The following is a 215,871-nucleotide window of genomic DNA, read 5'->3' as shown; positions in this document are numbered from 1 at the left end:
CAGACGGACAAGTCCACTCCAAGGCACGAAGCCAGTCAGGCGAGGGGTCACGTCCACCGCCGCCAGCCGCCAGCCCATCATCAATGAGCCGACACCACCAGCCTCACAGTCAGGCGAGGACGGCGATGGTGACGCCGGCGACGATGGCCAGGGGGAGGATCGTCATGAGGATGAGGATCCACCAGGCGATCGGGTGGCCGAAGTTGAGGGAGACGCCGCCCGCCTTGTTGGGGACGAAGACGCGCTTGTCGCGGGGGTTGTTGTAGAGCTTCACAGCAGCGTCGGCAGGTGTCGCTCGACCACCGGCAGGACGTCCGCGACGGTCACCGGGCGGCCCAGTTCCGCGGTGAGCGAGGTGACGCCCGCGTCGCGGATGCCGCAGGGGACGAAGCGGTCGAAGTGCGACAGGTCGCAGTCGCAGTTGAGGGCGAAGCCGTGCTGGGTGACGCCCCGGGCCACCCGGATGCCGATCGCCGCCACCTTGCGGTCCGGGCCCCGGTCGTCGGCCCGGACCCAGGCGCCGCTGCGGCCCTCGACCCGCTCCGCGGTCACGCCGAACTCCGCGCACACGTCGATGAGCAGCTGCTCGATGCGGCGCACGTACGCCACGACGTCCACCGGGTCGGCGAGCTTGACGATCGGATAGCCGACGAGCTGGCCCGGCCCGTGCCAGGTGATCTTGCCGCCCCGGTCCACGTCGACGACCGGGGTGCCGTCGACCGGGCGGTCCGTCGGCTCGGTGCGCTTGCCCGCGGTGAAGACGCTGGGGTGCTCGAGCAGCAGGATCGTGTCGGGCCGCTCGCCCGCCACCACGGCCTCGTGCAGGCGCCGCTGCTCGTCCCAGGCCTCGCGGTAGTCGACCAGGCCCGGACGCAGGACCTGCAACGTGGAAGTCGTCACCACCCCAGCCTAGTCCGTCGGCCGGGGCGGGCCGTCGGGTCCGTCGCCGGGTACCGGCGCCGGGTCGATGCCGGGGCGCACCCGCCAGAGCAGCACGTCGCCGGCCCGCTCGCCCGGCCCGAACAACTCCGTCAGGGTGTGCACCAGGGACTCCCGGAACAGCGTGCCGTCCTTGCCGACGATCCGGTCCGGCACGAACAGCGCCCGCACCTTCCAGTACGCGAGGTCGCTGCGCACCGTGTACCGGTCCCGGTTGTCGATGTCGTACCGGTGGCCGGTGACGGCCGTGCGGGTCCACATCCCGCCGGCCCGCCGCCCCGGCGCACCGACCCGCCCGGCGCCGTTGCGGCCGCCGGGGCCCAGGAAGTAGCCCTCCGGGATGCGGAACTGCCGTCCGCCGCGGGCCATGGTGTACGCCTGCCAGCGCTGCGCGTCCGGCGCGACGGCCGAGCCGTGCGGCAGTGCGGTGATCACCTCGCCGTCGGCGGCGTACCGCTGCCAGGTGCCGTCGGCGACGAACCGGGGCTCGGCCGTGCGCTCCACGGTCGGGACCGGGGTCGGCACCAGCGGCACGAGCGCCAGCGCGTGCGCCACGACCGCCGGCACCCGCAGGTGGATCGCCGGCGGCCGGCTCAGCAGCCGGTCGGCGAGCAGCGCCAGCGTCGTACCGATGACGACGGCGACCGTCAGGGCGAACCGCGCCGGCAGCGCCGCGTCGAACAGCGGCAGGCCGGTAAGGGCCGCGTACGGCAGCGCGATGTCGTGATCCTCGCCGAGCCAGCGGAGCCGCGGCCCGAGCGACAGCACCGCGAACAGCAGACCCACCACGGTGAGCGCGCGCAGCAGCGCCTTGCGCGCGGGATCCGCGCGCCACCACAGCAGCACGGTGCCGGCGAGCACCAGCACCAGCAGCGGGGCACCGAAGAACGACGTCGCCTCGGTCGGGTTCGGCGCCAGGTCGCCGCGCGCCACCCCGAGCAGCGCCGCGACCGACCGGTCCGGCCACACCAGGTACGCGGCCGCGTCCTCGGCGAACAGGCGTTGCGGGTACGCGCTCCCCCGGAACGAGCCCGGCCCGGCGAAGTGCAGGTACAGCGGGTAGGCGAGCACCGCACCGGCGACCAGCGCGCCGACCGCGGTCGCGGCGAGCGCGGCGGGCGCCGCCGCGCGGGCCTGCGGCCAGGTGACCCGGCCGCAGCTCCACACGATCACGAACACGCCGGTCGCGAGCGCGATCTGCATCAGCATCTCGGCGGCCGTGAGAAAGCCGGCGGCGAGCAGAACCCCGAGCACGATGCCGTCGCGGAGCCGGCGCCGCGAGGTGCGCCGCCGCAGCACCCACCAGAGGATCACCGGCGCCAGCCACCCGGCCGTCCAGTTGAGGTGGCCGTTGGCGTGCGAGACCCAGCCGGGGGCGAAGCCGCAGAACAGCCCGCCCAGCACGGCCGCGGCCCGGTGCCGTACGGCGTGCCGACGCAACAGCAGGTACCACGCGAAGGCGGAGGCGGCGAGGTTCAGGGTGAGGATCACGACGTAGCTGATCTGCGGTCCGGCGACCCGGGTCAGCGGGGCGAAGACGACCGCGTACGCCGTGACGGAGGTGTTCGCGGCCAGGTTCACCCCGACCGGCGCGTTGAGCAGATCGGTGTGGAAGGGGTCGGCGCCGGCGGTCACGATCCGCACGCCGTAGCCGAGCAGCCATTCGAAGAAGGCGTGGTCGCCCTCGTTGTGGGCGACCGTACGCCCCAGCGGGTCGGCCCACAGCCCGGAGGTCACCCAGACGCTCGCGCCGAGACAGACGGCCGCGACCACCGCGTGCCGCCACCGTTTGCGGCGAGGCCCGCCCCCGGCCGTCAGGCGCCGCCGTCCCGGTCGACGGGGTCGATGCCGGGCCGGATGCGCCACAGCAGCACCCCCCCGACGCGTTCCGGCTGACCCAGCAGGTCCGTGGCGGTGGTCTCGACCGCGGAACGGAACAGCGTCGTGTGCGAGCCGGTGATCTGCTCGGGCAGGAACACCGCCTCGACTCCCCAGAACGCGAAGTCCTCCCGGGCCTGGCGGCGGGCGGCGTCGTCGATCGCGGCGACGGTCCCGTAGTAGCCCGCCTGGAAGAACATCCAGTCGGTGTGGCGGGCCGGCGCGCCCATGCGCCCGGTGCCGTTCGGGCCGCCGGGGCCCAGGAAGTAGCCGCCGGGCATCCGGAACTGCGGGCCGCGGCGCGCCATCGTGTACGCCTGCCAGCGCTGCCCGTCCTGAGTGTCGGTGGTGGCGAACGGCAGCGCGGTCATGACCCCGTTGTCGCCGACGTAGTCGCGCCAGATCCCGTCCGCGATGAAGGCGGGCTCCACCGCCCGCTCCTTGGTGGGCAGCGGCACCGGCAGCAGCGGTACGAGGGCCAGCGCGAACGCGGCCCCCCAGGCGGCGCGCGTGCGCAGGCGCAACCGGGTGCTCAGCAGGCGGTCGGCGGTCAGGGCGAGCAGGATCCCGATCACGCCGACGACCACGAGGGCCAGCCGGGCCGGCAGTGCCGAGTCGAACAGCGGCAGGTGACGCAGCGCCTCGTAGGGCAGCGTGACGTCGGTCTCCTCCTGGTAGAGCTTCAGCTTCGGCCCCCAGGACAGCACCAGGAAGACCAGGCCCACCGTCGAGACCGCGGCCACCGTCGCGCGCCGGCCGGGTGCCGCGTACCGCCAGAGCGTCACCGCGGCCACGACCGCGAGCACCATCAGCGGTACGCCGAAGTACGACGTCTCCTCGGTCTGGTTGGGTGCCAGCTTGCTGGCGTGCCCCAGCCACCCGGCGAGGGACAGGGTCGGGTACTCGAAGTAGGCCGCAAGGTCCTCGGCGAAGTAGGACTGGTTGAAGCCGGTGCCGGTGAAGGTCCGCGGCCCGCCGAAGTGCATGTAGAGCGGGTACGCCAGCAGCAGCCCCGCGGTGAGCGCCGTGACGCCCAGCCCGGCGAGCATGGTCGGTGCCGCCGCCCGGGCCTCGGCGCGGGTCGCCGGCACCAGCGACCAGACGAGCACGAAGACGCCGCTGGCGAGGGCGGTGAAGAAGAGCCCCTCGGCGGCGATGGAGAAGCCCACCGCGACGAGGCAGCCCAGGATCAGGCCGTGCCGCAGCCACCGCCCCGGCTCGCGCAGCCGCAGCACCCACCAGAGGATCACCGGCGCGACCCAACCGGCCGACCAGTTGAGGTGGCCGTTGGCGTGCGAGACGAAGCCGGGCGCGAAGCCGCAGAAGAACCCGCCCAGCACCGCGGCCGCCCGGTGCGCGACGAAGAACCGCTGCAGGAACAGGTACCAGGCGAAGGCCGAGCCGGCGAGGTTGAGGGTCAGGATGGTCACGAAGCTGACCGGGGGGCCGGCGAGGAACGTCAGCGGGGCGAACAGCGTCGTGTAGACGGTGATGGAGGTGTTCGCGGCGAGGTTGACCCCGAGCGGCGCGTTGAGCAGCCAGGTGTAGAAGGGATCCGCGCCGTGCCCGAGGGTGTACACCCCGTAGCCGAGCAGCCACTCGAAGAAGGCCTGGTCGCCGAGGTTCTCGGCGAGGCCGTGCCCGGTGGGATCACGCCACAGGCCGTTGGTCACGTATCCGGCCACGGCCACCGCGACGAACGCGACGATCAGATGCGAGCGCCAGCCCGCGGAGCGGCGGCGGGCCGATGACGGTGCCGGCGGCTCGGCGGACTCGGACGGGGCTGCGGCGACGACGGACACCAGCCGCAGGTTAGCAAGACCGCACACGGCCCGGCATGCCCGGTCGCCCCGGCCCCGGCCGGCCACGTCGGCGTGGAGCCCTGCTCCCGGCCGGGCAGGCTGTCAGGCGGCGGCGGGGGAGTCGTCGCGGACGGCGGCTCGCAGGGCCGACTCCAGGGTGGGGTGGGCGAAGGGGAACCCGGCCCGTTCCAGCACCCCGGGCAGCGCCCGCTGGCTGCGCAGCGCCTCGTGGGCGAACTCGCCCAGGGCCACCTGGAGCGCGATGCCCGGCACCTGGAGGACCGCCGGGCGGTGCAGGACCTTGCCCAGCGTGCGGGTGAAGGTCGCGTTGGTGACCGGCTGCGGCCCGACGAGGTTGACCGGGCCGGCGAGGTCGTCGCGGCGCAGCAGGAACTCGACGGCGGCGAGCCAGTCGTCGAGGGCGATCCAGGGCACCCACTGCTTGCCGCCGCCCAGCCGGGCGCCGGCGCCCAGGCGGAACAGCGGCATCTGCGGCTTGAGCAGGCCGCCGTGGGCGTCCAGGGGCAGTCCGGTGCGCAGCAGGACGACGCGGGTGCCGGCGTCCTCCGCGGGGCGGGCGGCGGCCTCCCACACCCGGCACACGTCGGCGAGGAAGCCGGTGCCGGCCGGCGCCTCCTCGGTCACCTCCTGGTCGCCGGTGTCGCCGTACCAGCCGACGGCGGACGACTGCAGGAGCGCCCGGGGCCGGTCCTCGGTGCTCAGCAGCCGGATCGCGCGGGCGATGGTGCCGGCGCTGTCCACCCGGCTGCTGCGGATCAGGCTCTTGTAGCGGGCGGTCCAGCGCTTGTCGCCCACCCCGGCGCCGGCCAGGTTGACGACGGCGTCGGCGCCGACCAGCAGGGTGGGGTCGAGCTGGCCGCCGGACGGGTTCCAGGTGGCCTCGTCGGGCGCCTCGGCGGGGCGCCGGACCAGTCGGACGACCTCGTGCCCGCCGCGGCGCAGCCGCTCGGCGAGGGTGGTGCCCAGGAAACCCGACGAGCCGGCCATGACGATCCGCATGTCCCCATCATTCCCGACCGCGAACCCGCTCAAAACAGAAGAAGGGGCGCCGCAGCGCCCCTTCTCTGTGATTTGCGGCCCAGTCGGAAGGACCGGATCCTCGGCGGCGTCAGCCGTGCAGGCCGAGGTCGCCCTCGAACTGGCCGGCCTCGAGCCGCTCCTTCATGGTGACCAGGAAGCGGGCGGCGTCGGCACCGTCCACGATCCGGTGGTCGTAGCTCAGCGCCAGGTAGACCATCGAGCGCGGCACGATCAGCTCGCCCAGGTTGGGGTCGTCGACGACCACCGCGCGCTTGACCACCGCGCCCGTGCCGAGGATGCCGACCTGCGGCTGGTTGATGATCGGCGTGTCGAAGAGCGCGCCGCGGCTGCCCGTGTTGGTCAGCGTGAAGGTGCCGCCCGACAGCTCGTCCGGGCTGATCTTGTTGTTGCGGGTGCGCTCCGCCACGTCGGCGATCCGCTTGGCCAGGCCGGCCAGGCTGAGGTCGCCGGCGTCGCGCAGGACCGGGACGACCAGGCCCTTCGGGGTGTCGACCGCGATGCCCAGGTGCTCGCCGTCGTGGTACGTGACGGTCCCGGCCTCCTGGTCGATCGAGGAGTTGACCACCGGGTGCTGGCGCAGCGCCTCGACCGCGGCGAGGGCGAAGAACGGCATGAAGGACAGCTTGACGCCGTGCTTGGCCTGGAAGTCGGCCTTGGCCCGGCTGCGCAGCTGGGCGATCTTCGTGACGTCCACCTCGACGACGGTGGTGAGCTGCGCGGAGATCTGCAGCGACTCCACCATGCGGCGGGCGATCGTCGCGCGGATGCGGGTCAGCTTCTCCGTGCGGCCGCGCAGCGGGCTCGGCGCCGGCTTCGCCGCGGGCGCTCCCGTGGCCGGGGTTCCGGAGGAGGCCGCCGCGGGAGCCGCGGAGGCCGCCTTGGCCGCGGCGTCGGCCGCCTCGATGACGTCCTGCTTGCGGATCCGGCCGCCGACCCCGGTGCCGGTGATCGACGCCAGGTCCACGCCCTTCTCCGCGGCCAGCTTGCGGACCAGCGGGGTCACGTAGCCGGCGTCGCCGGCGCCGTTGCCGCTGACCGCCTCGGCGGCGGGCCCGGCGGGCTGGGCCGGGGCCGGCTCGGCCGCGCGCTCGGCGGCCGACGGGTTCTGCGCCGTCTCGGCCGCGGGGGCCGGGTCGGCGTAGGAGCTGCCGGGCTCGACCGCCGGCGCCGGCTTCGACTCGATCGCCGGCTCCGCGGCCTGCTGCGGCGCGGGCGCCGGCGAAGCCTGCTGCGGGCTCTGCTGCTGCGGGGCCGGAGGCTGCGGCGCCTGGGCCTGCTCGGGCGCGTGGGCCTGCTGCGGCGCGGGCGCCGACGGGGCGGGCTCGGCGGCCGGGGCGCTGCCCGGGGTGCCGATGATGGCGAGGTCGGCGCCGACGTCCGCCGTCTCGTCCTCCTGGACCTTGATCTCGATGACCGTGCCGGCGACCGGCGACGGGATCTCGGTGTCGACCTTGTCGGTGGAGACTTCGAGCAGCGGCTCGTCGACCTCGACCGTCTCGCCGACCTGCTTGAGCCAGCGGGTGACCGTGCCCTCGGTGACGCTCTCACCCAGGGCCGGCATCTTGACCGCAACGCCGTCACCGGTGGCCTGCCCGGTCTGCGGCGTCGGCGCCTCCTGCTCGACCGGCTTCGCGATCGACGGGGTGGTGAGCGCGGCGGGCTCGGGGTCGGGCTGCTCCGCGGGCGCCGGCGGCTGCGGGGCAGCCTGCTGCGGGGCCGGCGCCTGCTGGGCGGGCGCCTGCTGGGCGGGTGCCGGGGCCGCGCCGCCGGCGTCCTCGCCGTCGCCCGAGATGACCGCGAGTTCGCTGCCGACGTCGGCCGTCTCGTCCTCGCCGACGACGATGCGCGACAGCACGCCGGCGGCCGGCGACGGGATCTCGGTGTCGACCTTGTCGGTGGAGACCTCGAGCAGCGGCTCGTCCGCCTCGACCCGCTCGCCCTCCTGCTTGAGCCAGCGTGTGACAGTGCCCTCGGTGACGCTTTCACCCAGCCGCGGCATGGTGACCGATACCGGCATGTCTCAGAACTCCTTAACCGCTTTGGGTACGGATCGATGGTCAGGCGTGCGCGTGCAGGGGCTTGCCCGCGAGCGCCAGGAAGGCCTCGCCGAGCGCCTCGTTCTGCGTCGGGTGGGCGTGCACGAGCTGCGCCACCTCCGCCGGGAAGGCCTCCCAGTTGTAGATCAGCTGCGCCTCGCCGACCAGCTCGCCCATCCGGGCGCCGACCATGTGCACGCCGACGACCGGGCCGTCCGCGACGCGGACGAGCTTGATGAAGCCCTGGGTCTTGAGGATCTGGCTCTTGCCGTTGCCGCCCAGGTTGTAGTTGTAGGTCGTGACCTTGTCGGCGCCGTACTGCTCCTTGGCCTTGGCCTCGGTGAGGCCGACCGAGGCGACCTCGGGGTCGGAGTAGGTGACCCGCGGGATGCCGGCCTCGTCGATGACCGCCGGGCGCATGCCCGCGATCTCCTCGGCGACGAAGATGCCCTGCTGGAAGCCGCGGTGCGCGAGCTGCAGGCCGGGCACGATGTCGCCGACCGCGTAGATGTTGCCGACGCCGGTGTGCAGCCGCTCGTTGGTGATCACGAAGCCGCGGTCCAGCGTGATGCCCTGCTCCTCGTAGCCCAGACCCTGGGTCGTCGGGCCGCGGCCGACGGCGACGAGCAGGATCTCGGCCTCGACGGTCTCGCCGCCGGCGATGGTGGCGCGCACGCCGTTCTCGGTGTGCTCGACCTTCTCGAACGGCTTGCCGACCTTGAAGTTGATCTTCCGCTTGCGGAACGCCCGCTCGACCGCCTTCGAGACCTCCTCGTCCTCGGCGGCGACGAGCCGGGGCAGCGCCTCCAGGATCGTCACGTCCGCGCCGAAGGACTTCCACACGCTGGCGAACTCGACGCCGATGACGCCGCCGCCGAGCACGATCGCCGAGCTCGGCACCCGGTCCAGCTTCAGGGCGTGCTCGCTGGTCAGCACCCGGGTACCGTCGACCTCGAGGCCGGGCAGGCTGCGCGAGTACGAGCCGGTGGCCAGGATGATGTTGCGGCCGGTGTAGCGCTGGCCGTTCACCTCGACGGTGTCCTTGGCGACCAGCTTGCCGGCGCCCTGCACGACGGTGATCTTGTCCTGCTTGAGCAGGCCCTGCAGGCCCTTGTACAACCGGGAGACGACGCCGTCCTTGTAGGCGTTGACGCCGGCCATGTCGATGCCGATCAGGTCGGCCTTGACGCCGAACTGCTCGCTCTCGCGGGTCTGGTCGGCCAGCTCCGCGGCGTGCAGCAGCGCCTTGGTCGGGATGCATCCGCGGTGCAGGCAGGTGCCGCCCAGCTCCGCCTTGTCGATCAGCGCCACCGAGAGGTTGAGCTCGGCCGCGCGCAGGGCCGCGGCATAGCCGCCGCTTCCCGCGCCGAGGATCACGATGTCGAAGGTTCCGCCGGGCTGGCTCACGTCTACTCCCAGATCGCGTCGTTGCCACATGGGTCGCATGGTGGAAACGGTCACAGCTTTCCAGGCCATCTTGTCACTTGACGAACCAATCGATGCAGTCAGGTGCCCAACGACACGTGCGTTCGTCGTACCCTTGCCGCAGTTGACCCGAAGGAGTCGTCCGTGGCCTGGTTCCGGCGGCGCAGGGAACCGGTCCGCCGGAGCGGCCGGCCTGCGGACCGAGCAGATCTGGAGCACCTCGCCGAGTTCATCCGCTCCCGCCGCGGCGTGGAGGCCTACATCGAGCCCCAGACCACCGTGACCGAGACCACGATCCTGCTCGTCGCCCACGACGGCGAGTGGACCCGTCGCCGCATCGAGTCGCCCGAGGCCGCCCGCCGCTTCGCCCATCAGCAGGCCATGCCCATCTACGACATCCGCCTGATGGGTTATCCGCAGCGCATGCGCGACTACAACGCCCGCCAGAAGCGCCGCCCCGCGTCATAAGCCTGCAAACCGCAGGCCCAGCGGGCGAAGCGCCGGCCTCGGCCGGCGGCGGCGGAAGAACGCGGGGGAGCGCCGGCCGCGGCCGGCGGTGGCGTGATCAGGCCGGGACGGCACCTGCGCGGCGTGTGCCACGAGCGCTTTCTGTGGCCGTAGTTATAGAAAAAGCGCCACCCGGCACGGAACCGGACAGCGCTTTTCCCAGTGCCGGAAGAAGATCAGCCGTTCATCGCGACGTCGTCGATCAGGGTGAGAAGCGTGCGGACCGGGACGCCCGTGCCGCCCTTCGTCCAGTAACCCGTCGCCTCGCCGGTGTGGTACGACGGCCCGGCGATGTCGATGTGGGCCCACTCGACGCCCTCGGCGACGAACTCGCGCAGGAACACCCCGCCCTGCAGCATGTGCCCGGCGCGGTCCATGCTCGCGTTGACCTGGGAGATGTCGGCGATGTCCGACTCCATGCCCTTGCGCACGTCGTCGGGCAGCGGCATCGGCCAGGCCGGCTCGCCGGTGGCCTCGCCGGCCGCCTTGACGCGCTCGCAGGTCTCCGGGGTGCCCATGACGCCCGCGATGCGCTTGCCGAGGGCGACCACCTGGCCGCCGGTGAGCGTGGAGGTCTCGAAGACGTAGTCGGTGCCGTCGGCGCAGGCGCGCGCGATGGCGTCGCCGAGCACCATGCGGCCCTCGGCGTCGGTGTTGAGCACCTCGACGCGCTTGCCGTTGAACATGGTGATGACGTCGCCCGGGCGGTACGCCGTGCCGGACGGCATGTTCTCCGCCATGGCCAGGTAGCCGGTGACGGCGACCTTCGGCTTCAGCGCGGCCACCGCGAGCATCGTCGCGCCGACCGCGGCGGCGCCGGCCATGTCCGACTTCATCTCCCACATGCCGGCGGTCGGCTTGATGCTGATGCCGCCGGTGTCGAACGTGATGCCCTTGCCGACCAGCGCCACCCGCTTCGGGTTCGGCACGCCCTCGGGGGTGTAGCTGAGCTTCACCAGCCGCGGCGGCGCCTCGGAGCCCTGGCCCACCGCCACGATGCCGCCGTAGCCGCCGGCCTTGAGCTGGTCGAAGTCCAGCACCTCGACCTCGAGGCCGGTGCCCTCGGCGGCCGCGGCGACCGCGTCGGCGAAGGCCGGGGGACGCAGGTTGTTGGGGGCGGTGTTGACCCAGTCGCGGGTCAGCCGGACCGCCTCGGCGACGGCGGTCGCGCGGGTCACCTCGCCGCCCGCGACGGCGTCGGCCGCGTCCGGCACGACCACCTGCAGGGCCTCCACCGGCTCACGGCGGCTCGGCTGCGGCTTGGTCTTGTAACCGGCGAACCGGTACGACCCCAGCAGCGCACCCTCCAGGATGCCGCGCAGCGCCCCGGCGCCGTCCGCGTCGTCGGGCACCGGCAGGGCCAGCGCGACCGTCCGGCTGCCCGCGAGCGCGCGCACGGCGGCGCCGGTGCCGCGACGCAGGGTCTCGGCGGCGGGCGCGGAGCCGGTCGGCTCGTCGCCGAGGCCGACCGCGACGACCAGCGGGGCGGTGACCGTGCCGAGGGTGGCCAGCTTGGTGACCTCGCCGGGAGCGCCGGTCGCACCGAGCAGGGACAGGGTGGCGATCAGCTTGCCGTCGAACGCGGCGGCGATGCTCTCCGCACCGGCGGCCGGCAGCAGCGCCCCACCTTCCTCGGGCTGGCTGTGCAGGCCGATGACGAGCGCGTCGACGGCGAGTTCGGCGGGGTCGCTGTCGACCAGGCGCACTGAGGGGGCGGGATGGGTCACTCGGGCTCTCCGCGGCGGCTGGGGCCGGAGCTCCGTCGTGGGCGGCTCCGGCGGCATGGCTGCGTCCGGCGCGGGTCGCACCGGACGGCGGTGGTCTGTCCCGCCGATGCTAACCACATGCAAGGTCACGGGTAAGTTGCCACTCATGTCCACCGACACCACGCCCCTGCTCCGTTCGCCGCTGCACGAGCGTCACCTCGCTCTGGGCGCCAAGTTCGCCGCCTTCGGCGGCTGGGAGATGCCCCTCGAGTACGCGGGGGGAGGAGTCCTGCGCGAGCACGCCGCCGTCCGGGAGGGTGTCGGCGTCTTCGACGTGTCGCATCTCGGCAAGGCGCGGGTGTCCGGCCCGGGCGCCGCGGACTTCGTCAACTCGTGCCTCACCAACGACCTCGGGCGCATCGCGCCGGGCAAGGCGCAGTACACGCTCTGCTGCGACGACGCCTCCGGCGGGGTGGTCGACGACCTGATCGCCTACCTGATCGGCCCGGACGAGGTCTTCCTCATCCCGAACGCCGCCAACACCGCCGAGGTGGTCCGCCGCCTGGCCGCGGCCGCGCCGGCCGGCATCACCGTCACCGGGCAGCACCGCGACTACGCGGTCCTCGCCGTGCAGGGACCGCGGTCGGCGGAGACGGTCAAGTCGCTGGGCCTGCCGGTCGAGCACGAGTACATGTCGTTCTCCACGGCCGTCCTCGATCGCGCCGAGCTGATCGTCTGCCGCACCGGCTACACCGGTGAGCACGGCTACGAGCTGGTCGTGCCCTGGGACGACGCGACCCGGGTGTGGGACGCGCTGGTCGCCGCCGGGGTGCGCCCGTGCGGCCTCGGCGCGCGCGACACGCTGCGCACGGAGATGGGCTACCCGCTGCACGGCCAGGAGCTGTCGCTGGAGATCACCCCGGTGCAGGCCCGCTCCGGCTGGGCGGTCGGATGGTCGAAGCCGGCGTTCTGGGGCCGCGACGCGCTGCTGGCCGAGAAGGCGGCGGGTCCCCGGCGGTCGCTGCGCGGCCTGGAGCTGACGGGCCGCGGCATCCCGCGCGGCCACATGCAGGTGTACGCCGGCGGCACGCTCGTCGGCGAGACCACCAGCGGCACGTTCTCGCCCACCAAGAAGGTCGGCATCGCGCTGGCGCTGCTGGACACGTCGGCCGGGCTGGCCGAGGGGGATGTGGTCGAGGTGGACATCCGGGGACGGCGGACGGAGGCGAAGGTCGTGAAGCCGCCGTTCGTCCAGACGTCGGTGCGGTAGTTCCGGCTTTTTTTCCGTACGGGCCCAGCAGGCTCGCGTGGCACCCGCCGCGCGAGCTGCCGTCCCGGCCCGGTCACGCCGCCGCCGGCCGGGAACGACGGCCGGCCGGTCAGGTCAGGACGAGGGCGACCAGGGTCAGAGTCGTCGCCAGTTCGGTGGCGGCGCCCAGCACGTCGCCGGTGATGCCGCCGAAGCGCCGGACGGCGTGCCGCAGGAGCAGCAGCAGGGCGAGCACCACCCCGGCCACGACCGCCGGGCCCGCCCACGGCCGGCCCGGCACCGCGGGGATCGCCGCGGCGGCGACGGCGAGGGTGAGTGCCGCCGCCACCGGGACGGGGACGGTCGAGGCCACCAGGGCGCCGAGGCCGCCGGGGCGGGCCGCCGGGACGCCGCGGCGGCAGGCCAGGGTCACGCCCAGGCGGCCGGTGGCCCAGGCGACGACGATCGCCCAGGCGCCCGACCAGGCACCCGCTCCGGCGCCCAACCCGGCGCCTGCCCAGGCGACCGCTCCGGCGCCTGCCCAGGCGCCCGCTCCGGCGCCGGCCTCGGTCGGAGCCGCGGCTCCGGCTTCGGCGACGGCGGCGGTCTGGATCACCAGGGTGAGCGCGATGGCCGCGACGCCGAACGGGCCGATGTCCGGCTTTTTCATGATTTCCAGGGCGGCGTCGCCGGAGCGGTAGGAGCCGAGGGCGTCGACCGTGTCCGCCAGCCCGTCCAGGTGCAGTCCGCGGGTCAGCAGGACGCCGGCCGCCACCGTGAGGGCGGCGCCGAGCAGGCCGGCCGGCAGCACGGCGTGCACCCCGGCCAGCGCGAGCCCGAGCAGCGCGCCGACCAGCGGGGCGAGGCCCATCGCCACGGCCGCGGACCGGCGGTCGATGCGTCCCGGCTTGACCGGCAGGACGGTCAGGGTGGTCAGGGCCAGGCGGAGCCCGTCACGCACCGGGCTCGTACTCGCCCTCGTGCGGGCCGTCCTCGACGTCGGCGCCCAGGCCGGCGTCGCCGGGCGCGCTCAGCAGCGCCGGGTGCACCGGCAGGGCGCCCGCGAGGGCGATCGCCGCGCGCAGCAGCGGCAGGGCGGCCAGGGCGTTGGCGCCCTCGCCCAGGTCCAGGCCGAGCTGGAGGACCGGGGTCAGGCCGAGCACGTCCGCGCCCTGCCGGACGAGCTGGTCGGTCCCCGCGTCGACGAGCAGGCACCAATGCCGGCTCTGCGCGGCCAGGTCCCGCGCCACCAGGCCGGCCGCGATGCCGACCGGGCCGTCGACCAGCACCGGCATGCGCCGGGCGGCCGCGCCGAGCAGCGCGCCGGTGGCCACGGCGATGTCCGCGCCGCCGAGCTGCGCCAGCATGTCCTTCGCGCCGCGCGACTGCTGGTGGATCCGGTGCATCGCGTCGCGGACGGCGGCGCAGCGCCGCATCCAGGCCTCGTCGTCGTAGCGGGCACCGGGCGCCAGCACGCGGGGGAGCAACGCGACCGGCTCGACGCCGGTGATCGCGGCCACGACCGCGGTGGCGGCGGCCTCCGCGCCCGTGCCGCACGCGCCGATGACCAGCGCCTCGCGCCCGGCCGTGGCGGCCGCACCGGCGAGGTCCCAGCCGTCGCGCAGCGCCGCGTCCACGGCGGCCTCGTCGAGCACGGGGCCGTCCTCCATCGCCCCGGAGGGCGGCACCCGTACCACGGCGATGTCGGCGTCCGCGGTGGCGGCGAGCCGGGCCAGCGCCCCCTCGCCCGCCTCGGCCTGCGCGGCCCGCCGGTCGGCGTCGCCCGGGTCGGTCCCGGCCGCCGCCCCGCCGCCGTGCCGGCCGTCGAGCAGCAGCACGCGGACCGGGCCCCACGGACGCGGGGTCGCGGTGCCCTGGGTCGCGGCGGCGAACTCGACGGCCTCGAGCAGGACGCCGATCCCGGCGCCGGGGATGTCCAGGCGGTCCAGGCGGTCGCGGGCGTCGGGGCCGGCGTCGCCGTCGGGCAGCGGCAGATCCATGCCCGGCTCGATCACCACCCCGGCCAGGTCGGCCTCGTCCGCCGCCCGCGGCTCCCGCGGCGCCTCCTGGGTCAGCGGGAGCGCCGCCGTCGCCGCCGTCACCGCCGTCGCCCGGACCTCCGCCGCCGGCGCGGTGGCCGATGCGGTCGGCGCGGTGGCCGATGCGGTCGGCGCGGTGGCCGATGCGGTCGGCGCGGTGGCCGATGCGGTCGGCGCGGTGGCCGATGCGGTCGGCGCGGTGGGCGATGCGGTCGGCGCGTTCGGCGCGGTGACCGACGCCCGGGCGGCGGCCGCCGTCGCCTCCTGGTCCGCCGTGGCGTCCTCGGCCTGGACGTCGGTGACGATGCCGGGCTCGCCGGCGGCCGACTTCAGCCAGGTGGGGCGGCCCGCCACCACGAACGCCACGCGGTCGCACGCGTCGGCGAGGGCCTGGTTCGCCGTACCCAGGGCGTCGGCGAACGCGCGGCCCACCGCCGTCGCCGGGACCAGCGACAGGCCGACCTCGGGGCTGACCACGACCACCCGGGCCGGGCAGGCGCGCACCGCCTCGGCCAGCGCCACCACCGTCGCGACGTCGTCGTTCGGCTGCCGGGCCGGGTCGAGCAGCGCGGTCACCCAGCCGCCGAGGTCGTCGACCAGCAGCGTCTCGCCGGGCTTCGCCGCGGTGAGCAGCTCGGCGAGGCGGGTTGGGTCGGCGCCGGTCTCCTCGGTGGTCCAGGACTGGGGGCGCCGCCGCTGGTGCGCCTCGATGCGCCCGCGCCACTCCGGATCGTCCTCGCCGCCGGCCGCGGTCGCGACGTACCGCACCGAGGGCGCGCCGGCCACCAGGGACTCGGCGAATGCGGACTTCCCCGACCGGATCCCGCCGAGCACCAGGACCGAACTCCACCCGTCAGCAGACATGCCCCGTACCTTAGATCCGCGCCCGGCGATCATGCGGGCCGACCCGGCCTCCGCGCCGGCACCACCTGACACAGCGGAGCGGCGCGCACACCGTAGGGTGGGACGCAAGCAGTGTCCGACATCGAGGAGGGCGACGCCGATGGCGTGGAGTTGGCGGTACGAGGGCGTCGACGGGCAGCCGGTCGACGGCCCGGCCGAGACGTTCAGCAGCCAGGCCGACGCGGAGTCCTGGATCGGCCAGGCGTGGCGTGAGCTGGGCGCCGGCGGGGTCGCCCAGGTCACCCTGGTCGAGGACGACCGGGTGGACTACACGATGAGTCTGCTGCCGGCCGAGTGAGCAGCTTCCAGGTCAGCCGCGGGGCGCCGCGCAGCGCGTTCGTGCCGAGCCCCGTCTTCGTCGGCATCCTCGCGCTCGCCGGGGTCAGCGGCTGGATGACCTGGACCGGGTACGGCAACGTCCGCGTCGACGTCTTCCTGCTGGTCCTCTCCGGCTGGGTCCTGTCGCTCTGCCTGCACGAGTACGCGCACGCCCTGGTCGCCTACTTCTCCGGCGACCGGGGCGTCGCCGACCGCGGCTACCTTCGGCTCGACCCGCTGAAGTACACCCATCCCCTGCTGTCGATCGTGCTGCCGATCGTCGCCGTCCTGCTCGGCGGCATCGGCCTGCCCGGCGGCGCGGTGTGGGTGGACCACGCGCACGTGCGCAACAAGTTCAAGGAGACACTGATCAGCGCCGCCGGGCCGGCGACCAACGTGCTGTTCGCCCTGGTGCTCGCCGCGCCGTTCGCCTTCGGGGCGGGCGACGACCTGGGGTTGGCCCGGGACGTGTCCGGCGAGATCGTGGTGGTCGGCGAGCACGGCGCCTTCTGGCTCGCCCTGGGCGCGCTCGCCTTCCTCCAGGTGACCGCGAGCCTGCTCAACCTGCTGCCGGTGCCCGGCCTGGACGGCGGCAACATCCTGCAGCCCTGGCTGAGCCCGGCCTACCGGCGGACCTACGACCTGTTCGCCCCGTACGGCTTCATCCTGCTGTTCGCCCTGCTCTGGCAGCCGCAGATCAACCGGTGGTTCTTCGCGGCGGTCGACTGGGCGGGCGCCGCGATCGGCGTGCCGGAGATCGGCCGGTACGGCCTCGAGTTCATGCGCTTCTGGTCCGAGTTCGGCTCCTGACCCGGGCTCGCGGGGGAGCCGCCTTCCGCGCCGCCGCGCCCTTCAGGGGCGGCGGGCCGGGCTGACCGTCAGCGCCGGGTCCCGCTCGGCGACGCCGCCGACGACCTCGTCGATCGCCGCCATCAGGTCCGCGCCGAGGCGTACCCCGGAGGCCTGCGCGTTGTCGCGGACCTGCTCCGGACGCGACGCGCCGATGATCGCCGAGGAGACGTTCGGGTTCTGCAGCACCCAGGCGACCGCCAGCTGCGCCATCGACAGCCCGGCCTGCTCCGCGAGCGGGCGCAGCCGCTGCACCGTGCCGAGCACCTCGTCGGTCATCAGGCGCTTGATGAAGTCGGCGCCCGACTTGTCGTCCGTGGCCCGCGAACCGGCCGGCGGCGGCTTGCCCGGCTCGTACTTGCCGGTGAGCACCCCCTGCGCGATGGGCGACCAGACCACCTGGCCCAGGCCCAGTTCCTCGCACGCCGGCACGACCTCGGCCTCGATCACCCGCCACAGCATCGAATACTGCGGCTGGTTGGCGACGAGCCGGAACTTGAGCTCCCGCGCCAGCTCCGCGCCCGCCCGGATCTGCGCCGCGGTCCACTCCGAGACGCCGATGTAGAGCGCCTTGCCGGAGTGCACGATGTCGGCGAAGGCCTCCATCGTCTCCTCGAGCGGCGTCGAGTTGTCGTAGCGGTGCGCCTGGTACAGGTCGACGTGGTCCACCTGCAGCCGGCGCAGCGAACCGTCGATCGACGCCATCAGGTGCTTGCGGGACAGGCTGCGGTCGTTGGGGCCCGGCCCGGTCGGCCAGAAGACCTTGGTGAAGATCTCCAGGCCGTCGCGGCGTTCGCCCTTCAGCGCCCGGCCCAGGACCTCCTCGGCGCGGGTGCCGGCGTACGCGTCCGCGGTGTCGAACGTGGTGATCCCCACGTCGAGCGCGGCCCGGACGCACGCCGCGGCGGCGTCCTCCTCCACCTGGGAACCGTGGGTGATCCAGTTCCCGTACGCGATCTCGCTGACCAGCAGCCCGGAACGGCCGAGATGACGGAACTCCATGTCCGCCGACGTTACCCGTCGCGCGCCGGACCGGCCGGGCGCTCGCTGCGCATGTCGCCTACAGGACCGGCCTGGCGTCCGGGTGCAGCCGGTCGATCTCCCGGACGACGTCCGCGGGCTCCGGGTGCACCACGTCGACGAGCGGCTCACCCTGCCGGTCGAGGGCACCCCACCGGCCCTGCGGGTCACCGATCACGTACGCGGACGGGTGGATCAGCACCCGCGCGTGCACCGGCGGCACGAGCAGCCGGCCCGTACGGTCCACGACCCCGAACCGGTCCTCCGCCCCGACGACCGCGAGACCCTCCTCGGTGAACCCGTCGACCTGCCGGCCCGCGGGCGTCAGCGCGGTGGCGAAACTCCGGTACGCCGGCGGCACCACGATCCGCCCGTGCCGGTCGAGCGCGCCCCAGCCGTCCCGGCGCACCGGCGCCACGCCCCGCCGGAACGGCCGCACGTCGTCGAACCCGCCCGGCACGATCACCCGGTTGTGCCAGTCGACGGCGAACCAGCCGCCCTCCGGCTCCCGCGACACCCACGCCAGCCCGTCGGAGAAGGGCATGACCCGCACGTACGCGGACGCGCCGTCGATCAGCAGCGTCCCCGTCTCGTCGATCAGCTCCCACGCCTCGGCATCCGGGCGGCGCACCCACGCGGCACCCTCGCTGAACGGCTGGACCTGCGCGTAGTCCGCGGGGACGACGAGATCGCCGTTGCTGTCGGCGTACCCGCGCAACCCGGTCTCATGGTCCGAAGCCGGCTGCGGCGGACGGCTCTGCTGCAGGATCTCCTCGCGCGAGCGCGGGTAGGGCCCCCACCCGGTCTCCTGCACCCGGGCCATCACCGCGTCCAGCGCGGCCTCCGTCCGGGCCACGAGCTCCGGATCCTCGACCCGCCGCAGCTCCAGCGCCAGCTCGAAATGGTTGCACGCCTCGAGATAGCGCCCCTGCTCGTAACAGCACTTCCCGGCGTTGACGTGCATCTCGGCCCGCAGCAGCCCGGGCAGCTCGACGGAGTTCGCCTCCTCGTAGAGCCGGTCCGCCTCGGCGAAGTCCCCGCGCCAGTGCTGCACATGGGCGAGCCGGGCCTGCACGATCGCGATCCGCGGCAGCTCGCCGGTGGCCTCGGCATGCCGCAACGCCTCCCGCGCGTCGGCCAGCGCCCGGCCGTACTCGCCGAGCACCCGGCTCACCACGGCCCGCAGGCTGAGCAGCCGCGCCCGCACGGCATCCCGCTCGGCATACTCCAGCTTGTCGGTCAGCCGATCCCGCACGGCCCGCATCCGGTCCGGCTCGGCGGCGGTCTCCCGCAGGGTGACCGGATCGACCTCCCACGGGTACGCGGCAAGCACCTGCTCCGGGTCGACGAGGGTAGGCAGGGGCTCGGCCTCGGGCTCCGGCGGAGGAACGACGGAAACGGTGGGCAGCTGCATGCTGGGCGCCCGGACCGCTCTCTCGACCCGCCCGGCCCCACCATCCCCGGCACCCGGCCCGGCCACCTCGGCACCCGGCTCGGCCACCTCGGCGACTGGCTCGGCCACCTCCGTGACCGGTTCCGCCACCTCGGTACCCGGCTCGGCCACCTCCGTGACCGGTTCCGCCACCTCGGTACCCGGCTCGGCCACCTCCGTGACCGGTTCCGCCACCTCGGCGACTGGCTCGGCCACCTCGGCGACCGGTTCCGGCACCTCGGCCTGCGCCTCGGCCAGCTCCTGCGCCGGCGCCTCGGCCCGCTCCTCACCCGTTTCCTCGGCGTGAGGCTCGGTCGGCGTCTCGGCCGGTTCCTGGACCGGTGCCTCGGTGTCTGCCGCCGCGAGATCGTCCGCGGTATCGGCGGCCGACGCCTGGTCGTCGGATGCCGCCGCGGGCTCGGCGGCAGCATCGGCCGGCTCATCCGCAACGTCGGCCGGCTCATCGGCCGGCTCATCGGCCGGCTCACTCGTGACGTCGGCCGGCGCGTCCGAAGTCTCGGTCGCCTCGTCGGCAAGCTGGGCCGGCTCGTCCGCAGCCTGGACCGGCTCGTGAGGAGCCTCTACGACCTTCTCGCCCTCGTCCGCAGTCTCGGGCGAGGACGAGAACCAGTCGGACTTGCCCGGCGCGCCGCTGGTCGGTGCGCTGCTGACCGGCGCCGCGCTGACCGGAGCGCCGCTGATCGGAGTGTCCTGGGACGCGTCGGCAGCCACCTCGGGAGCGGGCGACACGGGCACGGGACTGACGGCGCCGAGCCCGCTCAGGGAAAGCAGCCACCCGAGACCGCGGCCGTCCTCCTCCGCACCGGTCTCCGCTGCCTCCGACGTCGCGCGTTCGGGCGTAACAGCGACCGGCTCGGCAGCCTCCGGTGCGGCGGGTTCCGCGGCAGGAACCGGCTCGGCGGCCTCCGGTGCGGCGGGTTCCGCGGCAGGAACCGGCTCGACAGCTTCCGCAACGCCGGGTTCGGGCGCGGCAGTGACCGGCTCGGCAGTTTCGGGAGCGGCGGGTTCGGGCGCGGCAGTGACCGGCTCGGCAGTTTCGGGAGCGGCGGGTTCGGGGGCGGCAGTGACCGGCTCGGCAGTTTCGGGAGCGGCGGGTTCGGGGGCGGCAGTGACCGGCTCGGCAGTTTCGGGAGCGGCGGGTTCGGGCGCGGCAGTGACCGGCTCGGCAGTTTCGGGCGCGGCGGGTTCGGGCGCGGTAGGAGCCGGCTCGGCGGCCCGGGAAGCGGCGGGTTCCGGCGCGACGAAGACCGGTGGGGCGGGCACGGCGGGGACCGGCGGCGGTGCCCACGGGTTCGGAGCTGCCGCGGTGTGCTCGGACGGCGGAGCGGACAGTTGCTGGGTGGTCTCCGGCGGATACCAGGCCTGGCGAGGAGTCTCCACGTCCTGTCGTGCTTGCAGCGGCGCCGGGAAGCGCGGGTCGGTCGGCGGCTCGGCATTGTGCATCCCGCGCCGCGGTGCAGACTGGCGCATGTCCACATCCGGGCGGCGGGCGTCGACCACATCCGAGCGGTTTGCGGCCGGCAGATCTGGGCGGTGCGGGGCCGGCAGATCTGGGCGGTGCGGGGCCGGCAGGTTCGGGCGGTGCGGGGCCGGCAGGTCCGGGCGGTGCGGGGCCGGCAGTTCCGAGCGGTCCGGGGCCGGCTGGGGGTAGGCGCGGGTTTCCGGCCGTGGCGGGTAGACGGCGCCGGGCTGGGGCACGCCGTGGGGCGCCGCGTAGGGCGCGGCCGGGCGTGGATCGCCGTAGGGCTTCGCGGAGCGCGGCTCCGGACGAGGTCCGGCGAACCGCGGCTCGCCGTAGGGCGCATCCGAGCCGTAGGGCGCATCCGAGCCGTAGGGCGCATCGGAGCGGTGGGGCGCATCGGAGCGGTGGGGCGCATCGGAGCGGTGGGGCGCATCGGAGCGGTGGGGCGCATCGGAGCGGTGGGGCGCATCGGAGCGGTGGGGCGCATCGGAGCGGTGGGGCGCATCCGAGCGGTGGGGCGCATCCGAGCGGTGGGACGGATCCGAGCCCTGGGTCGCTCCGGCGCCGTGGAGCGCTCCCATGCCGGAGCTTGCCCCTGCGCGATGGGATGTGTTCGGGCCGTAAACGTCGCCAGGGCCACGGCCCGTGCCCGGGCCGTGCGGGGCCGCCGGGCCCTGCGGGCGGCCGGGACCGAAGGGTGCGTCCGAAGCACGAGACGGTTCGGGGCCGTAGGGACCGTATGGTGCGCCCGGACGTGGCGCATCCTGCCGGGGCGCGCGGGGCGTGGCGTCCGGAGCCGGCGGTCGCGTGCCGGGATATGGCCGAGGCGGCTGACCGGCGGCGTGCGGACCGTTCTGGCCGGGGCCGTGCGGACCGTTCTGGCCTGGGCCGTGCGGGCCGTTCTGGACAGGGCCGTTCTGGACAGGGCCGTTCTGGACAGGGCCGTGCGGGCCGTTCGGGACAGGGCCGTTCGGGACAGGGCCGTAGGGGCCGCCCCGGCGTGGGTCGGGTCGGCGGTCGGGGTCGAGCAGGCGTTCCGGCAGCGGCATGGGGCGGTTCCAGGACGGCTGCTGGGGTGCCGCCGGCTGCTCGGGTGGCGCGGTCCAGGACGGCTGCTGTGTCGCCGCCGGCTGGTCGGGTGGGGCGGTCCAGGACGGCGGGGGCTGGGGTGGGCGGCCGACCGTGGCGCGTCCCGCGGCCGGGGAGACCGGGCGTCCCGGGGGTGCCGAGGTCGGGCGTCCGCCGGCCGGGGAGACCGGGTGGCTCGCGGCGGGAGAGACCGGGTGGCTTCCGGCCGGGGAGATCGGGGGGCCCGGGGTGCCGGGCCGGCCGGACCATCCGCCCGGCGGGCGCGGCGGTGAGACCGGGTGATCGGGCGCGGGCCGGCCCGGTTCGGACACCGGCGGCCCCGAGGCCTGGGCGATGGCCCGGAAGTCGGCGTCCCAGGACGCGGCGGCCTCGGCGGCCGCGGCCGCGTCGTAGACCGGGTGGTGGACGGCCCGGCGGCGGCCCGGGTCGCCCGGGTAGCGCTGGCCCGGCAGGGGCTGCCACTCCCAGGTGATCTCGTACACCCAGGCCGGTTCGTCGTCCCAGCCGCCGGCGCCGACGTGTGAGCTCCAGCCGTTCATTCCGAACCCGTGCGGGTCTCGGATGTCTGCCTACGCTGCGTCACGACGACGTTCCACCTTGTCGAGAAATTGGCTCGGTGGCGGGGCGGCGCACCGGATACAGTCGCCCGGCTCCACTGCTGGTTGTGAGAACTGCTGGCTCTGAGAACGGCTGGTTGTGCGAACGGCGGGGTGTGCGGACCACGGGATGGTGAGAGGAGATTAGCGGCGTGGAACGGCTCGACGCCAGGGTGCCTGCGATCTCTCCCCGCGGTCCGTTACGGGATTCTGTCACTACGTTCGGTGCGCTTTCGTGGTCGGGTTTCCGGAGGTACGCGACCTACCGGCAGGCGACCATAGCCGGATCGTTCACGAATATCGTCTTCGGGTTCCTCCGGTGTTACGTGCTGCTCGCCGTCGCCGCCGGAGCCGCCGGGGGACGGCCGGGCGGATACGGCACCACGCAGCTCGTCACGTTCGTCTGGGTGGGTCAGGGTCTGCTCACGGTGGTGTCGCTGTGGGGATGGACCGAGCTCGCCGACCGGGTGCGCTCCGGCGACGTGGCCGCCGACCTGCTGCGTCCCGTACCCGTGGTGGCCGGGTATCTGGCTCCCGACCTGGGGCGGGCCGGCCATGCGATGATCTTCCGCTTCCTGCCGCCGCTCGCCGTCGGCGCGCTCTTCTTCGACCTGTACGCCCCCGGCCGATGGTTCACCGTCCCGCTGTTCGCGCTCTCCGTCGGGCTGGCCGTGGTCGCGAGCCTGGGCCTGCGGTTCCTGGTCAACGCGACCGCGTACTGGCTGCACGACGCGCGCGGCCCGATCATCCTCTGGACCCTGTCGGCGGGCATCCTGGCCGGGCTCTACTTCCCGCTGCGGTTCCTGCCGGACTGGCTGGCGGTGACGTTGTGGGTCGGCACGCCGTTCCCCGGCCTGCTGCAGACGCCGCTGGACGTGCTGGTCGAGCGCGACCCGGCGCCGGTCCAGCTGGGCCTGGTCGCCCTGCAGGCGGCGTGGGCGGCGGCACTGCTGGCGCTGGCCACCCTCGTCCAGCGGCGCGCCGAAAGGCGACTGGTGGTCCAGGGTGGCTGAGCCGGGCGGCGGGCCGGGGCGGGCGGGCGCGGGGGTGCGGCGTGGCTGAGCTGCGGGCGTACGCGGCGCTGTTCGCCGGGCAGTGGCGGTCCCTGGCCTCCTACCGGGCGTCCTTCGTGGTGGAGCTGGGCACCAACGTCGTCGGCGGGCTGCTCGACGTCATCGCCGTGCTGGTGTTCTTCCGGACGGCCGGGACGATCGCCGGCTTCACGGTGGCCGAGGGGCTGCTCGTCGTCAGTCTCTCGTCGTGCGGGTTCGCCGTCGCCGACTTCGTGGTGGGCAACATCGACCGGCTCAAGACCTACGTGCGCACCGGCACGCTGGACGCCGTGCTGGTGCGTCCGCTCGGCGCGTTGCCGCAGCTCGTGCTCATGGACCTGCCGATGCGCAAGGCCTTGCGCATCGTGGTCGCCGCCGCGGTGCTCGGGGTGGCGCTGCGCCTCAACGACCTCGACTGGACCGCGCCCCGGCTGGCGCTGGTCGTCGCCGCGCCGGTCGCCGGTGCGCTGTTCTTCGGGTCGGTCTTCGTGGTCAGCGCCAGCCTCGCCTTCTGGTGGGTCGAGTCGGGCGAGGTCGGCAACGCCTTCACCTACGGGGGCCGGGACTTCGCGGCCTATCCGGTGCCCGTCTACGACGGCTGGTTCCGGGTGCTGTTCGCGTACGCGATGGGCTTCGGGTTCGTCGCCTACCAGCCGGCGCTGGCCCTGCTGGGCCGCGCCGACCCGCTCGGCCTGCCCGCCTGGGCGGGCTTCGTCTCACCGTTGGCCGCCCTGGTCGCCGCGGGCGCCGCCGCCGTCGTGTGGCGCGCCGGGATCAGGCATTACCGGAGTACGGGCTCATGATCGAGATGCAGGGTCTGCGCAAGGATTTCACCGTACGCGTCCGCAAGGGTGTGCTGCGCCGTGAGAAGCGGACGGTGACCGCCGTGGACGGCATCGACCTGACCATCGCCGAGGGTGAGATGGTCGGCTACATCGGCCCGAACGGCGCCGGCAAGTCGACGACGCTGAAGATGCTGACCGGGGTGCTGGCCCCGTCGGCGGGCGCGGTGTCGGTCTGCGGGCTGACCCCGGTGCCGCAGCGCACGCGCCTCGCGCTCCGCATCGGCGTGGTCTTCGGGCAGCGTTCCCAGCTCTGGTGGGACCTGCCGCTGCGCGACTCGTTCGCGCTGCTGCGCCACGTCTACCGGGTGCCCGCGGACGCGCACGCCGCCCGGCTGCGCCGCTGCCGGGCGCTGCTGGAGCTGGACGGGTTCCTGGACACGCCGGTGCGGCAGTTGTCGCTGGGCCAGCGGATGCGCGGCGAGCTGACCGCCGCCCTGCTGCACGGGCCGTCGGTGCTGTTCCTGGACGAGCCGACGATCGGGCTGGACGTGGTCAGCAAGCAGGCGGTCCGCTCGTTCCTCGCCGAGCTCGGCGCCACCGGCGCGGTGACGCTGGTGCTGACGACGCACGACCTCGCCGACATCGAGCGGTTGTGCCGGCGGCTGGTGGTGATCGACCACGGCCGGGTGGTGCACGACGGGACGATCGAGGCCTTGCATTCCCGGTACGGCTCGCGCCGCCGCCTGGTCGCGGACCTGGACGTGCCGCTGCGGCCGGGCTTCACCGTGCCCGGCGCGGAGCTGGTGTCGCTCGAGGCGGACGGCCACCGGGCGTCGTTCGACCTGCTGTCCTCGTCGGCGGGGGCGGTGGTGGGTGAGCTGACCGCCCTGGCGTCGGTGCGCGACCTGTCGCTCGTCGAGCCGGACATCGAGGACGTCGTCGCGCGGCTCTACCGGTCGTAGCGCCGTCGGCCGCCGGGGCGGTGCCGGTCAGCGGTGTTCCATCAGCAGCACCGCCCACGTGCCCGGCGCCAGGGCCTCGTAGTGGTGCGGGACGTCGCCGGGGAAGGCCACGTAGTCGCCGGGCCCGAGGTCGACGAGTTCGCCCACCGGGCCGGCGCTGAGCCGTCCGGCCGCCACCACCACGTGTTCGACGCTGCCCGGGATGTGTGCCTCGGCCTGCCGGGGCTGGCCGGGCTCCAGCTCCAGGACGTAGAGGTCGCGCCGGGCGTGGGTGGAGCCGGCCGCGAGCAGGCTGGCGGCGAAGTCGGCCTGGTCGGCGCGGAGCCGGACCTGGTCGTTCGCGCGCACGACGCGGACGGTGGGCGCCGGAGGTTCGACGAGCCGGCTGAAGGGCACGCCCAGCGCGACGCCCAGCGACCACAGCGTCTCGATGCTCGGGTTGCCGCTGCCGTTCTCCAGCTGCGACAGCGTCGACTTGGCGAGCCCGGCCCGGCGCGCGAGCTCGGCGAGGGAGATGCCGGCGCGTTCCCGCTCGCGGCGCAGGGCGGCGGCGATGGTGGCGAGCGGCGGAGCCGGCTGGGACATGGTTCGCTCCATCGGTCGTTTCGTTCGGTTTGACGAACGGCGGGCACTTCGTTCATTATTTTGAACCATGCGTACGACTTCCCGAACACCGGACCGCGCTCTGCTGCGGGACGCGGCCGCGATCGCCGCCGCGATGGTCGCGGTGGGCGCGTCGTTCGGGGCCATCGCGATCGCGTACGGGCTGCCGTCCTGGGTGCCCTTCGCCATGTCGGCCGCGGTGTTCGCCGGGGGTTCGCAGTTCCTCGCCGTCGGTCTCATCGCGGCGGGCAACCCGGTGGCGGCCGTCCTCGCCGGCCTGCTGCTCAACGCCCGCCACCTGCCGTTCGGTCTGGCGGTCGCCGGCACGGTCGGCGCCCGGTGGCGCGACCGGCTCGTCGGCAGCCATCTGATGACCGACGAGGTGGTGGCCTTCACGCTGCGCGAGCAGGATCCGGCCCGGCGGCGGCGCACCTACCGGCTGATCGGCGTCACGTTGTTCACCTCGTGGAACGCCGGCACCGCGCTGGGCGTCCTGCTCGGCGGCGCCACCGGCGACCCGGCCGCGCTGGGCCTCGACGCGGCCTTCCCGGCCGGGCTCATCGCCCTGATCCTGCCGTCGCTGCGCGACCGGGCGACCCGCACCGCCGCCCTCGCCGGGGCTGCGGTGGCGGTGCTGCTCACCCCGGTTCTCCCGGCGGGACTGCCGGTGTTGTGCGCGCTCCTGGGCCTCCTCGCCGTCCTCGGCCCCCGCCGGCGAGCTCCCGGGAAGGTGCGCAAGGAGGAGGTGCCGTGCTGATCGCGTCGATCGCCGTGCTGGCGCTGGGCACGTACGTCATGCGGTTGAGCGGGGTCCTGCTGCGCGACCGGCTGGAGCTCTCCGACCGGCTCCAGCGGCTGCTCCCGATGGCCGCCGCGACCCTGCTGGCGGCCCTGGCCGGCACCGCGGCCCTGATGGAGGGGGCCACGTTCGCGGGCGTGGCCCGCCCGGCCGGGGTGGCCGTCGGCGCCCTGCTGGCCTGGCGCCGCGCGCCCTTCGTCGTGGTGGTCCTGGCCGCCGCGCTCACCGCGGCCCTGCTGCGGCTGGCCGGCGTGCCCTAGCCGGCCCGCCGGCCGGGTCCGCGGACGGCCGTCCGCGGATGGAAGGGGGTGAGCCGAGCGAGGCCGGCGGCTCAGACCTTGTCGCCGAGCTCGACCTGCGGCTTCGGGACTCGCATGCGGCGGAACGTGAGGCCGCGCATGATGCCGTAGAGGTAGAGCGAGCCCATCCGCTGGGTCGTGTTCGGGAAGCGCTCGGTCACCAGCTTCTTGATCCGGCGCGAGATCAGGAAGCTGTCGATGATCACGGTGATCGCCAGGACGGCCCAGAGCAGGTTGGAGCCGAGCCGCACGGCCATCGGCATGGTGCCGGTCGAGCCGATGAACACGATGATCGCGCCGACGAAGAACCAGGTGCCGGCCGTACGGCGGGAGTCGACGATGGCGCGGACGAGGGCGCGCTCCGGCCCCCGGTCGCGGGCGAGCAGGTAGCGCTCGTCGCCGGCCCGCATGCCGGCCGACGCCTCCGCGCGCTCGGCGCGCTGACGCTCCCGCATCTGCTTGTAGGCCTCGCGGCGGTTCGCCGGGGCCTGCACCGCGTCGTGCCGCCGCTGGACACTCTGCCGCTTGGGCGTCTGCAGCCCGAGCTCCTTCTTGGAAGGTGTGTAGCCCTTGGGCCGCGGTGCGGCGGGCTCGGGCGTCACCTCCTCGACGGCGTCGGCGACGAGATCGGTGGACTTTCGGCGAAACAGCGAGGGCACCCCAGCAGAGTAGCCAAGCGCCGCCGGAAAGCCGAAACCGCGCCGCCGATCCACGGATCAGCGACGCGGCGTATGCGCGTGATGACGCTCAGAGGCGTTCGGTCTGCGCGCCCAGGGCGGCGAGCTTGCCCTCGAAGTCCTCGTAGCCGCGGTTGATCAGGTCGACGCCGTACACCCGGGAGGTGCCCTCGGCGGCGAGGGCCGCGATCAGGTGGCTGAAGCCCGCGCGCAGGTCCGGGATGACCAGGTCGGCCGCGTGCAGCTTGCTGGGGCCGGCGACCACGGCGGAGTGGATGAAGTTGCGCCGGCCGAAACGGCAGGGGGTGCCGCCGAGGCAGTCGCGGTAGACCTGGATCGTCGCGCCCATCGAGTTGAGCGCCTCGGTGTAGCCCAGCCGCTGCTCGTAGACGGTCTCGTGCATGATCGACAGGCCGCGGGCCTGGGTCAGCGCGACCACCAGCGGCTGCTGCCAGTCGGTCATGAACCCGGGGTGCACGTCGGTCTCCAGCGCCACGGCCTGCAGCTCGCCGCCCGGGTGCCAGAACTTGATGCCGCCCTCGACGCCCTGCACGCCGGGCCGCGTCACCCGGGGGTCGGTGACCTCGAACTGGCCGCCGATGGAGCGGAAGACGTTCAGGAACGTCATCATGTCGGCCTGCTGGGCGCCGAGCACCTCGATCTCGCCGCGGGTGGCGAGGGCGGCGGCGGCCCAGCTGGCCGCCTCGATCCGGTCCGGGATCGGCTTGTGGTGGTAGCCGCCCAGCCTCGGCACGCCCAGGATCTCGATGACCCGGTCGGTGTGCACGGTGATGATCGCGCCCATCTTCTGCAGCACGCAGATGAGGTCGACGATCTCCGGCTCGATGGCGGCGTTGCGCAGCTCGGTCACGCCCTCGGCGCGGACCGCGGTGAGCAGCACCTGCTCGGTCGCGCCGACGCTGGGGTACGGCAGCTCCAGCTTGGTGCCGTGCAGCCCGTTGGGCGCGGTCAGGTGCATGCCCTCGGGCGTCTTGTCGACGACGGCGCCGAACTGGCGCAGCGCCTGGATGTGGAAGTCGATCGGGCGCGGGCCGATGTGGCAGCCGCCGAGGTCGGGGATGAACGCGTGCCCGAGCCGGTGCAGCAGGGGGCCGCAGAACAGGATCGGGATCCGGGAGGAGCCGGCGTGCACGTTGATCTCGTCGCTGCTGGCGCTCTCCACGTTCGTGGGGTCCATGACCAGCTCGCCGTCCTCGGCACCGTCGGTCACCTTGACGCCGTGCAGGCCGAGCAGGCCGCGGACGACCTCGACGTCGCGGATGCGCGGGACGTCGTAGAGCCGGCTCGGGGACTCGCCCAGCAGGGCGGCGACCATGGCCTTGGAGACCAGGTTCTTGGCGCCTCGGACCCGGATCTGCCCGTGCAGCGGCGCACCGCCGTGTACGGCCAGGACGTCGTCGGTCAACGCAACCTCCAGTGTCGGACGCGGGGGCGTCCGGAGCGGGACTTGGTGCTGCGCCTGGTCGTGGATCCCGGCGCAGCCGCCCGGGCAGCATAGCGCTGCGTGACCGTTGCAGAAATCATCACACCGCTCAAGGTGGCACGAATACCGGATGATTAAGGCAACAAAAAGACAACGGCGAGCACAGGGCTCGCCGTTGGTTACTGAGTGTGACGGACTAAGGGAGCGCCAGCATCTGATCGAGGGCGATCCGGGCGAACTTCGCGGTGTCCTCGTCGACCGTGATCTGGTTGGGCACGCGGCCCGCCACGAGCTCCTCCAGCGCCCACACCAGGTGCGGCAGGTCGATGCGGTTCATGGTGGAGCAGTAGCAGACCGTCTTGTCGAGGAACATGATCTGCTTGTCCGGGTGGGCCAGGGCCAGCCGGCGGACCAGGTTGAGCTCCGTGCCGACCGCCCAGGCCGAGCCGGCGGGCGCGGCCTCCAGCGCCTTGATGATGTATTCGGTCGAGCCGACCATGTCGGCCGCGCGCACGACGTCGTGGCGGCACTCCGGGTGGACCAGGACGGTGACGCCGGGCACCCGCTCGCGGACCTCGCGGACGCTGTCGATCGTGAAGCGGCCGTGCACCGAGCAGTGCCCGCGCCACAGGATCATCTTGGCGTCGCGCAGCTGCTCCGGCGTGAGCCCGCCGTGCGGCTTGTGCGGGTCGTAGAGCACGCAGTCGTCGAGGGAGAAGCCCATCTCCAGCACCGCGGTGTTGCGGCCCAGGTGCTGGTCGGGCAGGAAGAACACCTTCTGACCCTGCTCGAAGGCCCAGGTCAGGGCGCGCTTGGCGTTGGAGGACGTGCACACCACGCCGCCGTTGCGGCCGACGAAGCCCTTGATGTCCGCCGAGCTGTTCATGTAGGTGACCGGGACTATCCCGTTTTTCCCTTTTTGTTTTCCGCCGCGGGCAGGCTCGTCCGCGATGCCGAGCTCGGTGAAGTGGTCCCAGGCCGTCTCGACCTGGCCCAGCACGGCCATGTCGGCCATCGAGCAGCCGGCCGCCAGGTCGGGCAGGACGACCCGCTGCGCGTCGGTGGTGAGGATGTCGGCGCTCTCGGCCATGAAGTGCACGCCGCAGAAGACGATGAACTCGGCGCTGGGCCGGGCGGCCGCCTCGCGGGCCAGCTTGAAGGAGTCGCCGGTGACATCGGCGAACTGGATGACCTCGTCGCGCTGGTAGTGGTGGCCCAGCACGAAGACGCGGTCGCCGAGCGCGGCCTTGGCGGCGGCGGCCCGGGCGACCAGGTCGGGGTCGCTCGGCGCGGGGAGGTCCCCGGGGCAGTCGACGCCGCGCTCACTGGCCGGGTCGGTGCCCTTGCCGAGCAGCAGCAGCGCGAGCGGGGTGTTCGAGGGTTCGGTCCAGGTCGACGTCACAAGACCATGGTTCCACAACCCCGCCGCCTGTCAGGGGCCCGAGGCGGTGTTGTGGACCACTAGCGGCGGCGGTTCTGCAGCCGGGTGACCAGCTGCCGCAGCCTGGCCCGGTTCTCGGGCTTGGCGAGCTGGCGCTGGCCCTCCTGGATGAGGCGCTGCCCCTGGGGGCTGCGGAGGAACTTCTGCACGCGCTGCATGAGGGTCGGCATGGAGACAAGGTTGCCCGGCCTGCCTGGGCGAAACCTGTACTTTCACCTCGTGCGCGTCCTCATCTGCCCCGACAAGTTCGCCGGAACGCTCAGCGCCGCCGAGGTGGCCGCCGCGGTCGCCGAGGGCTGGCGCGAGACGGCCCCGGGCGACGAGTGCGTGCTGCGGCCCCTCTCCGACGGCGGTCCCGGCTTCACGGAGGTGGTCGGCGGCGCCCTGGACGGCCGGCGCGTCCCGGTGGCCACCGTCGACCCGCTGGGGCGCCCGGTGCGCGGCGAGGTCCTGCTCGTGGGCGCCACCGCGTACGTGGAGAGCGCCCAGGCGTGCGGCTTGCACCTGCTCACCCGCAAGGAGCTCGACCCCGGCGCCGCCACGTCGTACGGGCTGGGCCTGCTGCTGACCGCCGCGGTCGAGGCGGGCGCGGTCGAGGTGGTCGTCGGCCTGGGCGGCTCCGCGGTCAACGACGCCGGCGCCGGGATGCTGGCCGCGCTGGGCGCCGGGCCGGTCGACGCCGGCGGGTACGCGCTGCCGTACGGCGGTGCCGTCCTCGGCGCGGCCGACCGCCTGGAGGGCCCGCCCCGCCTGCGCCAGGTCCGCCTGGTGGCGGCCACCGACGTCGACAACCCGCTGCTCGGCCTGCACGGCGCCAGCAACGTCTACGGCCCCCAGAAGGGCGCCACGAGGGAGGACGTGCTGCGCCTCGACGCCGCGCTGGAGCACTTCGCCGGCGTCCTGGAAAGGGCCTTCGAGATCGACGGCCTGGCGGCGATGCCGGGTGCCGGGGCGGCGGGCGGGGTCGGCGCCGCGCTGCTGGCCCTCGGCGCCCGGATGGTGTCCGGTATCGACCTCGTCACCCGGATCATCGGGCTGGAGGAGCAGCTCGACCGGGCGGACCTGGTGATCACGGGGGAGGGGTCCTTCGACCACCAGTCGCTGCGCGGCAAGGTGGCCGCCGGCGTCGCGAACGCCGCCCGGGACCGCGGCCTGCCGTGCGTGGTGGTCGCCGGCCGCAACGAGACGGGCTACCGGGAGGCCGCCAACGCCGGCGTCACCGAGACGTTCGCGCTGCTGGAGCACTTCGGCTCCGAGGAGCGGGCGCTGGCCGAGCCGGCCCGCGGCCTGAGGGAGATCGGGGCGAGGCTCGCCGGGCAATGGAGCCGGTGACCGCGGCGCCGGTGACCGTGGGTGTCCGACATCTCGCCGCACCGAATTGGGAATAAGGCCCGGCGGAGCTAGCGTTAGCCGGTACGGCACATCACCGGACCGGCAGGGAGAACCGCACGTGACCACTGAATCGCACACCGAGTCGACCGAGGCCACCACGGCCGCGCCGACCGGCGTCATTTTGACCGATGTCGCGGCGACCAAGGTCAAGGCCCTGATCGAGCAGGAGGGCCGCGACGACCTGCGCCTGCGCATCGCGGTGCAGCCCGGCGGCTGCTCCGGCCTGCGCTATCAGCTCTTCTTCGACGAGCGCTCGCTCGACGGCGACGTGGTCACCGATTTCGACGGTGTCGAGGTGGTCGTCGACCGGATGAGCTCGCCGTACCTCGCCGGTGCCACGATCGACTTCGCCGACCGCATCGACGCCCAGGGCTTCACCATCGACAACCCGAACGCGCAGAATTCCTGCGCCTGCGGCGACTCCTTCCACTGAGCCGCGCCCGCGGGGACTTCGAGGGCCGTCCACCCCTGCGGGGGCGGGCGGCCCTCGCCCGTGACGCGAAGATGTCCGGGGTGCGAACGGCCGGTAGGCTCCGGGGGTAATCGCACCCGACCCCCGAGGGCCGACATGAAGATCGCCGTCACCGGCTCGATCGCCACCGACCACCTGATGCACTTCCCCGGCAAGTTTGCCGAGCAGCTCATCGCCGACCAGCTCCACAAGGTCTCGCTCTCGTTCCTCGTCGACGACCTCGTGGTCCGCCGGGGCGGCGTGGCGTCGAACATCGCGTACGGCATGGGCAAGCTCGGCCTGCGGCCGGTGCTGGTCGGTGCGGTGGGCGCCGACTTCGCCGACTACCGCTCCTGGCTCGAACGCCACGGGGTGGACTGCGACTCGGTGTACGTCAGCGAGGTCGCGCACACGGCCCGCTTCGTGTGCACCACCGACGACGACCTCAACCAGATCGCCTCGTTCTACGCCGGGGCGATGTCCGAGGCCCGCAACATCGAGCTGGAGCCGGTCGCCACCCGCGCCGGCGGTCTCGACCTGGTCCTGGTCGGCGCCAACGACCCGGCCGCCATGATCCGTCACTCCCAGGAGTGCCGGGCCCGCGGCTACGCGTTCGCCGCCGACCCGTCGCAGCAGCTCGCCCGCATGGACGGCAGCGACGTGATGACGCTGATCTCCGGCGCGGAATACCTCATGACCAACGAGTACGAGCGCTCGCTGCTGGAGACCAAGGCCGGGCTGAGCGCCGACCAGGTCCTCGAGCACGTCAAGATCCGGGTCACCACGCTGGGCAAGGACGGCGTGGAGATCAGCGGGCGCGGCATCGAGACCATCCACGTGCCGGTCGCCCGCGACGTGGTGCCCGACGACCCGACCGGCGTCGGCGACGGCTTCCGGGCGGGCTTCTTCGCCGCGATCAGCTGGGGCCTCGGCCTCGAACGGGCCGCGCAGGTGGGCTCGCTGGTCGCCGCCCTGGTCCTGGAGACCGTCGGCCCGCAGGAGTACGACGTCCGCAGCGACGACTTCCTCAAGCGCTTCGCCGACTCGTACGGTGACGCGGCGGCCGCCGAGATCCACCCGCACCTCCCCGCGTAAAGGCCATGGTCCTCGCCGTCTTCGCCGGCCTGCCGGGCGTGGGAAAGAGCACGCTCGCCCAGCAGGTCGGCGCGGTGCTGCCGGCCGCCGTGCTCGCCGTCGACACCGTCGACGAGACCCTGCAGGCCTACGACGTCACCGAGCCCCGCCCCGGCCATGCCGCGTACGGGGTGGTGGCGGCGCTCGCCGAGACGCAGCTCACCATGGGCCACAGTGTGATCATCGACGCGGTGAGCCCGGTGAAGGCGGCCCGGCAGCTCTGGACCGAGCTGGCCGAGCGCCGTGGCGTGCCGCTGCGCGTCGTCGAGGTGGTGTGCGGCGACGACGCCGAGCACCGGCGCCGGGTCGAGGCCCGCTACGCCCAGCGCACCCACGACGGCGTCCCCGACTGGGTGCGGGTCCTCGAACGGCAGAGCGAGTACGAGCCGTACCTCGGCCCCCGCCTGGTGGTCGACACGTCCCTGGCCGTGGACGCGGTCGGGGCGGTCGCCGACTACCTCAGCTGACCCGCCGGACGTCGTAGGCGTCCGGCGCGGGGCTGCCCAGGTATTGCTGACCCTTCATCCGGCACCACGCCGGGATGTCGTTGGCCGCGGCCGGGTCGTCGGCGAGGACCCGGACCACGTCGCCGACCGGCACCGACGGCATCCGCTTCGCCAGGTCGATGATCGGCAGCGGGCAGCGCCGGCCGCGGGAGTCCACCTCGATCACATCCCCGCCTCCTGCCGGATCTCGGCCACCACGCCGGGCAGCACGGCCAGGAACCGGTCCACGTCCGCCTCGGTCGTGCCGCGGTGCAGCGACACGCGCACGTTGCCGTGGCTGAGCACCCCCATCGCCTCCAGCACGTGGCTGGGCCGCAGCGTGGACGCGGTGCACGACGAGCCCGACGAGACCGCGAAGCCGCGCCGGTCCAGCGCGTGCAGCAGGGTCTCGCCGTCGACGTACAGGCAGGAGAAGGTGACGAGGTGGGGCAGCCGCTCCACCGGGTCGCCCACGATCTCGACGTCCGGCACGGTCGCCGCGACCGTCGCGCGGATGCGGTCGACCAGGGCGCCGAGGCGTACCGCTTCGGTCTGTGCCTCGCCGAGCACGGCCCGCAGGCTCGCCGCGGCCGCGACCACCGCGGGAAGGTCCAGCGCGCCGGGCGGGTGCGGTCTGTGAAGATCGTCACCGGGGTACGGCGACAGCCAGCGGGTGCCCTTGCGGACCACGAGCACGCCCACCCCGCCAGGCCCGCCCCACTTGCGGGCGCTCGCGGTGAGCAGGGACCAGCCCGGCGGCACCGGCACGCGCCCGATCGACTGGGCGGCGTCCACGTGCAGCGGCACCCCGGCCTCCGCGCAGGCCTCCGCCGCCGCCGCGACGGGCTGCAGCGTGCCGGCCTCGTGGCTGGCGCTGATCAGGCTCGCCAGGGCCACGCCGGGACGGCCCACGGCGTCGTGCCAGGCGGCCAGGTCGAGGCGCCCGGAGCGGGCCACCCCGACCTCGGCCGACGTGCCGTGCCGGGCCGCCGCGTGCAGCACCGAGGAATGCTCGATGGCCGAGTGAACCAGCGTCTGCCCAGCTCGGGCGCGTCCGGCGAGGCCACCGAGGACGGCGGCGTGCACCGCGGCGGTGCCCGAGGACAGGAAGGTCAGCTCGTCCGGGCGTACGCCCAGACACTCGGCCGCGGTGGCCGTCGCCGCGTCCCTCAGCTGTTGCGCCCGGCGGCCCGCGGCGTAGAGCCGGTCCGGGTCCGCCCAGCCGTCCTCCAGGGAGGCGAGCAGGGCCTGCCGGGCCACGGGATGCATCGGGGCCGCGCTGGCCGCGTCCAGGTACGCGGGGCCACCGGCTTGTTCCGCCGTGTATTCCACTCTGGGAACGGTATCGTCCACAGGATCAGGGGTATTGCCCGCCCGGTCGAAGATCCGACCCCCGGTAGCCAGGCGGCGGGGCCTGGTCGAGTAGTGTGCGACCGTCGGTGACACCTTGCCGCCGGTGTCCGGATTCGTCGCACCGGGCGGTGCTCTAGGGAGGCAGGAGCAGGTGGTCTCAAGGAGTTCGGTCGCACGGCCGCGCGTCGTACGGCTCGCCGGGCTCGGTGTCAGTGGTGCCGTGTTGCTGGCCCTGCTGTCCGGCTGTTCCGCGAATGACATCGGTGACCGGCTCGGCGGCTTCGGCTGGCCGCGGCACGGCATCACCGAGCAGGCCCACAAGATGTACGACCTGTGGATCGCCTCGACGATCGCCGCGCTGGTCGTCGGCTTCTTCGTGTGGGGCCTGATCTTCTGGTGCGTGATCCGGTACCGCAAGCGGGGCGACACCCTGCCGGTGCAGACGCGGTTCAACATGCCGATGGAGGTGCTCTACACGGTCACCCCGGTGCTGATCGTCGCGGTGCTCTTCTACTACACGGCGATCGTGCAGACCGATGTGGACAAGCTGTCGGCCAAGCCCGACCACACCGTCGAGGTCGTCGCGTTCAAGTGGAACTGGCAGTTCAACTACCGCGACGCGCCCGGCGAGGACGCCAACACCGTGGCGTCGAACCTCGGCTCCTCCGACGTGATCCCGCTGCTGGTGCTGCCGACCGGGAAGAAGATCCGGTTCGAGGAGACGAGCCGCGACGTCATCCACTCGTTCTGGGTGCCGGAGATGCTGTTCAAGCGCGACGTCTTCCCGGGCAACGTGCGCAACGTCTTCGAGGTCACCCTCGACCGGGAGGGCCGCTACGTCGGCCGGTGCGCCGAGCTCTGCGGCACGTACCACGCCTTCATGCAGTTCGAGCTGGTCGTCGTCTCGCCCGAGCGCTTCAACCAGTTCCTCGAGGCGAAGAAGAAGGGTGCGAGCACCCAGGACGCGATGGGAGCCATCGGCTTCACCGGGGACGAGCGCTTCGCCACCACGACGAAGCCGTTCGACACCCGTCGCCAGGGTCAGTCGTGGAACCAGCCCATGGCCGCAGGGAAGTAGGGGAACGAGTTGAAGACCGAATACAAGATCTTCGCGGGCGTCTCCGTCTTCCTCTTCGGCGCCGCGGCCGTGTACGGCCTCTACACCAACGGCGTCGGCCAGACCGAATGGGTCGGCACCGTGGCGCTGATCCTCTCGGGCCTGCTCTGCGCGATGTGCGGCGGCTTCTTCTGGTTCGTCGCGCGGCGCATCGACCTGCGCCCGGAGGACCGTGAGGACGGCGAGATCGCCGAGGGCGCCGGTGAGATCGGCTTCTTCAGCCCGGGCAGCTACTGGCCGTTCGGCCTCGCGCTGGCCGCGTCGGTCGCCGCCATGGGCCTGGTGTTCTGGATGTGGTGGCTGCTCCTGCTGGGCCTGGTCATGGTGATCTTCGCCGCGTGCGGCCTGCTCTTCGAGTACTACTCCGGCACCCGGCACCCCGCCGAGCACTGACTCGTATCGCTTCGCCGACAGGCCCGTACCTCACGCGAGGTGCGGGCCTTCGTCGCGTCCGAGGATCCAGCTCAGGAATCGCTGGAACAGCTCGGTGGCCGGCGTGGGAGGAAGGTCGTGCACCGCCTCTTCGAGGGCGTCCCACACGACGGCGGCCGCACGAAGTCCATCTCGGTGAGTCGACATGCTCCACCGCTCGGCGCGTGGGAGGCCATGGTCGCGGGCGCGAAGGCCGGGGAGTTCGACCGCTGATCGAGTTCGGGTCCGGGAGACATGCTTCAGGCCCGCACCGGATGGCGCGGGCCTGAAGTTCTTTCAGCGGCAGAGGGAGTCAGGCGGCGCGGCGCTGGAGCGGGGCGATCCGGTCGCCGCCGGGCCGCAACCACACGCGGACCTCGAGCGGGGCCAGGATCTCGGCGGTGTCGCAGCGGGTGCAGACCAGCTCCGGGCAGTCGTCCTCGTGGCCGTCCACGCAGGGCGGCACCTCGAACGTCATCTCCGCGTCGCAGACGATGCAGCGTAGCTCTCGTTCGTTCACGGGTGGCTCCTCTTCGTCGGAAGGTGGGATTACCCGAATGTCATTCGAACGTTGTCACGGGTTGGCCGGGCAGCGGTGGACGAGCCCCGGCGTGTTGTGACAAATGCGGGCCTTTTCACATCCACGTTTCATCTGCGGACATGCCTCGGCGCCGCGCCAGGCCACCCGCTGCCCGTCATCGTCGACCGACGTCGGCTGGTGGGGCCCTCGCGGCGGCGGCGCCGGGCCCGCTCGAGGCCTGACCGACGGCGTTGTCAGGCCTGCTCGGCGGCCTTGGCGGCCTGGGCCGCCGCCACCCAGCGGTGCAGAAGTGCGGTGGCGGCGCCGGAGTCGACCGTGTGTGCCGCGCGGGCGATCCCCTCGCGCATCGTGTCCGCGAAGGTGCCGGGGAAGCCCGCCTGGGCGGCGAACGCCGCGGCCGCGTTGACCAGCACCGCGTCCCGGATCGGTCCCTGCTCGCCGGCGAAGGTGCGCAGCGCCGCGTCCGCGTTGAAGGCCGCGTCGCCGCCGCGCAGGTCGCCCGGGTTGCTGCGCGGGAGGCCCAGGTCCACGGCGTCCACCACGGACTCCGTCACCGTGCCGTCCTTGACCAGCCAGACCCGGGTGGGCGCGGCCGTGGTGAACTCGTCCAGGCCGTCCTCGCCGCGCATGACCAGCGCGGAGTCGCCGCGGCGGGCGAACACCTCGGCCATCACCGGGGCCATCCGCTGGTCGAAACAGCCCACCGCCGCGTTGCGCGGGCGGGCCGGGTTGGTCAGCGGGCCCAGGACGTTGAAGAAGGTCGGGTGGCCCAGCTCGCGGCGGGTGACCGCGGCGTGCCGCATGCCCGGGTGGTAGCGGGCCGCGAAGCAGAAGCCGATGCCCGCCTCGGACACCGTGTGCCGCACGCCCCGCGGCCCGAGGTCGAGCGGGATGCCGAAGTGCTCGAGCAGGTCGGCGGTGCCGCAGGCCGACGAGGCGGCCCGGTTGCCGTGCTTGACCACCGTGACCCCCGCCGCGGCGACGATGATCGCCGCCATGGTGGAGATGTTCACGGTGTGGGCGCGGTCGCCGCCGGTGCCCACCACGTCGACCGCGCCGGCGCGGACCTCCTCGGGCAGGTCCACGGTCGTCGCGTTGGCCAGCATCGCCTCGACGAGGCCGGCCAGCTCCACCGGCGTCTCGCCCTTGGCGCGCAGCGCCACGGCGAAGCCGGCCACCTGCACCGGTGAGGCGTTGCCAGCCATGATCTCGCCCATGGCCCAGGCGGTGTCCTGGGCCGGCAGTTCCTCGCCCCGCAGCAGGGCGCTCAGCAGGTTTGGCCAGGTGGGTGCGCCCATGAGGGGCCTCCGGAGGGGCGAGGTGCGGTCGGGGGAGTGACCGGCGGCCGAAGCCCCGGCGCGCTGCCGGTGCGACGACCGCCGTGCGGGCGGTGCGTCAGCCTGTGTGCGGCGGAGGCGCCGGCCGGGCGCGGCGGGTGGGTCAGCCCAGGGTGCCGAGCGTGCCGAGCGGCACCGCGCCGTTGCGGCGGGCCCGGAGCATGCCGGCGATCGTCTGGCCGGTGGTGACCGGGTCGAGCGGGTAGACCAGGGTCTGGTCGACCTGCGCGTAGGCCGCCAGCCAGCGGTCCGCCGCGCGGGCGATGACGACGCAGGTGGGCGGGGGGTCGGCGTACTCGTCCTTGGTCTGGCGGGCGATGCCGAGGCCGCCGGCCGGGCTCGCCTCGCCGTCGAGGACCATCAGGTCGATCTCGTAGTCGTCGAGCAGGCGCCGGCACTCCTCCCAGGTGGAGGCGTCGACGAACTCGACCGCGAGGTCCGCAGCGGGGCGCACGCCGATCGCCAGCCGGATCCGGTCGCGGACCTCGATGTCGTCGCTGTACAGCAGGACCGTGTACGTGTCCGGCTTGGGCTTGCTGTCGTCGCTCATGGTGTGCCCCGGTTCCCCACGCTCGTAGGTGCCCGCTGATCGTACCGAACCGGTCAGTCGGCGTCGGGCTCCGGGCGTACGGTGGACGGCTCTTTTGTGATCTTGGTCGCGGCCGGCGCCGTGGCCGCCCGGTCCTCGGCCTCGGCGCGGTCCAGGGCGCGGTCGATGCGCTTGGCCTCGCGCTCGGACTGCCTGATCCACTGCAGCACCAGGATGCCGAGCATGGTGACGCTCACGATCTCGCCGCCGGCCCACAGGATGCCCCCGGCGGTGACCTGGTCGGAGAAGGGGTCCATCCAGCTCAGCTGCAGGTTCGGATACCAGTCGCCGCCGAGCAGGGTCTTGCTCTGCATGATCGTCAGGCCCAGCACCGTGTGGAACGGCACGGACAGCACCATGAGCAGGGCGCGGGCCGGGTACGGCCACCGGTTGGGCAGCGGGTCCAACCCCAGCAGCGGCCAGAAGAACAGGCACCCGGTCACGATGAAGTGCACGTGGATGAACTCGTGCAGCCAGGCGTGCTCGAGCGTGGCCCGGTACAGGCCGGTGAAGTAGAGCACGAACGGGTTCGCGATGAAGATCCCGAAGGCGACCAGCGGGAACGTCACGACCCGCACCACGCGGCTGTGCAGTACGGCCAGCAGCAGCTTGCGGTGGCGCACCGGCAGCGTCCGCAGCGCCAGCGTGACCGGCGCGCCGAGGGCCAGGAAGATCGGGCCCACCATGGACAGGACCATGTGTTGCACCATGTGCACGCTGATCAGGGTTGTGTCGTACGCCTCGATCCCGGTGACCGTGACCGCCGCGATGCTGCCGAGCCCTCCGGCCAGGAACGCGGCCGTGCGTCCCGGCGGCCAGTGGTCGCCTCGCTGCCGCATGCGGTGCACGCCGTACAGGTAGACGGCGGCCGCGACGAGCAGGAAGAGCGCGATCAGGCTGGTCAGGGAGATCTGGGAGAAGATCTGGGCGACGCTGAACGGCGGGAGGACAGTATCCCCTGCCGCGGCGGCGACGGTGGGCGTTTCGGCGAGCTGCACCATTCGAGGCTAGGCCCAACCGGGTGGCCGGCCCGCCACCGGGCTGCGACACATGCCGGATTGGGCCCCCCGCGACATGTAGAGGTGATCGCGGGGCAATAATGAGCCCGTGACAGCGGCAGCCATCGACAAGAGCCGGATCCATTCGCTGACCCGACCCAACATGGTCAGCGTCGGGACCATCGTGTGGCTCTCCAGCGAACTCATGTTCTTCGCGGCGTTGTTCGCGATGTACTTCGCGATCCGCGCGGCGGACCCCGGCCAGTGGGAGAAGCACACCGAGGCCCTGAACATCCCGTACGCGACGACGTTCACGGTGATCCTCGTGCTGTCGTCGGTCACCTGCCAGCTCGGCGTCTTCGCGGCGGAGAAGGGTGACGTGTTCGCGCTGCGACGCTGGTTCACCATCACCTTCGTCATGGGCCTGATCTTCGTGCTCGGCCAGGCGAACGAGTACCGCCACCTGGTGGAGGACGGCATCAAGATCAACAGCGACGGCTACGGGTCGATGTTCTACCTCACCACCGGGTTCCACGGCCTGCACGTCTCGGGCGGTCTGGTCGCCTTCATCGTCTACATGATCCGCACCACCATGGGCCGGTTCACGCCGGCGCAGGCCACCTCCGCGATCGTGGTGTCCTACTACTGGCACTTCGTCGACATCGTGTGGATCGCGCTGTTCGCCATGATCTATTGGCTTCAGTAATAGCCGCCGTCCGTGAGTTTCAAGGTCAAGACCCAGAGGGACACAGCCCATGACTTCTGACACCCCCGCCGGACGGCGTTTCCGGGTGTTCAACCGGCGGCGGTCCGCGCCGAGCCGGGCGCGCCGGCGCCTCGGCGCCGCGGTCCGCATGGTCGCCGCCCTCGCTCTCGCCGGAGGCGTCTACACCGCCTTCACGCCGGGAGCGTTCGCCGAGGACACCCGGCAGCTCTCCGCCGCCGCCCAGGAGGGTAAGGCGCTCTACGACAACAGCTGCATCAGCTGCCACGGCCGCAATGCCGAGGGTGTCGAGGGCCGTGGTCCCAGCCTGGTCGGCGTCGGGTCCGCCTCCGTGGAGTTCCAGGTGGGCACCGGCCGCATGCCGATGACCCGCCAGGAGGGCCAGGCCGAGCAGAAGACGCCGCAGTTCACCGAGAGCCAGACCAAGCAGCTCGGGCAGTACATCCAGGAGCTCGGCGGCGGCCCGCAGATTCCGAAGGGCTCGCTCGTCGAGGACATCGAGGAGAACCCCGAGGCGCTGGCCGAGGGCGGCAAGCTGTTCCGGATCAACTGCACCTCCTGCCACAGCTACGGCGGTGCCGGTGGCGCCCTCTCGTCCGGCAAGTTCGCGCCGGGCCTGAGCGACGCGACCGCGGAGGAGATCTACGCGGCGATGCTGACCGGCCCGCAGAACATGCCGGTCTTCGGCGACAACGAGATCACGCCGGAGCAGAAGCGCGAGATCATCACGTACATCACGCAGCAGCTCCAGGAGGACAAGGACCCGGGCGGCGTGTTCAACCTCGGCCGGTACGGCCCGGTCACCGAGGGGCTGGCCATCTTCCTGGTCGGCATCACGGTCCTGGTGTTCGCGGCGCTGTGGATTGCGGGGAAGTCATGACGGTCACGAAGCACGGGGCGCACGGCGCCGGCACCGAGCCGGTCGACGTCCAGGACCCCCGGTTGTCCCGCTTCGACATCGTGCGGGAGGGCGCCCGGCGCGACGACATCGAGATCGTCACGTACGAGTCGCAGTTCGAGGGCACGAACTCCAAGGCGGAGAAGCGCATCGTCCGCAACATCGCCCTGCTGTTCCTGCTCTCCGGGCTGGGCGCGGCGGCGTTCGTGGTCTTCTACATCGTCTGGCCCTGGGAGTTCGAGCTCGGCCACTCGATGAACGACTACTACACCCCGATCCTCGGCGTCTGCCTCGGCATCTCGCTGCTCTCCCTCGGCTTCGCCATCCTGGCCTGGGCCAAGAAGCTGCTGCCGCACGAGGTCTCGATCCAGGACCGGCACAACAGCCCGTCCAGCGACGACGACCGGCTGATCGCCGGGCAGACGCTGGCGTACGTGGCGGACGAGCTGGGCGTGCAGCGGCGGCCGCTGCTCAAGGGCGCGATCGCGCTGGGCATGGCCCCGCTCGGGGTCGCCGCCGCGGCGCCGCTGATCGGCGGGCTCATCCAGAACCCGCACAAGGCCGACGAGCCGATGATGTACCACACCGGCTTCGACCCGGTGCCCAACCAGGGCAAGCCGGTGCGCCTGACCCACGAGGACGGCACCCCGATCCGGCCCGAGGACGTCAGCGTCGGCGGCCAGATCACCGTCTTCCCCGGCGTGCCGGGCGGCGCGACCAACCACTACGCGGACTCGCCGACCCTGCTCATCCACCTGCGGGACGAGGACGCGGAGGCGGCCCGGAAGGCGTTCGACGAGGACGAGGTCAACAAGGGCGCGATGTGGGGCAACTACATCGCGTACTCCAAGATCTGCACCCACGCCGGCTGCCCCGCCAGCCTGTACGAGCAGCAGACCAACCGTCTGCTCTGCCCGTGCCACCAGTCCCAGTTCCTCATCACCGACAACGCCCGTCCGATCTTCGGCCCGGCCAGCCGCCGCCTGCCCGCGTTGCCCCTCGAGGTGGACGCAGAGGGGTTCTTCGTGGCAGCGTCTGACTACCGGGAAGCCATCGGACCCGACTTCTGGGAGCGGCCGTGAAGCGCCGAAAGCTGGACCTCGCACAGGTCCCCGCTGCCGTCGGCAAGGGAGTTGACGACCGTTTCCAGGCCGCGACCCCGTTGCGGGCCCTGCTGAACAAGGTCTTCCCCGACCACTGGTCCTTCCTGCTCGGCGAGATCGCCCTGTTCTCGTTCATCGTCCTGTTGCTCAGCGGCGTGTTCCTGACCCTCTTCTTCGACCCGTCGATGAAGGAGGTCGCGTACGACGGCTCGTACACCGCGATGCGGGGCATCGAGATGTCGGCGGCGTACGAGTCCTCGCTGCACCTGTCGTTCGAGGTCCGCGGCGGCCTCTTCATGCGGCAGATGCACCACTGGGCGGCGCTGCTGTTCATGGCCTCGATCGTCGTGCACATGGCGCGCGTCTTCTTCACCGGCGCGTACCGCAAGCCCCGCGAGGCCAACTGGGCGATCGGCGTCGCGCTGTTCCTGCTCGGCTTCCTCGCCGGCTTCACCGGCTACTCGCTGCCGGACGACGGCCTCTCCGGCACCGGCCTGCGCATCGCCTCGGCGATCATGCTGTCCATCCCGGTCGTCGGCACCTGGGTGTCGGCGTCGGTCTTCGGCGGTGAGTTCCCCGGCGAGCTGATCATCGGGCGCTTCTACATCGCGCACGTGCTGCTCATCCCCGGCGGCCTGCTGGCGCTGATCAGCATCCACCTGGGTCTGGTCTTCAAGCAGAAGCACACCCAGTGGCCCGGCCCGATGCGCACCAACGACAACGTCGTGGGCGAGCGCATGTTCCCGCGGTACGCGCTCAAGCAGGGCGGCTTCTTCATGGCCGTCTTCGGCGTGATCGCGCTGATGGCCGGCCTGTTCCAGATCAACCCGATCTGGCTGTTCGGGCCGTACCGTGCCTCCGAGGTCTCCTCCGCGAGCCAGCCGGACTGGTACGTCATGTTCATGGACGGCCTGGTCCGCCTCATGCCGGCCTGGCAGATCGACATCCCGATCGGCGACGGCTACGTGATCCCGCCGCTGTTCTGGCCGGCGGTCGTCGGCCTCGGCGCGCTGACCACGGTGCCGATGTTCTACCCGTTCATCGAGGCGCGGCGGCTGAAGGACACCCAGTCGCACCACCTGCTCCAGCGCCCGCGCGACGCGCCCGAGCGCACCGGTCTCGGCGCGATGGCCTTCACGTTCTTCGTGGTGGCGACCGTGTCCGGCGGCAACGACGTCATCGCCGACAAGTTCCACATCAGCCTGAACGCGATGACCTGGATCGGCCGCATCGGCCTGGTGCTCCTGCCGCCGCTGGCCTACTACATCGCCGTCCGCATCTGCCTCGGCCTGCAGCAGCACGACCGCGAGGTCCTGGCACACGGCGCGGAGACCGGCATCATCAAGCGCATGCCGGACGGCCGGTTCGTGGAGGTCCACCAGCCGCTCGGCCCGGTCGACGACCACGGCCACCCGCTGCCGCTGGAGTACGCGGGCTGGGTCGTACCGAAGAAGATGAACCGCCTCGGCGCCCTGGCGCCGGCGGTGAAGGGCTTCTTCTTCCCGGTCGAGAAGCCGGTCGAGGCCCCGGTCTCGCCGGCGGTGCCGCCGGTGACCGGGCGGGACGACCGCCAGGAGATCACCTCCGGGCGCTGAGCCGTGACACGAGGAAGGGGGCCCCGGCCGGGGCCCCCTTCCTCGTCTTGCTCTTCCGGTCGTCCGGGGCGCGCTCAGTCGGCGTCGGGCAGGCCGATCGCGAAGGCGTCCTCGAGGTCGTGCCGCGAGTACGCCCGGAACGCGATGTGCGACTCGGTGCCGACCACGCCGGGCGTCTTCGAGATCCGCCCGGCGATCACCTCGGCGATGTCGTCGAACTGCGGCACCCGGACGATCGCGATGAGATCGACGTTTCCGGCGACGGAGTAGACCTCGCTGACGCCGGGCAGCTCGGCCAGCGCCTGAGCGACCTCCGGAATCGAGTCGGTGGCGCAGTCGATGTGCACGATCGCGGTGTTCACGAAAAGCTCCCTCGGGTCGGCGTCGGTTCATGCTAACGATCCCCGGCCGCCCGCCGGGACCACCATCCACCGATCACCGGCGGCGCGCTCAGGGCGCGGGCACGGTCATGTCGTGGCCGGCGCGGATCACGCCGGTCAGATCCTCGCCGGCGGCGACGCGGGCACGGTCATGTCGTGGCTGGCGCGGATCACGTCGGTCAGGTCTTCGCCGGCGGCGACGCGGGCACCCGGCCAGACCACGCACCGGCGTATCCGCCCGGCCACCAGGGCCCCGGCCCCGACGACCGAGTCCTCGGCCGACCCGGTCACCGTCGCGTCCGGGGCGATCGGCCGCCCGCTCCCGGCGGCCGGCCCCGGCCGGTCGCCGTCGCCGCTCGCAGCGGCGGCGTGCAGATTGGCGGCCAGGTAGGTGGCCGGTGTGCCGGTGTCGAGGTAGACGCCCTCGTACGGGATCAGTTCCAGCTCGCCCGCCGCCTCCGCCGGCCGCCACACCGTGTGCACCAGGTCGGAGAACTCCGGAGTGAGGTCCCGGACGTAGCGCCACGGCAGCAGCGAGAAACCGGCGAAGCGGCGCCCGCTGAAGCCGCCCGTGTCGCCCGGCAGGACCGGCTTGGTCAGCATGCGTACCGTGTCGCCGCGCCAGCCGTCCAGCAGGGCGGCGATGTCCTTGCCCGGCTCCCGCAGCGGATCGGCGAGGTACGCGTCCGCGTTGCCGACCAGCACCCCGCGCCCGTCGATCCAGCCGCGCAGCCGTCCGATGCCGCCCGAGGTGCCCACGGGGCCGTCGGGTTCCACGGAGAGATGCGCGCGGTCGCCGACGTGGGTGACGATCTGGTCGGCCAGATACGCCGCGTTGACCGCCACGGTGGACGGCCCCTGCATGCCCAGGCCGGCCAGCCGGGCCAGGGCCCGGTCCAGCAGCGCCACGTTGGCGACCGGACAGAGCGCCTTGGGTACGAGCGTCGTCAGAGGACGAAGCCGCTGCCCCTCCCCGGCGGCCAGGATGACGGCCGCCACAGCCACCTTCGCGGCGGCGGTGGGGGTGGCGGCCTTCGCGGCGGCGGTGGGGGTGGCGTCGTTCGTGGGGGTCATGGCGGCGTCAGGAGGACTGCGGGACGGCGTGCGGGCCGATGCCGTAGATGCCGAGAAGGTGGGCGGTGCTGGGGGTCAGCGGCGGGAGGGCGTCGAGGGGAAACCAGTCGGCCTCCAGCACCTCGCCGCCGTCGACCTGGAGTGTGGTCGTGGAGGCCGGCACGGTGGCCAGGAAGACGGTGTCGACCCAGCCCTTGGTGTGCACGATCGCGTTCGGGACCGCCGGCGTGAGGTCGGCGGGGTCGATGTCGACGCCCGACTCCTCCCGCAGCTCCCGGGCGGCGCCGACGGCCGGCCGCTCCGCCTTCTTGAGCAGGCCGGCGGGCAGGCCCCAGCTCCGGCCCGGCGGCTGGCGCAGCAGCAGGAGCCGGCCGGGATCGGCCGCCTCGGCGTCGCGCACGATGCACACCGCCCCGACGAGGTACTTCGGCACGACGAGCCGCACGATCCGCCGGCGCATCCCATGCGGCAGCCGGTAGAACGCCTGATATGCGGCGCCGCGCAACCGCCGAGGCATTTTCACGACCCCCAGGCTAGCGGGGAGCCGCCTCCCGCCCCGCCGCGGCCGCCGTTTCCGGCACCGCGATCAGCTTGATTGTCTCCACGCCGCCCGGATCCGGCCTCGCTGAGGGCCGGCCCCGCCACCGCGTCTGTGGACGCTGCGTAACGAAGACGGCCCGGCCGCGGCGATCCGTGATCTTGCTCGTATGGTTGCTGCCTGCGCCGGGAAAGGTGGGGGTGGGCGAGGATGACCGATTCGCACAGCGACCCGTCGGCGACCGACCTGCGGCGCCCGTGGCGATTTCTGTGGTGGTTGGTCAGGAGTCAGTCCCTGCGCGTGGCCTGCGGCGCGCTGTTCGGCGTCAGCTGGATGGTCGGTCTCACGCTGCCGCCCTACGTCCTGTCGCTGGCCATCGACCGGGGGCTGGGGGACAGGGACTTCGGCCGTCTCCTTCTGTGGTCGGGCGTCTTGGCGGCGGTCGGCCTGGCCGATGCCTTCCTCGCCATCATGAGGCACCGCACGATGACCCGGATCAGGCTGGACGCCGCGTACCGGGTGGTGCGTGCGGTCGTCCGCCAGACCACGGCGCTGGGGGTCCGGTTGCCGCGGCTGGTCTCGTCCGGCGAGATCGTTGCCGTCGGCAGCCGCGACATCTGGGTCATCGCGCAGGCCCTGACCGTGACCGGCCCGGGATTCGGTGCGGTTGTCGCCTACCTCGTGGTCGCCGGCCTGCTGCTGTCCATCGCTCCGCTGCTGGCCATCGTGGTGTTGGCCGGTGTGCCGACCCTCGTGGCGATCGTCGGCCCGTTGCTCGGGCGGCTGCAGCGCCGCAGCAACGCCTACCGGGAACAGGAGGGCCGCCTCTCCGACCAGGTCGTGGACATCGTCCACGGTCTGCGGGTGCTCAACGGCTTCGGCGGCAAGTCCGTGCACAGCGACCGCTACCGCAGCGGCTCGCAACTGCTCCAGGCGGCGGGGTACCGGGTCGGCTCCGTGACCAGCTGGGTGCAAGCCCTCGGCGTCGGGCTACCGGCCGTCTTCCTGGCCGCCGTCACCTGGCTGGCAGCGGCGATGACGGTACGGGGTGAGATCAGCGTGGGAGAACTGGTGGCGGTCTACGGGTACGCGGCCGTACTGGTGGTCCCGGTGTCGTCCCTCATCGAGGGCGGATCGGATCTCAGCCGGGCAGCGGTTGCCGCTCGCCGCGTGACGCGCTTGCTGTCGCTGCCGCGACCGGTCGATCTCCCGCACGCCGTGCCCGAAGGGCCGGCGTCACCGGCGTTGCTGCGGGACCCGGTATCCGGCGTGGTGATCGAGCCCGGTCTGATGACGGCCATCGTCGCTGGTCGCTCGGCGGATTCGGCCGCGATCGTCGAACGGCTGGGGCGCCTGACCGACTCGGAAGCCGTGTGGGGCGACCTGCGCGTATCCGACATCGCACGGACGGCCGTGCGTGCTCGGATCCTTGTCACGGAGAACGACGCGCAGTTGTTCGAAGGCCGGCTCCGTGATGTGGTCTCCGGCCGGCGCGACCGCAGCGCGGAGGCGATCAGGCGGGCCGTGCAGGCGGCGGTCGCCGAGGACATCGTGGAGGCGCTACCGGCCGGGCTCGAATCGGTGATCGCCGCCCGCGGCGGCAACCTGTCCGGTGGCCAGCGGCAGCGACTCCGGCTGGTCCGGGCGTTGCTCGCCGATCCCGAGGTGTTGCTGGCCACCGAGCCGACCTCGGCGCTGGACGCCCACACCGAGGCCACGCTCGCCCAGCGCCTCAAGACGGCCCGGGCGGGCCGTACGACGGTCGTGACGACCACCTCACCGCTGCTCCTTGAACAGGCCGATGTCGTCTTCCACGTCATCGATGGCCGGGTCGCGGCCTGCGCCACGCACCGTGACCTGATGGCGGACGAGCCCGGCTACCGCGCCCTGGTGGAACGGGGCGGCGAGGACCGCGCCGAAGCGGCAGCACCCGGCCGGGTGTGAGATGGAAGGCCACCCCGAGCCGCCGGAGAACCACCTCGCGGTGGCCGGACCTGCCCAGTTGCGGCGGGCAGCCCGTCATCTCATCCGTGCCGATCGCGCATCGGTCGTCTGGATGCTGCTCCTCAACGGCTCGGCCGCGCTGGCAGCGCTGGCCGGACCCTGGCTGCTCGGCCGGATCATCGACACCGTGGCCGACGCCACCCGGAACCCGGCGACGTCGGCCGGCGCCCTGACCACGATCAACTGGCTGGCCCTGTCGATCGTGTTCTCCGCGGGCCTGCAGATTCTGCTGTCCCGGTCGGCGCTGCTCATCGGGTTCCGGTTCGGCGAGCGGACCGCCGCCCGGGTTCGCGAGCAGGCGGTCGACCGTGCCCTCGGGCTGCCCGCTTCGCTGGTCGAACGTACGTCGCCCGGCGATATCACGGCACGCGTGGTCCACGACGTCTCCGAGGTCGCCCGGATCCTGCGCGACGGCATCCCCGAAGTCCTCGTCGCCGCCGTGCAGGCCGTGCTGATCCTCGTGCTCACCTTCTTCCTCGACCCGTTGCTGGGTGCCTGCGGCATCGTCGGCATGACCGGCATCGTGTTCGTCAGCCGGTGGTACCTCCGGCGGGCTCGCACGGCCTACCTGGCCGAGGGAACCGCCGGCTCGGCGATCACCGACGTCCTGGTCAGCACGTCGGCCGGCGCCCGCACGGTCGATGCCTTCGGCCTCGAGCAGCAGCGCCGCGCGGTCGCGGACCGAGCCGTCGACGACGGCATGCGCACCCGGATGCGAACCCTCTCCCTGCGCAGCGTGCTGTACCCGGTCGTCGACTCGTCGTACGTGATCGCCGTGGTCGGCGTGCTCATCGTCGGCGGACTGCTGTACCACCGCGGCGCGGTGACCCTGGGCGTGGTGACCGCCTCGGCGCTCTACCTACGCCAGCTGTCGGTACCGCTGGACCTGATCCTCACCTGGATGGAGAGCCTCCAGAGCGGCGGTGCCGCGTTCGCCCGGGTCGAGGGCGTTCGGGGCGCCGAGACGCCGTACCAGGTGGCGAGCGAGCCGGTCGGCGATCGGATCGAGATCTCGAATGTGCACTATGCCTACGGCACCGGCCGCGATGTGCTCAACGGTGTGAACCTCGATGTGCGGCCCGGTGAACGCCTGGCGATCGTCGGCTCGTCCGGCGCCGGCAAGTCCACCCTGGGCCGACTGGTAGCCGGTGTGGATGCGCCACGGGCGGGCACCATCACGGTCGGCGGCGTGCCGGTGTCGAGCCTGCCCGCCGAAAAGCTGCGCCGGCACGTGATCCTCGTGACCCAGGACCACCATGTGTTTCGCGAATCGTTGCGCGACAACCTCCTTCTCGCGGCCCCTGACGCCGGCGACGCCGACCTGCTCACCGCGCTCGAGGTGGTCGGCGCCGACTGGGCCGGTGAACTGCCCGACGGTCTGGACACCACGTTCGGTGAGGAGGTCACGCTCGACGACGCGCAGGCCCAGCAGCTCAGCCTGGCCAGGGTCGTCCTGGCCGACCCGCACACGGTGATACTGGACGAGGCGACCGCGTCGCTGGATCCGATCACTGCCCGGCACACCGAGCGCGCCCTCAGCGCCGTACTACGGAACCGGACCGTCATCGCGATCGCTCATCGCCTGCAAACCGCCAGGGACGCCGACCGCATCGTGGTCATGGACAGCGGGCGGGTCAGCGAGGTCGGCAGCCACGAAGAGCTGGTACGCGAGGGCGGGGCGTACGCGGCCCTGTGGGAGTCGTGGCACGGGCCCGCCGGCGCCGCCCGGGTCAGTCGGGGTGGTCCACCAGGGCGATGAGTTGCTCCACGACCTGGTCCGGTTCGAGGTTGCGCTCGGTCACCGCCACCAGCATGGTTTCCAGGTCGGGGTAGCCCAGTTCCTCCGCGAGCCGGCGCAGCGGGACCTCGCTGGCCAGGCCGCGGTCGTGTTTGCGCAGGGTCAGGCCGATGGTCGCGCGGCCGAGGCGGACCTTGTCGGCGATGCTGATGCCCGGGGCGTTCTCTTCCGCGAAGTAGCGGTTGATCTGCATCTGCGCCTGCGTCGATTTGACGAAGCCGAGCCACTCCTTGCGGGGCCCGCGCACGCCGGTGCCCGTTCCGGCGCCGGTGTGGCCGTCCGTCTCGGAGAAGATCTCGACGACGTCGCCGTCGCGGAGCTGGGAGCTCAGGGGGGCCAGCCGGCCGTTGACGGTCGCGGCGAGCGTCTGGTCGCCCTGGTCGGGATTCAGCTCGTACGCGAGGTCGACCGGCGTGGAGCCCGCCGGAAGCTCGACGGTGCGGCCCTTGGCGAAGACCGTGATCTGGGCCTCGGCGAGGTCGCAGCGCAGCGAGGCGAGGAACTGTCCCGCGTCGGTGGTGTCCTGCTCCCAGTCGAGGACCCGCTTGAGCCAGGTCAGCTGGTCGGTGCCGGGGGCGGTCTCGGAGTCGGACTTCGGGTATCGGTAGCCCGTGGCCACGCCGTACTCCGCGCAGCGGTGCATCGACACCGTCCGGATCAGCACCTCGACCAGGCGGCCCTCGGGACCGGTGACCGTGGTGTGCAGGGAGCGGTAGAGATTGTTCTTGGGTGAGGCGATGAAGTCCTTGAAGCGGCCGGCCACCGGGCGCCACTTGCCGTGGATCGCGCCGAGGGCGGCGTAGCAGTCGGTCTCCGGCCCGTCGACCACGACGGCGATGCGGGGCAGATCGAACGGGACGGTGTGCCCGCCCGCGACCGTGTCCTTCCAGATCGAGTAGTAGTGCCGCGGGCGCGGTTTGACGTCGGCGCTGACCCGCTGGCGGCGCAGGGCCGTGCGGGCCTGTGCGGAGACGCCCGCGAGGTATTCGTCCCAGCCCGGACGGTTCTTCACGTGCTCGTCGATGCGGGAGTAGGACTCCGGCTCGAGGTGATAGAGCACCACGTCGTCGAGGTCGCGCTTGAGGGCCTGGATGCCGAGGCGGTCGCAGAGGGGCACGAGCACGTCCAGCGTGGCCGTCGCGATGCGGGCCCGGGAGGCGGGGGAGCGGGCGTCGAGGGTGCGCATGTTGTGCAGCCGGTCGGCCAGCTTGATCACCAGGACCCGGACGTCCTTGCCCGCCGCGACGATCATCTTGCGGATCGTCTCGGCCTCGGCGACCTTGCCGTAGAACGCCTTGTCGAACTTGGTCACGCCGTCGACCAGGTGGGTCACCTCGGGGCCGAAGTCGCCGTGCAACGTCTCCAGCGTGTAGCTGGTGTCCTCGACCGTGTCGTGCAGCAGGGCCGCGACCAGGGTCGTCGTGTCCATGCCCAGCTCGGCGCAGATCTGCGCGACGGCGAGCGGGTGGGTGATGTACGGGTCGCCGCTCTTGCGGAACTGGCCGCGGTGCATGTTCTCCGCGACGGCGTAGCTGCGGCGCAGGATGCCCGCGTCGGCCGACGGGTGGATGGCGCGGTGGGTGCGGGTCAGGGTGGTGACCGGATCGTCGTCGTTGCCCTGAAAACTCAGGAACGATCGGAGCCGCTGGGACAGCGGTGCCGCCGGCAGGGCACGTCCAAGCGCGGCGCCGTGGCCGGCGTCGACGTCCACCCGGACACCCCCTCACCGATCGACCACACCCTACGCAGGGAAGCCGCGGATTGCTCGGCTTCGCGGCCGCGTCCTTACAGCCTATGCGAGCGAGCCTCGTCCGAACGGTCAGTTACCGATGAGCGAATGGACGAGTCTCTTCTCGACGCCGCGGCTTCGGCCTTGCTGAGCAGGGTAGTGAAGCGCGCGGCGCCCCGCGCGGGTGACACCCAGTCGCCGGAAGTTTCCACCAGCCGGGTGTCGGGTCGTTCCAGCCAGGCCAGGATCCGCTCGCTCTCCTCGGCCGAGGCCGCCGGGACCGGACCCGGTCCGGGTAGGACCGTCTCGGCCGTCGCGCGGGCCAGGTCGAGGGTCGGCCGGGGATGCAACCGCGGGGGAGACGTCGCGGCGGCGGCCAGGCGGCCGTGCCGGACCACGATGATCTCCCATCCGTACGCGTCGTTGCGCCGCGCCGCGACCAGCTCGCCGAGCCGGGTGAGCGCCCGCAGCTTCTGCATGCGCACGGTGGCTCGCAGCAAGGCGACCAGGCGGGACCGCACGACCGCCGCCTCCTCGTAACGCTGCCGGTCGGACAGCGCCTCGATCCGGGCCATCAGGGCCTCCACCAGCGGCTCCGGGTCGCCCTCGGTCGCCGTGCTGAAGGGCAGCGCGGCGCTCAGGGCGTACTCCTCGGGGGTGATGCGGTGCTCGCAGGGCGCCGCGCATCTGCTCAGCTCGGCCAGTACGCAGGCCGGCGTGGTGGTCCGGGTGGAGAGCTTGTGGGTGCACTGGCGCAGCGGCACCGCGTCGTAGACCCCGGCGGCGGCCAGCTCGGCGGTGCGCCGCGACGAGAACGGCCCGAGGTAGGCGGCGCCGTCGTCGGCGAACTGGCGGACCACCGACAGCCGCGGGTACGCCTCCGCGGTGAGCTTGAGCCAGACCACCCTTTCCGGATATTTCGACCTGCGGTTGTAGGGCGGGGCGTGGGTGGCGATGAGCCGCAGCTCCCGCACCTCGGCCTCCAGCGCGTGGGCGCACTCGACCGCCTCCACCCGGGTGGCGGCGGCGATCATCTCCGACATCCGGGCCCGCTTCTCGCTCGCCGTGAAGTAGCTGCGCACGCGGGTGGCGATGTCGACCGACGTGCCGACGTAGAGCGGGCGGTCGTCGGCCGCCCGGAACACGTAGACGCCCGGCACGTGCGGCAGGTCGTCGGCCAGATGACGTTTGCGCCGCTGAGCGGGGGTGACCGCCTTGGCGAACTCGATCGCGTCGCCGAGGGTGTGGACCTTGAAGCTGCCCAGCCGCTCGATCAGCCCGTGCAGGACGTCGACGGTGGCCTTGGCGTCGTCGAGCGCCCGGTGGGTGGGCTGCACCCGGGCGTGGAAGAACTGCGCGAGCGTGCCGAGCTTGCGGTTGGGCACCTCGTCGCGGGTCAGCGCCCGGCGGGCCAGGGCGGCGGTGTCCAGCACGCGCAGCTGCGGCCAGGCGTGCCCGTGCCGCGCGCAGGCGGCCTTGAGAAAACCCACGTCGTAGGGCGCGTTGTGGGCGACCAGCACCGCACCCCGGAGGAACTCAAGCAGGCTGGGCAGGACGGCCTCGATCGGCGGGGCGGGCGCCAGCATGGCCTCGGTGATGCCGGTCAGCACGGTGATGAACGGCGGCAGGCGCTCGCCCGGGTTGACCAGGGTGCCCAGCACCCCCAGCTCCTCGCCGCCACGCACCTTGACCGCGCCGATCTCGGTGATCCCGCCGCCGTCCGGCGCACCGCCGGTGGTCTCGAGGTCGAGGACCACGAACGTGGTGTCCCGCAGCGACAGCGCCGCCGGGTCGACCGAGCCGTCGGCGCTCAGGAGGGTGTCCAGAGTGCCCTGGACGTATGCCGGTTGTGCCACGGCGGGGAATGTAGGGGTGGGGTACGACATTCTGCCGGGTCCGTACCCGAAAAGATCACTTGCCTCCGCAAGCTTTCCGCAGCCCACGGTGGGAGAATGGGAAAATGTCCGCGCCGCACGAGTACGCCGATCGCCCCTCCGAGGAGGAGGCGGCGTTGCTCGGTGCGCCGGACCAGGACCCGAGCGGCCCGGACGGCCCCGGAGCGGCCGGCCCGCCCGGCCCCGGAGCGGGCGGCCCGGACGGCCCCGGCGTGGTCGGCGTGGATCCGGACACGGCGGTCTCGGAGGGTGCGGGGGGCGCCGAAGGCGCGGGCACCGAAAGCTCGCACGCCTTGGGCTCGGAGGCTGCGGGTTCGAATGCCATCGGTTCGGGTGCGGCAAGCTCGGATGCTGAGCGCCCGGGTGCGGTGGGTCCGGGTGCCGTGGGTGCGGACACCGGGGATGACGGCGGTGCGGCGGATGAGGATGCCGGGGTGCCGGAGCCGGTGCTGCCCGAGCCGGTGCGTCAGCGGATCACCGCCCTGACGGCCGCCGCCCTGCCCGGCATGCCGGCCGACGAGATTCCCGTCGCGCTGCGGCGGGTGGCCCGGTTCGCCCCGAACCGTCGCGCCCGGCTGGGCGGTGCCGCGCTCGCCGCGCAGCTCACCGCCGACCCGTTGTTCCGCCAGCGCATCGGCTCCCGGGTGGTGACCGAGAGCGGAGACCTGGGTGCCGCGGTCGCGGCCGGGATGGCGCCCGCCGCGGCCGACCCGGTCGAGGTCGCCGCCCTGGCCTATCTGGCCCGGCCGGCCGGCTGGCGCGACCTGGTGACGGCCGCCGGCGAGTCGGTGCGTGCCGAGGTCGACAGCGCGGCCGTGGCCCACCAGATCCGCGAGGCGGAGCAGCGTGCCGCCCGGGCCGAGCACGACCGTGCCGTGGCCAAGGTGGAGGCGGACAAGCTCCGCGACGAGCTCGCCCGGGTGCGCGAGGAACTGGGCCAGCTCCGCGAGGAGGCCCGGACCACGGCCCGGGCGCTGCGCGAGACGCAGGCGGCCCACAAGCGGGCCGCCGACCTGCTGGCCACCGAGAAGGGGCGTACGGCCAAGGCGGCCGCGGACCACGACGCGGAGGTACGGCGGTTGCGCACCCGCCTGGCCGAGGCGGAGGCCGCGGCGGCCTCGGGCAAGCAGAGCGCCAAGGACGCCCGGGCCGCCGACGACGCCCGCCTCTGGCTGCTGCTGGAGACGATCGGGCAGGCCGCGTCCGGTCTGCGCCGCGAGCTGGCCCTCGGGCCGGCCGACAAGCTTCCCGCCGACTTCGTGGCGGACGTCGCCGCCGACCGGCCGGGCGCCGCGGAACGGTCGCGCCCCCGCGCCCAGGACACCGACGACCCGGGCCGTCTCGACCAGTTGCTGGCGCTGCCCCGCGCCCACCTGATCGTGGACGGCTACAACGTCACCAAGCGCGGCTTCGCCGAGATGTCGCTCGAGCACCAGCGCAAGCGGCTGATCACCGGGCTCGGCGGCATCGCCGCGCAGACCGGGGACGAGGTCACGGTCGTCTTCGACGGGGCGGAACGCGTCCACGGCCTGCCCCCCGCGCCCCGCGGCGTACGCGTGCTGTTCTCCCGCAAGGGCGACACCGCCGACGAGCTGATCCGGCAGCTGGTCCGGGCCGAGCCGGCGGGCCGTCCGCTCGTGGTGATCTCGTCGGACCGGGAGGTCGCGGACGGCGTGCGCCGGCATGGCGCGTACCCGATGGGTGCCGACTCGTTGCTGCGCCGGCTCGCGCGGTCCTGATTTTTGTCGTACCCCTTCCATAGCGTGACTGTCACCGATGGTGGTCGGTCCGCGACAGGCACTTCCCCCGGATCGCGGCCGGGCCACCGTCGCCCGCGAGGAGGAAGTGATGATCATCGACTGCGGCCGCTGCCCCGGTAGGGGACGCGGATGCGAAGGATGCCTGATCAAGGCCATGGCCGACACCCCGGACGGCATCGGCGACCTGACCCCGGGCGAGCTGCGGGCGATCGAGGTCTTCGAGCTGGCGGGGTTCGAGGTCGAGCTGCTGGAGACCCCGGAGCCGCCCGTCTCGGTCCCTCTGGTCCGCCGCCGCGGACACGTCGCGTGATCATGACCCGGCGGGCGGCGGCGCACGGCACGGCGACGCGGTGCGGGCCGTGGTGGGTCCGGGTGGCGTGATCACCGCGGGGTCCGCGCCTAGGATGGTCGGGTCCTTGCCCCGGCCGATGCGCAGGCCCGACGCGTGCGGACCGGCCGGTGTGGGCCGGCGGGCGGCGGCGTGGGTCGACCGGTGTGGGCGCTGACGGACGCGGGCCCGGCCGGTGTGGGCCGGCGGGCGTGCGGCGCTGACGGACGTGGGGCGACGGGTGTGGGTCGGCCGGCGGCGTTGCCGGCCGGAGGGCCAGGATGGAGGCACGAGGGTGACGCCACGGCTGTGGGCCGCATGCACGCTGGGTGTGCTGCTGGTCGCGCTGATCGGCTACGCCGCGGTGACCGTGCCGTGGCAGCGGCCGCCCGCACCCCGGGCCGACCAGATCGCGGCGCTCGGGGAGCTGCCCGCCGAGCAGGTGGCCCGGGCCCGCGAGTTCCACTCCGCGCTGCGGCCCGGCGCCTACGGTGGGCTGGCGATCGGCCTCCTCGGCGCGCTCCTGCTCGGCCTCACCCCGCTCGGCTCGCGGCTCGTGGCGTGGGCCGGCCGCCCGTTCGGCGACCACTGGATCGCCCAGGCGGTCCTCGGCGGGCTGCTCGTCGTCCTGGTCGCCGAGCTCCTCACCCTGCCCTTCGCCGCCTGGCGGCACACCGTCGTCGTCCGGTACGGCATCTCGACGCAGACCTGGGGCCCGTGGGCGGTCGACGTGGCCAAGTCGTTCGCCGTCGGCGCGGTGATCGGTGCGATCGCGCTGCTCGGCTTCTTCACCGTGACCCGCCTGGCGCCCCGCTGGTGGTGGGCGTTCGGCGCGGTGGGCGCGGCCACCCTGGTGGTGCTGCTGTCGTTCGTGCTGCCCGTGGTGGTCGAGCCGATCTTCAACAAGTTCACCCCGATGGCCGCCGGACCGCTGCGCACCGAGCTGATGGACCTGGCGGCGCGCGACGGCGTACCCGTCGGAGACGTGCTCGTCGCCGACGCGTCCCGGCGGACCAGGGCGGTGAACGCCTACGTCTCCGGCTTCGGGCCGACCCGGCGGATCGTCGTGTACGACACGCTGCTCGCCGAGGCGGCGCCCGCCGAGGTGGTGTCCGTGGCCGCGCACGAGCTCGGCCACGCCAAGCGCCACGACGTCCTCACCGGCACGATCGTCGGCGCGCTCGGTGCGGCCGCGGCGGTGATCGCGCTCTACCTGCTCGGCTCGCTGGGCTGGCTGCTGCGCCGGGCCGGGGTCGACGCGATGGGCGAGCCGCGGGCGATCGCGCTGCTCCTCGCCCTGGTGACGCTCGCCGGTCTGGCCGCCGGCCCGGTGCAGGCGCTGGTCTCCCGCCGCGTCGAGGCCCGCGCGGACGCCCACGCGCTCGCGCTGACCGGCGACCCGGCCGCCTTCGAGGCGATGCAGCGCCGCCTCGGCAGCGTCAACCTGTCCGACCCCGACCCGCCGCCCTGGGAGTACCTCATGACCGCCTCGCATCCGTCCACCGTCGAACGGATGGCCGCCGCTCGCGCCTACGCCCGGGGCGAGCGCTGATGCCGGGGTCGTGCGGAGCGGTCGCCGTCCGCGGTGGCGGGAAGGGTGAGCGCTGATGGCGCGGACGTTGCTGGTCACCAACGACTTTCCGCCGCGGCCCGGGGGGATCCAGCAGTTCGTGCACAACCTGGCGGTGCGGCAGCCCTCCGGGTCCGTGGTCGTCTACGCCTCCACGTGGCGGGGAGCCGCGAAGTTCGACGCCGAGCAGCCGTTCGAGGTCGTCCGGGAGAAGACCGGGGTGCTGCTGCCCACGCCCGCCGTCGCGCGGCGGGCGGCCGAGATCGCGCGGTCGTACGACTGCGACAGCGTCTGGTTCGGGGCCGCGGCGCCGCTCGGGCTGCTGGCCGGCGGGCTGCGCCGGCGGACCGGCATCACCCGGGCGGTGGCGCTCACCCACGGCCACGAGATCGGCTGGGCCGCCCTGCCCGGCGCCCGGCAGTTGCTGCGGCGCATCGCCCGGGACAACGACGTGGTGACCTTTCTGACCGAGTTCCAGCGGGTACGTCTCGACCGGGCGCTGCACGGGCTCACCTCCCTCGAACGGCTCACTCCCGGCGTGGACGTCGACGCGTACCACCCGGACGTCGACGGCTCCGAGGTGCGGGCGAGACACCGGCTCGGCGACCGGCCCGTCGTCGTGTGCGTCTCGCGGCTCGTGGCCCGCAAGGGCCAGGACATGCTGATCCGCGCGCTGCCGGCGGTCCGCCGGCGGGTCCCGGGAGCGGCGCTGCTGATCGTCGGCGGGGGGCCGTACCGGGAGAAGCTCCAGGCGCTCGCCCGCGCCGAGGGCGTCGAGTCCGATGTGGTCTTCACGGGCTCGGTGCCCTGGGCCGACCTGCCCGCCCACTACGCGGCCGGGGACGTGTACGCGATGCCGTGCCGTACCCGCGGCGCCGGCCTCGACGTCGAGGGCCTGGGCATCGTCTACCTCGAGGCGTCGGCGACCGGCCTGCCCGTGCTCGCCGGGGACTCCGGCGGCGCTCCCGACGCGGTCCGCGAGGGGGAGACCGGCCACGTCGTGGGCGGCCGGGACGTGCCGGCGATCGCCGACCGGCTCGCCGGGCTGCTGTCCGATCCGGCCCGCGCGCGGGCGATGGGCGCGGCGGGCCGGGCCTGGGTCGAGCGCGAGTGGCGCTGGGAGACCAAGGCCGCCGGCCTCGCCGCCATGCTGAGGCAGCGGTAATCGGTTGCGGGCCCGGCCGGTTCCGCCTAGAACTGGTGGCCGGATCTTCGAGAAAGGAGGGCTGAGCCGTGTACGCCGTGCAGACCGCGCTCGTGTCCTCCCGGGACGGCCGTTCGCGCTGATCCCGGAGCGGACAGGGTGCCTCCCCAGGAGACCGCCTTGACTCTGACCCTGCGTCCGATCGTCGGACCCGACGAGCTGGACCTCTTCAACCGCCTGCCGTACGTGCTCAACGGCGAGATCGGCGACGACCTGGCGGCGGGCCGCCGCCGTCCGGAATGGCTGTGGCTCGCCCTGCGCGACGACCGCGTGGTGGCCCGGGCCGGGTGGTGGTCGCGGTCCGGTGACCCGCACCCCCTGCTGATGGACGTCTTCGACATCGACGGCGACGTCGGCGACGGCGTGCGGTTGCTGACGACCGCGCTGGCCGCCGTGGTCCCGCCCGGCGCGACCCCGCCGGAGTACGGCCGGTTCCTGCCGCCGGACTGGCGGGACCACCCGGCCACCCGGCAGGCGGTGGACGACCGGATGGAGGCGCTGCACCGGGTCGGGGCGAAGCTCTTCGTCGAGCGCCTCCGGCTGGAATGGCGTGCCGGTTCACCCGTTCCGGAACCCGGCGGACGGCTCGCCTTCCGGCCGGTGCGCGACCCGGACGAGCTCGTCGCGCTCATGACGCTGGTGCTGGACGGCACGCTCGACGCGCACGGCCGCGACGACCTGACCCGGATGACCCCCGAAGAGGCCGCGCGCGAGCACTACCGCACCGAGCTCGCCCGCTACGCCAGCCCGCACGAGTGGTGGCGGATCGCGACGCTCCCGGGCGGGGAACCGGTCGGTTTCGTGATCCCCGCGCACAACGGCTACAACCCGATCATCGCGTACGTCGGCGTGGTGCCGGCGCACCGCGGCCGGGGGTACATCCACGACCTGCTCGCCGTGGGCACCGGCCTGCTCGCCGCGCAGGGCGTGCCGCGGATCCGGGCGGCCACCGACGTCGGCAACGCACCGATGGCCGCCGCCTTCGCGCGGGCCGGCTACGTCACGTTCGAGCGCCAGATCGACATGACCTGGCAGTGACGGCCGCTCCGCCGGACCCGGGCGAACCCGGATCCGGCGGAGCGCCCCCGTTCTCGAACCGCCGACCTCATTGCTCCGGGGAGGCGCTCACCGCCGGTGCCGGCGCCGGGCCCGGCAGAGGCGGCAGCGGCAGCGGCAGGGCGGGCAGGCCGTCCAGGCTGGCCGCGATGAACTCCTTCTTCTCGAAGTACGCGTTCAGCGACGCGTCGTCCTCCCTCGCGAACCGCTGGCCGTGCAGCTCCCGGTCACCCTCGTAGGTCATCAGCGGGACGGCGTAGCCGCAGCTGTCGCGGATCATCTCCGCGCGGACCACGATGATCGTGCGTACCCCGTGCGACGAGGTGTCCAGGTCCGGGAAGTAGGAGACGTAATCCGTCCAGCGTGGATCATCGCGGAAGATCGGCTCGCCGCGCCCGTGGATGCGCACGATGGTGGGCGGTCCCTGGAAGGAACACCACATCAGCGTGATGCGGCCGTTCTCGCGCAGGTGCGCGATGGTCTCCGCGTTGCTTCCGGCGCAGTCGAGATAGGCGACGGTCAGCTCGTCGACGACGGCGAACGAGCCGTTGAGCCCCTTCGGCGACAGGTTGACCGTGCCCGACCCGGCCAGCGGCGCCGTCGCGGTGAAGAAGATCGGTTGTGCCTCGATGAAGGTCCTCAGCCGTCCTGAGATCCGCTCGTACGTTTTCCCCATGACCCGCATTCTGTCAGCCGGCGACCGGCGTCGATGCCGTCCACAGCCCGCAGCGGTGCTCGGCGGCCAGGTCGACGCCGCCGGACGCGCCGGTCGCCAGGGTCCGCACGTACGGTGTGGCGGCACCCGGGCGCAGCCGCGGCCAGCCGGCCCCGCCCGTGGCGGCGAACCGGGACCAGGCGTCGATCATCTCCTCGGCCAGGGCCGGCCCCGCCGGTGGCGGCAGCGGTGCGACGTCGAACAGGTACGGCAGCTCGGACCCGTGGTAGGCGCCCCACGGCCCCTGGCCCTCGGCGAACTCGTACGCGAAGGTCGGGGTGTGCCGGGCGAAGAGCCGGTTGCCCGCCAGCGTGGGGCAGGCCCAGATCCGGTCGGTGGCCACGGCGGCCCAGGCCTGGGCGGGGGAGGCGTACGCCTCGACCGGATACGCTGCCGCCACCTGGCCGGCCCGGTCGCCGAAGGCGGCCTTCAGGACGGCGGCGTACCGCTCGGCGGTGACCGGCGAGCCGGCCTCGACGAAGGCGATCATGCCCCGGTGCTCGTCGCGGGTGTTGCCGGAGAGCACCGGCACCCGGTGGAAGGCGCCCGCCCGCAGCGCGTCGGCGGGATGCCGGGGCAGCAGCGCGGTGCCGTGGGCGGGGTTCAGGAACGCGTCGAGCCCGACGCCCTCGGTGTGCTGCAGCAGCGCGTCCGCCGGCTGGGCGCGCAGACATGCGGCCACGTCGGCGCCGCAGTGCAACGTGGCCGCCAGCTCGGCACCCGCACGCCGTACGTCGGCCACCGGCGAGAACGGGGAACCCGCCTCGACGTCCGGATAGGACAGCTCGGCGGGCCAGTCGGTCAGGCACGGTCCGGACTGGAGAACGGCCCGGTCGAACAGGCCCGCCGCCGCGGGCGAGGCGAGGTGCGCGCACGCGCTCAGGCCGCCCGCGGACTGCCCGGCGAGCGTGACGTTGCGGGGGTCGCCGCCGAAGGCCGCGGCGTTGCGGCGTACCCAGCGCAGCGCGGCCTGCTGGTCCTGGAGTCCGAAGGTGCCCGAGCCGGCCAGGCCGGGCAGGCCGAGGAAGCCGAAGACCCCCAGCCGGTAGTTGACGGTCACGACGACGACGTCACCCCGGACGGCGAGCCGGTGGGCGTCGTACATGCCGCCCGAGCCGGTCTGGAAGCTGCCTCCGTGCAGCCACACCACCACCGGCCGGCGGTGGGGCTTCCCGAGCGGCGTGGTGACGTTCAGGTAGAGGCAGTCCTCCGCGCCGCTGCGGGGCCCGCCGTGGCCGGGCGAGTTCTGCTTGCAGGCCGGTCCCGGTGCGTCGGCCTCGCGCACGTCCGGCCACGGCGCGACCGGCTGCGGCGGGCGCCAGCGGAGGTCGCCGGTGGGCGGCGCGGCGTACGGTATGCCGTGGAACGTGCGGTAGCCGTCGTGCAGGGTGCCGCGGACCAGCCCGGCGTCCGTCCGGACGATGGCGGGGTTCCCGGCGGTCGCCGGCGCCGCGCCGGTGATCAGCGTCGTGGCCAGGCCGAGCAGGCCGGCCGCCAGGGTTCTGCGGAATGAAGAGACGGTCATGCGGTCCAGCCTGGCCGCGCATCGTCAGCAGTGGATCGACCGCCGGGAGCTCGATCGGTGGAGAGTCCGATCCACCGATCGGTGGATGACGACGGGCAGACAGTGCCGCCCGCCGCCTGCGGAGGGCGACGGGCGGTTCGGCACACGGGCCGGCTAGAACTTCGGGGCGTCCGGGGCCTCGAGCAGGCCCAGCCGCAGCGCCGTCATCAGCGCCTGGGCCCGGTTCGCCGCGCCCAGCTTCTCGTACAGCTTGGAGATGTGCGTCTTCGCCGTCGACTCCGACACGAAGAGCTGCTTGGCGATGCCCGCGACGCTCATGCCGTCCGCGAGCAGGCGCAGGACCTGACCCTCGCGGGGCGAGAGCTGCGGCCCGGACGGGGCGAGCCGCCGCTTCATGGCCTCGGCGAGGTCGGCCGCCGTGAACGCGCTCGGGGCCGAGGCCGCGTGCCGCGCCGCCGCCACCACCTCGTCGGCCGGGGCGGTCTTGGGCACGAAGGCGCTGGCTCCCGCCTCCAGGGCGCCGAACAGCTGGTCGTCGCCCGCGTACATGGTGAGGACGACGATGCCCATGTTGGCGTTGTTCTTGCGCAGGGCACGGGTCGCCTCGAGGCCGCTGCCGTCGGGCAGCCGCAGATCCATGATCACCACGTCGGGCTGGAGCGCGCCGGCCTGGCGGACGGCCTCGGCGGCCGTGGCTGCCTCGCCGACCACCTCGAACTGGCGGTCCCGCTCGAACGCGTGCCGCAGCCCCTTACGGATCAGGTCGTGATCGTCGACGAGGAGCACCTTGGTGCGGGTCGTCGGCATCGGACTGGTCGACATGCTCGGGTTACTCCCCTTCTGGTGCGGAAACGCTATCCCGCACGCTATCGCGCCGAGCCGAGGTTCCGAGCACTACCGCAACGGTTGTCCCGCTGGGGTGTCGTGGTCTGATCTCCAGCCGGCCTCGGATACGTTCCGCCCTCTCGGCCATGATCGCAAGGCCGTACCGCCCGTCCGGGCGGTCGTCGGCGAAGCCCTTGCCGTCGTCGGAGACCTCGATCTCCGCGTACGGCGGGTCGACCGTGCAGGTGACCCACAGGTTGGACGCGCCGGCGTGTTTGCGGGCGTTGGTGATCGCCTCCTGGGCGATGCGCAGCAGTTCCGCCTCGGTGGCGGCGGGCAGCCGCGCGGTGGACTCGTCGAACGTGAAGTGCACCCGCAGGCCCGCGGACGTGCCCAGGGTGCGGGCGTACTCGGCGATGGCCGCCGCGAGCCCGCCGTTGCGGTCCACCTCGGAACGCAGCTCGAACAGGCTGAGTCGCAGCTCCGTGATGACCCGGGTGACCTCGCCGCGCAGGGTGCGCAGTTCCTCGGCGGTCTCGTCGGCGCCCTCGGGCAGGGTCGCCTGCGCGTTGTCGATGCCGTACCCGACCATGACGAGCTCCTGCGCGACGCCGTCGTGGATCTCGCGGGCCAGGCGCTGACGCTCCTCATTGGTCGCCAGCGAGCGCACCTCGTCGAAGAGCAGCGCGGCCTCCAGCCGCAGGGCGGCCGGGCCGGTCACCTCGGTCACCCTCGCGATCACCGCCGACGGGTACGCGTTCGGCACGTCCGCCTCGAGGATCACGAGCCCGATCGTGCGTACGCCGGCGACCAGCGGCACGACCAGCGACGACGCCTCCCCGCCCTGGTGCGAGCGGGCCTGCGAGCGGGTCGCCGTCTGCGGCTGCTGGCTCGCCCACGCGTCGGCGATCGCCGAGTCGGCGTCGAGGGTGACCTCCCAGTCGACGCGTTCGGCGCCGGTCTGGGCGAGCACGACCAGCCGCCCGCCGCCGCTGGCCGACAGCACGGCGGCCCGGTGACCGGGCGCCACCACGCGCAGCTCCTCGAGCAGGTGCTCCGAGATGCCGCCCGGGTCGAGGGTCGCGCCGGGCAGCGACCGGGCGACGCTGCGCAGCTGGGTCAGCAGGCGGGTGGCCTCCGCGTACGGCTGCGGCTTGTTCTCGACCGGCGTCATGAGCTGCCGCATGGTGTCCGCGGCGAAGGTGACGATCGCACCGAGCACGAGCCACTGCCCGCCGGCGGCGAGATAGCCCGGCTGGGTGACGATCGATTCACCGTCCTCGGCGATCACCCCGCCGATCACCATCGCGACGGCCGCGACCCCGAGCAGCGCCGCCCCCTCGGTCGGCCGCCGGCGCAGCGCCGCGGTCAGCAGCGGGACCGCCAGGTACGGAAGGACCGCCTCGGCACCGAACCCGGCCTCGACCGTCCCGGAGACGTTCGCGGCCGCGGCGACCGACCCGGCGGCCAGCCCGGTGACCGCCACCTCGGCGACCCGCCCCAGCGGCGCGACCACCCGGTGATGCGGCAGGAAGAACGCCGGCAGCGCCGCGACCAGCAGCAACGCGATCCAGCGCAACTGGCCCGCGTCCTGGGTGGCGATCAGGGTGAGCGCCGAGACGAGGGCGAGCATGACGAGGCGAGCGGCTACCGCGAGCGGGTGGACGCGCACGAGAACGCTGGCTGAGGCGGGCACGTGACGGATCGTAGCCGCACCATCGGGAATCGGCCCATCGCCCGATGCGTCCACGTCCCTGCTCCCGCCGCGACGGCCGTGGCATGGGACGGTCTGGCGTCGGGGTGGCCGGCGTGGGGGCGGCGCCGGCGAGCGGGGGCCGGGCGGGGCGGCGTGGGCGCCAGCGGAGAGGCCGTGAGTCGCATGGCGTCCGGCACGCGGTAGCCTGCCTGCCATGGCGGACACCTCGACGCAGTCCATCCAGGTCCAGGCGCCCCTCGACCAGGTCGCCGCGGTGATCTGCGACTTCCCCCGCTATCCGGAGTGGGCCGACGCGATGAAGCGGGTGGAGGTGCTCGAGGAGTACGACGACGGCTACGCGGCCCAGGTCCGGTTCGTCATCGACGCCGGGCCGCTCTCCGACGACTACACGCTCGAATACGCGTATGCCGACGACCTGTCGCGCATCGAGTGGCATCTCGTGGCACCGTCGAAGATGCAGAAGATGCTGAACGGCTCCTACGACCTGGTCGACGCGGGGAACGGCGCCACCGAGGTGACGTACTCGCTCGAGGTGGAGCTCAACATCGGCATGCTCGGCATGTTCAAGCGCAAGGCCGAGAAAATGATCATGGATACGGCGCTGAAGGAGCTGAAGCGCCGCGTCGAGAGCCGGCAGGCCTAGACCGGCACGTGTCAGGAGCGCCGGCAGGCCTGGATCCGGCACGACAGCGGGAGCGGCGGCAGCCGGACGGCGGTGGCGGCATACAGCAGGGGGCAGGGCGATGACAGGGACGGCACGCCAGGAGGCCGAGCGGCTCGTCGCCGCCCTGCTCGCCAGGGCCGCGCAGGGCGGCCGCGACGGCCTGGGAGACCTGCTCGGATCGGCGGTGGGTCAATTCCTCTCCGGTACGGGCACACAGCAGCACAGAAGCAGCACCGGCTGGGCCACCGGCACGGCCGAGTGCTGCGTCTGCCCGATCTGCCGGGCCATGGCCGCCCTCCGCGACCCGACCCCCGAGACCGCCGAACGCCTGGCCACGGGCGCCGGCGATCTCGCCACCGGCCTGGCCACCCTGATGCGCGGCCTCTCCGCCGTCCTCGGCGCCACCAGAACCCCCGACCGGGACTCGACAGGCCACCAAGAGCCGGCTTCGGACCGGGACCCGGCCCGCTACCCGCCCTCGACCCCGGACGAGGCGTGGTCCGCCGCAACCCGCACCGACGCCCAGAGCACCACCCGCACCGGGCCGAAGACCGCGCCGACCGCTGAGCCGAAGACCGCGCCGACCGCCGGCGCGAAGAGCGCGAAGACCGCGAGGACCGCGCCGACCGCCGGCGGGAAGAGCGCGACTCGTGCCGCCGGCGAGCGGGTGGAGCCGCCGGCGGACAGGAACGCCGACCCGTGGGCCGCGGCCACCCGGAGCCCGGCCGGCACGGGCAGAGAAGCGGCCGGCGGCCGGGACCACGACGGAAGCCCGGCCGAGGCGCGGCACGACGCCGGGGCGCGTCCCAGAGCGCGGCCCGCCCGTAAGGCCGCGTCCCCGTCGGGGCGGAGGTCCGCCGCTGCTTCCGGGGACGCCGCCGCCCGTACCGAAAAAAATGCCGGACCCGAACGATCCCCCGCCGACGAAAACGGGGAATCGCGGCGGGAAAGTGCCGCTGCGGGATCCGGCACCGTAGATCATGATGTGTCGGCCCGGCCCCGGACCCCCGAGGCGCGGGAAACGCGAGCCACCGGCGACGTGTGACACAACAACGTGGGGCAGCACCCTGTGACACGACCTGGCACAGGACGGACCCCACCCCGGGCACGGCAGACGTGTGACGCAACGACGTGTGACACCGCAGACGTGTGAGGCAACAACGTGTGACACGACACCGTGCCACACAACAGAGGGGACGGCATGACGCTGACCATCGGAGTCGACGTCGGCGGCACGAAGGTGGCCGGCGGGGTGGTGGACGACCAGGGTGTCGTGATCGCGCAGACGCGGCGCGAGACCCCGGCGGACGACCCGGCCGGCACGCGGGACACCATCGTGGCGGTCGCCGCCGAGCTGGCGGCCCGGTATCCCGCGGCGAAGGCCGTCGGGATCGGTGCCGCCGCCTGGATCGACGCCGCCGGTGCGACGGTGCTCTTCGCGCCGAACCTCGCCTGGCGGGACGAGCCGGTGCGCGACTACGTGGCCAAGGCCGTGGGCCTGCCGACCGTGCTGGAGAACGACGCCAACGTCGCGGCCTGGGCCGAGTTCCGGTTCGGCGCCGCGCGGCAGGCCGACGACTCGATGGTGATGATCACCGTGGGTACCGGCATCGGCGGCGGCATCGTGCTCAACGGCGCGTTGTGGCGCGGTGCCAACGGGATCGCCGGGGAGCTCGGCCACATCCAGTCGGTGAACGGCGGGCATCCCTGCGGCTGCGGGCGGCTGGGCTGCCTGGAGCAGTACGCGAGCGGCAACGCCCTGGTCCGCTTCGCCCAGGCGGGTGCGCGGCAGGAGCCGGAGCGCGCCGGGACGCTGCTGGAGCTGGCCGGGGGTGACCCGCAGGCGATCAGCGGCCGGATGATCACCGAGGCGGCGCAGCGCGGCGACGCGGTAGCCCGCGACGCCTTCGCGCAGATCGGCTACTGGCTGGGGGTGGCGATGGCCGACCTGGCCCAGACGTTCGACCCGCAGGTGTTCGTCGTCGGCGGCGGGGTCATCGACGCGGGGGAGCTGCTGATGGGGCCGACGGTGCGGACCTATCAGGAGCAGCTGGCCCAGCGGAGCCGGTTCCCGGTCGCGGAGATCAGGGCCGCGGAGACCGGCAACACCGCCGGGGTGCTCGGCGCGGCCGACCTGGCCCGCCGGATCTGAGGGAGACGACGTGTCCGGGGTACCGCTGCGGGTGCTCAGCTACAACGTGCACGGCCTGCGGGACGACCGGGCCGCGCTGACCGGGCTGGTCCGCGAGCTGGCCCCGGACGTCGTCGTCGTGCAGGAGGCGCCGCGCCGGTGGCGCTGGCGGCACAAGTGCGCGGCCCTCGCCGACGACTTCGGCATGGTGGTCGCGGCCGGCGGGCTGCCGTCCCTGGGGAACTTGCTGCTGGTCAGCCTGCGGGTACGGGTGCACGAGACCTGGTGCCTGCGCTATCCGCTGACGCCGGGCCGGCACCTGCGCGGCGCGGCCTTCGCGCGCTGCTCGGTGCGCAACGCCCGGTTCACCGTCTCCGGATCGCACCTCGCCACGGATCCGGCCGAGCGTCCCGACCAGGCGGCGTGCTGGAAGGAGGCGCTGTCCGCGGTGGAGGGTCCGCTGATCGCCGGCGGCGACCTCAACGAGGGCCCGGGCGGGGGAGCGTGGCGCACGGTCGCCGACGGCCTGGTGGACACCGGCGCCCGGCGCGGCGGCGCGGCCCTGACCTTCCCGGCGACCCTGCCGCGGCAGCGGCTGGACGGGCTCTTCGTCTCGCCGGACATCGAGGTGGTCCGCTACGAGGTGGTCGACTCCGACGCCGCGCGCCGGGCCAGCGACCATCTGCCGGTGCTGGCCGACCTGGCCCTGCCCCCCGATTGACCCTTCCGGGGTGCCCGGGCTTCTGCGAGGATTCCCCGATGCACGACACCCCGGACATCGCCGACCGGCACGACGCGGTCTGCGTGATCGGTGCGGGCGGCAGCGGCCTCGCCGCGCTCAAGAATCTGCGGGAGCAGGGCTTCTCCGTCGACTGTTACGAGCGCGAGGCGTCCGTCGGCGGCGCCTGGAACTGGCGCCACGACCGCAGCCCGGTCTCTGCGGGCACCCATCTGGTCTCGTCGCGGGCGCTGTCCGAGTTTCCCGACTTCCCGATGCCGGACGACTGGCCGGACTATCCGCACCACAGCGCGTTCCTGACCTACCTCGAGCGCTACGCGGAGCATTTCGGGCTGCGGGACAGCATCTGGTTCGGCACCGAGGTGGTCGCGGTGACCCCGGTCGGCGACGGCCGCTGGGACGTGACGACCCGCGGCACCGGCGGCGGCGCGGAGCGGGTCCAGCGCTATGCCGCCGTCGTGGTCGCCAACGGGCACAACTGGTCGCCGAAGCCGTTCGAGGTGGACTCGTCGGGCTTCCGGGGGCAGGTCCTGCCGGCCTCGGCGTACCAGGATCCGGCGCAGCTGCGCGGGCGGAAGGTGCTGGTCGTCGGCGGCGGCAACACCGGCTGCGACATCGCGGTCGACGCGGCCCAGCACGCCGACGCGGTGTGGCACTCGATCCGCCGGGGTCACTGGTACGCCCCCAAGTACGTCCTCGGCCGCCCGGCCGATCAGCTCGGCGCCCTGCTGCACCGGCTGCGCCTGCCGCCGCGGGTGCGCCGGTGGATCTACCGGCGCACGGTGCGGCTCACCGTCGGCGACGTCACGCGCTTCGGGCTGCCGGCACCCGACCGCCGCACGTACGAGAGCCGTCCGGTGGTCGACAGCCAGCTGGTCCACTACGTCGGCCACGGCCGGATCACCCTGGTGCCGGACGTCGTGCGGCTCGAGGGCACCACGGCGACGTTCGCCGACGGCCGGCGCGCCGATCCGGACCTCGTCGTCGCCGCCACCGGCTATCTGCCGCGGTTCGAGTTCCTCGCCCCCGAGGCGCTGGACATCGACGAGAACGGCAGGCCCGATCTTCACCTGCACGCGTTCGCCCGGCGCCATCCCACCCTGGCGGTGGTGGGGCTGGTGGAGTCCGACCACGGCCTGCTGCCCCTGGCCCACTGGCAGAGCGTGGCCGTCGCCCGCTGGCTGAGGCTGCGCCGGGAGGATCCGGAGCGAGCCGCGCAGGTGCAGCGCAAGGAGTCGTCGCGGCCGCTGCGCACCTGGTCCCGGCCGCGGGACGTCCGGTCGTCGCGGCACTGGTTCGAGGTGAGCGCGGTCGGCTATCTGCGTGCCGTCGAGGAGCTGCTCGCGCGCCTGGAGAAGGCATGATCCTGCGCTTCGAGGACTGGACCGACCCGGTGCCCCCGGTGCGCCGGGAGGTCCTCAGCGCGCTGCCGCATCCGGACGAGGGGCAGCCGCCGCTGCTGTTCGTCCCCGGGCTGGGGCACGGCGCGTGGGCCTTCCGCGAGCACTGGCTCGGTCACGCCGCGTCGCGCGGGTTCGCCGCGTACGCGCTGAGCCCGCGCGCGAACGGGACGCTGCGTGCGTACGTGCACGACGTGGTGCAGGCCGCCGCCGCGCTGCCCCGCCAGGCCGTCCTGATCGGCCACGGGACCGGCGCGCGGATCGTGGCCCACGCGCTGGCGCGCTATCCCGCCCGGGCCGCGGTGCTGGCCGCGCCGGTGCTGCGGGGATGGTCGGCGCTCGGTGCGGCGCTGCGGGCCAACCCGCTCGGCACCCTGCCGGCCTGCTTCGGCGGCGGCCTCAGGCTCCGCGCCGGGCAGCTCTTCAGCGCGGGGTTCGCCGGCGTGGACGCGTACGCCGGGCGTCTCGTCCGGACGCCCGCCGCCGTCTGCCGGTCCCTGCTGGCGGCGCCCGCGCCGGCCCGGCCGGTCGGCACGCCCCCGGTGCTCGTGCTGGGCAGCCCGGACGACCGGATCGTCACCCGCGGTGCGCTGGACCGGGTCGCGGCCGGCCACGGCGGTGCGCCGCTGCTGTTCCCCGGCATGGGGCACGACCTGATGCTGGACGCCGGCTGGCGGGAGCCGATCGACGCGATCCTGGACTGGCTGGTGAAGGAGCTCTCGCCCTAAGGCCCTTTACCCGGGACTTACCCGGTCATCCGGTACTGTCGGCGCCCATGGTCAGTCCGGTCACCTCCGAGCGCCCGCAGCCCGCCGACGCGGCGCAGGCGCCCGCCCCGTCGCGATGGCGCCGGGCCCGCTCGCACCTGCCCGCGGCGGGTGCCTACCTCGGGCTCGCGCTGGTCGTCATGGGCGGCTACCTGGCCGATCCGGCCGGACGGGTCTCCGGGCACCTGGCCAGCGACAACACCTGGTTCCAGTGGCTGCTCTCGCACGGGGCGTACTCGGTGCGGCACCTGAGCAACCCGCTGTTCTCGCACCAGCAGAACGCGCCCGACGGCGTGAACATGATCGCGAACACCTCGGTGCTGGGCGTCACGCTGCCGATGGCGCCGGTGACCATGCTGTTCGGGCCGCGCGTCGCGTATTTCGTCTGGATGGTCGGCGCCCTCGCCGGCACGGCGTTCAGCACCTACTGGGTGCTGCGGCGCTACCTCGTCACGTCGCGGGTGGCGGCGTTCCTCGGCGGCGCCTTCGCCGGCTTCGCGCCCGGCGTCGTGCACCACGCGAACGGACAGCCGAACTTCGTCTCCAACTTCCTGCTGCCGCTGATCGTGGCGCGGGTGGCCCGGCTCGGCCTGGACGGCCGCTGGCGCCGCGACGGGGTGATCCTCGGGCTGCTGGTCACCTACCAGCTCTTCCTCAACGAGGAGCTGCTGCTCATCACGGCGGTCGGCTGCCTGTTCCTGACCCTCGGGTACGCGGTGCTGTGCCGCGCCGAGGCGCGCCGGCGGGTGGCGGACTTCGCGCGGGCGCTGGGGCTGACCGCGGTCGTGGCGGGCGTGCTCTGCGCGTACCCGATCTGGTTCCAGTTCAACGGGCCGGGGTCGTTCTCGGCGCTGCCGTTGTTCGTCGACTGGGGCGAGGACCCGCTGGCCTACCTGACCTTTGCGCGCGACACCATCGCCGGCACCAAGGCCTCCGAGCTGACCGTCGGGCGCACCGAGCAGAACAGCTGGTTCGGCCCGCCGCTGGTGCTGATGCTCATCGTGCTGGCCGTCGTGCTGTGGAGCCGGTCGGTGGCGGCGCGGCTGGCGGTCGTCACCGGCATCGCCGGTGGCCTGCTCTCGCTCGGCCCGGCGCTGCGCTTCGCCGGCATCCTCACCGAGATCCCCGGCCCGTTCGCCGCGATGCCGGAGCACATGCCGGTGCTGGGCCTGCTCATGCCGAGCCGCCTGACCTTCGTGGTGATCGGCGCGACCACGGTGCTGCTCGCCCTGGGCTGGGAGCACCTGCGGTGGCAGGCCGGACCGGTGCCGGTCGCCCGGGTGCTCATCGCCCTGTCGGTGCTGCCGCTGGTGCCCAAGCCGATCCCGGCCCGGCCGGACTGGCCGACGCCGGAGTTCATCAGCTCGGGTGCCTGGCGCCCGTACGTGAAGCCCGGCCAGACGCTGGTCCCGGTGCCCCTGCCGAGCGACTGGCTGGGCCGGGAGACGCTGAGCTGGAGCGCGGAGGCGAGGCACGAGTTCGTGGTGCCGGAGGGTTACTTCCTCGGGCCGGACCCGGCGGGCATCGGCAAGATGGGCCCCGCGCGGGCCAGCTGGTTCACCCACTTCGTCCTCAGGGTCCGCAAGGAGGGGGTCGCTCCCCCACTCACCGACGCGGAGAAGGAGACCATCCGCGCCGAGGTGCGGCGGTGGAACGGCGGGGTGCTGGTGATGAAGGCCGAAGCCAGGTACGAGCCGACGCGCGCCCTGGTGGAGCAGGTCTACGGGCCGGCACGCCAGGACCGGGACGTCTGGATCTGGATCCCCTGATCCTGCTCAGCGGCGCAGCCGCGCCGCGACCCTCCCGGTGCGGTCCAGGGCGGTGAGGTAGGCCCGGGCCCACGTCACGATGTCGTGGCTGCTCAGGTGCGCCCGCATGGCGGCCATCCGGCGGGCCAGGTCCGCCGGATCGGCCTCCATCGCGCGCAGCAGCGTCTCCTTGAGCCCGTCCACGTCGTGCGGGTTGACGAGGAACGCGTCCTCCAGCTCCGCGGCGCAGCCGGTGAACTCGCTGAGCACGAGCGCGCCGGAGGCGTCCGCGCGGGCGGCCACGTACTCCTTGGCGACCAGGTTCATGCCGTCGCGCAGCGGGGTCACCACCATCACGTCCGCGGTCTGGTAGAGCGCGGCCAGCTCGGCGCGGTCGAACGGCTGGTTGAGGTAGTGGATGGCGGGCTCGCCGACGCGGCCGTACTCGCCGTTGATCCGCCCGACCTCGCCCTCGATCCGGTCGCGCAGCACCCGGTAGTTCTCCACCTGCTCCCGGCTCGGCACCGCGACCTGCACCATCACCGTGTCGCGGACCTTCACCCGGCCGTCGTGCAGCAGCTCGCTGTACGCGGTCAGCCGGTGCTCGATCCCCTTGGTGTAGTCGAGGCGGTCCACGCTCAGCAGGACCCGCCGCGGGCGGCCGAGGTCCGCCCGCAGCTGCTGGGCCCGCTCGCGGACGTCGGGGCGGGCGGCCAGCGCCTGCATCTCGGCCACGTCGATCGAGACGGGGAAGGCGCCGGTGCGCACCGTACGGCCGTCGACGGTGATCTGGTCGTTGGCGGTGACCCGCGCGCCGAGCAGCTTCACCGCGAGCTGGGCGAAGTTGTGCGCCGCCTGCGGGCGCTGGAAGCCGACGAGGTCCGCGCCGAGCATCCCGCGCAGCAGTTCGATGCGGCGGGGGAGCTGCATGAACAGCTCGGGCGGGGGGAACGGCACGTGCAGGAAGAACCCGATCAGCACGTCGGGGCGGAGCCGGCGCAGCAGTTCCGGGACGAGCTGCAGGTGGTAGTCCTGCACCCAGAGCACCCCGCCGGGCTCGACGACCTCGGCGGCGGCCTCCGCGAAGCGCCGGTTGACCTCGGAGTAGGTCTCCCACCAGCCCCGGTGGAAGACGGGCTGCTCGACGGCGTCGTGGTAGAGCGGCCACAGCGTCGAGTTGGCGAAACCCTCGTAGTAGCCGCGCAGCTCCTGCTCGGACAGCGCCATGGTGCGCAGGCGCAGGCTGCCGATGTCGGTGAGGGTGGGCGCGGCGCCGACCCCGCCCGCCCAGCCGACCCAGGTCGCCGGGGTCTGCTGCAGGATCGCGTGCAGGGCGCTGGCGAGGCCGCCGGGACTGCGCCGCCATTCGCAGGCGCCGTCGGGCGCGGCGCTGTCGTCGGTGGGGAGGCGATTGGCGACGACCACGAGCGAGCTCTGGCGCATTCACGAAAGGTTAATGGATGACTACCGAGAGATACAACGTCGGTGATCTATGCCATGGCGGCGGGCCTCAGACGACCGCCCCGTCGTCGAACTCGTCGTCGTCGTCGCCGGAGCGCAGCCGCCACACCAGGGTCACCGCGCCCGCGACGATCGACGTGAAGCCGATCAGCGTGACCAGGTTGCGGTCGACCGGGAGCAGCCACGGGAACAGGAACAGCACGAACCCGAGCACCACGCCCGCCACGCCGGCGATCGCGTACTTCGAGATGTGCGGCAGCGGTGGCGGGGGCGGGGGCACGTAGCGCTCGTCGTCGTCCTCGCCGCCCGGGCCGGTGCCGAAGGTGTCCAGCCCGTCCAGCAGGGAGGGCTCGTCGACCCGGTCCGTGCGGCGCCGGTTGAGCTGGATGCCCGCGACGTCGGTGGCCGAGGTGATCTTGTCGCCGGGCTCGGCCGGCGGCTGCGGGGCCCGGGCGGCGTCGATGCCCTCCGCGGCCGGCCACGGCGGCGAGGCCGGGTCGACGGCGGTGTGGAAACCGGCGACGATCTGCGCCCAGGCGGCGTCGACCTCCCGCTGGTCGCCGCTCGGGCGCTCCTTCGGCGGCGTGGCCGGCGAGGCGGTGCCGGCGTCACCGGTCAGCTTCTGCAGATGCTCGCGGGCGGTGTCGAGATGGGTGCGGTCGACGTAGAGCCGGTCGGTGGGCCGGGCCGGGAGCGTCGTGGCCCGCAGGATCGGGTTGAGATCGGCGGAGGGCTGCAGATAGGCGGCGATGCCGCCGGCCGCCAGCACGTCGAGCAGATGCTCGCCGACGCGTGGATCCACGTCGCCCGCGGCCGCGTAATCGGCCGCGTCGAGCCCGTTGTCCCGCCGCCCGCGACGGGCGCCACCCGCAGACACCCCTGCACACTCCTCGCCCCGCGCCGCTCGCGCGTGCCTTGAATGGTGACACGACAGGTGCCGCTTGCGGGAGTGCGTTGTGGCGTGCCGCTCCCGCTTCGTACGCTTTCCCTTCCACATGGGCCGCGGCGCGCGGGAAAGGACCTCGGTGTTCTACTGGCTGCTGAAGTACGTGGTTCTCGGACCTGTCCTGAAATGCCTTTTCCGCCCCGACGTGGAGGGACTCGAGCACGTCCCGGCGACCGGTCCGGTGATCCTGGCCTGCAACCACCTGTCGTTCTCCGACTCGATCTTCACACCCCTGATCGTGAAGCGGAAGGTGACATTCGTCGCCAAAGCGGAGTACTTCACGGGTAAGGGGATCAAGGGCTGGCTGATGCGGCAGTTCTTCGTCGGCACGGGGACGATCCCGGTCGACCGTTCGGGCGGCAAGGCCGCCCGCGCGGCCCTCGACACCCAGTTGCGGGTGCTGCGCTCGGGCAACATCGCCGGCATCTACCCGGAGGGCACCCGCTCGCCCGACGGCCGGCTCTACCGCGGCAAGACCGGCGTGGCCCGCCTCGCGCTGGAGAGCGGCGCCCCGGTGGTGCCGGTCGCGCTGCTGAACACCGACGAAATCCAGCCGACCGGCAAGCTCATCCCCAAGATCAAGCGGGTCCGGCTGCGCTTCGGCCCCCCGCTCGACTTCTCCCGGTACTCCGGCTCGGTCGGCGACCGCTTCGTCGAGCGCGCGGTGACCGACGAGATCATGTACGAGCTGATGACCCTGACCGGCCGCGAGTACGTCGACGTCTACGCCGCGTCGCTGAAGACGTCGGTCGTCGCGCCCCACCCGCCGGCCCGCCGCCGCACCGGCGTTTGAGCCGGTGGAGGACCGGGCACGGTGATCGGGTCACAGTGAGGAGGTTCGACATGCCGGCACGCGAGGAGATGCCCAGCACGCTGAAGCGGTCACCGAAGAAGGCTCAGGACACCTGGGCCAAGACCCACGACTCGGCCGTCGAGCAGTACGGCGAGGGCGAGCGCGCCCACCGCACGGCGTTCTCCGCGGTGAAGCACTCGTTCGAGAAGGTGGGCGACCACTGGGAGCCGAAGGCGAAGAAGGGGCCCAGCGACGCCAAGGCCGCGGGGGGCCGCGGGACGAAGGCGCAGGCCAAGGGCGGCGTCGACGCCAACGCCAGCAAGGAGCACCTGCTCGGCGTCGCGAAGCGCCTGGAGATCCGCGGCCGCTCCCGGATGACCAAGTCCGACCTGGTCGACGCCATCCAGAAGGCCAACAGGCGCAGCGACCGCAAGGCCCGGGCGAAGTAAGCCGTCAGATCCGGCGCCCGCCCCCGCGGCCCGTCCTCGTCGAGGGTCACCCTGCCGTCACCGCGGCGCGTGGCCGCCCGCTTCCATGGCCCTCCACCGGGCCAGGTTGTGCCGGGCGTCCACCAGCGCGTCGTGCCGGCCCTCGGCGCCGGGCAGGGGCGGGTTGCCCACGTCGTCCCAGCGCTGGCGCAGGTCCTTGGTGAAGCGCGGTATCTCCCGGGGCAGGGCCGGCATCGCGCCCCAGAGCTGGGCGAGCGCCACGTGGTCGTACGCGGCGTACCACGCCCAGAGCTCGATCTGCTCGTCCCGGCCGTGGATCGGCTCGGTGAGGAACGCGTACAGGTCGTCGCGGATGCGTTCCCGGGAGCGCCACGCCGGGTCCGCCGGGGACGGCAGCTTGTCCAGCACGTTGCGGCGCACCCAGGGCACCGCCCGGGAGTCGTCGAACTGGGTGGAGACCGCGTAGAAGGTGCGGCCGTGCTCGTCGACGACGCCGATCGACACGAGGTCGACCGTGCGGCCGTCCTCGATGAATTCGCAGTCGTAAAAATAGCGGTAGACCATCGCGGCCCATCCTCGCCTACCGCGGGTCGGCCTCGGCGACCAGGGCCGCCCGCGAGCGCCGCAGCACCTCCCGGTTGCCGTCGCCCTCGCCGGTGACGAGCCGCCGGGCCGCCCAGTCCGCCTGCACCGCCCAGCGGAAGCGCAGCATCACCGGCAGCGCGGCGTGCAGCTCGCCCTCGTCCACCGGGCCGGCCGCGAGATAGCCGTCGAGCAGCTCCGCCGCGGTCTCCGGGCCGCCCGCGTAGACCACGGCGGCCGCCACGTCGTAGAGCAGCGGGCCGGTGCCGCTCGCACCGCAGTCGAGCAGGCCCGCCCGGCCCGTCGCCGGATCCACCAGGAAGATCTCCGGGGCCGGGTCGCCGTGCAGCACCCCGTAGGTGAGCCGGTCGGTGACCGACAGGCGGGTCATGGCGGTGACCGCGCCGGCGACCGCCTCCCGCAGCCACGGCTCCACGGCCAGGTGCGGGGCGTCCGGGTCGAGCAGGTTCCAGCGGCGCAGGCCCGGATGGTGGAAGGTCTGCAGCGTGCGGTGCACGGCGCCCAGGCGGTCGCCCCAGAACTGCTGGTCGATCGGGTCCCGGCCGTCGAGGATGCGGCCCGGCGCCCGGCGCAGCACCGCCATCGCGCCGAACGGGGTGTCGGCCGTCAGGCCCCCGGCCAGCGTCCGCACCGGCTCGCCGGCCTCGATGCCGGTGCTGCGCAGGTGCTCGGCGGCGGCGAGCCCCGCCTCCACCGGCTGGCGGGCGGCCGGCTCGGCGAGGCGGGCGACGAAGCGCTCGCCGCCCGCGGTCACGTCCCACCCGTGCGACAACAGGCCCCCGGGCAGCGCCGAGATCTCGGCGGGCACGAGATGCCACTGCTCCCGCAGGGTGGATCGAAGGAGGTCGTGGTCCGGCACGGCCGCGATTATGTCGGCACACTGAGTAGTAGCGACGGACACCGTGGGTGGTTTGGCCGCGGTTTCGCCGGGTGGTCGGTCCCGAACTCGATGCATTTGTTACCCCTCGCGATTGGGGCTATACAGCGAGCGACATACGCGAAATGATCGAAAGGCAGGCGCTGGAGGTATCAAATGGCGTTGATGGCGCTCTTCATGCTAAGAGTGATCGTTCACGTCCAGGGAGCGACGTCGGGCATGTCCGGCGGTGGTCCCGACCGGGGGAAGGACTGACCGTGGATCATCGGCTGCCGGAGCCGGGTGACGCGCTCACGGGCGTGGAGATGTTCGCCGGGCTGGAGCCCGACGTGCGCCAGCGGGTGATCGCCGCCGCCGTGCCCCGTACGTACCGCAAGGGCCAGATCCTGTTCGTCGAGCACGATCCGGGCGATTCGCTGATCGTGCTGCGCCGCGGCGCGATCGCGGTGTTCCGCACCGCGCCCACCGGCGAGCGGGCCGTGCTGCACGTGGTGCGCCCGCCGGACGTGCTGGGGGAGGTCTCGCTGCTGGACGCGTCCACCCGGTCGGCCAGCGCCGAGGCGATCGAGGACAGCCAGGCGCTGGCGCTGTCCCGGGTGGCGTTCATGGACCTGGTGCACTCCAACCCGCGCATCCTCGACGCGGTCATGCGCTCCGTCGGCGGCCTGATCCGGCGCCTCACCGAGCAGAACGCCGACCACGTCTTCCTCGACCTGCCCGGCCGGGTGGCCAAGACGCTGGTCCGGCTCGCCGGCGACAGCCAGGCGCCGATGATCACGATCGAGCTCAACCAGAGCCAGCTGGCCGAGATGGCCGGCGGGTCCCGGCAGAGCGTCAACCAGGCCATCGGCTCGTTCGCGACCCGCGGCTGGCTGCGCACCGAGGGCCGGCGGATCGTGGTCACCGACGTCTCGGCGCTGCGCCGCCGGGCCGGCATGGCGGAAAGGTAGGACCGGTTCGTTTCGCGTCCGGGGCCGCGGGAAGTCCTGCGGGAAAACCCGACGGAGGGAGTCGCCATGGCCGAGCACACCGAACAGGAGAAGCGCGACAAGCTCAAGCAGCTCGTGAAGGACGCCCGGATCGGGATGCTCACCACGATGACCGCGGACGGCCACCACGTCAGCCGGCCGATGGCGTTGCAGGACGTCGAGTTCGACGGCGACCTCTGGTTCTTCGCGTACGCCGACTCGGACCTCGTCGCGCAGATCCGGTCCCACCCCGAGGTGAACGTCTCGTTCAGCGACGCCAAGCAGCACGCGTGGACCTCGGTGTCCGGCGTCGCCGTGCAGACCGACGACCGGGCGAAGGCGGAGGAGCTCTGGAGCCCGCCGCTGAAGGCGTGGTTCCCGGACGGGCTCGAGACGCCGAACCTCACCCTGGTGAAGGTGCACGCCCACAGCGCCGAGTACTGGGAGGCCGCGCACAGCTCACGGGTGGTCACCCTGCTGGGATACGTGAAGGCGGCGGTCACCGGGAAGACCCCGGACGCGGGGGAGAACGAAACCGTACGTTTGTAGCGGGGCGGTGATGGTCCCGGATGGGGCCGCCGACTACAGTGCGCATGCGGCCCGCCCCCGGACCCGGCAGCGAAGCCGGACGACCGACCTTTCCCGGGTGCCGGGCATCTCTCGCAAACCCGATAAGGGAGGACGAGTCACTATGCGTATCGGCGTGCTCACCGGCGGCGGCGACTGCCCCGGTCTCAACGCCGTGATCCGGGCGGTGGTGCGCAAGGGCGTCGCCGTCTACGGTCACGAGTTCGTCGGCTTCCGGGACGGCTGGAAGGGCCCCCTGGAGGGTCTGACGAAGCCGCTCGGCATCGCCGAGGTCCGCGGCATCCTGCCCCGCGGCGGCACCATCCTGGGCTCCTCCCGGACCAACCCGTTCAAGATCGACGGCGGCGTCGAGAAGATCAAGGCCAACCTTGCCGAGCAGGGCGTGGACGCGCTCGTGGCGATCGGCGGCGAGGACACCCTCGGCGTCGCCACCAAGCTCACCGACCTGGGCGTCAACGTCGTCGGTGTGCCGAAGACCATCGACAACGACCTGAACGCGACCGACTACACGTTCGGCTTCGACACCGCGGTCAACATCGCGATGGAGGCCATCGACCGGCTGCACACCACGGCCGAGTCGCACCACCGCACCCTCGTCGTCGAGGTCATGGGCCGGCACGCCGGCTGGATCGCGCTGCACGCCGGCCTCGCCGGCGGCGCCAACGTCATCCTGCTGCCCGAGCGTCACTTCGATGTGGACCAGGTCGCCACCTACGTGACCAAGCGCTTCCAGGTCGAGTACGCCCCCATCGTGGTGGTCGCCGAGGGCGCCCAGCCGCTCGAGGGCCAGATGGTCCTGCACAACCAGGAGCTGGACTCGTTCGGTCACGTCCGCCTCGGCGGCATCGGCCAGTGGCTCGCCGAGCAGCTGGAGGAGAAGACCGGCAAGGAGGCCCGCACGGTCGTCCTCGGTCACATCCAGCGCGGCGGCACGCCGACGGCGTTCGACCGGGTCCTCGCGACCCGCTTCGGCCTGCAGGCCATCGACGCCGTGCACGAGGGCGACTTCGGCAAGATGATGGCGCTGCGCGGCACCGACATCGTCCGGGTGCCGCTCGCCGAGGGCACCGGCGAGCTCAAGACCGTGCCGATCTCGCGGTACGACGAGGCCGAGGTCTTCTTCGGCAGCTGAGTCCGATCCACCAAGGGGCGGGCGGACGACGCCCGCCCCTCCGGCTTTCCACGGAGGACGTATGACCGTCGTCGCGGTGCTCGGCGCCGGCAAGATCGGTGAGCTGGTGCTGTCCGGCCTGCTCCGCGCCGGCTGGCCGGCGGACAAGTTGCTCGTCACCACCCGCCGCCCCGCCCGCGGCGAGGAGCTGCACGAGCGCTACGGCATCAGGGCGGTCGGCAACGCGGACGCGGTGGCCCAGGCGGACGTGCTGGCGATCGCGGTCAAGCCGCAGGACGCGGGCGCCCTGCTCGCCGACATCGGCCCGGCGATCCCGGCCGGCAAGCTCGTCGTCTCGCTCTGCGCCGGCCTGCCGACCAGCTTCTTCGCCGCCCGGCTGCCCGAGGGCACCCCGGTGGTCCGGGTCATGACCAACACCCCGGCCCTGGTCGACGAGGCGATGACGGCGATCTCGGCCGGCCCGCACGCCACCGGTGACCACCTGGCGGTCGCCGAGAAGATGTTCAAGCCGCTCGGCGCGACCATCCGGGTGCCGGAGTCGCAGCAGGACGCGGTCACCGCCCTCTCGGGCTCCGGCCCGGCGTACTTCTACCTGCTGGTGGAGGCGATGGTCGACGCCGGCATCCTGCTCGGGCTGCCGCGGCAGGTCGCCCACGACCTGATCGTGCAGACCGCGATCGGCTCGGCGGTGATGCTGCGCGACTCGGGCGAGCACCCGGTCAAGCTGCGCGAGGCGGTGACGTCCCCGGCGGGCACCACCATCTCGGCCATCCGCGAGCTGGAGAACCACGGGGTCCGGGCCGCCCTGCTGGCCGCCCTGGAGGCGGCTCGGGACCGGGCCCGCGAGATCGCCGCGCAGAGCGCCTGACCGTCAGTACCAGATGGCGATGCGGGCGCCGTTGGCTTCCTCGGGCGGGCTGGGATGGCTCAGGGCCTTTCCGGTCGCCATCCGGTGGGCGCTCCAGGCCACCGCGGCGGCGTCGAGGATGTCGTCCGGGGGCGCCTGACCGGCCGGGCCGAGCTGGTCGGGCAGGACGATCCCGTGCCGGGCGAGCAGGTCGCGGCGGCGGGCCTGGCCGGTCCAGGTCTTCTTCGCGTACGCGAGCGGCTCGCCCGCCATCTCCCGGAACGACACCTCGGGGTGCGCCTCGAAGAGCAGGCCGGGGTGGCGTTCCCAGATCGCGTTCGCCTCGAGCAGCTTGGGCCGCATCGCCCAGGACTGGCGGCTGAGCCCGGCGCCGGTGAGCTCCCGGCAGAGCCGGTTGGCGGCCGCGAAGTCGGTCTCCTGCCAGACCGCGCGCGGCGGGACGCGGAAGACGCTGCTGCGCCGGGGGCCCAGGTGGTCGGCGGCGACGGTGTCGGCGGCGCGCCAGCGGTCGGGCAGCATGCCGAGCGGGATGTCGACGCCGATGACGGCGGCGCCGGAGCTGCCGGCGACGATCTCGTAGAGGGTGGACGCCAGCATCGCCCGGCCGAAGTGTCCGTCGCGCAGCTCGACGCCGACCCAGCCCAGGGCGTACGCGTCGACGCCGATCACGTGGAGGCTCATCGGCGGCTCAGCGCGGCAAGAGCTTCTCGATGGTGGCCACGAGTCGCTCGTCGTCCGGCTCGGTGGCCGGGTCGAAGCGGGCCGCGAGCGTGCCGTCGGGCCCGACGACGAACTTCTCGAAGTTCCACTGGACGGCCGCCCCCTCGCCGATCAGCTCGCCGTAGAGCGGGTGCCGGTCGGGCCCGTTGACGTCGACCTTGCGGGTGAGGGGGAAGGTGACGCCGTAGTTGACCGAGCAGAACTGCTGGATGTCCTCGGCCGTGCCCGGTTCCTGCCCGGCGAACTGGTTCGAGGGCACGCCCAGGATCACCAGGCCCCGGTCCCGGTACGTCTGCCACAGCTTCTCCAGCCCGGCGTACTGCGGGGTGTAGCCGCACCGGGAGGCGACGTTGACCACGAGGACGACATTGCCGCGGTACTGCCGCAGATCGGCGGATCCGCCGGTGAGTGCGTCGATGTCGACGTCGAAGATGGTCATGACGGCAGACTACGCGTAGTGCCTGTGTGAGTGCACGCTGTGGCGCTCACTGTCGAAAAGTTAAGCGGTCCGTCAAACCTGCGTGACCTTCTTGACTGATGTTCATAGATGTGACTACCGTCTCTTCAACTTCCATTTGGAAAGTTTCCTAAAAGTTTGAGGAGGCGTAGTGAAGAAGACCCTCCGCCGCGCGCTGTGGGCCGGGGTGGTCGTGGCGGTGGCCTCCGCCACGATGCCCGCGGTCCAGGCGTCCGCCGCCGCGGCCTGCGCTCCCGCGTGGAGCTCCTCCGCCGTTTACACCAAGGACATGACCGCTTCGCAGTCCGGCCACAACTACACCGCGAAGTGGTGGACCCAGAACGAGTCACCGGCCACGCACAGCGGCCAGTGGGACGTCTGGACCGACAACGGCGCCTGCGGCGGCACCCCGCCCACGACGCCGCCGACCACGCCACCCACGACCCCGCCCACGACGCCGCCGACCACGCCACCCACGACCCCGCCCACCACGCCACCCACGACTCCGCCGACCCAGGGCCCGGGCGCGGGCAAGTACCTCGTCGGCTACTTCGCCCAGTGGGGCGTCTACGGCCGCAACTACCACGTGAAGAACATCGTGACGAGCGGCTCCGCGGCCAAGCTCACCCACATCCTGTACGCCTTCGGCAACACCACCGGCGGGCAGTGCACCATCGGCGACTCGTACGCCGACTACGACCGGGCCTACACCGCGGCGGAGAGCGTCGACGGCGTCGCCGACACCTGGGACACCGGCGCCCTGCGCGGCTCGTTCAACCAGCTGCGCAAGCTGAAGAAGCAGTACCCGCACATCAAGGTGATCTGGTCGTTCGGCGGGTGGACGTGGTCCGGCGGCTTCACCCAGGCCGCCGCGAACCCGGCCGGCTTCGCGAACTCCTGTTACAACCTCGTGAAGGACTCGCGCTGGGCCGACGTCTTCGACGGCATCGACATCGACTGGGAGTACCCCAACGCCTGCGGCCTGTCCTGCGACGCCAGCGGTGCGGACGCGTACGACCGGGTGATCTCCGCGCTGCGGACGAGGTTCGGCAACTCCTTCCTGATCACCTCGGCCATCTCGGCCGACGGCTCCGCCGGCGGCAAGCTGGACGTGGCCGACTACGCCTCCGGTATCGCGAAGCTCAACCTGGTCTTCCCGATGACCTACGACTACTTCGGCGCCTTCAACCCGCAGGGCCCCACCGCCCCGCACTCGCCGCTGACGTCGTACCCGGGCATTCCGCAGCAGGGATTCTGGTCCGACGCGGCGATCCAGAAGCTCAAGAGCAAGGGCGTGCCGGCGAACAAGATGCTGCTCGGCATCGGCTTCTACGGCCGCGGCTGGACCGGCGTCACGCAGAGCGGCCCGGGCGGCACGGCCACCGGCGCGGCGCCGGGCACCTACGAGGCGGGCATCGAGGACTACAAGGTGCTCAAGAACACATGCCCGGCCACCGGCACCGTCGGCGGCACCGCCTACGCCAAGTGCGGCAGCAACTGGTGGGGCTACGACACCCCGGCCACCATCGGCGGCAAGATGACGTACGCGAAGAACCAGGGCCTCGGCGGCGCGTTCTTCTGGGAATTCTCCGGCGACACCGGCAACGGTGAGCTGATCACCGCGATCAGGAACGGTCTCGGCTGAGCCGCCGGCACACGGGGCGCGGCGCCGGGGGGATCCTCCCGGCGCCGCGCTCGTGCCTCTCGTTAGGCTGCTGGTATGCGCCGAGAGTGGCATCAGCTCAGTCATCCCGGGGTCGGCGCGACGGCCCTGCAGACCTCCCGCCCGTCCACCGACTCCGCCGAGGACTCGGCGCTCGGCCTGGACCGGTGGCGCGAGCTGCCGCGGGTGCAGATGCCGCCGTGGCCGGACCTCGACGAGGTGGCGGAGGTCTGCAAGGTCCTCGACAACGTGCCGTCGATCGTCGCGCCGTACGAGGTGGACCAGCTGCGGCACAAGCTCGCGGAGGTCTGCGAGGGCCGCGCGTTTCTGCTGCAGGGCGGCGACTGCGCCGAGACCTTCGCCGACAACACCGAGAGCCATCTGCTCGCCAACGCCCGCACGCTGCTGCAGATGGCGGTGGTGCTGACGTACGGCGCCTCGATGCCGGTGGTCAAGGTCGCCCGGGTCGCCGGGCAGTACACCAAGCCCCGCTCCTCGCCGACCGACTCGCTGGGGCTGCCGGCGTACCGCGGCGACATGATCAACTCGCTGGAGGCGGACGAGGACGCCCGGGTGGCCGACCCGCAGCGCATGATCCGGGCGTACGCGAACAGCGCCGCGGCGATGAACATGCTGCGCGCGTACCTGGCGGGCGGCCTCGCCGACCTGGCCGGCCTGCACGACTGGAACAAGGACTTCGTCCGCGCGTCGCCCGCGGGCGAGCGCTACGAGGCCATCGCCCGCGAGATCGACCGCGCGCTCGACTTCATCCGCGCCTGCGGCATGACCGAGGACGAGGCGCTGCGCACCGTCAGCCTGTACTGCTCGCACGAGGCGCTGGCGCTGGAGTACGACCGCGCGCTCACCCGCGTCTCGCAGGGCCGGGCGTACGGGCTCTCCGGCCACTTCCTGTGGATCGGCGAGCGCACCCGTCAGCTCGACCACGCGCACATCGACTTCGTCAGCCGCCTCGCCAACCCGATCGGCGTCAAGCTCGGGCCCGGCACGTCCCCCGAGACCGCCATCGAGCTGTGCGAGAAGCTCAACCCGGAGAACGTCCCCGGCCGGCTCACCCTGATCAGCCGGATGGGCAACGGCAAGGTCCGCGACGCGCTGCCGCCGATCGTGGAGAAGGTGACCGCCGCGGGCGCCAAGGTCGTGTGGCAGTGCGACCCGATGCACGGCAACACCCACGAGTCCTCCAACGGCTACAAGACCCGCCACTTCGACCGGATCGTCGACGAGGTCCTGGGCTACTTCGAGGTGCACCGCGGCCTGGGCACCCACCCCGGCGGCATCCACGTCGAGCTGACCGGCGAGGACGTGACCGAGTGCCTGGGCGGGGCGCAGGGCATCGAGGACCTCGACCTGCCGGGCCGCTACGAGACCGCCTGCGACCCGCGCCTCAACACGCAGCAGAGCCTCGAACTGGCGTTCCTGGTGGCGGAGATGCTTCGTGGTTGACCTGCCCTCGGGCGCGTCCACCGGTCCGGAGGTGGCCGACCTGCGGTCGGACACCGTCACCCGGCCGACCGCGGCCATGCGTGCGGCCATGGCGACGGCCGAGGTCGGCGACGACGTCTTCGGCGACGACCCGAGCGTCAACGCGCTGGAAGCGCACGTGGCCGCCCTGTTCGGGCACGAGGCGGCGCTGTTCACCCCGTCCGGCACGATGGCCAACCAGCTCGCCCTGCAGCTGCTCGTGCCCCGCGGCGAGGAGCTGCTGGCCGGCGCCGACGCGCACGTGGTCACGTACGAGCTGGGCGGTGCCGCCGCGCTGGGCGGCATCTCCACCCGCACCTGGCCGTCGGTGGGCGCGGCGCTCGACGTCGAGGAGATCGCCGCCATGATCCGGCCGGCGGGCTACCCGTCGGTGCCGACCCGGGCGGTCGCGGTCGAGCAGACGCACAACCTCGGCGGCGGCGGCGTCACCGACCTCGGCACGCTGCAGGAGCTGCGCAAGGCGACGGCCGCGGCCGGGGTGGCGCTGCACTGCGACGGGGCCCGCATCTGGCACGCGCACGTGGCGGACGGGGTTCCCCTCGCCGCGTACGGTGAGCTGTTCGACACCCTGGCGGTCTGCCTGTCGAAGGGCCTGGGTGCGCCGGTGGGATCGCTGGTCGTCGGCTCCGCCGAGCTCATCGCGCGGGCCCGGCCGCTGCGCAAGCGGATGGGCGGCGGCATGCGCCAGGTGGGCATCCTCGCCGCCGCGGGGCGGCACGCCCTCGACCACCACGTCGACCGGCTCGCCGACGACCACGCCCGGGCCCGCCGCCTCGCGCAGGCCCTCGAGCCGCTCGGCGTCGTGGACCCGGCCGCCGTCCGCACCAACCTCGTGCCGCTCGACCTGAGCCGCTCGCCGCTGGACGCCCCCTCGCTGGCCGCGGCGGCGGCCGAGCGCGGCGTGCTGATCGCGGCGATGCTGCCGCGCACGGCCCGGCTGGTCACCCACCTCGACCTGGACGACGACGCCGTCGACCGGGCGATCGAGGTGCTGACCGCCCTCCTGCGCGGCCACTGATCTGGTTACATCGGAGTCGCACGCCGTCAGCGACCGCCGAGGAGCTCCCATGACCCGCCGCGCCACCGGCACCTTCTCCACCGTCTTCGAGCCGCTGCCCATCGACGACGACGCGCTCAGCCGGATGCGGGTCACCAAGACCATCGAGGGGGACCTGACCGGCACCGCCAGCGCGGAGATGCTCTCGGTCGGCACGCCGATCGACGGCTCGGCCGGCTACGTCGCCATCGACCGGGTCACCGGCACGCTGCACGGCCGCAGCGGCAGCTTCGTCCTGCAGCACTACGGCCTGATGAACCGCGGCGCGGGCACCCTCGTCGTCGAGGTGGTGCCGGACTCCGGCACCGACGAGCTCACCGGCCTGAGCGGCACGTTCCGGATCGACAACGACTCCGAGCACCACCGCTACGTCTTCGACTACGAGCTCGCCCCGCACTGAGCCCGCAGCTCCTTGAGCAGGGCGATGTCGGCGGCGTGGCCCTCGTGCTCCCGGGTCGGCGTCTCCACGATCACCGGGACGCCGGCCGTGGCGGGGTGGGCGAACAGCTCGCCGAAGGCGGCGGCGCCGATGCGGCCGGCGCCGATCGTCTCGTGGCGGTCGCGGGTCGAGCCGCAGTCGTCCTTCGAGTCGTTGGCGTGGATCAGCATCAGCCGCTCCGGCCCGACCGTCGCCACCAGCTCGTCCAGGGTCCGCGTCATGCCGCCGGGGGTCGCCAGGTCGTGGCCCGCCGCCCAGGCGTGGCAGGTGTCGAAGCAGACGCCGAGCCAGGGGTGGTGCTCCACCGCCGCCAGGTAGGGGCCGAGGTCGGCCATCTTCGACGCGAGGCTGCGCCCGCCGCCCGCGCTCGGCTCCACGAGCAGCCTCGGCAGCCCCTGCGCGGCCGCCGCGTCGAGCAGCGGCAGCAGGGCCTCCTTGAGCTGGTGCAGCGCCTTGTCGTCGTGGGCCGGGTCGACCGAGCTGCCGGCGTGGTAGACGACCGCGGTGGCGCCGATCGCCGCGCCGCGGCGCAGCGCGTGCTCCAGCGTCTCCACCGACCGGGAGACCGTCAGCTCGGTGGGGGAGCCCAGGTTCACCAGCAGGGAGGCGTGGATGTACGCCGACAGCCCCCGCTCGCCGCAGCCGTCCCGGAACAGCGTGTCCTGCTTCGGGTCGCCTGGCGGCAACGCCCAGCCGCGGGAGTTGGAGACGTAGACCTGGACGGCCTCGGAGCCGGCCGCGTCGGCGTACGGCAGCGCCGCCTTCGCCAGTCCGCCCGACGTCTTGGTGTGCGATCCGATCGGACTGCTCACAGGCAACTGAGGACGACCTCCGACTTCGGCGCGACCTCCGTGTTGGCGGGCGGGAGCTGCGCGCGGACGGAACCGGTCTGGATGATGCCCACCTTCGGCGTCAGGCCCAGGTTGGTCAGCGTCTGCGCGGCCTGCGCGCACGGCTGGTTGGTGAGGTCGGGGACCTTGACCAGCGGCGGGCCCTTGCTGACCTCCAGCTTGATCTCGTCGTCCCGCTCCGCGCCGGCGCCCGGCCCGGGGGACTGGGCGATGACCGTGTTCGCCGGCTGGGTGCTGTCCTTGTACTGCTCCACCACCGTCAGTCCGAGGCCCTGGAGCACGTTGCGGGCCTCGTCGATGGTCCTTCCGACGACGGGCGGCACGGTGATCGGGGCTTTGCCCTTGCTGACCACCACGGTGACCGTCTCGCCAGGCTTGAGCGTCTGGCCCGCCTTGGGGTTGGTGGAGATGACCACGCCCTGCGGCACGGTGTCGCTGTACTCGCCCGTGCCCTCCTGGAAGCTCAGCTTGATGTTCTCGATCTCGCCCCGGGCGGCGGCCACCTCCAGGCCGACCACGTCCGGCACCGGGTGACGTTCGGGACCCAGGGAGAGCGTGAGGGTGATCTGCCCGCCGTTGACGATCCGCTCGGCGGCCGGCGGGTCCTGCGCCAGGACCACGTCCTTGGGCACGTTCTCGTCGTAGCGGCCGTCGCCGAAGACGAGCGCGAAGCCCTTGGCGCGGGCCTCCTGCTCGACCTGCGTCCGGGTCATGTTCACGAACTGCGGTGCCTCGGTGTAGCGCCCGAGAGTGACGTACCACGTGCTGCCCAGGATCGTCAGCACCATCAGGGCGACGGCGGCGACGATGAAGATGCGGCGGCGGTCGTCGAAGCGGCCCGCCGGGGCCTCGGCGAGCGGCGCGGAGCGGCGCTGACCGCGGCCGCCCTTGTTCTGCTCCGGCAGGCGGGCCCAGGTGGGGCGGTCCGTGGCGGCCGGGAAGACGGAGGTGACGGCGGGCACGAGCGCGGTGGGGTCCGCGAGCGGCGCCCGGGCGGGAACCTGGCGCAGGAGCGCGGTCTCGACGTTGGCGGCGCCCAGGTCGTCGCGCACCACCTGGACCTCGGCCAGCAGCGCGCCGGCATCGGTCGGCCGGGCGCCGGGGTCGCGGCGGGTGGCCCGGGCGACCAGGTCGTCCAGCACGTTCGGCAGGCCCTTCACCAGGCTGGACGGGGCGGGCACGTCGTTGTCGACGTGCTGCCACGCGACCTCGACCGGGACGTCGCCGTCGTACGGCACGCGGCCGGTGAGCATCTCGAACAGCACGATGCCGGCCGAGTAGACGTCGGTGCGGGCGTCGGCGTGCCCGTCGGTGACCAGCTCGGGCGCGACGTAGGCGACCGTCGCCATCAGCTGGCCGGTGTCGTCGGTGGTGCTCGCCTCGACCGCGCGGGCCAGGCCGAAGTCGGCCACCTTGACCACGCTGTCCACGAGGTTGGCGATGCCGCCGCTGGGCGCCTCGGCGACCAGCACGTTCTCCGGCTTCACGTCCCGGTGCACCAGGCCGGCGCGGTGCGCGGCGGCGATCGCGGCGAGCATCTGCTCGAGGATGGCCAGGGCCTCGACGGGGTTGAGCCGGCGCCGCTGGTTGAGCAGGTCGCGCAGGGTGCGGCCCTGCACGTACTCCATCACGAGGTAGGGCAGGCCCTGGTGGCGGCCCTGGTCGTAGACCGCGACGACGTTCGGGTGGGTGAGCCGGGCGATCGTCTTGGCCTCGTCGGTGAAGCGGTCGACGAAGTGGACGTTGGTGGCCTGCGACGGGTGAATGATCTTCAGTGCGACCGTACGCTCGAGCCGGTCGTCCACGGCGGTGTAGACGGTCGCCATGCCACCGCGGGCGACGCGCCCGGTGATCCGGTAGCGCCCGTCAATCGTCGTGCCGATCAACGTGTCGGCGACAGTCGTGTCCATCGGCGTGAAGTGTATGTGCCCTTCAGGAAAAGGCGGACCAGGATGACCGAGCTGAGACCGAACGGGTACGGCACGACCTGCGGACCGGCGCATAAGCCTGAAAACGCCCCGCGGTGCCCGGCACCGCGGGGCGTTTTATCATGACAAATCGGATCAGCGGTCGCGAGTGCGGCCCGCCCTTTCCGTCCTGCCGTCGTCGTCACCGGCGCCCGCGGAAGCGGTCGAACTGGGCGAATCGCTCGGCGCCGGAGTGACCGGATCCTCAGTGGTGGCGCTGGGCGACGGCGCCGGCGCCGGGTCGTGCGAGGACGGCGCCGCCGTCGGGGTGGGCACCGGCGGGGTCAGGCAGTCACACGGTTCCGGCCGGTCCGCCGGAGCCGTCCCGGCCACCGAGGTCCGCCGCGGGCGGGGAGCGGTGGCTCCCCCGGCGGCCGCGGGCGCGCCCGGCGCCGGGGTGGCCGCGGCCGGGTTCGGCAGCACCCGGATCGTCCCGCCGGTCCCCTCCGGCGCGGTCGCCGGGCCCTCGCCGGAACCCCGGCCCAGGCCCTGGTTCGACTCGCCGCCCCGCTCGCCGGGAGCCGCGGCCGCCAGCGGGTACGGCTCCGTACCGGCCTCGCCGAGCAGCGAACCCAGGCCGTTGACCACCGCGACGTAGCTGCCCGTGGCACCGGCGACCGCCAGCACGCCGAACGCCGTGACCGCGACCAGCCGGCGCGGGCCGCGGGCGTGCTCGACGCCGTACGAGGTGTGCAGGCCGCCGGTGACACCGGCGCCGCCGAAGGTGCTGAACCCCGTGGCCGTCACATCCTGGTACGCGGCCCGCCGCGCGCCGTGCCCGGCCAGGGCCTGCCCGGGCTGCGCGGCCGCCGGCTCCGGGTCCCGCCGGCCCAGGTCGTAGCGCAGCGACCGCCACGCTCCGGCCACCTCGGCGCGGGTTCTCCGCCACAGGGTCATCGGGACACCTCTCCGATCCGCTCGAGCCGGGACGTTCCCGGCGTCGTCAGGGGTTCCGCGTGCCGCGGTGCGCGGACGGCATGGCACGCTGGTCCGGTGACCGATGCAACCGTGGACCCGGCCGCCGGGCCGACCGAGTGGATCAACCTGCCCGACGTGGCGGACCGGCTCGGCGTGTCGATCAGCAAGGTGCACCAGATGATCCGCGACGGGGCCCTGCTCGCCGTCAAGCGCGACGGCGTCCGTGTCGTGCCGGCCGAGCTGGTGGCGAACGCCATCGTGCTCAAGCACCTCCCCGGCATCCTCACGTTGCTCCGCGACGCTGGGTACAACGACGAAGAGGCGCTCCGGTGGCTGTACGAGCCGGACGAGACCCTCGGCGGCTCGGGCGCGGTGGCGCTGGGCGGCGACCGGGCCCGCGAGGTCAAGCGGCGCGCGCAGGCCCTGGGCTTCTGAGCCGGCGGATGCGTCACCTGTCGTACCTGGCCGTGCTCGCCGGCTGCCTGGCCTGCGCGCTCTGGCTCGAACCGGTGCTCAAGGTCAACGTGCTGCGCCGCGGCCGGCGCCTGTTGCTGACGCTGCTGCCGGTGGCCGTCGTCTTCGTGCTGTGGGACCTCGCCGCCATCGCCGCCGGGCACTGGACGTTCGATCCCGAGCAGACGACCGGCATCGTCCTCCCCGGCGGGCTGCCCCTCGACGAGGTGCTGTTCTTCCTGGTCGTGCCGGTGTGCGCGGTGCTGGGCTTCGAGGCCGTCCGGGCGGTGCTGCGCCGTCCGGCCGGGGACGGCGACGGATGAGCTACACGGTGGCGGCCGTGCTCGGCGTGGCCGCGGCGGTGCTGACCGACCTGTTCGTGCTGCGCACGCGGCTGGTGCGGCGGCTCGTGTTCTGGGCCACGTACCCGATCATCATCGCCTTCCAGCTGCTCTCCAACGGGATCCTCACCGGGCGGCGCATCGTCGTCTACGACCCGGCGGCGATCGTCGGGTGGCGGATCGCGTACGCGCCGGTGGAGGACCTGCTCTTCGGCTTCGCGATGGTGCTGCTCACCCTCTCGGTCTGGGTCTGGCTCGGACGCCGCGGGGTGCAGCGCGAGCCCCGGGCGGGGGAGGGCAGCGCGCTGCTGCGGTGGCTACGGGAGCGCCCGGGCCGGCGGCCCTGACCTCTATACCGCGCGGCGGGTGGCTGCGTCGGCCAGCTCCAGCAGCACGCTCCGCGCCTCCGGGTCGAGGTCGGCGGCGGCCAGCGCGGCCAGCGCCTCCTCGGTGAGCGCGGCGATGCGCGCCTCGGTCCGGCGCAGTGCCCCGCTGCTCGTGATGATCTCGCGCAGCCGGGTGACATCCGCCTCGTCCAGCGCCGGGTCGCCCAGGCCGCGCTCGATCTCCGCCCGCCCGGCCTCGGGCACCGCCTCGCAGGCCGCCGCTATCAGATAGGTCCGCTTGCTCTCGCGCAGGTCGTCGCCCGCGGGCTTGCCGGTGAGCTCCGGGTCGCCGAAGACGCCCAGGACGTCGTCGCGGAGCTGGAAGGCCTCGCCCAGCGGCAGCCCGAAGGCGGAGTAGGCCGCGCTCAGCGCCGCGGGCGCGCCCGCCAGGGCGGCGCCGAGCAGCAGCGGCCGTTCGACGGTGTACTTCGCCGACTTGTACCGGGCGACCTTGCCCGCGCGGGCCAGGGATGTGTCGCCGGTCACCGAGGTGAGGACGTCCAGGTACTGCCCGACGGTGACCTCGGTGCGCATCTCGTCGAAGGCCGGCCGGGCCCGGGCCAGGTCGGCACCCGCCACCCCGGAGGTGTGCAGCAGCTCGTCCGACCACACCAGCGCCAGGTCGCCGAGCAGCACCGCGGCGTTCTCCCCGAAGGCGTCCGCCGCGCCGTGCCACCCGGCGGCGGCGTGGCGGGCGGCGAACCGCCGGTGCACCGACGGCTCGCCGCGCCGGGTGTCCGAGCGGTCCATGAGGTCGTCGTGGATGAGCGCGCTCGCTTGCACCAGCTCGAGCGCGGACACCGCGGCGACGACCTCGTCGCCGTCGGGGCCGCCGGCGCCGCGGTAGCCCCAGTACGCGAAGGCGGGCCGCAGCCGCTTGCCGCCCCGCAGCACGAACGCCTCGAGGGCGTCCGCGACGTCCGTCAGCGCCGGGTCGATGGAGAGCAGCCGGGTGCGCTGCGCCGCGAGAAAGGCGGCGAGGGCCTTGTCCACCCGGGGTCGCAGGCCGGCACGGTCGAGGGGAGAGGTCGGGGCAGGGGAGCTCACGGGGCAAACCTAGCCGGTCGGCCGCGCGGGCCGGACCGGTAGAATCCCCGGTGTGTCTCTCGGACTTCCTTCCCGCCTACCGGCGTCTCCGGCGATCGGTGAGCTGATCCGTCGTCCGACCCCGACCTTCTCGTTCGAGTTCATGCCGCCGAAGACCCCCGAGGGCGAGCAACTGCTCTGGCGCACCATTCGCGAGCTCGAACCGCTGCGCCCCGACTTCGTCTCGATCACGTACGGCGCCGGCGGCAGCACCCGCGACACCACCGTCGACGTCACCGAGCGGGTCGCCTCGGAGACGACCCTGCTGGCCATGGCGCACCTCACCGCGGTCGGCCACTCGGTCGCCGAGCTGCGCCACGTCATCGGGCGCCTCGCCGGGGCGGGCATCCGCAACGTGCTCGCGGTCCGGGGCGACCCGCCGGGCGACCCGACCGGAGAGTGGGTGCGCCACCCCGAGGGCGTGCTCTACGCCGAGGACCTGGTGCGGCTGCTGCGCGAGGCCGGCGACTTCAGCGTCGGCGTGGCGGCGTTCCCCTACAAGCACCCGCGTTCGCCCGACATCGAGAGCGACACCCGCAACTTCATCCGCAAGTGCCGGGCCGGCGCCGACTTCGCGATCACCCAGATGTTCTTCGAGGCGGACGAGTATCTGCGGCTGCGCGACCGGGTGGCCGCCGCGGGCTGCGACACGCCCATCGTGCCGGGTGTGATGCCGGTCCTGCGGATGGCGACGATCGCCCGCGCGGCGCAGCTCTCCGGCGCGCCGTTCCCGCCGGCCCTGCTGAAGCGCTTCGAGCGGATCGCCGACGACGAGGCCGGCGTGCGCCGGCTCGGCATCGACCTGTGCAGCGAGATGTGCCGCCGGCTGCTCGACGAGGGCGTGCCCGGCATCCACTTCATCACCATGAACCGCTCCCCGGCGACCCGCGAGGTCTGGCAACACCTGACCGGCGCGGCCGCCGCGCCCGCCGCCGCCTGACGGTGACCTGGGAGCAGTACGCCGCCGCCTGGTCGGCGCTGCACGGCGGTTTCGACCCGCGCACCGCCACCCCGGTGGTGCGCGGCTGGATCCGCCTGGCGTATCGCGGCGGCGGCCTGCTCGCGTCGCTGGGCGTCGGCCCGGCCGCGGTGACCCTCGCCGGCCTGCTGCTCTGCGCGGGCGTGCCGTTCGTGCCGCCGCTGGCCGGGGCGCTGCTGGTGCTGCTCGCCGGGATCGCCGACGCCCTCGACGGGGCGGTGGCCGTGGTCGCCGGCCGGGCCACCCGGCTCGGCTTCGTCTACGACTCGGTGGCCGACCGCCTCGGGGAGCTCGCCTGGCTGGCGGCGTTCTGGGTGGCCGGCGCGCCGGGCTGGCTCGTCGTGACCGGCCTGGCGCTGAGCTGGCTGCACGAGTACGTCCGGGCCCGCGCCGCGGCCGGCGGCATGCAGGGCGTGGGCGTGGTCACCGTCGGCGAGCGCCCTTCCCGGGTGTCGGTGGCGGCCGCCGGGCTGGCGGTGGCCGGCGTGGCGGGCCTCGTGCAGCCGGGATGGGACCGGCCCGGCGCGACGCTCGCGGTAACCGTCTGGAGTGTCCTCTCGGTGATCGGTTTCGGACAGCTGCTGGCGGCCGTCCGCCGTGCGTTGATCGATTAATCCGTTGTCCGGCGCGGTCGGCGTCCCTACCTTGTGAGGCGACGACGTGCCCGGGACACCGGGCAGCGAGGAGACGACATGACGGCCTGCCGGCACGGAAGCAGGGACGACCGACGCGGTTGACGCACGAGCGACAACCGTCGCCGCTCGCCCCGTGCTGTCCGGGGCCGGGCGGCTTTTTCATGTCCTGCCAGGACACGGGAGGTGACCCGCCATGAGCGTGGTCCTCGTACTCAACGCCGACTACGGGCCGTTGCACCGGGTCAGCGTCCGGCACGCCATCCGCATGCTGTTCCGCGAGGTCGCGGTGGTGCAGGAGGCCCGGCCGGACGAGCGCATCGGCGTCTTCCCCATCCCGACCGTCGTCCGGCTGGTGAGCTACGTCGTGACGCGCTGGCGGCACAGCCGCGGCCCGTCCTGGTCGCGCGGCGGCGTGCTGAGCCGCGACGGGCGGCGCTGCGGCTACTGCGGCGCAGCCGCCTCCACGATCGACCATGTCCTGCCGCGCTCCCGCGGTGGGGGCAACACCTGGGAGAACACCGTCGCCGCGTGCGGGCGCTGCAACCAGCGCAAGGGGGACCGCACGCCGGCGGAGGCGCGGATGCCGCTGCGCCGGGCGCCGCGGGCGCCGGGCTGGGCGGAACTGGCCGCGCACTGAGGACGACGGCCGGCGGGACCGCACGGGGGCCCGCCGGGCGTCCCCTCGGAGCGGTGTGTGCGTTTATTGCCGTTTTCGCCGGGTATGCCGCGCTGTCACCTGCCCGAGGAGCCCACCGATGGCGTCGTCCACGCCGAGCCCGGCGATTACCCGCGACTCACCGCGCTGGTACGAGGAGTACCACGCGGAGGCCGTCTCGCCGTGGGTGTTCCCGCCACCCGGCGAGGACTCCGTCCGGGAGCCGTTGTGGACCACCTCGTCCCATGGTGTCGAGTTCTCCGCGGTGCCCGGCGGCGACGCGGTCTGGATCGTCGCCCGTTTCCCCTCCGGAGCCGGCACGGCGCTGCGGGTGGCGTACTGCCCCCGCGGGAGGCTCGCGGTCGTCGAGGCCCGCCGGACCCCGTCGGGAGTGCGGCTGCGGATCGATGCGGCGCTCGGCGCCTTCCGTACGGACGTCGACCTCGCCGGCGACGACCACCCGCTGCTGCACGTCACGACGACCCTGAGACCGTCGGTCCCGACGACCGTGCCGTACTGGCCCCGAGACCTGGTCGTGCTGGGCGAGGGCTCCGCCGGGCGGGTCTACGCCCGGCAGGAGGGGCTACGCACGGGTTGCGTTCACTTCAGCATCACCCGGCCCGACACGGGCACCGTGTTCTACTTCCAGAACCTCACGGCGCTGAACGACTACGCCCAGCAGACCGGCACCTCGCTGGCCGACGTCGTGGGCGGGACCTGGCCCGAGCTGGGTCTGGCCCTGCCCGCCTCGGCCGGCGGCGCGCTCCGGCCGGGCCACGACACGGTGATCTCGGACGCGTACCTCGCCTTCTCGCCGCTCGTACCCGAGGACGACGTCGCGATGGCCGAGCAGTTCCTCACGGCGACGGCGGAGATCGTGGTGGCGCTCCCGCGCCGCAGCCCCGCCTACGTGCACTGGCCCGACCTCGCCGAGCGGTCGCTGCGCGACCTGTCGGAGTCACCCCTGTGCAGCATGGAGCTGCGGGGAAACCGGTTCCTCAACGCGTACGTGGGTGACGCGGAGACACCGCCGGAGAGCATGGTGCAGCTCGCCGTCCTGCTGCCGCTGCTGGAGTACGCCGAGTGGCGCCGGGAGGACATCCCGCTGGCCGGCGACCTCCTGGCCGGGCTCGGCAGGTTCTTCGACGCGGAGGCCGGTGTCATGGGGCGCTGGCTGATGAGCGAGAAGGACCGGCTGGACGCCTCGGAGCCGCACAAGAAGCCGGGAACCATGGATTCCTGGTACCTCTACCACTCGCTGCTGAACCTCGCGCGGCTGGCCCGGCGCGGTGACGAGCCGGCGAGAACGCTGTTCCTGGACTCGCTGGACCGTGCCGTCGAGATCGCCCACCGGTTCGCGTACCGCTGGCCGGTGCTGTTCAACCTGCACACGCTCGACGTGGAGGTGGCCCTGTCCGGCGACGGGGAGTCCGGCGAGAGCGATGTCGCCGCCCTGTACGCGCACGTCATGCTGGAGGCGTTCGAGCTCACCGGCGACCGCCGCTACGTGACCGAGGCGGCCGCCGCCGCCGACATGCTCGAGGGCCTCGGGATGAGCATGTTCTACCAGGCCAACGTGACGCTGTTCGGCGCGGCCGCGCTGCTGCGCCTGGCACAGATCACCGGCGAGGACAGGTTCCGGCGCCTGACGCACGTGGCGATGGCGAGTGCCGTCAACAACGCCTGGCTGTGGGAGTGCGACTACGGCCACGCCCGGCACTACCCGACGTTCTTCGCCCTGTTCCCGCTGCGCGGAGCCCCCTACATCGCGATTCTGGAGGCGATCGAGAGCTTCAGCGCGGCCCAGCACTACCTGCGGTTGTACGCCGGCGACATGCCGAAGTGGATGACCGTCCTGCTGCCCGAGTTCTGCCGGGGACTGCTGACGCGGGCCGGCTCGTACTATCCGCCGAACCTGCCGGAAGCCGTCGTCAGCGACCGGCCGCGCGTCGGGGCGATCGATCCCCAGCTGTGGGTTCCCCTCGAGGACCTGCACGACGGCTGGGAGCAGGCCGGGCAGGTCGGGCAGGAGGTGTACGGGGCCGGCGCCGCCTTCGCCCTGGTGCCCCGGCAGTACCACCGCATCGTGCACGCGGGACTGCTGGTGTTCACCGACTACCCCGTCGCGGACTTCGCGCACACCGGGGAGCGGGAGGCCAGGCTGCGGGTCATCGGCGACCCGCGGTTCCCGTGCCGCCTGCGGCTGATCCCGGCCGGCCCGGCGCCGCTGCCGGAGGTCACCGTCAGCGTCGCCGGCAGCCCCGGGACGCTCCCGGGCACCGTGACACCCGAGGGCCATCTCGATTTCGAGCTCCGCGGTGACCAGACCGCGGTCATCCACTGGCGACCGAACGAGGGACAGCACACATGACCAGCAACGTGCTCACGGAGGAACACCGGAGTGACCAGGCCGCCGGGCCGGAACCGGTGGCGGGCAAGACCGTGCTCGTCACCGGCGGCAGCACCGGGATCGGCCGGGCCACCGCGATCCTGCTCGCGTCGGCGGGCGCCCAGGTGGTGATCGTGGGCCGGCACCAGCGGGAGCTGGACGACGCGGTGCACGACATCGAGCGGGCCGGCGGGCAGGTGGTGGCGTTGCAGGCCGACCTGACCGAGTCCGCGGACATCCAGCGGATCTTCGCCGAGATCGACAGCCGGCTGGACGGCCTCGACGTCGTGGTCACCAACGCGGCCCTGGGCGCCGGCTCGATCGTCGACGGCACGTACGACGAGTGGTCGTACGTGGTGCGCACCAACTTCCTGGGCTACCTGGCCGTCTGCCACGAGGCCATCGCGCGCATGCGGACCTGCGGCCGCGGTCACATCGTCTGCCTCGGCTCGATGAGCGCGGACGTCCGGGAGGAGGGCAGCTCGGTCTACGTGGCGACGAAGGCCGGCATCCAGGGCTTCGCCGAGGCGCTACGCAAGGAGGTGAACCCGCTCGGCATCAAGGTCAGCCTCATCGAGCCGGGCGCGGTCGGCAGCGACATGCAGGCCGACGAGTTCTCCCCCGAGCAGCAGCGCGAGCAGATCGAGCAGCTGAAGATGCTGCGCGCGGAGGACATCGCCGCCTGCGTCCTGTACGTGCTCACCCAGCCCCGCCGCTGCGACGTCGTCGACGTCAAGATCCGCCCGCACCGCCAGGAGATCTGAGCACGTCAACGTATCGTTGACAGGTGTCTGTTCTGGAGCAGCTCGCGGAGATCGGACCGGCACGAGCGCGCCTGGAGGAGCGCGAGCTGGAGCTGATCGACCGGGCCCGGCAGGCCGGGGCCACCTGGACCGAGGTCGCCGCGGCGCTGGGCCTGGGCAGCCGGCAGGCCGCCGAGCAGCGCCGGCAGCGCCTGGTGGCGGCCGCCCGGTCGCGGCTGCACCACCGCGACCTGCGGTACGCGCACTCCATCGTCGTCCTCCGCGAGGCCGTCTGCGACCTGCACCGGGCCATCGCGGCGGACCGGCGCTGGGCCGGTCGCTTCGTCCGCGCCGCGCTGGTGCGCGACACGGTCGCCGCCGCCGTGGACGCGCCGGCCGGCGGCCTCTACGCCCTCGCCGAGCAGGCCGCCCGGGACCTCGCGGCGGCCGGCGCGAAGGCCCTGCCCGGGCACGTCCGGCTCGCGTTCCGCAAGGTACGGCAGGCGTTGTCAACGAAGCATTGACGCTCTCTCACCTTCTTGCCGGTGCCCGACGCGGATCCTGAGGATATGAGTCTTCTTGACTCAACTCCCTGGAGGCGGATGTGCGCCGCAACGCCGTGCTACTCGTGACGATCTCCCTGCTGTCCGGCTTCGGCGGCAGCGCGATGTCGCTGGTCACGGGCGTCTGGATCCTCGACCTGACCGGCTCGCCCGGCCGCGCCGGACTGGCGGGGCTCTGCGTCTACGCGCCGACCCTCGCCGGTCCCTGGCTCGGCGCGATCACCGACCGGATCCCGCGCCGCCCGCTGCTGGTCGCGACGAACCTCGTGCTCGCCGCGGCGTTGCTCTCACTCTTCGCCGTCCACTCGGCTCAGCAGGCGTGGCTGATCTACCTCGTCTCGTTCACGTACGGAATCAGCTATGTGGTGCTGGACGCGGGCGAGTCGGCGCTGCTCCCCGCGGCCCTCGCCCCACAGCACCTCGGCACCGTCAACGGCTGGCGCTCGGCCGCGCGCGAGGGCATGAAACTGCTCTCCCCGCTGGCCGGGGCGGGTCTGTACGCCTGGCAGGGCGGCTCCGCGGTGGCGGCGCTGAGCGCGCTGATGCCGATGATCGTCGCGCTCCTCTACCCCCTGCTGGGCCTCACCGGCAGTGCCACCCCTGCGGCCGTCGAACGGGGATTCCGAGCCGGACTGGCCGTGCTGCGCGCCCGGCCGGTGCTGCGGGTGACCGTGCCGCTTGCCGGCGTCTCGATCGCTCTGTCCGGCTTCTCCACGGCGCCCGGCTACGCGGTCGTCACCGAGGACATGCACCTGCCCAGCACCTTCCTCGGCCTCCTGATGAGTGCGCAGGGCGCAGGTTCGATCGTCGCGGGCCTGACGGCCGGCCGGGTCGTCTCCCGGCACGGCGCCATCGCGGCCGGCGCCGCCGGCACGGCCCTCTTCGCGGCGGGCCTGCTCGCCCGCTGCCTGCCGTGGTGGCCGGCGATCGTGGCGGGCGCCGTCGTCGCCGGGGCCGGCCTGCCCTGGACGCTCGTCGCGGCGGTCACCGCGGTGCAGACGCACACCCCCGCCCACCTGCTCGGCCGCGTCTCGGCGACCGCGAACACCGCGATGTTCGGCCCGATCGCGCTGGCCAACCCGCTCGGGTCCGCCGCGGTCCACCTCGGCGGACGCCCGAGCCTGATCGCCGCGGCGGTGGCGTGCCTGGCCGCGGCCGCCGTCGCCACCAGGCTCCGGCCCGGCACCTCCGGCTGAAGCAGCGTCCACATCGGTGCCGGCCGCCGCCGTCGCCACCAGGCTCCGGCCCGGCACCTCCGGCCTAAGCGCCGTCCACATCGGTGCCGGCGGCCGGCGGCGTGGCAAGCGACGACGAGGTCGCCACCGCGGTCACCGCGAAGCGATCCGCGCGCCGGGTCGATGGCTACTGCGGCGGCGACGCCGGGGTGAGGCTCAAAGCGTCGTGAACCCGACGGTGTAGCAGCAGGTATTGCGCCCGCAGCCGCACGGGCGGTCCCGAGGGTGGGTCCACCACGGCGGGAGCTTGCACCACCTCTCCGGCGGTGAACTGCTCGCGCGTCAGATCCAGCTCGATGCGGCCGAGGCGGTTCCAGTAGTGCACGCCCTGGCGGGTGCCGTCCGCGTGCAGCACGGTCGCCAGCAGCAGCCGGCCACCGAGCAGCTCGTGCAGCAGCAGCGCGGTCACCCCGCATTGTCCGCGGGCGGGATTGGCCGGTGACCAGTCCGCCAGGTCCACGGGATCGCAGGTTTCCGGCGACCACCCGGACCGGATCGCGTGCTCCACCTCGGTTACCGACGTCATCACCATGCCCGCCATCCTGCCCGCCGGGTACGACATCCTCGGGTCACACGACGCCGGAGTCAGGGCCGGATCTCGGAGCGGCAGACCCGCGCTGCCCGACCCGGCGGCCGGCGTCGTCCCGGCGATGCTGCAGGTACTGCCGCTCGGCGGTGTCGTGGGTCAGGTCGATCGCGCTGTCGTATGCGGTTACGGCTTCTTCGCTGCGGCCGAGCCGGTCGAGCAGATGTGCCCGGGCTGCTCTGGCCGGCTGGAAGCGTCGGGCGTGCGCGCCCGCGTCGTCCAGCAGGGCGTCGAGCATGGCGAGCCCGGCGGCGGGACCGTCGACCTCGGCGGTGACCGCGGCGAACGCGACGCCGCTTCCGAGCGACGGCGCGACCGTGTGCAGGAGGCGGTGCAGGGTCAGCAGGGTGGGCCAGTCGGTCGTGCCGGTCTGTCGCCGTGCGCAGTGCACTGCTTGGATCGCGGCCTCCAGCTGGAAGCGGCCCAGCTGCCCGCGCGCGTGCGCCGTGCGCAGGTGTTCGTGCGCCCGGGTGATCAGGCGGTGGTCCCAGCGGGACGGGTCTTGGTCGGCGAGCGGGACGAACCGGCCCTCACGGTCGATTCGCGCCCGGGCGCGCGCGGCCGAGAGCTGAACGAGCGCGGCGAGCCCGTGCACCTCGGGATCATCGGGCACCAACGTGCTGAGCACCTCGGCGAGGTGCAGTGCCTCTCCTGGCAGTCGGCGTTCCTGCGGCCCGGTCGTCGCCCAGTCGATGACGTAGGCACCGTAGACGGCCTCGAGCACCGCCGCCATCCGCGCGGGCAGCTCGCCGCGGTCGGGAAGACGAAACGGGATGCCGGCCGCCTTGATCCGTCGCTTGGCCCGGACCAGGCGGGTGGCCATCGTCGACGTCGGCACGGAGAAGGCCCGGCCGATCTGATCGGCGGTGAAGCCGAGGACGGTATTGAGCATCAGCGGGGTGTGGACCGCACGCTCGATCGCCGGGTGCGCGCACACGAGCATCAGCTCGAGGCGCCGATCAGGGATCGCGTCGATGGTCAGGTCGTCGAGGTGAACCGGTGCGTGCTGCTCGATGTCGAGCGGGAGGGTCCGCCGCGACTCGGCCGACTTCCAACGGTCGCGGAGCCGGTTACGGGCCACGGCCAGGAGCCAGGCGTCAGGATTGCCCGGTACGCCGTGATCGGGCCAGGTTCGCAGCGCGCGTTCGAAAGCGTCGGCAAGCGCGTCCTCCGCGGACGCGAGATCGCTCGTCGAGGCAGACAGAAGGGCGAGCAGCCGCCCGTAGCTGTCCCGGGCCGCCAAGCCCGCCACCTGCGCCACCTGGGGCGCCGGCCCCGTCCCACCCGGGTCGGGGCCGGCTACCCGTCCGTCGTCGCCGGACGTCAGCGCGTCCACCCGCCCTCGACCAAGGCGGTCGCGGTCGGGCGTACCTCGATCGTGCCCCATTGGGCACCGGGACACTTCTCGGCCCAGCCGATGGCCGCGTCAAGGTCGGGCACGTCCAGCAGGAACACTCCGGCAAGGTTCTCCTTCGTCTCGGCGAAGGGCCCGTCCTGCACCTGCGTGACACCGTCCCTGCGGGTGACGGTTGTCGTCGCGGCGCTCGGCTGCAGCACGTCGGCCGAGATCAGCACACCGGCCTGCTGCAGCGCCCGGCCGTACGCGTCGAAGGCCGCCTGCCCCTCACGGAGCAGTTCCTCGCTGAGTTCTCCCTCGGACATCTCCTGGTAGTGCATCAGCAACGCGTAGCGCATGGTCTCTCCTCCAAGTCTCAGTGTGACGCCCGATGACGCCTACACCGAGATGACGATGCAGCACCACTCGGATCGTCACCCGGACAGCAACCGGCGCCCACTGCGCTGCCCGTCGGCATGGGTCTGTGGCGAAGTTGTGACGGTGTCGAGGAGAAGGAGCGGGGATTCCGCCGGTCGTGAGTTTCTGGCCGTACCGTTCGCGCCATGACTCTGTTCGACTTCGAGGGTGATGATGTGGAGGTCGAGCCCCGGCCGCCGCTCTGCCGCTATCTGGCCGCCCAGGGGACGGCCTTCGCGACGCTGGTCGCCTTCCTCGTGATCCTGGTCCTGGCGGTGGCGGCGCTCGTCGGTGCCTGCGTGTCGGACGTGCCGGGACTGGCATGGCTCGCGGCGCTCGTCACGCGCCCGTTCGTCGCGTGACGGTCGAGCTCACCGGCCACCGGTCCGGTCGCAGCCGGGCTGGTGACCACCATGGCCACGCGATCAGCTCATCGAGTGACAGGTGTCGCTGTGATCGGCATAGAACGCCCCCGGAGTCCGGTCCGCTCCCCGCACCGTCCGGATCCGAAGACAGCCGTTCGTGGTGGCGGCGTGGTGAATGATGCGCCGCACGTTCCAGTCGCCGACGGCTACGGCCGCCAGCGCCATGCACGGGATGGCAGTCACCGGAGACAGCGCGCTCGCCAGGGCACATACGCTTCCGGAGATCGCCAGCGCATCCGTGGAGTCGGCCGGTCCTCGCAGGACGTTGTCCAGACGTACCGTTACGTTGTGGCTGTAGTAGACGCTGCAGGTCACGAGCCCGCAGGTGCGGACGGCGTCCTTGCCCCGATCGTCGCTGGCGGCGTGAGCGGGTGCCCCGGCCGTCGCGGTGATGCCGACCGCCAGCAGGATCGTGGCGAGGGTTCGGCGGGGAGAGATGCGGCTGCTGCTCATGTCGACGACTCCATCTCTGTGATATCCGCCGTGGCTCAGCGGATCGACCGCCACACTCCCGTGACCGGCGCTGCGGTTCAGCCGTCGACGGCATCTCCTCCTGTCGAGTGACAGCCTGCGGTCGGCCTCGGCAGGCGAACGAGTCGAAGAGCTGGCCACGGGGACATCCGGCCGCGCCGTAGGTTGTCGCACCCATCCGCCATGATCGTGGGGCGGGACACTCCCGGCCCGATCGATATCGTGAGCGCCTACCGGTGACCCGTCCCGGCGGGAGACGCGGCGACGTCATCGAACGCGCCACGCAGCGGACCCGCCCGCGGAAGTGACGCCGGACCGCGCCGTGACGGTGGAAGTCCATTTTGCTGGGTCGCTGTTCGTTATTCGCTGGCGCGAGGTGTTCGTGTCGGGCAAACTTCTGTCAGCGCCGATGAAAGCAGCTCACAAAAGCGTTGACGAAGAAGAAGGGCGTCGGGCATCGTCGGATGCCGACGCCGCAGCAGCATTCTCGAGAGGAAGTGAACCGTCATGTCGTGGCAGCCGAACTGCGCGATCGCCCAACCGTGGGCGGCGTATGGGATTGCCATGCCCGTCAAGGCGGTGAAGCTGCACCTGCGAGGTCGCGAGCTTGGTCGCGGCCTGGAGCGGTGGAGCGGGTAACGCAGCGGAATCTGCGCCTACGCCGCCCACCTTCGCAGCTGAGGAACGGGCGGCTTTTTCATTCCCCGACGATGTCCTACGGGTGTAGCTCAACGGTCTAGAGCACCGGTCTCCAAAACCGGAGGTTGCAGGTTCGAATCCTGCCGCCCGTGCGTGCCCTGAATGCCTTTCAGGGAATTGCTCGTTGTCAACTCGACAGTGGATGGCATGTATCTGCGGCAGCCCCTTTCCATCGGGCTGCCGACGACCCGGCGTGGGCACCGAAGTGTGCACGCCGGGCGTGACCGGACCGAGGGAGACGGCAACCCGCCTACTTCTTCGAAGAGGAGACACCCCGTTCGACTCGGGGGGTCCGGACGCATTTCTGGGCTTGTGGCGCAGCGGTAGCGCACCGGTTCGGCAGACCGGGGGTCGGCGGTTCGATTCCGCCCGGGTCCACGTGGCAGGCACCGCGCGGTTCGGGCGGGCTGTCTCGCCTTCGCCCGGAGGGCCGGGCCCCGTCCCGGTACGGCGGGCGTCGCGGTTCGAGGCCCGCCGAAGGTTCTCGGCGCCTTGCCAGGCGCATGTTCGTGGCTGTAGCACAACGGTCAGTGCGCCGCCTTGCCATGGCGGAGACCGGGGTTCGACTCCCCGTAGCCACTCGTGTCCAGCGATGACGACGACATAGGAAAGAGGTGGACCCGGTGACCGCGGTGCCGCGCTCGCGCGGCGGGGCGAACTCCTGGCTCAACACCGTGGCGGCCTGCGGCCGCTGCAACCAGCGCAAGGGTGACCGGACCCCGGCCGAGGCCGGGATGCCGCTGCGGACCTCTCCCTGGGTCCCCGGCTGGACGGAGCTCACCGCGCGCTGAGATCCGGCCGGCGGGACCGCTACCCCCGCCGGCCGGACTATGCGAGCTGGTGCAACCGGCAGCACACCCGGCTCTGACCCGGGCGATGGAGGTTCGAATCCTCCGCTCGCAGCTTCCCGCCCTCGTAGCCCAACGGCAGAGGCAACGGTCTGAGGGACCGTCCAGTGCGCGTTCGAATCGCGCCGGGGGCACGCGACGCCGACGCAGGACCGGGCAGCCGCCGTGGCAGCGGCAGCCGGTCCGGGCGCGGCCGTCGGTTCCACGCCAGCGCAGCACGACAGGTCGTGCCGTTGGCTCTGGTGCGCGGAAACGCACCACCATGCCCGGGTAGCCCAACTGGCAGGAGGCACCGCGCTCAGGACGCGGGCAGTGCAGGTTCGAATCCTGTTCCGGGTACGCAGCACGATCTCTGGGCCTGTAGCTCATCTGGGAGAGCGTCCGTCTTGCACACGGAAGGTGGTCGGTTCGAGTCCGATCAGGTCCACTCATGTCGATGTAGCTCAGTGGTAGAGCACCCGCCTGTCGAGCGGGTGGCCGCGGGTTCGAGCCCCGTCGTCGACGCTTGGAGGGTTGGCCGAGTGGAAAGGCTGCGGCTTGCTCAGCCGTCGACAGGGCTGATGGTCCTGCGCAGGTTCGATCCCTGCACCTTCCGCTTCATCTTCTCGCCGTGGCCCAGTGGGTAGGGGCGCCTCGCTGATGACGAGGAGGGCGCAGGTTCGACTCCTGCCGGCGAGACCATGCCCCTGTAGCTCAGTGGAAAGAGCGTCCGGCTACGAACCGGAAGGTCGCAGGTTCGACTCCTGCCAGGGGTACGCATCGGGACGTGGCGCAGCTTGGTAGCGCACCGGTCTGGGGGACCGGGGGTCGCCGGTTCGAATCCGGCCGTCCCGACTTCACGGGTTGTGGCGCAGCTTGGTCAGCGCGCTCGGTTCGGGACCGAGAGGACGCCGGTTCGAATCCGGCCAGCCCGACGCACCACCTGGAGGAGCCAGCCGATGTGGTGACGGCACCCCGTTCGAAGCGGGACGAGCTCGACAGCCTTGGGGGTTCGACTCCCTCCTCCTCCGCCATGCGCCGTTAGCTCAGCGGGTAGAGCAGCCGCCTCTCAAGCGGCTGGTCCGGGGGTCGAGCCCCCGACGGCGTACCTGCGGGGTGGAGCAGTTCGACGTTCCGGGCGTCGAGGCCGCTGGTTCGAGTCCAGCCGGGGGCACGTGTGCGTCCCGCGTCTTCGTGCGGGACAAGCCGGGTTCGCTCTTGCGCACCCGGCGGCCTTGCGACGTTCCCGGTGGAGCGCCCCGCCTGCAAAGCGGGTGACTTCCGGTTCGACTCCGGGTGAGGCCTCGACGCATGCCATCCGCTGGTGAGCAGATGCAGACACCCGCAGCGCCGCCGCGGCGTCGTGCTCGGCTGTTTCGCGCTGGTGCGGGGCTACCGCCGCGGGTAGTAGTCGATCAAGGTGGTGCCGGGCCGATCGTCGGTTGGCAACCTGAGAAGGCGGGCGTCCTCAGCGCGCAGGGCTCGCGCGGCGGTGTCGCAGGAGGGCCGGTGGGCGTCCTGGGATCGTGCATGACTCGCGGAAGCGGGCGAGTCGGCGCGGGTTCTGGTGAGTCGGTTCCTGATGGTGTCGAAAAGATCGTTACGCCAGTGGCGCATGTGCCCTCCCCCGATGGCGTGTGGCCGGTGCCCGGGGTTGGTGCCCGGTAGCGGCCACGGATACAGCGAATTGCGCTGTAGGCCGAAGCGCAGCTCCTTCCTTCGTAGATGTGTCAAATGTGGATCTTCATCCTCGGGGATTCCTGCCGGAGGCGCCCGCCAATTTCGCTCACTCGGAGATCAACTCGCCGGGATGGGCCTGCGCCGGGTGCTCTGACCTGGGCAGCGTCAGCCCGTGTGATGTCGGTGACGGTCCAGGTACGTCGCCAGAATGGACGGCGGGCGGACGTCGGCCGGGTGACCGCCGGGGTGCGGCCCAGCTCGGGTGCTCTCAGCCGCCGACCGCCGCCCGCCGCGGCGCGGCCAGGTCGGAGTGGTCGATCACCACGGACGCCCGGTTCCACGGCTCGCAGGCGGCGAAGTAGCGGCGCTGACCCTGCACGTACCGCCGCTGGGTGGGATGGGCCGGGTCGGGATGGGAGCCGTCGCGCGCCGCCATGCGGGGGACCGTCACCTCGAACGGCGCGGCGAGGAACACCGAGAAGTCCCAGTGACCCACCAGCTCGTCGCGGTGCAGGAACAGCCCGTCCACGACGACGACCGCGTCCGCCGCGGCGGTGTGCCACGGCAGGTCGAGCACCTCGTCCGTGCCGACGTCGTGCACGGCCGTACGGTATCGGCGCGTGCCGCCCGGGCCGAACGGCGCCAGGACGTTGGCGATCAGCGCGGCATGGTCGTACGAATCGCGCCAGAAGCCCTCGGGCGAGTCCCGGCCGAGCCGGTAGCGGATCGCCCGGGGGTGATGGAAGCCGTCCGCGGAGATGTGGATCGCGGGCCGCCCTGCGGCCGTCAGCGCGGCGGCCAGAGCGCGGGCGTAGGTGGTCTTGCCGACGCCGTCGACGCCGTCGACCCCGATCCGGGTCGCGCCGGCCGGCACCGCCTCCGCAACGACGACCGGCGACCCGTCGGGGGACGGGTCGCCGGTGTGGTGGTGCTCCGGGTGGGTCAGCGCTTCTTCATGGCCTTGCGGTAGTCGCTGTTGAGGCGGCCGATCAGCGTCAGCGGGATTCCCTTGGGGCAGACCGTGGTGCATTCCCCCATGTTGGTGCATCCGCCGAAGCCCGCCTCGTCCTGGGCCTCCAGCATGTCGACGACCCGGCTGTCCCGCTCCGGCTGGCCCTGGGGCAGCAGGCCGAGGTGGGCCACCTTTGCGGCGGTGAAGAGCATGGACGAGCCGTTGGGGCAGGCCGCCACGCAGGCGCCGCAGCCGATGCAGGTGGCCGCCTCGAAGGCCGCGTCCGCGTCCGGCTTGGGGACCGGGGTGGCGTGCGCGTCCGGGGCCGTGCCCGTGGGGGCGGTGATGTAGCCGCCGGCCTGGATGATCCGGTCGAACGCGCCCCGGTTGACCACCAGGTCCTTGACGACCGGGAAGGCGGAGGCGCGCCACGGCTCGACGTCGATCACGGCGCCGTCGTCGAAGTGGCGCATGTGCAGCTGGCAGGTGGTCGTGGCCCGCTCGGGGCCGTGTGCCACGCCGTTGATCATCATGCCGCACATGCCGCAGATGCCCTCGCGGCAGTCGTGGTCGAAGGCGATCGGGTCGTCGCCGTCGAGGATCAACTTCTCGTTGAGGACGTCCAGCATCTCGAGGAAGCTGGCGTCGGGCGAGATGTCCTTCACGTCGTACGTGACCATCCGGCCCTGGTCCTCGGGGCCGGACTGACGCCACACGCGTACCTGGATGTCCATTACTTGTAGCTCCGCGTGCTCGGGTGGACGTACTCGAAGTCCAGCTGTTCCTTGTGGAGGGTGGGGATCTCGCCGTACTCCCAGGCGGCGACGTAGCTGAACTCGTCGTCGTGGCGCAGGGCCTCGCCGTCCGGGGTCTGGCTCTCGGCGCGGAAGTGACCACCCGCCGACTCGGCGCGGTGCAGCGCGTCGATGCACATCAGCTCGCCCAGTTCGAGGAAGTCGGCGACGCGGCCGGCCTTCTCCAGGTTCTGGTTGAGCTGCTCGCCGGTGCCGGGCACCTTGACCCGGGTCCAGAACTCCTCGCGCAGGCCGCGGATGAGGCCGATGGCCTTGGTCAGGCCCTCCTCGGTGCGTTCCATGCCGCAGTACTCCCACATGATGTGGCCGAGCTCGCGGTGGAAGGAGTCCACGGTCCGGTCGCCGTCGATCGACAGCAGCTTCTGGATCCGCTCCTCGACCTGCGTCCGCGCGGCGACGACCTCCTCGTGGTCCGGCGCGATCTTCTCGTACGGGCCGGAGGCGAGGTAGTTCGCGAGCGTGTGGGGCAGCACGAAGTAGCCGTCCGCGAGGCCCTGCATGAGCGCGGAGGCGCCCAGCCGGTTGGCGCCGTGGTCGGAGAAGTTGGCCTCGCCGACGACGAACAGGCCGGGGATCGTCGACTGGAGGTCGTAGTCGACCCAGAGGCCGCCCATCGTGTAGTGCACGGCCGGGTAGATGCGCATCGGGACCTCGTACGGGTCCTCGCCGGTGATGCGCTGGTACATCTCGAACAGGTTGCCGTACTTGGCCTCGACGGCGTCGCGGCCCAGCCGGGCGATGGCGTCCGCGAAGTCGAGGTAGACGCCGAGGCCGCCGGGGCCCACGCCGCGGCCCTCGTCGCAGACGTTCTTGGCGGCCCGCGACGCGATGTCGCGGGGGACCAGGTTGCCGAACGACGGGTAGATCCGCTCCAGGTAGTAGTCGCGGTCCGCCTCGGCGATCTCGGCGGCCGGCTTGCCGCAGTCCTCGCGGCGCTTCGGCACCCAGACCCGGCCGTCGTTGCGCAGCGACTCGCTCATCAGCGTGAGCTTGCTCTGGTGCGAGCCGGACTCGGGGATGCACGTCGGGTGGATCTGCGTGTAGCAGGGGTTCGCGAACAGCGCGCCCTTGCGGTGCGCCCGCCAGCTCGCCGTGACGTTGCAGCCCTTGGCGTTGGTGGACAGGAAGAAGACGTTGCCGTAGCCGCCGGAGGCGAGCACGACCGCGTCGGCCAGGTCGGTGGTGATCTCACCGGTGACCATGTCGCGCACCACGATGCCGCGGGCCTTGCCGTCCACCACGATCAGCTCGAGCATCTCGTGCCGGGCGAACATCTCGATGTTGCCGAGCCCGATCTGGCGCTCCATCGCCTGGTACGCGCCCAGCAGCAGCTGCTGGCCCGTCTGGCCCCGGGCGTAGAAGGTGCGCGACACCTGGGTGCCGCCGAAGGAGCGGTTGTCGAGCAGGCCGCCGTACTCGCGGGCGAACGGCACGCCCTGCGCGACGCACTGGTCGATGATGTTCACGCTGACCTGGGCCAGCCGGTACACGTTGGACTCGCGGGCGCGGAAGTCGCCGCCCTTGACCGTGTCGTAGAACAGCCGGTGGATCGAGTCGCCGTCGTTGCGGTAGTTCTTCGCGGCGTTGATGCCGCCCTGCGCGGCGATCGAGTGCGCGCGCCGCGGGCTGTCCTGGTAGCAGTACGAGCGCACCTTGTAGCCGGCCTCGGCCAGCGTCGCCGCGGCCGAGCCGCCGGCCAGGCCGGTGCCCACGACGATGACGCTGAGCTTGCGCCGGTTGGCCGGGTTGACCAGCTTGGCGGCGAACTTGCGACGGTCCCAGCGGGTCTCGATCGGTCCGTCGGGGGCGGCCGTGTCGGCGATCGGGTCGCCGTCTTTCCAGAAGGACTCGGTCATGTCAGTCCACCAATCCGGTGAGCACGGCGAACGGCACCGCGAGGTAGCCGACGACGAGGACGACGGAGAGCACCAGCGCGACGGCGCGGGCGATGCGCTCGCCGCGCAGCGTGCGCTGGCCCATGGTGCGGACGGCGCTGAACAGCCCGTGCCGCAGGTGGAAGCCGACGCTCACGATGGCGAGCGTGTAGAAGAGCGTCACGTACCAGCGATCGGGCTCGAAGTCGGCGACCACGTTGGCGTACGGGTGCTCCCGGTCGCCGACCGGGTTCAGCGTGCCGGTGGTCAGGTCGAGGATGTGGTAGACCACGAACAGCGCGATGATCACGCCGCCCCAGCGCATGGTCCGCGCCGCGTAGCTGCCCTGGACCTTGGTGCGGCGCACGTAGCGCACCGGCCGCGCCTTGCGGGCGCGCCGGGTGAGGACCGTCGCGGCGACGATGTGCGCGACCAGGGCCAGGGTCAGCACGCCGCGTTGGATCCACAGGTACCAGGTCTCCGGCAGCAGCGGCACACCGATGGTGCGCAGCCAGTGCGCGTAGTGGTCGAACTCCTGCGCGCCGACGAAGATCTTCAGGTTTCCGATCATGTGCGCGTACAGGAAGCCGACCAGCAGCAGGCCGGTGACCGCCATGAGCAGCTTGAGGGCGATCGAGGATCGCAGGCCCCGGGGGCGCCGCTTGGCGGGCGCCTTCTTGTCGAGGGCCTTGCTCGCGGGCTCGGCCGTCGCCTTGGGGGGAGGAGTTCTGGTATCTACCGCCACACCTGGACGGTAAGAACGCCGACGCGATTCGTCTAATGCATGATCGTGTAGGTACTCATAGACGTAGGCTATCGAAGTGCAGCTTCAACAGCTCCGGTACTTCCTAGCAGTGGTGGAAACCCGGCATTTCACTCAGGCGGCCGATGTGCTCGGCGTCTCACAGCCGACTTTAAGTAAGCAGATTCACACCCTCGAAACGACGCTCGGCGCCCCTCTCTTCGAGCGGGCGCGCGGTGCGGTGGCCCTCACCGCCGCCGGGGAGACCCTCCTGCCGCTGGCCCGCCGGATGATCGCGGACGCCGACACGGCCCGGGACGCGGTGCAGGAGATCGTCGGCCTGCGCCGCGGCCGGGTCCGGGTCGGCGCCACCCCCAGCCTGTGTTCCTCGCTGGTGCCGGCCGTGCTGCGCCGCTTCCGCGCCGAACACCCCGACATCGCGCTGCACGTCAACGAGGGCAGCTCCCAGGACCTCATCGCCGACCTGCTCGCCCGCGACCTCGACCTCGCCCTCATCGTCCAGCCGGAGCAGGGGGTGGACCCGGCCCTGCATGCCGCGCCGGTGCTGCGCGAGAGCCTCGTGGTCGCCTCGGTGGCCTCCGGGCCGCCGCCGACCGTCTTCCGCGAGCTGGCCCTCACCGACCTGCGCGACACCCCGCTCGTCATGTTCCGCCCCGGCTACGACCTGCGCGACGTGACCCTGGAGGCGTGCCGGCGCGCCGGCTTCGTCCCGCGCTTCGCGGTCGAGGGCGGCGAGATGGACGCGGTGCTGGCCTTCGTGGAGGCGGGACTGGGCGTGGCGCTCGTACCGAGCATGGTCCTGGTCAACCGGCCGCTGCTGCGCGCGACCCCGCTGGCGCCGCCGGGCATGCGCCGCACGGTCGCGCTCGCCCACCGGCGCCGCGCGGTCCTGCCCCACGCGGCCGAGGCGCTGCGCGCGACGCTGCTCGACCACATCGCCACCGGCGAGCTGCCGATCGGCGTCCAGCCCCTCTGACCCGCCCGCCTTCCGGGTCTACCGCAGGGGGAGGCCTTCCGCGCGTTCGTGCGGTGGGCGCGGGCCGTGGATGCGGCGGTCCGCGGGGTCGATGGGGACGTCGTCGATGCTGGCTTCGCGGCGGCTCATGTAGCCGTCGGGGTCGAACTCCCATTGTTCGTTGCCGTAGCTGCGCCACCAGCGGCCTGTGTGGTCGTGCCATTCGTATGGGAAGCGGACCGCGATCGGTTGCCGTCGAACGCCCACAGCTCCTTACGCAGGGCGTAGCCGCGTTCACGGGCCCACTTCCGGGCGAGGAAGGCCTCGATCTCGGCGCGGCCGGTGAGGAAGATGTCGCGGTTGCGCCAGACGCTGTCGGGCGTGTACGCGGCCGCCACACGTGCCGGGTCGCGGGTGTTCCAGGCGTCCTCGGCCGCCTGGACCTTGATGCGTGCCGTCTCGGCGGTGAAGGGCGGCAACGGAGGGCGCGGCGCTGTCATGAGGTGGTTCCCTTCGGGTGGGGTGCCGGGAGTTCCGGGTCGTCGCCCGGTCCTCAGGCGAGGGTGCGGGCGAGGAAGTCCCGGATGAGCGCGGTGATCTCGGGGCCGTGGGTCTCGAGCGCGAAGTGGCCGGCGTCGAGGAGGTGGATCTCGGCGTCGGGCAGGTCGCGGGCGAAGGCGCGGGCGCCGTCCGGGCCGAAGATCTCGTCGTGCTCGCCCCAGGTGACCAGTGTCGGGGGCCGCGAGGTGCGGAAGTACTCCTGGAACGCCGGGTACTCGTCGAGGTTGAACTGGTAGTCCCAGAACAGCTGGAGCTGCACCGCGGCGTTCCCCGGGCGATCCAGGCGAGCCTGGTCGACGGTCCAGGTGTCGGGGCTGAGCCGGTCGAGGCGGTCGGCGGGGACGCCGTGGGTGTACTGCCAGCGGGTCGCGTCGGGAGTGAGAAGCTCGCGCACCCCTGCCTCGTTGGCTTCGCGGTCCTTCGCGTGGCGGAACAGGACGTCCCAGAACGGGGTGAACCCCTCCGTGTAGGCGTTGCCCGACTGCGAGATGAGCGCGGTGACCCGCTGCGGCTGCCGAGAGGCGATCCGCAGCCCGATCGGGGCGCCGTAGTCCTGGATGTAGAGAGCGAAGCGGTCGAGCCCGAGGTGGTCGAGCAGGCCGAGGGTGACCCTCGTCAAGTTCTCGAAGGAGTACTCGAACTCGGTGACGGCGGGGGCGTCGGAGAAGCCGAAGCCGAGGTGATCCGGCGCAATGAGGTGGTACCGGTCGGCCAGCGCCGGGATCAGCGCCCGGAACATGTGCGAGGAGGCGGGAAACCCGTGCAGCAGCACCACGGCGGGCGCCGCCGGGTCGCCGGCTTCTCGGTAGAACACCGTGCGGCCCTGGATGCTCGCCGTCCGGTGATGCACCACCGCCGGGCCGGCGAGCGTGCTGTGGTCGGTCGTCTGGCTCATGGACGTGCTCCTTCGCCGGGGTCGGCGCCCGAGGTTTCTCTTACCCTCTTGCGCCGGTTGAATGGTAAGAATCGTAGGGAGAGATTTTCTCACCTGTCAACCGTTCGACGGTGGTAAGATCGCGGAATGGTGCCACGCCCGCTGACCGGCGAGCCGCTGGCGCTGGACCTGGTCAACACCGAGTGGGTCGAGCGCGGCGAGCCCCGCGACCTGTTCGACGAGCCCGGCGGCCTGGCGCAGTGGCTGGCCGGGCACGGCCTCCCCGGCGAACCCGCGCAGGTGCAGGCGCCGCTCCGGCAGGCCAGGGCGACGCTGCGTGAGCTGCTCGAACGGCCGGGGTCGACAGCCGAGCAGGCTCTCAACGACGTCCTGGCGCGCGGGCACCTCCGGTATGCCGTCCGGGACGGATCAGCTGTCAGCGTGTCCGACGTGGACCCCGCCTGGCTGCCGGCCTGGACCGCGGCCGCCGCCTACCTCGACCTGCTGCGTGCCCGGCCCGAGCGGATCCGGCGCTGCGCCCACCCGGCATGCGTGCTGTACTTCTACGACACCTCGCGCAACGGCACCCGCCGCTGGTGCTCGATGGAGGGATGCGGCAGCCGGTCCAAGGCCGCCCGCCACTACCGGCGCAGTCGACCCGCCTGAGACCGGCCCGTCACCCTCGCTCGTGCCGGGTCCGCGCGGCCGATGCGGTCCGCGACGATCTTCGCGGACAGGGTGACCATCGGCAGGCCGCCGCCCGGATGGGCGGAGCCGCCCACCAGGAACAGCCCCTCGACCGGGCCGCGGTTGGCCGGCCGCAGCAGCCCGCCGGCCGTGCCGTAGATCGCTCCGCCCGGCGCGGCCGTGGCGTCGGCGAGGTCGGCCGGGGTGCGCGTCTCCCGGAACTCCAGCCGGTCGCGGACGTCCAGGCCGCGGGCGGCGAGGACGTTCAGGATGTGCGTACCGTAGTCGTCCGCGAGACCGGGCCGGCGCCAGTCGACGGCGCCGGCGTCGGTGCCGTGCCGGGGCGCGTTCACCAGGACGAACCACGCCTCCATGCCGGGCGGGTGCACGGCCGGGTCGGCCGCGCGGGTGACGAAGACGGCGGGATCCGACGGGGGCCGGGCGCGGCGGCCGCGTCCCGGGTCGCCGAAGACCGCGTCGAACTCCGCGTCGTAGTCGCGGGGGAAGAAGACGGTGTGGTGGGCGAGCCGCGGCGTCTCGCCCCGGACGCCGAGCAGCAGCACGAAGCCGGCGAGGCTGCGATCCGTGAGCCTGGCGAGCCGGTCCGGGGTGGGCAGCAGGTCGCGGTAGAGGGTGGCGGCGTCCACATCGGAGACGACGACGTCGGCCGGGACCTCGCCGCCGGGCGCGACCTCGACGCCGGTGACCCGGCCCCCGCTCGTGCGGATCGCCGTCACGGCCGACGACGTGCGGACCGTGACGCCCAGCGCGGCACAGCGGCGCCGCAGCGACGACGCCAGGACGCCGAGTCCGCCGGGCAGGTACCAGCCGCCGAACGCCAGCTCCGCGTAGGGGATCGCGGCGAGCGCGGCCGGGGCGCGGCGGGGGTCGGTGCCGGTGTAGGTGGCGTACCGGTCGAGCATCATCCGCAGCCGCGGGTCACGCAGGTGGCGCCGGCCGAGGGCGCGCAGCGAGCGGCCCGGGGCGATCGCCGCCAGGTCGCCGACCCGCCACGACAGCCGGGCCAGCGTCGCGGGGGAGACCTCGCGTTGCAGCACGGAACCCCACGACGCCCGCCAGATGCGCTCGGCCCGCCGCCAGAAACGCGCCCAGTCCGCGGCGGCCGCCGCCCCGAACGCGCCGGCGATGCGCTCGCGGAACACCTCCGGGTCGGCCGAGGAGTCCAGGACGCTGCCGTCCGGGAACACGTGCCGCACCACCGGGTCCAGCGGCACCGGGTCCAGCGCGGTGCCGAGATCGGCGAAGACCTGCGGGAGCGTCAGCAGGCTCGGACCGGTGTCGAAGCGGAAGCCGTCGCGCTCGTACCGGCCGAGCTTGCCGCCGACGGTCGCCGCGCGCTCGTGCACGGTCACCTCGTGGCCCGCCGCCGCGAGCCGGACCGCCGCGGCCAGGCCGCCGACGCCCGCCCCGACCACCACGACCCGGCTCACCGGCGCCACCCCGCCCGGGTCATACCGGCCGTCCGCGCCAGCTCAGCAGGCCGCGGCGGCGCAGCGCGAACGAGCGCGCCACCAGGGCCGCGAAGACCACGATCGACACCGGCTGGGCCAGCGGGTCGGGCCAGGTCCGCCCGCCCGTCGCGGCCGCGGAGATCACCCTGCCGAGGACCCCGATCCCGTACGCGCACACACTCCACCACGCAAGGTCCACGCTGGCCGTCGTCAGGGCGGCTGCCGCGGTCACGGGCGGCGCCGCGTACAGAAGCAGCAGCAGGAGCACGACGGCGGCCGCACCGGCGGGCGACCCGAACGACGCCCACAACGACTTGCCGTAGCCGTCGGCCAGCTCCCGCCACGACGCGTACATATGGCAGGTGGCCAGCCGCGATCCGTCCGCGAGCGCGACCCGTCCGCCGGAGCGCTTGACCGCCCGCGCCAGGGCGATGTCCTCGAGCACGTCGCCGCGCACCGCCGCGTGCCCGCCCGCCCGCCGGTAGCCGGCCCGGTCGGCGACCAGCCACTGCCCGCCGGCGGCGCACAGCGAGGGCCGCGGCGAGCGCTCCATGAGCCGCAGCGGCAGGAACGTGAGCCAGGACCACTGCAGCAGCGGCTGGACGAGACGCCCCGCCCCGGTGATCCGCGGGTACGGCGACAGCAGCGTGACCCGCGCCGAGCGCAGCAGGGCGACGCCGGCGGCCACCGCGTCGGCCGCCAGCACGACGTCGGCGTCGACGAAGACCAGCACGTCGCTGTCGCGGGCCGCCTCGGCGAGCTGCGCGCAGGCGTACGGCTTGCCGAGCCAGCCCGCGGGCAGCGGCGCACCGGTCAGCAGCCGCACCCGCTCCCCGGCGACCCGGCGCACGACGTCCGCGGTGCCGTCGGCCGAGCCGTCGTCCAGCACGACGATCTCCAGGCCGGGCACCCCGCGCTGACCGAGCAGCGCCTCCAGGCAGGGCGTGACCCGGTCCGCCTCGTCACGCAGCGGCACCAACACGGCGACGCGCTCGGTGACCGTCGCATTCCGCGGGGGTCTGCGCAGCAGCGCGGCGTTGACCAGCGTGTGCCCGGTGAGCGCGAGCAGCGGCAGCAGGGCGAACCAGATCATGCGGCGCGCCGGACGGCGGGGACCAGCGGCAGCACGACCGCACCCATGAGCACGCCGCCCCAGAGCGCGGACCAGGGCAGGCCCAGGAAGACCGCGTGGGCGAGCACGGACGAAGCGTACGTCCACAGCCACAGCGCCAGCATCGGGCCGTCCCCGCGGTCGCGGCGGTGACCGGCCGGCCCGGTCGCGACCGCCAGCACGGTCATCAGCAGCAGCGCGAAGCCCAGCCAGCCCAGGTAGTTGCCGATCGGGACGCCGGGCACACCCGGCAGCGCCGGGGTGGGGGAGTCCCAGACCCAGTACCCCTCGGCCACCATCTGCGGGTCGAGGAAGAGATCCCAGGCGGCGAGCCCCGCCGCGGCCAGGGCGATCCGCGCCGCCCGGGCCCGGGCCAGGCGCAGCGCGGCCAGCCACGCCGGCCAGGCCATCCAGGTCCAGGCCAGCGGGATGATCAGCGGGACGCCGAGCACCTCGGGGCCGAGCCGGCCCGCGTAGTCGTACGTGCCGAACGGGAAGCCGGTCGCCACGCCGAGCGCCTCGACCGCGAACCCGCCCAGCGTCGCGGTGGCGACCAGCGCGAGGGCGGTCCGGGCGCCCCTCCCGCGCCAGGCGTGCGCCACCGAGAGCACGTAGCCCAGCACGACCGTGGTGACCGTGAGACCGGCCCGGACCTCGCCGCGGGTCAGCGGATAGCAGATCTGCACCAGCACGAGGGCGCCGAGCAGCGCCCACAGCGGACCGTTCGGCGGCCGTCCTTCCGGCGGCCGGTCAGATGCCGACAATGCCGGGGGCGTCCTCGGCCGCGGTTTCCTCGGCCGGCGGGCGCTCGGTCAGCGGCAGGCCGCGGCCGAGGATCGCGAACGCCCGCTCGTCGCCGGGGAAGTAGAAGTCGCGCAGCACGTCGGAGAACCCGAAGCGGCGGTAGAGCCGCCAGGCCCGCGACCGCTGCTCGTCGGCCTCCGGCGTCGACAGCAGCACGGTCGAGCCGTCCGCCATCGCCAGCAGCGCCCGCAACTGGCGGGCGCCGATGCCGTGCCCCTGCGCGCTCGGGCGTACGTGCAGCTCGACCACCTCGAAGCAGTCGGACAGCCAGCGCCGCCGGGCGGTCTCGTCCAGCGCCGCGCGGACCTGGTCGTGCCACCACTGGCCGGGGCCGGACGCGTAGCCGTACCCGAAACCGGCGAGGTGACCGTCGGTGGTCAGGGTGGCCACGGCGCGGAAGCCGGCCCGGCGCACGTGCGCGCCGATGTACCCGCGGCGGGTCTGCAGCAGCTCGGCGCGGTAGCCCATCGCCTCGCCGTACACGCTCACCACGTCGTCCAGCCGCCGGAGCATGTCGTCCGGCTGCCAGGGGACGAGCCTCATCGCTCTCCTTCCCGCCAGCCCAGCACGGCCCTGTCGCCGTTGATGCCGAGCACCGTGAACCGGGCGAACAGGTCCTCGGCGTACCAGCGCGTGGCCGCCGTCCGCGCGATCACCGCGCGGTGCTCCGGCTGACGGTACGCGAAGCGGGTCAGGTCCGTCGCGTCGCGCCACACGCTGACCGTGCCCTGCCAGCCGACCGGCGCCTCGCCGACACCGAACCGGGCCAGCAGCCCCGGCGCGGCGGCGAGCTCGCGGGCCACCGGCGGCACGGCCCTCCAGAACGTCAGCGCCTTCGCCGGCCGCAGCCGGGCCCGGGTGAGCGCGAGCACCGGCCCGTCGCCGGGGCTCGTCTCCCGGCGTCCCGCCCGCGGGCCACCGGACGGCTCGCCGAACGGCGCCGTCCCGGACCACCGCCCCCGGCTGGTCAGCGGCCGCAGGTCGACCCGCGCGGCGGACGTCGCGATCGACTCCCACGCCGAGCCGACCCCGCCCAGGTCGCCGCCGCTGCCGCTGTCCCAGGAGACCACGGCCGCATAGCGGGTCAGGTCGGCGTCGCCCGGCCCGAAACTCGTTCCCGTCCCGGTGCCGAGCAGCTTGCCGAAGCGCACCCCGGGCAACCGGCGCAACCGCCGCGGATCCGCCGCCATCCGGGCGAAAGCCCGCCCGACCGAGCGCCGCGGCACCCGCCACACGTGCAGCGTGACCAGCGGCGGGACGGAGACCATGCCGTCACGCTACTGCGCCGTCCTGCTCTTCGCCCGTGTTGATCGCGATCTTTATCGTCGGTCCATGCCGATCACGATCTCCGTCCGGAACGCACGATGATCACGGATGTGGAGCTGGCGATCGCGGCGGCGCAGGCGGGGGCCGGCGTCGTCCTCCGCGCGTACGGCTCGGCGCTGACCCGCTTCGCCAAGTCCGCCGGCGACTTCGCCACCTCCGCCGACGTCGAGGCCGAGCAGGTCATCGTCGACGTGCTGCGCGCCGCCCGCCCCGGCGACGCCGTCACCGGAGAGGAGAGCGGCCGTACCGGCGGACCGGGCACCGAGCGGATGTGGCTCGTCGACCCGCTCTGCGGCACCCGCAACTTCGCGGCCCGCACCATGCTGGTCGCCGTGAACGTCGCCCTGCGCACCGGCTCGGAGATCACCGCGGCGGCGTCCGCCGACCCGTTCTCCGGCGAGGTCTTCTGGACCGACGGCACCGCCGCCCGGGTACGCCGCGACGGCGCCGACGAGCCGCTCACCCCGTCGGCGGAGTCGCTGCTGGTGGACCTCAACCTCGACCCGCCGTTCCCCAACGCGCCCCGCTTCCGGGCGGCGGACCTGCTCGCCGACCCCCGCTTCGGGCAGCGGTTCGGGCCGCGGGTGGTGTCCAGCACCCTCGCCGTGGCCTGGGTCGCCGCCGGCCGGCGCGCCGCGTACGTCACCGACGGCCGGCTGCGCGACAGCGTCCACTTCGCCGCCGGGATCGCGCTGTGCCAGGCGGCGGGCTGCGTGGTCACCGGGATCGACGGACAGCCGCTGCACACCGGGGCCGGCGGGCTGGTGGTGGCGGCGGACCACGAGACGCACGCCGCCCTGCGGGAACTGCTGGACGGCTCGGCCGCCGGCTAGATGCCGACCGCCTTGGCGCTCGTCTCCCAGAGCCGGGAGGCGAGCGCCGGATCGGCCAGCCGCCGGTCCGGCGCGGTGACCTCGCGCCCGACGTAGTACGCGCCGTTGCGCAGCTCGGCCGCGGACGCGGTCGCCAGCCACGCCAGCAGCGCGCCCGCCTTCTGCGGGGTGGTCAGGAACGGGGCGGCCCGGTAGAAGAACCGCGTCACCGGGCCCACGCCGAAGTTCGTGCGCACCACGCCCGGATGGAAGGCCACCGACAGGACGTCCGGCCAGCGCCGGGCCGCCTCCGCGGTGAAGAGGATGTTGGCCGCCTTGCTCGCGGCGTAGGCCCGCCAGCCGCCCCACGACGCCGGGTCGCCGGCGAGGTCGTCGGGATCGAGCCCGTCCGGCTGGTGCCGCCGGGAGGCGGTGTTCACCACCCGGCCGCCGCGCAGCCGCTCGCGCAGCAGGTGGGTCAGGAGAAAGGGCGAGAGGTGGTTGCCCGCCAGGGTCGCCTCGAAGCCGTCCACCGTCTTGCGGTACGCCCCCAGCATGCCGCCGGCGTTGTTCGCGAGGACGTCGATCGCCGGGTACGTCTCCAGCAGACGGTCCGCGAGCCGCCGTACCTCGTCCAGGGACTCGAAGTCCGCCCGGAACTCGCCCGGCTCGGGGCCGGTCGCCGCCGCCCGGACCGCCGCCGTCGCCGCGCGCAACCGGCCGGGATCACGCCCGACGACGACCACCTGGTCGCCCTGCGCGGCCAGCTCCGTCGCGGCGGCCAGCCCTACCCCGGAACTCGCCCCGGTGACCACGATCGTGCGCATGTCCCGTCCCTTCGCCGCGGGGTACGGATGGGGGTGCCGTACCCGTATGCATCCTGACAACCGATACGCCCGGAATCAACGAACCGGCCGTCCGCACGGTCCACCCCCGACGCGCCCTCCCCGCACCACCGCCGCCCTCCCCGCACCACCGCCGCCCTCCCCGCACCACCGCCGCCCTCCCCGCACCACCGCCGCCCTTCCCGCGCCACCGCCGCCCTTCCCGCGCCACCGCCACCCTTCCGCGTCCCGTCCTTTCTCGCCTCCGCGCCTTGCGTCCCCTCTCGCCTCCGGTGCCCGCGTCCCTGCTCACCTCCGGTGTCTCGCGTCCTTCTCGCCTCGGCCCCGTTCCTTCTCGCTCTCCCGTGTCGCTGTCTTTCTCGCCGCCTCGGTGCGTGACGTCGCTCTTCTCGGCGTTGCTTTTTTGTCGGAGGGGAGTGTTACTCTCTCCGGTAGTTAGAACGAGTGTTCGATTAAGTCGAACGGTTGTTCCCTGCCGGTCGCACCCGGTCGGGTGGCTGTCCCCTCCGGGCAGGCGCCCACCACCGGCCGGCGCGGGAACGGCTTTCCGGACCGATCGGGCACCCGGGCTGACTGATCGGGAGGCCGCGTTCGCGGCGCGGCTCCCGGGTGTGGCGCCCGCGAAGCGCCGCACGCAAGGTCCGGGCATTCGCGGGTCCGGGCCTGCACCAGGCAGGACCGTCGTCCGCCGCCCTCGACCCCCGGGCGGCGGACGACGGACCCCGCCGGCGAAGTCCGGCCGGGTGTGGTGTGGGGAAGCTTCACACCCGGCCGGCAGCGCCACCCCGCTGTGCCTTCCTCCGCAGCGACGGTTCGACCAGCACGTCGGATGCGATACACGCGAGGAGAGACCCATGGTGAGCAACCCGGCACCGGGCGCGAGAGCACCCGTCCCGCCGCCGAGCCCCCCGGATACCGGCGTCTCCGACCCCGGCTTCCCGGAGTCCGGTCTGCCGGAGCCCGGCTCGTCCGATCCCGGCTCGTCCGATCCCGGCTCGTCCGATCCCGGCTTGCCGGCCCGTGCTCCGTCGGCCCGTGGCTTGCCGGCCCATGCTCGGTCGGCCCATGCTCGGTCGGCTCGTGGCTTGCCGGCCCGTGGTCCGTCGGGGCCGGCCACGCGAGAGCCGGGTCTGTCGGTGCCGGGCACGCCGGATCCTGGGCTGGCGGTGCCGGGCATGCCGGATCCTGGGCTGCCGGAGGCGCGTTCGCCGCGGACCGGTGTGTCGCGGTCCGGTCCGCCGGAGCCACAGTCGTTCGGCCTGGCGCACGCCCCCACGGCGGGGACGCAGGCGGCTCCGACGATTCCCGCCAACCTCCTGCCGCACCGCACCCCGGCCCAACTGCTCGCGATCGCCCGCCAAGGCCTGGTCGAGGCGGCCCGCACCCGCCCCGACGGGCTGCGCTACGCGGCGGCCCACCTGGCCGCCCTCCGAGCCGCCGCCGCGGTCCTCGCCGCCCGCGCCAGACCGGCCGCCCCCAGCCGCCGCAACCGCGTGACCAGCGTCTGGTCGCTCCTGGTCCTGGTGGCCCCCGAGTTCGGCGACTGGGCCAACTACTTCGCCCTGGGCGCCGCCAAACGAGCGGCGGCGGAGGCCGGCATTCCCCGAGTGGTGACCACCCGGGAGGCGGACGACCTGCTGAGAGCGGCGGAGACCTTCGTGTCCCTGGTGCAGTCGGCACTCGGCCTCGCCTTTCAGCCCACCCTCGAAGCCGCCTAGCCGGCCACCCGGCTAACCGCCCTGCCTGGCCCGCACCCCCAGCCGTTGCAGCGCCTCGCCTGGCTGATGTGCTGCAACAGCTCGCCCTGGCGGTGTGTTCTCGCCCTGGCGGTGTGTTGTGGCAGTTCGCCTGGCTGGTGTGTTGCGGCAGTTCGCCTGGCGGTGTGTCGCGGCGACGCTGATCGTTGCCTGGCCGTCCACTTGCCGGTCGGCCGGTCGCTGCCTGCCACCGCCTGGCCGTGTGCTGGCTGGCCGTCGCCACCCGGTCATGCGCTCGCCGGCCGTCGCTGCCGGACGGCGCGCTGCCGGCTGGTCGCTTCGAGGTCGTGTGCTTGCTTGCCGTCGCCTTCCTGGCCGCGCGCTTGCTGACCGTCCACTTTCCTGGTCGGCCACTTGCCTGCTCGTCCAGGTGCTGACGGTCTGACGCGGGCCGGCTTGCCGGCCGGCCGACCGACTACTGATCTTTGGTGAATGTGTACAGCGGGGCGGGACGATGGCCGGGCGCATGATCGGTGGGGCTGCGGCTCTTGCCGACCTGGTGCGTCCTGCCGGCGAGATCGTCGAGAGCGGGATGCACCGGGTGCTGCCGGTACTTCCCGCGTTGGGGGGATTGCTGCCCGGGCGGGGGCTTCGCCGGGGCAGCACCGTCGCGATCGGACTTCCTTCCGGCTCCGGCCTCCCGAGGGACCGGGCCTCCGGTCCTTCCCACCGCTCGGAGCACGGCTGGAAGCACGGAACCGGCCCTGCACACGGTGCCGGACCCGGCCCCGGCCCCGCACGGTCCGGCTCGTCGCAGAAGCGGCAGCTTCCCCTGTCTTTCGCCGATGCCGGCGCGGGAGCCGCTGTGGGCAGTGGAGCAGGCGCCGCAGCGGTGGCCAGGGCGGGTGCCTCCACAGCTGCGATGGCCAGGGTGGGTGCCTCCGCAGGCGCCGGCGTCTCGGTGGGGACGGGAGGTGGGAATACCTCTCTTCTGCTTGCTCTTCTCGCCGCTGCCTCCCGTGCCGGATCGTGGTGTGCCGTGGTGGGTGTTCCGGCGCTCGGGGTGCTTGCGGCCGCCGAGAGCGGGATTGCTCTCGAGCGGCTGGCTCTGGTGCCGAACCCGGGCCCCGAGTGGCCGACCGTGGTCGCCGCGCTCATCGACGGGGTCGATGTCGTGGTCGTCGCCGTTCCCGGGTCTGTCTCCGCCTCCGTCGCCAGCCGGCTCGTCGCCCGGGCTCGGCAGCGGGGGTGTGTGCTCGTGCCATACGGGCGGTGGGACGGGGCCGACGTCACCCTGCAGGTCACCCGGGGGCGTTGGGAGGGGCTCGGCGCGGGGCGGGGGCGGTTGCGGCGGCGGGAGGTCACCGTGGTCGCCCGGGGGCGGGGGGCTGCCGCTCGGCCCAAGGAGCTGACCATGTGGATGCCCGGGATCCCCGCAACACCCGTGCCCGGGCCGTCCGCGTCCGCCCGGCCTGCGTCCGTCTCACCCACGTCGTCCGCGTCCGGGAGGGCCGCGTCCGGGTCGCTGGTGTCTTGGCCGGTGGGGGTCGACTCGTGCTCGGCCCGGGAGGGTGGGCCGTCGGCCGGGGTGCGGGTGTCCATCGTGGAGTCGACGTGAGTGCCGCTTCGGGGCCTCGTACCTTGCTGGTCTGGTGCCCGGACTGGCCGGTCGTCGCCGCTGAGATCGTGGAGGGGGTTTCCGCTGCCGGGCCGGTTGTCGTGTTGCGGGGCAACCGGGTTGTCGCCTGTTCGGAGGCGGCCCGGGCCGAGGGGGTGCGGCGGGGGCTGCGGCGGCGGGAGGCCCAGGGGCGTTGTCCTCAGCTCGTCGTCGTCGAGGACGATCCGAGGCGGGACGCCCGGGCCTTCGAGCCGGTGGTCGCCGCCGTCGAGGAGGTTGCCGTCGGGGTCGAGGTGGTGCGACCCGGTGCCTGTGCACTGGCCGCGCGGGGGCCTTCGCGCTACTTCGGGGGTGAGGAGCGGGCCGCCGAGCGGATCGTCGAGCAGGTGGCGCAGGCCTGTGCCGTCGAGAGCCAGGTGGGCATCGCCGACGGGGTGTTCGCCGCCGGGCTGGCCGCTCGGGCCGGGCGGATCGTCGCCCCCGGGCGTACCCGGGAGTTTCTCGCCTCGGTGACCATCGAGGCGCTGGAGCGGCCCGCGCTGGCCGACCTGTTGCGCCGGCTCGGGGTGGCGACGCTGGGTGACTTCGCCGCGCTGCCCGCCTCCGACGTGCTGAGCCGGTTCGGGTTCGACGGGGCGCTCGCGCACCGGCTCGCCGCCGGGCTCGACCATCGGCCGCTCGCCGTCCGGCAGCCGCCGCCCGACCTCGAGGTGTCCGGCACGTACGACGAGCCGCTCGAACGGGTCGACGTCGCCGCGTTCGCCGGGCGGGCGCTGGCCGAGCGGCTGCACGACCGGCTCGCCGCGCACGGTCTGGCCTGCACCCGGCTGGGCATCGAGGCGGTCACCGCCGACGGCCAGGAACTGCACCGGGTGTGGCGCCACGACGGGATGCTCACCGCCGCGGCCATCGCCGAACGGGTGCGCTGGCAGCTCGACGGCTGGCTGACCGGCGCCCGCCGCGGCGCGCCCGTCCGGCCGACCGCGGGCCTGGTCCGGCTCCGGCTGGTGCCCGACGGCGTCCTCGTCCACCTGGGACTCCAGCCCGGCCTGTGGGGTGACGCGGGCGCGGAACGGGAGCGGGCGCACCGGGCGCTGAGCCGGATCCAGGGTCTGCTCGGCCCCGAGTCGGTGCTCACCGCGGTGGCCGGCGGTGGCCGGTCCGCCGACGACCGGGTGCGGTTCGTGCCGTGGGGTGACGAGCGGGAGCCGGCCCGGCCGGGCTCCTCGCCGGTGCCGATGCCGACCTTCGTGGCAGTCGCTGACGGAGAAGTGGAACAAATAAGGGAAAGAGAAAATATCCCGCATATGGGAGATATCGAACAAATCGAGAAGCCAGGAGAGGGAGGGCAGCCAGGAGAGGGAGGGCAGCCAGGAGAGAGAGGGCAGCCAGGGCAGAGGGGACAACTAGGGGAGGGAGGAAAGGGAGGGAAAGGTACGGGGAGGAAGGCCCGGAAGGATGACCGTCCACCGTGGCCGGGCCGTATCCCCGCGCCCTCGCCCGCGCTGGTCCTGCCGCTGCCCGCGCCCGCCGTGGTGCTGGACGGGACGGGTACGCCGGTCGCCGTCAGCGCCCGCCTCGAACTGAGCGGCGACCCGGCCGTCCTGATGATCGGTGACGAGCCCGCCGAGATCACCGGGTGGGCCGGGCCGTGGCCGGTGGACGAGCGGTGGTGGGCGCCGGCCGAGTCGCGCCGCCGGGCCCGGTTCCAGATGGCCGTCGCGGACGGGCGGGCGTTCCTGCTGTCCCTGTCGTCGGGGCATTGGGCGATCGAGGCGATCTACGACTAGGGGTACGTGATGGGCTTCCACAATCCGCCGAAGCCGTGGGGTGAGCTGGAGAGCGCCCTCACCGGCCGGGCCAGGCGGCATCTGCACGTCGTCGACCCGCTCGCCGTCGACGGTGACGGCGGCGACTCGCCTGCCTGGAGCCGCAAGCGGCAGCCGTACGAGGCGCCCGCCCTGATCCGCACCCGGCCCGAGGAGCGGTACGCCGAGCTGCACTGCCACACCAACTTCAGCTTCCTGGACGGTGCGAGCCATCCGGAGGAGCTCGCCGAGGAGGCGGTGCGGCTGGGGCTCACCGGGCTCGCCGTCACCGACCACGACGGCTTCTACGGGGTGGTGCGGTTCTCGCAGGCCGCCCGCGAGCTCGGCCTGCCCACGATCTTCGGCGCCGAGCTCTCCCTGGACCTGTCGAAGCCGCAGAACGGTGCGGCCGACCCGGAGGGCCGGCATCTGCTCGCCCTCGCGCACGGGCCGGAGGGCTACGCCCGCCTCGCCCGGACGATCTCCCGCGGCCAGCTCGACGGCGCGGAGAAGGGCAAACCGGCGTACGGGGACCTCGAGCAGATCGCCGAGGTGCTGCGCGACCACGTGCTGGTGCTGACCGGATGCCGCAAGGGCAGCGTCCCGCGGGCCCTCGCCGCCGAGGGGCCGCGCGGCGCGGCGCGCGAGCTGGACCGGCTGGTCGGCCTCTTCGGCGCCGGCAACGTCGCCGTCGAGCTGACCGACCACGGCGACCCGTACGACGGCGACCGCAACGACGCCCTGTACGACCTGGCGCAGAGCCGCCGGCTGGAGGTGGTCGCCACCAACAACGTGCACTACGCGACCCCGGGCCGGCGCCGGCTGGCCACGGCGCTGGCCGCGGTCCGGGCCCGGCGCAGCCTCGACGAGATCGACGGCTGGCTGCCCGCGGCCGGCGCCGCCCACCTGCGCAGCGGGGCCGAGATGAAGCGGCGGTTCGCGGCGTACCCGGGTGCGGTGGAGAACGCCGCGATGTTCGGCGACGATCTCGCCTTCGACCTGCAGCTGGTCGCGCCGCGGCTGCCGGCCTTCGCCATCCCGGAGCCGGGGCACACCGAGATGAGCTGGCTGCGGGAGCTGACCATGCGCGGCGCCCGGGAGCGGTACGGGCCGCCGCAGGCGCATCCGAAGGCGTACGCGCAGCTCGAGCACGAGCTGCGGATGATCGAGGAGCTGGATTTCCCCGGCTACTTCCTGGTGGTGTACGACATCGTGCGGTTCTGCCGCGAGAAGAACATCTACTGCCAGGGGCGGGGCTCGGCGGCGAACTCCGCGGTCTGCTACGCGCTGCGCATCACCAATGTGGACGCCGTCGAGTACGACCTGCTCTTCGAGCGGTTCCTGGCGCCGGAGCGGGACGGCCCGCCGGACATCGACGTGGACATCGAGTCGGACCGGCGCGAGGAGGTGATCCAGTACGTGTACGACAAGCACGGCCGGGAGCACACCGCGCAGGTCGCCAACGTGATCTCGTACCGTCCGCGTTCCGCCGTACGCGACATGGCCAAGGCCTTCGGTTTCTCGCCCGGGCAGCAGGACGCGTGGAGCAAGCAGATCGACCGGTGGGGCAGCGTCGCGGCCGTCGACGTGGAGGACATCCCGGAGCAGGTGGTCGCGTTCGCGAACGAGGTGCAGGACTTTCCACGGCACCTGGGCATCCACTCGGGCGGCATGGTGATCTGCGACCGGCCGATCATCGAGGTGTGCCCGGTGGAGTGGGGGCGGATGCCGGGGCGCACGGTGCTGCAGTGGGACAAGGACGACTGCGCGGCGGTCGACCTGGTCAAGTTCGACCTGCTCGGCCTGGGGATGCTGTCGGCCCTGCACTATGCGTACGACATGATCGAGTCCGATCTGGATCTCGGCACCATGCGGCTCGACGATCCCGAGGTCTACGCGATGTTGTGCCGCGCCGATTCCGTCGGGGTCTTCCAGGTGGAAAGCCGGGCGCAGATGGCCACCCTGCCCCGGCTCAAGCCGGACAAATTCTACGATCTGGTCATCGAGGTCGCGCTGATCCGTCCGGGGCCGATCCAAGGTGGATCTGTTCATCCTTATATACGGCGAAAAAACGGACTCGAGGAGCCGTCGGTTCCGCATCCGCTCATGGCCAACGCGCTCGCCAAGACGCTCGGTGTGCCGCTGTTCCAGGAGCAGCTGATGCAGCTCGCGATCGACGTGGCGGGGTTCGACCCGGCCGAGGCGGATCAGCTGCGGCGGGCCATGGGGTCGAAGCGGTCGATGGAGAAGATGGAGCGGATCAAGAAGCGGCTCTACGAGGGGATGGCGGCGCGCGGGATCACCGGAGATCTCGCCGACGACCTGTTCCTGAAGCTGTCCGCGTTCGCCAGCTACGGCTTCCCGGAGAGCCACGCCATGAGCTTCGCCTTTCTCGTGTACGCGAGCGCCTGGCTGAAGCGCTATCACCCGGCCGCCTTCTGCGCGGCCCTGCTCAACGCCCAGCCGATGGGCTTCTACTCGCCGCAGTCGCTGGTGGACGACGCCCGCCGGCACGGGGTCGAGGTCCGCCGGCCGGACATCAACCTCAGCGACGCCGCGGCGACGCTGGAGTCCACGGCGACCACCCGGTGGGGCTCGGCGCCCGGGGAGCCGCCGCACGCGTGGGGACTGGGCGGGCCGGCCGTACGGATGGGGCTGTCGAGTGTCCGTACCCTCGGCGAGGAGATGGCGAAGACCGTCGAGGAGGAGCGCCGTGCGCACGGCCCGTACCGGGACATGGCGGATCTCGCCCGCCGGACCGGATGCGCGACCGCCCACCTGGAGGCCCTCGCCACCTCCGACGCCTTCGCGGGTTTCGGGCTGTCCCGCCGGGAGGCGCTGTGGGCGGCCGGGGCCGCCGCCCAGGACCGGCCGGACCGCCTGCCGGGCACGGTCACCGGCACCGACGCGCCCACGCTGCCCGGCATGGGCGAGGTGGACAAGCTGGTCGCCGACGTGTGGGCGACGGGCCTGTCCCCGGACGCGCACCCCGCGCAGTTCCTCCGCGAGGAGCTGACCCGCCGGGGCGCGCTGCCGATCGCGCGGCTCGGCCGCGTCGAGGCCGGCACCCGCATCCGGGCCGGCGGCATCGTCACCCACCGGCAGCGGCCGGCGACCGCGGGCGGGGTCACCTTCGTCAACCTGGAGGACGAGACCGGGATGCTCAACGTCACCTGCTCGCCGGGGTTGTGGCAGCGCTACCGGCGGGTGGCCCGGACCAGTACGGCGCTGGTGGTGCGGGGGCGGCTGGAGAAGGTGGAGGGAGTGCTGAACCTGGTCGCGGACCGGCTCGACGCGCTCACCCCGCCGGTCACGCCCGCGTCCCGCGACTTCCGCTGAACGGACACTATATTTCCGTTCTGCGTGTACCGCACCTTTTGGGGCGTACACCGGATGCGCAGGAAACGCACGACGGGGGAGCGACATCATGATCCGTACCATCGGCCTGTCCGCCGTCCTGGTCCTCGCCGGCCTCACCGCCGCCAGCCCGGCTTCCGCCGCGGACGCGGCCCCGGCGGCCGCGAAGAAGAGCGAGCTGACCCTGAGCTATATGGCCGACGCGGGCTTCGCCGCCGCGGTCGTGCTGCGCTGCAACCCGACCGGCGGCGCGCATCCGAAGAAGGGCAGGGCGTGCGCGGCGCTGGCCAGGGCCGGCGGCGACCCGGCGCGGATCAGGCCCGTCCCCGGCGTGTGCACGATGGAGTACGCGCCGATCACCGCCGAGATCACCGGCCGGTGGAAGGGCGCCAAGGTCGACTGGACGCGGCAGTTCGGCAATCCCTGCGAGATGCACCTCGCGACCGGAGTCGTCCTGGCCTTCTGAGACCCGGCGTCCATGGTCCGCCGGTGCCCGGCGTCCATGGTCCGCCGGTGCCCGGCGTCCATGGTCCGCCGGTGCCCGGCGTCCATGGTCCGCCGGTGCCCGGCGTCCGACACCGGGGGTGACCGGCCCGGCGCGGCGTCCTCGGCGAGCCGCCGGCCGATACGCTGCGCGTGTGGACACCGCACCGACGCGCAGCCCCCGACCACCCGTCACCCCGCGCACGGCCGCCGTCTGGGCCGTACTCCGCCGCGAGCTCGAGCGCCACGCCGGCCGGGAGCTGACCGTGGTCGACGTGGGCGGCGGGACGGGAGGCTTCGCCGTACCGCTGGCCGAGGCCGGGCACCGGGTCACGGTCGTCGACGCCAGCCCGGACGCGCTCGCCGCCCTCACCCGGCGCGCCGCCGACGCGGGCGTCGCCGACCGGGTCCGCGCCGTCCAGGGCGACGGTGACGCGCTCGCCGGGCTGGTCGCGCCGGGCAGCGCCGACCTCATCCTGTGCCATGCCGTGCTCGAGGTCGTCGACGACCCGGCGGACGTGGTCGCCGCCGTCGCGGCGGCGCTGCGGCCCGGGGGAGCGGTCAGCCTGCTGGTCGCCGGGCGGGCCGCCGCGGTGCTCGGCCGGGCCTTCAACGGTCATCTCGACGCGGCGTCCGCGTTGCTCGACGACCCCGACGGCCGCGCCGGCGGGCGCGACACACTGCGCCGGCGCTACGACGTGGAGACCGCCGAGGCGCTGCTCACGGCGGCGGGGCTCACGGTCGAGGAGACCCGGGGCGTACGGGTCCTGGCGGACCTCCTGCCCGCCGCGGTGGTGGAGGCGGACCCGCGGACCATGCTCGATCTGGAGCTGGCACTGTCCGCCCGGCCGCCGTTCCGCGACATCGCCGCCCAGCTCCACGTCTTCGCGCGCCGCCCGTGACGTCCTCTCTGCCGCCCTGCGGACCGCAGGGTGAGTCCGCGCTCGGGGTGGTGCGGCCCGCCTACGGTTCCGGCAGCCTCGCCGAGCTGCTGCCGAGCGCGATGGCCGTGCTCGGGGTGCCCGGTGCCACGGACGTGCTGGGGCTCGGCGAGGTGCTCGGCGGCGTCGACCGCATCGCGGTGCTGCTGGTCGACGGGCTGGGGGCGTACCAGATCCCGGTCGCGGCGCCGCACGCGCCGATTCTGACGCAGCTGCCCGGCCGGACGCTCACCTCCGGTTTTCCCTCGACCACACCGGTCAGCCTGGTCACCCTCGGCACCGGCGCGCCGCCCGGTGCGCACGGCGTCCTGGGCTTCACGGTGCGGCGCCCGGACGGCGGCGTGCTCAACCACATCGCCTGGGGCGCCGACCCGGACCCGGCCGTCTGGCAGCCGGTCCCGACGCGGTTCGAGGCGGCGGCCGCCGCCGGCACGCGCACCGCGCTGGTCACCAAGGCCGAGTTCGAGGGCACCGGGCTGACCGTCGCGGCCTACCGCGGCGCGACGTTCACCGGGGCCGGTGACCCGCACGCCCTCGCCACCGCCATGCTGGCCGCGCTGGCCGAGCCCGGCCTCGTGTACGGCTACCACCCCGACCTCGACCACCACGGGCATGCCTCGGGCATCGACTCCGATCCGTGGCGGGCCGCCGCGACGACCGTCGGCGAGCTGGTCGGGCGCCTGGCCGAGGGGCTGCCACCGGGCGCCGCCCTGCTGGTCACGGCCGACCACGGGCAGCTCGACATTCCCGCGCACACCCGCGTCGACCTGGCCGCCAATCCGGCCTTGAGCGCCGGGATCGCCGGGGTCGCCGGGGAGCCCCGGGTCCGCTACCTCCACGTCACCGACGGCGCGGTGGCCGACGTCGTGGCGGCGTACCGCGCGGTGCTCGGCACGTCGGCGTGGGTGCTCACCCGCCAGGAGGCCGTCGAGAGCGGTCTCTACGGCCCGGTGCCGCCGGATCACCTCGGGCGCATCGGGGACGTGGTGGTGGTGTGCCTCGACCACACCGTCGTGCTGGCCGGCGGATGGGAGCCGCCGACGGTCGGCCGGCTGGTGGCCTACCACGGCTCCGTCACCGCCACGGAGATGACGGTTCCCCTGCTCAGCTTCGCTGCCTGAGGCGTTCTTGTCGGACCCCCTGTCTAGTCTGCTGCCGTGGGACGCAGTCAGGCGATCGGGCAGGGGCGTGACCCGCGGTTCGGCCCGGACGCCGACGACGCGGGGTGCACGATCCTGCACGTCGACATGGACGCGTTCTTCGCCTCGGTCGAGGTGCGCCGGCGGCCCGAGCTGCGGGGACGGCCCGTCGTGGTGGGCGGGGCGGGCCCGCGCGGCGTGGTCAGCTCCGCGAGCTACGAGGCCCGGCGCTTCGGCGTGCGCAGCGCGATGCCGGGCCTGCGGGCGCGGGCGCTGTGCCCGCAGGCCGTGTTCCTGCCGCCCGACTTCGGCGCCTACTCGGCCGCCTCCGAGGCGGTCATGCGGATCTTCCGCGACGTGACCCCGCTGGTCGAGCCCCTCTCGCTGGACGAGGCGTTCCTCGACGTGGCCGGCGCGCAGCGGCTGCTCGGGCGCCCGGCGGAGATCGCCCGGTCGATCCGCCGGCGGGTCCTCGCGGAGCAGCGGCTGACCTGCTCGGTGGGGGTCGCCCCGAGCAAGTTCGTCGCCAAGCTCGGCTCGGCCCGGGCCAAGCCCGACGGCATGACGGTCGTCCCGGCCGGCGAGGTCCTGGAGTTTGTGCACCCGCTGCCCGTGGGCGCGCTGTGGGGCGTGGGCGAGAAGGCGGCCGCGCAGCTGCACCGGCTCGGGCTGACGACGGTCGGCGACCTGGCCCGCGCGCCGGCGGGCATGCTGCGCGCGGCGCTCGGGGAGGCGTCCGCCGCCCACCTGCACGAGCTGGCCTGGGGCCGCGACCCGCGCCGGGTGGTCGCCGAGCGCGAGGAGAAGTCGATCGGTGCCGAGCTCACCTACGATACCGACGTCACCGACCCGGCCACGATCCGGCGCAGCCTGCTCGCGCTCTCCGACAAGGTCGGCGCCCGGCTGCGGGCGAGCGGCAACGTCGGGCGGACGGTGTCCATAAAGATCCGGCTCGCCGACTTTCGCACGGTCAGCCGCTCACGCACGATGCGGACGACCACCGATGTGGCACGCGAGATCTTCGAGGTCTCGCTCGCGCTGTTCCAGGCGCTGCGCCCGGGCGAGCCGATCCGGCTGGTCGGCGTCCGGGTCGAGGGTCTGGCCGCCGCGGCGACCGCATCGCGGCAGCTCACGCTGGGTGAGCCGGAGCGCGGCTGGCGCGAGGCGGAGGCCGCAGCCGACGCGGCGGCGGCCCGGTTCGGCCGCTCCATCGTCGGACCGGCCAGTCTTTTGGGACGAACCGATCTCCGCCGGACTGAAAATCACCCGCACTCGACGGTCGTCCCGCTTTCCGACCCGCCAACCCCCTCGTAGACTTGCGGGTAAGGCAGCCGGTCGGCTGCCTCGCACCATCGGCCCGCCCGCACCAACGCCGGGGGGCCGGACATGCGCCCGGGGAGGAATGCCGTGCCGCTCTCGGAGCACGAGCAGCGGCTGTTCGATCAGATCGAGCGGTCGCTTGCCGAGGACCCCAAGTTCGCCTCGGCTGTGCGAAACAGTGACCCGCGCTTCCACGCCCGGCGCCGGCTGGTCGCCGGGGCGTTCGTGATCGCCTTGGGTCTCGCACTGGTTGTCTACGGCACCGTGAGCAGCAATACGCCGCTCGGCGTGGCCGGTTTCGTGGTCATGCTGTCCGCGGCCGCGTTCGCGATGCAGACCCGCCGCAAGGGACAGGCACCCGACCTGCACGCCGTCGGCGGCACCGCCACCCGCCGCACCCGGCAGACGCGCAAGGCGGGCCTCATCGACCGGCTCGAGGACCGCTGGCGTCAGCGCCCGGAGGGCCACCGCTAGCCCGGCGACCCACGGCGACACGATGGCGGCCACCCGGCCGCCATCGCCATATCCGCGCCTCGACGCGGCCCGCCACCCGGTCCAGGAACGACGCGGCCCGCCGCCCCAGGTCATGGGGCGGCGGGCCGTGGCTGTCCGGTCCGACCACCACCCGGCGGCCTGACTACCGCCCGGCGGCGACCGTCGTCAGCGGGCGCGTCCCGCGAGCAGCCGGCGGGGACTGAAGCGGACCAGCAGGTCGCGCATCCGGCTGAACGAGCTCAGCCAGCGGGTCGACTGCTCGGCCAGGCCCATGCGCCAGCGGAGCATCACCGACGGCGGCAGGAGCACCGCCCGCAGCCTGACCGGACGAGACGCCGTGCCGGCCAGTCCCTTGCGCACCTGCGCCAGCGCCGCCGTGAGGCCCTCGCCCTGCAGCGGGCGGCGGGCGTACCGGGCGCGTTCCTCGGCCTGGCCCAGCAGGACCGCCCCATCGGCCGGCGCGCCGGTCAGCTCCGCCTCGCGGATCAGCCGCTGGGCGGTGTGCCGGGGCGTCTCGGTCGGGTCCACCGGCACGCGGTAGTCGACCATCGTGTCGACGAGCTCGTCCCAGGCGGCGTGGGCGTCCTCGCGGGCGCGTACCGACTCGGTCGTGACGGTGACGTCGCGGGTGCCCGGTGGGGTCTCCGCCGCGGCCGCCGCCGTCGTGGCCGGGGCCGTCGCCGCATGCCGGCGCCTGCGGACCAGCACCCGGCGCAACGCCGGCACCAGCAGCAACGCCACGACCAGGGCGGCGAGGCCGGTGATCAGCAGGCCGGTGGAGGAGCCGCCCGACGGGGTCTCGGCGTCGGCGGCACCGAGGGTGTTCTCGTCGGGGTCCCGGTCGGGGCGGTTCGCGCCGCCCGGGCCGGGGGAGCCTGCGGCGCCCGGGACGCTCGACGCCGTCGGCGAGGCCGAGGGGACGTCGACCCGGTCGATGTCGGGTGCCCAGCCCGTGCGGCTGGAGCCCACGATCGACGCCGCCGGGGTGGCGTCGAACGGGATCCAGCCGAAGCCGTCGAGGTAGACCTCGGTCCAGGCGTGCGCGTTGCGGTTGGTGATCACGTACCCGTCGCCGTCGCGGGTGCCGCGGGTGAAGCCGAACGCCACCCGGGCCGGGATGCCGGCCACGCGGGCCATCCAGGTGAGCGCCGTCGCGTACTGCTGGCAGTAGCCGGTCTTGTTGTCCAGGAAGGCGGAGATCGCCGAGGCGCCGTCCTCGGCTTCGGCCGTGTTCCGGCTGTACGTGAAGCCGTTGTCCCGGGAGAAGTGCCGGTACAGCGCCAGGAACTTGTCGTACTCGGTGTCCTTGCCCTTGACCAGGCGCGCCACCAGGGCCTTGACCTTGGGGTCGTCCGGCACGGCGGTGAACTGCTGGCGGACCGGGTTGTCCTGCGACAGCGGCCCGGCCTCCCGCAGCAGGTCGGGGGTGTACTGGGCACGGACGTAGTCGAACGAGTACTTCTGGCCCTTGGTGGTGCTGCGACCGGAGAAGACCGCCTGGGCGGACGGGTCGTACGACCAGGCGCCGTCGAGACCGTCGATCTTGATGGTGGAGGAGTAGATCGGCGCGAGGTTCTGCGCGTACTTGTTGGTGATCTCGACCTCGGCGCGGTACTGCCGGAACTCCCCGAGCACGGTGCTGTCCCGCGGGTCGGCCAGGCCGCGCGGCAGCGGGCGCCCGGCCGGCGTCCGGTTGGCGATGCCCTCGGCGGTGAGCACGTCCCCGGTGGCGATGCGCAGGTAGAACGGGTCCGGTTCGTTGGTCCTGACCCTCATGAAGTCGACCGTCTCGCTCTGGTTGAGATAGCCGGTGAGCGAGGCGAACAGGTTGATGCGCCCGCTGCCGCCGCCCGTGCCGCCGCCGCCCGCGCCCGCGCCGACCTGGGTGAGCCGGTTCAGCAGGCCGGTGTCGAGGCCGGGCACGATCAGCGGGAGCAGCACGGCGGCGGCGACGCCGAGCACGGCGAGCCGGCGGCCGGCCGCGGCCAGCGGGGACGGCTCCCAGACGTCCACGTCGCGGCCGTCGCCGGTGAAGCGGCGGCCGAAGCGGCGGACCCGGTCGACGTTGTCGGCGACCAGCAGCCAGAGGAAGCCGATCGCGCCCACGGCGAACGGGACGACCGGGACGCTGTCCACGTACACCGCGACCGGCACCGAGTAGATGGCCAGCATCGGCAGGCCGGCCAGCGCGGGGCGGCGGGCCACCACGGTGAGCAGGTCGACGACGATGGCCACGGCGCCGATCCCCAGCGTGGCGAGGAAGAGCAGGCCGTCGCGGTCGGGGACCGGTACGCCGTACGACCGGGTGTCGACGCCGGCCTGCTGGAAGAGCTCGCCGAAGTGCTGGAAGGTCGGCGGCGTCGGGATCACCGACAGCAGCTCGTCGCCGCTGGGGAACATCCAGGACAGGGTGAGCAGCAGGGTCAGCGCCATGCCCGCCATCTGGGCCCAGGTGGGCAGGCGCATGCTGCGGGTCAGCACCGCCGCGCCGGCGACCAGGCCGACCGCGAGGACGCACTGCAGCAGCCAGGTCCAGGTCTCGAAGATCGCCGACAGGGGCGCCGCGGAGAGCAGGGTCGCCCCCGCGGCCACCAGTCCGAGTCGTCGTCGCCCGGTCACAGCAGAACTCCGTTCATCACATGCCCGCCACGGTCTCGGCCATCGCGGCCCGGTAGGCGAAGCCCTGCGATCCGCGCCCGACCGCCGGCCACAGCGTCGCGAGCGAGTCGCCGTGCTTCACCGGCACCGAGCGCCAGCCGCTGCGGATCAGGGCCAGCGACGTCGCCGCGTGCTGCCGGTCCGCCTCCTGCCGGTCGGTGGGCGTCAGGGAAACCCAGGTGGAGCTGTCCACGGCGAACCCGATGCAGGTGGCGCCGTTGCCGCGCAGCCCGGAGAGGATCTCGGCCTCGGCGACGGTCAGCGCGCCGAACAAGCCGATGACCAGTCCGCCGTCGGAGCGGCGCCGGACCAGGTCGACCAGGACCGAGATGTCGCCGGTCTGGGTCAGCTTGACGTCCGCGAGGGTGTCCAGCAGGGCGCCCTCGCCGCCGGCCTCCAGCGCGTCGAGGTCGATGCCCGTACCCGTGACCAGGCGGAGCTTGTATCCGGACCGGCGCAGGTGGACCGCGATGCTGGCGGCCGCCGACACCGCCCACTCGAAGCTGGCGGTCGGGCCGTCGCCGCGGTGGGCGTAGAGCCGGGTGTCGAGGACGACGGTGGCCCGCGACTCCCAGGGCTGTTCCTCGCGGCGCACCATCAGCTCGCCGGTGCGGGCGGTGGAGCGCCAGTGGACCCGGCGTAGGTCGTCGCCGCGGCGGTACTCGCGGGTGGCCGCGTCGTCCTCGCCGTGCACGGCGGCCGAGCGGGCGCGGCTGTCGCCGGTGCCCGCGTACTCGCCCGCCAGACGCACCGCCGGCAGCGGCGTCACCTCGGGGATGACCGTGAGCCGGTCGACGCTGGGGAAGGAGCGGGTCAGCTCGCACAGGCCGAAGGGGTCGGTCAGCCGGATCACCAGCGGGCCCACCGGGTAGCGGCCGCGGATGTCGGCGCGCACCGTGTACGCCACCGAGCTGGCCATCTGCGCGCCCAGGCGTTCCAGCACCACCCGCGGCCGGCTGCCCAGCGCGTACGGCAGCCGGTCCTCCATCAGCAGCGTCCCGGTGGGCAGCCGGGACAGGTTCTGCAGGCGCAGCACGACCCGCGCGCTGGAGCCGACCGGCGCCCGGGCCGGCTCCAGGGACCGGGTGCAGGCCAGTTTGTACCGGCTGCGCCCGACGTACGCCGCGGCCAGCAGCGGCAGCGCCGCCAGCAGGATCGCGACGCGCAGCAGGTCCTTCTCCCCGAGGATCACCGCGGAGAGCGCCGCGGCGCCGGCCGCGGCGAGGAACGAGCGGCCGCGGGTGGTCATGCCCCGCAAGGCCTCCCGCATGTCAGAGCCCCCGCGACTCGTACTGCGTGCCTCCACCGCCCGCGGCGCGGGTGTCGTACGGCGAGCGGCCGCGGTCGTGCGGCAGCGGCAGCCGGTGCACGATCTCGGCCACGATCGCGTCGGTGGTGCGGCGGTTGAGCTGCGCGTCGGCGGTCGGGATGATCCGGTGGGCGAGCACCGGCACGGCCAGCGCCTGCAGGTCGTCGGGGAGCACGTAGTCGCGTCCCTCGAGCGCGGCGACCGCCTTGGCGGTGCGCAGGAGCTGCAGCGTGGACCGCGGCGACGCGCCGAGGCGGATCTCCGGCGCCTCGCGGGTGGCCGTGACCAGCGCGATCGCGTACTGCTGGACGGCCTCGGCCGCGTGCACGTCGCGCGCGGTGGCGATCAGGCGGCGCACCAGCGCGGCGTCCGCGACGGCCCGCAGGTCGGTGAACGGGTCGTGGGCGCCGTGACCGTTGAGCATGGCCATCTCCGCGCGGGGGTCCGGGTAGCCCATCGCGATCCGGGCGGTGAACCGGTCACGCTGCGCCTCGGGCAGCGGGTACGTGCCCTCCATCTCGATCGGGTTCTGGGTCGCGATGACCATGAACGGCGACTGCAGCTCGTACGTGGTCCCGTCGACCGTGACCTGCCGCTCCTCCATGCACTCGAGCAGGGCGGACTGGGTCTTCGGGGAGGCCCGGTTGATCTCGTCGCCGACCACCAGGTTGGCGAAGACCGCGCCCGGCTTGAACTCGAAGTCGCGCGTCTCCTGGTTGTAGACGCTGACGCCGGTCACGTCGCTGGGCAGCAGGTCCGGGGTGAACTGGATACGGCGCACCGAGCAGTCGATCGAGCGGGCCAGCGCCTTGGCGAGTGTGGTCTTGCCGACGCCGGGTACATCCTCGATCAGCAGGTGGCCCTCGGCCAGCATCACGGCGAGCGCGAGCCGTACGGTCGCGCTCTTGCCCTCGATGACCTGCTCGATGTTGGCGATGATCGCTTCGCTGGCGGCGCGGAAGTCGTCAGCCGACAGCGGACCGCCGGGCTCGTCCCAGGTGGGGGTTGTCACGGGCCTCCTCCATGTCGTTCAAGCCCCTTCCCGGTGCCGCGCACCGGTCAGGGGCCGAAGGTTCGCGGGCGGCCGGGGTGTCCGTGGGCCTCCGGCGCCGCCGCCCGTTCCCCACAGGTTATCCCGGTCACACGAACTCGCCGAGTGGGGCGTTGAGGCCTAATTCGGCATGGGGTCAACCAGATACACATATCGGATGGGTTACGAATCGCTGGGGGCGATACCGGTCGTCGGCGCCGAACCGGGGCGGGTATCATCCCCCTATGGCCCGTGCCTTCCTGCTTCTTAGCTAGCCGTGCTGCTCGTCCGGCGGACGAGTCCCAGCGCGGCGCCCCCTCCTGCGTAGGGGGCTTTTTTGTGTCCACAGGCAGGCCGACGAGAACGAGATGGTGACGATGAGCGAGTCCGAGACCGGCGCGGACGTCCCGCCGTACCGCTACACGGCCGCGATGGCGGCGCAGATCGAGCCGCGCTGGCAGGCGTACTGGGCCGAGAACGGCACCTTCTTCGCGCCGAACCCCACCGGTGAGCTGGCCGACCCGGGCCACCCCCGGGCCGGGGCGCCGAAGCTGCACGTGCAGGACATGTTCCCGTACCCGTCGGGCGCCGGCCTGCACGTCGGGCACCCGCTGGGCTACATCGGCACCGACTCCTACACCCGCTACAAGCGCATGGCGGGCTTCAACGTGCTGCACCCGATGGGCTTCGACGCGTTCGGGCTGCCGGCCGAGCAGTACGCGGTGCAGACCGGCACCCACCCGCGCACCACGACCGAGGCGAACGTCGAGCGCTACCGCGGCCAGCTGCGGCGCCTGGGGCTGGCGTACGACGAGCGGCGCACCTTCTCCACCACCGACCCGGACTACTACCGCTGGACCCAGTGGATCTTCCTGCAGGTCTACAACTCCTGGTTCGACCCGGAGCTGCGCAAGGCGCGCCCGATCGACGAGCTGGTGAAGGAGTTCGAGGCGGGCACGCGCGCCGTGCCGGACGGGCGGGACTGGTCCGGGCTGACGCCGGTCGAGCGGCGCAAGGTGATCGACGGCTTCCGGCTGGCGTACGTCAGCGAGGCGCCGGTGAACTGGTGCCCGGGGCTGGGCACCGTGCTGGCCAACGAGGAGGTCACCCCGGAGGGCCGCAGCGAGCGCGGCAACTACCCGGTCTTCCAGCGCTCGCTGAAGCAGTGGATGATGCGGATCACCGCGTACGGTGACCGCCTGGTCGACGACCTGGACGCGCTGGACTGGCCCGAGCCGGTCAAGCTGATGCAGCGCAACTGGATCGGCCGCTCGCGCGGCGCGCACGTCGACTTCCGCACCGCGGGCGACGCGAAGATCACCGTCTTCACCACGCGCCCCGACACGCTGTTCGGCGCCACCTACATGGTGCTGGCGCCGGAGCACGAGCTGGTCTCCACCCTGGTGCCCGCGGCCTGGCCGGAGGGAACGAGGGACGCCTGGACCGGCGGCCACGCGACGCCGGCCGAGGCCGTCGCGGCCTACCGTGCCGCCGCCGCGGCCAAGACCGAGGAGGAGCGCACCGCCGACGCCAAGGTCAAGACCGGCGTCTTCACCGGCGCGTACGCGACCAACCCGGTCAACGACGAGCGCATCCCGGTGTTCATCGCCGACTACGTGCTGGCCGGCTACGGCACCGGCGCGATCATGGCGGTGCCCGGCCAGGACGAGCGAGACTGGGCGTTCGCCGAGGTGTTCGAGCTGCCGATCATCCGTACGGTCGAGGCGCCGGAGGGGTTCGAGGGCGCCTTCACCGGCGAGGGACCGGCGATCAACAGCGACTGGCTGAACGGCATGGGAGTCGCCGAGGCCAAGGCCGCGATGATCGCCTGGCTGGAGGAGCACGGCAAGGGCACCGGCGCGACCACCTACCGGCTGCGCGACTGGCTGTTCAGCCGGCAGCGCTACTGGGGCGAGCCGTTCCCGATCGTCTACGACGAGACCGGCCTGCCGGTCGCCCTGCCGGAGTCGATGCTGCCCGTCGAGCTGCCCGAGGTCGACGACTTCTCGCCGCGCACCTTCGACCCGGACGACGCCGACACCGAGCCGGAGACGCCGCTGTCGCGCAAGAAGGACTGGGTGCAGGTCGAGCTGGATCTGGGTGACGGCCCGAAGACCTACACCCGCGAGACCAACACCATGCCGCAGTGGGCCGGTTCCTGCTGGTACGAGCTGCGCTACCTGGACCCGCGCAACGACCAGGCGCTGGTCGACAAGGCCAACGAGGCCTACTGGATGGGCCCGCAGGGTCCGGGCGACCCCGGCGGCGTCGACCTGTACGTCGGCGGCGTCGAGCACGCGGTCCTGCACCTGCTGTACGCCCGCTTCTGGCACAAGGTCCTGTTCGACCTGGGCCACGTCTCGTCCTTCGAGCCGTTCCGCAGGCTGTTCAACCAGGGCTACATCCAGGCGTACGCCTTCCAGGACGAGCGGGGCTTCTACGTGCCCGCCGAGGAGGTCGTGGAGCGCGACGGCAAGTACTTCCACGGCGAGAAGGAGGTGACCCGGTCGTACGGCAAGATGGGCAAGTCGCTGAAGAACGTGGTCACTCCCGACCAGATGTGCGACGAGTACGGCGCCGACACCTTCCGGGTCTACGAGATGGCCATGGGCCCGCTGGACGTCTCGCGCCCCTGGGAGACCCGTGCGGTCGTGGGGTCACAGCGGTTCCTGCAGCGCGTGTGGCGCCTGATCGTGGACGAGGACACCGGTGCGGTACGGGTCACCGACACCCCGCTGGACCCGAAGGTGCGCCGGACGCTGCACCAGACCATCGCCGGGGTCCGCGAGGACATGGACGAGCTGCGCTTCAACACGGCGATCGCCAAGCTGATCCAGCTGACCAACACGCTGACGCCGCTGGAGACCACGTCGCGCGAGGCGGTGGAGCCGCTGGTGCTGATGATGTCGCCGTTCGCGCCGCACCTGGCCGAGGAGCTGTGGCGCAAGCTGGGCCACGACGGCACGGTGGCGTACGCGGACTTCCCGGTCGCCGACCCGGCCCAGCTGGTCGCCGAGTCGGTGACCTATCCGGTGCAGGTCAACGGCAAGGTCCGCGGGCGGGTCGAGGTCGCGCCGGACACGGCCGAGGACTCCGTACGGCAGGCGGCGCTGGCCGCCGTAGCCGAGGCGCTGGCAGGTCGTGAGCCCCGCAAGGTCATCGTGGTTCCCGGCCGGCTGGTGAGCGTCGTCGTCTGAGCCGCGGACAGAGAGAGGGCCCGTCGCGCAGGAGCGCGGCGGGCCCTTCTCGTCGTGTGTCTGTCAGGCCGGGACGGCGGCCGCGTCGCGGCGGGCGGTGTAGCGCCAGCGGAGCACGATCCCGGTGGTCAGGGCGAAGCCGATGAGGGCCGGGGTCAGGGTCAGCGGGCTCATCGAGTGCGGCGAGGTCACCGCGGCACCGATCACGGCGTAGGAGACCGCGGACGGCACGGCGGCCAGCGTGGTGCCGAGCAGGTAGCGCTTGCGGCAGACGGACGTGGTGCCGTAGGCGTAGCCGATCAGCCCATAGGGCGCGAGCGGGAGGAAACGCACCAGCAGCACCGCGGCGAGACCGCGGCGGTTGAGCCAGCCGTCGAGCCGGGCCATCCGGCCGCCGGCCTTCGCCCCGAGCGCCCCCCGGCCCGCCCAGCGGCCGGCGTAGTAGGTGGCGATCGCCGCGATCACCGCGGCGGCCAGCGCGGTGGCCGCGCCCGTCGCGGGGCCGAGCAGCGCGCCGCAGGCCAGGGTGATCGCCGTCCGCGGCACCAGCACCGACAGCAGCAGCCCGCCGACCACCGCGATGGCGACCGCGGCGGCCGGGCCGAGGGCGAGCACGGAGTCCGCGATCTCCTTCAGCGGCAGCACGGCGGCCGCGACGCCGAGCGCGGCGACGACGGCGCCGAGGAGACCGAACCGGACGAGGCGGTGCCGCCACCCGATCGGGGCCTGCTGGCTGGCCTGAGGGTCCGCGGCGGGGGAGTGCGCGCCTGGCGGGGCGATCAGGGTGTCAGTCATGCAGGCGTACCGCCCCTACTTCTCGTCGGTCCAGTAGAACTGCTGGTCAGGCGTGGAATCGGGTCACACGGCGCCCGCTGCGGCGAGCCGCTCGCCCCGGAGCCGGTCGGCCCAGGTGTCGTCGAGCGGTTGAAGACTATCCGCGCCGATCGCCCAACGCAGTAGCAGATCGGCTATCGCTGGGTTGCGAGCGAGCGCCGGGCCGTGCGCGTACGTGCCGAGGATCTTGCCGTGCCAGGCGCCCTCGGTCTGCCCGTCGTTGCCGATGCCGGCGGTGACCCGGGCCAGCGGCGCGACGCCGGGGCCGAGGTGGGTGCGCCCGCCGTGGTTCTCGAAGCCGGTCAGCGGCGGCAGGCCCAGGCGTGGGTCGATGTCGCCGCGCACCTCGCCGACCGCCCGGGTCTCGCCCCGGTCGGAGCGGATGTCCAGCAGGTCGAGCCCGGCGCAGATGGCGCCCTTGGCGGAGAACGACGACCCGAAGAGCTGGTAGCCGGCGCAGACGGCCAGCACGGCGGCGCCCTGGGCCACCGCGCGGTGCAGGCCGCCGTCGGCGATGAGCCGCTGGGCGGCCAGCGCCTGCGGCCCGTCCTCGCCGCCGCCGATCAGGTAGATGTCGGCGGACGTGGGCATCGGCTGGTCCGAGCGGACCTGGTAGGTCTCGACCGGGATCCCGCGCAGCTGGGCACGGCGGGCCAGGATCAGCATGTTGCCCCGGTCGCCGTAGGTGGACAGCAGGTCCGGGTAGATCCAGACGATGCGCAGACTGCTCTCGTTCATGCTCTTGGCCTCGGTTCTCCGCCGCGGGAAGGCTCAGTTGACACGGTCCAGCTCCGCTCGGATGTCTTGGAACGCCGTGTAGTTGGCGATCACTTCGAGGCGGCCCGGCGGAGTGGCCCGGAGTGCCTCGTCGAAGGAAGTAACGTGCCGGAAGGCCACATCGTTCACTTCCAGCCGGACCGCGAGGTCGTACGCGCGGTCGCCGGTGATCAGGACGGGCCGTCCGCGCAGCGGCGAGAAATCCACGTCGTAGAGCCACGACGTGTCGAAGCCGTCGGGGTCGCGCGCGTTGATGGACAGCAGTGTGGGTGCGACCTCCGCCATGTCGAAGGCCTCGAGCCAGCTGGCCGGGTTCTTCGCCAGCAGCAGCCGGATGGTGCGCCCGTCGCGTTCCACCTGGGCGTAGCGGCCGGCCACCGAGGCCACGCTCGCGAGCCGGGGGACCGCCTCGACGGGGCGTACGCCGAACTCCGCGGCCACGGCCAGCGCGGTGGCCGCGTTGCCGAGGTTGACCTGGCCCGGCAGCTGCAGCTTGACCAGGTGCCAGTCGCCCCGGGGGTCGAGCACGCCGTCCTCTTCGACCGTCCACTGTGCCTGCGGGCGGCGCAGTGGGCAGCCGGTGCACCACCAGTCTCCCTGGGCACGCTGGATGGACCCGCCGCACTCGGGGCAGACCCACGAGTCGTCCGTCCACCGCTGGCCCGCCGAGAACCAGGTGACGTGCCCGGTGCCGACGGCGGCCCAGACCACCATCGGGTCGTCGGCGTTGGCGACCACGTGCACGTCCGGGTGGCCGGCGAGGGCGGTGCGCCACATCTGCGCCATCATCGCCACCTCCTTGGCCCGGTCGAGCTGGTCGCGGGAGAGGTTGAGCAGGGCGACCACGCGCGGCGCGGTCTCGTCGATCACGCGCGCGAGGTAGTGCTCGTCGACCTCGAGCACGGCGAAGGGGGTCGCACCGGCCTTCGCCAGCGCGGAGGTGTGCCCGGTCGGCATGTTGGCGCCGAACGAGTTGGTGGCGACCGGCCCCAGGACGCCGAGCGCCGCGGCGGCGAAACGGGTCGTGGTGGTCTTGCCGTTGGTGCCCGAGACGAGCGCGATCGCCCGCCCGGCGGCGAGGTTCCGCAGCAGATCAGGGTCGATCTTGAGGCCGATCCAGCCCCCGATCACCGAGCCGTCGCCGCGTCCCGCGGCCCGCGAGAGCGCCGCCGCCGTGCGCGACACGGAGGTCGCCACCTTGGCCCGTAGGGGCATCTTCCCGTCCGTCACGGCGACGAGGGTACCGGAAACGGACACTACGTCGAGTGGCGGCGAGTGCGACACCGCCCGGCCGACCGCGGGTGGGCCGAACGGTCGATCGGCGCCCCGTCCTCCGGGGTGCCGTTTGGGCCGGTGGGAAGGTTTGCGGTGGCATTCGCCCGACATTGCGCCGTTCCATGCTCAACCGGGTCATCGATTTTTATGTGTTCTGATTCACCCGTAACTTTCGACAGTCCGTAGTTGACTGAACACAGAAAGTGGCGGCATATGTCACAGACTGGTTGCGAACCGGACACTGTCCACTGTGCCAAATACGAAGAGTGACGGACGGCGGGCATGCGGTGGATCAGAAAATCCGGTAGGCAGGGTGGGCCGGTGAGCGACCGCCCACCGCTCGCACCGCACGGATCACGCCGAGCCCTGCCCCGGTCCGCGCGGTACGACCACGGAGCAAGCGAACAACCACAAAGGCATACGGGGGCAGGGACGGGGGACCCATATCCGGTCCGCACCCGGGTCGTCAGGCCCGGCGGACCTCGGGGTGAAGTCGCCGACCGGCGACCGGGCACACCTTCCCGCCCGAACCCGACAGCTAACCTCGCAGGCGTGCCGGAGGGAATCTTCTACCGTGCACGAACGCAGTTCGAGCCGGGGCCGCCGCATGTCCGCCGGCACCGGAACCGTCGCACTGTCCCTGGGTCTCTGCCTCTGCGCCGGTCAGCTCATCGCGACGCCGGCCGCCTCCGCCGCAACGACCCCCGTGGTCACCGCGGTCGCGGCGACGAAGCCGGTCAAGCCCCGCGTGTCCGCCTCGTACGACAGGCGGACGGTCAGCTGGGGTTCCAAGGTCAGGGTGACCACCAAGCTGATCGACCCCAGGTCCGGCAAGAAGCTGACCAAGGGCTGGGTGCGCCTTCAGTCCAAGGTCGGCGGCAAGTGGAAGACCTGGGACCGGCGCCGCAACACCACCGGGACGGTCACGTTCCTCACCAAGCCCGGCGGCACGATGGTGTTCCGCACCTCGTACGAGGGCCAGGCCGGGGTGGCTCCCGGCGCCACCGGAGGCGTCAAGATCACCGTCAAGTTCGGTGGGGCGAAGATCCTCGCCGAGGCCAAGAAGCACCGGGGTGCCCGGTACAGCTTCGGCGCCTCCGGCCCCAACCGCTTCGACTGCTCGGGCTACACGAAGTACGTCTACAAGAAGGCCGTCGGCAAGAAGCTGCCGCACAGTGCCAACTCGCAGCAGCGGTACGGCAAGGCCGTCAGCAAGAGCAACAAGCAGGTGGGCGATCTGCTCATCTTCCGCAACGGCTCGCACGGCTACCACGCCGGCATCTACGCCGGCGGCGGCTACATGTACGACTCGCCGCGGCCGGGCATGACGGTGGGCAAGCACAAGATCTGGAGCAACAACTACGTCGTGCGGCGCATCGCCGCCTGACGCGGATGCGATAAGAGCGGTACGACAACTCAGTGGGGCGTGACCCGGTTCGGGTCACGCCCCACTGTCGTCGTGCGAACGAGCACGGCTCACCTCGCAAGCGCGTGCTCGTCGAGGCCACACCGCGCTGCCCGGCGGCGGTCCGGACCGCCGCCGGGCAGCGCGGTCGACACCGCATCACGCATGCGCGTGGCGCACATTGCGCGGCATGGCGGGGTCCAGGCCGCATTGCGCATGCGCGTGGCGCACATTGCGTGGCATGGCGGGGTCCAGGCCGCATTGCGCACGCGCGTGGCGCACATTGCCCTGCACGGCGAGCTCCCCACCGCGTTGCGCATTCGGGGGACCCTCAGCGCGCTGCCAGCCGGAGCCCACGGGGCATCGGGTAAGCGCGCGGCTCACATCACCCGGCAGGCGTCTGCCCCCTCCGCGAGGCTGGATGGCGCATCAGCGCGGCGCGCTTGCTTGGCGCTGTGCTGCCGGTGGTGGCGTCGTCCACGTCGCCGTTTCCTCGGGAGCCGCTCCGGGCGCGGCGGTTGCTCGGCGCTGCGGCGCTCGCGGGGCTGGGGTTGCCGGCGCCGTGGTGGCGCGGAGGCTGGGGTCGTCGCGTCGCCCGCCGGTGCGGCGGGAGGGGGTCGTCGCGTCGCCCGCCGGTGCGGCGGGAGGGGGTCGTCGCGTCGCCCGCCGGTGCGGCGGGAGGGGGTCGTCGCGTCGCCCGCCGATGCGGTGGGAGCGGGCCGCGGTGCCGCCGGCCTTGCGAGCGCGGGCGCGCGTTTTCCTCCACTTCGCTCCCCATGATCCCTCCACTTCCCTCCCCGAGGGCGTTCCGCACACGCGGAACGCCCTTTTTCGGTGGAGTTTCGTGCCCGACTGGGCGGCTTGTCGGAAAGTGGACCATGATCGGAGCGGTCCGCCCCTCCACCCCGGCCCCACCGCTTCTGACGTGCGGATTCATCCGCGAATCCGGTTCGCAGACGGGCCGATTCCGGTTGCGGGTGGAGGGAAGTGGAGTAGAGTGGAGCGCAGTGGCAGGGCCGGAGCGGACCTGCCGGCCCGAGTGAACCGGTCGACCGCGCTGAGGCATTCACGGCGGCGCCACAGGGCAGGGGGGTTTGGCCGATGTTCCTCGGCACGCACACCCCTCGCCTGGACGACAAGGGCCGGCTGATCCTTCCGGCGAAGTTCCGGGACGAGCTGGCGGGAGGTGTCGTGATCACCAAGGGGCAGGAGCGCTGCCTGTACGTGTTCCCGATGCCGGAGTTCCAGCGGATCGCGGGGCAGCTGCGGGACCAGCCGGTCACCAACAAGGCCGCCCGGGCCTACAGCCGGGTGTTCTTCGCCAGCGCGCACGACGAGATCCCTGACAAGCAGGGCCGGGTCACCATCCCGGCGCACCTGCGGGAATACGCGGCTCTCGATCGTGAGCTCGTGGTGATCGGGGCGAGCACACGGGTGGAGATCTGGGACAGACAGTCCTGGGAGCAGTACCTCTCGGCGAGCGAGGACGACTTCGCCGACATCGAGGAGGGGGTGCTGCCCGGCGGACTCTAGGCGTCGTTACCTGTCGGCCGCCGAGGTGGTCCGGACGTCGCTGCCGCCGTACTGCGAGATCTCCAGCCGCTCCCGCTCCTGGCGCCTCTTCCCCGGTGCCAGGCGTGTGTCCGGTGGGGCGCGCCCGATGGCAACGGGCACGAGCGGATGGGGATCTGGCGGTACGGAAGACGATCGGGCGTGCATCGGGAAAGAACGGCCGTGGGGCGCGCGGGAAAGAGCAGGGCGATGGGGGTCGACATGGGGGAGCTTCGCGGCACGCACGTGCCGGTGCTGCTCGAGCGCTGCCTCGAGCTGCTCGCTCCCGCGCTCGACCGTCCCGGAGCGGTGCACGTCGACTTCACGCTCGGCCTGGGCGGGCACGCCGAGGCCGTCCTGGAGCGGCACCCGGGCGTGGTCCTCATCGGACTGGACCGGGACCAGGAGGCGCTCGCGCACTCCCGGCACCGGCTCCAGCGCTTCGCCGACCGTGTCCACCTGGTCCACGCCGTGTACGACGAGCTTCCCGAGGTCCTCTCGGATCTCGGTCGCCCGGTCTTCCACAGTGGGCTGTTCGACCTGGGCGTGTCCTCGTTGCAGCTCGACGAGGCGGACCGCGGCTTCGCGTACGCGAAGGACGCACCGCTCGACATGCGGATGGACCAGTCGCGGGGCATCACCGCGGAGGAGGTCGTCAACGGCTACGAGCCCGGCGAGCTCGTCCGGATCCTGCGGGTGTACGGCGAGGAGAAGTTCGCGCCGCGCATCGTCTCGGCGATCGTGCGCGAGCGGGCCAAGGCCCGGATCGTCTCGTCCGCCCGGCTCGCGGACCTGGTCCGGGACGCCATCCCGGCCGCCGCGCGGCGAACGGGTGGCAATCCCGCCAAAAGAACGTTTCAGGCACTACGTATTGAGGTAAATGCGGAGCTCACCGCGCTCGAGTCGGCGGTGCCGTCCGCGCTGGACCTACTGGCCCCGAAAGGGCGCCTTGTCGTGATGTCGTACCAGTCGTTGGAGGACCGGATCGTCAAGCGTGCCCTGGCCGAGAGGGCGCGCAGCACCGGGCCGATCGATCTGCCGGTCGAGCTGCCCGGGACGGGACCGAGCCTGCGGCTGCTGACCCGTGGTTCGGAGCCGCCCACGGCGGCCGAGGTGGCGGAGAACCCGCGTGCGGCGTCGGTGAAACTCCGCGCCGCGGAACGGATCGAGGAACGAGACCAGGGACGAGGGGCCGCCCGCGAACGGCCCCGGATGTCCGTGCACGGGGGACGAGGGCGGCGACGCCCGGGGGAACACCAGGAGGGGGAGGGGCATTGAGCGAGCGCATGAGCACTGCGCCGCGGTCGGGGGGCCGGACCGCGGAGCGGGTCGACAAGGGCCGGCGTACGCCGGCCGGCACGAAGGGAACGGCGCGGGGGGCGCGCCAGTTCCCCATCCAGGGGACCACCGCGCTGAAGCTCGACGCCGAGCAGCAGCGGGACACGGTCGCGGCGCCGCGCCTGCGGGTTGCGCCGCCCGCACCGATCAACGCGCCGCGGGCGCCGTTCATCGCGCTGGTGGTGGCGGTCGTCGTGGCCGGCGTGCTGGGCATCCTGCTTATCAACACCAAGACGGCGGAGAACTCGTTCGAGCTGGACACGCTGCAGAAGCAGCAGGCCGAGCTGAACGCGCGGCAGCAGGCGCTGGAGAACGAGATCGCGGCCAACAACATGCCGGGCAACCTCGACGCCGCCGCGCGGCGGCTGGGCCTGGTCAAGGCCGACTCGCCGGCCTACCTGCGGATGCCCGACGGCAAGGTGTTCGGCGTGATGAAGCCGGGCAGCGGACCGCAGGCCGTGACCGCCCAGGATCCGGCCGCCGCCACGACCGCGGAGAAGAACGCCGCCACGGCGCGGCAGGGCACCTCCGCCCAGGACGCCACCACCCGCGACGTGACGCCGGATGCGGCCAACCCGGCCGGTGCGCCGGCCCAGGTCGCTCCGGGTCAGGCGGTTCCGGGTCAGGCGGTTCCGGGTCAGGCGGTTCCGGGTCAGGCGGTTCCGGGTCAGGCCGTTCCGGGTCAGGCCGTTCCGGGTCAGGCGGTCCCGGGTCAGGCGGTCCCGGGTCAGGCCGTTCCCGGTCAGGCGGTCCCTGGTCAGGGCGCGCTTCCCGCAGCCGGGCAGTAGCGCGGTGACGCCGCGCTCGGACGAGACGCCGCGCCGGGGCTCCCAGCCCCGGCGCGGCGCTTCTGCACAGGACCGGACGCCCGGCGACGGCGAGCCGGGCCGCGGTTTCGGCGGCATCGGGGACGCGCGCGCCTACACCCCTCGCGGCCGGACCGTCCGCGAGGGTGACCAGCGCACCCGTTCGCCGCGGGCCGGGCGGACCAGCGACCCCTTCCGGCCGTCGCTGCAGGTGCTCGACGGCGGCCGACCGGCGCCGGAGCGCCGCCGTGACGCCGACGAGGACCTGCCGCCGCAGCGGCGTGGCCGCAACGACGGCGCCGCTCCGGAGGGCACGCGCGGGCGCAACCGTCGCGGCGCGGACGACGCCGACACCCGGGGGACCGGCCGGGGTCGGGATGCCCGCGGTGACCGGGACGCCCGCCCCGGCAGGGAGACCGGCCGAGGCGACAAAGAGACCGGCCGAGGCGGCAAGGAGACCGGCCGAGGCGGCAAGGAGACCGGCCGAGGCGGCAGAGAGGCGGGGCGAGGCGGCAGAGAGGCCGGCCGGGGCGGCCGTGCGGCGGACCGCGGGCGGATTCAGGCCGGCCGTGGTGAGCCGACACGCACGACCGCGGGTGCCGGCCGGGGGCGGCCGGTCTCGCGCCGGACCGCCGCGGGGCGCACGGAGGCGGGACGGGACCGCCGCGTCGCCGCCGCCCCGGGGCCACGGCGCTCGGGCGGGACCCGGGCCGGCGCCACCGCGCCGCGGACCGCCGAACGCCGCCTGAAGCCGGCCGTCGCGGCCGAACCGCCGCGGCTGGCCAACAGCGCCAAGCGGCTTCGGCTGGGCACGGTGCTGGCGCTCTCGCTGTTCGTCATGATCGGCGTACGGCTGGTCGTGCTGCAGGTCATGGACTCGCCGGCCGCGGCGCAGAGCCTGCTGGAGCAGCGGAAGAACCGGCTGACCGAGGTCGTGCTGCCGGCGCCGCGAGGCAGCATCCTGGACCGTTCCGGCGCCGTGCTGGCGCACAGCGTCGAGGCCCGCTACGTCTACGCCGACCCCGAGCTGGTGCAGGACCCTGCCGCGGCGGCGGCCCAGCTGTCCCCGCTGCTCGGCGTGCCGAAGTCCGAGCTGGTGCAGCTCATGGCGAAGAAGAAGCGCCCCGGCGGCGGCGCTTCGCGCTTCGAGTTCCTGGCCCGCGGCGTCGACATCGCGGTCGCGGAGAAGATCGAGAAGCTGAACCTGGCCGGCATCGGGTCGCGCCGCGACGAGCGCCGCGACGTCCCGGGCGCGGACCTGGCCGCGAACCTGATCGGCTTCACCGGCGAGGACCACACCGGACTGGAGGGCATCGAGGCCCGCTACGACGAGCTGCTGCGCGGCACCAACGGCGTCAAGGTGTACGAGACCGGCCGCGGCGACCTCGCCAAGGAGATCCCCGGCGGCTACCGCCGGGAGACGCCGGCCGCGCCGGGTTCGTCGATCCAGCTCACCATCGACCGGGACCTGCAGTTCGAGGTGCAGCGCTACCTCAGCCAGCGGATGGACAAGATCAACGCGACGGTGGCCGGTGCGGTCGTGCTGGACGTGCAGACCGGCGAGGTGCTGGCGCAGGCCAGCTACCCGCCGTACAACGCGCAGAAGCCGTTCGACTTCACGCCGAAGGAGCGGGAGGACGCGGTCTCCAGCGTGATCTCCGACCCGGGCTCGACGCACAAGGCGTTCACCATCGGCGCGGCCATGCAGGAAGGGCTCGTCGACAAGAACACCGACATCACCGTCGGGCCGGCGATGCGCCTCGGCGGGAAGCTGTTCACCGACACGCATCCCTTCCCGAACGGCACGAAGCTCAGCATCCCGCAGATCCTGGCGTACTCGTCCAACATCGGCTCGATCCGCATCGGCCAGAAGCTGGGCAAGGAGAAGATGTACGAGTACCAGCAGAAGTTCGGGCTGGGCCGGCCCACCAACGAGGGCATGCCCGGCGAGGCGTCCGGCCGGCTGCTGCACCCGGACGAGTGGAGCGGCTCGGCCTGGGGCTCGGTGCCGATCGGCCACAGCGTCGACGCGACCCTGCTGCAGATGGCCGCCGGATACGCCGCCATCGCCAACGACGGCGTCTACATCCAGCCGCACCTGATCAAGGGCACCATCTCCGGCCGGGACGGCACGGTCACCCCGGCCGCGCCCCCGGAGACCCACCGGGTGCTCGACACCCAGGTGGCCCGCGACCTGCGCGAGATGATGGAGGCGGTCGTCGACTCCAAGGGCGCCACCGGCACGGCGGCCAAGGTGGAGGGCTACCGGGTCTCCGGCAAGACCGGCACGGGCAGCCTGCTGGTCGACGGCCAGTACACCAACCACAACGCCGGGTCGTTCATCGGCATGGCGCCGGCCGAGAAGCCGCGCTTCGTCGTGGGCGTCTTCGCCGACGTCCCGAACGGCACGGGCGGCGTCATCGCCGCGCCGGCCTTCAGCAAGATGATGGGTTCGGCCCTGCTGCACTATCGGGTACCGCCGTCGGGCACGAAGCCGCCGACGTTCCGGTGGAAGGAGTGAGCCACGCGGACGGCGTTCGCCGCCGGGTCCGCCTGACCGGGTAGGGTCTGACGCCGTGTCCGGCATTCCCCGTCCCCAGACCGCCCGGCCGTCGCGGCTGAGCGACCTCGCGGCGCTGGTCGACGCGGAGCCGGCCGGCGCGGATGCCACGGTCACCGGCGTGACCCACGCCAGCGGCGAGGTCCGTCCCGGCGATCTGTACGCCGCCCTGCCGGGCACCCACCGCCACGGCGCCGAGTTCGCCGGCGCCGCGGCCCGGGCGGGCGCCACCGCCGTGCTGACCGACCCGGCCGGGCGCGACGCCGCGGCCGCCTCGGGGCTGCCGGTGCTGTCGGTGCCCGATCCGCGGGCGGTGCTCGGCACGACGGCCTCCGCGGTCTACGGCGACCCGTCCGCGAAGCTGACCGTCATCGGCCTGACCGGCACGGCGGGCAAGACCAGCACGGCGTACCTGGCCGACGCCGGGCTGCGCGCCGCCGGGCTGACCACCGGGCTGATCGGCACGGTGGAGACCCGCCTCGGCGACCTGTCGGTGAAGAGCGCCCGGACCACCCCGGAGGCCACCGACCTGCACGCCATGCTGGCCGTCGCCGTCGAGCGCGGGGTCACCGCGGTGGTGATGGAGGTGTCCAGCCACGCGCTGGCGCTGGGCCGCGTCGGCGGCGTCCGCTTCACGGTCGGCGGGTACACCAACTTCGGCCAGGACCACCTCGACTTCCACGCCAGCGCGGAGGAGTACTTCGCGGCCAAGGCAAAGCTCTTCGACGGCCGCTGCCGCTTCGAGGTGCTCAACGCCGACGATCCGGCGCTCGCACCGCTCGCCAAGCCGGACACCATCGGCTACTCGGCGTCCGGCGACCCGGCGGCCACCTGGTACGCCACCGGCATCACGGGCGACGCCGCCGGGCAGCGGTTCCTCGCACACGGCCCGGGCGGGGCCGTGCCGGCGGGGGTGGTGCTGCCCGGGCGGCACAACGTCGCCAACGCGCTGCTCGCGCTCGCCGTGCTGGTCGCGGCCGGCATCGCCCCGCGGGTCGCCGCGCGCGGCATCGCCGCCTGCCCGGGTGTGCCGGGCCGCCTCGAGCGGGTCCACTCGCCGGGCGACGTGACCGGCGTCGTCGACTACGCGCACAAGCCGGACGCCGTCGTGGCGGCGCTGGCCGCCCTGCGCGAGGTCGCCGCGGCCCGCGGCGGGGCGCTGGTCTGCGTCATCGGCGCCGGCGGCGACCGGGACCGGGGCAAGCGGCCGCTGATGGGCGCCGCCGCGGCCCGCGGTGCGGACATCGTGGTGATCACCGACGATAATCCCCGTACCGAGGATCCGGCCGCGGTGCGCGCCGCGGTCCGGCAGGGCGCCGAACAGGCCGGCGTGCCGACGAAGATCATCGAGGTGGCGGGCCGCCGGGCCGCCATCGACGAGGCGGTACGGCTGGCCGGTCCCGGCGCCGTCGTGGCCGTCCTCGGCAAGGGACACGAACGAGGCCAGGAGGTGAACGGCGCGGTGCTGCCGTTCGACGACCGGATCGAGCTCGCCGCCGCACTGGCCGGGCGCACGGGCGGTGCCGCTTGATCCGCATGACGCCGGGCGATCCAACGGCGATTCGATTCACCGCAGGCAGGGCCGTCGCCGCCGATCCGCGCCCCGACGACGTGGTGCCGGTCCAGGGTTCGCGCTACCGCACGTGGAAGGTGGCCGATGCGTTGCGCGTGCATGCGGCCGCCGAGGAGGTAAGCCCGTGAGGGCAGTCATCGTCGCGGCCGCGGTCGCGTTCATCATCTCGTTGTTCGGCACCCCGGTCGCCATCCGGGTGTTCACCGCGCTCAAGGCCGGCCAGCCGATCCGCTCGGTCGGACCGGCCAGCCACCAGGGCAAGAAGGGCACGCCCACGATGGGCGGCGTGGCGTTCATCGTCGCGACGGTGCTCGCGTACGTGGCCGGGCACGTCGCCCTGACCACGCTGCCGGAGCAGCAGATCGCCCAGGTCGAACCGACCATGACGGGCCTGGTGCTGCTCGGCCTCTTCGTCTTCTGCGGCGCGGTCGGCTTCCTGGACGACTTCCTCAAGGTGCGCAAGCGGCACTCCGGGGGGCTGAGCGCCAAGGGCAAGCTGCTGGGGCAGTTGCTGGTCGGCGGGGGCCTCGGCGTCGCGGCGCTGTTCTGGAAGAGCACCAACGGGCAGACCGTGGCGAGCGAGCACATCTCGTTCATCCGCGACATCAGCTTCCTCGACGTCGGCAAGGTCGGCTCGGTCATCGTCTTCGTCTTCGTCATCATGTCGATGTCGAACGGCGTGAACCTGACCGACGGCCTCGACGGCCTGGCCACCGGCGCGTCGATCCTGGTGCTGGGGGCGTACACGCTGATCGGTTTCTGGCAGTATCGCCACTGGTGCGGTGACACCGCGTACACCGGGCGTTACTGCTACGAGGTGCGCGACCCGCTGGAGGTCGCCATGATCGCGGCAGCCGCGGCGGGCGCCTGCGTCGGGTTCCTCTGGTGGAACACCTCGCCGGCGCGGATCTTCATGGGCGACACCGGCGCGCTGGGGCTGGGCGGTCTCATCGGCGGCCTGGCCATCGCGACCCGGACCACGCTGCTGTCGATCATTATCGGCGGCCTGTTCGTGATCATCACTATGTCGGTCGTCATCCAGATCATCTCGTTCAAGACCACGGGCAAACGGGTCTTCCGGATGTCGCCGCTGCAGCACCACTTCGAGCTGGCGGGCTGGAGCGAGGTCAACATCGTGGTCCGCTTCTGGATCGTCGCCGGCATCTGCGTCGCGATCGGGCTCGGGCTCTTCTACAGCGACTTCCTGCGCGTCATGGGATAGATCTCCCGCGACACGCCACGGCGGTACCCCCGGCGTGGCGTGTCGCGCCACCATGATGGGGGCATGGGGGAGGACAAGCCCGAGACCCGGACCACGGTCACCGTCTCACCGGCCGCGACCGTGCAGCCCGCGTCGTCACCGGTGCGGCCCAGGACGCTGAGCCAGCAGCTGCTGCCCGGGGTGCACGGCCTGCTCGCCCGGCCGCTGTCCTCGTACTACCTGTTGATCTCCAGTTCCGTCCTGCTGCTGGTCATCGGCCTGACCATGGTGTTCTCCGCCACCAGCGTCATGGCGTACGCGGAGCAGGGCAGCGCCTTCGGCGCCGTCCGTAACCAGCTGGTCTTCGCCGTGCTGGGCCTGGTGGGCTTCTGGGTCTGCCAGCGCCTGCCCGCGACCACCCTGCGGTTCTTCGGCGTCTACATCCTCGCCGTGGCCGTCGTGCTCCTGGCCATCCTCGACCTGCTGCAGGCCCTGGGCGCCGTCGGCATTCTTCCCGTCGCGTCGGACGGCAGTGTGTCGCTCGGGCCGCTGCGCGCCCAACTGCTCTGGCTGTACATCGGTCCGGTGGGCCTGCAGCCGTCCGAGCTTGTCAAGGTCGGCGTCGTGCTCTGGGGCGCGGACATCATCGCGCGCAAGGGCGCCGACCTCGGGTACTGGCGGGAACTGTCCATGCCGATCTTCCCGATCGTCGGCCTGCTCTTCGTCCTGGTCGGGTACAACGACCTCGGCACCATGCTGGTCGTGCTGGCGCTGATCGTCGGCCTGCTCTGGGCCGCCGGGGTGAGGAGCCGGGTCTTCGCCGCCCTCGGCGTGCTGGGACTCGCGGGCGTCGGCCTGCTGATCGCGGCGGCCTCCCGCGGTGCCGGCTCGGGTACGCAGGGCGAGCCGAACTACCGGCTCCTGCGCATCACCACCTGGCTGAACCCGCCGAAGGACTGCGCCGCCGACCTCTGTTACCAGATCCTGCAGGCCCGCTCGGCGATCTACGAGGGCGGCTGGTTCGGCGTGGGCCTCGGCAAGGGCGCCCTGAAGTGGAACTGGCTGCCTGCCGCGGACAACGACTTCATCTACGCGGTGGTCGCCGAGGAGCTGGGCGTGGTCGGCTGCATGGTGATCGCGGTGCTGTTCGCGGTGCTCGCGTACACGGGCTTCCGGATCGCCCGGCGGGTCGGCGACCCGTTCCGCCGTCTGGTCGCGACCGGCATCACGACCTGGCTGGTGGCGCAGGCGGTCATCAACATGGGCGGCGTGACCGGTCTGCTGCCGCTGACCGGCGTGCCGCTGCCGCTGATCTCGGCGGGCGGCAGCGCGCTGGTGGTGACGATGGCCGGCGTCGGCATCCTCGCCTCCTTCGCCCGCGCCGAGCCGGACGCGGCCCGAGCCCTGCATGCCCGTCCGCCGTCGCGATGGGTACGACTAGTGTGGGCTCCGCTGCCGCCGCTCCCCCCGCCGCGGCGGCCGGGTCCGTCGCGCCCTTCCGCCCGCAAGCCGGGTAACCGGGCACCCGCTGACCAGGGGGGTGTGGGGAGACGGTGATGGGTGTGCTGCGGTCTGTCGTGCTCGCCGGGGGTGGCACCGGTGGTCACATCTATCCGCTGCTCGCCTTCGCCGACGCCTTGCGGCGGCACTTCCCCGAGGTGCGCATCACCACCCTCGGCAGCCCGAAGGGCATGGAGAACGAGCTCATCCCGCCGGCCGGCTACGACCTGCGGGTGATCCCCGCGTTCCAGCTGCCGCGCGCGATCAACCTCAACCTGCTGCGCACGCCGGACCGGATGTACAAGTCCGCGGCCGCGGCCGGGAAGATCCTCGACGAGGTGCAGGCCGACGTCGTGGTCGGCTTCGGCGGGTACGTGTCGGTGCCGGCGTACCTCGCGGCGTGGCGGCGCGAGCTGCCCATCGTCATCCACGAGGTGAACGTGCCGCCGGGCGTGGCCAACAAGATGGGCATGCGGTTCACCAAGAACGTCGCGGTGGGTTTCCCGAGCCAGCCGAAGGCCGTCGAGTCGCTGCGCCACGCCCGGGTCGTCGGCGTGCCGCTGCGCACGGCCATCACCCGGATGGACCGCGCCGCGCTGCGCCCCCAGGCGCTGCACCACTTCGGCCTGCGCCCCGACCTGCCGGTGCTCTTCGTCTCCGGCGGCTCCTCGGGCGCCCGCACGATCAACCTGGCGGTGGCGGCGGCGGCCAAGAAGATCACCCACGCGGGCATCCAGGTGCTGCACGTGCAGGGCGGTCGCAACGACCCGTTCGAGGTGCCCAGCGACCTGCCGGTGCCGTACGTCGTGGTGCCGTACCTGTCGGACATGCAGCTCGGGTACGCGGCCGCCGACCTGATGCTCTGCCGGGGCGGGGCGATCACGGTCGCCGAGACCACGGCCATCGGCATGCCCGCCGTCTACGTGCCGTACCCGCACAGCAACCAGGAACAGAAGCGTAATGCCCTGCCGGTCGTTGAATCCGGCGGCGGGCTGCTCGTGGACAACGCCGAGCTGACTCCGGAGTGGATCGAGCGTACGGTCGTCCCACTGGCCCGCGACCCGCAGCGGCTCGCCGCCATGGGCCGCGCGGCGGGTGCCTACGGCCGCCGCGACGGCGACGAGGCGTTGCTGGACTTCGTGTGTGAGGCGGTCGCCCGCCGATGACCCATCTCGGATACAGGAGAGTGACGGCGTGAACACGGCGGAGCTGAAGCCGGCCGGCGGGTTGACCGCCGAGGACCTGGGCACCGTGCACCTCATCGGCATCGGCGGCGTCGGGATGGCCGGGCTCGCCCGCCTGCTGCTGACCCGCGGCGTCCCGGTCTCGGGAAGCGAGCTGCGCGAGTGGCCCGCCCTCACCGCCCTGCGCGCGCTCGGCGGCACGGTGCACATGGCGCACGAACCCGCCAACCTCGACGGGGTCGACACCGTCGTCTACTCCACCGCGATCCCGCAGGACCACGTGGAGATCGTCGAGGCCCGCCGGCGCGGCCTGCGGGTGCTGCACCGCTCCGAGGCGCTCGCGGCGGCGATGACCGGCCGGCGCACCATCGCCGTCGCCGGCACGCACGGCAAGACCACCACGACGTCGATCATGACCGTGATCCTGCAGCACGCCGGCGAGGACCCGTCGTTCGTCATCGGCGGCGAGATCTCCGCGGCCGGCTCGAACGGGCACCACGGCACCGGCTCGTACTTCGTGGCCGAGGCCGACGAGAGCGACAAGTCGTTCCTGGTCTACCGGCCCTACGTCTCGATCGTCACCAACATCGAGGGCGACCACCTCAACAACTGGGGAGACCTGGACGGGCTCAAAGCGGGGTTCCTGGAGTTCGCCGAGCTCGCCGACCCCGACGGCTTCGTCGTCACCTGCGCCGACGACGAGGGCGTGCAGGACCTCCTCGCGGCGCTGCGCGCCAGGGGCCGGACCGTCTACACGTACGGGGAGAGCGAGGACGCCGACCTCCGGCTGACCGACGTGGTCTCCTCCGTGCAGGGCGTGCGCTACCAGGCGACGCTCGACGGCAAGCCGCTGGGCGAGATCGCGCTCGCGCTGCCCGGCCGGCACATGGGGCTCAACAGCGCCGCCGCGGTGCTGACCGCCCTGCGGCTGGGCATCCCGCTGGAGAAGATCACCGAGGCGCTCGGGTCCTTCCCGGGTGTGCGGCGGCGCTTCGAGCGCAAGGGCACGGTCGCGGGCGTGCGGGTCTACGACGAGTACGCCTACCACCCGACCTCGGTCAAGGCGGCGCTGCGCACCCTGCGGGAGGTGGCGGGCTCCGGGCGGCTGGTGGTGGTGTTCCAGCCGTACCGGGTGTACCGCACCCGTGACCTGCAGGCCGAGCTGGCCGAGGGGCTGGCGATCGCCGACGAGGTGATCGTGATGGAGGTCTTCGGGCCGGGCGAGACCCGCGGCCCGGGTGAGGGCGGCGTCGCGCTCACCGCCGCGATCGACCTGCCGGCGGAGCGCAAGGTGTTCGTGCCGTCCTGGGAGGACGTGCCGGCCGAGGTGGTGCGCCGCAGCCGGCCCGGCGACGTGGTGGTGACCATGGGGGCGCCGCCGATCTCGCTGATGGGCGACGAGCTGCTGGCCGCCCTCGCGGATTCTTCCTCTTGAGCGGCCACGAATCGGGCAGCCATGAACTTCCGGCCGCGCTGGCGGACGGCTGATCGACGGCGAGCCGCCGGCAGGCGGCGGTGACGGACGACCGGGGGGTGCGGTGAGCGACGGGGGCGGACGGAACTGGCGGCTGGTGCGGGCGGACACGGATGCCGTCCCGCCGTCGGTGCGGCGGTTCATGGCCCGCGCCCGGCAGCGCCGGCTGCGCGCGGCGCTGCCCTGGGCGGTCGGTCTCGGCGTGCTGGTCACCGTGGGCGCGCTGGTCTGGACCGTGTACGGCACCTCCGTGCTGGGCGTCCGCGAGGTGCGGGTCGTCGGCACCGACACGCTGACCCCCGTCCAGGTCGAGGAGGCGGCCTCGGTGCGGATGAGCGAGCCGCTCGCCCGGGTGGACCTGGACGCGATCCGGGACCGGGTGCAGGCGCTGCCGGCCGTCGAGCGGGCGATCGTGTCGCGCAGCTGGCCTGCCACGGTCGAGGTGCAGGTCGTGGAGCGTACGGCCGTGGCCGCCGTACCCGTGGGCAAGCAGTTCTCCCTCATCGATGCCGAGGGGGTCGCCTTCCGGACGGTCGCGAAGCGGCCGGCGGGGCTGCCGGTGGCCAAGCTCGCGGCGCCGGGGCCGGCCGACGTCAACACCCGGTCCGCGCTGGTGGTGCTCTCCTCGCTCACCGCCGAACTGCGCGAGCAGCTCGTCTCGATCTCGGTGCCGGCGCCGGCGCAGGTCAGGCTGGGGTTGCGCAAGGACAGAACAATCATCTGGGGCGACGACACCGAGAGCGAGAAGAAGGCTCAGGTGGCGACCGCGCTGTTGCCGCGCAAGGGCGACACGATCGACGTGAGCGCGCCGACGGTGGTCACCATCCGGTAATCGGACAAGACACGCCAAACGGCTTATTACGTCGGAGGTTACGGCTGAGTCGGATACTCGCCTCATCAGCGGACGCCGACACGCCGCGTTGGTCCTTGGATCGGGCGACACGTCCGCTTACGTTGCCCCGAGAGGTTCAGTAGTTGACATAACACTAAGCCTCTAGTAGAGGGTGAGGGTTTCCTCGCCCTCCCTTGTACGGAGCGGACGTCGATGGCGGTTCTTGGCCGGACCGCTGGGGCCTCGACGTCCGCCAACCCTGGAAGGGAAGGCTGAGCCCGATGACACCTCCGCACAACTATCTTGCGGTCATCAAGGTCGTCGGCATCGGTGGCGGTGGCGTCAACGCCGTGAACCGCATGATCGAGGTAGGGCTCAAGGGAGTCGAGTTCATCGCGATCAACACCGATGCCCAGGCGCTGCTGATGTCCGATGCCGACGTCAAGCTCGACGTCGGCCGCGAACTGACCCGCGGGCTCGGCGCCGGTGCGCAGCCCGAGGTCGGCAAGAACGCCGCCGAGGACCACCGCGACGAGATCGAGGAGGTCCTCAAGGGGGCCGACATGGTCTTCGTGACCTGCGGCGAGGGCGGCGGCACGGGCACGGGCGGGGCGCCCGTGGTCGCGAACATCGCCCGCAAGCTCGGCGCGCTGACCATCGGCGTGGTGACCCGGCCGTTCTCGTTCGAGGGCAAGCGCCGCCAGGTGCAGGCCGAGTCCGGCATCGACGAGCTGCGCAACCAGTGCGACACGCTGATCGTGATCCCGAACGACCGGCTACTCGCACTCGGCGACCGCGGCATCAGCATGATGGACGCCTTCCGCCAGGCCGACCAGGTGCTGCTCTCCGGCGTGCAGGGCATCACCGACCTGATCACCACGCCGGGCCTGATCAACCTGGACTTCGCCGACGTCAAGAGCGTCATGAGCGGCGCCGGCAGCGCCCTCATGGGCATCGGCAGCGCCCGCGGGGACAACCGCGCGGTCGAGGCCGCCGAGAAGGCCATCTCCAGCCCGCTGCTGGAGCAGAGCATGGACGGCGCGCGCGGCGTGCTGCTCTCCATCGCCGGCGGCTCGGACCTCGGTCTCTTCGAGATCAACGACGCGGCGCAGCTGGTCACCGACGCGGCGCACCCGGACGCCAACATCATCTTCGGCGCCGTCATCGACGACGCGCTCGGCGACGAGGTGCGGGTCACCGTGATCGCCGCCGGCTTCGACGGGGGGACGCCGTCGTACAAGCCGACCGAGCCGGCCCGCAAGGTGGTGCAGCAGCCGACGGCGCCGCCCGCGGTGACGCCCAGCGTGCCCGCGCCGGTCAGCCCGGCGGCGGTGACGCCGCCGCCCGCGGCCGCGACCACCCCGCCGCCGCGCCGGGTGCTCTTCGATGACGTCGATGTGCCGGACTTCCTCAAGAACGGTTCCTGACGGCTTGCCGGAGCAGGCACGCCGGGACGAGCTGGCCGCCTCGCTCGCCGAGGTGCGCGAGCGGATCGCGCGCGCCTGCACGGCGGCCGGCCGCGACCCGGGCGGCGTGGAACTGGTCGCCGTCACCAAGACGTACCCGGCCGCCGACGTCGTCCTGCTGGCCGAGCTCGGCGTCACCGACGTCGGGGAGAACAAGGACCAGGAGGCCGCGGCGAAGGCGGCCGCGGTCGCCGCGGCGGGCACCTCGGTCCGGTGGCACTTCGTCGGGCAGTTGCAGCGCAACAAGGCCGCCTCGGTGGTGCGCTACGCCGACGTGGTCGAGTCGGTCGGCTCGCTGCGGCTGGCGTCCGCTCTGGACGCCGCCGCGACCAAGCACCGGGACCGGCCGCTCGACGTGCTGATCCAGGTCAGCATCGACGGCGACCCGGCCCGCGGCGGCGCGGTCGACCCGGCCGCCGGCCGCTCGCCGTCCGGTGCCTTCCCGGAGGCGTCGTCCGCGGCTTTCGCCGATCCGGAGCGGGACCTGTGGCGGATCGCGGACGTCCTGGCATCCGCCGAGATACTGCGGTTGCGCGGCCTGATGGCGGTCGCGCCGCGGGACTGGGAACCGGCGCGGGCGTTCGCGGCGCTGGCGGCGACCGCCGCCCGGCTGCGGGCCGATCATCCGGACGCGACGGTGCTGTCGGCGGGCATGAGCGGCGATCTCGAGGAGGCCGTCCGGCACGGAGCGACACACGTGCGGATCGGCACATCTTTACTCGGGATGCGAAACACGCTGCGGTAGCCTTGCGGCGGGCAGCAAACTACATACGTGTTGTTTACGCGCGACGTGCTCGCCGGCGGAGCGTCCGACGACGCAGCGTCGTGAGCGGGCGCCGGGGTCCGAAGGTTTGAAGATCACGGAATCCGTGCAAGGGGGGAAGCGGCACGCCTGGGGGCGCGGGCCGCACACGGATGGAGGTGGGGGGCATGGACGAGCGGTTCGGCGCCGAGCAGGGTCTGGTGATGGCATGAGCGCGCTGCGCAAGGCCGGCGTGTGGCTGGGCCTGGTCGAGGAGGACGACCAGTACGACGACCGTGGATACCGCGACAGCGGCTACCGCGAGCGGGATCGCGACCGGGATCGGGACCGGGAACGCGACTCCGGCTACCGCTACGCCGACGAGTACGCCGACGACGAGGACGACGTCGACGACGCACCGTCGCTGCCACGGGCCCGCGCGTCCGAGCGGGGGAGCGGCCGGCTGGAGCGGGCCGCGGCGGCACTCGACCGCGAGGAGCACGAGCGTGCCGAGCGGGGCAGTGTGCGCTCGATCACCCGTCCGTCCGCATCGGTGAGCGAGCCCTCCGGTGCGCTGAGCTACTCCACCCGCGACAATCTGGCCCTCGCGCCGCAGACCCAGGTGCACCAGCGCCCGGCCGAGGACGAGCAGCGGTACCAGATCACCACCCTGCACCCGACGACGTACCGGGAGGCCCGCACGATCGGCGAGCACTTCCGCGACGGCGTGCCGGTGATCATCAATCTCACCGAGATGGATGAGGGCGACGCCCGCCGCCTGGTCGACTTCGCCGCCGGGCTCGCCTTCGGTCTTCGCGGTACGATCGAGCGCGTGACCAACCGGGTTTTCCTGCTCTCGCCGGCCAACGTCCAGGTCACCGCGGAGGACAAGGCCAAGATCGCTGAGGGCGGCTTCTTCACCCAGAGTTGACCCCTAACGAGGGACCCGCCTGACGTGCTGTCGATCGTGTTTCAGATCATCTATCTGTTGGTCTATGTGTTCTTCCTGACCCTGCTGGCCCGGTTCGTACTGGGTGCAGTGCTGCAGTATGGGCGGAGATGGCAGCCCGGACGGGGTGCGTCGGCGGCATTGGAATCGGTGTGGAGCGTCACTGATCCACCCCTCAGGGCGTTGAGGCGTGTGATCCCACCGCTTCGAATTGGTACCGTGAGCTTGGACCTGGCGTCCCTGGTCCTGCTGGTTATCCTGTTCGTGCTTTTGAGATTCGTGTTAGAGCGTCTGATCATCGCGTTCGCCTGACCGCGGACGCCGGCGATCGGCTGCTCCCCACGCGGCCGCAACTGACCCGAGGAGTTTCGATGCCGCTGACCCCGGCGGACGTGCACAACGTCGCCTTCAAGAAGCCCCCGATCGGCAAGCGGGGGTATGACGAGGAGGAGGTCGACGCCTTCCTTGACGAGGTCGAGCGTGAACTCGCCCGTCTGATCGAGGAGAACAACGAGCTGCGTGCCCAGGTGGAGCGCGGCGGACGGGGTGGCGCACCGGCCGGCCCGAGCGCCGACCCGCGCCTCGCGGCCGAGCTCAACGACATGAAGGCGCAGCTCGACCGCGTCCAGCGCGACAAGACGGCGGCCGAGCAGGCGGCGCGGCAGATGCAGGCCGAGCTCGAGCAGGTCCGTGCCCAGGGCCCCGTCGGCGCCCCGTCGTCGTCGGGCAGCGGCGACGGCGAGCAGCAGGCGCTGCGCGTCCTCATGATGGCCCAGCGCACCGCCGACGACCACGTGTCGGACGCGCGCCGCGAGGCCGACAAGCTTCTCTCCGACGCCCGCTCCAAGGCGGAGGAGGTCACCCGCGAGGCCCGCGCCAAGGCGGACGCCCTCGAGCGGGACGCGCGCCAGCGTCACCAGGAGGCCATGGGCGGCCTGGACGCCAAGCGGTCCGCGCTGCAGAAGCACATCGAGGAGCTCAAGCAGTTCGAGCGGGAGTACCGCACGCGGCTGAAGGCCTACCTCGAGAGCCAGCTGCGCGACCTCGACGGCCGTGGCCAGGGCCTGGAGGCGGAGATGACCCGCGCCGACGCCAACCGCACGGTCGGCGGCTCGGGCGGTCTCGCCGCGGCCGGCCTCGCCGGCTCGTACGGCGGCAGCCGCGCCACGTCGATCGAGACGGGCCGCTGACCCCCTGCGTCACCCCTGAACGACGTATCCACTGCGGCGGGGATGAGCCATGATCGTTGCAAGTCTGCTGCTCATCCTCGTCGCTGTGGTTCTGCTCGTCCTCGGCCTGGCCGGTGGTTCGAGCACTCTGCTGATCGGCTCCATCGTCGCCAGCCTGCTGGCCGCGGTGGCCCTGGTCATCGGCGCCCGCCAGGCCTCGGCCGGCCGTCGCGCCGTCGGCGAACCCCTCCCCGCCGACCTGGAAGACCCCCCGTCCACCACCGCTTCCGCCCTCCGCGGCGAGCCGGTTGCGGCTCGTGGCGAGCCCGCCTCCGCCGCCCGCGGCGAGCCCGTTCCGCCTCATGGCGAGCCCGCCTCCGCCGCCCGCGGTGAGCCGGTTCCCCCTGGGCGCGCAGAGCGCGTTTCCGCCGTCCGCGGCGAGCCCGGCGTCCGTGCGGGGCAGGCCGCCTCCGCGAGCCCGGGTGGCTCCGCCATGGCAGCGGCCTTCGCCGAGGCCGACCTGCCGGTGAGGCGGGCCGGCTTCGGGGAGGCGGGCCCGTCCGCCTCCGGTCCGTCGCCTGCGGACACTCCGGACGAGGGTGCGGAGCTCTCGCCGGGCCAATCCCGCGAGGACCATGATCCGGCCCGGGACGGCGCTGTCGCCTCCGACAGCGAACCGGACCGCGCCGCCGCCCGTGCCGCGGGTCAGCGCGACACCGAGGCGATCCTCGCGGACCGGTCCCGGACGGCGGCCGGCGGGCCCGGCCCCGACGTGACCCAGCGCCTCGAGCACGACGGCGAGGAGCAGGCCGGCCTCGGCACGGCCCGCGCCGAGGGGCCGACCGGCTCGGGCGGGCTCCGGGCCCCGCACTCGGGCGCGGCCCGCGCCCCGCACTCGGGTCCGGACGCGGACCGTGCCGCCGGGGACTACGACCAGGCATCGTCGATGATCGGCGGAGCCCGCGCGGAGGACGACGACTCGTGGCGCCGTGCCTCCGAGGCCGCACCCGCCGGCGATCCCCCATCGGAGCCGGCGTGGTCCGAGGGCGGGCCGCGGGAGGAGCCGGCGTGGTCCGAGGCCGGGCCGCGGGAGGAGCCGGCGTGGTCCGAGGCCGGGCCGCGGGAGGAGCCGGCGTGGTCCGAGGCCGGGCCGCGGGAGGAGCCGGCCTGGTCCGAGGCCGGGCCGCGGGAGGAGCCGGCCTGGTCCGAGGCCGGGCCGCGGGACGAGCCGGCCTGGTCCGGCCGCGGCGCGTCCGTATCGGCGGACGAGTTCGGAGACCCGGACCCCGACGATCCGGACGACGAACCGCTGCCGCAGCGGGTCCGGCCCGCCGACGCGGTGCGGGTGGCGCGACTCGACGCCGAGGTGGTGGTCGTGGACGGACGGCCGCGCTACCACCTGGCGGACTGCCCGCACCTGAGCGCCCGGCAGACCGAGGCGCTGCCGGTGGCGGAGGCGGTCGAGCTCGGCTTCAGCCCGTGCGGCCAGTGCCGGCCGGTCGACCGCCTGGTCGCGGCCGCTCTGCGGCACTGACCGTCGGGGCCTGAGCCCGGGAACGGGGTCACGGTGGGCTGTCGGCCGACCCCGCTTCGGCGCGGCTGCGAAGATCGGCACAATGGGGCATGGCCAAGCGGCGCGTGTCCTCCACCGAGACCGGTGCCCCGGCCCCGGCGCGGGCGTCCCGGGCCGGGGCCGGGCCGGTCGACTCCTCGGTCGCGGTGCGGGTACGTCCCGGCGCCGGGCGGAACCGGGTCGGCGGCCGGTACGACGGCCCGCACGGTCCGGCCCTGATCGTCGCCGTCGCGGCACCGGCGGTGGACGGCAAGGCCACCGAGGCGGTCCGGCGGGCGCTGGCCGAGGCCCTGGGCGTCCGTCCCGCCGCCGTGACCCTCAAGATCGGTGCCACCAGCCGGGACAAGGTCTTCACGGTCGCCGGGGACGTCGGCCCGCGGCTCGCGCACCTGCGGGACGAGGCTGCTGGTGACGCGACCGCCCGGGGCGGGGCCGCTCGCGACGGGACCGCATGAGCGGCGGGCTGGACCTCGCCCTGCTCGTCGGGGCCGCCGTCCTGCTCGTCGCGGTCGCCGCGGTCCGGCTGTCGACCCGGATGGGGGTGCCCAGCCTCCTCGTCTATCTGCTCATCGGGATGGCGCTCGGCGAGGCCGGGATCGGGATCCGGTTCGACGACGCCGAGCTCACCCGTACGCTCGGCTTCTGCGCCCTGATCATGATCATCGCCGAGGGCGGGCTGACCGCGCGCTGGAGCACCCTGCGTCCGGTGCTGGGCCTGTCCGCGGTCCTGGCCACCCTGGGGGTGGCCGTCAGCATCGCGGTCGTCGGCGCCGTCGTGCACTGGGTGCTCGGGATCGACTGGCGGCTCGCCCTGCTCTACGGCGCCGTGCTGTCGTCGACCGACGCCGCGGCGGTCTTCGCCACGCTGCGCCGGCTGCGGCTGCCGCCCCGGCTGGTCGCGACGCTCGAGGCCGAGTCCGGCATGAACGACGCCCCGGTCGTGCTGCTCGTGGTGCTGCTCTCCACCGCCGGGTTCACCCACCCGTGGTGGTACGAGCTGCTCGTCGTCGCCTTCGAGCTCGTCGCCGGCGCCGCGGTCGGGGTCAGCGTCGGCCTGGCGGGACGGTGGCTGCTGCGGCACGCCGCGCTGCCGTCGGCCGGGCTCTATCCGATCGCGGCGGTGGGCCTGACCGTGCTGGCCTACGCGGCCGGTGCCGTCGCGCACGCCTCCGGCTTCCTCGCCGTCTACGTGGCCGGGGTGGTGCTGGGCAACGCGCGGCTGCCGCACCGGCGGTCCATCCTCGGGTTCGCCGACGGGCTCGCCTGGCTCGCGCAGATCGGCCTCTTCGTCCTGCTGGGCCTGCTGGTGTCACCCGGCGAGCTGCCCGCCGCGCTGGTACCGGCGCTCGTCGTCGGAAGCGTGCTCGTGCTGCTCGCGCGACCGCTGTCGGTCGGCGTCTCGGCGCTCGCGACCCGCAGCGCCGGGCGGCTCGGCTGGCGCGGCCAGGCCTTCCTCTCCTGGGCCGGGCTGCGCGGCGCGGTGCCGATCGTGCTGGCGACCATCCCGCTCTCCAGCGCCGCCCCGGGCGCGGACGGCCTCTTCAACGCCGTCTTCCTGCTAGTGATCATCTTCACGCTGGTGCAGGCCGGGACGCTCGCCCCGGCCGCGCGCCGGCTGGGGGTCACGGCGCCGGACGAGGCGGCGGAGATCCACGTCGAGACGGCGCCGCTGGAGCGGATGCGCGCCGACCTGCTCCAGCTCGACGTGGCGCCCGGGTCGCGGCTCGCGGGGGTGCACATCGACGAGCTCCGGCTGCCGGTGGGCGCCAGCGTCACGCTGGTCGTCCGCGACGGCGCCGGCTTCGTGCCGGGTCCGGACACCCGGTTGCGTACGGGCGACAGCATGCTGATCGTCACGACGGCGGAGGTCCGCGACACCGCCGAGCGCCGGCTGCGCGCGGTCAGCCGCCGGGGACGGCTGGCCCGCTGGTTCGGCGAGGACGGCGCCGAGCGGGCGGGCGGACGGTGACCTCAGCGTCGGGAATCCGACCCTCGGCGTGGGCGTTTCATCAGCATTTGACGGTTGGCCGGATCGGTGCGCCATGTTGTCGCTGCTCTTCACGTTCCGTATCCTTGCGAGCCTCCGGGGTGCGCGGCAGAGTCGGCCGCGCCTTTCGTGCACGTGGGGGCCGTGCACCGGGTCGCGCGGGGGCGTGACCCGTCGCGCGGAGGTGGCCCGACGACACGCGGGGCGGTGGGCGACCGCATCCTGCATTTCACCGACACCGCCGATTTCGCCGCGCCCCGCGCGGCTCAGGGGAGCGACGATGGCCAAGGCAACCGAGAAGGCGGCGCCCGAGCGGTCCCGCAGCGCGGCGGAGACCGAGAAGATCCGCGCCGCGCTGGTCGAGCGCCGCGACGAGCTGCAGGCCGAGTACGACCAGTCGCTCACCGAGATCACCGAGCTGCAGCGGGAACGGCTCGCCGACTCCGCCGGGGACGACCAGGCGGACACCGGCACGAAGACGTTCGAGCGGGAGCAGGAGATCACCCTGGCCAACAATCTGCTGGAGCGCATCAACCAGGTGGAACGCGCCCTCGAGCGCCTCGGCGAGGGCAACTACGGTTGGTGCGAGCGGTGCGGCAACGCCATCCCGGTCGAGCGGCTGGCGGCGTTCCCGGTCGCGACCCGGTGCGTGACGTGCAAGCAGCTGGAGGAACGACGCTGAACGCCGACAAGTCAGCCGGTCCCGGTGTGGAGCCGGGCGGCGCCGGCAGGTCAGCCGGCCCCGCCCCGGAGCCGGGCGGCGCCGAGGTGGCGCCGGCCCCCTCCGGGATGCGGCGCAAGGCCGTGGTCGTCCTCGGCGCCACCGCGCTGCTCGGCGTGGTGCTCGACCAGCTCACCAAGGAACTCTCCACCAACGGGCTGACCGAGGGCCAGCCGGTGCGGATCCTCGGCGGCCTCGTGCACCTGTCCCTGTTGCGCAACAGCGGCGCCGCCTTCAGCCTGGGCAGCGGGTACACCTGGGTGTTCCCGCTGGTCACGCTCGCCGTGGTGGGCTGGATCGGGTGGATGACCCTGCGGCTGCGCTCGGTGCCGTGGGCGGTGGCGCTCGGCCTGGTGCTCGGCGGCGCGCTGGGCAACCTCGGCGACCGACTGTTCCGGGCCCCCGGGGTGTTCCAGGGGCACGTCGTCGACATGATCAGCCTCTTCGGGCCGTACGGTGAGCACTTCGCGGTGTTCAACATCGCCGACAGTTGCCTGAGCGTGGGGGTCGTGCTCGCCGTCCTGCTGGAGCTGACCGGCCGCCAGCGCGACGGCACCCGGTTGACCAAGCGTGCGACCGCCAGCGACGAACCGGGAGAGAAGACCACAGCATGACCGCGCGTTCCCTGCCCGTACCCGACGGTCTGGACGGCATGCGCCTGGACCAGGCCGTCTCCCGGCTGTTCGGGCTGTCCCGTACGGCCGCCGCCACGCTGGTCGAGGCCGGCGACGCCCTGGTCGACGGCGTGCCGCGACCCAAGTCCGACAAGGTCAGCGCGGGCGCATGGCTCGAGGTCACCCTGCCCGCGCCGGTCACCGCGCCCGCGGTCGTGGCCGAGCCGGTGCACGGGATGGGCATCGTCTACAGCGACGACGACATCGTCGTGGTCGACAAGCCGGTCGGCGTGGCGGCGCACCCCAGCCCGGGCTGGACCGGCCCGACCGTGATCGGCGGCCTCGCCGCGATGGGGCAGAACGTCGCCACCAGCGGCGCCGCGGAGCGCCAGGGCGTGGTGCACCGCCTCGACGTCGGCACCACCGGGCTCATGGTCGTGGCGAAGAGCGAGACGGCGTACAGCGTGCTGAAGCGCGCCTTCAAGGAGCGCGAGGTCGACAAGCGCTACCACGCCGTCGTGCAGGGCCACCTCGACCCGCTGCGCGGCACGATCGACGCCCCGATCGACCGGCATCCCACCGCCGACTACAAGTACGCGGTCATGTCCGGGGGCAAGCCCAGCGTGACCCACTACGACACGCTGGAGGCGTTCCGCTCCGCGAGCCTGGTCGACGTGAAGCTGGAGACCGGGCGCACCCACCAGATCCGCGTGCACTTCTCGGCCATGCGGCACCCGTGCGTGGGCGACCTCACCTACGGCGCCGACCCGACCCTCGCCGCCCGCCTGCGGCTGGGCCGCCAGTGGCTGCACGCCCGTGAGCTCGGCTTCGTCCACCCCCGTACGCACGATGAGGTTCGCTTCGTCAGCGACTACCCTGAGGATCTGGGGCACGCGCTGGACGTGCTCCGCGACGCGAGCTGACGACCTCCGCACCGAGGAGGACACGCCCATGAGGCCCGGGGACCGGATGATGCCGGCGGCGGCGCGCAGCCTGCCTCCGGCCGTCGCCGGACCGGTGCGGCTGTGGATGCTGACCGGGCTGAGCCTCGCGGTGGCCGTCACGCTGCTGGTCGCGGTCGTGACGATGACCGACCGCGGTCCCGACCGCCTGCCGGGGCCGGACGGCGACGTCGTCCGCGTCGGCGTGGTCGAGGGCCAGTCCGTCTCGGGCTATCTGGGCTCCAGCGACCGTGAGCTCGCCGCCCTGCTCCCGGCCCCGGGGGCGCCGGCGGCCGGGGAGACCTGGGCGCTGGTGAGCCTGACCGCCTACCTCGGACCGGACAAGCTGCCCGGCGTGCTGGAGGGCGCGGCGGTGGCCCAGGTGTACGCCCGGGTACCGCTGCCGCAGGTCCGGACCCAGGTGGTGAAGATCCCGGTCTACCGGATGCCGCAGGACGTGGTCGCCGGCATGCTCAACGCCGCGCTGGCCCGCGACCAGGAGCAGGCGGACTACCGCAAGCTCGGCGGCGAGCTGCCCGGCGACGGCGTGGACGAGCTGCGGCTGCGGCGGGCGTACGACAGCGCCGCACAGACCGCCGCCGAGGAGGCCGCCGCCTTCCGTGCGCACTGTGCCTGCGTCTTCGCCGCGGTCGTCCGGGCCGATCCGGCCGTGCTGGCGCGGGTCGCCCGCCGGGCCGAGGTGCGGGTGGTGGATCCGGCGCCGGAGGTGCGCCAGCTCGACCGCACGGAGTTCCGCCCGGTGCTGCCGGAGCAGACGACGACCGTCCGCGAGGACAAGGAGTCGTCCGTGCCGTCGCAGGCGGTCACTGTTGCCCCCGCCGGGTCCGCGCCACTACCCTCATCGGCCGGAGCGGGTGTGACATCGGCCTCACCCGCCGGCCCCGTCCGGGAGACCGGACCCGCTGCCACGGCATCGGAGGAGAGCGCAGCCGTGCCCCCTGCCCCGCCCGCGAATCCGGCTCCCGGCGTGCCGTCCTCGGCCCCGGGAGCATCCCGGAGCGCGTCCGGGCGTTAATTTTTCCGTCTGCGTCGGCCGGGACGGCCATGTGAGCCGTATGAACCGGTGGACGTACGTGTCCGGCAGCTCGTGCATTTGCGGCTGTCAGGTGTGGCCCGAAGGGGGTTGGCGTCCGTAGCCTGTTGCAGGGCGGTGACGCTCGCCGAGGACACCGAGATCGAGTAGGCGCTGGGAGGACGAGCCGTGGACGGGACCGAGACCGGCTGGGGCCGGCCTGCGGAACCAGCCCCGCGTTGGCGGGCGCTGCTCGACCGCGCCCGGCACGCCTCCCGGACGGGTGACGAGACCGAGGACGCCGAGGCGGAGGGCCGCCGCCCGGCGAGCGGGGCGCCGTTGCCCAGCCGCCCGGTCGGCCGGCCGTACAACCCGCTGGATCCGCGGATGCGCGATCAGGCCGGGCGCGAGCCGAACGGCTACAGCCCGGCGGAGCCGCCGCGCCGGCCCCCGATCAACCCGCTCGACCGGCGTCCCGGCCGGGCCAGCCTGGGCGAGCGCCTCGGCGCCACCGAGCCGCTGCCGGCCGATCCGCGCCCGGCCGACCCGCGCCCGGGCCATTCCCTCGAGGGGCGCCGCCAGTCGCGCATCGGCGAGGGGTTCCACGCCCGGCCCGACGCCGAGCCGCACAGCTTCTTCAACCCGGCCACCCGCGCGGTGCCCCCGTCGATCGGCCGGGTCGCGCCGGATTCCGGCATGCCGCACGGCCGTGGCGCGGCCCCGGCCGGCTCGCCGCCGGTGCCGCGCCCGCCTGCCGGCTCGCCGCAGGCCGCCGCCCCGCCGCTGACCGCACCGCCGCAGCACCACCCGACTCAGCACCACCCGTCGCCGCACGCCCCCGGTGCGCCGTCGCATGGTTTCCCGGCGCCGCAGGACGGTCCCGCAGCGCTGCTCGGGGCGCCGCTGTCGCCGGCCCCCACGGCGCCGTCGCACGGCCCGGGAGCGCTGCTCGGGGCGCCGCTGTCGCCGGCGCCCGGTGCCCTGTCGGCGCCCGGTGCGCCGCCGGCCGGTGCGCCGGCGCCGACCTCGCCGGCGGGCGCGCGCATCGAGTGGCGCCAGACCCGCCCGGAGCCGGAGGACCGCGCCGCCGGGGTGCTGCGCCGCCTGCTGGGCAAGCCGCGGGTGCTGGCCTTCGCCAACCCCAAGGGCGGCGTGCACAAGACCACGGCCACCGTGCTGGCCGCGGCGACCATCGGCAGCGTCCGCGGCCGCGGCGTGCTGGCCTGGGACGACAACGAGCTGCGCGGCACGCTCGGCCTGCGCGCCGGCAGCGCCCGGCACGCCCGTACGATCCGGCACCTGGTCGGCGATCTGATCGAGATCGAGAACATGCACGGCAACGACCTGATGCAGTTCTTCGACGGCTACCTGCGGCACGCCTCGGACGGGTCCTACGACGTGCTCGCGGGCGAGGAGAACCCCCGGTTCGCCCAGCGGCTCGACCAGAGCACCGTGCGCCGGGTGATGGACCTGCTGCGGCGTACCCACGACGTGATCTGCGTGGACACGGGCAACAACGTGGAGAGCGTCAACTGGCAGACGGTCATGCGCAGCGCCGACCAGCTCGTCGTCACCACCGTGCCGCGCGAGGACGCCGCCTTCACCGCGGACTGGATGCTGGACGTGCTCAACGAAACCGGCATGGAGGACCTCGTCGCCAACGCGGTGACGCTGATCTCGTGCCCGTCGCCCGGCAGGCTGCCGCTGCTCGACGACCTCGCCAAGCACTTCGCCACCCGGACCCGCGCCGTGGCCGTCGTGCCCTACGACCCGGCGCTCGAGGTGGGCTCCTCCATCGAGTACTCCGTGCTGCAGCCGGAGACGAAGCAGGCCTGGCTGCGGGCCGCCGCTGTGATGATCGAGCCATTCGTCGAATAGCCGGGTGTCACCGGTGCCTCCGTCGCGGTGCGAAGGACTAGGCTCTCAGGGCCGGATTCGCCGCGGGAGTAAGGGGGCCCTGGGTGTCTGACTCGTTCGTGCACCTCCACGTGCACACCGAGTATTCGATGCTCGACGGCGCCGCCAGGCTGAAGGACCTGTTCACCGAGGCGAATCGCCTCGGCATGCCCGCCGTGGCGATCACCGACCACGGCAACATGCACGGGGCGTACGACTTCTACCAGCAGGCCACCGCGGCCGGGATCACCCCGGTGATCGGCATCGAGGCGTACGTCGCACCCGAGTCGCGCCTGCACAAGGCCCGGGTCAAGTGGGGCCGTCCCGAGCAGAAGGCCGACGACATCTCCGGTAACGGCGCGATCACCCACAAGACGATGTGGGCCCGCGACGCCCGGGGCCTGAAGAACCTCTTCCGGCTCAGCAGCCGGGCGTCCATGGAGGGCCACTACGTCAAGTGGCCCCGGATGGACATGGACATCATCGCCGAGCACGCCGAGGGCATCATGGCGACGACCGGCTGCCCGTCCGGCGCGGTGCAGACCCGGTTGCGGCTGGGGCAGGACGAGGAGGCCTACCGGGTCGCCGCGCAGTACCAGGAGATCTTCGGCAAGGAGAACTACTTCCTCGAGATCATGGACCACGGCCTCGAGATCGAGAACCGGGTCCGCGACGGGCTGCTCGACATCAGCCGCCGGCTCGGCATCCCTCCGCTGGTCACCAACGACTCGCACTACACCCACGAGTCGCAGGCCGAGGCGCACGACGTGCTGCTGTGCGTACAGACCGGCAGCAACATCGCCGACCCCAACCGCTTCCGCTTCGACGGCGGCGGCTACTTCATCAAGTCCGCCGAGCAGATGCGCGCGGTCGACTCCTCGGACGCCTGGCTGGAAGGGTGCCGCAACACCCTGCTCGTGGCGGAGAAGGTCGACACCGAGGGGATGTTCTCGTTCAAGAACCTGATGCCCCGCTTCCCGGTGCCGGAGGGGCACACCGAGGAGTCCTGGTTCCGTCACGAGGCGTTCGAGGGCCTCAAGCGGCGGTTCCCCGGCGGCATCCCCGAGACGCACATCAAGCAGGCGGAGTACGAGCTCGGGATCATCATCCAGATGGGCTTCCCCTCGTACTTCCTCGTGGTCGCCGACTTCATCCAGTGGTCGAAGCGCAACGGCATCGCGGTGGGGCCGGGCCGCGGTTCGGCGGCGGGCTCGCTGGTCGCGTACGCGATGGGCATCACCGACCTGGACCCGCTGCCGCACGGCCTGATCTTCGAGCGGTTCCTCAACCCCGAGCGCGTCTCCATGCCCGATGTCGACATCGACTTCGACGAGCGCCGGCGCGGCGAGGTCATCCGCTACGTCACCGAGAAGTGGGGCGAGGACAAGGTCGCGCAGATCGCGACGTTCGGCACGATCAAGGCGAAGGCCGCGATCAAGGACTCGGCCCGGGTGCTCGGCTATCCGTTCGCGGTCGGCGACCGCATCACCAAGGCGCTGCCGCCGGACGTGATGGGCAAGGGCATCCCGCTCTCCGGCATCTTCGACAAGGAGCACAAGCGCTACGGCGAGGCCGGCGAGGTCCGGGCCCTGTACGAGCAGGACCCCGACGTCAAGAAGGTGATCGACACCGCGCGGGGCATCGAGGGCCTGATCCGGCAGACCGGTGTGCACGCGGCCGGCGTGATCATGAGCGCCGAGCCGATCATCGACCACATCCCGCTCATGCGCCGCGCCACCGACGGCGTGATCATCACGCAGTTCGACTATCCGACGTGCGAGACGCTCGGGCTGCTGAAGATGGACTTCCTCGGCCTGCGCAACCTGACGATCATCGACGACGCGGTGAAGAACATCCAGCTCAACCACGGCATGGAGCTGGACCTGCTGGCTCTGCCGCTGGACGACAAGGCCGCCTACGAGCTCCTCGCCCGCGGTGACACCCTGGGCGTCTTCCAGCTCGACGGCGGGCCGATGCGGTCGCTGCTGCGGCTGATGAAGCCGGACAACTTCGAGGACATCTCCGCGGTGCTGGCGCTCTACCGGCCCGGTCCGATGGGCGTCGAGTCGCACACCAACTACGCACTGCGCAAGAACGGCCTCCAGGAGATCACCCCGATCCACCCGGAGCTCGAGGAGCCGCTGCGGGAGATCCTGGAGCCGACGTACGGTCTGATCGTCTATCAGGAGCAGGTGCAGCGCGCCGCGCAGATCCTGGCCGGCTACAGCCTGGGCCAGGCCGACCTGCTGCGCCGGGCGATGGGCAAGAAGAAGAAGGAGATCCTCGACAAGGAGTTCATCCCCTTCCGGGACGGCTGCCGGGAGCGCGGCTACAGCGACGAGGCCATCCAGGCGGTGTGGGACGTCCTCGTGCCGTTCGCCGGATATGCGTTCAACAAGGCGCACTCGGCCGCGTACGGCCTGGTGTCGTACTGGACGGCGTACCTCAAGGCGCACTACCCGGCGGAGTACATGGCCGGGCTGCTCACCAGCGTCGGCGACGACAAGGACAAGATGGCGATGTACCTGGCCGAGTGCCGGCGCATGGGCATCCAGGTCCTGCCGCCCGACGTCAACGAGTCCGCCGGTCCGTTCACCCCGGTCGGCCGGGACATCCGCTTCGGTCTCGCCGCGATCCGCAACGTGGGGCACAACGTGGTGGAGGCGGTCGCCCGCTGCCGCGAGGAGAAGGGCAAGTATCAGGACTTCTACGACTTCCTGTCCAAGGTGGACGCGGTGGCCTGCAACAAGAAGACGATCGAGTCCCTGATCAAGGCCGGCGCCTTCGACTCCATGGGGCACAGCCGCAAGGGCCTGCTCGCGGTGCACGCCGAGGCGATCGACGCGTACGCCGACGTCAAGCGCAACGAGGCCGCCGGCCAGTTCGACCTGTTCGGCGCGTTCGGCGACGACGCGGGCAGCTCGGCCACGGTGGCGATGCCGCCCATCACCGACGGCGAGTGGGACAAGCGTGACAAGCTCGCCTTCGAGCGGGAGATGCTCGGCCTCTACGTCTCCGACCATCCGCTGGCCGGCCTCGAGCAGGTGCTGGCCAACGCCGCCGACACCACGATCGCGGCGCTCAACGAGGAGGGCTCGGTCCCCGACGGGCAGGTCGTCACGCTCGCCGGCATCCTCACCGGCGTGCAGCGGCGGATCACCAAGCAGGGCCGCGCCTGGGCGTCGGCCACGCTGGAGGACCTCGCCGGCGGGGTGGAGACGCTCTTCTTCCCCAACACCTACGAGGTGATCGGCCAGTACATCGCCGAGGACGCCATCGTCGTGGTGAAGGGCCGGGTCGACCGCCGCGACGACACCCCGCGCATCATGGCGATGGACATGTCGATGCCCGACGTCACCCACAACCCGGACTCGAAGCCGATCACCCTGACCATGCCGATCACCCGGTGCACGCCGCCGCTGGTCTCCGAGCTCAAGGAGATCCTGGTCAGCCATCCGGGGGACAGCGAGGTGCACGTCCACCTGCTCAACGGCAGCCGCAAGACGGTCATGCGCCTGGGCGGGTTCAAGGTCGCGCCGACGCCCGCGCTGCGCGCCGACCTGAAGATGATCCTCGGCCCGTCGGCGGTCGCCTGATGGTTCCCGGCACACCCGGTCCGGAGCCGGGACCGCAGCCCCACGAGCTTTCGTACGGACCGATGCCGGAGCCTGCCGGCTGGGAGCTCCCGCCGCCGTCGCGACGGCCGTGGCGCCGTACGGTCGCGGTCGCGGCCGTGACCACCGTGGTGATGGCCGTGATCGGCGTGCCGCTCGGCCTGCTCTGGTCCTGGCTGGCCCCCGCGGTGCCGGTGGTCAACGCCGGGCAGAACGGGATCGTGGTCAGTGACCCGTCGCCGGAGGAGTACATCGCGGCCGACGGCTGGTTCACCATCATCGGCTTCTCGTTCGGCCTGGTGGCGGCGATCGCCGCCTGGCTGGTGCTGCGCCGCGACCGCGGGCCGGGGGTGCTGCTCGGGGTGACCTTCGGCGGCCTGGCCTCGGCCCTGACGATGTGGGGGACCGGGCGGCTGATCGGGCTCTCCGCGTGGCGCGACTGGCAGGAGACCTCGGTCGCGGGCGACACCTACGGCCGCCCGCCGGATCTGCACGCCCACGGCGCGCTGCTGGTCGCCGCGTTCGCGGCGGTGATCGTCACCACGCTGCTGGCCGGCTGGTCCAACGACCCCGACCTGGACCGGCCGGGCGCCAAGCCGGGCTACGGCCACGACGCCGGGGCGGACCCGGGCCCCGCGGCGGGGAACCCGGACCAGGCCGGGCCCGTGCCGTTCAGTTCGGGCTCACCGGACGCGCCAGGTCCGACAGCGGCACCGGCACCGCCCGCACCCTGGCCAGCAGACCCGCCTCGCGGTTGAGCAGCCGCAGCTCGGTGCGCAGCCGGCTGGCGGTGTCGGGTGCGGCGAGCAGCTCCTGCCGCTCGTCGGTGGTCAGCTGGGCGGTGGCCGCGACCAGGTGGGAGAGCACGGTCGGGTCGTCCGGCACCTGGTCGAGCACCTCGGACTCGGGGCGCAGCAGATCCAGGTAGGTGCGGAAGGCGGCCAGCACCCGCGGCGCGAGCAGCCGCGCGGTCTCGTCGGCCGGCTCCTCGTCCTGCAGCCACTCGACCTCGGCGGTCAGGTAGGGATGCGGATCGGCCGCGATGCTCAGCAACCGGAAGCGCCGCCGGCCGACGGTGACGACGTCGAAGCGCCCGTCCGGCAGCTCGGTCACCTGGCGCAGCTCCGCGGTGCAGCCGATGGCGTAGAGGTTGTCGGCGGAGACCGGCGGCTCGCCGGCCGGCGGCTCGCCGTCGCCCTCGCCGGACAGCACCTCCGACCCGTGCCGCAAGGTCACCACGCCGAACTCGTGCGGCTCGTCGCCCGTCGTGGCGACCAGGTCGCGCACGAGCGTGCGGTATCGCTCCTCGAAGATGTGCAGGGGCAGCACCAGGCCGGGAAAGAGCACCGTGCCCAGCGGAAAGACCGGGAGAATCGCGCCCACGATGCGAGCGTATCGGCCTGGTCGCCGTCCGCGCAGGTCCCGCGGCGGTGATCTTTGCCCGGCGATCGACAAAAGCCGCATAGTGTCCGGTCCCACTGCCTGGTACGGCCGCGGGGCCCGCCCGGCCCCGCCGCCTAGACTTGGCCGCGTGCTGAACCGGATCGACCTGCGCGGCGCCCGCCGTGACCCGCGCGGTCTGCTGCCTCGTGCCCAGCTCGACGTCTCCCAGGCGGTCGAGAAGATCAGGCCCGTCGTGGAGGCGGTCCGGCACCATGGCTTCGCAGCGATCCGCGAGGCCACCGAGAGGTTCGACGGCGTACGGCTGGAGCGCCTGCGCGTGCCGCGGGACCGGATCGCGGCGGCCCTCGACACGCTCGACCCGGACGTGCGCGCGGCCCTGCTCGTGGCGATCGAACGCGCTCGCAAGGTGCACGCCGACCAGCGCCGCACCGACGTCACCACCCAGGTCGTGCCCGGCGGCACCGTGACCGAGCGGTGGGTGCCGGTGTCCCGCGTCGGCCTCTACGTCCCGGGCGGGCTCGCCGTCTATCCGTCCACCGTGGTCATGAACGTGGTGCCCGCCCAGGAGGCGGGCGTCGGCTCGCTGGTCGTGGCCAGCCCGCCTCAGCCGGAGAACGGCGGCCTGCCCGACGCGCGCGTGCTCGCCGCGTGCGCCCTCCTCGGCGTCGACGAGGTGTACGCGGCCGGCGGCGCCCAGGCGATCGCCATGCTCGGCTACGGCTCGACCGGTGCCGACGAGACGGACGGCTGCGCACCGGTCGACATCATCACCGGCCCGGGCAACATCTGGGTCACCGCGGCCAAGCGGCTGCTGCAGGGCACGGTCGGCATCGACGCCGAGGCCGGCCCGACCGAGATCGCCATCCTGGCCGACGACACGGCCTCGCCGGTGCACGTCGCCGCCGACCTGATCAGCCAGGCCGAGCACGACCCGCTGGCCGCCAGCGTGCTGGTCACCGACTCGCCGGCCCTCGCCGACGCGGTCGACGCGCAGCTCGCGGTGCAGGTGCCGGCCACCAAGCACGAGGCGCGGGTGCGCGAGGCGCTCGGCGGCACCCAGTCCGGCGTGGTCCTCGTCGACGACCTGGCGCACGGCCTGGCGGTCGTGGACGCCTACGCGGCCGAGCACCTCGAGATCCAGACCCGCGACGCGCGCGAGTGGGCGATGCGGGTCCGCAACGCCGGCGCGATCTTCGTGGGGGCGTACTCGCCGGTGTCGCTCGGCGACTACGCGGCCGGGTCCAACCACGTGCTGCCCACCGCGGGCTGCGCGCGGCACTCCTCCGGCCTGTCCGTGCAGTCCTTCCTGCGCGGCATCCACGTCGTCGAGTACGACGAGGCGGCGCTGCGCGACGTCGCGCCGCACGTGGTGGCGCTCGCCAACGCCGAGGACCTGCCGGCGCACGGACAGGCCGTGACGGCGAGGTTCGCCTCGTGACCACCCTCGACGACCTGCCGCTGCGCGACGACCTGCGCGGCAGGTCCGCGTACGGCGCGCCCCAGCTGGACGTGGCGGTGCGGCTGAACACCAACGAGAACTCGTACCCGGTGCCGGACGCCGTCGTGGACGCGATCGCCAAGGCGGTGCAGACCGAGCTGCGCGACCTCAACCGCTACCCCGACCGGGACGCCGTCGCCCTGCGCACCGACCTCGCCGGCTATCTCGGGCACGGGCTGACGGCCGCGCACGTGTGGGCGGCCAACGGCTCCAACGAGGTGCAGCAGCAGCTCCTGCAGGCGTTCGCCGGCCCGGGGCGCTCGGCACTCGGCTTCGGCCCGTCGTACTCGATGCACCCGCTGCTCGCCGCCGGCACCGGCACCCGCTGGATCGGCGCGCGTCGCGGCCCGGACTTCGGCCTCACCGCCTCCGACGCCGTCGCCCAGATCGAGCAGCACCGGCCCGACCTGGTGTTCCTCTGCTCGCCGAACAACCCGACCGGTACCGCGCTCGACCCCGCGGTCCTCGACGCCGTCCTGGGCGTGGCGCCCGGCATGGTCGTGGTCGACGAGGCATATGCGGAGTTCGCCCGCCCTGGCACCCCGAGCGCCCTGGCGCTGCTGCCCGGGCATCCCCGGCTGGTGGTGACCCGCACGATGAGCAAGGCGTTCGGCTTCGCCGGTGGACGGCTGGGCTACCTCGCCGCCGACCCGGCCGTGGTCGACGCGGTGCAGCTGGTCCGCCTGCCGTACCACCTGTCGGCGCTGACCCAGGCCGCCGCCCGCGCGGCCCTCGCCGAACGCGACGCGCTGCTCGCCACCGTCGACGCGATCAAGGAGCAGCGCGACCGGATCGTCCGCGCGCTGCGCGCCCGGGGCGCCGAGGTGGCCGACAGCGACGCCAACTTCGTGCTGTTCCGCGCCGGTGCCGACCAGAAGGCGGCCTGGCAGGCGTTCCTGGATCGCGGGGTGCTGATCCGCGACGTGGGGCTGCCGGGCTGGCTGCGGGTCACCGCCGGCGATCCCGCCGAGACGTCCGCCTTCCTGACCGCCGCCGAGGAGATTCTGCCGTGAGCCGCACCGCACGCATCGAGCGCGTCACCCACGAGACCAAGGTCCTCGTCGCCATCGACCTGGACGGCACCGGCGAGGCCGAGCTCTCCACCGGCGTCGGGTTCTACGACCACATGCTGCACCAGCTCGCGAAGCACGGCGGTTTCGACCTGACCGTGCGCACCGAGGGCGACCTCGAGATCGACGCCCACCACACCATGGAGGACACCGCCCTCGCGCTCGGCGAGGCCTTCGCGCGGGCGCTGGGCGACAAGGCCGGGATCCGGCGGTACGGCTCGGCCACCATCCCCATGGACGAGGTGCTGGTCCGGGCCGCGGTCGACCTGTCCGGGCGGCCGTACGTGGTGCACGACGAGCCGGAGCTGGCGCCGTACATCGGCCCGGTCTATCCGACCAGCATGACCCGGCACATCTTCGAGTCGTTCGGCCACGCCGCCCGGGTGACCCTGCACGTCAGCGTGCTGCGCGCGGCCCGCGACGGTGGCCGGCCCGACGCCCACCACGTCGTCGAGGCGCAGTTCAAGGCGTTCTCCCGGGCGCTGCGCGAGGCCGTCGAGATCGATCCGCGCAACGCCGGTGCGCTGCCGTCCACGAAGGGTGTGCTGTGAGCAGCTTCCTGCCGGTCCTGTTGCTCATGATCGCCGGCATCCTGGTCGGCGGCGTCATCTCGCTGGTGAAGCAGGGCGCCACCAAGTTCTCCATCGGTCTCGTCGCCGTGCTGGCCCTGCTCGCCCTGGCCGGCGGCGTGCTCTGGATGTTCCCCGGGAAGTCGGCATGACCCGGGTCGTCGTCCTGGACTACGGATCGGGCAACCTGCGGTCGGCGGAGCGTGCCGTGGCGCGTACCGGCGTGGACGTGACCGTCACCAGCGACCTGGAGGCCGCCGCCGCGGCGGACGGCCTGGTGGTGCCCGGCGTCGGCGCGTACGCGGCCTGCATGGCCGGCATCGAGAAGCTGGGCGCCGGACCGGTCATCGCGGAGCGGGTCGCGGCGGGCCGGCCGGTGCTGGGCATCTGCGTCGGCATGCAGATCCTCTTCGAGTCCGGTGTGGAGCACGGCGTCGAGACCCCGGGGCTGGGGCTGTTGCCCGGTGCGGTGACCCGGCTGACCGCGCGCCGCATCCCGCACATGGGCTGGAACACGGTGTCGGTCCCGGCCGGCTCGGTCCTGCTGGCCGGGCTGGCGCCGGACACCCGGTTCTACTTCGTCCACTCGTACGCCGCCTCGGACCTCGCCGCCCTCGAGGCCGCCGGCGCCACGGTGACCACGGCCGCGCACGACGAGCCCTTCGCGGCCGTGGTCGAACACGGCCCGCTGTCAGCAGCCCAGTTCCATCCTGAGAAGTCCGCCGACGCCGGGTTCGCGCTGCTGCGTACCTGGGTCGCCGGGCTGCCGGGCGCGTGAGCAAGGAACGGGCCCGCAGACGGGCCGAACGGCTCGCCGTCCACGAGAAGGAGAAGGCGGCACGGGCCCGCCGGGTCGCCCGCCGCGACCGCCGCCGCGCCCTGGCCCGCCGGCTCACCCCGCAGCGCCGCGGTTCCGGCCGGCTCTACCGGCGTGGCCGGGCCGAGCGCGCCGGCATCGTCGTCGTCCCGGCGGTCGCGTCCGCGCTGATCTGGTTCCTGGTGCCGGACGTCGCGCTGCGGATCGTCCTCATCGCCCTCATCATCCTCGTCCTCCCGGCCCTGGTCGTCGTGATCCTGGGCCGCCGCTGATCCTTTGATCGCCGTCACTTCCTCTGATCGGAGTTCCGCCGTGACCCTGACCCTGCTGCCCGCCGTCGACGTCGCCGACGGCCAGGCGGTGCGCCTCGTCCAGGGCGCCGCCGGCTCCGAGACCGCCTACGGCGACCCGCTGGAGGCGGCGCTGGCCTGGCAGCACGACGGCGCGGAGTGGGTGCACCTGGTCGACCTCGACGCCGCGTTCGGCCGCGGCTCCAACGCCGCCCTGCTCGCCGAGGTGGTCGGCCGCCTCGATGTCAAGGTGGAGCTTTCCGGCGGCATCCGCGACGACGAGTCGCTGCGTGCGGCGCTGGCCACCGGCGCCGCACGGGTCAACATCGGCACCGCGGCCCTGGAGGACCCGGACTGGTGCGACCGGATCTGCGGCGAGTACGGCGACCGCGTGGCGATCGGCCTGGACGTGCGCGGCCGTACGCTCTCGGCCCGCGGCTGGACCCGCGACGGCGGCGACCTCTACGAGGTGCTCGCCCGCCTCGACAAGGCCGGCGCGGCGCGGTACGTCGTCACCGACATCACCAAGGACGGGACCATGAAGGGACCCAACCTGGAGCTGCTGCGCGAGGTGTGCGCGCGGACGCCGGCCCCGGTGATCGCCAGCGGCGGCGTGTCCACGCTGGACGACCTGCGCGCCCTGGCGACCCTGGAGCCGGCCGGCGTGGAGGGCGTGATCGCCGGCAAGGCGCTCTACGCCGGCGCCTTCACCGTGGCCGAGGCGCTCGAGACGCTGCGGTCGGCATGATCGAGCGATTCGCCTCGGGCGGGCCCTGGGAGGAACGGTACGGCTACTCCCGCGTGGTGCGCGCCGGAGACCTTCTCGTCACCGCCGGCTGTACCGCCACGGTCGACGGCGCGGTGGTCGCGGTGGGCGACCCGGGGGAGCAGGCGCGGATCGCGTTCCGCATCGGCCTGGACGCCCTCGCGGGCGCCGGTGCGGCCCTGGGCGACGTCGTCCGCACCCGCATGTACGTCACCGACCGGTCGTACGCCGGCGCCGTCACCGCCGTGCATGGTGAGTTGTTCCGGGACGTACGCCCGGTGACGGCGTTGATCGTGGTCGCCGGCCTGCTGCACGAGGACCACCTGGTCGAGGTCGAGATCGATGCGTACGTGGGCGGGAAGGAGCGGGCATGACGGTCGCGGTGCGGGTGATCCCGTGTCTGGACGTGGACGCCGGCCGCGTGGTCAAGGGCGTCAACTTCCTCGACCTGCGCGACGCGGGCGACCCGGTCGAGCTGGCGGCGGCGTACGACGCGGCGGGGGCCGACGAGCTGACCTTCCTGGACGTGACCGCGTCGTCCGACGGCCGCGGGACGATGCTCGACGTGGTCCGGCGCACGGCCGAGTCGGTGTTCATCCCGCTGACGGTGGGCGGCGGCGTCCGCTCGGTCGACGACGTGGACACGCTGCTGCGGGCGGGCGCGGACAAGGTCGGCGTCAACACCGCGGCGATCCACCGGCCGGAGCTGATCTCCGAGATCGCCGGTCGCTTCGGCAACCAGGTCCTCGTGCTCTCCCTGGACGTCCGGCGCGTGGCCGGCTCGTCCCCGGGCTCCTCGGGCTGGGAGGTCACCACGCACGGCGGGCGGCGCAGCGCCGGCCTGGACGCGGTGCAGTGGGCGCGGCGGGTGGCCGAGCTGGGCGCCGGGGAGATCCTGCTCAACTCCATGGACGCCGACGGCACCAAGGCCGGCTTCGACCTCGAGCTCATCGCGGCGGTGCGGGCGGTGGCCGGCATCCCGGTGATCGCCAGCGGCGGTGCGGGGGCGGTGGCACACTTCCCGCCGGCCGTGGCGGCGGGTGCGGACGCGGTGCTCGCGGCGAGCGTCTTCCACTTCGGAGAGCTCACGATCGGCGACGTCAAGGACAGCCTCCGGGCAGCGGGCCACCCGGTCCGCTGACCGACCGGTCAGCGGCCGTCGGCCAGGCGCAGGGAGTATTCCCGGACCGCGGCGTGGTAGGTGCTCTCGTCGAGGTGCCACTCCGCGTCGCCGGGCGTCACCGCCCGGTTGAGCTGGGTCTGCAGGGTCAGCACCGCCGACGAGAGGCCGCTGAAGGGGCGGGTGCGCCAGAGCTGCTCACCGGCCGGCGCGACCGCCACCAGGTCGTCGTCGATGGTCAGCAGCCCCGCGCCGGCCAGGCGGCGGACCGACTCCTGAAGATCCTCCCGGCTAGGCACGCTGTGGTGCAGGAAGTCCGCGGCGGCCAGGAGGTCGGCCAGGGTGGCGCCGGTCGTCGGGAGCGCGGCATGCATCGCCCGGTCGCGCTCCAGACGCTCGGCGATGACCGCTGATACGAAGATCCATGCGTCGTTCCAATGCCACCCGCCAGCCCCCATGCCGCAATGATGCCGCCTGGTCGTCCAACCGGAAAGCGCAGGTGTGGCAGATGTTCACCGAGCCGTGCCGCAACGCCCGGACAATTCGCCCTCTCGGGGGCCCGCGTCCACCGAGGAGGCCGCCGCGGGCCCCTCCGCCGCGGGTGGTGCGACGGTGAAGACCGGCAGGAAGGCCTGCACCAGCGGGCCGATCACAAGTGCATACGCGACCGTGCCGACCCCGGCCGTGCCGCCGAGCAGGAATCCGGTCGCGAGCACCATCACCTCGATGGCGGTCCGGACCAGGCGCAGGGACAGGCGCGGAAAGCGGTGGACGATTCCGGTCATCAGGCCGTCGCGGGGTCCCGGGCCGAAACGGGCGCCGAGGTACATGCCGGTCGCCACGCCGTTCAGCAGGATGCCGCCGATCAGGTACGTGACGCGCATCGTCATCGATTCGCCGGGAGCGAGCACGACCAGGGCGACGTCCACCACGACACCGATCACGACCAGGTTGGCGATCGTGCCGAAGCCCGGCTTCTGCCGCAGCGGGATCCAGAGCAGCAGGATCGGGACGCCCGCCAGGATCACCACCCAGCCGATGCTCAGCCCAGTGACCTTCGACACACCCTGGTGGAAGACGTCCCAGGAGGTGAGCCCGAGGCGGGACTCGACCATGAACGCCATGCTCACGCCGTACAGGACCAGGCCCGCGAAGAGCTGGCCGACGCGGCGCGGCAGGCGGCGCCCGGCGGTGGCGGAGTTGCTTGGGATCGTCATGAGTGCCACTCTGAAGGCCAATTGCGGCGGCTGATAGAGCCAATTTCCCGGGGGTGGCTATGACGACGTCGGTGCGCGGAGGCCAATTGGCCCGCCTCCTCGGCCAGTGGCACTCGCTTCCCGGGCGCCACCGCAGCCCGGACTATGCGGCGCTCGCCGCCGCGGTGCGCGGGCTGCTCGCCGACGGGCGGCTGCCGCTGGGCGTGCGGCTGCCCGCCGAGCGCGAGCTCGCCGAGGCGCTGGGCGTGAGCCGGACGACGGTCACGGCCGCGTACCGGAACCTGCGCGAGACGGGCCACCTCACCAGCCGGCGCGGCGCCGGGAGCTGGACCACCCTGCCGAACGGCCACCGGGTCGCCAGCTCCGGCCTGTGGACACCGGACGACGACATGGACATGATCGACCTGGGCGTGGCGGCCTCCGCCGCGCCGGTCGAGCTGGTGCCCGCCGCCCGCGCCGCCGCCGACGACCTGCCCCGCTTCCTCGGCAGCGCCGGTTACCACCCGAGCGGGCTGCGGGAGCTGCGGGAGGCCGTCGCCGCCGCCTACACCGCCCGGGGCGTGGCCACCAGCGCGGAGCAGATCCTCGTCACCAGCGGCACCCAGCAGGCGCTGGACCTGGTGCTGCGGCTGTCCGTGCCGGCCGGGGCACCGGTGCTGGTGGAGTCGCCGACCTACCCCAACGCGCTGGCCGCCCTCGCCGCCCGCCGCGCCCGGATCAGCACGCACGGCCTCGACGCGACGACCGGCTGGGACGGCGAGCTGCTGCTCGCGGCGCTGCGGCAGACCCGGCCGCGGCTGGCGTACGTGATCCCGGAGTTCCAGAACCCGACCGGCCACCTGATGCCGGCCGCCCTGCGCGAGCGTCTCGTGGCCGCGGCCCACGCGACCGGGACCGAGCTGGTCGTCGACGAGTCCTTCGTGGATCTCCCGCTCGACGGCGCCGAGATGCCGCCGCCGGTGGCCGTCTACGACCGGCACTCCCGCGTCGTGTCGATCGGGGGGATGAGCAAGGCCTACTGGGGCGGCCTGCGGATCGGCTGGGTACGCGCGTCCGCGCCGCTGGTGCAGCGGCTGGCGGCGCTGCGGGTCGGGGTCGACATGGCCAGCCCGGTGCTGGAACAGCTCGTCGCCGTGCATCTGCTCGCCCAGTCCGAGACGATCGTCGCGGCGCGCCGCAAGCAGCTCGCGTTCCGGCGCGACGCGCTCATCGGGGCACTCCGCGAGCACCTGCCGGAGTGGCGCTGCTTCGTCCCGGGCGGCGGGGTGACCCTGTGGGCCGAGCTCGACGGGCCGATCTCCAGCGCGCTGTCCCGCGCGGCGGAGGACGTCGGCGTCCGGCTCGCGCCCGGGCCGCGCTTCGGCCTGGACGGCACGCTGGAACGCTTCGTCCGGCTCCCGTTCACCCTGGCGGCGGACGACCTGACCGAGGCGATCCGGCGCATCGCCTCCGTGCGCCACGACCTGGACCGGGCGGCCCGCCCGGCCTGGCGCACCCCCGCGGTGATCGCTTAGGACAGCGGGGCCGGGAACGAGCCGATGGGGGCGGAGGATCTCCGCCCCCATCCCGGTCGGGTCAGATCTGGGCGAGCGTGCCCGCGTACATCTTGTCGATCTGCTCGGCGAAGTTGGACTCGACGCTGCGGCGCTTGATCTTCATCGACGGAGTGATCTCGCCGTGCTCGATGCTCAGGTCGCGGGGGAGGATGGCGAACTTCTTGACCGTCTCCCAGCGGTTGAGCTTGCCGTTGAGCTCCTGGACGAAGTCGGCGATCATCTTCTCGGTCTCCGGCGCGGCGACGATCTCGGCGTACGGCTTGCCCTCGAGGGGACCGCCCGCCGCCCACGAGGCGATCGCGTCCTCGTCGAGGCTGATCAGCATCGTCACGAAGTTGCGGGCCTGGCCGACCACGACCGCCTGCGAGGTGTACGGGCAGACCGCCTTGAACATGCCCTCGATCGCCGACGGCGCGATGTACTTGCCGCCGGAGGTCTTCACCAGGTCCTTCTTGCGGTCGGTGATCCGCAGGAAGCCGTCCGCGTCGAGCTCGCCGATGTCGCCGGTGCGGAAGAAGCCGTCCTCGGTGAACGCCTCCGCGGTCTCCTGGGGCAGGTTGTGGTACCCGCGCATGACCGGCTTGCCGCGCAGCAGGATCTCGCCGTCGGTGTCGATGCGGACCTCGAGGTCGCCGAGGGGACGGCCCACCGAGCCGAGCCGGAGCTCGTCGCGGCGGTTGACGAAGTTGGCGGCGCTGCTCTCGGTGAGGCCGTAGCCCTCCGAGATGGGCAGGTTGGCCGCGGCGAAGAACTCGGCGATGTCGCGGCTCAGCGGCGCCGACCCGGAGACCAGCACGCGCAGCCGGCCGCCCAGGCGCTGCTGGAGCTTGCTGAAGACCAGCTTCTCGGCGAGCGCGTACTGCAGCTTGAGCAGGCCCGGGAGCGGCTTGCCGGCCAGCTCCAGGGCGACCTTGCGCTTGCCGGTGGCGACCGCCCAGGTGAAGATCTTGGCCTTGAGGCCGCCCGCGCTCATGGCGGTGGTGACGGTCTTGTTGTAGACCTTCTCGAAGATGCGCGGCGCCGCGCACATCAGCGTCGGCTTGACCACGGCGAGCATGTCGACGAGCTTGTCGACCCGGCCGTCGATGTACGTCGGCACGCCCACGTGCAGTATCCCGCAGAGCAGCGTCTTGCCGAACGAGTGCGACAGCGGCAGCCAGAGATACTGCAGGTCGCTCGATTCGAACAGGCCGAGCCCCGCCTGGGCGACGCCCTCCCAGGTCCAGCCGCCGTGCAGCAGCTGCACGCCCTTGGGCCGGCCGGTGGTGCCCGAGGTGTAGATCAGCGTGGCGAGGTTGTCCGGGCCGACGGTCTCGGTGATCCGCTCGATGAGGTCGGGGGTCTCGGCGAGCGCCGCACGGCCGCGCTCCTCGAGCTCGGCAAGGGTCAGCTGGGGCGGCTGGGCGGAGGCGTCCGCGACGCCGTCGATCAGCACGACATGGGTCACCGCGGTGGTGGCACCGGCGATCTTGAGGGCCTGCTGGGGGTTCTCCGCGACGAGGACCTTCGAGCCGGAGTCCGCGACGATGTAGGCGGCGTCCTCGGGTTCCGTCGTCGGGTAGACGGTGGTGGTGGCCCCGCCGGAGCAGTTGATGCCGAGGTCGACCAGCGCCCACTCCAGGCGGGTGTTCGACAGGATCGCGACGCGGTCCTCCAGGCCGATCCCCAGCCCCACCAGGCCGGCCGCGATCGCCTTGGCCCGCTCGCCCACCTGGGCCCAGGTCAGCCAGGTCATGCCGGTGTCGTCGGCGGTGGGAGCGGCGAACGCCCGGCCGTTCGGGGTTGCTCGTACACGCTGCAAAAACATGTCGGGGATCGAGCGGTAGGGAACCTCGAGAACCATAAGGCGCCGCCTTTTGCGTCTAAGGGGGTTACAGCCGTGTTACCGGAGAGTAGAGCTTCGGTAGGTGAGAACACCAGAGTGTCTCGGGCCCCCTGATCAATCCTATCCGCCGGTCAGTACGCATCTCGGACGCGAAACGGCTCAACGGCTGCCGGTAAAACTCGGCGACGTAAAGATTTCAGCGGGTTTCCACGGCGGGACGGCCGAGCGAGCAGACGACCGTGAACCGGACCCGGTCGTGATTGTCGGAGGTGCTGCGGAACTCGCCCTCGTCACCTTCCTGCTCGTGCAGGGCGAAGCCCGGCGCCGGCGACATGGAGACGATCTCGGGCGCGCCGGAGACGCAGCGGGCGACGACCGTGCCACCGCGGGTCGGCAGGGTACGGCTGGTGCCGGTGGCCGGCCGGCTCGGCCGCGGCGTCCCGGGCCGCGCGGAGGACGGCCGCGCGGACGACGGCTGGGGCCGCGCGGACGGCGAACCGGGCCGGGTGGGCGACTGCCCGGCCGGCGGGCCGGACACCGCGGACGGCGCCAGCTCCGCCAGTTCGCGGGCCACCTGGGCCTCGGTGCGCGGGCTGGTGCCGGCCGACGTCAGGCCGGCGCCGAGCACGCCGATCCCGGCGATGCCGGCCAGCACCGCGAGGACGGCCGCGCCGGCCCAGCCCAGGGTCACGAGCAACGTGCGACGGTTCACCCGCTCGACTATGCCCGCCCGGAGGCTAAGGCGGGCCCGCGGGAACGATAAAGCGAGGTTAAGGTGCGCCTGCGGCGCCGTACGCCGGGATAGGTTCCCTGCGTGGCCCACCTGCTGCTGATCGAGGACGACTCGGCGATCCGGACGACCCTGCTGCGCGCCCTGCGCGAGCGCGGCCATGCCGTCGCCGCCTCGCACACCGCGATGGACGGGCTGCGGACCGCCCTGGACGAGCGTCCCGAGCTGGTCGTGCTCGACCTGGGCCTGCCCGACCTCGACGGGCGGGAGCTGCTGCGGATGCTGCGCGCGGTCAGCCGGGTCCCGGTGATCGTGGCGACCGCCCGCGACGACGAGACCGAGATCGTCCAGGTGCTGGACGCGGGCGCGGACGACTACATCGTCAAGCCGTTCACCGCCGCGCAGCTCGACGCGCGGGTGCGGGCGGTGCTGCGCCGCGGTGCCGGGCCCGAGGCGGCGTCGGCGGCGCTGACCGTCGGGGGCCTGCGGATCGACGCGGGCGCGCGGACCGCGACCCTCGACGGCGCGAGCCTCGACCTCACCCCGCGCGAGTTCGACCTGCTGCACCACCTCGCGGCGCGGGCCGGGCAGGTCGTCACCAAGCGGGAGCTGCTCAGCGAGGTGTGGCAGGTCCCGTACGGCGGCGCCGACAAGACGGTCGACGTGCACCTGTCCTGGCTGCGGCGCAAGCTGGGTGAGACGGCGCAGGAGCCGCGCTACCTGCACACGGTGCGCGGGGTGGGCGTACGCCTGAGCGAGCCGGCATGAGACGCCGGCTGGCCCTGCTCGTCGCGGCCACCACCTGCCTGGTGCTGATCGCCTTCCTGGTGCCGCTGGCGCTGCTGGTCCGGCAGGTCGCCGAGGACCGGGCGATCAGCCGGGCCCAGGGGGTGCTGCAGACCATCGTCCCGCTGATCGGCACCGGGGAGCTCGCTCTCGCCGTCGAGGGTCAGCCGGTGCCGGTCACCGTCTTCACCCCGGCCGGGGAGGTGATCGGGCAGCCGGCCGGGCGTACGCCGGCCGTCGAGCTGGCCGCCGCGCGGCGCGAGTCGTTCACCGTCGCGACCGGCGCGGACCGCGAGCTCGTCGTGCCGGTCGTCAGCGGCGGCGACACGTACGTGATCCGTACCGTGGTGCCCGCCGCGGAGCTGACCCGGGGCGTCACCCGGTCCTGGCTGGCGCTCGCCGCGCTGGGCGCGGCGCTGGTCGTGCTCGGGCTGGTGGTCGCGGACCGGCTGGCGCGTACCCTCGTCGCCCCGATCGCCGATCTCTCCGCGGTCTCGCACCGCCTGGCCCGGGCGGAGCTGTCCGCGCGGGCCGCGCCCGCCGGCCCGCCCGAGGTGCGCGAGGTGGCGGCGGCGCTCAACCACCTCGCCGGGCGGATCCAGGACCTGCTGCGGGAGGAACGCGAGCACGTGGCGGACCTGTCCCACCGGCTGCGGACCCCGCTCACCGCGCTGCGGCTGGAGGCCGAGTCGCTGCGCGACCCGCAGGAGGCGGCCCGGGTGGCCGCGGCCGCGGACGGCGTGGCCCGGGCGGTCACCGCGGTGATCCAGCAGGCCCGCCGCCGCGGCGGCGAGCGGCGCGCCTGCGACGCGGCGGCGGTCGTCGCCGACCGGGTCGCCTTCTGGACCGTGCTCGCCGAGGACACCGACCGTCCGGTACGCCGCGAGCTGCCGAGCGGCCCGCTCCCGGTGGCGATCCCCGCCGACGAGCTGGCGGCGGCCCTCGACGCCCTGCTCGGCAACGTCTTCGCGCACACCCCCGACGGCACGGCGCTCGAGGTGACGCTGGCGCCCCGGCCCGGCGGCGGCGCGGTGCTCACGGTGGCCGACGACGGCCCCGGCTTCCCGCCGGACGCCCTGCGCCGCGGCGCGTCCGGCAGCGGCTCGACCGGCCTCGGGCTGGACATCGCCCGCCGGGCGGCGGAGGCGGGTGGCGGCACGCTGCGCGCCGGCGCGGCCCCCGGCGGCGGCGCCCGGGTGACCGTCGAGGTCGCCGGGCCGGCCTTAACCCGGCCTTAGGGATCACACAGCGCCGCCATAGCCCGCGCCGAGGCACCTTGTCCAGGTCAGCTTCACCGACCACGGAGGTTCTCATGATCAGGCTTCGTACGGCTTCCGCCCTGGCCGCGGGTACCGTCGCCGCGCTCACCCTCGGCGGCGTGGCGCTCGCGGCCGACGGCGCCGACGACTCGTCCGGCGCGGTGCGGATGCTGCCCAACGGCGACGTCGTCTCGCCCTCGCCGACGTCCGGCGACGACTCGTCCGACGACTCGCCGTCGCCGTCGGCCTCGGCCACCTCGGGCGCCGGCCCGGCCGCCGCGGGGGCGATCAGCCTCGACGCGGCGAAGGCGATCGCGATCCGGGCGGCCGGGGGCGGCCGCGTCGACAGCGTCGAGACCGAGACCGAGCACGGGCGCGCGGTGTGGGACGTCGACGTGATCGTGGGCGGCGTGGAGCACGACATCCACGTCGACCGGGCGACCGGCGCGGTGCTGCGCCACCGCACCGACGACCGCACCGGCGACGACCGGGGCCGCGGCCGGGGCAGCGACGACACCGGGGCGGACGACCGGGGCCGCGGCCGGGGCAGCGACGACGGCCCGGGCGACGACCGCCGCGGCCGGGGCAGCGACGACGGCGCGGGCGACGACCGCGGCGGCCGGGGTGGCGACGACAGCGGCAGTGACGACCGGGGCCGCGGCGACGACGACGGCGGCGACGACAGCGACGACGACCGGGGTCGCGGTTCCGACGACTGATCGTGCTTTCCGAAGGCGGCGCCGCTCTCCAGCGCCGCCTTCGTCCGCCGGGCCGGGGCGCCTACGGCAGCGACTCCACCGGGTCCGTGGCCGGCTCCGGCGCGATCGGGCCGGCGCCGGGCCGGGAGGCGTAGGCGACCGCGCCTCCGGCGACGACCAGGCTGAGCAGGGCGGGCGGGCCGTTGAGCACCAGCAGGCCCAGGGTCGCCGCGAAGGCGAGAGCGGCGCCGCGGCGCGACCAGCCCCGCGGGAGCAGCTTCAGCGCGGCGGCGGTGCCCAGCACGTACACCAGCGTGAAGCACCCGGTGACCAGGAGCATGGTGGTGTGCAGGCCGATCGGCAGCAGCATCGCCACCAGGCTCCCGGCGGTCACCACGGCCAGCGACCGGCGCGGGGTGCCGACCGGCCCGGCGGGCAGCGCGCCGTCGCGGGCCAGGGCGACCCCGAGCCGCGACGCCCCGGCGAGGTAGGCGTTCACCGCGCCGACGGTCAGCAGCACCGCGACGACCGCGGTGACCGCGCGGACCGGCCCGCCGATGCCCGCCGCGAGCAGGTCGGCCAGGGGAGCCGGGCTGTCGCCGACGGCCGGGCCGAGCACGAGGACGCTGGCGGCGGCCACCGCGAGGTAGAGCACGCCCACGACGAGGACGGCCGCGGCGGTGGCCCGGGGCACGTCCCGGCGCGGGTCGCGGTATTCGCCGGACAGCGACGAGACGGCCTCCCAGCCCGCGAAGCCCCACACCAGGATGGCCGCGGCTGCGCCGACCCCGGCCCAGCCGTGCGGGGCGAACGGCGTGAGGTTGGCCAGGCGGGCGTGCGGCAGGGCCGCCACGACGGCGACCACCAGCAGCATGGCGAGGGCGCCGGCGAGGTAGAGCTGCACCCGGCCGGAGATCTGCAGCCCGAACCAGTTCATCGTGGCGACGACGGTCAGCACGCCCAGGAACGTCGCCACGATCGCGGTGCGGCCGCCGCCGGTGACGTCGGCGACGTATCCGCCCGCGAAGGCGGCCGCCGCCGGGGCGCCGAGCGGCACGGCGAAGTAGAAGCACCAGCCCACCGCGGCGGCGGCGCGCGGGCCGAAGGCGAGCCGGACGTACGTGGAGACCCCGCCGCCGTCCGGATGGCGCGCCCCGAGCGCGGCGAAGGTCCAGGCCAGCGGCGCCGACAGCAGGATGAGGGCGAGCCAGGCGAGCAGCGAGGCGGGTCCGGCCACCCGGGCGGCCAGCGCCGGCATGGAGATCACGCCGGTGCCGAGGACGGCGCCGACGCAGAGCGCGGTGCCCTGGGCCCGGGACAGGGTGCCGGTGGAGATCATGCGCCCAACCTAGGGGTCGACCGGCCCCGCCTCCGAGCCGATTTCGCCGGTCAGCGGGGCCGGCTCACATGCTCAACCGCGCCGTGCGGATGCTCTCGTCGCCGGTCACCTCGACCCGCGCGACCTGCTGCCGCCCGGCGAGGAAGAGCGCGAGCTCGCCCGGGGCGCCGGTCAGGACGGTCACCGGCGTGCCGTCGCCCACCTGGAACTCGCCGAAGCCGGGCGCCTGCACGCGGACCGGCCGGCGCAGGCGGCGCAGGGTGAGCCGCGCGGTGAACCGCACCGCCCGCCAGATCGCGTCCTGCTGGCCGCGGTCCAGCGTTCGCGGCTCCCAGCCCGGGCGGGCCCGGCGGACGTCCTCGTGATGGATGAAGAACTCGAGGGCGTTGGCGAGCTCGTCGGTCAGGGGGTTGCTGACCGGGCTCCACCAGGGCGGGTTGCGGACGTCGTGGACCACGTCGGCGTACTGCCGGGCGGCGGCGGCTTGCCGGACGTGCTCGGTGTGCCCGGCCAGGGGCGGGACGAGGGCGCCCACCATCGCGTCCGGGCGGCGCTCGCGGACGACCAGGTGGGCGGCGAGGTCCCGGGTGGTCCAGCCGGCGCACAGGGTCGGGGCGTCCGGGCCCACCTCGCGCAGCAGGCCGGCGAGCAGCGCCCGTTCCGTACGCGCATAGTCACTCATGGAAGCGATGGTAGGCAGGTCCCCCGCGATCCGCCCGGCGGCCGCCGCGGGCTGCGCCCCGGTGTAACGGCGGACACAATGGAAATCCCGTGGCAACGGACCGGCGGTTCGGCAGGATGGAATGGTAAGGCCGGACAGGGCGGCGGGGACTTACCAGAGGCGGGGGAACTTGACCACGAAGGCCAGCCGCGACGTGCTCGGCCGCGGCCTTCGGGTCCTCGGCCGCGCGATCCGCACCGAGCCCCGTCTCTTCGCGGTCGGCACCGCCGGCAGCAGCCTCTTCGGGCTGCTCGTCATCGCCAACGCCTACGTGGTGGGCGCCGTCATCGGTCACGTGGTCGTGCCCGCCTTCACCGAGCGCCGCGCCGGTGCGGCCGCGCTGGCGACGATCGCGGCGGTGTTCCTCGGCATCGCCGTCCTGCGCGTGGCCGCGATCTTCGGCCGCCGGCTCGGCGCGGGCTTCATGCAGTTCCGGCTGCAGGCGCGCTACCGCCGGGCGGTCACCCGGCGCTATCTTTCGCTGCCGCCCGCCTGGCACCAGCGGCACGCCACCGGCACGCTGTTGTCCAACGCCAACTCCGACGTGGAGGCGGCTTTCGTCCCGATCGCCCCGCTGCCGTTCGCGGTCGGGACGATCGTCATGATCCTCGGCGCGATGGTCTCGCTGTTCCTCACCGACTGGGTGCTCGCGCTGGTCGGCGTGGCCCTCTTCCCGGCGCTGTTCGGCCTCAACCTGGTCTACTCCCGCCGCATGTCGCCGCGGCAGATCCGCGCCCAGCGGCTGCGGGCGAAGGTGAGCGCGGTCGCGCACGAGAGTTTCGACGGCGCCCTGGTGGTCAAGACCATGGGCCGCGAAGCCGACGAGGACCGGCGCTTCCGCGAGCAGGTGACCGAGCTGCGCGACGCGCTCGTCTCCGTCGGCCGGCTGCGCGGCCTCTTCGACCCGCTCATGGACAGCCTGCCCAGCGTGGGCACCCTGGCCGTGCTGCTGCTCGGCGCCTGGCGGCTGCAGACCGGCGCACTCGGCGTCGCCGAGCTGGTCAGCGTCGCGTTCCTGTTCACCGTCCTGGCCTTCCCGGTCCGCGCGATCGGCTGGGTGGTCGCCGAGCTGCCGCGCAGCGTCGCCGGCTGGGAGCGGGTCCAGGCCGTGCTCGCCGCCGACGGCGACCTCGCGTACGGGCCGGTCGAGCCGGTCGGTCACGGCCCGGCGGCGCTCACCTTCGACCAGGTCCACTTCGCGTACGGCGAGGACGCCGAGGTCCTGCACGACGTCTCCTTCACCGTCCCGGCCGGCAGGACGGTCGCCCTGGTCGGCGCGACCGGCTCCGGCAAGTCGACCATCGCGTCGCTGGCCGTACGCCTGGTCGACCCGGACAGCGGCACGGTACGGCTGGACGGCACGCCGCTTCCCGAGCTCAGCGAACGGGCCCTGGCGGCGGCCACCGCGCTCGTGTCGCAGGTGCCGTTCGTCTTCGACGACACCGTCCGCGGCAACGTGACGCTGGACCGCGAGGGAATCGACGAGGACGCGGCGTGGGCGGCCCTGCGGCTGGCCGCGGCCGACGGCTTCGTGGCCAAGCTGCCGCAGGCGCTGGAGACCGCGGTCGGCGAGCGCGGCACCTCGCTCTCGGGCGGCCAGCGGCAGCGGCTCACCCTGGCCCGGGCCCTGGCCGGGCGGCCGCGCCTGCTCGTGCTGGACGACGCCACCAGCGCGGTCGACCCGCGGGTCGAGGCGGCGATCCTGGCGTCGCTGCGCGGGGCCGACGCCGGTGCCTCGATCCTGGTGGTCGCCTACCGGAGGGCCACGATCGCACTCGCCGACGAGGTGGTCTACCTGGAGGACGGCAAGGTCGTCGCGACCGGAACCCACACCCGGCTGATGGAGACGGAGCCGGGCTACCGCGCGCTCGTCACCGCGTACGAGAAGACCCACGCTTCCGAGGTGGTGCAGCCATGACCGCGGCCGTCGCAGAGGAGGGCATGCTCGCGACCGTACGGCGCGGCATCGCGCTCTCGCCCGAGCTGCGGCCCGGGCTCGCCGGCACCCTGGTGCTGGCGTTCGTGTCCATGGCCGGCCGGGTCGCCGTGCCCATCGCGATCCAGCAGGGCATCGACCGCGGCATCCGCGCGAGCGGCGGCCCGGACCTGGGCACGGTCGGCCTGATCGTCCTGCTCACCCTCGCGGTGCTCGCGGTCTCGACCACCTGCGGGTACGCGATGACCCGCCGGCTGTTCACGGTCAGCGAGACCGCCCTGGCCGGGCTGCGCTCCCGCACGTTCCGGCACATCCACGACCTGTCCATGCTGCACCAGCAGTCGGAGCGGCGCGGCTCGCTGGTCTCCCGGGTCACCGGCGACGTCGACCAGATCACCCAGTTCCTGCAGACCGGCGGCGTCATGTTGCTGCTGACCAGCGGCCAGGTGGTGGTCACCACGGTCGTCATGGTCGTGTACTCGTGGCAGCTGACGCTGGTGGTCTTCGCCGCGTTCGTGCCGGCGGTCGTGGTGATCCGGCTGTTCCAGCGGCGCCTCGCCGGGGCCTACCGGGTCGTGCGGGAACGCACCGGGGTCATGCTCGGCGTGATCGCCGAGAGCGTCGTCGGTGCCACGGTGATCCGCGCGTACGGTGTCGCCGGGCGTACCGGCAGGCGCCTCGACACGGCCGTCGAGGAGCTGCGCGTCGCGCAGCAGCGCGCCCTGCGGACCAGCGTGATCAGCTTCTCGACCGGCGAGATCGCGGCCGGTGCCGCGCTGGCGGCGACCGTGGTGGTGGGGGTGCTGCTCGGGGTGGACGGCGGGCTCAGCATCGGCGAGCTCACCGCCTTCCTGTTCCTCGTGACCCTGTTCATCCAGCCGGTGCAGATCGCCACCGAGGTGCTCAACGAGGCCCAGAACGCGGTGGCCGGCTGGCGCCGGGTGCTGGACGTGCTGGACGTCCGCCCGGACGTCGCCGACCCGGGCGCCGGCGGTGTGTCCCTGCCGGCCGGGCCGCTGTCCGTACGGTTCCGCGACGTCTCGTACCGCTACCCCGGGGGTCCGGTCGTGCTCTCCGGGGTGGACCTGGAGATTGCGGCACGGACCAAAGTCGCGGTGGTCGGCGAGACCGGCAGCGGCAAGACGACCTTCGCGAAGCTGCTCACCCGCCTGATGGACCCGGCCGGCGGCGAGGTGCTGCTGAGCGGGACGCCGCTGACCGCCGTACGGTTCGACTCGCTGCGCTCGCGGGTGGTGATGGTCCCGCAGGACGGCTTCCTCTTCGACGCGACCGTGGCGGAGAACATCCGCTTCGCCCGGCCCGCCCTCACCGACGGCGAGCTGACGGCGGCGTTCGGGGAGCTGGGACTCGCGGACTGGCTGGCCGGGCTGCCGCGCGGGCTCGACACCCCGGTCGGCGAGCGCGGCGAGGCGCTGAGCGTGGGGGAGCGGCAGCTCGTGGCGCTGGTACGGGCGTACGTCGCCGACCCCGACCTGCTGGTGCTCGACGAGGCCACCAGCGCCGTCGACCCGGCCACCGAGGTACGGCTGCAGCACGCCCTGGACGCGGTCACCCGGGGCCGGACGACAGTGGCGATCGCGCACCGGCTGTCCACCGCCGAGTCCGCCGACGAGGTGATCGTGGTCGACGCCGGCCGGGTGGTGCAGCGGGGCCCGCACGCCGAGCTGCTCCGGGACCCGGAGTCGATCTACGCCAAGCTGTACGCGAGCTGGCTCGAGCAGACGCACTGAGGCCCCGGCACCGTCGTCGCGTGCCGGGGCCCGGTGTGCGGGACGGGCGCCTCAGCGGGCGTAGAACTCGACGACGAGCTGTTCGTCGCAGACCACCGGCACCTCGGCACGCTCCGGCTTGCGCAGCACCGTGGTGCGCAGCTCCTCGATCACCGTCGACAGGTACGGCGCGGTCGGCCCGTCGAGGTGCACGCCGGTCGCCGCTATCTGGAACGGCGGCTTCTGCCGGCTGCTCTCGCGGACCTCGACCACCTGGCCGGGCTTGAGCCGGTAGGACGGGCGGTCGACCTTCTTGCCGTCCACCGTGAAGTGGCCGTGGGCGACGAGCTGGCGGGCCTGGTAGATGGTGCGGGCCAGGCCGGCGCGCTGCACGGTCGCGTCGAGGCGGCTCTCCAGCAGGGCGACCATGTTCTCGCCGGTCTTGCCCTCCTTACGGTGCGCGTCGTCGTACGCCCTGCGCATCTGCGCCTCGCTGATGTTGTACTGGTGCCGCAGCCGCTGCTTCTCCAGGAGTCGTACCTGGTAGTCGGACTGCTTGCGCCGGCCGCGGCCGTGCACGCCCGGCGGGAACGGGCGCCGCTCGAAGTACTTCACGCACTTGCGCGTCAGCGGGATGCCGAGTGCCCGCGACAGCCGGGCCTTGGGTCGGGAGTTGTTCACGGGCGATCTTTCCTTCGGTACGGGATGCTACGGTTAGCCTCGCCTTACTAAGGTTAGCCTAACCGAGGCCCGGAGGTTCCTGACATGCAGCCCACCCATGCCGAGCTCGCGCGGACACTCGCGGCCGGCCACCTGCCCGCCACCGCACACATCGCCTGCCGTCCGGGACCGCTTCCGGTGCGCCACGTGACCGACGCGCACGGCCGGGTGCTGCTGCTCTCGCCGCGCGACGGCGCGGTCACCGCCGCGCTCGGCCCGGCGCCCGGCGCCGACGACACGGCCCTGGTCCTGGACATCCCCGACGTGCCGCCGGTGGCCGGCGCGCCCTCCCTGGGCCGGGTGTGGGTCTCCGGGTGGGCCACCCTGCTCACCGGCGACGAGGCCCGCCGGGCCGCGCTCGACTACGCCGACAGCGACCCGGCCTCCGACCTGCTCGACGTCGGCACCACCCAGGTCATCCACCGGATGGACGTCGCCGAGGTGCGCTACGAGCGGCACGGCGTCCTGGTCGAGGTCGACCCGGACGAGTTCGCCGAGGCCGGGCCGGACCCGCTGCGTGCCATCGAGTTCGATTTGATCACCGACCTCGCCGACCACCACGTCGAGGAGATGGCCGGCTACGTGCGCCGCCAGCTCGGCCCGGCCGCCGAGCCCGGCGACGAGCCCCGCGTGGTCCGTCTCGACCGCTACGGCTTCCTGGTCCGCCTCGGTACCCGGCTGGCCCGGCTGTCGTTCCCGCGCCCGGTGGCCGACCGCCACGACCTCGCCCATCTGCTGCACCCGGTGCTCTGCCGCCGGTGCGCTCAGCACACTCCGGGCAACTCGTCGGTCAGATAGCGCTGCACGCTCGGGCCGACCGCGGCCACCAGCGTCTGCGGGTCGGCCGAGGCGACCGGCTCCACCTTGAGCACGTAGCGGACCACGGCCAGCCCGGCTATCTGCGTGGCGACCAGGGCCGCGCGCATCGGTGCCTCCCGCGCGTCGATGCTCAGCTCGGCCACCGCCCGGCGCAGCACCTGCGTGACCACGAACTCGCGCATCAGCCGGGCGGTCCACTCGTTGCTCATCGCCGAGCGCATGAGCGCCACCGCGGCCGAGCCGGCGGGGGAGTCCCACACGCTCAGGACCAGCGCGACCAGGCGCGCGCCGGCCTCCTCGCGAGGCCCGGCGAGCGCCTTCGGCACGAGCTCGGCGGGGTCGACCGGCGAGTTCATGCTCGCCAGGAAGAGTTTCTCCTTGGTGCCGAAGTAGTGGTGCACCAGTGCGGGATCGACCCCGGCCTCACCGGCGATGGCCCGGATCGAGGCCTTGTCGAAGCCGCGCTCGGCGAAGACCGTGCGGGCGGCCTCCAGGATGGACTGCTTGGTGTCCTGGTTGCCCGGACGCCGCCCGCTGCGCCGTACCAAAGAAGGTCTCTCCCGTCCGTCTCAGCCGGTGCGGCGCCGCAGCGTCGCGGCCGCCAGCACCAGGGCCACGATCGCGGCCCCCGTCACGATCGCCAGGTCGCGCCACATCGTCGCGGTGGGGTCGGCGTGCCGGCCGACCTGCATCAGGGCGTCCACCGCGTAGGACAGGGGGAAGGCGTCGCTGGTGGCCTGCAACCAGCCCGCCATCTGGCCCCGCGGCACGAACAGCCCGCAGAGCAGCAGCTGCGGCACGACCACCACCGGTAGGAACTGTACGGCCTGGAACTCGGTGCGGGCGAAGGCGCTGCAGAACAGCCCCAGCGCCACCCCGAGCACCGCGTTGACCACGGCGATGAGCACCACGAGCCCGGGGCTGCCGACGGTGTCGAGCCCGAGCAGCCGGTACGCCGCCCCGACCGCCACCGCCGCCTGCACCGTGGCGGCCAGGCCGAACGCGAGCCCGTAGCCGAAGAGCAGGTCGAGCTTGCCGAGCGGGGTGGTCAGCAGCCGCTCGAGGGTGCCGGTGGTGCGCTCGCGCAGCATGGCGATGCTGGTCACCAGGAACATGATCACGAAGGGGAAGATGCCGAGCATGACCAGCGCGATCCGGTCGAACGTGGGCCCGGCGTCGTACATGTAGAACAGCAGGGTCAGCAGTGCCGCCGGGACGACGACCAGCAGCGCGACCGTACGCCGGTCGTGGCGCAGCTGGCGCAGGATCCGGGCGGCCGTGCTCAGCGTGATCCGGACGTTCATCGGGCGTCGACCTCCTCGCGGTCGCGGATGAGGCGCAGGAACGCCTCCTCGAGGTCCTCGGTGCCGGCCGCGGCGCGGATGGCCGCGGGCGAGTCGTCGCCGATCAGCCGGCCCTCGCGGATCAGCAGCAGCCGGTCGCAGCGCCCCGCCTCGTCCATGACGTGACTCGACACGAGCAGCGTCGTGCCCTCGGCGGCGAGGGCGTGGAACTTCGCCCACAGGTCGGCGCGCAGCACCGGGTCCTGCCCGACGGTCGGCTCGTCCAGCACCAGCAGGCGCGGCTTGCCGATCATCGCGCAGGCGAGCGAGGCGCGGCTGCGCTGCCCGCCGGAGAGGTTCCCGACCAGCTGCCCGGCGGCGCCGCTCAGGCCGACGTCGGCGAGGGCCCGCTCGGCGTCGGCGGCGGACAGGCCGTGGAGCGAGGCGAAATACCGGGCGTTCTCCCGTACGGACAGATCGGCGTAGACGCTGGGAGCCTGCGTCACGTAGCCGACGCTGCGGCGCAGGGCCGCCGTGCCGGCCGGCTGACCCAGCACGGTGACGGTGCCCGAGCGGACGATCTGCACCCCGACGACCGCCCGGATGAGCGTCGTCTTGCCGCTGCCGCTGGGCCCCAGCAGCCCGGTGACGCTCCCGGCCGGCACGGTGCAGGAGATCCCGTGCAGGACCCGCCGCCCGCCGCGCTCGACCACGAGGTCCCGGACCTCGATGGCGCTGGTCATGGTTGCCTCCGAAGAACTCATCAAGTGTTGAGTTCAACGGTAGGTGAATTTCGCGGCGGGGGCAACGACGCGCCGGCAAGGTGGCACGCGGGCATGACAAAGGCCGCGGTCCCGCACGAAGCGGGACCGCGGCCTGAGGGTCTGCCCGGACGGGCCTAGAGGGCCAGGATGCGGTCGAGGAACTCCCGGTAGCCGCGCATCGCCATGCGCATGCTCTCCGTGTCCGGCATCGCGGTGCCCCGCATCGGGTCGAGCTCGTCGCGCTGCCGCAGCATCGACTCGGTCAGCTCGTGCGCGGCCTCGGTGAGCAGGTCGTGCGCCCGGGCGAGGGCGGCCGCCGGGTCGTCGACGAACAGCGCCTTGACCTCGTGCCACTCGCTGCGGAAGCGGTCGCTGGCCGCCTCGTCCCAGAACGCGATCGGGCGGTGGTCCAGGTCGCCGGGGCGCAGCGGCCCGCCGTCCTCCGCTGCCCGCCGCCCGGCCGGGCCTTCGCCGGCGGCCCGCCGGCTCCCCGGACGGCCCGCCGTCGCGTCGTCGCCCCCGGCCGCGCGGGCGCCCGCCGTCGTGCCCGGCGTGGCGGCCCGGCGCCTGGCCGCCTGCTCCTGGTCGGCGGCGTGGCGCTCGGCCGGCTCCGGAACGGCCCCCTGGCCGGCGGTACCCGCGCCGGTTTCGGGGCGGATCCACTGACCCGCCTGCTCCGCCGCGGGCGCAGCGGCCAGCGGATCACCGCCGGACGGGATGAAGGCGCCCGGGAACGGGCCGAGAGCCGGGATCCCGTCGGCGGCGCTCAGCGGGCCGGGCACGGCGGCGTCGCCGTGCGACGGCAGCGCCCAGGCGTCGTGCGCGCCGCTGCCGGCGTCCCGCGACTCGCGCCGCGGCGCCTGGGCCTCGCGCCCGGCCTCGCGCGGGTCCTGCACCGCGTCGTCGGTGGCGTACCGGTCCTCGTCCGCGGCGGCCGGGCCCGGGGCGCCGGTGAGCGGCGGGACCGGGGCCGATCCGGCGGCGGGCGGCCCGCTCACCGGGCGGCGGGCGGCGATGTCGCCGTCCGGGTCGGCCGGCAGGTCCGGCAGCAACGGGTTCCCGGCCGCCGCGAACGGCGACGGTGCGTACAGCGGCGGGGTCTCCGGCGGAGGCGCGAACGGCGAGCGCGACATCGGCAGCGCGCCGTTGATCGCCGGCGACTGCCCGTTCAGCGGCGTGCCGTTGGTCTGCGACCGGCCGCCGTGTCGCGGTCCGGTCTGTCCGTTGCGGTGCCCGTTCGTCTCCACGGGGTGGAAGCCTCCCTGATCGTTCCAGCGCGATCCGTTGCTGATGCCGCTCGGCCGCGGCCCGGCGCTCCCCGGGCCCGGCACGCCGCCCCCGGCTCCTGGCACGCCGTCCCCGGCTCCTGGCACGCCGTCCCCGGCTCCTGGCACGCCGTCCCCGGCTCCCGGCTCGCCGCCCCCGGGCTTGTCACCCCCGGGCTTGTCACCCCCGGGCTTGTAGCCCCCGGGCCTGTCGCCACCGGGGTTGCCGCGCCCGGCCCCCGGCTCGCCGCCGCCGAGCCGCGGCCTGGTGCCGCCGATCTCGTCTTCGTCGGTCTCGCGGGCCGGCGTAGGTCGGGTGAGCGGGCTGTCGCGGGCCGGTGCGGGCCCCGTGGGTGGCCAGAAGCGGGCGAAGTCACGGGACTGCCGGCCGTCCTCGGGGCTGGCCGTCGGCTCCATCTTCGAGACTCCCGTCGCGGTGGCGGCGCGACCCGTCCGGAGGGGGCGGGCGGGCGCGGACGCGCCGCCTGCGGGGCAGGCACGGCGCAGGACGACGGTACCGTCCCCGGCTGCGCCGTCACACCCCCTGTGCGCGATGGTGACCGGATCGTGCGTTAGAGGACCGAGGGGAGTCTCGGCGCGCGACCGCCCGGGCGCGTACGAGACAATCTGGCACTGTGCCTGTCACAGACCTCGAGAATCAGCCCGCCCGGCCGTCCGCCCTCGACCCGGCGATCGCCGCCCGCCTGCGCCGCACCCCGGACGGCCTGGTCGCCGCCGTCGTGCGCGAGCATGCCACCGGCGACGTCCTGATGCTGGCGTGGATGGACGACGAGGCGCTGCACCGCACCCTCACCTCGGGCCGGGCCACCTACTGGTCGCGCAGCCGCCGGGAGTACTGGGTGAAGGGCGCGACGTCGGGGCACCACCAGTACGTCCGTTCCGTCGCCCTGGACTGCGACGGCGACGCCCTGCTGGTCACGGTGGACCAGGTCGGCGCGGCCTGCCACACGGGGACGCGTACGTGCTTCAGCGACGAGCTGCCCGTCGAGCGCCCGGAGGAGAACTCATGACCAGCGGTGCCGTGACGCCCGACGAGGCCGGTTTCGTCGCCGAGGCGGCGCGCCGCCGGGTGGTGCCGGTGACCCGGCGGCTGCTCGCCGACGGGGAGACGCCCATCGGGGTCTACCGCAAGCTCGCCGGCGGCCCGGGCACCTTCCTGCTGGAGTCCGCCGAGCAGGGCGCCGGGTCCGCGGCCTGGTCGCGCTACTCCTTCGTCGGGGTGCGCAGCGCCGCCACGCTGGTCGAGCGCGACGGTGCCGCGGTCTGGCTGGGCAGCCCGCCGGCGGGCGTACCGATGGGCGGTGACCCGGTGGCCGCCCTGCGGGAGACGGTCGCGGCGCTCGCCGCGCCGGGCGGGGAACGGACCGGCGACGGGCTGCCTCCGCTGACCGGCGGCATGGTCGGATATCTCAGCTACGACCTGGTCCGCCGGTTCGAGCGCCTGCCCGCCACCGCCGAGGACGACCTTCCCTTGCCCGAGCTGGGCATGATGCTCGCCACCGACCTCGTGGTGCTGGACCACTTCGACGGTTCGGCGATCCTGGTCGCCAACGCGGTGCTGCCCGCCGGCGCCGACGCGGAGACCGCGCGCGCCGCGTACCACCAGGCGGTGGGGCGTCTCGACGCGATGACCACCGCGCTGTCCCGGCCCACCCCGCCGATGATCTCCACGGTGGAGCGGGCGCCGGCCGGCGACGTGGTCAGCCGTACCGCGCCGGGCGACTACCAGAAGGCGGTCGCCGCGGCCAAGGAGGCGATCCGGGCCGGCGAGTGCTTCCAGATCGTCGTCGCGCAGCGCTTCGAGCGGGCCACCGACGCCGACCCGCTGGACGTCTACCGGGTGCTGCGGGCGACGAACCCCAGTCCGTACATGTATCTGCTGCGGTTCGACGACTTCGACATCGTCGGCTCGTCGCCGGAGGCGCACCTCAAGGTCAGCGCCGCCGACGGGGGCGTACGCCGGGCCCTGCTGCACCCCATCGCCGGCACCCGGTGGCGCGGTGCGACCCCGGAGCGCGACAACGCCCTCGCCGCCGAGCTGCTCGCCGACCCGAAGGAGCGCGCCGAGCACGTGATGCTCGTCGACCTGGGGCGCAACGACCTGGGCCGGGTCTGCCGCGCGGGCACGGTCGAGGTGCCGGATTTCGCGCGCATCGAGCGCTACAGCCACGTCATGCACATCGTCTCCACGGTCGTCGGCGAGCTGCGCGACGACCGGACGGCCTTCGACGCGCTCGCCGCGACGTTCCCGGCCGGCACGCTGTCGGGCGCGCCGAAGGTCCGGGCCATGGAGATCATCGAGAGCCTGGAACCGACCCGCCGCGGCCTGTACGGCGGCACGGTCGGCTACTTCGGCTTCGCCGGCGACATGGACATGGCCATCGCGATCCGTACGGCGCTGATGCGTGGCGGCACGGCGTACGTCGGCGCGGGAGCCGGCATCGTGGCCGACTCCGACCCGGCCGCCGAGGAGCAGGAGACCCGCAACAAGGCCGCCGCCGTGCTCGCCGCGATCGCCGCCGCCGAGACCCTGCGCGCCGCCCGGTGACCGGTTCCGGCCGCAGGCTCGGCGTGACGGTCCTGTGCTGCGCCGCGGGCGCCGGCCTGGCGCTCTACGGCATCACCCGCACCTGGGCGGTCGAGGTGACCACCCGGCCGGGCCTGAGCGACCTGACCACGGCGCGCACCGGCGCCGACCTCGCGCCGTGGGTGGTCGGCCTGGCACTGGCCGCGCTGGCCGGAGCCGGCGCGCTGCTCGCCACCCGGGGCGTGGCCCGGCGCGGGCTGGGCGCGTTGCTGGCGCTCGCCGGCGCCGCGGTGGCCGCCGGGGCGGTCCTGGGCCGCAGCGGGGCCGAGGCCGGAGCGGCCGGCGCGGGCGCCACGCTCGGGCCGGTCGTCTGCGTCCTCGGCGGGCTGCTGGTGGTGGCCGGCGGCTGGCGGGCGCTGCGGCACGGCCACGAGTGGCCGTCCATGGGGGCGCGCTACGAGCGCCGCCCGCCGGCGCCCGCGGCGCCGCCGGCCGGCGAGGCCGGGCGGGCCGGCGCCGACCGGCCGGTCGACACGAGGGCGGCGTGGGACGCGCTCGATCGCGGAGACGACCCCACCGAGGCCTGAGCGCCGGGCCGGGAAATGTCAGCGGGCGGAGACCAGCGCGCCGGGGGCCGTCGCCGGCCGCGGGGTGGCGCCCTGGCCGGCGTTGCGCCGGCGGGGCCGGGCGGCGAGGGTGGCCACGAGCGCGTCCATGTCCGCGCGGGCCTGGGCACGGGCGCGGTCGGCGCACATCGCGGCCCAGGCGTTGCCCTGGGCGGTGCGCACGTTCTCCTCCCCGACGAGCCTGCGCTCCACGCCGGCGATCAGCACGGCGGCATACGAGACGACGGTGCGGGAGACGGCGGCGAAGCGGTTCTCGTCGCTGGACATGGTCACCTCCACAGTGCTCGCGTGGGGCCCGCGGGGCGGGACACCGCGGACCAGTCTGCCCGAGTCCCATGGTGCCGGAGTCGTATTTCCGAACGATGACACGACCGTCAACGCAGCGGGTCGTCAGCCGATCATCCAGGGGGTCCCAGCTGGTCGCCGGAGGCGTCGGGGGAGGATGTGACCGAGGAGACAAGCTCGGTCCGGCAGCGCATTATGCCGCAGCCCACCTCGTGAGGCGCGCCATACCCCGGGCGGCTGGACACGTCGGCGGCCACCTAGCATCGGGCCGAGGACACCCGGAGAGGGGAGTCGTTTAGGTGACATCCGATCAGCGTGGTGCGGGATCGCAGAACGTGCTCGAGGAGATCCTGGCGGGGGTGCGCGAGGACGTCGCGGCCCGCCAGGAGCAGGTCTCGCTCGAACAGGTACGCGAGCTCGCGGCGGCGGCCCCGCCGGCGATCGACGCGTACGCGGCGCTGCGCAAGCCCGGTGTGGCGGTCATCGCCGAGGTCAAGCGGTCATCGCCGTCGAAGGGCGCCCTGGCCGACATCCCCGACCCGGCGGAGCTCGCGGGCGAGTACGCGGCGGGCGGTGCCCGCTGCATCAGCGTGCTGACCGAGGGCCGATGGTTCGGCGGCTCGCTGGACGACCTGGCCGCGGTGCGGGCGGCGGTCGAGGTGCCGGTGCTGCGCAAGGACTTCGTCGTCTCCAGTTACCAGGTGCACGAGGCCCGCGCCCACGGTGCCGACCTCGTGCTGCTCATCGTGGCGGCGCTCGAGCAGAACGTCCTGGTCGGCCTGCTGGAGCGGATCGAGTCGCTGGGTATGACCGCGCTCGTCGAGGTGCACAACGAGGAAGAGGCCGACCGGGCACTGGACGCCGGCGCCCAGGTCATCGGGGTGAACGCCCGCGACCTGCGCACGCTGGAGGTGGACCGGTCCGTCTTCGAGCGGATCGCGCCCGGCCTGCCCAACAACGTCGTCAAGATCGCCGAGTCGGGGGTGCGCGGCCCGCACGACCTGATCCGGTACGCGTCGGCCGGCGCCGACGCCGTCCTGGTCGGCGAGGGGCTGGTGACCAAGAAGAGCCCCCGCGACGCGGTGGCCGAGCTGGTGAACGCGGGCAACCACCCCGCGACGCCGAGGCCGGTCCGATGAGCGCCCGGAGGGAGCGAATCATCAGGCTCAGTGCGCTTGTGCCTCATGGCGGTCCGGAGCGAAGCGGAGGACCGGCATGAGCGCCCCGGTCCTTCCTGACCTGACCGGGCACTTCGGCAGGTTCGGCGGGCGTTTCGTCCCCGAGGCGCTCGTGCGGGCGCTCGACGAGCTGGACGCGGCGTACCGGGAGGCCAAGAGCGACCCGGTCTTCCAGGACCGGTTCGCCGGCCTGCTGCGCGACTACGCCGGCACGCCCTCGCTGCTCTACCGGGCCGAGCGGCTCTCCGCGGAGCTCGGGGCGGAGATCCTGCTCAAGCGCGAGGATCTCAACCACACCGGCGCGCACAAGGTACGCAACGTGCTGGGCCAGGCCCTGCTCGCGAAGCGGATGGGCAAGCCGCGGGTGATCGCCGAGACCGGCGCCGGGCAGCACGGCGTCGCCAGCGCCACCGCGGCCGCCCTGCTCGACCTCGAGTGCGTCGTCTACATGGGCCAGGTCGACATGGACCGGCAGGCGCTCAACGTGGCGCGGATGCGGATGCTCGGGGCGACCGTGGTGCCGGTGACCAACGGCTCGCGGACCCTCAAGGACGCCCTCAACGAGGCGCTGCGGGACTGGGTGGCCAGCGTCGAGACCACCCACTACCTGCTCGGCACGGCCGCCGGGCCGCACCCGTTCCCGGAGATCGTCCGGGACTTCGTCGGCGGCATCGGCACCGAGGCGCGCGAGCAGTGCCTGACCGGGCTGGGCCGGCTGCCCGACGCGGTCGCCGCCTGCATCGGCGGCGGCTCCAACGCGATCGGCATCTTCCATGCCTTCGTCGGCGACGAGGGGGTCCGGCTCTTCGGCTTCGAGGCCGGCGGCGACGGCGTCGCGACCGGCCGGCACGCCGCGTCGATCACCGGCGGCTCGACCGGGGTCCTGCACGGGACCCGCACGTACGTGCTGCAGGACTCCGACGGCCAGACGATCGAGTCGCACTCGATCTCGGCGGGCCTGGACTACCCGGGCGTCGGGCCGGAGCACGCCTGGCTGCACGACACCGGCCGGGCGGTCTACGAGCCGGTCACCGACGCCGAGGCGATGGCCGCGTTCCAGCTGCTCTGCCGCACGGAGGGCATCATCCCGGCGATCGAGAGCGCGCACGCCCTCGCCGGTGCCGCCCGCATCGCGCCGCGGCTGGCCGAGGAGCTCGGGCGCACCCCGACGATCGTGGTCAACCTGTCCGGGCGCGGCGACAAGGACGTGCACACCGCCGGGGCCTACTTCGGAATCCTCGACGAGCGCGAGGTTCTCGTACCGGGGGAGCAGGAGTGAGTATTTCCGAGACCTTCGGCAAGGCGCGGGCCGAGGGACGGTCGGTGCTGGTCGGGTGCATGCCCGCCGGCTTCCCGACCGTCGACGACAGCATCGCGTCGATGGTCGCCATGGCCGAGGCCGGCTGCGACGTCATCGAGGTCGAGCTGCCCTACAGCGACCCGGTGATGGACGGCCCGGTGATCCAGAAGGCCTCCGACATCGCCCTGGCGGGCGGCGTACGCACCCGGGACACGCTGCGCATCATCGAGGCGGTCGCCGGCACCGGCGCCACCGTCGTACTGATGACGTACTGGAATCCGATCGAGAAGTACGGCGTGGACGCGTTCGCCCGCGACCTCGCCGCGGCCGGAGCGACCGGGATGATCACCCCGGACCTGATCCCGGACGAGGCCGCGGAGTGGATCGCCGCGTCCGACCGGCACGGGATCGACCGTACTTTCCTGGTCTCGCCGTCCTCGACGGACGAGCGCCTCGCGATGACCGTCGCGAACTGCCGCGGCTTCGTCTACGCCACCGCGCTGATGGGTGTCACCGGCGCCCGCACCTCGGTGTCGTCGCAGGCGCCGGAGCTGGTCGCGCGGGTCCGTGCGGCGGACCCGGAGATGCCGGTCGGCGTCGGGCTGGGCGTCGGTACCGGCGCGCAGGCGGCCGAGGTGGCCGCGTTCGCCGACGGGGTGATCGTGGGCAGCGCGCTCATCCGCTGCGTGCTCGACGCCCCTGACCTGGCCACGGGACATCAGCGGCTGCGCGCGCTCAGCGCGGAGCTGGCCGCGGGCGTACGGGAGGGCAAGCCCTCCTGACATCGCCGGCAGGAATCGGCGGTAGGGTGCGCGCGTGACCCTCGCCGCAATCCCCAGTCCCGCGACGTCGGTGTGGCACGTCGCCGGCATCCCGATCCGGGCGTACGCACTCTGCATCGTCGCCGGCATCGTCGTCGCCGTCCTCGTGATGGAGCACCGCCTGCGCCGCCGCGGGGTGGCGCCCTGGGCCTCGCTCGACATGGCCGTGTGGGCGGTGCCGTTCGGCATCGTCGGCGCGCGGATCTACCACGTGCTCACCTCGCCGGGCGACTACTTCGGCGACGGCGGCCAGCCCATCCGGGTGTTCCAGATCTGGGAGGGCGGCCTCGGCATCTGGGGCGCCATCGCCGGTGGCGCGCTCGGCGCCTGGCTGGCCGCCCGCCAGCTCGGCATCCCGTTCGCGGTGTTCGCCGACGCCCTCGCGCCCGGCCTGCCGCTGGCCCAGGCGGTCGGCCGGCTCGGCAACTGGTTCAACAACGAGCTGTACGGCAGCGTCACGACCCTGCCGTGGGGCCTGCGCGTGCACGACATGGACCGCGCCGACCCGGGCCACGCCACGGTCATCGACGGCAAGCCGGTCACGCTGCCGGACCTCTACCATCCGACCTTCCTGTACGAGGCGGTCTGGGACGTCGGCGTGGCGTTGTTCGTCTGGCTGCTGGACCGCCGCTTCAAGTTCGGCCGGGGCCGCGCGTTCGCGCTGTACGTGATGGCCTACACGGTGGGCCGCTGCTGGATCGAGATGCTGCGCATCGACGACGCCAGCAAGTTCTTCGGCGTCCGCCTGAACGTCTTCACCTCGATCGTGGTCTTCCTGGGGGCGCTGACGTACTTCCTCCTGGTCAAGGGCCCTCGCGAGTACGTCGTCCCGATCGACGCCCCGGAGACCGAGCCGGTCGACGAGCCGGCCGGCGACGTGAGCCAGGTCGACGTCGGCGCCACCGAGCGGGTCGCCACCACCCCCAAGGCCTATCAGGTCGTCAGCGAGGAACGGTTCCGGGCGTACGAGCGTACGGGCGTGCTGCCGCCCCTCCCGGAGCCGGCCGCCTCACCGGCCGACGACGACTCGCACCCGGCCGCCTCCACGTCCGCCGACGAGCGCTAGCGACCGGGCCGGCGACATGCGCACGGCCGTGGTGGTGGGAGCGGGCATGGCGGGCCTCGCCGCGGCCGGCGCCCTCGCCCGCGACGGCTGGCAGGTCACCCTCCTCGAACGCGGCGAGCGGGTGGCCGCGCCGCCGACCGCGCTGGTGCTCTGGCCGAACGGCCGGCGCGCCCTGGAGTCGCTGCACCCGGAGGGCGGCTGGCCCGCCATCGCCGCGCCGCTGCCGACGGCGGCGTCCGCCGCCCCGACGGCCAGTGGCTGGTCACACCGCACACCCGGACCGGCACGGGCCTGGCGACGCCCGCCGCGGTGCACCTCGGGGACCTGTACGACGCCCTGATGGCCGGCCTCGGCGACCGCGTGGACCTCCGTACCGGCGTGGAGGTCACCCGGGTCCGGGTCCGGCGCGCGGCCCGCCCGGCGGTCGGCGACGCCCGGACGCTGGTCGAGGCCGACCTGATCGTCGCGGCCGACGGCATCGACAGCCCGGTCCGACGCTCGCTGGCCCCCGAGGCGGTCGCCGTGGGCTCCGGCTTCGCCGCCTGGCAGGCGGTCGTGCCCGGCTTCCGCGCCCCCGCCCTGCCTCCGGAGCACCGCGCCGGCGGCGAGACCCTCGGCGCGGGCTACCGCTTCGTGTCGGTGCCGCTCGGCGACCGCGCGGCCGGCCGCGGCGGCATCTACTGGGTGGCGACCGCGGCGGGCGCACCCCGCCCGGAGCCGCCGGCGACGCAACTGACGCTGCTGCGCCGGTGGTTCGCCACCTGGCACGAGCCGATCGGCGAGCTGCTCGCCGCGACCCGCCCCGAGGATCTGGTCCCGCAGGAGGTCCGGGAACTGCGACCGCTGCCCCGCACGTACGGCTTCCGCTGCGGCCCCGGCGGCGTCGTCCTGCTCGGCGACGCCGCCCACGCCATGCCCCACCACCTGGGCCAGGGCGCCTGCCTGGCCTTCGAGGACGCGGCGACGCTGCGCTCCCTGGTCGCGACCGCGGAGCCGGGTGCCGCCCTGGGCCAGGCCGTCGAGGCGTACGACCGGGTCCGCCGGCCGCGCACGACCACGGTGGTCCGGCAGAGCCGGCGGATGTCCGCCGTGGTCCAGGCGCGGGGCCGCCTGGCGCTGCGCGCACGGGACGCGGCGCTCGGCTCCCTGCGGCCCCGGATCCTCGGCCAGGCCCACGGTCTCGCCGCGGACTGGCACCCGCCGGACTAGCGCCGTACCGGCCCGGAGGCGCTCAGAGCAGGTCGGCGAGGAGCTTCTCCGGGTGCAGGGCGTCGTAGGTGCAGTCCGCGCTCGTGCCGAAGGTGATCGTCGCCTGTTCCGGGTCGTCGACCAGCGTGGCGCCGCGGACCCGGGCGTGGCGCAGGGCCAGCGCCGCGATGCTCGTCTTGGTGTGGCGCCGCCCGGCCACCGCGGACACCAGGGTGGCGATGTCCCGGCCGTCCTGCTCGACCCGGGCCCGCGGCCGGGCGTCCAGGTAGACGTCCACGTACAGGATCTCGTGGGTGTCCAGGTCGAGCAGCATCGGCACGGCGTAGCGCCTGCGGCCGGTCAGTGCGAACGCGTTGGCCACCGTGGCCGGGTCGAACACGCGGTTCCGGCTGGTCGCATCGTCGCGCAGCATCCATCCCACGTACGCCTCGGCCAGCGCCTCGAACGCCGGCCCGGCGTAGCGGAACACCACCGGCACCAGGTAGCGCCAGCCCCGCGCGCGTCCGATCCGGGCCGCCCTGGCCAGGTCGATGTCGATGAACTCCTCGGCGCCGTCCGGCGCGGAGGTGAGGTCGCCCGAGTGGGTCAGCACCCCGTTGCCGAGGTTGGTCCAGGACACCTGGTCGGCGATGCCGAACGACGCGTCCAGCGCGATGCAGGACAGGTCGAGGTCGCTGGTGCGGCCGGCCTCCCGCCAGTGGACGAACAGCCGTACGACCTCGGCCCGCCCGGCGGGCAGCCGGCTGCCCCGCTCGACCTGCACCAGCCCCTGTGCCGTGGCGCGGAGCTGGTCCGGGAGCAGCAGCCCGTCCAGGCCCGGCGCGACGTGCACGGTCTCGCCGTACCAGCCGCCCTTGGCCGCGATCCGCGCGTCCACCGCGGCGTCGACCGCGGCGAGCAGTTCCTCGCGGAAGTCCTCCGGTACGGCGAGGTGCCCGACCGCCACTCGCTCTGCAGCATCGCGTAGACGAACTGCCCTTCCCAGCCACCCTTGAACAGCAGGCTGTCGACGAAGTGGGCCTCCTGGCGCATCCCCAGCCGCCGCAGGAGCGCTCCCGACGCGCTGTTGCCCGTCACGCAGCGACCGACGATGCGGTGCAGGTCGATCCGCTGCACGGCGGCCGCGACCTCGTCCCGGGTCCGTGCGTGCCACGGCAGGTAGCGCGCCACCGCGGGGTCGCCCTGGTAGGCCCAGACGTCGTCCACGCCGCCGGCGGTGAACGGCCGCAGTTCCAGCCGGGCGGTTCTCCTCGGGGCGACGGCACACGACATGCCGACATGCTACGTATCGAGATCACGCCGGGATGCGTGCGCGGTCGTCCGCTCGTGCGGTTCCTGGCCGGCGAGGGCTGCGGCCCAGTCGTCGGACCACCGGACCAGCGGGCGCAGGGCTCGGTAGGCCGCGTGCCCGAGCGGGCTGAGGGCGTACGCGGCGTCGGGATGCTGTTCGACGATGCGGGCCTCCAGCAGCTCGGTCAGCCGTTGCCGCAGGACGCTGGACGACATGTTGTCGCAGCGCTGCCGCAGGGCCCGGAAGCCGAGCGGGCCGGGCTGCAACTCCCAGACGACGCGCAGGCTCCACCGCCGTCCGAAGAGGTCCAGCGCCGCCATCAAGGGGCGCCCGGTACTCGACCCGCGTACCGGTCTGCCCGGCCTGGGCGCCGTCATCGCCTGCCCGATCCCTTCTCCACTGCTTCGGTTTCCGATACAGTACCGCCTCGTGGATGATTCGCTTTCCGAATCGCTCGGGCGCGGGTTGCGCACCGACCTCAGCGCGCGGCTCGGCATCGCGGTGCCGGTGGTGCAGGCGCCGGTCGGCTCGGCGGCGGCGCCCGGGCTGGCCGCGGCGGTGTCCGCGGCCGGCGGGCTCGGGATGCTGGCCCTGACCTGGAGCGGAGCCGGCCGGGCACGCGACGGCGTCCGCGCGGTGCGACGGCGGACCCACCGGCCGTTCGGAGTCAATCTCGTGCTCGACTTCCCCGTGGACGACATCCTGGCGGTCTGTCTGCAGGAGACGGTCCCGGTCGTCTCCACCTTCTGGGGAGATCCGGCATCCGTCAGCCGGCGGATCCGCGACGCCGGTGCGCTGCACATGCACACGGTCGGCAGCGTGCCCGAGGCGCTGCACGCCGCCGCCTGCGGCGTCGACGTGATCGTCGCGCAGGGCTGGGAGGCCGGCGGCCACGTGCGCGGTACGACCACCACGATGGTCCTGGTGCCGGCCGTCGCCGACGCGGTGCACCCGATCCCGGTGATGGCCGCCGGCGGCATCGCCGACGGCCGAGGTGTCGCCGCCGCCCTCGCCCTCGGCGCGCAGGGCGTCTGGCTGGGAACCCGCTTCCTCACCGCGACGCAGGCCCGCACCCACCCGCGGTACCGGGAACGTCTCCTCGCCGCCGGCGCCGACGACACCGTGCACACCCGCTGCTTCGACGGCGGCTGGCCCGGCGCGCCGCACCGCGCCCTGCGCAACACCACGGTGCAGCGCTGGGAGGCCGCCGGCTGCCCTCCGGCGCCGGGGCGGCCGGGCGAGGGCGACGTGCTGACCGTCGACGACGAAGGCCGCCCCCATCGCCGGTACGAGGACCTGATCCCGCTGCCGGGCATGACCGGCGACGTCGCGGACATGGCCCTCTACGCCGGCCAGTCGGTCGCACTGGTCCGCGACATCCGCCCCGCGGAATCGCTCGTCTCCGAGCTCACCGCACAGACCCTCGACGTCATCGCAGGGCTGCGTCGCACGGCGCGACCATGAGCCTCCCACCGTCCACCGGCCACGACGCCGCCGTGCTGTTCGACGTCGACGGCGTGCTCGTCGACTCCTACCCGGCGTACCGTCGCATCTGGGACCGCTGGGCCGTGCACCGCGGCCTCGACCCCGCGACCGTCTGGTCGCACACCCACGGCCGCCGGCCGGTCGACACCATCGCGGCGGTCGCCCCCCTGCTCGACCCGGAAACCGAATACCGCCTGGTACGCGCCTTCATGGCGGACGAAGGCGACGCCTTCCCCGTGTACCCCGACGCGCGGCACGTGCTGAACGCCGTCCGCCGGTTCCGGTGGGGAGTGGTCACTTCGGGCCGTACGCCGACCGTGCTGCACCGCCTCCGGGCGGGCGGCCTGCCCGACCCGCCGGTCCTGGTCGACAGCACCCAGGTCGCCGCGGGCAAGCCGCACCCGGAGGGCTACCTGCGCGCCGCCGGACTGCTGCGCACCGCACCGCGGCGCTGCCTGGTCGTCGAGGACGCCCCGGCCGGGATCCGGGCCGCCCGCGCGGCCGGAATGACGGTCATCGCCCTCACCACCACCCACCCCCGCGACCAACTGACCGCCGCCCACCACATCACCGACACTTTGGGCGCCGCAGCCCCTCTCATCCAGGAATGGCTTGCCGCACCGCATTGGACAAGGTTCACCGCGGCGGGGTCGAAGTTCCAGCCCTGGGCCACGGCCGAGCGGAGTCGCCGCGCATAGGTGCCGGTCAGGGCGGCCTCGTCCGCCCCGGCGTTCTGCCCGGTTGCCACGGTGACGAAGTCGTCGCGGTCTCGCGTCACGGCGAACACCGTGAGCGCGGCATGATCGACCAGTCGATCCTCCCGGTGACCGGGGGCGCCGGTCAGACCGGTGCGACGGCCGGGGAGCCGATGCAGGCCGTGCCGACCCGGCGGAAGCCCACCCGGGAGTAGAGGCGGGCCGTGTCGTCGTCGCCGGCCGAGAGGAACACCAGGTCGTCGCCGGCCTCGAGGGCGCGGCGGGCCAGGCTGGCGGTCAGCTGCGACGCGTAGCCGCGGCGCCGGGCGGACGGGAGGGTCGCCACGCCCACCACCTCGGCGACGCCGCCCACGCGTTGCACCGAGCCGGTGGCCAGGATGCCCAGGGCCGGGGACTCGACGACCGCGGTGAGGAAGCGGCCCGACGCGTGCCGGCGGGCCTGGTCGGCGACGACGTCCTCGCTCGGGGGCGGGGCCGCGTCCCGCTCTGCGGGATCGGCCGGCTCCACCACCAGCGCCCCGGCCCGGTCGGTGGCCGGGGCGGCCCCGGTCGCCGACGCGGGCGCGCCGAAGCCGAGCTGGGCCACGGCCCGGCTGGCCGCGATGTCGGCGGCGAAGCCCGGAGACGCCGGGTCGAGGAAGCGGATGGCGGCGCCGGTGACGGGCAGGTCCGGCACCAGCGCGGCCCGGTCGAGCACCATCAGCGGGGCGAGCAGCACGTCGAGTCCGGCCGAGCGGGCCACCGCGAGCAGGTCGGGAGTCGTCTCGTGCACCCATTCGAAGGCCTCGGGGACGCCGAGCTCCCGCTGCCGGGACCGCACGGCGGTGACGTCGGCGGCGGACGGTGTCGTGCCGCCCAGCCGGGGCCTGGCGTAGTACGGCCAGCCTGCCCCTTCGCGGATGAAGAGCACGAACTCGCCGATGTCCTCCGTGACGGTGGCATCGCGGGGCACGGAATCGTAGAAACGTTCCAGCCGGGGGAACATGTCGG

General features: G+C 73.3%; 199 protein-coding genes, 16 tRNA genes, 4 pseudogenes and 1 riboswitch (1 of these 220 running past the window's edge). Of the genes and pseudogenes, 137 read left to right on the top strand and 82 right to left on the bottom strand.

Features of this window, described 5'->3' with window-relative positions:
- Positions 1–109: 109 nt before the first annotated feature.
- The 7 genes from IEY99_RS11280 to lpdA form a co-directional block, all read right to left on the bottom strand.
- A complete protein-coding gene (locus tag IEY99_RS11280) occupies positions 110–274 on the bottom strand; it encodes a peptide ABC transporter substrate-binding protein (protein WP_189202065.1) in 165 nt (54 codons plus the stop codon).
- Complete coding sequence (gene lipB, locus IEY99_RS11275) at positions 271–900, bottom strand: lipoyl(octanoyl) transferase LipB (protein WP_189202063.1); 630 nt, start codon at positions 898–900, stop codon at positions 271–273. The genes IEY99_RS11280 and lipB overlap by 4 nt, the downstream gene beginning before the upstream one ends.
- 9 nt (positions 901–909) lie before the next feature.
- Positions 910–2,712 (bottom strand): DUF6311 domain-containing protein, encoded by a 1,803-nt coding sequence (locus IEY99_RS11270; RefSeq protein WP_189202061.1) that lies wholly within the window; start codon positions 2,710–2,712, stop codon positions 910–912.
- A 41-nt stretch (positions 2,713–2,753) separates the two neighbouring features.
- On the bottom strand, positions 2,754–4,619 hold the full coding sequence (locus IEY99_RS11265; protein WP_189202059.1) for a glycosyltransferase family protein: 1,866 nt from the start codon (positions 4,617–4,619) through the stop codon (positions 2,754–2,756).
- A gap of 102 nt (positions 4,620–4,721) precedes the next feature.
- On the bottom strand, positions 4,722–5,639 hold the full coding sequence (locus IEY99_RS11260) for a TIGR01777 family oxidoreductase (RefSeq protein ID WP_189202056.1): 918 nt from the start codon (positions 5,637–5,639) through the stop codon (positions 4,722–4,724).
- Positions 5,640–5,748: 109 nt separating this feature from the next.
- Entirely contained in the window at positions 5,749–7,698 is a 1,950-nt protein-coding gene (gene sucB, locus IEY99_RS11255) for a 2-oxoglutarate dehydrogenase, E2 component, dihydrolipoamide succinyltransferase (RefSeq protein WP_189202054.1), read from the bottom strand.
- Between the two features lie 40 nt (positions 7,699–7,738).
- Positions 7,739–9,163: a dihydrolipoyl dehydrogenase gene (gene lpdA / locus IEY99_RS11250; protein WP_189202052.1), complete on the bottom strand. Its 1,425-nt coding sequence runs from the start codon at positions 9,161–9,163 to the stop codon at positions 7,739–7,741.
- 63 nt (positions 9,164–9,226) lie between these two features.
- On the opposite strand from lpdA, the gene IEY99_RS11245 reads away from it, so the two are divergent.
- Positions 9,227–9,610, top strand: coding sequence for a hypothetical protein (locus tag IEY99_RS11245; protein ID WP_373293322.1), 384 nt, complete (start codon positions 9,227–9,229; stop codon positions 9,608–9,610).
- A gap of 215 nt (positions 9,611–9,825) precedes the next feature.
- On the opposite strand, the gene IEY99_RS11240 is transcribed toward IEY99_RS11245, so the two are convergent.
- A complete protein-coding gene (locus IEY99_RS11240) occupies positions 9,826–11,376 on the bottom strand; it encodes a leucyl aminopeptidase (RefSeq protein ID WP_189202048.1) in 1,551 nt (516 codons plus the stop codon).
- A gap of 145 nt (positions 11,377–11,521) precedes the next feature.
- On the opposite strand from IEY99_RS11240, the gene gcvT reads away from it, so the two are divergent.
- Positions 11,522–12,625 carry a glycine cleavage system aminomethyltransferase GcvT gene (gene gcvT / locus IEY99_RS11235; RefSeq protein WP_229798463.1) on the top strand — a complete coding sequence of 368 codons (1,104 nt, stop codon included), beginning with the start codon at positions 11,522–11,524 and terminating at the stop codon, positions 12,623–12,625.
- 109 nt (positions 12,626–12,734) lie between these two features.
- Here the strand turns inward: gcvT and IEY99_RS11230 are convergent, their stop codons facing one another.
- Together IEY99_RS11230 and IEY99_RS11225 are read right to left on the bottom strand one after the other, a co-directional pair.
- Entirely contained in the window at positions 12,735–13,565 is an 831-nt protein-coding gene (locus tag IEY99_RS11230; protein WP_189202045.1) for an adenosylcobinamide-GDP ribazoletransferase, read from the bottom strand.
- Complete coding sequence (locus tag IEY99_RS11225) at positions 13,558–15,507, bottom strand: bifunctional adenosylcobinamide kinase/adenosylcobinamide-phosphate guanylyltransferase (protein ID WP_189202043.1); 1,950 nt, start codon at positions 15,505–15,507, stop codon at positions 13,558–13,560. Before IEY99_RS11225 ends, IEY99_RS11230 begins: the two co-directional genes overlap by 8 nt.
- 139 nt (positions 15,508–15,646) lie before the next feature.
- Here IEY99_RS11225 and IEY99_RS11220 point away from each other — a divergent pair, with 139 nt between their 5' ends.
- Entirely contained in the window at positions 15,647–15,844 is a 198-nt protein-coding gene (locus IEY99_RS11220) for a hypothetical protein (RefSeq protein WP_071810107.1), read from the top strand.
- Complete coding sequence (locus IEY99_RS11215; RefSeq protein ID WP_189202041.1) at positions 15,841–16,674, top strand: site-2 protease family protein; 834 nt, start codon at positions 15,841–15,843, stop codon at positions 16,672–16,674. The genes IEY99_RS11220 and IEY99_RS11215 overlap by 4 nt, the downstream gene beginning before the upstream one ends.
- A 42-nt stretch (positions 16,675–16,716) precedes the next feature.
- Here the strand turns inward: IEY99_RS11215 and IEY99_RS11210 are convergent, their stop codons facing one another.
- Together IEY99_RS11210 and IEY99_RS34875 are read right to left on the bottom strand one after the other, a co-directional pair.
- Positions 16,717–17,715 carry an aldo/keto reductase family protein gene (locus IEY99_RS11210; RefSeq protein WP_189202039.1) on the bottom strand — a complete coding sequence of 333 codons (999 nt, stop codon included), beginning with the start codon at positions 17,713–17,715 and terminating at the stop codon, positions 16,717–16,719.
- Between the two features lie 58 nt (positions 17,716–17,773).
- Positions 17,774–20,656, bottom strand: coding sequence for a WG repeat-containing protein (locus IEY99_RS34875; RefSeq protein WP_189202037.1), 2,883 nt, complete (start codon positions 20,654–20,656; stop codon positions 17,774–17,776).
- Positions 20,657–21,695: 1,039 nt separating this feature from the next.
- Between IEY99_RS34875 and IEY99_RS11200 the strand changes: the two genes are divergently transcribed.
- From IEY99_RS11200 to IEY99_RS11185, 4 genes are all read left to right on the top strand, one after another.
- Positions 21,696–22,019 carry a hypothetical protein gene (locus IEY99_RS11200; RefSeq protein WP_189202035.1) on the top strand — a complete coding sequence of 108 codons (324 nt, stop codon included), beginning with the start codon at positions 21,696–21,698 and terminating at the stop codon, positions 22,017–22,019.
- A 640-nt stretch (positions 22,020–22,659) separates the two neighbouring features.
- Positions 22,660–23,346 (top strand): ABC transporter permease, encoded by a 687-nt coding sequence (locus IEY99_RS11195; protein WP_229798461.1) that lies wholly within the window; start codon positions 22,660–22,662, stop codon positions 23,344–23,346.
- Between the two features lie 41 nt (positions 23,347–23,387).
- The gene (locus IEY99_RS11190) at positions 23,388–24,188 is read left to right on the top strand and encodes an ABC transporter permease (RefSeq protein ID WP_189202032.1); all 801 of its coding nucleotides are present in this window, start codon (positions 23,388–23,390) and stop codon (positions 24,186–24,188) included.
- Positions 24,185–25,132: an ABC transporter ATP-binding protein gene (locus IEY99_RS11185; RefSeq protein WP_189202030.1), complete on the top strand. Its 948-nt coding sequence runs from the start codon at positions 24,185–24,187 to the stop codon at positions 25,130–25,132. Before IEY99_RS11190 ends, IEY99_RS11185 begins: the two co-directional genes overlap by 4 nt.
- Positions 25,133–25,159: 27 nt before the next feature.
- On the opposite strand, the gene IEY99_RS11180 is transcribed toward IEY99_RS11185, so the two are convergent.
- Positions 25,160–25,717, bottom strand: coding sequence for a helix-turn-helix domain-containing protein (locus tag IEY99_RS11180; protein WP_189202028.1), 558 nt, complete (start codon positions 25,715–25,717; stop codon positions 25,160–25,162).
- A 67-nt stretch (positions 25,718–25,784) separates the two neighbouring features.
- Between IEY99_RS11180 and IEY99_RS11175 the strand changes: the two genes are divergently transcribed.
- Together IEY99_RS11175 and IEY99_RS11170 are read left to right on the top strand one after the other, a co-directional pair.
- Positions 25,785–26,492, top strand: a complete 708-nt coding sequence (locus tag IEY99_RS11175; RefSeq protein ID WP_189202027.1) for an AzlC family ABC transporter permease — start codon at positions 25,785–25,787, stop codon at positions 26,490–26,492.
- Positions 26,486–26,794, top strand: coding sequence for an AzlD domain-containing protein (locus IEY99_RS11170; RefSeq protein WP_189202025.1), 309 nt, complete (start codon positions 26,486–26,488; stop codon positions 26,792–26,794). Before IEY99_RS11175 ends, IEY99_RS11170 begins: the two co-directional genes overlap by 7 nt.
- A 71-nt stretch (positions 26,795–26,865) precedes the next feature.
- On the opposite strand, the gene IEY99_RS11165 is transcribed toward IEY99_RS11170, so the two are convergent.
- From IEY99_RS11165 to IEY99_RS11150, 4 genes are all read right to left on the bottom strand, one after another.
- A complete protein-coding gene (locus IEY99_RS11165; protein ID WP_189202023.1) occupies positions 26,866–27,492 on the bottom strand; it encodes a DUF3043 domain-containing protein in 627 nt (208 codons plus the stop codon).
- An 88-nt stretch (positions 27,493–27,580) separates the two neighbouring features.
- Positions 27,581–28,936, bottom strand: coding sequence for a UDP-N-acetylglucosamine 1-carboxyvinyltransferase (gene murA / locus IEY99_RS11160; RefSeq protein WP_189202021.1), 1,356 nt, complete (start codon positions 28,934–28,936; stop codon positions 27,581–27,583).
- Positions 28,937–29,150: 214 nt separating this feature from the next.
- Positions 29,151–30,356, bottom strand: a complete 1,206-nt coding sequence (nadA, locus tag IEY99_RS11155; protein WP_189202019.1) for a quinolinate synthase NadA — start codon at positions 30,354–30,356, stop codon at positions 29,151–29,153.
- Positions 30,357–30,415: 59 nt separating this feature from the next.
- On the bottom strand, positions 30,416–30,565 hold the full coding sequence (locus tag IEY99_RS11150) for a hypothetical protein (RefSeq protein ID WP_189202237.1): 150 nt from the start codon (positions 30,563–30,565) through the stop codon (positions 30,416–30,418).
- Between the two features lie 49 nt (positions 30,566–30,614).
- On the opposite strand from IEY99_RS11150, the gene IEY99_RS11145 reads away from it, so the two are divergent.
- The 4 genes from IEY99_RS11145 to IEY99_RS11130 all read left to right on the top strand — a co-directional run bounded on the left by IEY99_RS11145 (position 30,615) and on the right by IEY99_RS11130 (position 33,839).
- Positions 30,615–31,727, top strand: coding sequence for a glycerate kinase family protein (locus IEY99_RS11145; protein ID WP_229798460.1), 1,113 nt, complete (start codon positions 30,615–30,617; stop codon positions 31,725–31,727).
- Positions 31,728–31,845: 118 nt separating this feature from the next.
- The gene (gene erpA / locus IEY99_RS11140) at positions 31,846–32,220 is read left to right on the top strand and encodes an iron-sulfur cluster insertion protein ErpA (protein ID WP_189202015.1); all 375 of its coding nucleotides are present in this window, start codon (positions 31,846–31,848) and stop codon (positions 32,218–32,220) included.
- Between the two features lie 135 nt (positions 32,221–32,355).
- A complete protein-coding gene (locus tag IEY99_RS11135; protein WP_189202013.1) occupies positions 32,356–33,333 on the top strand; it encodes a carbohydrate kinase family protein in 978 nt (325 codons plus the stop codon).
- A gap of 5 nt (positions 33,334–33,338) precedes the next feature.
- Positions 33,339–33,839: a P-loop nucleotide/nucleoside kinase family protein gene (locus tag IEY99_RS11130; RefSeq protein ID WP_189202011.1), complete on the top strand. Its 501-nt coding sequence runs from the start codon at positions 33,339–33,341 to the stop codon at positions 33,837–33,839.
- On the opposite strand, the gene IEY99_RS11125 is transcribed toward IEY99_RS11130, so the two are convergent.
- Positions 33,832–34,044, bottom strand: a complete 213-nt coding sequence (locus IEY99_RS11125; protein ID WP_189202010.1) for a sulfurtransferase TusA family protein — start codon at positions 34,042–34,044, stop codon at positions 33,832–33,834. The two genes, IEY99_RS11130 and IEY99_RS11125, sit on opposite strands and share 8 nt — an antisense overlap.
- On the bottom strand, positions 34,041–35,189 hold the full coding sequence (locus IEY99_RS11120) for a cysteine desulfurase family protein (RefSeq protein ID WP_268245103.1): 1,149 nt from the start codon (positions 35,187–35,189) through the stop codon (positions 34,041–34,043). The genes IEY99_RS11125 and IEY99_RS11120 overlap by 4 nt, the downstream gene beginning before the upstream one ends.
- A gap of 172 nt (positions 35,190–35,361) precedes the next feature.
- Here IEY99_RS11120 and ctaC point away from each other — a divergent pair, with 172 nt between their 5' ends.
- Positions 35,362–36,288 carry an aa3-type cytochrome oxidase subunit II gene (gene ctaC, locus IEY99_RS11115; protein WP_189202008.1) on the top strand — a complete coding sequence of 309 codons (927 nt, stop codon included), beginning with the start codon at positions 35,362–35,364 and terminating at the stop codon, positions 36,286–36,288.
- A gap of 9 nt (positions 36,289–36,297) precedes the next feature.
- Positions 36,298–36,720: a cytochrome c oxidase subunit 4 gene (locus IEY99_RS11110; protein WP_189202006.1), complete on the top strand. Its 423-nt coding sequence runs from the start codon at positions 36,298–36,300 to the stop codon at positions 36,718–36,720.
- A 30-nt stretch (positions 36,721–36,750) separates the two neighbouring features.
- On the opposite strand, the gene IEY99_RS11105 is transcribed toward IEY99_RS11110, so the two are convergent.
- The 5 genes from IEY99_RS11105 to IEY99_RS11085 all read right to left on the bottom strand — a co-directional run bounded on the left by IEY99_RS11105 (position 36,751) and on the right by IEY99_RS11085 (position 40,206).
- On the bottom strand, positions 36,751–36,906 hold the full coding sequence (locus IEY99_RS11105; RefSeq protein ID WP_189202004.1) for a hypothetical protein: 156 nt from the start codon (positions 36,904–36,906) through the stop codon (positions 36,751–36,753).
- A 145-nt stretch (positions 36,907–37,051) separates the two neighbouring features.
- The gene (locus tag IEY99_RS11100; RefSeq protein ID WP_189202002.1) at positions 37,052–37,258 is read right to left on the bottom strand and encodes a hypothetical protein; all 207 of its coding nucleotides are present in this window, start codon (positions 37,256–37,258) and stop codon (positions 37,052–37,054) included.
- A 254-nt stretch (positions 37,259–37,512) separates the two neighbouring features.
- Positions 37,513–38,577 carry an anthranilate phosphoribosyltransferase gene (gene trpD / locus IEY99_RS11095; protein ID WP_189202000.1) on the bottom strand — a complete coding sequence of 355 codons (1,065 nt, stop codon included), beginning with the start codon at positions 38,575–38,577 and terminating at the stop codon, positions 37,513–37,515.
- A 142-nt stretch (positions 38,578–38,719) separates the two neighbouring features.
- Positions 38,720–39,166, bottom strand: a complete 447-nt coding sequence (locus IEY99_RS11090; RefSeq protein WP_189201999.1) for a hypothetical protein — start codon at positions 39,164–39,166, stop codon at positions 38,720–38,722.
- A 53-nt stretch (positions 39,167–39,219) separates the two neighbouring features.
- Positions 39,220–40,206, bottom strand: a complete 987-nt coding sequence (locus tag IEY99_RS11085) for a cytochrome c oxidase assembly protein (RefSeq protein ID WP_189201997.1) — start codon at positions 40,204–40,206, stop codon at positions 39,220–39,222.
- 106 nt (positions 40,207–40,312) lie between these two features.
- On the opposite strand from IEY99_RS11085, the gene ctaE reads away from it, so the two are divergent.
- The 4 genes from ctaE to qcrB are packed head-to-tail and all read left to right on the top strand — an operon-like array spanning position 40,313 to position 44,523.
- Positions 40,313–40,909: an aa3-type cytochrome oxidase subunit III gene (gene ctaE / locus IEY99_RS11080; protein WP_189201995.1), complete on the top strand. Its 597-nt coding sequence runs from the start codon at positions 40,313–40,315 to the stop codon at positions 40,907–40,909.
- A gap of 49 nt (positions 40,910–40,958) precedes the next feature.
- On the top strand, positions 40,959–41,807 hold the full coding sequence (qcrC, locus tag IEY99_RS11075; RefSeq protein WP_189201993.1) for a cytochrome bc1 complex diheme cytochrome c subunit: 849 nt from the start codon (positions 40,959–40,961) through the stop codon (positions 41,805–41,807).
- The gene (qcrA, locus tag IEY99_RS11070) at positions 41,804–42,907 is read left to right on the top strand and encodes a cytochrome bc1 complex Rieske iron-sulfur subunit (RefSeq protein WP_189201990.1); all 1,104 of its coding nucleotides are present in this window, start codon (positions 41,804–41,806) and stop codon (positions 42,905–42,907) included. The genes qcrC and qcrA overlap by 4 nt, the downstream gene beginning before the upstream one ends.
- Complete coding sequence (gene qcrB / locus IEY99_RS11065) at positions 42,904–44,523, top strand: cytochrome bc1 complex cytochrome b subunit (RefSeq protein WP_189201989.1); 1,620 nt, start codon at positions 42,904–42,906, stop codon at positions 44,521–44,523. The genes qcrA and qcrB overlap by 4 nt, the downstream gene beginning before the upstream one ends.
- A gap of 74 nt (positions 44,524–44,597) precedes the next feature.
- Here the strand turns inward: qcrB and IEY99_RS11060 are convergent, their stop codons facing one another.
- The 3 genes from IEY99_RS11060 to IEY99_RS11050 all read right to left on the bottom strand — a co-directional run bounded on the left by IEY99_RS11060 (position 44,598) and on the right by IEY99_RS11050 (position 46,494).
- Positions 44,598–44,885: an Lrp/AsnC family transcriptional regulator gene (locus tag IEY99_RS11060; RefSeq protein ID WP_189201987.1), complete on the bottom strand. Its 288-nt coding sequence runs from the start codon at positions 44,883–44,885 to the stop codon at positions 44,598–44,600.
- A 135-nt stretch (positions 44,886–45,020) separates the two neighbouring features.
- The gene (locus IEY99_RS11055) at positions 45,021–45,977 is read right to left on the bottom strand and encodes a sugar phosphate nucleotidyltransferase (RefSeq protein ID WP_189201985.1); all 957 of its coding nucleotides are present in this window, start codon (positions 45,975–45,977) and stop codon (positions 45,021–45,023) included.
- Between the two features lie 7 nt (positions 45,978–45,984).
- The gene (locus tag IEY99_RS11050; protein ID WP_189202223.1) at positions 45,985–46,494 is read right to left on the bottom strand and encodes an NUDIX hydrolase; all 510 of its coding nucleotides are present in this window, start codon (positions 46,492–46,494) and stop codon (positions 45,985–45,987) included.
- Between the two features lie 321 nt (positions 46,495–46,815).
- On the opposite strand from IEY99_RS11050, the gene IEY99_RS11045 reads away from it, so the two are divergent.
- Together IEY99_RS11045 and IEY99_RS11040 are read left to right on the top strand one after the other, a co-directional pair.
- Positions 46,816–48,459 (top strand): ABC transporter ATP-binding protein, encoded by a 1,644-nt coding sequence (locus IEY99_RS11045; RefSeq protein ID WP_229798498.1) that lies wholly within the window; start codon positions 46,816–46,818, stop codon positions 48,457–48,459.
- A 1-nt stretch (position 48,460) separates the two neighbouring features.
- Positions 48,461–50,278: an ABC transporter ATP-binding protein gene (locus IEY99_RS11040; protein WP_189201982.1), complete on the top strand. Its 1,818-nt coding sequence runs from the start codon at positions 48,461–48,463 to the stop codon at positions 50,276–50,278.
- Here IEY99_RS11040 and IEY99_RS11035 read toward each other — a convergent pair.
- Together IEY99_RS11035 and IEY99_RS11030 are read right to left on the bottom strand one after the other, a co-directional pair.
- Positions 50,250–52,028 carry a RelA/SpoT family protein gene (locus tag IEY99_RS11035; protein WP_189201980.1) on the bottom strand — a complete coding sequence of 593 codons (1,779 nt, stop codon included), beginning with the start codon at positions 52,026–52,028 and terminating at the stop codon, positions 50,250–50,252. The genes IEY99_RS11040 and IEY99_RS11035 overlap by 29 nt on opposite strands.
- Before the next feature lie 74 nt (positions 52,029–52,102).
- Positions 52,103–53,902 (bottom strand): DEDD exonuclease domain-containing protein, encoded by a 1,800-nt coding sequence (locus tag IEY99_RS11030; RefSeq protein ID WP_189201978.1) that lies wholly within the window; start codon positions 53,900–53,902, stop codon positions 52,103–52,105.
- Between the two features lie 104 nt (positions 53,903–54,006).
- Between IEY99_RS11030 and IEY99_RS11025 the strand changes: the two genes are divergently transcribed.
- The 5 genes from IEY99_RS11025 to IEY99_RS11005 all read left to right on the top strand — a co-directional run bounded on the left by IEY99_RS11025 (position 54,007) and on the right by IEY99_RS11005 (position 59,841).
- The gene (locus IEY99_RS11025) at positions 54,007–55,680 is read left to right on the top strand and encodes an NYN domain-containing protein (protein ID WP_189201976.1); all 1,674 of its coding nucleotides are present in this window, start codon (positions 54,007–54,009) and stop codon (positions 55,678–55,680) included.
- Positions 55,681–55,855: 175 nt separating this feature from the next.
- The gene (locus tag IEY99_RS11020) at positions 55,856–56,011 is read left to right on the top strand and encodes a hypothetical protein (RefSeq protein WP_373293320.1); all 156 of its coding nucleotides are present in this window, start codon (positions 55,856–55,858) and stop codon (positions 56,009–56,011) included.
- A gap of 313 nt (positions 56,012–56,324) precedes the next feature.
- Positions 56,325–57,581, top strand: coding sequence for a M48 family metallopeptidase (locus IEY99_RS11015; RefSeq protein WP_189201972.1), 1,257 nt, complete (start codon positions 56,325–56,327; stop codon positions 57,579–57,581).
- Positions 57,582–57,636: 55 nt separating this feature from the next.
- Entirely contained in the window at positions 57,637–58,764 is a 1,128-nt protein-coding gene (locus tag IEY99_RS11010; protein WP_189201970.1) for a glycosyltransferase family 4 protein, read from the top strand.
- Between the two features lie 159 nt (positions 58,765–58,923).
- A complete protein-coding gene (locus IEY99_RS11005; RefSeq protein WP_229798458.1) occupies positions 58,924–59,841 on the top strand; it encodes a GNAT family N-acetyltransferase in 918 nt (305 codons plus the stop codon).
- A 67-nt stretch (positions 59,842–59,908) separates the two neighbouring features.
- On the opposite strand, the gene IEY99_RS11000 is transcribed toward IEY99_RS11005, so the two are convergent.
- The 4 genes from IEY99_RS11000 to IEY99_RS10985 all read right to left on the bottom strand — a co-directional run bounded on the left by IEY99_RS11000 (position 59,909) and on the right by IEY99_RS10985 (position 64,620).
- Positions 59,909–60,535, bottom strand: coding sequence for a pyridoxamine 5'-phosphate oxidase family protein (locus tag IEY99_RS11000; RefSeq protein WP_189201969.1), 627 nt, complete (start codon positions 60,533–60,535; stop codon positions 59,909–59,911).
- Positions 60,536–60,548: 13 nt separating this feature from the next.
- Entirely contained in the window at positions 60,549–62,099 is a 1,551-nt protein-coding gene (locus IEY99_RS10995) for a carboxylesterase/lipase family protein (RefSeq protein ID WP_189201967.1), read from the bottom strand.
- 153 nt (positions 62,100–62,252) lie between these two features.
- Complete coding sequence (locus tag IEY99_RS10990) at positions 62,253–62,921, bottom strand: response regulator transcription factor (protein WP_023359837.1); 669 nt, start codon at positions 62,919–62,921, stop codon at positions 62,253–62,255.
- A 7-nt stretch (positions 62,922–62,928) separates the two neighbouring features.
- On the bottom strand, positions 62,929–64,620 hold the full coding sequence (locus tag IEY99_RS10985) for a GAF domain-containing sensor histidine kinase (protein ID WP_189201965.1): 1,692 nt from the start codon (positions 64,618–64,620) through the stop codon (positions 62,929–62,931).
- Between the two features lie 214 nt (positions 64,621–64,834).
- Between IEY99_RS10985 and IEY99_RS10980 the strand changes: the two genes are divergently transcribed.
- Positions 64,835–65,284 carry an SRPBCC family protein gene (locus IEY99_RS10980; RefSeq protein ID WP_189201963.1) on the top strand — a complete coding sequence of 150 codons (450 nt, stop codon included), beginning with the start codon at positions 64,835–64,837 and terminating at the stop codon, positions 65,282–65,284.
- Between the two features lie 489 nt (positions 65,285–65,773).
- Here IEY99_RS10980 and IEY99_RS10975 read toward each other — a convergent pair whose 3' ends face one another.
- Complete coding sequence (locus IEY99_RS10975) at positions 65,774–66,037, bottom strand: hypothetical protein (RefSeq protein WP_189201961.1); 264 nt, start codon at positions 66,035–66,037, stop codon at positions 65,774–65,776.
- A gap of 469 nt (positions 66,038–66,506) precedes the next feature.
- On the opposite strand from IEY99_RS10975, the gene IEY99_RS10970 reads away from it, so the two are divergent.
- From IEY99_RS10970 to IEY99_RS10950, 5 genes are read left to right on the top strand one after another with little or no spacing between them, the layout of a single operon-like run.
- The gene (locus IEY99_RS10970) at positions 66,507–67,457 is read left to right on the top strand and encodes an ROK family glucokinase (RefSeq protein ID WP_189201959.1); all 951 of its coding nucleotides are present in this window, start codon (positions 66,507–66,509) and stop codon (positions 67,455–67,457) included.
- Positions 67,458–67,467: 10 nt separating this feature from the next.
- Positions 67,468–68,157: an endonuclease/exonuclease/phosphatase family protein gene (locus IEY99_RS10965; protein WP_189201957.1), complete on the top strand. Its 690-nt coding sequence runs from the start codon at positions 67,468–67,470 to the stop codon at positions 68,155–68,157.
- Between the two features lie 38 nt (positions 68,158–68,195).
- The gene (locus IEY99_RS10960; RefSeq protein WP_189201955.1) at positions 68,196–69,539 is read left to right on the top strand and encodes a flavin-containing monooxygenase; all 1,344 of its coding nucleotides are present in this window, start codon (positions 68,196–68,198) and stop codon (positions 69,537–69,539) included.
- Positions 69,536–70,303, top strand: coding sequence for an alpha/beta hydrolase (locus IEY99_RS10955; protein WP_189201953.1), 768 nt, complete (start codon positions 69,536–69,538; stop codon positions 70,301–70,303). Before IEY99_RS10960 ends, IEY99_RS10955 begins: the two co-directional genes overlap by 4 nt.
- Positions 70,304–70,350: 47 nt before the next feature.
- Complete coding sequence (locus IEY99_RS10950) at positions 70,351–72,111, top strand: hypothetical protein (protein WP_189201951.1); 1,761 nt, start codon at positions 70,351–70,353, stop codon at positions 72,109–72,111.
- Between the two features lie 6 nt (positions 72,112–72,117).
- Here the strand turns inward: IEY99_RS10950 and IEY99_RS10945 are convergent, their stop codons facing one another.
- The gene (locus IEY99_RS10945) at positions 72,118–73,533 is read right to left on the bottom strand and encodes an alpha,alpha-trehalose-phosphate synthase (UDP-forming) (protein WP_189201949.1); all 1,416 of its coding nucleotides are present in this window, start codon (positions 73,531–73,533) and stop codon (positions 72,118–72,120) included.
- Positions 73,534–73,600: 67 nt separating this feature from the next.
- Positions 73,601–74,428: a DUF308 domain-containing protein gene (locus IEY99_RS10940; RefSeq protein ID WP_189201947.1), complete on the bottom strand. Its 828-nt coding sequence runs from the start codon at positions 74,426–74,428 to the stop codon at positions 73,601–73,603.
- A 148-nt stretch (positions 74,429–74,576) separates the two neighbouring features.
- Here IEY99_RS10940 and IEY99_RS10935 point away from each other — a divergent pair, with 148 nt between their 5' ends.
- Positions 74,577–75,290: a lysophospholipid acyltransferase family protein gene (locus tag IEY99_RS10935; protein ID WP_189201945.1), complete on the top strand. Its 714-nt coding sequence runs from the start codon at positions 74,577–74,579 to the stop codon at positions 75,288–75,290.
- Positions 75,291–75,340: 50 nt separating this feature from the next.
- Positions 75,341–75,739, top strand: coding sequence for a ChaB family protein (locus IEY99_RS10930; protein ID WP_189201943.1), 399 nt, complete (start codon positions 75,341–75,343; stop codon positions 75,737–75,739).
- Between the two features lie 57 nt (positions 75,740–75,796).
- Here IEY99_RS10930 and IEY99_RS10925 read toward each other — a convergent pair whose 3' ends face one another.
- Together IEY99_RS10925 and IEY99_RS10920 are read right to left on the bottom strand one after the other, a co-directional pair.
- Positions 75,797–76,303, bottom strand: coding sequence for a polyadenylate-specific 3'-exoribonuclease AS (locus tag IEY99_RS10925; RefSeq protein WP_189201941.1), 507 nt, complete (start codon positions 76,301–76,303; stop codon positions 75,797–75,799).
- Between the two features lie 16 nt (positions 76,304–76,319).
- On the bottom strand, positions 76,320–77,201 hold the full coding sequence (locus tag IEY99_RS10920) for a phosphotransferase enzyme family protein (protein WP_189201939.1): 882 nt from the start codon (positions 77,199–77,201) through the stop codon (positions 76,320–76,322).
- A 275-nt stretch (positions 77,202–77,476) separates the two neighbouring features.
- On the opposite strand from IEY99_RS10920, the gene IEY99_RS10915 reads away from it, so the two are divergent.
- The 4 genes from IEY99_RS10915 to proC all read left to right on the top strand — a co-directional run bounded on the left by IEY99_RS10915 (position 77,477) and on the right by proC (position 80,775).
- Positions 77,477–78,169 (top strand): Crp/Fnr family transcriptional regulator, encoded by a 693-nt coding sequence (locus IEY99_RS10915; RefSeq protein ID WP_071806683.1) that lies wholly within the window; start codon positions 77,477–77,479, stop codon positions 78,167–78,169.
- A 66-nt stretch (positions 78,170–78,235) separates the two neighbouring features.
- The gene (locus IEY99_RS10910) at positions 78,236–78,736 is read left to right on the top strand and encodes a pyridoxamine 5'-phosphate oxidase family protein (RefSeq protein ID WP_189201937.1); all 501 of its coding nucleotides are present in this window, start codon (positions 78,236–78,238) and stop codon (positions 78,734–78,736) included.
- Positions 78,737–78,878: 142 nt separating this feature from the next.
- Positions 78,879–79,907 carry a 6-phosphofructokinase gene (locus IEY99_RS10905; protein WP_189201935.1) on the top strand — a complete coding sequence of 343 codons (1,029 nt, stop codon included), beginning with the start codon at positions 78,879–78,881 and terminating at the stop codon, positions 79,905–79,907.
- Positions 79,908–79,968: 61 nt separating this feature from the next.
- Positions 79,969–80,775: a pyrroline-5-carboxylate reductase gene (gene proC, locus IEY99_RS10900; protein ID WP_189201933.1), complete on the top strand. Its 807-nt coding sequence runs from the start codon at positions 79,969–79,971 to the stop codon at positions 80,773–80,775.
- A gap of 3 nt (positions 80,776–80,778) precedes the next feature.
- Here proC and IEY99_RS10895 read toward each other — a convergent pair whose 3' ends face one another.
- Together IEY99_RS10895 and IEY99_RS10890 are read right to left on the bottom strand one after the other, a co-directional pair.
- Entirely contained in the window at positions 80,779–81,456 is a 678-nt protein-coding gene (locus IEY99_RS10895; protein ID WP_189201931.1) for a DUF429 domain-containing protein, read from the bottom strand.
- 7 nt (positions 81,457–81,463) lie between these two features.
- Positions 81,464–81,934: a glutathione peroxidase gene (locus IEY99_RS10890; protein WP_189201929.1), complete on the bottom strand. Its 471-nt coding sequence runs from the start codon at positions 81,932–81,934 to the stop codon at positions 81,464–81,466.
- A 169-nt stretch (positions 81,935–82,103) separates the two neighbouring features.
- Between IEY99_RS10890 and IEY99_RS10885 the strand changes: the two genes are divergently transcribed.
- From IEY99_RS10885 to IEY99_RS10870, 4 genes are all read left to right on the top strand, one after another.
- Entirely contained in the window at positions 82,104–83,597 is a 1,494-nt protein-coding gene (locus IEY99_RS10885) for a glycosyl hydrolase family 18 protein (protein ID WP_189201927.1), read from the top strand.
- A gap of 75 nt (positions 83,598–83,672) precedes the next feature.
- Positions 83,673–85,079 (top strand): class II 3-deoxy-7-phosphoheptulonate synthase, encoded by a 1,407-nt coding sequence (locus tag IEY99_RS10880; protein ID WP_189201926.1) that lies wholly within the window; start codon positions 83,673–83,675, stop codon positions 85,077–85,079.
- Positions 85,080–85,110: 31 nt separating this feature from the next.
- Positions 85,111–86,136 carry a threonine aldolase family protein gene (locus IEY99_RS10875; RefSeq protein ID WP_189202220.1) on the top strand — a complete coding sequence of 342 codons (1,026 nt, stop codon included), beginning with the start codon at positions 85,111–85,113 and terminating at the stop codon, positions 86,134–86,136.
- 49 nt (positions 86,137–86,185) lie between these two features.
- A complete protein-coding gene (locus tag IEY99_RS10870; protein WP_189201924.1) occupies positions 86,186–86,575 on the top strand; it encodes a DUF3224 domain-containing protein in 390 nt (129 codons plus the stop codon).
- Here the strand turns inward: IEY99_RS10870 and IEY99_RS10865 are convergent.
- From IEY99_RS10865 to IEY99_RS10855, 3 genes are all read right to left on the bottom strand, one after another.
- On the bottom strand, positions 86,554–87,426 hold the full coding sequence (locus tag IEY99_RS10865; protein ID WP_373293319.1) for a deoxyribonuclease IV: 873 nt from the start codon (positions 87,424–87,426) through the stop codon (positions 86,554–86,556). The two genes, IEY99_RS10870 and IEY99_RS10865, sit on opposite strands and share 22 nt — an antisense overlap.
- Complete coding sequence (gene pknB / locus IEY99_RS10860) at positions 87,423–89,375, bottom strand: Stk1 family PASTA domain-containing Ser/Thr kinase (protein ID WP_189201922.1); 1,953 nt, start codon at positions 89,373–89,375, stop codon at positions 87,423–87,425. The genes IEY99_RS10865 and pknB overlap by 4 nt, the downstream gene beginning before the upstream one ends.
- Positions 89,376–89,528: 153 nt before the next feature.
- Entirely contained in the window at positions 89,529–90,329 is an 801-nt protein-coding gene (locus IEY99_RS10855; RefSeq protein ID WP_189201920.1) for a hypothetical protein, read from the bottom strand.
- A 96-nt stretch (positions 90,330–90,425) separates the two neighbouring features.
- On the opposite strand from IEY99_RS10855, the gene IEY99_RS10850 reads away from it, so the two are divergent.
- The 3 genes from IEY99_RS10850 to IEY99_RS10840 are packed head-to-tail and all read left to right on the top strand — an operon-like array spanning position 90,426 to position 91,491.
- Positions 90,426–90,785 carry an Rv2175c family DNA-binding protein gene (locus IEY99_RS10850; protein ID WP_189201918.1) on the top strand — a complete coding sequence of 120 codons (360 nt, stop codon included), beginning with the start codon at positions 90,426–90,428 and terminating at the stop codon, positions 90,783–90,785.
- 8 nt (positions 90,786–90,793) lie between these two features.
- Complete coding sequence (locus tag IEY99_RS10845; protein WP_189201916.1) at positions 90,794–91,126, top strand: lycopene cyclase domain-containing protein; 333 nt, start codon at positions 90,794–90,796, stop codon at positions 91,124–91,126.
- Positions 91,123–91,491 (top strand): lycopene cyclase domain-containing protein, encoded by a 369-nt coding sequence (locus IEY99_RS10840; protein WP_189201914.1) that lies wholly within the window; start codon positions 91,123–91,125, stop codon positions 91,489–91,491. Before IEY99_RS10845 ends, IEY99_RS10840 begins: the two co-directional genes overlap by 4 nt.
- 3 nt (positions 91,492–91,494) lie before the next feature.
- Here IEY99_RS10840 and IEY99_RS10835 read toward each other — a convergent pair whose 3' ends face one another.
- Positions 91,495–92,577: a polyprenyl synthetase family protein gene (locus tag IEY99_RS10835; protein WP_189201912.1), complete on the bottom strand. Its 1,083-nt coding sequence runs from the start codon at positions 92,575–92,577 to the stop codon at positions 91,495–91,497.
- A 52-nt stretch (positions 92,578–92,629) separates the two neighbouring features.
- On the opposite strand from IEY99_RS10835, the gene metF reads away from it, so the two are divergent.
- The 7 genes from metF (at position 92,630) to IEY99_RS10800 (ending at position 99,776) form a co-directional block, all read left to right on the top strand.
- Positions 92,630–93,556: a methylenetetrahydrofolate reductase [NAD(P)H] gene (metF, locus tag IEY99_RS10830; RefSeq protein ID WP_189201910.1), complete on the top strand. Its 927-nt coding sequence runs from the start codon at positions 92,630–92,632 to the stop codon at positions 93,554–93,556.
- A 2-nt stretch (positions 93,557–93,558) separates the two neighbouring features.
- Complete coding sequence (locus tag IEY99_RS10825) at positions 93,559–94,209, top strand: CDP-alcohol phosphatidyltransferase family protein (RefSeq protein ID WP_189201908.1); 651 nt, start codon at positions 93,559–93,561, stop codon at positions 94,207–94,209.
- Positions 94,210–94,423: 214 nt separating this feature from the next.
- A complete protein-coding gene (locus IEY99_RS10820; RefSeq protein ID WP_189201906.1) occupies positions 94,424–94,867 on the top strand; it encodes an HNH endonuclease in 444 nt (147 codons plus the stop codon).
- A 118-nt stretch (positions 94,868–94,985) separates the two neighbouring features.
- Positions 94,986–97,256, top strand: a complete 2,271-nt coding sequence (locus tag IEY99_RS10815; protein WP_189201904.1) for a glycoside hydrolase family protein — start codon at positions 94,986–94,988, stop codon at positions 97,254–97,256.
- Positions 97,253–98,038, top strand: coding sequence for an SDR family oxidoreductase (locus tag IEY99_RS10810; protein WP_189201903.1), 786 nt, complete (start codon positions 97,253–97,255; stop codon positions 98,036–98,038). The genes IEY99_RS10815 and IEY99_RS10810 overlap by 4 nt, the downstream gene beginning before the upstream one ends.
- A gap of 23 nt (positions 98,039–98,061) precedes the next feature.
- On the top strand, positions 98,062–98,541 hold the full coding sequence (locus IEY99_RS10805) for a hypothetical protein (protein WP_189201901.1): 480 nt from the start codon (positions 98,062–98,064) through the stop codon (positions 98,539–98,541).
- Between the two features lie 104 nt (positions 98,542–98,645).
- Positions 98,646–99,776: an MFS transporter gene (locus IEY99_RS10800; protein WP_229798454.1), complete on the top strand. Its 1,131-nt coding sequence runs from the start codon at positions 98,646–98,648 to the stop codon at positions 99,774–99,776.
- Between the two features lie 166 nt (positions 99,777–99,942).
- On the opposite strand, the gene IEY99_RS10795 is transcribed toward IEY99_RS10800, so the two are convergent.
- From IEY99_RS10795 to IEY99_RS10785, 3 genes are all read right to left on the bottom strand, one after another.
- Positions 99,943–100,347 (bottom strand): YunG family protein, encoded by a 405-nt coding sequence (locus IEY99_RS10795; RefSeq protein WP_189201898.1) that lies wholly within the window; start codon positions 100,345–100,347, stop codon positions 99,943–99,945.
- A gap of 37 nt (positions 100,348–100,384) precedes the next feature.
- Entirely contained in the window at positions 100,385–101,653 is a 1,269-nt protein-coding gene (locus IEY99_RS10790; RefSeq protein WP_229798452.1) for an RNA polymerase sigma factor, read from the bottom strand.
- 71 nt (positions 101,654–101,724) lie between these two features.
- Positions 101,725–102,096, bottom strand: a complete 372-nt coding sequence (locus tag IEY99_RS10785; RefSeq protein WP_189201894.1) for a YciI family protein — start codon at positions 102,094–102,096, stop codon at positions 101,725–101,727.
- A gap of 204 nt (positions 102,097–102,300) precedes the next feature.
- Here IEY99_RS10785 and IEY99_RS10780 point away from each other — a divergent pair, with 204 nt between their 5' ends.
- The gene (locus IEY99_RS10780; RefSeq protein WP_189201892.1) at positions 102,301–102,516 is read left to right on the top strand and encodes a hypothetical protein; all 216 of its coding nucleotides are present in this window, start codon (positions 102,301–102,303) and stop codon (positions 102,514–102,516) included.
- 63 nt (positions 102,517–102,579) lie between these two features.
- On the opposite strand, the gene IEY99_RS10775 is transcribed toward IEY99_RS10780, so the two are convergent.
- A complete protein-coding gene (locus IEY99_RS10775) occupies positions 102,580–103,032 on the bottom strand; it encodes a hypothetical protein (protein WP_189201890.1) in 453 nt (150 codons plus the stop codon).
- Positions 103,033–103,767: 735 nt separating this feature from the next.
- On the opposite strand from IEY99_RS10775, the gene IEY99_RS10770 reads away from it, so the two are divergent.
- The 17 genes and pseudogenes from IEY99_RS10770 (at position 103,768) to IEY99_RS10690 (ending at position 105,881) form a co-directional block, all read left to right on the top strand.
- Positions 103,768–103,841: transfer RNA gene (locus tag IEY99_RS10770), tRNA-Trp, on the top strand.
- Between the two features lie 214 nt (positions 103,842–104,055).
- Positions 104,056–104,127 (top strand) — tRNA-Ala (locus tag IEY99_RS10765).
- Between the two features lie 131 nt (positions 104,128–104,258).
- A tRNA-Gly gene (locus tag IEY99_RS10760) sits at positions 104,259–104,330 on the top strand.
- A gap of 51 nt (positions 104,331–104,381) precedes the next feature.
- A pseudogene (locus IEY99_RS10755) lies at positions 104,382–104,540 on the top strand (HNH endonuclease); the annotation flags it as partial.
- Between the two features lie 40 nt (positions 104,541–104,580).
- A tRNA-Gln gene (locus IEY99_RS10750) sits at positions 104,581–104,652 on the top strand.
- Between the two features lie 6 nt (positions 104,653–104,658).
- A tRNA-Leu gene (locus tag IEY99_RS10745) sits at positions 104,659–104,731 on the top strand.
- Positions 104,732–104,861: 130 nt separating this feature from the next.
- A tRNA-Leu gene (locus tag IEY99_RS10740) sits at positions 104,862–104,936 on the top strand.
- Positions 104,937–104,951: 15 nt separating this feature from the next.
- Positions 104,952–105,024, top strand: a tRNA-Ala gene (locus IEY99_RS10735).
- A gap of 5 nt (positions 105,025–105,029) precedes the next feature.
- A tRNA-Asp gene (locus IEY99_RS10730) sits at positions 105,030–105,101 on the top strand.
- Positions 105,102–105,104: 3 nt separating this feature from the next.
- Positions 105,105–105,192: transfer RNA gene (locus IEY99_RS10725), tRNA-Ser, on the top strand.
- Positions 105,193–105,201: 9 nt separating this feature from the next.
- Positions 105,202–105,278, top strand: a tRNA-Ile gene (locus IEY99_RS10720).
- Position 105,279: 1 nt separating this feature from the next.
- A tRNA-Arg gene (locus tag IEY99_RS10715) sits at positions 105,280–105,352 on the top strand.
- A gap of 5 nt (positions 105,353–105,357) precedes the next feature.
- Positions 105,358–105,431: transfer RNA gene (locus IEY99_RS10710), tRNA-Pro, on the top strand.
- A 5-nt stretch (positions 105,432–105,436) separates the two neighbouring features.
- Positions 105,437–105,511 (top strand) — tRNA-Pro (locus tag IEY99_RS10705).
- A gap of 10 nt (positions 105,512–105,521) precedes the next feature.
- A tRNA-Ser gene (locus IEY99_RS10700) sits at positions 105,522–105,610 on the top strand.
- Position 105,611: 1 nt separating this feature from the next.
- A tRNA-Glu gene (locus tag IEY99_RS10695) sits at positions 105,612–105,684 on the top strand.
- Between the two features lie 123 nt (positions 105,685–105,807).
- A tRNA-Cys gene (locus IEY99_RS10690) sits at positions 105,808–105,881 on the top strand.
- 643 nt (positions 105,882–106,524) lie between these two features.
- Here IEY99_RS10690 and IEY99_RS10685 read toward each other — a convergent pair.
- The 4 genes from IEY99_RS10685 to IEY99_RS10670 form a co-directional block, all read right to left on the bottom strand.
- On the bottom strand, positions 106,525–107,130 hold the full coding sequence (locus IEY99_RS10685) for a nucleoside/nucleotide kinase family protein (protein ID WP_229798450.1): 606 nt from the start codon (positions 107,128–107,130) through the stop codon (positions 106,525–106,527).
- A 68-nt stretch (positions 107,131–107,198) separates the two neighbouring features.
- A complete protein-coding gene (locus tag IEY99_RS10680; RefSeq protein ID WP_189201886.1) occupies positions 107,199–107,942 on the bottom strand; it encodes a succinate dehydrogenase/fumarate reductase iron-sulfur subunit in 744 nt (247 codons plus the stop codon).
- The gene (locus IEY99_RS10675; RefSeq protein WP_189201884.1) at positions 107,942–109,879 is read right to left on the bottom strand and encodes a fumarate reductase/succinate dehydrogenase flavoprotein subunit; all 1,938 of its coding nucleotides are present in this window, start codon (positions 109,877–109,879) and stop codon (positions 107,942–107,944) included. Before IEY99_RS10675 ends, IEY99_RS10680 begins: the two co-directional genes overlap by 1 nt.
- 1 nt (position 109,880) lies before the next feature.
- A complete protein-coding gene (locus IEY99_RS10670; RefSeq protein ID WP_268245106.1) occupies positions 109,881–110,543 on the bottom strand; it encodes a succinate dehydrogenase cytochrome b subunit in 663 nt (220 codons plus the stop codon).
- A 169-nt stretch (positions 110,544–110,712) separates the two neighbouring features.
- On the opposite strand from IEY99_RS10670, the gene IEY99_RS10665 reads away from it, so the two are divergent.
- Entirely contained in the window at positions 110,713–111,636 is a 924-nt protein-coding gene (locus IEY99_RS10665; RefSeq protein WP_189202215.1) for a LysR family transcriptional regulator, read from the top strand.
- A gap of 18 nt (positions 111,637–111,654) precedes the next feature.
- Here the strand turns inward: IEY99_RS10665 and IEY99_RS10660 are convergent.
- Both IEY99_RS10660 and IEY99_RS10655 read right to left on the bottom strand, forming a co-directional pair.
- A pseudogene (locus tag IEY99_RS10660) lies at positions 111,655–112,115 on the bottom strand (nuclear transport factor 2 family protein).
- Between the two features lie 53 nt (positions 112,116–112,168).
- Positions 112,169–113,071, bottom strand: coding sequence for an alpha/beta fold hydrolase (locus IEY99_RS10655; protein ID WP_189201879.1), 903 nt, complete (start codon positions 113,069–113,071; stop codon positions 112,169–112,171).
- A gap of 126 nt (positions 113,072–113,197) precedes the next feature.
- Between IEY99_RS10655 and IEY99_RS10650 the strand changes: the two genes are divergently transcribed.
- Positions 113,198–113,716 carry a CGNR zinc finger domain-containing protein gene (locus tag IEY99_RS10650; RefSeq protein WP_189201878.1) on the top strand — a complete coding sequence of 173 codons (519 nt, stop codon included), beginning with the start codon at positions 113,198–113,200 and terminating at the stop codon, positions 113,714–113,716.
- On the opposite strand, the gene IEY99_RS10645 is transcribed toward IEY99_RS10650, so the two are convergent.
- The 5 genes from IEY99_RS10645 to IEY99_RS10625 are packed head-to-tail and all read right to left on the bottom strand — an operon-like array spanning position 113,692 to position 118,392.
- Positions 113,692–115,188: a phytoene desaturase family protein gene (locus IEY99_RS10645; RefSeq protein ID WP_189201876.1), complete on the bottom strand. Its 1,497-nt coding sequence runs from the start codon at positions 115,186–115,188 to the stop codon at positions 113,692–113,694. The genes IEY99_RS10650 and IEY99_RS10645 overlap by 25 nt on opposite strands.
- Before the next feature lie 19 nt (positions 115,189–115,207).
- A complete protein-coding gene (locus tag IEY99_RS10640; protein ID WP_189201874.1) occupies positions 115,208–116,302 on the bottom strand; it encodes a glycosyltransferase family 2 protein in 1,095 nt (364 codons plus the stop codon).
- Positions 116,299–117,084 carry a carotenoid biosynthesis protein gene (locus IEY99_RS10635; RefSeq protein ID WP_229798446.1) on the bottom strand — a complete coding sequence of 262 codons (786 nt, stop codon included), beginning with the start codon at positions 117,082–117,084 and terminating at the stop codon, positions 116,299–116,301. The genes IEY99_RS10640 and IEY99_RS10635 overlap by 4 nt, the downstream gene beginning before the upstream one ends.
- Positions 117,071–117,667, bottom strand: a complete 597-nt coding sequence (locus IEY99_RS10630) for a GNAT family N-acetyltransferase (RefSeq protein ID WP_189201872.1) — start codon at positions 117,665–117,667, stop codon at positions 117,071–117,073. The genes IEY99_RS10635 and IEY99_RS10630 overlap by 14 nt, the downstream gene beginning before the upstream one ends.
- Positions 117,664–118,392: a monooxygenase gene (locus IEY99_RS10625; protein ID WP_189201870.1), complete on the bottom strand. Its 729-nt coding sequence runs from the start codon at positions 118,390–118,392 to the stop codon at positions 117,664–117,666. Before IEY99_RS10625 ends, IEY99_RS10630 begins: the two co-directional genes overlap by 4 nt.
- 96 nt (positions 118,393–118,488) lie before the next feature.
- Here IEY99_RS10625 and IEY99_RS10620 point away from each other — a divergent pair, with 96 nt between their 5' ends.
- A complete protein-coding gene (locus IEY99_RS10620) occupies positions 118,489–119,283 on the top strand; it encodes an inositol monophosphatase family protein (protein WP_189201868.1) in 795 nt (264 codons plus the stop codon).
- Here the strand turns inward: IEY99_RS10620 and IEY99_RS10615 are convergent.
- Complete coding sequence (locus IEY99_RS10615) at positions 119,280–120,089, bottom strand: SDR family NAD(P)-dependent oxidoreductase (protein ID WP_189201866.1); 810 nt, start codon at positions 120,087–120,089, stop codon at positions 119,280–119,282. The genes IEY99_RS10620 and IEY99_RS10615 overlap by 4 nt on opposite strands.
- Positions 120,090–121,282: 1,193 nt before the next feature.
- On the opposite strand from IEY99_RS10615, the gene IEY99_RS10610 reads away from it, so the two are divergent.
- The 9 genes from IEY99_RS10610 to IEY99_RS10570 all read left to right on the top strand — a co-directional run bounded on the left by IEY99_RS10610 (position 121,283) and on the right by IEY99_RS10570 (position 132,944).
- Positions 121,283–121,825, top strand: a complete 543-nt coding sequence (locus IEY99_RS10610; protein WP_189201864.1) for an SAV_6107 family HEPN domain-containing protein — start codon at positions 121,283–121,285, stop codon at positions 121,823–121,825.
- A gap of 844 nt (positions 121,826–122,669) precedes the next feature.
- Positions 122,670–123,422, top strand: a complete 753-nt coding sequence (gene imuA', locus IEY99_RS10605) for a DnaE2-dependent mutagenesis accessory factor ImuA' (RefSeq protein ID WP_377747984.1) — start codon at positions 122,670–122,672, stop codon at positions 123,420–123,422.
- Entirely contained in the window at positions 123,419–125,212 is a 1,794-nt protein-coding gene (locus IEY99_RS10600) for a DNA polymerase Y family protein (RefSeq protein ID WP_189201863.1), read from the top strand. The genes imuA' and IEY99_RS10600 overlap by 4 nt, the downstream gene beginning before the upstream one ends.
- Positions 125,213–125,221: 9 nt before the next feature.
- The gene (locus tag IEY99_RS10595; RefSeq protein ID WP_189201861.1) at positions 125,222–128,569 is read left to right on the top strand and encodes an error-prone DNA polymerase; all 3,348 of its coding nucleotides are present in this window, start codon (positions 125,222–125,224) and stop codon (positions 128,567–128,569) included.
- Positions 128,570–128,657: 88 nt separating this feature from the next.
- Positions 128,658–129,053 (top strand): SSI family serine proteinase inhibitor, encoded by a 396-nt coding sequence (locus IEY99_RS10590; protein ID WP_189201860.1) that lies wholly within the window; start codon positions 128,658–128,660, stop codon positions 129,051–129,053.
- A gap of 172 nt (positions 129,054–129,225) precedes the next feature.
- The gene (locus tag IEY99_RS10585; RefSeq protein ID WP_189201858.1) at positions 129,226–129,972 is read left to right on the top strand and encodes a methyltransferase domain-containing protein; all 747 of its coding nucleotides are present in this window, start codon (positions 129,226–129,228) and stop codon (positions 129,970–129,972) included.
- Complete coding sequence (locus IEY99_RS10580) at positions 129,969–131,132, top strand: alkaline phosphatase family protein (RefSeq protein ID WP_229798444.1); 1,164 nt, start codon at positions 129,969–129,971, stop codon at positions 131,130–131,132. Before IEY99_RS10585 ends, IEY99_RS10580 begins: the two co-directional genes overlap by 4 nt.
- Before the next feature lie 36 nt (positions 131,133–131,168).
- Entirely contained in the window at positions 131,169–132,464 is a 1,296-nt protein-coding gene (locus IEY99_RS10575; protein WP_189201857.1) for a DNA polymerase IV, read from the top strand.
- Positions 132,465–132,557: 93 nt separating this feature from the next.
- Complete coding sequence (locus IEY99_RS10570) at positions 132,558–132,944, top strand: SCO2097 family morphological protein (RefSeq protein WP_189201855.1); 387 nt, start codon at positions 132,558–132,560, stop codon at positions 132,942–132,944.
- A gap of 186 nt (positions 132,945–133,130) precedes the next feature.
- On the opposite strand, the gene IEY99_RS10565 is transcribed toward IEY99_RS10570, so the two are convergent.
- From IEY99_RS10565 to IEY99_RS10555, 3 genes are read right to left on the bottom strand one after another with little or no spacing between them, the layout of a single operon-like run.
- Positions 133,131–135,584 (bottom strand): transglutaminase TgpA family protein, encoded by a 2,454-nt coding sequence (locus tag IEY99_RS10565; RefSeq protein ID WP_189201853.1) that lies wholly within the window; start codon positions 135,582–135,584, stop codon positions 133,131–133,133.
- Positions 135,585–135,600: 16 nt separating this feature from the next.
- Positions 135,601–136,893, bottom strand: a complete 1,293-nt coding sequence (locus IEY99_RS10560) for a DUF58 domain-containing protein (protein ID WP_189201851.1) — start codon at positions 136,891–136,893, stop codon at positions 135,601–135,603.
- Between the two features lies 1 nt (position 136,894).
- Entirely contained in the window at positions 136,895–137,944 is a 1,050-nt protein-coding gene (locus IEY99_RS10555) for an AAA family ATPase (RefSeq protein WP_189201849.1), read from the bottom strand.
- A gap of 395 nt (positions 137,945–138,339) precedes the next feature.
- On the opposite strand from IEY99_RS10555, the gene leuS reads away from it, so the two are divergent.
- The gene (gene leuS, locus IEY99_RS10550) at positions 138,340–141,159 is read left to right on the top strand and encodes a leucine--tRNA ligase (protein WP_189201847.1); all 2,820 of its coding nucleotides are present in this window, start codon (positions 138,340–138,342) and stop codon (positions 141,157–141,159) included.
- A gap of 63 nt (positions 141,160–141,222) precedes the next feature.
- Here the strand turns inward: leuS and IEY99_RS10545 are convergent, their stop codons facing one another.
- From IEY99_RS10545 to IEY99_RS10535, 3 genes are all read right to left on the bottom strand, one after another.
- Positions 141,223–141,954, bottom strand: coding sequence for a TVP38/TMEM64 family protein (locus tag IEY99_RS10545; RefSeq protein WP_189201845.1), 732 nt, complete (start codon positions 141,952–141,954; stop codon positions 141,223–141,225).
- A 63-nt stretch (positions 141,955–142,017) separates the two neighbouring features.
- A complete protein-coding gene (locus tag IEY99_RS10540; RefSeq protein WP_189201820.1) occupies positions 142,018–142,731 on the bottom strand; it encodes a type 1 glutamine amidotransferase in 714 nt (237 codons plus the stop codon).
- Between the two features lie 33 nt (positions 142,732–142,764).
- Positions 142,765–143,985 carry a Mur ligase family protein gene (locus IEY99_RS10535; RefSeq protein ID WP_189202209.1) on the bottom strand — a complete coding sequence of 407 codons (1,221 nt, stop codon included), beginning with the start codon at positions 143,983–143,985 and terminating at the stop codon, positions 142,765–142,767.
- Between the two features lie 505 nt (positions 143,986–144,490).
- Positions 144,491–144,613: riboswitch (cyclic di-AMP (ydaO/yuaA leader) on the top strand.
- A 6-nt stretch (positions 144,614–144,619) separates the two neighbouring features.
- Here IEY99_RS10535 and IEY99_RS10530 point away from each other — a divergent pair.
- The 27 genes and pseudogenes from IEY99_RS10530 (at position 144,620) to IEY99_RS10400 (ending at position 176,932) form a co-directional block, all read left to right on the top strand.
- Positions 144,620–145,432, top strand: a complete 813-nt coding sequence (locus IEY99_RS10530) for a C40 family peptidase (RefSeq protein ID WP_229798442.1) — start codon at positions 144,620–144,622, stop codon at positions 145,430–145,432.
- A 1,119-nt stretch (positions 145,433–146,551) separates the two neighbouring features.
- Positions 146,552–146,983: a division/cell wall cluster transcriptional repressor MraZ gene (gene mraZ / locus IEY99_RS10525; RefSeq protein WP_189201818.1), complete on the top strand. Its 432-nt coding sequence runs from the start codon at positions 146,552–146,554 to the stop codon at positions 146,981–146,983.
- A 228-nt stretch (positions 146,984–147,211) separates the two neighbouring features.
- Positions 147,212–148,279 (top strand): 16S rRNA (cytosine(1402)-N(4))-methyltransferase RsmH, encoded by a 1,068-nt coding sequence (gene rsmH, locus IEY99_RS10520; protein WP_189201816.1) that lies wholly within the window; start codon positions 147,212–147,214, stop codon positions 148,277–148,279.
- An 8-nt stretch (positions 148,280–148,287) separates the two neighbouring features.
- Positions 148,288–148,794: pseudogene (gene ftsL, locus IEY99_RS10515) on the top strand (cell division protein FtsL); the annotation flags it as partial.
- Positions 148,795–149,701: 907 nt separating this feature from the next.
- The gene (locus tag IEY99_RS10510) at positions 149,702–151,666 is read left to right on the top strand and encodes a peptidoglycan D,D-transpeptidase FtsI family protein (protein WP_444542442.1); all 1,965 of its coding nucleotides are present in this window, start codon (positions 149,702–149,704) and stop codon (positions 151,664–151,666) included.
- A 55-nt stretch (positions 151,667–151,721) separates the two neighbouring features.
- On the top strand, positions 151,722–153,236 hold the full coding sequence (locus tag IEY99_RS10505; protein WP_189201812.1) for a UDP-N-acetylmuramoyl-L-alanyl-D-glutamate--2,6-diaminopimelate ligase: 1,515 nt from the start codon (positions 151,722–151,724) through the stop codon (positions 153,234–153,236).
- On the top strand, positions 153,233–153,406 hold the full coding sequence (locus tag IEY99_RS10500; RefSeq protein ID WP_189202235.1) for a hypothetical protein: 174 nt from the start codon (positions 153,233–153,235) through the stop codon (positions 153,404–153,406). The genes IEY99_RS10505 and IEY99_RS10500 overlap by 4 nt, the downstream gene beginning before the upstream one ends.
- The gene (mraY, locus tag IEY99_RS10495) at positions 153,403–154,500 is read left to right on the top strand and encodes a phospho-N-acetylmuramoyl-pentapeptide-transferase (protein ID WP_189201810.1); all 1,098 of its coding nucleotides are present in this window, start codon (positions 153,403–153,405) and stop codon (positions 154,498–154,500) included. Before IEY99_RS10500 ends, mraY begins: the two co-directional genes overlap by 4 nt.
- A gap of 63 nt (positions 154,501–154,563) precedes the next feature.
- Positions 154,564–156,036 carry an FtsW/RodA/SpoVE family cell cycle protein gene (locus IEY99_RS10490; protein ID WP_189201808.1) on the top strand — a complete coding sequence of 491 codons (1,473 nt, stop codon included), beginning with the start codon at positions 154,564–154,566 and terminating at the stop codon, positions 156,034–156,036.
- Positions 156,036–157,145, top strand: coding sequence for an undecaprenyldiphospho-muramoylpentapeptide beta-N-acetylglucosaminyltransferase (gene murG, locus IEY99_RS10485; RefSeq protein ID WP_189201806.1), 1,110 nt, complete (start codon positions 156,036–156,038; stop codon positions 157,143–157,145). Before IEY99_RS10490 ends, murG begins: the two co-directional genes overlap by 1 nt.
- Before the next feature lie 28 nt (positions 157,146–157,173).
- Positions 157,174–158,598 (top strand): UDP-N-acetylmuramate--L-alanine ligase, encoded by a 1,425-nt coding sequence (gene murC, locus IEY99_RS10480; RefSeq protein WP_189201804.1) that lies wholly within the window; start codon positions 157,174–157,176, stop codon positions 158,596–158,598.
- 103 nt (positions 158,599–158,701) lie between these two features.
- Complete coding sequence (locus tag IEY99_RS10475) at positions 158,702–159,469, top strand: cell division protein FtsQ/DivIB (RefSeq protein ID WP_229798438.1); 768 nt, start codon at positions 158,702–158,704, stop codon at positions 159,467–159,469.
- Positions 159,470–159,750: 281 nt separating this feature from the next.
- Positions 159,751–160,896, top strand: a complete 1,146-nt coding sequence (ftsZ, locus tag IEY99_RS10470) for a cell division protein FtsZ (RefSeq protein WP_189201802.1) — start codon at positions 159,751–159,753, stop codon at positions 160,894–160,896.
- A gap of 4 nt (positions 160,897–160,900) precedes the next feature.
- Entirely contained in the window at positions 160,901–161,680 is a 780-nt protein-coding gene (locus IEY99_RS10465) for a YggS family pyridoxal phosphate enzyme (RefSeq protein WP_229798436.1), read from the top strand.
- 226 nt (positions 161,681–161,906) lie between these two features.
- The gene (locus IEY99_RS10460) at positions 161,907–162,608 is read left to right on the top strand and encodes a cell division protein SepF (protein WP_189201798.1); all 702 of its coding nucleotides are present in this window, start codon (positions 161,907–161,909) and stop codon (positions 162,606–162,608) included.
- Positions 162,609–162,632: 24 nt separating this feature from the next.
- Positions 162,633–162,938 (top strand): YggT family protein, encoded by a 306-nt coding sequence (locus IEY99_RS10455; RefSeq protein WP_189201796.1) that lies wholly within the window; start codon positions 162,633–162,635, stop codon positions 162,936–162,938.
- A gap of 59 nt (positions 162,939–162,997) precedes the next feature.
- Positions 162,998–163,816, top strand: a complete 819-nt coding sequence (locus IEY99_RS10450) for a DivIVA domain-containing protein (protein WP_189201794.1) — start codon at positions 162,998–163,000, stop codon at positions 163,814–163,816.
- Between the two features lie 49 nt (positions 163,817–163,865).
- Positions 163,866–165,329, top strand: a complete 1,464-nt coding sequence (locus IEY99_RS35250) for a hypothetical protein (RefSeq protein WP_189202233.1) — start codon at positions 163,866–163,868, stop codon at positions 165,327–165,329.
- A gap of 89 nt (positions 165,330–165,418) precedes the next feature.
- The gene (locus IEY99_RS10440) at positions 165,419–165,823 is read left to right on the top strand and encodes a DUF167 domain-containing protein (RefSeq protein WP_373293315.1); all 405 of its coding nucleotides are present in this window, start codon (positions 165,419–165,421) and stop codon (positions 165,821–165,823) included.
- Positions 165,820–167,337 (top strand): potassium/proton antiporter, encoded by a 1,518-nt coding sequence (locus IEY99_RS10435; RefSeq protein ID WP_189201792.1) that lies wholly within the window; start codon positions 165,820–165,822, stop codon positions 167,335–167,337. The genes IEY99_RS10440 and IEY99_RS10435 overlap by 4 nt, the downstream gene beginning before the upstream one ends.
- Before the next feature lie 298 nt (positions 167,338–167,635).
- Positions 167,636–168,037 (top strand): TraR/DksA family transcriptional regulator, encoded by a 402-nt coding sequence (locus IEY99_RS10430; RefSeq protein ID WP_189201790.1) that lies wholly within the window; start codon positions 167,636–167,638, stop codon positions 168,035–168,037.
- The gene (gene lspA, locus IEY99_RS10425; RefSeq protein ID WP_373293314.1) at positions 168,010–168,690 is read left to right on the top strand and encodes a signal peptidase II; all 681 of its coding nucleotides are present in this window, start codon (positions 168,010–168,012) and stop codon (positions 168,688–168,690) included. The genes IEY99_RS10430 and lspA overlap by 28 nt, the downstream gene beginning before the upstream one ends.
- Positions 168,687–169,613 (top strand): RluA family pseudouridine synthase, encoded by a 927-nt coding sequence (locus IEY99_RS10420; protein WP_189201788.1) that lies wholly within the window; start codon positions 168,687–168,689, stop codon positions 169,611–169,613. The genes lspA and IEY99_RS10420 overlap by 4 nt, the downstream gene beginning before the upstream one ends.
- 28 nt (positions 169,614–169,641) lie before the next feature.
- Positions 169,642–170,667 (top strand): hypothetical protein, encoded by a 1,026-nt coding sequence (locus IEY99_RS10415; protein WP_189201786.1) that lies wholly within the window; start codon positions 169,642–169,644, stop codon positions 170,665–170,667.
- 186 nt (positions 170,668–170,853) lie between these two features.
- Positions 170,854–172,542, top strand: a complete 1,689-nt coding sequence (locus IEY99_RS10410; protein ID WP_189201784.1) for a MinD/ParA family ATP-binding protein — start codon at positions 170,854–170,856, stop codon at positions 172,540–172,542.
- A gap of 83 nt (positions 172,543–172,625) precedes the next feature.
- Complete coding sequence (gene dnaE, locus IEY99_RS10405; protein WP_189201782.1) at positions 172,626–176,156, top strand: DNA polymerase III subunit alpha; 3,531 nt, start codon at positions 172,626–172,628, stop codon at positions 176,154–176,156.
- A 62-nt stretch (positions 176,157–176,218) separates the two neighbouring features.
- Positions 176,219–176,932, top strand: a complete 714-nt coding sequence (locus tag IEY99_RS10400) for a hypothetical protein (RefSeq protein ID WP_189201780.1) — start codon at positions 176,219–176,221, stop codon at positions 176,930–176,932.
- Here the strand turns inward: IEY99_RS10400 and IEY99_RS10395 are convergent.
- Positions 176,847–177,557, bottom strand: coding sequence for an LON peptidase substrate-binding domain-containing protein (locus IEY99_RS10395; protein WP_189201778.1), 711 nt, complete (start codon positions 177,555–177,557; stop codon positions 176,847–176,849). The genes IEY99_RS10400 and IEY99_RS10395 overlap by 86 nt on opposite strands.
- Positions 177,558–177,705: 148 nt before the next feature.
- Between IEY99_RS10395 and hisD the strand changes: the two genes are divergently transcribed.
- Genes hisD through hisF form a run of 9 tightly spaced genes read left to right on the top strand, consistent with a single transcriptional unit; the run spans position 177,706 to position 183,729 of the window.
- A complete protein-coding gene (hisD, locus tag IEY99_RS10390; RefSeq protein ID WP_189201776.1) occupies positions 177,706–179,016 on the top strand; it encodes a histidinol dehydrogenase in 1,311 nt (436 codons plus the stop codon).
- Positions 179,013–180,089, top strand: coding sequence for a histidinol-phosphate transaminase (locus IEY99_RS10385; RefSeq protein WP_189201773.1), 1,077 nt, complete (start codon positions 179,013–179,015; stop codon positions 180,087–180,089). Before hisD ends, IEY99_RS10385 begins: the two co-directional genes overlap by 4 nt.
- Positions 180,086–180,697 (top strand): imidazoleglycerol-phosphate dehydratase HisB, encoded by a 612-nt coding sequence (gene hisB, locus IEY99_RS10380; protein WP_189201771.1) that lies wholly within the window; start codon positions 180,086–180,088, stop codon positions 180,695–180,697. Before IEY99_RS10385 ends, hisB begins: the two co-directional genes overlap by 4 nt.
- A gap of 26 nt (positions 180,698–180,723) precedes the next feature.
- Positions 180,724–180,867: a CG2302 family histidine operon protein gene (locus IEY99_RS10375; protein WP_505661153.1), complete on the top strand. Its 144-nt coding sequence runs from the start codon at positions 180,724–180,726 to the stop codon at positions 180,865–180,867.
- Entirely contained in the window at positions 180,864–181,493 is a 630-nt protein-coding gene (gene hisH / locus IEY99_RS10370) for an imidazole glycerol phosphate synthase subunit HisH (protein ID WP_189201769.1), read from the top strand. The genes IEY99_RS10375 and hisH overlap by 4 nt, the downstream gene beginning before the upstream one ends.
- Positions 181,490–181,804 (top strand): hypothetical protein, encoded by a 315-nt coding sequence (locus IEY99_RS10365; RefSeq protein ID WP_189201768.1) that lies wholly within the window; start codon positions 181,490–181,492, stop codon positions 181,802–181,804. The genes hisH and IEY99_RS10365 overlap by 4 nt, the downstream gene beginning before the upstream one ends.
- 40 nt (positions 181,805–181,844) lie before the next feature.
- On the top strand, positions 181,845–182,570 hold the full coding sequence (gene priA, locus IEY99_RS10360; RefSeq protein WP_189201766.1) for a bifunctional 1-(5-phosphoribosyl)-5-((5-phosphoribosylamino)methylideneamino)imidazole-4-carboxamide isomerase/phosphoribosylanthranilate isomerase PriA: 726 nt from the start codon (positions 181,845–181,847) through the stop codon (positions 182,568–182,570).
- The gene (locus IEY99_RS10355) at positions 182,567–182,962 is read left to right on the top strand and encodes a Rid family hydrolase (protein WP_189201764.1); all 396 of its coding nucleotides are present in this window, start codon (positions 182,567–182,569) and stop codon (positions 182,960–182,962) included. The genes priA and IEY99_RS10355 overlap by 4 nt, the downstream gene beginning before the upstream one ends.
- Positions 182,959–183,729: an imidazole glycerol phosphate synthase subunit HisF gene (hisF, locus tag IEY99_RS10350; protein ID WP_189201762.1), complete on the top strand. Its 771-nt coding sequence runs from the start codon at positions 182,959–182,961 to the stop codon at positions 183,727–183,729. The genes IEY99_RS10355 and hisF overlap by 4 nt, the downstream gene beginning before the upstream one ends.
- 8 nt (positions 183,730–183,737) lie before the next feature.
- Here the strand turns inward: hisF and IEY99_RS10345 are convergent, their stop codons facing one another.
- A complete protein-coding gene (locus IEY99_RS10345) occupies positions 183,738–184,166 on the bottom strand; it encodes a hypothetical protein (protein ID WP_189201760.1) in 429 nt (142 codons plus the stop codon).
- Positions 184,167–184,220: 54 nt separating this feature from the next.
- A complete protein-coding gene (yczE, locus tag IEY99_RS10340; protein WP_229798434.1) occupies positions 184,221–184,925 on the bottom strand; it encodes a membrane protein YczE in 705 nt (234 codons plus the stop codon).
- Between the two features lie 59 nt (positions 184,926–184,984).
- Between yczE and yczR the strand changes: the two genes are divergently transcribed.
- Positions 184,985–186,439 (top strand): MocR-like transcription factor YczR, encoded by a 1,455-nt coding sequence (yczR, locus tag IEY99_RS10335; protein ID WP_189201758.1) that lies wholly within the window; start codon positions 184,985–184,987, stop codon positions 186,437–186,439.
- A gap of 61 nt (positions 186,440–186,500) precedes the next feature.
- On the opposite strand, the gene IEY99_RS10330 is transcribed toward yczR, so the two are convergent.
- Entirely contained in the window at positions 186,501–188,324 is a 1,824-nt protein-coding gene (locus tag IEY99_RS10330; RefSeq protein ID WP_189201756.1) for an AMP-dependent synthetase/ligase, read from the bottom strand.
- A 178-nt stretch (positions 188,325–188,502) separates the two neighbouring features.
- Positions 188,503–189,018 (bottom strand): hypothetical protein, encoded by a 516-nt coding sequence (locus IEY99_RS10325; protein ID WP_229798432.1) that lies wholly within the window; start codon positions 189,016–189,018, stop codon positions 188,503–188,505.
- 102 nt (positions 189,019–189,120) lie between these two features.
- Between IEY99_RS10325 and IEY99_RS10320 the strand changes: the two genes are divergently transcribed.
- The 3 genes from IEY99_RS10320 (at position 189,121) to IEY99_RS10310 (ending at position 191,800) form a co-directional block, all read left to right on the top strand.
- The gene (locus tag IEY99_RS10320; protein WP_189201754.1) at positions 189,121–189,804 is read left to right on the top strand and encodes a response regulator transcription factor; all 684 of its coding nucleotides are present in this window, start codon (positions 189,121–189,123) and stop codon (positions 189,802–189,804) included.
- On the top strand, positions 189,801–191,060 hold the full coding sequence (locus IEY99_RS10315) for a sensor histidine kinase (protein WP_189201752.1): 1,260 nt from the start codon (positions 189,801–189,803) through the stop codon (positions 191,058–191,060). The genes IEY99_RS10320 and IEY99_RS10315 overlap by 4 nt, the downstream gene beginning before the upstream one ends.
- Before the next feature lie 74 nt (positions 191,061–191,134).
- Complete coding sequence (locus IEY99_RS10310) at positions 191,135–191,800, top strand: PepSY domain-containing protein (RefSeq protein WP_189201750.1); 666 nt, start codon at positions 191,135–191,137, stop codon at positions 191,798–191,800.
- 61 nt (positions 191,801–191,861) lie between these two features.
- Here IEY99_RS10310 and IEY99_RS10305 read toward each other — a convergent pair whose 3' ends face one another.
- Both IEY99_RS10305 and IEY99_RS10300 read right to left on the bottom strand, forming a co-directional pair.
- Entirely contained in the window at positions 191,862–193,118 is a 1,257-nt protein-coding gene (locus IEY99_RS10305; protein ID WP_189201748.1) for an APC family permease, read from the bottom strand.
- A 64-nt stretch (positions 193,119–193,182) separates the two neighbouring features.
- Positions 193,183–193,800 (bottom strand): TIGR03085 family metal-binding protein, encoded by a 618-nt coding sequence (locus tag IEY99_RS10300; RefSeq protein ID WP_189201746.1) that lies wholly within the window; start codon positions 193,798–193,800, stop codon positions 193,183–193,185.
- A 169-nt stretch (positions 193,801–193,969) separates the two neighbouring features.
- On the opposite strand from IEY99_RS10300, the gene IEY99_RS10295 reads away from it, so the two are divergent.
- Entirely contained in the window at positions 193,970–195,757 is a 1,788-nt protein-coding gene (locus IEY99_RS10295; RefSeq protein ID WP_229798431.1) for an ABC transporter ATP-binding protein, read from the top strand.
- A complete protein-coding gene (locus tag IEY99_RS10290) occupies positions 195,754–197,526 on the top strand; it encodes an ABC transporter ATP-binding protein (RefSeq protein ID WP_189201742.1) in 1,773 nt (590 codons plus the stop codon). The genes IEY99_RS10295 and IEY99_RS10290 overlap by 4 nt, the downstream gene beginning before the upstream one ends.
- Before the next feature lie 51 nt (positions 197,527–197,577).
- Here the strand turns inward: IEY99_RS10290 and rpsD are convergent, their stop codons facing one another.
- Positions 197,578–198,186, bottom strand: a complete 609-nt coding sequence (gene rpsD, locus IEY99_RS10285; protein ID WP_189201740.1) for a 30S ribosomal protein S4 — start codon at positions 198,184–198,186, stop codon at positions 197,578–197,580.
- An 84-nt stretch (positions 198,187–198,270) separates the two neighbouring features.
- Here rpsD and IEY99_RS10280 point away from each other — a divergent pair, with 84 nt between their 5' ends.
- A complete protein-coding gene (locus IEY99_RS10280) occupies positions 198,271–199,023 on the top strand; it encodes a DUF2470 domain-containing protein (protein ID WP_189201738.1) in 753 nt (250 codons plus the stop codon).
- Here IEY99_RS10280 and IEY99_RS10275 read toward each other — a convergent pair.
- The 4 genes from IEY99_RS10275 to IEY99_RS10260 all read right to left on the bottom strand — a co-directional run bounded on the left by IEY99_RS10275 (position 198,990) and on the right by IEY99_RS10260 (position 202,773).
- Positions 198,990–199,592, bottom strand: coding sequence for a TetR/AcrR family transcriptional regulator (locus IEY99_RS10275; RefSeq protein ID WP_189201736.1), 603 nt, complete (start codon positions 199,590–199,592; stop codon positions 198,990–198,992). The genes IEY99_RS10280 and IEY99_RS10275 overlap by 34 nt on opposite strands.
- A gap of 21 nt (positions 199,593–199,613) precedes the next feature.
- On the bottom strand, positions 199,614–200,348 hold the full coding sequence (locus tag IEY99_RS10270) for an ABC transporter permease (RefSeq protein ID WP_189201735.1): 735 nt from the start codon (positions 200,346–200,348) through the stop codon (positions 199,614–199,616).
- Positions 200,345–201,070 (bottom strand): ABC transporter ATP-binding protein, encoded by a 726-nt coding sequence (locus IEY99_RS10265; protein ID WP_189201733.1) that lies wholly within the window; start codon positions 201,068–201,070, stop codon positions 200,345–200,347. The genes IEY99_RS10270 and IEY99_RS10265 overlap by 4 nt, the downstream gene beginning before the upstream one ends.
- A 155-nt stretch (positions 201,071–201,225) precedes the next feature.
- A complete protein-coding gene (locus IEY99_RS10260; RefSeq protein ID WP_229798430.1) occupies positions 201,226–202,773 on the bottom strand; it encodes a hypothetical protein in 1,548 nt (515 codons plus the stop codon).
- Between the two features lie 218 nt (positions 202,774–202,991).
- Here IEY99_RS10260 and hisI point away from each other — a divergent pair, with 218 nt between their 5' ends.
- The 3 genes from hisI to IEY99_RS10240 are packed head-to-tail and all read left to right on the top strand — an operon-like array spanning position 202,992 to position 205,491.
- A complete protein-coding gene (gene hisI, locus IEY99_RS10250) occupies positions 202,992–203,387 on the top strand; it encodes a phosphoribosyl-AMP cyclohydrolase (RefSeq protein WP_189201727.1) in 396 nt (131 codons plus the stop codon).
- Complete coding sequence (locus IEY99_RS10245; protein ID WP_189201725.1) at positions 203,384–204,925, top strand: anthranilate synthase component I; 1,542 nt, start codon at positions 203,384–203,386, stop codon at positions 204,923–204,925. Before hisI ends, IEY99_RS10245 begins: the two co-directional genes overlap by 4 nt.
- A 23-nt stretch (positions 204,926–204,948) precedes the next feature.
- Positions 204,949–205,491, top strand: coding sequence for a Trp biosynthesis-associated membrane protein (locus IEY99_RS10240; protein ID WP_229798429.1), 543 nt, complete (start codon positions 204,949–204,951; stop codon positions 205,489–205,491).
- Positions 205,492–205,509: 18 nt separating this feature from the next.
- Here the strand turns inward: IEY99_RS10240 and IEY99_RS10235 are convergent, their stop codons facing one another.
- Complete coding sequence (locus IEY99_RS10235) at positions 205,510–205,797, bottom strand: hypothetical protein (protein ID WP_229798427.1); 288 nt, start codon at positions 205,795–205,797, stop codon at positions 205,510–205,512.
- A gap of 353 nt (positions 205,798–206,150) precedes the next feature.
- Here IEY99_RS10235 and trpC point away from each other — a divergent pair, with 353 nt between their 5' ends.
- The 5 genes and pseudogenes from trpC (at position 206,151) to IEY99_RS10210 (ending at position 211,389) form a co-directional block, all read left to right on the top strand.
- Positions 206,151–206,954 carry an indole-3-glycerol phosphate synthase TrpC gene (gene trpC / locus IEY99_RS10230; RefSeq protein WP_189202198.1) on the top strand — a complete coding sequence of 268 codons (804 nt, stop codon included), beginning with the start codon at positions 206,151–206,153 and terminating at the stop codon, positions 206,952–206,954.
- Positions 206,955–207,030: 76 nt separating this feature from the next.
- Positions 207,031–208,272, top strand: coding sequence for a tryptophan synthase subunit beta (trpB, locus tag IEY99_RS10225; protein ID WP_189201721.1), 1,242 nt, complete (start codon positions 207,031–207,033; stop codon positions 208,270–208,272).
- Entirely contained in the window at positions 208,269–209,075 is an 807-nt protein-coding gene (gene trpA / locus IEY99_RS10220) for a tryptophan synthase subunit alpha (RefSeq protein ID WP_189201719.1), read from the top strand. Before trpB ends, trpA begins: the two co-directional genes overlap by 4 nt.
- Before the next feature lie 34 nt (positions 209,076–209,109).
- Positions 209,110–210,180 carry a prolipoprotein diacylglyceryl transferase gene (gene lgt, locus IEY99_RS10215; protein WP_189201717.1) on the top strand — a complete coding sequence of 357 codons (1,071 nt, stop codon included), beginning with the start codon at positions 209,110–209,112 and terminating at the stop codon, positions 210,178–210,180.
- 16 nt (positions 210,181–210,196) lie between these two features.
- Positions 210,197–211,389 (top strand): annotated as a pseudogene (locus IEY99_RS10210) (FAD-dependent oxidoreductase).
- Between the two features lie 22 nt (positions 211,390–211,411).
- Here the strand turns inward: IEY99_RS10210 and IEY99_RS10205 are convergent.
- Positions 211,412–212,335, bottom strand: a complete 924-nt coding sequence (locus tag IEY99_RS10205; RefSeq protein WP_189201716.1) for a TerD family protein — start codon at positions 212,333–212,335, stop codon at positions 211,412–211,414.
- 335 nt (positions 212,336–212,670) lie between these two features.
- Complete coding sequence (locus IEY99_RS10200) at positions 212,671–213,000, bottom strand: winged helix-turn-helix transcriptional regulator (protein ID WP_229798495.1); 330 nt, start codon at positions 212,998–213,000, stop codon at positions 212,671–212,673.
- Between the two features lie 109 nt (positions 213,001–213,109).
- Here IEY99_RS10200 and IEY99_RS10195 point away from each other — a divergent pair, with 109 nt between their 5' ends.
- Together IEY99_RS10195 and IEY99_RS10190 are read left to right on the top strand one after the other, a co-directional pair.
- Positions 213,110–214,144 (top strand): NAD(P)H-dependent flavin oxidoreductase, encoded by a 1,035-nt coding sequence (locus IEY99_RS10195; RefSeq protein ID WP_229798425.1) that lies wholly within the window; start codon positions 213,110–213,112, stop codon positions 214,142–214,144.
- Positions 214,141–214,863, top strand: a complete 723-nt coding sequence (locus tag IEY99_RS10190; protein WP_189201712.1) for an HAD-IA family hydrolase — start codon at positions 214,141–214,143, stop codon at positions 214,861–214,863. The genes IEY99_RS10195 and IEY99_RS10190 overlap by 4 nt, the downstream gene beginning before the upstream one ends.
- A 142-nt stretch (positions 214,864–215,005) precedes the next feature.
- Here the strand turns inward: IEY99_RS10190 and IEY99_RS10185 are convergent, their stop codons facing one another.
- A protein-coding gene (locus IEY99_RS10185) for a GNAT family N-acetyltransferase (protein ID WP_229798423.1) crosses the window boundary here: on the bottom strand, positions 215,006–215,871 show its 3' portion. The gene runs 16 nt beyond the window's last position; only the last 866 of its 882 coding nucleotides appear in the window; the start codon falls outside the window, past its right edge; it ends in the stop codon at positions 215,006–215,008.

Origin of the sequence: Couchioplanes azureus (genome assembly GCF_014648355.1) — a bacterium.
GTDB classification, from domain to species: domain Bacteria; phylum Actinomycetota; class Actinomycetes; order Mycobacteriales; family Micromonosporaceae; genus Actinoplanes; species Actinoplanes azureus.
The sequence above is the reverse complement of the archived record's forward strand: the minus strand, read 5'-3'. Positions and strand labels throughout refer to the sequence as shown.

Bases quoted from the DNA above. Each gene is read 5' to 3' on its own strand.
- IEY99_RS11260 (WP_189202056.1), bottom strand. From the start codon at position 5,639: ATGCGGATCGTCATGGCCGGCTCGTCGGGTTTCCTGGGCACCACCCTC.
- sucB (WP_189202054.1), bottom strand. From the start codon at position 7,698: ATGCCGGTATCGGTCACCATGCCGCGGCTGGGTGAAAGCGTCACCGAG.
- lpdA (WP_189202052.1), bottom strand. From the start codon at position 9,163: ATGCGACCCATGTGGCAACGACGCGATCTGGGAGTAGACGTGAGCCAG.
- gcvT (WP_229798463.1), top strand. From the start codon at position 11,522: ATGTCCACCGACACCACGCCCCTGCTCCGTTCGCCGCTGCACGAGCGT.
- IEY99_RS11225 (WP_189202043.1), bottom strand. From the start codon at position 15,507: ATGTCTGCTGACGGGTGGAGTTCGGTCCTGGTGCTCGGCGGGATCCGG.
- IEY99_RS11220 (WP_071810107.1), top strand. From the start codon at position 15,647: ATGGCGTGGAGTTGGCGGTACGAGGGCGTCGACGGGCAGCCGGTCGAC.
- IEY99_RS11210 (WP_189202039.1), bottom strand. From the start codon at position 17,715: ATGGAGTTCCGTCATCTCGGCCGTTCCGGGCTGCTGGTCAGCGAGATC.
- IEY99_RS34875 (WP_189202037.1), bottom strand. From the start codon at position 20,656: ATGCGCCAGTCTGCACCGCGGCGCGGGATGCACAATGCCGAGCCGCCG.
- IEY99_RS11200 (WP_189202035.1), top strand. From the start codon at position 21,696: ATGGGGCGGTTCCAGGACGGCTGCTGGGGTGCCGCCGGCTGCTCGGGT.
- IEY99_RS11185 (WP_189202030.1), top strand. From the start codon at position 24,185: ATGATCGAGATGCAGGGTCTGCGCAAGGATTTCACCGTACGCGTCCGC.
- IEY99_RS11180 (WP_189202028.1), bottom strand. From the start codon at position 25,717: ATGTCCCAGCCGGCTCCGCCGCTCGCCACCATCGCCGCCGCCCTGCGC.
- IEY99_RS11175 (WP_189202027.1), top strand. From the start codon at position 25,785: ATGCGTACGACTTCCCGAACACCGGACCGCGCTCTGCTGCGGGACGCG.
- IEY99_RS11150 (WP_189202237.1), bottom strand. From the start codon at position 30,565: ATGCCGACCCTCATGCAGCGCGTGCAGAAGTTCCTCCGCAGCCCCCAG.
- IEY99_RS11135 (WP_189202013.1), top strand. From the start codon at position 32,356: ATGAAGATCGCCGTCACCGGCTCGATCGCCACCGACCACCTGATGCAC.
- IEY99_RS11130 (WP_189202011.1), top strand. From the start codon at position 33,339: ATGGTCCTCGCCGTCTTCGCCGGCCTGCCGGGCGTGGGAAAGAGCACG.
- IEY99_RS11105 (WP_189202004.1), bottom strand. From the start codon at position 36,906: ATGTCGACTCACCGAGATGGACTTCGTGCGGCCGCCGTCGTGTGGGAC.
- trpD (WP_189202000.1), bottom strand. From the start codon at position 38,577: ATGGGCGCACCCACCTGGCCAAACCTGCTGAGCGCCCTGCTGCGGGGC.
- IEY99_RS11090 (WP_189201999.1), bottom strand. From the start codon at position 39,166: ATGAGCGACGACAGCAAGCCCAAGCCGGACACGTACACGGTCCTGCTG.
- IEY99_RS11085 (WP_189201997.1), bottom strand. From the start codon at position 40,206: ATGGTGCAGCTCGCCGAAACGCCCACCGTCGCCGCCGCGGCAGGGGAT.
- qcrC (WP_189201993.1), top strand. From the start codon at position 40,959: ATGACTTCTGACACCCCCGCCGGACGGCGTTTCCGGGTGTTCAACCGG.
- qcrA (WP_189201990.1), top strand. From the start codon at position 41,804: ATGACGGTCACGAAGCACGGGGCGCACGGCGCCGGCACCGAGCCGGTC.
- IEY99_RS11055 (WP_189201985.1), bottom strand. From the start codon at position 45,977: ATGACCCCCACGAACGACGCCACCCCCACCGCCGCCGCGAAGGCCGCC.
- IEY99_RS11050 (WP_189202223.1), bottom strand. From the start codon at position 46,494: ATGCCTCGGCGGTTGCGCGGCGCCGCATATCAGGCGTTCTACCGGCTG.
- IEY99_RS11040 (WP_189201982.1), top strand. From the start codon at position 48,461: ATGGAAGGCCACCCCGAGCCGCCGGAGAACCACCTCGCGGTGGCCGGA.
- IEY99_RS11025 (WP_189201976.1), top strand. From the start codon at position 54,007: ATGTCCGCGCCGCACGAGTACGCCGATCGCCCCTCCGAGGAGGAGGCG.
- IEY99_RS11020 (WP_373293320.1), top strand. From the start codon at position 55,856: ATGGCCGACACCCCGGACGGCATCGGCGACCTGACCCCGGGCGAGCTG.
- IEY99_RS11010 (WP_189201970.1), top strand. From the start codon at position 57,637: ATGGCGCGGACGTTGCTGGTCACCAACGACTTTCCGCCGCGGCCCGGG.
- IEY99_RS11000 (WP_189201969.1), bottom strand. From the start codon at position 60,535: ATGGGGAAAACGTACGAGCGGATCTCAGGACGGCTGAGGACCTTCATC.
- IEY99_RS10995 (WP_189201967.1), bottom strand. From the start codon at position 62,099: ATGACCGTCTCTTCATTCCGCAGAACCCTGGCGGCCGGCCTGCTCGGC.
- IEY99_RS10990 (WP_023359837.1), bottom strand. From the start codon at position 62,921: ATGTCGACCAGTCCGATGCCGACGACCCGCACCAAGGTGCTCCTCGTC.
- IEY99_RS10980 (WP_189201963.1), top strand. From the start codon at position 64,835: ATGGCGGACACCTCGACGCAGTCCATCCAGGTCCAGGCGCCCCTCGAC.
- IEY99_RS10970 (WP_189201959.1), top strand. From the start codon at position 66,507: ATGACGCTGACCATCGGAGTCGACGTCGGCGGCACGAAGGTGGCCGGC.
- IEY99_RS10960 (WP_189201955.1), top strand. From the start codon at position 68,196: ATGCACGACACCCCGGACATCGCCGACCGGCACGACGCGGTCTGCGTG.
- IEY99_RS10955 (WP_189201953.1), top strand. From the start codon at position 69,536: ATGATCCTGCGCTTCGAGGACTGGACCGACCCGGTGCCCCCGGTGCGC.
- IEY99_RS10950 (WP_189201951.1), top strand. From the start codon at position 70,351: ATGGTCAGTCCGGTCACCTCCGAGCGCCCGCAGCCCGCCGACGCGGCG.
- IEY99_RS10945 (WP_189201949.1), bottom strand. From the start codon at position 73,533: ATGCGCCAGAGCTCGCTCGTGGTCGTCGCCAATCGCCTCCCCACCGAC.
- IEY99_RS10930 (WP_189201943.1), top strand. From the start codon at position 75,341: ATGCCGGCACGCGAGGAGATGCCCAGCACGCTGAAGCGGTCACCGAAG.
- IEY99_RS10925 (WP_189201941.1), bottom strand. From the start codon at position 76,303: ATGGTCTACCGCTATTTTTACGACTGCGAATTCATCGAGGACGGCCGC.
- IEY99_RS10910 (WP_189201937.1), top strand. From the start codon at position 78,236: ATGGCCGAGCACACCGAACAGGAGAAGCGCGACAAGCTCAAGCAGCTC.
- IEY99_RS10905 (WP_189201935.1), top strand. From the start codon at position 78,879: ATGCGTATCGGCGTGCTCACCGGCGGCGGCGACTGCCCCGGTCTCAAC.
- proC (WP_189201933.1), top strand. From the start codon at position 79,969: ATGACCGTCGTCGCGGTGCTCGGCGCCGGCAAGATCGGTGAGCTGGTG.
- IEY99_RS10895 (WP_189201931.1), bottom strand. From the start codon at position 81,456: ATGAGCCTCCACGTGATCGGCGTCGACGCGTACGCCCTGGGCTGGGTC.
- IEY99_RS10890 (WP_189201929.1), bottom strand. From the start codon at position 81,934: ATGACCATCTTCGACGTCGACATCGACGCACTCACCGGCGGATCCGCC.
- IEY99_RS10880 (WP_189201926.1), top strand. From the start codon at position 83,673: ATGCGCCGAGAGTGGCATCAGCTCAGTCATCCCGGGGTCGGCGCGACG.
- IEY99_RS10870 (WP_189201924.1), top strand. From the start codon at position 86,186: ATGACCCGCCGCGCCACCGGCACCTTCTCCACCGTCTTCGAGCCGCTG.
- pknB (WP_189201922.1), bottom strand. From the start codon at position 89,375: ATGGACACGACTGTCGCCGACACGTTGATCGGCACGACGATTGACGGG.
- IEY99_RS10855 (WP_189201920.1), bottom strand. From the start codon at position 90,329: ATGACCCTGTGGCGGAGAACCCGCGCCGAGGTGGCCGGAGCGTGGCGG.
- IEY99_RS10845 (WP_189201916.1), top strand. From the start codon at position 90,794: ATGCGTCACCTGTCGTACCTGGCCGTGCTCGCCGGCTGCCTGGCCTGC.
- IEY99_RS10840 (WP_189201914.1), top strand. From the start codon at position 91,123: ATGAGCTACACGGTGGCGGCCGTGCTCGGCGTGGCCGCGGCGGTGCTG.
- IEY99_RS10820 (WP_189201906.1), top strand. From the start codon at position 94,424: ATGAGCGTGGTCCTCGTACTCAACGCCGACTACGGGCCGTTGCACCGG.
- IEY99_RS10815 (WP_189201904.1), top strand. From the start codon at position 94,986: ATGGCGTCGTCCACGCCGAGCCCGGCGATTACCCGCGACTCACCGCGC.
- IEY99_RS10810 (WP_189201903.1), top strand. From the start codon at position 97,253: ATGACCAGCAACGTGCTCACGGAGGAACACCGGAGTGACCAGGCCGCC.
- IEY99_RS10795 (WP_189201898.1), bottom strand. From the start codon at position 100,347: ATGGTGATGACGTCGGTAACCGAGGTGGAGCACGCGATCCGGTCCGGG.
- IEY99_RS10785 (WP_189201894.1), bottom strand. From the start codon at position 102,096: ATGCGCTACGCGTTGCTGATGCACTACCAGGAGATGTCCGAGGGAGAA.
- IEY99_RS10780 (WP_189201892.1), top strand. From the start codon at position 102,301: ATGACTCTGTTCGACTTCGAGGGTGATGATGTGGAGGTCGAGCCCCGG.
- IEY99_RS10775 (WP_189201890.1), bottom strand. From the start codon at position 103,032: ATGAGCAGCAGCCGCATCTCTCCCCGCCGAACCCTCGCCACGATCCTG.
- IEY99_RS10680 (WP_189201886.1), bottom strand. From the start codon at position 107,942: ATGGACATCCAGGTACGCGTGTGGCGTCAGTCCGGCCCCGAGGACCAG.
- IEY99_RS10675 (WP_189201884.1), bottom strand. From the start codon at position 109,879: ATGACCGAGTCCTTCTGGAAAGACGGCGACCCGATCGCCGACACGGCC.
- IEY99_RS10655 (WP_189201879.1), bottom strand. From the start codon at position 113,071: ATGAGCCAGACGACCGACCACAGCACGCTCGCCGGCCCGGCGGTGGTG.
- IEY99_RS10650 (WP_189201878.1), top strand. From the start codon at position 113,198: ATGGTGCCACGCCCGCTGACCGGCGAGCCGCTGGCGCTGGACCTGGTC.
- IEY99_RS10640 (WP_189201874.1), bottom strand. From the start codon at position 116,302: ATGATCTGGTTCGCCCTGCTGCCGCTGCTCGCGCTCACCGGGCACACG.
- IEY99_RS10630 (WP_189201872.1), bottom strand. From the start codon at position 117,667: ATGAGGCTCGTCCCCTGGCAGCCGGACGACATGCTCCGGCGGCTGGAC.
- IEY99_RS10625 (WP_189201870.1), bottom strand. From the start codon at position 118,392: ATGGTCTCCGTCCCGCCGCTGGTCACGCTGCACGTGTGGCGGGTGCCG.
- IEY99_RS10620 (WP_189201868.1), top strand. From the start codon at position 118,489: ATGATCACGGATGTGGAGCTGGCGATCGCGGCGGCGCAGGCGGGGGCC.
- IEY99_RS10615 (WP_189201866.1), bottom strand. From the start codon at position 120,089: ATGCGCACGATCGTGGTCACCGGGGCGAGTTCCGGGGTAGGGCTGGCC.
- IEY99_RS10610 (WP_189201864.1), top strand. From the start codon at position 121,283: ATGCCGGATCCTGGGCTGCCGGAGGCGCGTTCGCCGCGGACCGGTGTG.
- IEY99_RS10595 (WP_189201861.1), top strand. From the start codon at position 125,222: ATGGGCTTCCACAATCCGCCGAAGCCGTGGGGTGAGCTGGAGAGCGCC.
- IEY99_RS10590 (WP_189201860.1), top strand. From the start codon at position 128,658: ATGATCCGTACCATCGGCCTGTCCGCCGTCCTGGTCCTCGCCGGCCTC.
- IEY99_RS10560 (WP_189201851.1), bottom strand. From the start codon at position 136,893: ATGCGGGAGGCCTTGCGGGGCATGACCACCCGCGGCCGCTCGTTCCTC.
- leuS (WP_189201847.1), top strand. From the start codon at position 138,340: ATGAGCGAGTCCGAGACCGGCGCGGACGTCCCGCCGTACCGCTACACG.
- IEY99_RS10545 (WP_189201845.1), bottom strand. From the start codon at position 141,954: ATGACTGACACCCTGATCGCCCCGCCAGGCGCGCACTCCCCCGCCGCG.
- IEY99_RS10540 (WP_189201820.1), bottom strand. From the start codon at position 142,731: ATGAACGAGAGCAGTCTGCGCATCGTCTGGATCTACCCGGACCTGCTG.
- IEY99_RS10535 (WP_189202209.1), bottom strand. From the start codon at position 143,985: ATGCCCCTACGGGCCAAGGTGGCGACCTCCGTGTCGCGCACGGCGGCG.
- mraZ (WP_189201818.1), top strand. From the start codon at position 146,552: ATGTTCCTCGGCACGCACACCCCTCGCCTGGACGACAAGGGCCGGCTG.
- rsmH (WP_189201816.1), top strand. From the start codon at position 147,212: ATGGGGGTCGACATGGGGGAGCTTCGCGGCACGCACGTGCCGGTGCTG.
- IEY99_RS10490 (WP_189201808.1), top strand. From the start codon at position 154,564: ATGGGGGAGGACAAGCCCGAGACCCGGACCACGGTCACCGTCTCACCG.
- murG (WP_189201806.1), top strand. From the start codon at position 156,036: ATGGGTGTGCTGCGGTCTGTCGTGCTCGCCGGGGGTGGCACCGGTGGT.
- ftsZ (WP_189201802.1), top strand. From the start codon at position 159,751: ATGACACCTCCGCACAACTATCTTGCGGTCATCAAGGTCGTCGGCATC.
- IEY99_RS10460 (WP_189201798.1), top strand. From the start codon at position 161,907: ATGAGCGCGCTGCGCAAGGCCGGCGTGTGGCTGGGCCTGGTCGAGGAG.
- IEY99_RS10450 (WP_189201794.1), top strand. From the start codon at position 162,998: ATGCCGCTGACCCCGGCGGACGTGCACAACGTCGCCTTCAAGAAGCCC.
- IEY99_RS35250 (WP_189202233.1), top strand. From the start codon at position 163,866: ATGATCGTTGCAAGTCTGCTGCTCATCCTCGTCGCTGTGGTTCTGCTC.
- IEY99_RS10440 (WP_373293315.1), top strand. From the start codon at position 165,419: ATGGCCAAGCGGCGCGTGTCCTCCACCGAGACCGGTGCCCCGGCCCCG.
- IEY99_RS10435 (WP_189201792.1), top strand. From the start codon at position 165,820: ATGAGCGGCGGGCTGGACCTCGCCCTGCTCGTCGGGGCCGCCGTCCTG.
- IEY99_RS10430 (WP_189201790.1), top strand. From the start codon at position 167,636: ATGGCCAAGGCAACCGAGAAGGCGGCGCCCGAGCGGTCCCGCAGCGCG.
- IEY99_RS10420 (WP_189201788.1), top strand. From the start codon at position 168,687: ATGACCGCGCGTTCCCTGCCCGTACCCGACGGTCTGGACGGCATGCGC.
- IEY99_RS10415 (WP_189201786.1), top strand. From the start codon at position 169,642: ATGAGGCCCGGGGACCGGATGATGCCGGCGGCGGCGCGCAGCCTGCCT.
- IEY99_RS10400 (WP_189201780.1), top strand. From the start codon at position 176,219: ATGCCGGAGCCTGCCGGCTGGGAGCTCCCGCCGCCGTCGCGACGGCCG.
- IEY99_RS10375 (WP_505661153.1), top strand. From the start codon at position 180,724: ATGATCGCCGGCATCCTGGTCGGCGGCGTCATCTCGCTGGTGAAGCAG.
- hisH (WP_189201769.1), top strand. From the start codon at position 180,864: ATGACCCGGGTCGTCGTCCTGGACTACGGATCGGGCAACCTGCGGTCG.
- IEY99_RS10355 (WP_189201764.1), top strand. From the start codon at position 182,567: ATGATCGAGCGATTCGCCTCGGGCGGGCCCTGGGAGGAACGGTACGGC.
- hisF (WP_189201762.1), top strand. From the start codon at position 182,959: ATGACGGTCGCGGTGCGGGTGATCCCGTGTCTGGACGTGGACGCCGGC.
- IEY99_RS10345 (WP_189201760.1), bottom strand. From the start codon at position 184,166: ATGGGGGCTGGCGGGTGGCATTGGAACGACGCATGGATCTTCGTATCA.
- yczE (WP_229798434.1), bottom strand. From the start codon at position 184,925: ATGACGATCCCAAGCAACTCCGCCACCGCCGGGCGCCGCCTGCCGCGC.
- yczR (WP_189201758.1), top strand. From the start codon at position 184,985: ATGACGACGTCGGTGCGCGGAGGCCAATTGGCCCGCCTCCTCGGCCAG.
- IEY99_RS10330 (WP_189201756.1), bottom strand. From the start codon at position 188,324: ATGGTTCTCGAGGTTCCCTACCGCTCGATCCCCGACATGTTTTTGCAG.
- IEY99_RS10315 (WP_189201752.1), top strand. From the start codon at position 189,801: ATGAGACGCCGGCTGGCCCTGCTCGTCGCGGCCACCACCTGCCTGGTG.
- IEY99_RS10310 (WP_189201750.1), top strand. From the start codon at position 191,135: ATGATCAGGCTTCGTACGGCTTCCGCCCTGGCCGCGGGTACCGTCGCC.
- IEY99_RS10305 (WP_189201748.1), bottom strand. From the start codon at position 193,118: ATGATCTCCACCGGCACCCTGTCCCGGGCCCAGGGCACCGCGCTCTGC.
- IEY99_RS10300 (WP_189201746.1), bottom strand. From the start codon at position 193,800: ATGAGTGACTATGCGCGTACGGAACGGGCGCTGCTCGCCGGCCTGCTG.
- IEY99_RS10290 (WP_189201742.1), top strand. From the start codon at position 195,754: ATGACCGCGGCCGTCGCAGAGGAGGGCATGCTCGCGACCGTACGGCGC.
- IEY99_RS10280 (WP_189201738.1), top strand. From the start codon at position 198,271: ATGCAGCCCACCCATGCCGAGCTCGCGCGGACACTCGCGGCCGGCCAC.
- IEY99_RS10270 (WP_189201735.1), bottom strand. From the start codon at position 200,348: ATGAACGTCCGGATCACGCTGAGCACGGCCGCCCGGATCCTGCGCCAG.
- IEY99_RS10265 (WP_189201733.1), bottom strand. From the start codon at position 201,070: ATGACCAGCGCCATCGAGGTCCGGGACCTCGTGGTCGAGCGCGGCGGG.
- IEY99_RS10260 (WP_229798430.1), bottom strand. From the start codon at position 202,773: ATGGAGCCGACGGCCAGCCCCGAGGACGGCCGGCAGTCCCGTGACTTC.
- IEY99_RS10245 (WP_189201725.1), top strand. From the start codon at position 203,384: ATGACCAGCGGTGCCGTGACGCCCGACGAGGCCGGTTTCGTCGCCGAG.
- IEY99_RS10235 (WP_229798427.1), bottom strand. From the start codon at position 205,797: ATGTCCAGCGACGAGAACCGCTTCGCCGCCGTCTCCCGCACCGTCGTC.
- trpB (WP_189201721.1), top strand. From the start codon at position 207,031: ATGAGCGCCCCGGTCCTTCCTGACCTGACCGGGCACTTCGGCAGGTTC.
- IEY99_RS10200 (WP_229798495.1), bottom strand. From the start codon at position 213,000: ATGGCGGCGCTGGACCTCTTCGGACGGCGGTGGAGCCTGCGCGTCGTC.
- IEY99_RS10190 (WP_189201712.1), top strand. From the start codon at position 214,141: ATGAGCCTCCCACCGTCCACCGGCCACGACGCCGCCGTGCTGTTCGAC.